This window comes from Bradyrhizobium sp. 613_E4_N2_2, from assembly GCF_052075995.1.
In the GTDB taxonomy this organism is placed as follows: Bacteria; Pseudomonadota; Alphaproteobacteria; order Rhizobiales; family Xanthobacteraceae; genus Bradyrhizobium; species Bradyrhizobium barranii.
In genome coordinates this window covers 5,473,987-5,701,945 of record NZ_CP197234.1, presented here as the reverse complement: position 1 = coordinate 5,701,945, position 227,959 = coordinate 5,473,987, and the positions used below count along the sequence as shown (strand labels likewise).

At 61.9% G+C, this 227,959-nt stretch carries 212 protein-coding genes and 3 pseudogenes (1 of these 215 cut by a window edge); 124 read left to right on the top strand and 91 right to left on the bottom strand.

Annotated elements, in window-relative coordinates:
- The first annotated feature begins 1,272 nt into the window (after positions 1–1,272).
- On the top strand, positions 1,273–1,650 hold the full coding sequence (locus AB7290_RS27575; protein WP_084795188.1) for an H-NS histone family protein: 378 nt from the start codon (positions 1,273–1,275) through the stop codon (positions 1,648–1,650).
- A 205-nt stretch (positions 1,651–1,855) separates the two neighbouring features.
- Here AB7290_RS27575 and AB7290_RS27570 read toward each other — a convergent pair whose 3' ends face one another.
- From AB7290_RS27570 to gmd, 8 genes are all read right to left on the bottom strand, one after another.
- On the bottom strand, positions 1,856–2,659 hold the full coding sequence (locus AB7290_RS27570) for a WecB/TagA/CpsF family glycosyltransferase (protein WP_144030834.1): 804 nt from the start codon (positions 2,657–2,659) through the stop codon (positions 1,856–1,858).
- Between the two features lie 177 nt (positions 2,660–2,836).
- On the bottom strand, positions 2,837–3,973 hold the full coding sequence (locus tag AB7290_RS27565; protein ID WP_085404110.1) for a glycosyltransferase family 4 protein: 1,137 nt from the start codon (positions 3,971–3,973) through the stop codon (positions 2,837–2,839).
- 66 nt (positions 3,974–4,039) lie between these two features.
- Positions 4,040–4,801 carry a hypothetical protein gene (locus AB7290_RS27560; protein ID WP_063984085.1) on the bottom strand — a complete coding sequence of 254 codons (762 nt, stop codon included), beginning with the start codon at positions 4,799–4,801 and terminating at the stop codon, positions 4,040–4,042.
- An 8-nt stretch (positions 4,802–4,809) separates the two neighbouring features.
- Positions 4,810–7,101, bottom strand: a complete 2,292-nt coding sequence (locus AB7290_RS27555; RefSeq protein ID WP_063986470.1) for an AAA family ATPase — start codon at positions 7,099–7,101, stop codon at positions 4,810–4,812.
- 129 nt (positions 7,102–7,230) lie between these two features.
- Positions 7,231–7,875: a hypothetical protein gene (locus AB7290_RS27550; RefSeq protein ID WP_085404109.1), complete on the bottom strand. Its 645-nt coding sequence runs from the start codon at positions 7,873–7,875 to the stop codon at positions 7,231–7,233.
- Between the two features lie 159 nt (positions 7,876–8,034).
- Positions 8,035–9,333 (bottom strand): O-antigen ligase family protein, encoded by a 1,299-nt coding sequence (locus AB7290_RS27545; RefSeq protein ID WP_161495915.1) that lies wholly within the window; start codon positions 9,331–9,333, stop codon positions 8,035–8,037.
- Positions 9,334–9,535: 202 nt separating this feature from the next.
- On the bottom strand, positions 9,536–10,474 hold the full coding sequence (locus tag AB7290_RS27540) for a GDP-L-fucose synthase family protein (RefSeq protein WP_085404108.1): 939 nt from the start codon (positions 10,472–10,474) through the stop codon (positions 9,536–9,538).
- The gene (gmd, locus tag AB7290_RS27535; RefSeq protein WP_063984084.1) at positions 10,455–11,552 is read right to left on the bottom strand and encodes a GDP-mannose 4,6-dehydratase; all 1,098 of its coding nucleotides are present in this window, start codon (positions 11,550–11,552) and stop codon (positions 10,455–10,457) included. Before gmd ends, AB7290_RS27540 begins: the two co-directional genes overlap by 20 nt.
- A gap of 442 nt (positions 11,553–11,994) precedes the next feature.
- Between gmd and AB7290_RS27530 the strand changes: the two genes are divergently transcribed.
- The 4 genes from AB7290_RS27530 to AB7290_RS27515 all read left to right on the top strand — a co-directional run bounded on the left by AB7290_RS27530 (position 11,995) and on the right by AB7290_RS27515 (position 17,699).
- Positions 11,995–12,660 (top strand): transglutaminase-like cysteine peptidase, encoded by a 666-nt coding sequence (locus tag AB7290_RS27530; RefSeq protein WP_085404107.1) that lies wholly within the window; start codon positions 11,995–11,997, stop codon positions 12,658–12,660.
- A gap of 323 nt (positions 12,661–12,983) precedes the next feature.
- Entirely contained in the window at positions 12,984–14,468 is a 1,485-nt protein-coding gene (locus tag AB7290_RS27525) for an undecaprenyl-phosphate glucose phosphotransferase (RefSeq protein ID WP_085404106.1), read from the top strand.
- 152 nt (positions 14,469–14,620) lie between these two features.
- Positions 14,621–15,622, top strand: coding sequence for a glycosyltransferase family 2 protein (locus AB7290_RS27520; RefSeq protein WP_161495914.1), 1,002 nt, complete (start codon positions 14,621–14,623; stop codon positions 15,620–15,622).
- Positions 15,623–16,145: 523 nt separating this feature from the next.
- The gene (locus AB7290_RS27515) at positions 16,146–17,699 is read left to right on the top strand and encodes a hypothetical protein (protein ID WP_085404103.1); all 1,554 of its coding nucleotides are present in this window, start codon (positions 16,146–16,148) and stop codon (positions 17,697–17,699) included.
- 80 nt (positions 17,700–17,779) lie between these two features.
- Here the strand turns inward: AB7290_RS27515 and AB7290_RS27510 are convergent, their stop codons facing one another.
- From AB7290_RS27510 to AB7290_RS27475, 8 genes are all read right to left on the bottom strand, one after another.
- Positions 17,780–19,114 (bottom strand): cellulase family glycosylhydrolase, encoded by a 1,335-nt coding sequence (locus AB7290_RS27510; protein ID WP_161495912.1) that lies wholly within the window; start codon positions 19,112–19,114, stop codon positions 17,780–17,782.
- Positions 19,115–19,327: 213 nt separating this feature from the next.
- On the bottom strand, positions 19,328–20,764 hold the full coding sequence (locus tag AB7290_RS27505) for an O-antigen ligase family protein (RefSeq protein ID WP_144030833.1): 1,437 nt from the start codon (positions 20,762–20,764) through the stop codon (positions 19,328–19,330).
- A gap of 779 nt (positions 20,765–21,543) precedes the next feature.
- Positions 21,544–21,840 carry a hypothetical protein gene (locus AB7290_RS27500; RefSeq protein WP_063984077.1) on the bottom strand — a complete coding sequence of 99 codons (297 nt, stop codon included), beginning with the start codon at positions 21,838–21,840 and terminating at the stop codon, positions 21,544–21,546.
- Positions 21,837–22,028 (bottom strand): hypothetical protein, encoded by a 192-nt coding sequence (locus AB7290_RS27495; RefSeq protein ID WP_063984076.1) that lies wholly within the window; start codon positions 22,026–22,028, stop codon positions 21,837–21,839. Before AB7290_RS27495 ends, AB7290_RS27500 begins: the two co-directional genes overlap by 4 nt.
- 138 nt (positions 22,029–22,166) lie before the next feature.
- On the bottom strand, positions 22,167–22,439 hold the full coding sequence (locus AB7290_RS27490) for a hypothetical protein (RefSeq protein ID WP_085404100.1): 273 nt from the start codon (positions 22,437–22,439) through the stop codon (positions 22,167–22,169).
- Between the two features lie 274 nt (positions 22,440–22,713).
- A complete protein-coding gene (locus AB7290_RS27485; RefSeq protein ID WP_085404206.1) occupies positions 22,714–24,018 on the bottom strand; it encodes an ABC transporter ATP-binding protein in 1,305 nt (434 codons plus the stop codon).
- Between the two features lie 27 nt (positions 24,019–24,045).
- Positions 24,046–25,779 carry an ABC transporter permease gene (locus AB7290_RS27480; RefSeq protein WP_441254213.1) on the bottom strand — a complete coding sequence of 578 codons (1,734 nt, stop codon included), beginning with the start codon at positions 25,777–25,779 and terminating at the stop codon, positions 24,046–24,048.
- A 16-nt stretch (positions 25,780–25,795) separates the two neighbouring features.
- Positions 25,796–27,775, bottom strand: a complete 1,980-nt coding sequence (locus tag AB7290_RS27475) for a carbohydrate porin (protein ID WP_085404929.1) — start codon at positions 27,773–27,775, stop codon at positions 25,796–25,798.
- Between the two features lie 829 nt (positions 27,776–28,604).
- Here AB7290_RS27475 and AB7290_RS27470 point away from each other — a divergent pair.
- Positions 28,605–28,871 (top strand): metal-sensing transcriptional repressor, encoded by a 267-nt coding sequence (locus AB7290_RS27470; protein WP_085404950.1) that lies wholly within the window; start codon positions 28,605–28,607, stop codon positions 28,869–28,871.
- 499 nt (positions 28,872–29,370) lie between these two features.
- On the opposite strand, the gene AB7290_RS27465 is transcribed toward AB7290_RS27470, so the two are convergent.
- From AB7290_RS27465 to AB7290_RS27445, 5 genes are all read right to left on the bottom strand, one after another.
- Complete coding sequence (locus tag AB7290_RS27465) at positions 29,371–29,868, bottom strand: flavin reductase family protein (RefSeq protein WP_354249000.1); 498 nt, start codon at positions 29,866–29,868, stop codon at positions 29,371–29,373.
- A gap of 100 nt (positions 29,869–29,968) precedes the next feature.
- Entirely contained in the window at positions 29,969–31,480 is a 1,512-nt protein-coding gene (locus AB7290_RS27460; RefSeq protein WP_161495932.1) for a 4-hydroxyphenylacetate 3-hydroxylase family protein, read from the bottom strand.
- Between the two features lie 75 nt (positions 31,481–31,555).
- Positions 31,556–32,194 (bottom strand): MarR family winged helix-turn-helix transcriptional regulator, encoded by a 639-nt coding sequence (locus AB7290_RS27455; RefSeq protein WP_135216851.1) that lies wholly within the window; start codon positions 32,192–32,194, stop codon positions 31,556–31,558.
- Positions 32,195–32,231: 37 nt separating this feature from the next.
- Entirely contained in the window at positions 32,232–32,996 is a 765-nt protein-coding gene (locus AB7290_RS27450) for a maleate cis-trans isomerase family protein (protein ID WP_085404926.1), read from the bottom strand.
- Positions 32,986–33,681 carry an isochorismatase family protein gene (locus AB7290_RS27445; protein WP_245344262.1) on the bottom strand — a complete coding sequence of 232 codons (696 nt, stop codon included), beginning with the start codon at positions 33,679–33,681 and terminating at the stop codon, positions 32,986–32,988. The genes AB7290_RS27450 and AB7290_RS27445 overlap by 11 nt, the downstream gene beginning before the upstream one ends.
- Positions 33,682–33,765: 84 nt before the next feature.
- On the opposite strand from AB7290_RS27445, the gene AB7290_RS27440 reads away from it, so the two are divergent.
- The 6 genes from AB7290_RS27440 to AB7290_RS27415 all read left to right on the top strand — a co-directional run bounded on the left by AB7290_RS27440 (position 33,766) and on the right by AB7290_RS27415 (position 39,222).
- The gene (locus AB7290_RS27440) at positions 33,766–34,725 is read left to right on the top strand and encodes a polysaccharide deacetylase family protein (protein ID WP_441254212.1); all 960 of its coding nucleotides are present in this window, start codon (positions 33,766–33,768) and stop codon (positions 34,723–34,725) included.
- Between the two features lie 73 nt (positions 34,726–34,798).
- A complete protein-coding gene (locus AB7290_RS27435) occupies positions 34,799–35,671 on the top strand; it encodes a branched-chain amino acid ABC transporter permease (RefSeq protein ID WP_085404924.1) in 873 nt (290 codons plus the stop codon).
- The gene (locus AB7290_RS27430) at positions 35,671–36,522 is read left to right on the top strand and encodes a branched-chain amino acid ABC transporter permease (RefSeq protein WP_085404923.1); all 852 of its coding nucleotides are present in this window, start codon (positions 35,671–35,673) and stop codon (positions 36,520–36,522) included. The genes AB7290_RS27435 and AB7290_RS27430 overlap by 1 nt, the downstream gene beginning before the upstream one ends.
- On the top strand, positions 36,519–37,280 hold the full coding sequence (locus AB7290_RS27425; RefSeq protein WP_085404922.1) for an ABC transporter ATP-binding protein: 762 nt from the start codon (positions 36,519–36,521) through the stop codon (positions 37,278–37,280). Before AB7290_RS27430 ends, AB7290_RS27425 begins: the two co-directional genes overlap by 4 nt.
- The gene (locus AB7290_RS27420; RefSeq protein ID WP_063984062.1) at positions 37,277–38,050 is read left to right on the top strand and encodes an ABC transporter ATP-binding protein; all 774 of its coding nucleotides are present in this window, start codon (positions 37,277–37,279) and stop codon (positions 38,048–38,050) included. The genes AB7290_RS27425 and AB7290_RS27420 overlap by 4 nt, the downstream gene beginning before the upstream one ends.
- Entirely contained in the window at positions 38,047–39,222 is a 1,176-nt protein-coding gene (locus AB7290_RS27415; protein WP_063984061.1) for an ABC transporter substrate-binding protein, read from the top strand. The genes AB7290_RS27420 and AB7290_RS27415 overlap by 4 nt, the downstream gene beginning before the upstream one ends.
- A 47-nt stretch (positions 39,223–39,269) precedes the next feature.
- On the opposite strand, the gene AB7290_RS27410 is transcribed toward AB7290_RS27415, so the two are convergent.
- Complete coding sequence (locus AB7290_RS27410) at positions 39,270–40,334, bottom strand: alcohol dehydrogenase (protein ID WP_441254211.1); 1,065 nt, start codon at positions 40,332–40,334, stop codon at positions 39,270–39,272.
- Positions 40,335–40,519: 185 nt separating this feature from the next.
- On the opposite strand from AB7290_RS27410, the gene AB7290_RS27405 reads away from it, so the two are divergent.
- The 13 genes from AB7290_RS27405 (at position 40,520) to AB7290_RS27345 (ending at position 55,996) form a co-directional block, all read left to right on the top strand.
- Positions 40,520–42,043 (top strand): aldehyde dehydrogenase family protein, encoded by a 1,524-nt coding sequence (locus tag AB7290_RS27405; RefSeq protein WP_085404920.1) that lies wholly within the window; start codon positions 40,520–40,522, stop codon positions 42,041–42,043.
- 162 nt (positions 42,044–42,205) lie between these two features.
- Positions 42,206–42,934: an autoinducer binding domain-containing protein gene (locus AB7290_RS27400; protein WP_085404919.1), complete on the top strand. Its 729-nt coding sequence runs from the start codon at positions 42,206–42,208 to the stop codon at positions 42,932–42,934.
- A gap of 191 nt (positions 42,935–43,125) precedes the next feature.
- Positions 43,126–43,764, top strand: coding sequence for an acyl-homoserine-lactone synthase (locus AB7290_RS27395; RefSeq protein WP_049826471.1), 639 nt, complete (start codon positions 43,126–43,128; stop codon positions 43,762–43,764).
- Between the two features lie 34 nt (positions 43,765–43,798).
- A complete protein-coding gene (locus AB7290_RS27390) occupies positions 43,799–44,335 on the top strand; it encodes a hypothetical protein (RefSeq protein WP_085404918.1) in 537 nt (178 codons plus the stop codon).
- A 121-nt stretch (positions 44,336–44,456) separates the two neighbouring features.
- Positions 44,457–45,500: an IS110 family transposase gene (locus AB7290_RS27385; protein WP_085404917.1), complete on the top strand. Its 1,044-nt coding sequence runs from the start codon at positions 44,457–44,459 to the stop codon at positions 45,498–45,500.
- 957 nt (positions 45,501–46,457) lie between these two features.
- The gene (locus tag AB7290_RS27380; protein ID WP_441254210.1) at positions 46,458–47,807 is read left to right on the top strand and encodes an ABC transporter substrate-binding protein; all 1,350 of its coding nucleotides are present in this window, start codon (positions 46,458–46,460) and stop codon (positions 47,805–47,807) included.
- A gap of 76 nt (positions 47,808–47,883) precedes the next feature.
- Positions 47,884–48,774 carry an ABC transporter permease gene (locus tag AB7290_RS27375; RefSeq protein WP_085404915.1) on the top strand — a complete coding sequence of 297 codons (891 nt, stop codon included), beginning with the start codon at positions 47,884–47,886 and terminating at the stop codon, positions 48,772–48,774.
- Positions 48,771–49,661 (top strand): ABC transporter permease, encoded by an 891-nt coding sequence (locus AB7290_RS27370; RefSeq protein WP_441254209.1) that lies wholly within the window; start codon positions 48,771–48,773, stop codon positions 49,659–49,661. The genes AB7290_RS27375 and AB7290_RS27370 overlap by 4 nt, the downstream gene beginning before the upstream one ends.
- Positions 49,662–49,669: 8 nt before the next feature.
- Positions 49,670–50,776, top strand: coding sequence for an ABC transporter ATP-binding protein (locus AB7290_RS27365; RefSeq protein ID WP_063984052.1), 1,107 nt, complete (start codon positions 49,670–49,672; stop codon positions 50,774–50,776).
- Positions 50,777–50,798: 22 nt separating this feature from the next.
- Positions 50,799–51,290 (top strand): (2Fe-2S)-binding protein, encoded by a 492-nt coding sequence (locus AB7290_RS27360; protein WP_187387739.1) that lies wholly within the window; start codon positions 50,799–50,801, stop codon positions 51,288–51,290.
- 2 nt (positions 51,291–51,292) lie between these two features.
- Positions 51,293–53,680 carry a xanthine dehydrogenase family protein molybdopterin-binding subunit gene (locus AB7290_RS27355; protein WP_063984051.1) on the top strand — a complete coding sequence of 796 codons (2,388 nt, stop codon included), beginning with the start codon at positions 51,293–51,295 and terminating at the stop codon, positions 53,678–53,680.
- An 11-nt stretch (positions 53,681–53,691) separates the two neighbouring features.
- Positions 53,692–54,489: an FAD binding domain-containing protein gene (locus tag AB7290_RS27350; RefSeq protein ID WP_085404913.1), complete on the top strand. Its 798-nt coding sequence runs from the start codon at positions 53,692–53,694 to the stop codon at positions 54,487–54,489.
- Between the two features lie 16 nt (positions 54,490–54,505).
- Positions 54,506–55,996 carry an amidase gene (locus AB7290_RS27345; protein WP_085404949.1) on the top strand — a complete coding sequence of 497 codons (1,491 nt, stop codon included), beginning with the start codon at positions 54,506–54,508 and terminating at the stop codon, positions 55,994–55,996.
- Between the two features lie 2 nt (positions 55,997–55,998).
- Here the strand turns inward: AB7290_RS27345 and AB7290_RS27340 are convergent, their stop codons facing one another.
- The gene (locus AB7290_RS27340) at positions 55,999–56,898 is read right to left on the bottom strand and encodes a LysR substrate-binding domain-containing protein (RefSeq protein WP_085404912.1); all 900 of its coding nucleotides are present in this window, start codon (positions 56,896–56,898) and stop codon (positions 55,999–56,001) included.
- A gap of 378 nt (positions 56,899–57,276) precedes the next feature.
- Between AB7290_RS27340 and AB7290_RS27335 the strand changes: the two genes are divergently transcribed.
- The 10 genes from AB7290_RS27335 to AB7290_RS27290 all read left to right on the top strand — a co-directional run bounded on the left by AB7290_RS27335 (position 57,277) and on the right by AB7290_RS27290 (position 68,434).
- Positions 57,277–58,416: a metallophosphoesterase gene (locus AB7290_RS27335; RefSeq protein ID WP_094184484.1), complete on the top strand. Its 1,140-nt coding sequence runs from the start codon at positions 57,277–57,279 to the stop codon at positions 58,414–58,416.
- A gap of 485 nt (positions 58,417–58,901) precedes the next feature.
- Complete coding sequence (locus AB7290_RS27330) at positions 58,902–59,477, top strand: cupin domain-containing protein (RefSeq protein WP_162137008.1); 576 nt, start codon at positions 58,902–58,904, stop codon at positions 59,475–59,477.
- 301 nt (positions 59,478–59,778) lie between these two features.
- Positions 59,779–60,795: an ABC transporter permease gene (locus tag AB7290_RS27325; protein WP_063984046.1), complete on the top strand. Its 1,017-nt coding sequence runs from the start codon at positions 59,779–59,781 to the stop codon at positions 60,793–60,795.
- Between the two features lie 3 nt (positions 60,796–60,798).
- Positions 60,799–61,650, top strand: coding sequence for an ABC transporter permease (locus AB7290_RS27320; protein ID WP_085404910.1), 852 nt, complete (start codon positions 60,799–60,801; stop codon positions 61,648–61,650).
- A complete protein-coding gene (locus AB7290_RS27315) occupies positions 61,650–62,612 on the top strand; it encodes an ABC transporter ATP-binding protein (protein WP_085404909.1) in 963 nt (320 codons plus the stop codon). The genes AB7290_RS27320 and AB7290_RS27315 overlap by 1 nt, the downstream gene beginning before the upstream one ends.
- On the top strand, positions 62,609–63,601 hold the full coding sequence (locus AB7290_RS27310) for an ABC transporter ATP-binding protein (RefSeq protein ID WP_085404908.1): 993 nt from the start codon (positions 62,609–62,611) through the stop codon (positions 63,599–63,601). Before AB7290_RS27315 ends, AB7290_RS27310 begins: the two co-directional genes overlap by 4 nt.
- Positions 63,591–65,045, top strand: coding sequence for an amidase (locus AB7290_RS27305; protein WP_085404948.1), 1,455 nt, complete (start codon positions 63,591–63,593; stop codon positions 65,043–65,045). Before AB7290_RS27310 ends, AB7290_RS27305 begins: the two co-directional genes overlap by 11 nt.
- A 45-nt stretch (positions 65,046–65,090) precedes the next feature.
- Positions 65,091–66,704, top strand: a complete 1,614-nt coding sequence (locus AB7290_RS27300) for an ABC transporter substrate-binding protein (RefSeq protein WP_028159863.1) — start codon at positions 65,091–65,093, stop codon at positions 66,702–66,704.
- Between the two features lie 54 nt (positions 66,705–66,758).
- Complete coding sequence (locus AB7290_RS27295; RefSeq protein WP_085404907.1) at positions 66,759–67,946, top strand: amidase; 1,188 nt, start codon at positions 66,759–66,761, stop codon at positions 67,944–67,946.
- Positions 67,943–68,434, top strand: a complete 492-nt coding sequence (locus AB7290_RS27290) for a GlcG/HbpS family heme-binding protein (RefSeq protein ID WP_063629876.1) — start codon at positions 67,943–67,945, stop codon at positions 68,432–68,434. The genes AB7290_RS27295 and AB7290_RS27290 overlap by 4 nt, the downstream gene beginning before the upstream one ends.
- A gap of 218 nt (positions 68,435–68,652) precedes the next feature.
- Here the strand turns inward: AB7290_RS27290 and AB7290_RS27285 are convergent, their stop codons facing one another.
- Complete coding sequence (locus AB7290_RS27285) at positions 68,653–69,609, bottom strand: LysR family transcriptional regulator (RefSeq protein ID WP_028152372.1); 957 nt, start codon at positions 69,607–69,609, stop codon at positions 68,653–68,655.
- Positions 69,610–69,744: 135 nt separating this feature from the next.
- On the opposite strand from AB7290_RS27285, the gene AB7290_RS27280 reads away from it, so the two are divergent.
- From AB7290_RS27280 to AB7290_RS27235, 10 genes and pseudogenes are all read left to right on the top strand, one after another.
- Positions 69,745–71,211, top strand: coding sequence for an amidase (locus AB7290_RS27280; RefSeq protein WP_085404906.1), 1,467 nt, complete (start codon positions 69,745–69,747; stop codon positions 71,209–71,211).
- 263 nt (positions 71,212–71,474) lie between these two features.
- Positions 71,475–72,974: a CoA-acylating methylmalonate-semialdehyde dehydrogenase gene (locus AB7290_RS27275; protein ID WP_085404905.1), complete on the top strand. Its 1,500-nt coding sequence runs from the start codon at positions 71,475–71,477 to the stop codon at positions 72,972–72,974.
- A 295-nt stretch (positions 72,975–73,269) separates the two neighbouring features.
- Positions 73,270–73,384, top strand: a pseudogene (locus tag AB7290_RS27270) (IS110 family transposase); the annotation flags it as partial.
- Positions 73,366–73,610 (top strand): annotated as a pseudogene (locus AB7290_RS27265) (IS110 family transposase); the annotation flags it as partial. The pseudogenes AB7290_RS27270 and AB7290_RS27265, both read left to right, overlap by 19 nt.
- 672 nt (positions 73,611–74,282) lie before the next feature.
- Positions 74,283–75,254: an ArdC family protein gene (locus tag AB7290_RS27260; protein WP_441254208.1), complete on the top strand. Its 972-nt coding sequence runs from the start codon at positions 74,283–74,285 to the stop codon at positions 75,252–75,254.
- A 308-nt stretch (positions 75,255–75,562) separates the two neighbouring features.
- Positions 75,563–75,709 (top strand): hypothetical protein, encoded by a 147-nt coding sequence (locus AB7290_RS27255; RefSeq protein ID WP_155256151.1) that lies wholly within the window; start codon positions 75,563–75,565, stop codon positions 75,707–75,709.
- 1,229 nt (positions 75,710–76,938) lie between these two features.
- Positions 76,939–77,262, top strand: coding sequence for a DUF736 domain-containing protein (locus AB7290_RS27250; RefSeq protein ID WP_085404904.1), 324 nt, complete (start codon positions 76,939–76,941; stop codon positions 77,260–77,262).
- A 41-nt stretch (positions 77,263–77,303) separates the two neighbouring features.
- Entirely contained in the window at positions 77,304–78,215 is a 912-nt protein-coding gene (locus AB7290_RS27245; protein WP_441254207.1) for a DNA -binding domain-containing protein, read from the top strand.
- Between the two features lie 178 nt (positions 78,216–78,393).
- The gene (locus AB7290_RS27240) at positions 78,394–78,612 is read left to right on the top strand and encodes a helix-turn-helix domain-containing protein (RefSeq protein ID WP_028152368.1); all 219 of its coding nucleotides are present in this window, start codon (positions 78,394–78,396) and stop codon (positions 78,610–78,612) included.
- Between the two features lie 25 nt (positions 78,613–78,637).
- The gene (locus tag AB7290_RS27235; RefSeq protein ID WP_245344264.1) at positions 78,638–79,138 is read left to right on the top strand and encodes a S26 family signal peptidase; all 501 of its coding nucleotides are present in this window, start codon (positions 78,638–78,640) and stop codon (positions 79,136–79,138) included.
- 4 nt (positions 79,139–79,142) lie between these two features.
- Here AB7290_RS27235 and AB7290_RS27230 read toward each other — a convergent pair whose 3' ends face one another.
- The 3 genes from AB7290_RS27230 to AB7290_RS27220 are packed head-to-tail and all read right to left on the bottom strand — an operon-like array spanning position 79,143 to position 83,792.
- Positions 79,143–80,324, bottom strand: coding sequence for a hypothetical protein (locus AB7290_RS27230; protein WP_441254206.1), 1,182 nt, complete (start codon positions 80,322–80,324; stop codon positions 79,143–79,145).
- Positions 80,305–81,213, bottom strand: a complete 909-nt coding sequence (locus tag AB7290_RS27225; RefSeq protein WP_144030850.1) for an HET-C-related protein — start codon at positions 81,211–81,213, stop codon at positions 80,305–80,307. Before AB7290_RS27225 ends, AB7290_RS27230 begins: the two co-directional genes overlap by 20 nt.
- A complete protein-coding gene (locus tag AB7290_RS27220) occupies positions 81,210–83,792 on the bottom strand; it encodes a patatin-like phospholipase family protein (RefSeq protein WP_441254205.1) in 2,583 nt (860 codons plus the stop codon). Before AB7290_RS27220 ends, AB7290_RS27225 begins: the two co-directional genes overlap by 4 nt.
- A gap of 649 nt (positions 83,793–84,441) precedes the next feature.
- Here AB7290_RS27220 and rlxS point away from each other — a divergent pair.
- Together rlxS and AB7290_RS27210 are read left to right on the top strand one after the other, a co-directional pair.
- Positions 84,442–86,412, top strand: a complete 1,971-nt coding sequence (rlxS, locus tag AB7290_RS27215; protein WP_085404899.1) for a relaxase/mobilization nuclease RlxS — start codon at positions 84,442–84,444, stop codon at positions 86,410–86,412.
- Positions 86,413–86,540: 128 nt separating this feature from the next.
- A complete protein-coding gene (locus tag AB7290_RS27210; protein ID WP_085404898.1) occupies positions 86,541–87,686 on the top strand; it encodes a nucleotidyltransferase family protein in 1,146 nt (381 codons plus the stop codon).
- A gap of 346 nt (positions 87,687–88,032) precedes the next feature.
- On the opposite strand, the gene AB7290_RS27205 is transcribed toward AB7290_RS27210, so the two are convergent.
- Entirely contained in the window at positions 88,033–88,176 is a 144-nt protein-coding gene (locus tag AB7290_RS27205) for a hypothetical protein (protein WP_161495930.1), read from the bottom strand.
- 31 nt (positions 88,177–88,207) lie between these two features.
- Here AB7290_RS27205 and AB7290_RS27200 point away from each other — a divergent pair, with 31 nt between their 5' ends.
- The 20 genes from AB7290_RS27200 (at position 88,208) to AB7290_RS27105 (ending at position 108,892) form a co-directional block, all read left to right on the top strand.
- Complete coding sequence (locus AB7290_RS27200) at positions 88,208–90,229, top strand: conjugal transfer protein TraG (protein WP_085404897.1); 2,022 nt, start codon at positions 88,208–88,210, stop codon at positions 90,227–90,229.
- 12 nt (positions 90,230–90,241) lie between these two features.
- Positions 90,242–90,793, top strand: coding sequence for a hypothetical protein (locus AB7290_RS27195; RefSeq protein WP_085404896.1), 552 nt, complete (start codon positions 90,242–90,244; stop codon positions 90,791–90,793).
- Positions 90,786–91,769 carry a P-type conjugative transfer ATPase TrbB gene (gene trbB / locus AB7290_RS27190; RefSeq protein WP_080677564.1) on the top strand — a complete coding sequence of 328 codons (984 nt, stop codon included), beginning with the start codon at positions 90,786–90,788 and terminating at the stop codon, positions 91,767–91,769. Before AB7290_RS27195 ends, trbB begins: the two co-directional genes overlap by 8 nt.
- A gap of 17 nt (positions 91,770–91,786) precedes the next feature.
- Entirely contained in the window at positions 91,787–92,155 is a 369-nt protein-coding gene (locus AB7290_RS27185; RefSeq protein WP_244623463.1) for a TrbC/VirB2 family protein, read from the top strand.
- Positions 92,152–92,409 carry a VirB3 family type IV secretion system protein gene (locus AB7290_RS27180; protein ID WP_028146772.1) on the top strand — a complete coding sequence of 86 codons (258 nt, stop codon included), beginning with the start codon at positions 92,152–92,154 and terminating at the stop codon, positions 92,407–92,409. Before AB7290_RS27185 ends, AB7290_RS27180 begins: the two co-directional genes overlap by 4 nt.
- Entirely contained in the window at positions 92,403–94,994 is a 2,592-nt protein-coding gene (trbE, locus tag AB7290_RS27175) for a conjugal transfer protein TrbE (RefSeq protein ID WP_085404895.1), read from the top strand. The genes AB7290_RS27180 and trbE overlap by 7 nt, the downstream gene beginning before the upstream one ends.
- A gap of 37 nt (positions 94,995–95,031) precedes the next feature.
- Positions 95,032–95,781 carry a P-type conjugative transfer protein TrbJ gene (gene trbJ / locus AB7290_RS27170; RefSeq protein ID WP_085404894.1) on the top strand — a complete coding sequence of 250 codons (750 nt, stop codon included), beginning with the start codon at positions 95,032–95,034 and terminating at the stop codon, positions 95,779–95,781.
- An 11-nt stretch (positions 95,782–95,792) separates the two neighbouring features.
- Complete coding sequence (gene trbL / locus AB7290_RS27165) at positions 95,793–96,965, top strand: P-type conjugative transfer protein TrbL (RefSeq protein WP_085404893.1); 1,173 nt, start codon at positions 95,793–95,795, stop codon at positions 96,963–96,965.
- A gap of 3 nt (positions 96,966–96,968) precedes the next feature.
- Positions 96,969–97,673 carry a conjugal transfer protein TrbF gene (trbF, locus tag AB7290_RS27160; protein WP_085404892.1) on the top strand — a complete coding sequence of 235 codons (705 nt, stop codon included), beginning with the start codon at positions 96,969–96,971 and terminating at the stop codon, positions 97,671–97,673.
- 11 nt (positions 97,674–97,684) lie between these two features.
- Entirely contained in the window at positions 97,685–98,695 is a 1,011-nt protein-coding gene (gene trbG / locus AB7290_RS27155; protein ID WP_094184489.1) for a P-type conjugative transfer protein TrbG, read from the top strand.
- Positions 98,692–99,975 (top strand): TrbI/VirB10 family protein, encoded by a 1,284-nt coding sequence (locus AB7290_RS27150; protein WP_085404890.1) that lies wholly within the window; start codon positions 98,692–98,694, stop codon positions 99,973–99,975. Before trbG ends, AB7290_RS27150 begins: the two co-directional genes overlap by 4 nt.
- Positions 99,976–99,978: 3 nt before the next feature.
- The gene (locus tag AB7290_RS27145; protein WP_028159856.1) at positions 99,979–100,185 is read left to right on the top strand and encodes a DUF2274 domain-containing protein; all 207 of its coding nucleotides are present in this window, start codon (positions 99,979–99,981) and stop codon (positions 100,183–100,185) included.
- A 423-nt stretch (positions 100,186–100,608) separates the two neighbouring features.
- A complete protein-coding gene (locus AB7290_RS27140) occupies positions 100,609–101,211 on the top strand; it encodes a hypothetical protein (RefSeq protein ID WP_085404889.1) in 603 nt (200 codons plus the stop codon).
- A 20-nt stretch (positions 101,212–101,231) separates the two neighbouring features.
- Entirely contained in the window at positions 101,232–101,915 is a 684-nt protein-coding gene (locus AB7290_RS27135) for a hypothetical protein (protein ID WP_028159854.1), read from the top strand.
- Between the two features lie 291 nt (positions 101,916–102,206).
- The gene (locus AB7290_RS27130) at positions 102,207–103,268 is read left to right on the top strand and encodes a hypothetical protein (RefSeq protein WP_441254199.1); all 1,062 of its coding nucleotides are present in this window, start codon (positions 102,207–102,209) and stop codon (positions 103,266–103,268) included.
- A 9-nt stretch (positions 103,269–103,277) separates the two neighbouring features.
- Entirely contained in the window at positions 103,278–105,410 is a 2,133-nt protein-coding gene (locus AB7290_RS27125; protein WP_144030849.1) for a carboxypeptidase-like regulatory domain-containing protein, read from the top strand.
- Between the two features lie 15 nt (positions 105,411–105,425).
- A complete protein-coding gene (locus AB7290_RS27120) occupies positions 105,426–106,526 on the top strand; it encodes an aminotransferase class I/II-fold pyridoxal phosphate-dependent enzyme (protein WP_049826461.1) in 1,101 nt (366 codons plus the stop codon).
- Positions 106,523–107,353, top strand: a complete 831-nt coding sequence (locus tag AB7290_RS27115) for a peptidoglycan-binding protein (RefSeq protein ID WP_080669658.1) — start codon at positions 106,523–106,525, stop codon at positions 107,351–107,353. The genes AB7290_RS27120 and AB7290_RS27115 overlap by 4 nt, the downstream gene beginning before the upstream one ends.
- Before the next feature lie 80 nt (positions 107,354–107,433).
- Positions 107,434–108,063, top strand: a complete 630-nt coding sequence (locus tag AB7290_RS27110) for a hypothetical protein (protein WP_283017426.1) — start codon at positions 107,434–107,436, stop codon at positions 108,061–108,063.
- Between the two features lie 61 nt (positions 108,064–108,124).
- Entirely contained in the window at positions 108,125–108,892 is a 768-nt protein-coding gene (locus AB7290_RS27105) for an amidohydrolase family protein (RefSeq protein ID WP_085404886.1), read from the top strand.
- Here AB7290_RS27105 and AB7290_RS27100 read toward each other — a convergent pair.
- Together AB7290_RS27100 and AB7290_RS27095 are read right to left on the bottom strand one after the other, a co-directional pair.
- Positions 108,871–110,283, bottom strand: a complete 1,413-nt coding sequence (locus AB7290_RS27100; protein ID WP_161495928.1) for a sigma-54-dependent transcriptional regulator — start codon at positions 110,281–110,283, stop codon at positions 108,871–108,873. The two genes, AB7290_RS27105 and AB7290_RS27100, sit on opposite strands and share 22 nt — an antisense overlap.
- Positions 110,284–111,672: 1,389 nt before the next feature.
- Complete coding sequence (locus AB7290_RS27095; protein ID WP_085404943.1) at positions 111,673–112,800, bottom strand: site-specific integrase; 1,128 nt, start codon at positions 112,798–112,800, stop codon at positions 111,673–111,675.
- Positions 112,801–112,934: 134 nt separating this feature from the next.
- Between AB7290_RS27095 and dusA the strand changes: the two genes are divergently transcribed.
- The gene (gene dusA / locus AB7290_RS27090) at positions 112,935–113,930 is read left to right on the top strand and encodes a tRNA dihydrouridine(20/20a) synthase DusA (protein ID WP_085404883.1); all 996 of its coding nucleotides are present in this window, start codon (positions 112,935–112,937) and stop codon (positions 113,928–113,930) included.
- 53 nt (positions 113,931–113,983) lie between these two features.
- Here dusA and AB7290_RS27085 read toward each other — a convergent pair whose 3' ends face one another.
- The 6 genes from AB7290_RS27085 to AB7290_RS27060 all read right to left on the bottom strand — a co-directional run bounded on the left by AB7290_RS27085 (position 113,984) and on the right by AB7290_RS27060 (position 120,082).
- On the bottom strand, positions 113,984–114,652 hold the full coding sequence (locus AB7290_RS27085) for an outer membrane protein (protein ID WP_038943855.1): 669 nt from the start codon (positions 114,650–114,652) through the stop codon (positions 113,984–113,986).
- Positions 114,653–115,360: 708 nt separating this feature from the next.
- Entirely contained in the window at positions 115,361–115,900 is a 540-nt protein-coding gene (locus tag AB7290_RS27080) for a TIGR02281 family clan AA aspartic protease (RefSeq protein WP_085404882.1), read from the bottom strand.
- Positions 115,901–115,928: 28 nt separating this feature from the next.
- On the bottom strand, positions 115,929–116,132 hold the full coding sequence (locus AB7290_RS27075) for a DUF1289 domain-containing protein (protein ID WP_028146760.1): 204 nt from the start codon (positions 116,130–116,132) through the stop codon (positions 115,929–115,931).
- Between the two features lie 44 nt (positions 116,133–116,176).
- Positions 116,177–117,772, bottom strand: a complete 1,596-nt coding sequence (locus AB7290_RS27070; protein ID WP_085404881.1) for a sensor histidine kinase — start codon at positions 117,770–117,772, stop codon at positions 116,177–116,179.
- A gap of 137 nt (positions 117,773–117,909) precedes the next feature.
- Positions 117,910–119,187 carry a sodium:proton antiporter NhaD gene (gene nhaD, locus AB7290_RS27065; protein WP_071915184.1) on the bottom strand — a complete coding sequence of 426 codons (1,278 nt, stop codon included), beginning with the start codon at positions 119,185–119,187 and terminating at the stop codon, positions 117,910–117,912.
- A gap of 22 nt (positions 119,188–119,209) precedes the next feature.
- Positions 119,210–120,082: an NAD(P)-dependent oxidoreductase gene (locus tag AB7290_RS27060; protein ID WP_071915183.1), complete on the bottom strand. Its 873-nt coding sequence runs from the start codon at positions 120,080–120,082 to the stop codon at positions 119,210–119,212.
- Between the two features lie 189 nt (positions 120,083–120,271).
- Here AB7290_RS27060 and AB7290_RS27055 point away from each other — a divergent pair, with 189 nt between their 5' ends.
- The 4 genes from AB7290_RS27055 to AB7290_RS27040 all read left to right on the top strand — a co-directional run bounded on the left by AB7290_RS27055 (position 120,272) and on the right by AB7290_RS27040 (position 124,119).
- Positions 120,272–120,709, top strand: coding sequence for a VOC family protein (locus AB7290_RS27055; protein WP_063984035.1), 438 nt, complete (start codon positions 120,272–120,274; stop codon positions 120,707–120,709).
- 108 nt (positions 120,710–120,817) lie between these two features.
- A complete protein-coding gene (locus AB7290_RS27050; protein WP_085404880.1) occupies positions 120,818–121,960 on the top strand; it encodes an Mrp/NBP35 family ATP-binding protein in 1,143 nt (380 codons plus the stop codon).
- Between the two features lie 193 nt (positions 121,961–122,153).
- A complete protein-coding gene (locus AB7290_RS27045) occupies positions 122,154–123,245 on the top strand; it encodes a TRAP transporter substrate-binding protein (protein WP_014496209.1) in 1,092 nt (363 codons plus the stop codon).
- Between the two features lie 526 nt (positions 123,246–123,771).
- A complete protein-coding gene (locus tag AB7290_RS27040) occupies positions 123,772–124,119 on the top strand; it encodes a YunG family protein (RefSeq protein ID WP_085404879.1) in 348 nt (115 codons plus the stop codon).
- A 251-nt stretch (positions 124,120–124,370) separates the two neighbouring features.
- Here AB7290_RS27040 and AB7290_RS27035 read toward each other — a convergent pair whose 3' ends face one another.
- Positions 124,371–125,441 carry a SphA family protein gene (locus AB7290_RS27035; protein ID WP_085404878.1) on the bottom strand — a complete coding sequence of 357 codons (1,071 nt, stop codon included), beginning with the start codon at positions 125,439–125,441 and terminating at the stop codon, positions 124,371–124,373.
- Between the two features lie 444 nt (positions 125,442–125,885).
- On the opposite strand from AB7290_RS27035, the gene AB7290_RS27030 reads away from it, so the two are divergent.
- Positions 125,886–126,296 carry a MarC family protein gene (locus AB7290_RS27030; protein WP_094184481.1) on the top strand — a complete coding sequence of 137 codons (411 nt, stop codon included), beginning with the start codon at positions 125,886–125,888 and terminating at the stop codon, positions 126,294–126,296.
- 137 nt (positions 126,297–126,433) lie between these two features.
- Here AB7290_RS27030 and AB7290_RS27025 read toward each other — a convergent pair whose 3' ends face one another.
- The 3 genes from AB7290_RS27025 to AB7290_RS27015 all read right to left on the bottom strand — a co-directional run bounded on the left by AB7290_RS27025 (position 126,434) and on the right by AB7290_RS27015 (position 132,633).
- A complete protein-coding gene (locus AB7290_RS27025) occupies positions 126,434–129,352 on the bottom strand; it encodes an amidohydrolase family protein (RefSeq protein WP_161495926.1) in 2,919 nt (972 codons plus the stop codon).
- A 229-nt stretch (positions 129,353–129,581) separates the two neighbouring features.
- Positions 129,582–131,087: a sulfatase-like hydrolase/transferase gene (locus tag AB7290_RS27020; RefSeq protein ID WP_085404875.1), complete on the bottom strand. Its 1,506-nt coding sequence runs from the start codon at positions 131,085–131,087 to the stop codon at positions 129,582–129,584.
- Between the two features lie 688 nt (positions 131,088–131,775).
- On the bottom strand, positions 131,776–132,633 hold the full coding sequence (locus AB7290_RS27015) for a metal-dependent phosphohydrolase (RefSeq protein ID WP_085404874.1): 858 nt from the start codon (positions 132,631–132,633) through the stop codon (positions 131,776–131,778).
- A 464-nt stretch (positions 132,634–133,097) separates the two neighbouring features.
- Between AB7290_RS27015 and AB7290_RS27010 the strand changes: the two genes are divergently transcribed.
- The 4 genes from AB7290_RS27010 (at position 133,098) to AB7290_RS26995 (ending at position 138,183) form a co-directional block, all read left to right on the top strand.
- On the top strand, positions 133,098–134,861 hold the full coding sequence (locus AB7290_RS27010) for a cache domain-containing protein (RefSeq protein ID WP_085404873.1): 1,764 nt from the start codon (positions 133,098–133,100) through the stop codon (positions 134,859–134,861).
- Between the two features lie 131 nt (positions 134,862–134,992).
- Positions 134,993–135,946, top strand: coding sequence for an ABC transporter substrate-binding protein (locus AB7290_RS27005; RefSeq protein WP_085404872.1), 954 nt, complete (start codon positions 134,993–134,995; stop codon positions 135,944–135,946).
- Positions 135,947–136,106: 160 nt separating this feature from the next.
- Complete coding sequence (locus AB7290_RS27000) at positions 136,107–136,781, top strand: response regulator transcription factor (protein ID WP_028146749.1); 675 nt, start codon at positions 136,107–136,109, stop codon at positions 136,779–136,781.
- A gap of 1 nt (position 136,782) precedes the next feature.
- Positions 136,783–138,183: a sensor histidine kinase gene (locus tag AB7290_RS26995; protein WP_085404871.1), complete on the top strand. Its 1,401-nt coding sequence runs from the start codon at positions 136,783–136,785 to the stop codon at positions 138,181–138,183.
- Between the two features lie 117 nt (positions 138,184–138,300).
- Here the strand turns inward: AB7290_RS26995 and AB7290_RS26990 are convergent, their stop codons facing one another.
- The 6 genes from AB7290_RS26990 to AB7290_RS26965 all read right to left on the bottom strand — a co-directional run bounded on the left by AB7290_RS26990 (position 138,301) and on the right by AB7290_RS26965 (position 144,662).
- Complete coding sequence (locus AB7290_RS26990) at positions 138,301–139,587, bottom strand: M20/M25/M40 family metallo-hydrolase (RefSeq protein ID WP_085404870.1); 1,287 nt, start codon at positions 139,585–139,587, stop codon at positions 138,301–138,303.
- Positions 139,588–139,708: 121 nt separating this feature from the next.
- On the bottom strand, positions 139,709–141,310 hold the full coding sequence (locus AB7290_RS26985; protein ID WP_063984025.1) for a TRAP transporter large permease: 1,602 nt from the start codon (positions 141,308–141,310) through the stop codon (positions 139,709–139,711).
- Positions 141,307–141,846 carry a TRAP transporter small permease subunit gene (locus AB7290_RS26980; RefSeq protein WP_014496195.1) on the bottom strand — a complete coding sequence of 180 codons (540 nt, stop codon included), beginning with the start codon at positions 141,844–141,846 and terminating at the stop codon, positions 141,307–141,309. The genes AB7290_RS26985 and AB7290_RS26980 overlap by 4 nt, the downstream gene beginning before the upstream one ends.
- Before the next feature lie 300 nt (positions 141,847–142,146).
- On the bottom strand, positions 142,147–143,199 hold the full coding sequence (moaA, locus tag AB7290_RS26975) for a GTP 3',8-cyclase MoaA (RefSeq protein ID WP_085404869.1): 1,053 nt from the start codon (positions 143,197–143,199) through the stop codon (positions 142,147–142,149).
- A 131-nt stretch (positions 143,200–143,330) separates the two neighbouring features.
- On the bottom strand, positions 143,331–143,834 hold the full coding sequence (locus AB7290_RS26970; protein WP_085404868.1) for a hypothetical protein: 504 nt from the start codon (positions 143,832–143,834) through the stop codon (positions 143,331–143,333).
- A 153-nt stretch (positions 143,835–143,987) separates the two neighbouring features.
- Positions 143,988–144,662, bottom strand: coding sequence for an HAD-IA family hydrolase (locus AB7290_RS26965; RefSeq protein ID WP_085404867.1), 675 nt, complete (start codon positions 144,660–144,662; stop codon positions 143,988–143,990).
- A gap of 165 nt (positions 144,663–144,827) precedes the next feature.
- On the opposite strand from AB7290_RS26965, the gene rpiA reads away from it, so the two are divergent.
- The 3 genes from rpiA (at position 144,828) to gor (ending at position 147,624) form a co-directional block, all read left to right on the top strand.
- Complete coding sequence (gene rpiA / locus AB7290_RS26960; protein WP_028146742.1) at positions 144,828–145,553, top strand: ribose-5-phosphate isomerase RpiA; 726 nt, start codon at positions 144,828–144,830, stop codon at positions 145,551–145,553.
- Between the two features lie 2 nt (positions 145,554–145,555).
- Positions 145,556–146,104 (top strand): DUF2059 domain-containing protein, encoded by a 549-nt coding sequence (locus tag AB7290_RS26955; protein ID WP_071915171.1) that lies wholly within the window; start codon positions 145,556–145,558, stop codon positions 146,102–146,104.
- A gap of 131 nt (positions 146,105–146,235) precedes the next feature.
- On the top strand, positions 146,236–147,624 hold the full coding sequence (gene gor, locus AB7290_RS26950; protein WP_441254185.1) for a glutathione-disulfide reductase: 1,389 nt from the start codon (positions 146,236–146,238) through the stop codon (positions 147,622–147,624).
- Positions 147,625–147,663: 39 nt separating this feature from the next.
- Here the strand turns inward: gor and AB7290_RS26945 are convergent, their stop codons facing one another.
- The 3 genes from AB7290_RS26945 to AB7290_RS26935 form a co-directional block, all read right to left on the bottom strand.
- Positions 147,664–147,813: a hypothetical protein gene (locus AB7290_RS26945; RefSeq protein ID WP_155255931.1), complete on the bottom strand. Its 150-nt coding sequence runs from the start codon at positions 147,811–147,813 to the stop codon at positions 147,664–147,666.
- A gap of 79 nt (positions 147,814–147,892) precedes the next feature.
- Positions 147,893–149,188 carry a DUF892 family protein gene (locus AB7290_RS26940; protein WP_063984019.1) on the bottom strand — a complete coding sequence of 432 codons (1,296 nt, stop codon included), beginning with the start codon at positions 149,186–149,188 and terminating at the stop codon, positions 147,893–147,895.
- Between the two features lie 108 nt (positions 149,189–149,296).
- Positions 149,297–150,304, bottom strand: coding sequence for an alpha/beta fold hydrolase (locus AB7290_RS26935; RefSeq protein WP_063984018.1), 1,008 nt, complete (start codon positions 150,302–150,304; stop codon positions 149,297–149,299).
- Positions 150,305–150,789: 485 nt separating this feature from the next.
- Here AB7290_RS26935 and AB7290_RS26930 point away from each other — a divergent pair, with 485 nt between their 5' ends.
- From AB7290_RS26930 to AB7290_RS26910, 5 genes are all read left to right on the top strand, one after another.
- A complete protein-coding gene (locus tag AB7290_RS26930) occupies positions 150,790–151,272 on the top strand; it encodes a hypothetical protein (protein WP_144030847.1) in 483 nt (160 codons plus the stop codon).
- Positions 151,265–151,468: a hypothetical protein gene (locus AB7290_RS26925; RefSeq protein ID WP_063984017.1), complete on the top strand. Its 204-nt coding sequence runs from the start codon at positions 151,265–151,267 to the stop codon at positions 151,466–151,468. The genes AB7290_RS26930 and AB7290_RS26925 overlap by 8 nt, the downstream gene beginning before the upstream one ends.
- A gap of 74 nt (positions 151,469–151,542) precedes the next feature.
- Positions 151,543–151,779 (top strand): hypothetical protein, encoded by a 237-nt coding sequence (locus tag AB7290_RS26920; protein WP_085404864.1) that lies wholly within the window; start codon positions 151,543–151,545, stop codon positions 151,777–151,779.
- A gap of 85 nt (positions 151,780–151,864) precedes the next feature.
- Complete coding sequence (locus AB7290_RS26915; RefSeq protein WP_063984016.1) at positions 151,865–152,200, top strand: hypothetical protein; 336 nt, start codon at positions 151,865–151,867, stop codon at positions 152,198–152,200.
- A gap of 28 nt (positions 152,201–152,228) precedes the next feature.
- Positions 152,229–152,849: a hypothetical protein gene (locus AB7290_RS26910; RefSeq protein WP_071915165.1), complete on the top strand. Its 621-nt coding sequence runs from the start codon at positions 152,229–152,231 to the stop codon at positions 152,847–152,849.
- A 59-nt stretch (positions 152,850–152,908) separates the two neighbouring features.
- On the opposite strand, the gene AB7290_RS26905 is transcribed toward AB7290_RS26910, so the two are convergent.
- The 4 genes from AB7290_RS26905 to AB7290_RS26890 all read right to left on the bottom strand — a co-directional run bounded on the left by AB7290_RS26905 (position 152,909) and on the right by AB7290_RS26890 (position 156,721).
- Positions 152,909–154,048, bottom strand: a complete 1,140-nt coding sequence (locus AB7290_RS26905; RefSeq protein ID WP_085404863.1) for a hypothetical protein — start codon at positions 154,046–154,048, stop codon at positions 152,909–152,911.
- A gap of 347 nt (positions 154,049–154,395) precedes the next feature.
- Positions 154,396–154,617, bottom strand: coding sequence for a hypothetical protein (locus tag AB7290_RS26900; RefSeq protein WP_240537640.1), 222 nt, complete (start codon positions 154,615–154,617; stop codon positions 154,396–154,398).
- Positions 154,618–154,643: 26 nt separating this feature from the next.
- Positions 154,644–155,870 (bottom strand): carboxylate-amine ligase, encoded by a 1,227-nt coding sequence (locus AB7290_RS26895; protein WP_441254181.1) that lies wholly within the window; start codon positions 155,868–155,870, stop codon positions 154,644–154,646.
- 20 nt (positions 155,871–155,890) lie between these two features.
- The gene (locus AB7290_RS26890) at positions 155,891–156,721 is read right to left on the bottom strand and encodes a class II glutamine amidotransferase (protein WP_085404861.1); all 831 of its coding nucleotides are present in this window, start codon (positions 156,719–156,721) and stop codon (positions 155,891–155,893) included.
- A 202-nt stretch (positions 156,722–156,923) separates the two neighbouring features.
- Here AB7290_RS26890 and AB7290_RS26885 point away from each other — a divergent pair, with 202 nt between their 5' ends.
- Positions 156,924–157,520 carry a hypothetical protein gene (locus tag AB7290_RS26885; RefSeq protein ID WP_224581006.1) on the top strand — a complete coding sequence of 199 codons (597 nt, stop codon included), beginning with the start codon at positions 156,924–156,926 and terminating at the stop codon, positions 157,518–157,520.
- Positions 157,517–158,002 (top strand): hypothetical protein, encoded by a 486-nt coding sequence (locus AB7290_RS26880; RefSeq protein WP_085404860.1) that lies wholly within the window; start codon positions 157,517–157,519, stop codon positions 158,000–158,002. The genes AB7290_RS26885 and AB7290_RS26880 overlap by 4 nt, the downstream gene beginning before the upstream one ends.
- A gap of 1 nt (position 158,003) precedes the next feature.
- Here AB7290_RS26880 and AB7290_RS26875 read toward each other — a convergent pair whose 3' ends face one another.
- From AB7290_RS26875 to AB7290_RS26860, 4 genes are all read right to left on the bottom strand, one after another.
- Positions 158,004–158,633 carry an FMN-binding negative transcriptional regulator gene (locus tag AB7290_RS26875; protein WP_085404859.1) on the bottom strand — a complete coding sequence of 210 codons (630 nt, stop codon included), beginning with the start codon at positions 158,631–158,633 and terminating at the stop codon, positions 158,004–158,006.
- A 74-nt stretch (positions 158,634–158,707) separates the two neighbouring features.
- Complete coding sequence (gene pdxR / locus AB7290_RS26870; protein ID WP_085404942.1) at positions 158,708–160,186, bottom strand: MocR-like pyridoxine biosynthesis transcription factor PdxR; 1,479 nt, start codon at positions 160,184–160,186, stop codon at positions 158,708–158,710.
- A 51-nt stretch (positions 160,187–160,237) separates the two neighbouring features.
- On the bottom strand, positions 160,238–160,834 hold the full coding sequence (locus AB7290_RS26865; protein ID WP_085404858.1) for a redoxin domain-containing protein: 597 nt from the start codon (positions 160,832–160,834) through the stop codon (positions 160,238–160,240).
- Between the two features lie 46 nt (positions 160,835–160,880).
- The gene (locus AB7290_RS26860) at positions 160,881–162,638 is read right to left on the bottom strand and encodes an MOSC and FAD-binding oxidoreductase domain-containing protein (protein WP_085404857.1); all 1,758 of its coding nucleotides are present in this window, start codon (positions 162,636–162,638) and stop codon (positions 160,881–160,883) included.
- Between the two features lie 176 nt (positions 162,639–162,814).
- Between AB7290_RS26860 and AB7290_RS26855 the strand changes: the two genes are divergently transcribed.
- From AB7290_RS26855 to AB7290_RS26835, 5 genes are all read left to right on the top strand, one after another.
- Positions 162,815–163,195: a nuclear transport factor 2 family protein gene (locus AB7290_RS26855; RefSeq protein ID WP_085404856.1), complete on the top strand. Its 381-nt coding sequence runs from the start codon at positions 162,815–162,817 to the stop codon at positions 163,193–163,195.
- A gap of 453 nt (positions 163,196–163,648) precedes the next feature.
- Positions 163,649–164,122, top strand: a complete 474-nt coding sequence (locus AB7290_RS26850; RefSeq protein ID WP_085404855.1) for a TerB family tellurite resistance protein — start codon at positions 163,649–163,651, stop codon at positions 164,120–164,122.
- 2 nt (positions 164,123–164,124) lie between these two features.
- A complete protein-coding gene (locus AB7290_RS26845) occupies positions 164,125–164,487 on the top strand; it encodes a hypothetical protein (RefSeq protein ID WP_085404854.1) in 363 nt (120 codons plus the stop codon).
- The gene (locus AB7290_RS26840) at positions 164,484–165,119 is read left to right on the top strand and encodes a TerC family protein (RefSeq protein WP_085404853.1); all 636 of its coding nucleotides are present in this window, start codon (positions 164,484–164,486) and stop codon (positions 165,117–165,119) included. Before AB7290_RS26845 ends, AB7290_RS26840 begins: the two co-directional genes overlap by 4 nt.
- A gap of 34 nt (positions 165,120–165,153) precedes the next feature.
- Positions 165,154–165,732 (top strand): TIGR00645 family protein, encoded by a 579-nt coding sequence (locus AB7290_RS26835; RefSeq protein ID WP_085404852.1) that lies wholly within the window; start codon positions 165,154–165,156, stop codon positions 165,730–165,732.
- 16 nt (positions 165,733–165,748) lie between these two features.
- Here AB7290_RS26835 and AB7290_RS26830 read toward each other — a convergent pair whose 3' ends face one another.
- The 3 genes from AB7290_RS26830 to AB7290_RS26820 all read right to left on the bottom strand — a co-directional run bounded on the left by AB7290_RS26830 (position 165,749) and on the right by AB7290_RS26820 (position 168,931).
- Entirely contained in the window at positions 165,749–166,717 is a 969-nt protein-coding gene (locus AB7290_RS26830; protein ID WP_167767998.1) for a helix-turn-helix domain-containing protein, read from the bottom strand.
- 176 nt (positions 166,718–166,893) lie between these two features.
- On the bottom strand, positions 166,894–167,454 hold the full coding sequence (locus tag AB7290_RS26825) for a DUF2478 domain-containing protein (RefSeq protein ID WP_085404850.1): 561 nt from the start codon (positions 167,452–167,454) through the stop codon (positions 166,894–166,896).
- A 67-nt stretch (positions 167,455–167,521) separates the two neighbouring features.
- Positions 167,522–168,931: an aldehyde dehydrogenase family protein gene (locus AB7290_RS26820; RefSeq protein WP_085404849.1), complete on the bottom strand. Its 1,410-nt coding sequence runs from the start codon at positions 168,929–168,931 to the stop codon at positions 167,522–167,524.
- 183 nt (positions 168,932–169,114) lie between these two features.
- Here AB7290_RS26820 and AB7290_RS26815 point away from each other — a divergent pair, with 183 nt between their 5' ends.
- Both AB7290_RS26815 and AB7290_RS26810 read left to right on the top strand, forming a co-directional pair.
- On the top strand, positions 169,115–169,492 hold the full coding sequence (locus AB7290_RS26815; RefSeq protein WP_028159380.1) for a hypothetical protein: 378 nt from the start codon (positions 169,115–169,117) through the stop codon (positions 169,490–169,492).
- Positions 169,493–169,648: 156 nt separating this feature from the next.
- Positions 169,649–170,635 carry a cysteine synthase A gene (locus AB7290_RS26810; protein ID WP_085404848.1) on the top strand — a complete coding sequence of 329 codons (987 nt, stop codon included), beginning with the start codon at positions 169,649–169,651 and terminating at the stop codon, positions 170,633–170,635.
- A gap of 28 nt (positions 170,636–170,663) precedes the next feature.
- Here the strand turns inward: AB7290_RS26810 and AB7290_RS26805 are convergent, their stop codons facing one another.
- From AB7290_RS26805 to AB7290_RS26780, 6 genes are all read right to left on the bottom strand, one after another.
- On the bottom strand, positions 170,664–171,038 hold the full coding sequence (locus tag AB7290_RS26805; RefSeq protein ID WP_085404847.1) for a winged helix-turn-helix domain-containing protein: 375 nt from the start codon (positions 171,036–171,038) through the stop codon (positions 170,664–170,666).
- 146 nt (positions 171,039–171,184) lie between these two features.
- Positions 171,185–172,396, bottom strand: coding sequence for an MFS transporter (locus AB7290_RS26800; protein ID WP_085404941.1), 1,212 nt, complete (start codon positions 172,394–172,396; stop codon positions 171,185–171,187).
- A gap of 118 nt (positions 172,397–172,514) precedes the next feature.
- The gene (locus tag AB7290_RS26795; RefSeq protein WP_028159377.1) at positions 172,515–172,958 is read right to left on the bottom strand and encodes a cupin domain-containing protein; all 444 of its coding nucleotides are present in this window, start codon (positions 172,956–172,958) and stop codon (positions 172,515–172,517) included.
- A gap of 25 nt (positions 172,959–172,983) precedes the next feature.
- Complete coding sequence (locus tag AB7290_RS26790) at positions 172,984–173,784, bottom strand: alpha/beta fold hydrolase (RefSeq protein WP_085404846.1); 801 nt, start codon at positions 173,782–173,784, stop codon at positions 172,984–172,986.
- Positions 173,785–173,826: 42 nt separating this feature from the next.
- Positions 173,827–174,375: an NAD(P)H-dependent oxidoreductase gene (locus tag AB7290_RS26785; RefSeq protein WP_071915146.1), complete on the bottom strand. Its 549-nt coding sequence runs from the start codon at positions 174,373–174,375 to the stop codon at positions 173,827–173,829.
- Between the two features lie 28 nt (positions 174,376–174,403).
- Complete coding sequence (locus tag AB7290_RS26780; RefSeq protein ID WP_085404940.1) at positions 174,404–175,636, bottom strand: acyl-CoA dehydrogenase family protein; 1,233 nt, start codon at positions 175,634–175,636, stop codon at positions 174,404–174,406.
- Positions 175,637–176,053: 417 nt separating this feature from the next.
- Here AB7290_RS26780 and AB7290_RS26775 point away from each other — a divergent pair, with 417 nt between their 5' ends.
- The gene (locus tag AB7290_RS26775; RefSeq protein ID WP_135214413.1) at positions 176,054–176,845 is read left to right on the top strand and encodes a response regulator transcription factor; all 792 of its coding nucleotides are present in this window, start codon (positions 176,054–176,056) and stop codon (positions 176,843–176,845) included.
- Between the two features lie 126 nt (positions 176,846–176,971).
- Here the strand turns inward: AB7290_RS26775 and AB7290_RS26770 are convergent, their stop codons facing one another.
- On the bottom strand, positions 176,972–178,054 hold the full coding sequence (locus AB7290_RS26770; protein WP_085404845.1) for a substrate-binding domain-containing protein: 1,083 nt from the start codon (positions 178,052–178,054) through the stop codon (positions 176,972–176,974).
- Positions 178,055–178,167: 113 nt separating this feature from the next.
- Between AB7290_RS26770 and AB7290_RS26765 the strand changes: the two genes are divergently transcribed.
- A complete protein-coding gene (locus tag AB7290_RS26765; RefSeq protein ID WP_085404939.1) occupies positions 178,168–179,652 on the top strand; it encodes an aldehyde dehydrogenase family protein in 1,485 nt (494 codons plus the stop codon).
- A 185-nt stretch (positions 179,653–179,837) separates the two neighbouring features.
- Positions 179,838–180,101 (top strand): hypothetical protein, encoded by a 264-nt coding sequence (locus tag AB7290_RS26760; RefSeq protein ID WP_063983997.1) that lies wholly within the window; start codon positions 179,838–179,840, stop codon positions 180,099–180,101.
- Positions 180,102–180,112: 11 nt separating this feature from the next.
- Here AB7290_RS26760 and AB7290_RS26755 read toward each other — a convergent pair whose 3' ends face one another.
- From AB7290_RS26755 to AB7290_RS26745, 3 genes are all read right to left on the bottom strand, one after another.
- Positions 180,113–180,904 carry a COG4705 family protein gene (locus AB7290_RS26755; protein ID WP_085404844.1) on the bottom strand — a complete coding sequence of 264 codons (792 nt, stop codon included), beginning with the start codon at positions 180,902–180,904 and terminating at the stop codon, positions 180,113–180,115.
- A 69-nt stretch (positions 180,905–180,973) separates the two neighbouring features.
- On the bottom strand, positions 180,974–181,375 hold the full coding sequence (locus tag AB7290_RS26750) for a hypothetical protein (RefSeq protein WP_085404843.1): 402 nt from the start codon (positions 181,373–181,375) through the stop codon (positions 180,974–180,976).
- 58 nt (positions 181,376–181,433) lie between these two features.
- Positions 181,434–182,183: a COG4705 family protein gene (locus tag AB7290_RS26745; protein ID WP_085404842.1), complete on the bottom strand. Its 750-nt coding sequence runs from the start codon at positions 182,181–182,183 to the stop codon at positions 181,434–181,436.
- A 227-nt stretch (positions 182,184–182,410) separates the two neighbouring features.
- Between AB7290_RS26745 and AB7290_RS26740 the strand changes: the two genes are divergently transcribed.
- Both AB7290_RS26740 and AB7290_RS26735 read left to right on the top strand, forming a co-directional pair.
- Entirely contained in the window at positions 182,411–183,073 is a 663-nt protein-coding gene (locus AB7290_RS26740) for a response regulator transcription factor (RefSeq protein WP_085404938.1), read from the top strand.
- Positions 183,070–184,380: an ATP-binding protein gene (locus AB7290_RS26735; protein WP_085404841.1), complete on the top strand. Its 1,311-nt coding sequence runs from the start codon at positions 183,070–183,072 to the stop codon at positions 184,378–184,380. The genes AB7290_RS26740 and AB7290_RS26735 overlap by 4 nt, the downstream gene beginning before the upstream one ends.
- Positions 184,381–184,382: 2 nt before the next feature.
- On the opposite strand, the gene AB7290_RS26730 is transcribed toward AB7290_RS26735, so the two are convergent.
- Positions 184,383–185,279: an alpha/beta hydrolase family protein gene (locus AB7290_RS26730; RefSeq protein ID WP_085404840.1), complete on the bottom strand. Its 897-nt coding sequence runs from the start codon at positions 185,277–185,279 to the stop codon at positions 184,383–184,385.
- Between the two features lie 182 nt (positions 185,280–185,461).
- On the opposite strand from AB7290_RS26730, the gene AB7290_RS26725 reads away from it, so the two are divergent.
- The 3 genes from AB7290_RS26725 to AB7290_RS26715 are packed head-to-tail and all read left to right on the top strand — an operon-like array spanning position 185,462 to position 188,983.
- Positions 185,462–186,850: a class II 3-deoxy-7-phosphoheptulonate synthase gene (locus AB7290_RS26725; RefSeq protein ID WP_085404839.1), complete on the top strand. Its 1,389-nt coding sequence runs from the start codon at positions 185,462–185,464 to the stop codon at positions 186,848–186,850.
- A 4-nt stretch (positions 186,851–186,854) separates the two neighbouring features.
- Entirely contained in the window at positions 186,855–187,208 is a 354-nt protein-coding gene (locus AB7290_RS26720; protein WP_063983991.1) for a diacylglycerol kinase, read from the top strand.
- Between the two features lie 17 nt (positions 187,209–187,225).
- Positions 187,226–188,983, top strand: coding sequence for an NAD+ synthase (locus AB7290_RS26715; RefSeq protein ID WP_085404838.1), 1,758 nt, complete (start codon positions 187,226–187,228; stop codon positions 188,981–188,983).
- A gap of 154 nt (positions 188,984–189,137) precedes the next feature.
- On the opposite strand, the gene AB7290_RS26710 is transcribed toward AB7290_RS26715, so the two are convergent.
- The 5 genes from AB7290_RS26710 to AB7290_RS26690 all read right to left on the bottom strand — a co-directional run bounded on the left by AB7290_RS26710 (position 189,138) and on the right by AB7290_RS26690 (position 193,664).
- Positions 189,138–189,530, bottom strand: a complete 393-nt coding sequence (locus AB7290_RS26710) for a cytochrome C oxidase subunit IV family protein (RefSeq protein ID WP_085404837.1) — start codon at positions 189,528–189,530, stop codon at positions 189,138–189,140.
- Positions 189,531–189,539: 9 nt separating this feature from the next.
- Positions 189,540–190,262: a heme-copper oxidase subunit III family protein gene (locus AB7290_RS26705; protein ID WP_085404836.1), complete on the bottom strand. Its 723-nt coding sequence runs from the start codon at positions 190,260–190,262 to the stop codon at positions 189,540–189,542.
- A 14-nt stretch (positions 190,263–190,276) separates the two neighbouring features.
- Positions 190,277–190,981 (bottom strand): cytochrome c oxidase subunit 3, encoded by a 705-nt coding sequence (locus AB7290_RS26700; protein WP_085404835.1) that lies wholly within the window; start codon positions 190,979–190,981, stop codon positions 190,277–190,279.
- Entirely contained in the window at positions 190,978–192,756 is a 1,779-nt protein-coding gene (locus AB7290_RS26695; RefSeq protein ID WP_085404834.1) for a cbb3-type cytochrome c oxidase subunit I, read from the bottom strand. The genes AB7290_RS26700 and AB7290_RS26695 overlap by 4 nt, the downstream gene beginning before the upstream one ends.
- 74 nt (positions 192,757–192,830) lie before the next feature.
- The gene (locus AB7290_RS26690; protein WP_071915136.1) at positions 192,831–193,664 is read right to left on the bottom strand and encodes a cytochrome c oxidase subunit II; all 834 of its coding nucleotides are present in this window, start codon (positions 193,662–193,664) and stop codon (positions 192,831–192,833) included.
- Between the two features lie 545 nt (positions 193,665–194,209).
- Between AB7290_RS26690 and AB7290_RS26685 the strand changes: the two genes are divergently transcribed.
- Positions 194,210–195,118 (top strand): DUF2189 domain-containing protein, encoded by a 909-nt coding sequence (locus tag AB7290_RS26685; protein WP_063983984.1) that lies wholly within the window; start codon positions 194,210–194,212, stop codon positions 195,116–195,118.
- Between the two features lie 55 nt (positions 195,119–195,173).
- Here AB7290_RS26685 and AB7290_RS26680 read toward each other — a convergent pair whose 3' ends face one another.
- Together AB7290_RS26680 and AB7290_RS26675 are read right to left on the bottom strand one after the other, a co-directional pair.
- Positions 195,174–196,373: a DUF2865 domain-containing protein gene (locus AB7290_RS26680; RefSeq protein ID WP_085404833.1), complete on the bottom strand. Its 1,200-nt coding sequence runs from the start codon at positions 196,371–196,373 to the stop codon at positions 195,174–195,176.
- A 130-nt stretch (positions 196,374–196,503) separates the two neighbouring features.
- Complete coding sequence (locus AB7290_RS26675; RefSeq protein WP_085404832.1) at positions 196,504–196,809, bottom strand: hypothetical protein; 306 nt, start codon at positions 196,807–196,809, stop codon at positions 196,504–196,506.
- A gap of 289 nt (positions 196,810–197,098) precedes the next feature.
- On the opposite strand from AB7290_RS26675, the gene cysS reads away from it, so the two are divergent.
- The 4 genes from cysS to AB7290_RS26655 all read left to right on the top strand — a co-directional run bounded on the left by cysS (position 197,099) and on the right by AB7290_RS26655 (position 201,199).
- Positions 197,099–198,481 (top strand): cysteine--tRNA ligase, encoded by a 1,383-nt coding sequence (gene cysS, locus AB7290_RS26670; protein WP_085404831.1) that lies wholly within the window; start codon positions 197,099–197,101, stop codon positions 198,479–198,481.
- Between the two features lie 115 nt (positions 198,482–198,596).
- Positions 198,597–199,088: a GNAT family N-acetyltransferase gene (locus tag AB7290_RS26665; RefSeq protein ID WP_085404937.1), complete on the top strand. Its 492-nt coding sequence runs from the start codon at positions 198,597–198,599 to the stop codon at positions 199,086–199,088.
- Positions 199,085–200,683: a citramalate synthase gene (cimA, locus tag AB7290_RS26660; RefSeq protein WP_085404830.1), complete on the top strand. Its 1,599-nt coding sequence runs from the start codon at positions 199,085–199,087 to the stop codon at positions 200,681–200,683. Before AB7290_RS26665 ends, cimA begins: the two co-directional genes overlap by 4 nt.
- Before the next feature lie 138 nt (positions 200,684–200,821).
- On the top strand, positions 200,822–201,199 hold the full coding sequence (locus tag AB7290_RS26655) for a VOC family protein (RefSeq protein ID WP_085404829.1): 378 nt from the start codon (positions 200,822–200,824) through the stop codon (positions 201,197–201,199).
- 4 nt (positions 201,200–201,203) lie between these two features.
- Here the strand turns inward: AB7290_RS26655 and AB7290_RS26650 are convergent, their stop codons facing one another.
- Positions 201,204–201,809, bottom strand: coding sequence for a TIGR00730 family Rossman fold protein (locus AB7290_RS26650; RefSeq protein ID WP_071915130.1), 606 nt, complete (start codon positions 201,807–201,809; stop codon positions 201,204–201,206).
- 201 nt (positions 201,810–202,010) lie between these two features.
- On the opposite strand from AB7290_RS26650, the gene AB7290_RS26645 reads away from it, so the two are divergent.
- The 4 genes and pseudogenes from AB7290_RS26645 (at position 202,011) to AB7290_RS26630 (ending at position 206,664) form a co-directional block, all read left to right on the top strand.
- Positions 202,011–203,969 carry an ABCB family ABC transporter ATP-binding protein/permease gene (locus tag AB7290_RS26645; RefSeq protein ID WP_085404828.1) on the top strand — a complete coding sequence of 653 codons (1,959 nt, stop codon included), beginning with the start codon at positions 202,011–202,013 and terminating at the stop codon, positions 203,967–203,969.
- Between the two features lie 74 nt (positions 203,970–204,043).
- Positions 204,044–204,754: pseudogene (locus AB7290_RS26640) on the top strand (phosphatidylserine decarboxylase); the annotation flags it as partial.
- 86 nt (positions 204,755–204,840) lie between these two features.
- A complete protein-coding gene (locus AB7290_RS26635; RefSeq protein WP_028146689.1) occupies positions 204,841–205,722 on the top strand; it encodes a CDP-alcohol phosphatidyltransferase family protein in 882 nt (293 codons plus the stop codon).
- Positions 205,723–205,944: 222 nt separating this feature from the next.
- A complete protein-coding gene (locus AB7290_RS26630) occupies positions 205,945–206,664 on the top strand; it encodes an RraA family protein (protein WP_085404827.1) in 720 nt (239 codons plus the stop codon).
- A 16-nt stretch (positions 206,665–206,680) separates the two neighbouring features.
- Here AB7290_RS26630 and AB7290_RS26625 read toward each other — a convergent pair whose 3' ends face one another.
- Positions 206,681–206,974 (bottom strand): hypothetical protein, encoded by a 294-nt coding sequence (locus AB7290_RS26625; protein WP_085404826.1) that lies wholly within the window; start codon positions 206,972–206,974, stop codon positions 206,681–206,683.
- A gap of 100 nt (positions 206,975–207,074) precedes the next feature.
- Between AB7290_RS26625 and AB7290_RS26620 the strand changes: the two genes are divergently transcribed.
- The 9 genes from AB7290_RS26620 to AB7290_RS26580 all read left to right on the top strand — a co-directional run bounded on the left by AB7290_RS26620 (position 207,075) and on the right by AB7290_RS26580 (position 217,899).
- Positions 207,075–207,899 carry an SDR family NAD(P)-dependent oxidoreductase gene (locus tag AB7290_RS26620; RefSeq protein ID WP_085404825.1) on the top strand — a complete coding sequence of 275 codons (825 nt, stop codon included), beginning with the start codon at positions 207,075–207,077 and terminating at the stop codon, positions 207,897–207,899.
- Positions 207,900–208,125: 226 nt separating this feature from the next.
- Positions 208,126–208,899, top strand: a complete 774-nt coding sequence (locus AB7290_RS26615; RefSeq protein ID WP_028146686.1) for a motility protein A — start codon at positions 208,126–208,128, stop codon at positions 208,897–208,899.
- Positions 208,900–208,923: 24 nt separating this feature from the next.
- Complete coding sequence (locus AB7290_RS26610; protein ID WP_014496126.1) at positions 208,924–209,754, top strand: OmpA/MotB family protein; 831 nt, start codon at positions 208,924–208,926, stop codon at positions 209,752–209,754.
- A gap of 273 nt (positions 209,755–210,027) precedes the next feature.
- Positions 210,028–211,926 (top strand): potassium transporter Kup, encoded by a 1,899-nt coding sequence (locus AB7290_RS26605; protein WP_085404824.1) that lies wholly within the window; start codon positions 210,028–210,030, stop codon positions 211,924–211,926.
- Between the two features lie 140 nt (positions 211,927–212,066).
- Positions 212,067–213,995, top strand: a complete 1,929-nt coding sequence (locus AB7290_RS26600) for a potassium transporter Kup (RefSeq protein ID WP_028146684.1) — start codon at positions 212,067–212,069, stop codon at positions 213,993–213,995.
- 158 nt (positions 213,996–214,153) lie between these two features.
- On the top strand, positions 214,154–214,480 hold the full coding sequence (locus tag AB7290_RS26595; protein WP_085404936.1) for a rhodanese-like domain-containing protein: 327 nt from the start codon (positions 214,154–214,156) through the stop codon (positions 214,478–214,480).
- A 7-nt stretch (positions 214,481–214,487) separates the two neighbouring features.
- On the top strand, positions 214,488–215,669 hold the full coding sequence (locus tag AB7290_RS26590; RefSeq protein ID WP_085404935.1) for an aminotransferase: 1,182 nt from the start codon (positions 214,488–214,490) through the stop codon (positions 215,667–215,669).
- Positions 215,670–215,674: 5 nt separating this feature from the next.
- Positions 215,675–216,799 (top strand): polyamine ABC transporter substrate-binding protein, encoded by a 1,125-nt coding sequence (locus AB7290_RS26585; protein ID WP_085404823.1) that lies wholly within the window; start codon positions 215,675–215,677, stop codon positions 216,797–216,799.
- Positions 216,800–217,092: 293 nt separating this feature from the next.
- Positions 217,093–217,899, top strand: coding sequence for an outer membrane protein (locus AB7290_RS26580; RefSeq protein WP_085404822.1), 807 nt, complete (start codon positions 217,093–217,095; stop codon positions 217,897–217,899).
- A 226-nt stretch (positions 217,900–218,125) separates the two neighbouring features.
- Here AB7290_RS26580 and AB7290_RS26575 read toward each other — a convergent pair whose 3' ends face one another.
- The 6 genes from AB7290_RS26575 to AB7290_RS26550 all read right to left on the bottom strand — a co-directional run bounded on the left by AB7290_RS26575 (position 218,126) and on the right by AB7290_RS26550 (position 222,912).
- Entirely contained in the window at positions 218,126–219,058 is a 933-nt protein-coding gene (locus tag AB7290_RS26575; protein WP_085404821.1) for a lipid A biosynthesis lauroyl acyltransferase, read from the bottom strand.
- Positions 219,059–219,066: 8 nt separating this feature from the next.
- On the bottom strand, positions 219,067–220,344 hold the full coding sequence (locus AB7290_RS26570; protein ID WP_063983968.1) for a beta-ketoacyl-ACP synthase: 1,278 nt from the start codon (positions 220,342–220,344) through the stop codon (positions 219,067–219,069).
- Between the two features lie 47 nt (positions 220,345–220,391).
- On the bottom strand, positions 220,392–221,597 hold the full coding sequence (locus AB7290_RS26565; protein WP_085404820.1) for a beta-ketoacyl-ACP synthase: 1,206 nt from the start codon (positions 221,595–221,597) through the stop codon (positions 220,392–220,394).
- A complete protein-coding gene (locus tag AB7290_RS26560) occupies positions 221,594–222,064 on the bottom strand; it encodes a 3-hydroxyacyl-ACP dehydratase FabZ family protein (RefSeq protein ID WP_063983966.1) in 471 nt (156 codons plus the stop codon). The genes AB7290_RS26565 and AB7290_RS26560 overlap by 4 nt, the downstream gene beginning before the upstream one ends.
- Before the next feature lie 10 nt (positions 222,065–222,074).
- Entirely contained in the window at positions 222,075–222,362 is a 288-nt protein-coding gene (locus tag AB7290_RS26555) for an acyl carrier protein (RefSeq protein ID WP_007592476.1), read from the bottom strand.
- A gap of 208 nt (positions 222,363–222,570) precedes the next feature.
- Entirely contained in the window at positions 222,571–222,912 is a 342-nt protein-coding gene (locus AB7290_RS26550) for a hypothetical protein (RefSeq protein WP_063983965.1), read from the bottom strand.
- Between the two features lie 338 nt (positions 222,913–223,250).
- Here AB7290_RS26550 and AB7290_RS26545 point away from each other — a divergent pair, with 338 nt between their 5' ends.
- The gene (locus AB7290_RS26545; protein WP_085404818.1) at positions 223,251–223,880 is read left to right on the top strand and encodes a ParB-like protein; all 630 of its coding nucleotides are present in this window, start codon (positions 223,251–223,253) and stop codon (positions 223,878–223,880) included.
- Between the two features lie 15 nt (positions 223,881–223,895).
- Here AB7290_RS26545 and AB7290_RS26540 read toward each other — a convergent pair whose 3' ends face one another.
- Entirely contained in the window at positions 223,896–224,051 is a 156-nt protein-coding gene (locus tag AB7290_RS26540; RefSeq protein WP_166352319.1) for a hypothetical protein, read from the bottom strand.
- Positions 224,052–224,327: 276 nt separating this feature from the next.
- Here AB7290_RS26540 and AB7290_RS26535 point away from each other — a divergent pair, with 276 nt between their 5' ends.
- Positions 224,328–224,471 carry a hypothetical protein gene (locus tag AB7290_RS26535; RefSeq protein WP_166094525.1) on the top strand — a complete coding sequence of 48 codons (144 nt, stop codon included), beginning with the start codon at positions 224,328–224,330 and terminating at the stop codon, positions 224,469–224,471.
- Positions 224,472–224,514: 43 nt separating this feature from the next.
- Here AB7290_RS26535 and AB7290_RS26530 read toward each other — a convergent pair whose 3' ends face one another.
- Positions 224,515–224,718, bottom strand: coding sequence for a hypothetical protein (locus AB7290_RS26530; protein ID WP_085404817.1), 204 nt, complete (start codon positions 224,716–224,718; stop codon positions 224,515–224,517).
- Positions 224,719–224,880: 162 nt separating this feature from the next.
- On the opposite strand from AB7290_RS26530, the gene AB7290_RS26525 reads away from it, so the two are divergent.
- Entirely contained in the window at positions 224,881–225,612 is a 732-nt protein-coding gene (locus tag AB7290_RS26525; RefSeq protein ID WP_085404816.1) for a Crp/Fnr family transcriptional regulator, read from the top strand.
- A 139-nt stretch (positions 225,613–225,751) separates the two neighbouring features.
- The gene (locus AB7290_RS26520) at positions 225,752–225,919 is read left to right on the top strand and encodes a hypothetical protein (protein ID WP_166094532.1); all 168 of its coding nucleotides are present in this window, start codon (positions 225,752–225,754) and stop codon (positions 225,917–225,919) included.
- A 32-nt stretch (positions 225,920–225,951) separates the two neighbouring features.
- On the opposite strand, the gene AB7290_RS26515 is transcribed toward AB7290_RS26520, so the two are convergent.
- The 3 genes from AB7290_RS26515 to AB7290_RS26505 all read right to left on the bottom strand — a co-directional run.
- Positions 225,952–226,449: an MgtC/SapB family protein gene (locus AB7290_RS26515; protein WP_085404815.1), complete on the bottom strand. Its 498-nt coding sequence runs from the start codon at positions 226,447–226,449 to the stop codon at positions 225,952–225,954.
- Positions 226,446–227,027: a peroxidase-related enzyme gene (locus AB7290_RS26510; protein WP_085404814.1), complete on the bottom strand. Its 582-nt coding sequence runs from the start codon at positions 227,025–227,027 to the stop codon at positions 226,446–226,448. Before AB7290_RS26510 ends, AB7290_RS26515 begins: the two co-directional genes overlap by 4 nt.
- Positions 227,028–227,141: 114 nt before the next feature.
- Positions 227,142–227,959 carry the 3' portion of a di-heme-cytochrome C peroxidase gene (locus AB7290_RS26505; protein WP_244623120.1) on the bottom strand. 955 nt of this gene lie beyond the right edge of the window, so 818 of the gene's 1,773 nt are visible here — the last part of the coding sequence; the start codon falls outside the window, past its right edge; the stop codon is at positions 227,142–227,144.

The window sequence follows — 227,959 nt, the reverse complement described above, 5'->3', positions numbered from 1 at the left end:
TTGCTGAAGGTAGCGCGCTGGATAGGTGAACAGCTTCGCGTAGCTGGCCTCCTCTCTAATCCTCGTCGAAATAGATATCTTCAGGAAGATTAAACGCGACGTATACGACGAAAGCGGCTGCAACGAAGACCAGTAAGGTGAGCGACAAGCCAATTAACAGCCACACGATTCTGAGGTTCTCAAATGAGCGAATGCAATTAAATGGAGTATATACGTGCCCTGCGGTTGGGGTAGCCGGACTTAAGCCTCGGCTCCCCTGCTTGGCGCAGCGTTCTTCCGGGTAGCTCTCAATTTAATGCAGCGCTTGCAAGATTTTGATTCCCGTGTTTTTACGGTAATCATCTGCTGGTACGCTAGCGTCGGCTGCTCGGCCGTTTTACGCGTCTTGAAGGGCCCCGATTTGGCTTCTGAAGAACGTTGCGCCTCAATTGAGAAGATTGCCTGAGTTTATTCGCTTCCGCTTCACCAACCCTCCTTCGCAAATCGACTAACTCTCGAAATTGTTGCGCTAAATCAATGTGTTCCATGCGATTCCAAACCGTTTTCTTTTCTTCTGATAGCTGGCTGTAAGGCCGAGCCAAATATGCAGTTGCGTGCTTTGCCAATGTTGAAGTCGAGGTGGCAATTGTCTCCCACCGACCGATAATATATTCGAGCGGCAACGCAATTAAATTCATACGTTAAGCTAATAAGTCAACCTTACCCCGAGCCGACAGCCACCTGTCGCCTGAGCAGCATGGTACCGTTCAATTGGCGCTCGCAAGATAGGCCGCCGCCCTTTGGGTCGTCGCAGATATTTGCCGAAGTTATGTCGTCTCAGCAGCGGAACGCCAACCGTTGCAGACCTGCGAGAACGGGGTACTCCAAAGAAGTGGTATCGATCCATTTAATTGTTGTCGCCGGGATACTTTAAATAGATTATTGCTGTAGCGAAAAATTCGGAAATTCGAATGCGGTTGTACCGGCAATCCCGCGCTTCATTGGGTGCCAGCTGATTGCGCAAGGTTTAATCAGGGCGTGGGGACATTTTAGGCAGCAGAAGCATTCGCCCAAGCGATCGCATCAATTCAAGGAAGAGAATTTACCAATTTATTTCCGAACGGCAGAGTATTCTAATTCGCGCATGCGCAATATTGCCCGAATCGCCTGCTGTTTACATAAGATGGACGGGCAGTAGGAACGCTGCAACTTCTGGTGCGTTGCCGGAACAGATCGAACCACTATTACGGGATTTGGTGGAACGAAGTTTGTTTCATCAATTGTGAGCGAAAAATGCGGCCAAGCACGTTCGATTTGAAATCACTATCTATCGACGAACTCTGGAAACTTCACGAGGAAGTTTGCAGTATTTTGTCTGACCGGATCTTGCTTGAAAAGCAGGGGTTAGAAGAGCGTCTCGCGAAGCTTAGTGGCGGCGCCCAGATCGAAAAGCCTAGGATCTCAGGCAGGCCGCTGAAGGCCAACGATCGCCGGAAGTATCCGCCGGTGCTTCCCAAGTACCAAAATCCCAACGACCCATCCGAGACGTGGTCCGGTCGCGGTAAGCAACCAAAGTGGTTGGTTCCTCATCTCAAGGCAGGTCGGAAGTTGGTTGATTTTCTAATCAGCACAAACAAGCGCAATGCAACTGGGCGTCGTAAATCCGCTTGACGATTTGGATCTGCGGTTGACGCAGAGCGCTGTGCGAGTTTCGACGTAGGCCATGGGCTCTCAATGGTCAGCGCGAGTGTGCGTCTGTCGAGCTGCTGTAGCCTGTAAGTTGACCCAGGTGCTATCGCAGCCGGCTACGAGCGGTCCTTAGAAGAAGCATTGGCTTGCTGTGCATGGCGCGATCGTGGTCCCTGATCTTTCCTGACTACCATCGCCTTCTGATTATCTCGTGCGCCGCCAACACCACGAATATGGGCGCCATTACCAGGTATCTTTTCCAAAGCCTCTTTGGCTCGGTGAAAAGGCGATAGGCCCACTCCAGCCCACTCCGTTGCATCCAAGATGGCGCCCGCCGAACCAGATTGGCATGGAAATCAAACGCTGCACCAACGCCGAGCATAGTTGCGCCACCGCATCGCCCCTTGTTTTGGCCCATCCAGATCTCTTGCTTTGGCGTTCCAAGTCCTACCCAGACGAAGTCAGGCGCAGCAGCTCGGATTTTCGCGCAAGCGATCTCATCCTCCTCAGGGGTGAGAGGCCGGAAAGGTGGACATTGCGTTCCTGCAATCTTTAGGTTGGGGTATTTCTTGACGAGTGCTTCAGCAAGGAGATCTGCGACGCCCTCGGCGCCTCCGTAGAAATAGTGACGCCAGCCTCGCGACAATCCGTGCTGGCAGACCGCGGGCAGCACATCCGGGCCGCAGACGCGATACACTGGACCATCTCCCGCCGCTCGAAGGGCCCAAACCAACGGCATTCCATCAGGTGCAACAATATCGGCGGTTTGGTGAGCAAGATCCAACTGAGCATTGTTGCGGGCTGCGATGATGCCGTGCACATCGCGAAAGACCACATATCGGTCCTGCGAGTCCAGGGTCCATGTCTCAAAAGCGGCGAGGAGTTGGTTCAGACTGATTGTCGAGACGGGAGTGCCTACCAGCAATGCCTGAGATAGTGGTACGCAATTCGCCGCTGACACATCAACATTAATATTCACGAAAACACCCAAGATATAAATCCGCAATTTATATATCTGATTTAATGCATATTTAATGAGGAAGATAAATAGACTTTAGATGCGTGGTTTGATTTGCTTGGATTTAACGCCAAAGGGGAGGGTGGCTTTACTGGACAATCTAAAATTGTGCGGGCCGCCGGTTGACCACTATTCTCGGTGTTGTTGCGGTCACATGGACTTGCGAATAAAGGACGCTTTCCGCCAGACGACGGTTAGTTTCTCGACGTAGGAGTTGATTTCGTATCGTTGAGCTTGATCTTCGCGAGCGGTGCTTCCCAATCGCAACCGTAGCTCGGGATCTTCGATCAATCGTTCGATCGCTCTGCTCAAGGCCGACACATCACCCGCCGGCACCAGGAAGCCGTTTCGTTCAGGGGCAATGACTTCCGGAATTGCGCCAACGGGGGTAGATATCACGGGCACGCCGTGGGCGAATGCTTCCAATATCACCATGGGGAGGTTTTCGGCGTACGAGGGGAGCGCCAGGATATCGGTCTTGCAAAGAAGATCGTCGGCTTGCTCAGAGCTCAACCAGCCCGGAATAAGCACCCTGCCGACGAGACCGTGTTTCGCCACAGCCCTGCGGCTTTCTTCAACGGAGCCGTCGCCTGCAATCGTTGCCGTCCAGTCCTGTCTCTGCGACAACATCTGCAATGCAGCTATCAGCTGCGGGGTACCTTTGCGCTCGCCGAGTTGCCCCAAGCACGTGATTCTTATCCGGGAATCAGGGGCTTGAAGTTGCGGTTTCGAACTTAGCTTCGTGGCATTGGGCAGAACTGTAATCTTGTCGCGAACCTGAGGCACACGCATCAGAACGGCGTGAGCCCAATACTCGCCCAGTACGACGATCTGCACACTCTTCAGAAAGAGAAGGTCAACGGCTCTCGCCAACCTGGTTGGGGCAACCGCCAGAAATTCGTCAAATCCAGATCCGTGCAAGTGGACCACGTAGGGGACCCTCAAGAGGCGAGCTGCTGCCCCCATAACCGTCTTTCGATAGCTACTTCCCCAGTTCGATAGGTGTATGTGCAGCACGTCAATTCGTCGAAAGAGGACCAGCCACGCGAATTTCAACAAAGCAATGGCGAAAACAAATTGAGCCACAATGAGTCCGCGCTGACCTCGCGTGACTAGGCGACTTGCCTCAACGTTCAAGTGGGGTTGTTGCTGCTCAATGGTCTCAAATATGCTGTCGTTTAAGCGATCGATACCACCGCGCCCATCGAGACCAAGCGGCGTGGCAACAGCGACGCGAAGTCGTCCTTCAATCAGGTGCAAACTACGTTCTTCGCCGCTGCGGAGCATTGAATCATCTTGGGTCGAGGGCGAAATCAAATTGGTCTCCGCATGTCAAATCGATCCGCGTGAGGTTCAAGGATGCCGTCGGTCGGATACGCCCGGCACAATGACTTCGGAGCCCCGATTGCGAAGTGCATCCGCGAAGATTTCGCGGTTGCGTATCGGAACTTCGGTTAGCAGTGGCAATATCTGATCGCGAACGCGCCACGCTGGACCGGTGAATATCTCAACGGCTTCCATGTAGAGACCGGTATTCAAAATCTGAATAAATTCTCTGATCGCCGTCTTCGCCAACGCGGGATCCAACGCCTCGAAAATGGAAAATGCGATATGATTGCGCTTCAGCGCAATCCATCCTTCACTAGGACCAAGCTCGTAAGACAGACGCAGGTACTGGAGGTTTTCGGACTTGAACCCAATCTGGTTGTTGCTTAGCCAAAAGAGTGCGAGCCATGAGAATGGGTCGGCTGGCGAGCAGGACAGTGTGGTGACGAGGGCCCTCCGCAGCGCATCGAACTCCTGATCGATGGTCTCGGGCCTGCCTACCGAGAGCGTCTGCTCGGCAATCCTCAGTCGAATGATTGCTGCGCTTCTCGTGGCGGAAGCTCTGCAGAACGGCAACTGCTCGATCGCATCAAGGTCCGACTTGAGCGGTGAAAGGATTTCGGGCCGAAACGCGCGACCAGAAATTATTCCGCGCGCGACCGATTCATCGAAGCCTTGATTCCAAAACAGCGGGAGCGTCCAACATCCCCAAAGTATCGCGATCAGGGCAAAGCCGCCAACGAAGGCGCGCACAAGCAAAGACACCTGTGTTCTAGACAGTTCGAGCATTCAAATCTTTATCGTGCAGTGGAAACTGACGAGGCCGGCCTCTCGCCGTAATAGACATTCCCGTATCCCGAATAGAGTTGCAGCACTTTAGCGTCAGCCTGCGTCAACACTACTCCGAGCATGTTATCTTGAATCGTAGGCGCCGACCTGAGCGCTTGGGCGACGACATCAAATTTCGTATGCGCCCACTTAATCGCAAGAACATAGGCATCCATGAGTTGTGTGGTCGCACGTACATCGACGATCGGCGCAAGCGGCGAAAGATCGACCACAACGTAATCGTAGTTCTTGCGGAGGACGTCGAAGAATTGCCTGGCTTCACTCGAATTCAGAAGCTCATTGGGATGCACTTCATTGTCCCAGCTGACAGCGCCCGGCAGAAAAGACATATTCGTCTTCGAATCCCGCCACAGAAGCTCGGAAAGCGGCTTTCTGCCCATTATCCCATCGATGATCCCAAATTCGGCTGCCGGAGCGATGCGGTTGGAGAGCGCACTGTTTCGCAAATCGCAGTCAACCAATAAGACCTTAGCTCCGGTTTGGGCGATGAGCTGTGCGAGCGACGCCGACAACGTCGATTTGCCTTCGTTAGGAATCGCCGAGGTTATTCCGATAACCTTGGAGGATTTCGCATCCCAACTTACATCGATAGCCAGCTTAATTGCGCGGACCGCTTCCGAGAACTGCGAGAATGGATTGTTCGAAGCGGTCCAAATCAAGCCTCGATTTCTCGTGATTGTTCGGTTGGCGCGATCGCTTGTTCCCACCCGATTATTCAAAGTGTCGCGAGGGGTCTTTCCGGCGCTGATCTTTGGAACGAGTGAAATACATGTGGCGTTGAGTTCCGCCTCGACTTGTTCGGCGGTTCGGAACACCCGATCCGAAAGATCGCGCAAGATCGCCAGGCCAAGTCCTAGAATCAGTCCTCCGATTCCGGAGAGGCCGAGCGCTAGCGCTGGCTTTGGATCGCTTTTCTGCGTCGGAGGAGCCGCCTGAGAGATTACGCGCGCTTCACTGATTGGAAAGGATTGCTGCTGAATTGATTCCATGTAGCGCTGCAGAAAGTTGTCATAGAGAGTTCGGTAGGTTTGGGAAGCGCTCTCTAGTTCTTTCAATGACACCTGGGCCTGGTTCGTCGCCTTCGATTGGCTGACCGCATTCTCCAACTCACGTTGAACGCCGACCTCGCGTTGCTTGGCGATTTCAAAGTCACTTTTGTAGGTTTCGGCGAGGCGCTGAAGTTCGTTGAGAATTGAGTTCTGAATCTCAGCCATTTGACTTCGAAGGTTGACGGCTGCCTCGTGACCCGTTCCGTACCGGCGTGCCCAATCCGCTTCGCGATTTGCGATGTCCAGGTACTGCGAACGCAGCTTTGTCACCACTTCGCTCTTGAGGGCGTCTGCTACCGTTGAGTTGACCGTTGAATTGGGAGAGTCGGCTCGCAATACCGCTTCGATCCGATCAAGCCGGGCCTTGGCTTCCGAGGTTTGCGCCCGCGCGACCACGACCTGACTGTTGAGTTCGGATACCTGTTGCTCTGTGACGAGCCGCCCGCCGGAGCCACCGGTGTTTACGATGTTGTTCTTTGCCTTGAAGTCGACAACCGCACGCTCCGCCAAGGTTGCCTGATTGCGTAGTTCACCGATGCGGTCCTGCAGCCAGGCACTTGCCCGTCGGGTTGCTTGGTCCTTCGCCTCCAACTGGTCGACGATATAGGCTTCGGCTACGGCGTTGGCGATCTCCGCAGCGCGATCGCGACTCAGCGACTTGAAGCTGATCTCAATCACATATGACAGGCCAATCCGCTTAATGGTGAGTTGAGACTGAAAGGTCCGGATCGCCGACCGCGTAAGCTCAAAGTTTGAGGCGGTGTCCCTTGAGCCGAGCACGGCGGACACCAAGCCAAAAGCTGAGGAAAAAAGTCCGGATCGTGATCCGGAAAATTCCGGATCCTCGATCAAATGAAGTGTTTTAATTACGGAGAGAGCTACCTTTTCCGACTTCAATATTTCGATTTGGCTCTCCACTGACGCCGAGTCGATCGGGATGTCTCCCAGAATGGACTGCTGTTGAAAGAGCTGAACCTTGCGGGTGTCTATGATCAGGGTGGTCTGGGCTGTGAAACGAGGGGGCGCAGTCACCACGTATACGAGGCCGAGAGCAAGGATCGAGAGCGCTGTGATCAATATGATCAAGTACTGGCGTTGCAAGAATCCAACAAGGCGATTGAGGCCTTCTGCCGCCGATTCGGGCGGTCGCGGCAACTCAAAATCGACCCGTGACTTATCAGAATACAACATGGGGACTTTCGGATGATCGACGTGTTGCGTCAAGGCGCGCCGTCGTTCCAATGGGAAATCTGGTCGCCGAATAACCGACGAGCGTCGCGCTTAATCGTGGAATGCTGGCCATCGGGAGTCAGTGTGGCTCTAGGGGCTTACACTGTTCGATATTCTATTTGTCGTGTTTGAACTGGGGGCTGACGCGCTGGATGCGGCCGATGAGATTGAGAAGTTTCCGATCGTCACACCACCTTGTCCGATCGATGGCGCAGACGGCGTCCCAAACCTGGAGCTCGTGGAGCCGGTCTGCCCGCCAGATCCGCCACCCGATCCGGCGCCTGTGTCGCCCGCGCCGCCACCCGCACCCGTTTCGCCAGTCGGCTGATCTCCGGATGTGGCTGCAAAAGCGAGAACGACGTCCTGATCCTTTGTCCGGATGATCGCCTGCTGAATTTCGTTGGCGTAGGTTGGATTAGAGACGATCACGATCTTGGCTGCTTGAGCGAGCCCGCCACCGATCGCCAATTTTTGATCCTTGTTGGCGGTCGACAGCAGAGTTAAAATCGATGCTAGCGTCGCCGGATCGTCGACCGCGAGATTTCGAATTAATGTCAGCAGGATGGCGCCTCCATCCTTGTTTCGCTCCAGTACGCTTCCGGGATTGCTCTGAAAATCGGCCGAGGTCAGGGACGGCTGTGCCATAGCTCCATGCGTGGAGAGCCCCACGGCAGCCAGTAACAGGATCCAGCCAGTGGCGGCAAATGCACATTTGCGATAAAGATCAAATGGCATATTAAATCTCCCATTAACTTACGAAAAAGTTTAATTAAAAATCAATATCACGGTGGGGAGGCAGACACAATTGGTCCGCGCGCCCGATCGCTCGGCGGGCGGTTGAAGTTTAAATATCGTAAATCCTGCCAGATAGGTGCTGGGCCGGGAGCGCGGGGCTCATTGAATCCGATTGCCGCTCGGGAACGATTGGCTCAGTCCCACGCCGAGAAGCCCAAATACCGTGATTGCAAATCCGGGTACCTGGATCGAGAAATCCACCAGGGAATGAGCCAAAGCGACCGCTGAAATCGACAATGCGGCAATGGGAACGATACGATCTCGCCTGCGCACCTTTATCCCTCTGATCAGGACAGCGAGCGCCAAACCCCAGGCTGCAACGATCGTCATCGTAAGCGGGAGACCTCCTTCAGAGGCAATCTCCAGCAGCGTGTTGTGAGCGCGGTCCCACGTCCCCCACATCGATCCGTGCAGGGACCGATAAGCAGGAAACATCGAAGGAAAGGTTCCAATGCCGGTACCCAGCCAGGGATGATCCGCGATACTCGCTACGGTTGACCGGTAGGTATCGAGCCGCATCGCATCAGAAAGCCCTTCGGCGCTGAATCGTCCGCTTACGCTGGCCCCCAGGATCTGGAAGAGGGCGATCACCACACCGAGGCTGATAGCGAAGGCAATGAGGGCTCCGGACCGCCCCGGTAGATCTCGATAGAAGTACAGGAGCAGCGCGAGGACGAGGCCGGCGAGGGAGAGAACAATCCCAGCCCTGGAGCCCGTCATGAACATCGCTGTTACGCAAAGTGACAACATGAAGAACGGTAGCAGGACGTCGCGAGGTGCCTCCGAGAGAATCCGAGAAAAGACCTGCCCCCAAGCGAACCCGTTGTGTTTAACGAAAGTACGAATGCTTTCGGACGTAAATAGAAGCCATACAATCGAGCAGCTGCCGAAATACACGGCTGCAGTGTTCCGGTTGGTGAACGTAGCAGTCAAGTAACTGAGATGAGCCTCTTTCTCGACCCACAGCACCTTTGTCGGATCAATCAGGAACGACGCAAGGCCGAATATCGCGTACGTAGCTCCGGACCAGGCGACAACTTTGAGTAGTTGGGTCGCCAAGCTTCGGTCGCTCCCGACGATGATGCCGCAGATGATGGTGAGAATAACGATAAAGGGAGCTCCAAGTGCATAGATCGGTTGATGGCGTGCAATAGATACCGTGGAAGCCAACGGAACACCCAGCAGCTCGCTGGTTCGCGTCCACAAGGGCGAGGGACGCGAAGCACCAAACCAGGGGGATAGTGCAAGTTGTTCATGCAGAACCATTGCGTAGGCAACAACAACAATCCCGAGGACGAAAAAGATGGGGGCATGATGGCGCCGGAGGCGGTCGGGGGAGGCTGCAATTGCGGCGGCGCCGAGAACGATACACCAAAGCGCCTCGACCCAAGCATCCATCGACCCGAACGGCAGGGGTGCTAGAGCTACGACAAGGAATAGTATCCGCGCTGAAACTCGAGTCTGCGACATCAATGCAAACGTGACGATCTCCCCCTGATGCGACGTCAATAGAATTCCGCTTTAACCTCGTCGTTGGCTCATTACACGACGAAATTGGTCGTACCTCTTTTCGCCGACTTGAGAGTATATGCGTTCGTCGTTACCGATCGAGATGCGCCCGGTAGGCGAGCGCGATACCCTCAGCAAGCGGAGTGACAGCGCGCCAGCCGAGTTTGGTGATCTTTTCAATATCGAGCAGTTTGCGTGGCGTGCCGTCGGGTTTTGATGGGTCGAAGCTGATCCCGCCTATATAGCCGACCACGGTGGCGACCAGGCGGGCGAAGTCAGAGATGGTGATGTCCTCGCCGGTGCCGATATTGACCGGTTCATCGCCGGAGTAGGTCTTCATGAGGTGAATGCAGGCGTCCGCAAGATCGTCGACACAAAGGAATTCCCGGCGCGGTGCGCCCGTCCCCCAGACCACAACGTTCTTTGCACCGGAGACCTTCGCCTCGTGGAAGCGGCGGATTAGAGCGGCCACCACGTGGCTGTATTCAGGATGATAATTGTCGCCGACGCCATAGAGATTGGTTGGCATCACGCTGATGAAGTCGGCGCCGTACTGGCTACGGTAGGCCTCGACCATCTTGATGCCAGCGATCTTGGCAATCGCATAAGGCTCGTTGGTGTGCTCAAGCGGACCGGTCAGTATCGAGTCCTCGCGCAACGGCTGCGGCGCCAGCCGGGGATAGATGCACGACGAGCCGAGGAACATCAGCTTGTCGGCCCCACCGACGTATGCCGCGTGTATCACGTTGGCTGCGATCGCCAGATTGTCGTAAAGGAATTCCGCGCGCAGCTTGTCGTTGGCAGCGATACCGCCGACTTTCGCTGCCGCAAGAAACACTACGTGCGGGCGTTTGCGGGCGAACCAGGCGTTTACCGCGGTCTGATCGCGCAGGTCGACCTCGCTGCGGGGCAGGGTCAGCAGTTCCACATTTTCGCGCGCCAGCCGGCGCACTAGCGCAGATCCGACCATCCCACGGTGGCCGGCGACGAAGACGCGCCGGCCCTGGAGCTCAAACGGGATGTCTGCCATTGGCGACCTCCCGCTTGGCGATCGCCAGATCGCTTGCCATCATCTCCTTCACCAGCTGAGCGAACGGGATCTTTGGTTGCCATCCCAGCTTCTCGCGCGCCTTGCTTGCGTCTCCGATCAAGAGGTCGACTTCTGTCGGGCGAAAATACCTGGGGTCGATCCGCACGACTGTCTTGCCCGAAGTTCGGTCTACACCAGTTTCTTCGACGCCTCTGCCGCGCCATTCGATTGTACGGCCGACCTCCGCAAAGGCCAGTTCGACGAATTCGCGAACCGAGCGCGTCTCTCCGGTCGCCAGCACGAAGTCGTCAGGCGCGTCTGCCTGCAGTATCCTGTGCATGCCTTCGACGTAATCACGCGCATGGCCCCAGTCGCGCTTGGCCTCGAGGTTGCCGAGATAGAGCGTGCCTTCGAGGCCGACCTCGATACGAGCCACGCCGGTCGTGATCTTGCGCGTTACGAAGGTCTCGCCGCGTATCGGGCTCTCGTGGTTGAACAGGATGCCGTTCGCAGCATACATGCCGTACGCCTCTCGGTAGTTCACCGTGATCCAATAGCCATATAGCTTGGCGACACCATAGGGCGATCGAGGATAGAACGGCGTCGTTTCCCTTTGCGGAACTTCCTGTACCAGGCCGTAAAGCTCGGAGGTCGATGCCTGATAGAATCGCGTTTCCTTCTCCATGCCGAGAATCCGAATCGCTTCAAGCATACGCAAAACGCCGATCCCGTCGGCATTTGCCGTGTATTCTGGACTTTCAAAACTGACGCTGACATGGCTCTGGGCCGCGAGGTTGTAGATCTCGGTCGGCCTGACCTGCTGCATGAGCCGGATCAGGTTGGTCGAATCCGTCATGTCACCATAGTGCAGCAAGAACGGCACGTTGCCGTGGTGCGGATCCTTGTAGAGGTGATCGATCCGCGCGGTATTGAACGAGGACGACCGCCGCTTGATGCCGTGCACGGTGTAGCCGAGGCCTAGAAGGTAGTCGGCCAGATAGGCTCCATCCTGTCCAGTAATGCCGCTAATCAACGCAACACGTTGTTTCGAGGCCTTGGGTGTAGTTCCCGAGAGCATTCATCTCCTCGTAATTTCTTCGCAACCTCATGTCCGTAGATCAACATAGCGGGGTATAATTCTATTTTGCATCAAATCGACCAAAATACTTAATTCTCAACGGCGAATTTCAATGCGTCCTCAGCATCGCCGCCTCAAATTAAATGCTGCCGGTATTTAAGGAAGGGTGCCGCTGGAAACTGCGGCAGCCTGAAGTGTTCAGCCTCGGTCAAGCACCTTTCGCAAGCCGCGCGCTGCACAAGGCATCTTCCTCTGCTCGGTATCGGCTCGCTGCATGCGGAGCGACATTCGCCGTAGCCTTCGCAAGCGCGGGTGTAGCGGGCGAGGCGGTTGGTTAATAAAGTCCGCGACAGTTGAGTAAAAAGCTTCGACAAAGTAGGGCCAAATCTCAAATTGCCCATGCGCATGATGCTCTCGGTAATGCGGGGGGGAGCAATTCGACATGCGTGAGATTCCAAAGATTGCCGCGGTGATGATTGCGCTGCTATCTGCCGCAATCTCCGATGGAGCAAATGCGGGAATTTCCAATATGTCGCGCGGCTTGCGGGCGCAATTGGAACGAATTCAGCTCAGCGTGCCGGCGTTGGCGCCGATGGCTCATGTGAGGTTCTGCATGGATTACCCTGCAGAATGCACAGTTCGAAGACTGATCTTTCGCGGCGGGCCCGTTAAGCTGACTTCGTCGCGATGGTCCGATGTCGTCCAAGTCAACAACACTGTAAATGGCACGATTGTGCCAACGGCCAACCTCGGCGGCCTTGCAACTGAAACCTGGATCGTTGGCCCCCGAACTGGCGACTGTAACGACTATGCGGTGACTAAGCGGCATGAGCTACTGGCGCGAGGTTGGCCGGCGCGCGCCTTGCTTTTGAGCGAGGTGATTACTTCCTCAGGCGAGCATCACCTTGTTCTGGTGGTGCGGACGGCGTCGGCAGACCTCGTTCTCGATAACCTAACCGCCGAAATCCGAGTTTGGTCGAAGACGCCTTATCGGTTCGCCCGCATGCAAACACCAGGAAATGCTAGGCTTTGGGCTACCATCGTGTCGTGGAGCTCAAGACCTGAGCGGACGGCAAGTCTCGAGGCCGCTAAGGTTGGCCTCGATTAATATCTCCATCTGGTGCCAATGGCCGCAAGTCTCAGCGCGGAATTGATGCCCGGCTCCTTGGAACGCGGAAGTCCACCATTCCGCAGTCGCAATCGAATGCGGCAAGCCGCGCTGGCTCAGTTGTCGCGAGTACAATCCTAACGGAGAAGCGTCGCCAACATCAATTTGAGGTAGAAGTCGACGTAAAGGGCGCGCTGCGGCATGTCGTGTTCAAAATTAAATCAGAATTAATCGAAAGTTAATTTAACAGTCAATCAAAAATATGCTCAAAGCACGCTTGTTTAACGGGCGAATTTTCGAACCACATATTTTTGAGTGATTTCATGCCAAACAGTAGCGGCGAGTTGGCGTCGAGCGAGGCGATCCTCTCTCGTGACAGCGTCGGCTCGGCAAGGAAGGAGTCGCGGCTCCGATTTCCTCACGCGATGGCTGGGTACTTTTGCGCCGGGGTCGATTTTCTCGTCATTATCGTGTCGAGCATTCTGGGTTGCTCTATCTATCAAGCGTTTTCAGGCCTGGTTGTTAGTAATTTTGATGCCTTTGCGCTGTCGGGAAGCGTCGCCGCGATCCTTTACTTGTGGATGGCGCACGCGGCGGGATTCTACCAATTCGGCTCCATTGTCTCGTCACATGCCGTTTACCGGAAAATCATCAATCGTTGGCTTGTCGTTGGTCTTTTACTGGCCCTGCTGGCTTTCCTGCTCAAGGTTGGCGCGATCTTTTCGCGTGGTTCGATTGTCACTTTTGTCGCTCTGACAGCCACGTTATTGCTGGTCGCGCGGTGGGCCGTCACGCGCGCCATTAAAGTTGTCGTTTCCGAAGGACTGCTGGCTGGTCGTCGAGCCGTCCTCGTTGGATCGCGGGATGAGTTGGCGGCGTTGGACGGCGAGCAGTTATTGGGAGATTTCGGCCTGAGCGAAATCGACCGCTTAACTCTTCCAAGCCCAAGCCTGTCGACCATGCAGCTGACCCGCAGCGAACTGAGCGTGCTCAATCTAGCTATGGATAGCGCAAGGCAAGAAGGGGCCGAAGCGATCGTATTGGCAGTTTCCTGGAGTGAGTCGCGGAGGCTGGAACTCATACGCGAAAGCATGCGGGCTTCGCCACTTCCAGTTCAATTGCTACCGGATCGGATTGTTCGGGGTCTGACGCGAAATCTCACATTTGCTTGGCAGCCAAATTTTGCGATCGAAATCAAGCGCGGTCCGCTCTCCCGCGTCGAGCATCTTTTGAAACGTGTGTTTGACGTCGTTGGTGCCTTGGTGCTCCTCCTTCTACTCTGGCCGCCGATTCTCATTGCCGCGATTGCAATCAAGTTTGATTCCGCGGGACCGGTCCTGTTCCGTCAGCGACGAAACGGCTTCAACGCCAAGCAGTTCAGGATTCTAAAATTCCGTACCATGACCGTAACCGAAGACGCTGACAAGGTTGTCCAAGCGACGCGCTTCGATCGGAGAGTAACACGAGTAGGTCGTCACTTGCGCCGCTTGAGCGTCGATGAGCTTCCGCAACTCTTTAACGTCCTGAAGGGTGATATGTCGCTGGTTGGTCCGCGACCGCATGCATTGGTGCATGACATCCAGTATGGGGAAATAATGTCGGACTACGCATTTCGCCATCACGTCAAGCCGGGCATCACTGGCTGGGCCCAAGTGAACGGATTCCGGGGCGAGACACGTCAAGTCGAACAAATGCAGCGCCGGGTGGAGCTCGATCTCTGGTATATCAACAACTGGAGCCTGTTGTTGGATCTGAAGATCCTGTTGAGGACGTGCATTGAGGTTGCGAGCGCGCGAAACGCCTATTAAGCATCCCGACGCTCCAGGACTCGCCATTTCGTAATCAAACGTTAAATTGGCGGCACACCGCAACCGCGTTCGACGCAGTCTGTGGCTTATTGCATTTTGAAAGCCGCGAACGCTTCGTAGTTCTCCGATACGCTGAATCAGGTGAGTTTCTCGTGACCCGCGTCAGTATTATTATTAAAGCCTACAATGAGGAAGTGCATATCGCTTCGGCAATCGAGAGCGCCTTGGCGGCGCTTCCGAGCCCGGAAGGCGAGGTGGTGCTCGTAGATAGCGCTTCTGTAGACAAGACGCTTGAGTGCGCCCTCCCTTATCCAATCTCGATTTTCAGGATCGCGAACGCCAGTGAGCGATGTTGTGGAGCAGGTCCGCAGATCGGTTATGCACACGCCAAAGGCGACTTTCTCTGTCTCATGGATGGAGATATGGTTCTGGACAAGGAGTTTATAAAGACTGCTCTAGCCTTCCTCAACGACCATCCCGACGTGGCTGGGGTAGGGGGCAGGATCGACGAAATGTCGACGGAGAATATCGAATTCAAGAACCGCGCACGGAATCTTTCTCACTTGAATCCATTAGGTGAGGTTGATCGCCTTGCAGGCGGGGGGCTCTATCGACGGAGCGCGATCGATGAACTCGGCTACTTAACGGATCGAAATCTACACGGGTACGAGGAGTTCGACCTTGGAGCGCGACTTCGGTCTAGCGGTTGGAAACTTGTGCGGTTGAATGTCCCGGCCGCCAAGCACTTTGGTCATACTAGTAGCACATATCGCTTGCTCTTTCACCGTGTGAAGATGGGATACATTTTCGCACCAGGCGAAATGCTGCGTGCATCGATCAACGCTCGCTACTTCGCGCGTGTGATACGATCGCTTCGCGAATTTAAGCTCTGGGTCGCTGTGCTTGGATACTGGTCTGCCTTCGCGTTGCTTACTTTGTTCACGTCCTACGGAGCAGCGTTTGCCGCCTTGGCTCTTCTTGGAGTTGCCGCCATCATCGTGGCCCTAACAGTTTGGAAAAAATCCTTTTCGAATGGAACCTATATGGTTATTGGCTGGCATGTTTTCACGATAGGCATGCTCTTCGGGCTCTTCAGGCCTAGAATCTCTCCCCTCAAGCCGCTCACGGTCGAAACGCTACGGTTGTCGCGATAATGAGGGAAAAAATGTTCCTTGTTAATTTGCGAAGGGAGCTGCGGAGAAATAGATCGATCCGAGTAAAGGTGTTTATTGCCGGCTTTCGTCTGACTAATTTTTTCTTTGAGTTTGACAAGACGCGTGTCCTCTACGCTCTGTCCAACTGTATTTACAAAACGGTTTGCTTCTTCTTCAAGATCGATATCTTGGCGCGAACACGGATTGGTTGGGGCTTGCGGATATTTCATCCCTTTTGCATATGCATTCACCCTGACGTTCGGATCGGCGACGATTGCATTTTGCGGCACGGAGTGACGTTGGGAAACAAGGGCGAGAGCTCAAGTGCGGTCCCTTCAGTGGGAAACGGCGTCGAGTTTGGTTGCTATGCAGTGGTTTTCGGCGGAGTAAGCATTCCAGATGGAGCCAGAGTGCGCGCTCTGTCGCTCACGACGGAGAGTGAAAGGTCGAAGGTGGCGATCGACGTGAACGTTCGCGATGCCTGTGACCTCGATCGGGAGTCTCTGTGCGGATTCGACAGGCCGTGAATACCGAAGGACCACATAAGCACATCAATATTCATCGCGCGTTCCAGATCCACTACGCGTTCAAGTTCATCAATCTGTTCCTGGGATTCTTCTTTCAGATCCTTGTGGTGAAAACGCTACCGCCGAGCGGCTACGCGACCTATGCGATCTTCCTTGCAATCCTTTTGACGATGGAGCGGCTACTTTCGTTCGGCATTGATCGTACGTTGCTGCGTTATGTTCCATCGCTTACAGCGGATGGTGACTATCAAGGCCTCGCGGCTCTGTTGAAGAGGGTGGCTCTCGTAAGGGGGGGATCTATCCTGGTGGCGCTGGGTGCAATTGGTCTGCTCGCGACGTTCGCGCGAGACACGTTGCTGATGGGCGAAGGGATGCTTACGATCTGCGCGTTCGCTGTTTGGTATGCGGGCTATGCGGTGACGACCGATTTGGAGATGTTGGCGCAAAGCTGGATTGTGCACGCGACGACCGCGATATCGGGAACGATCGATGTCCTTTTGCGAAGCGCGTGCGTACTCCTTCTTGCACTTTCCGGTCATGAAATCAGCGGCGCTGCAGTGATCGCAATATCGGCTGTGACGACGTTCGTTGCGGTGATCATCATACTCTTAAAATTGATCCGGCTCAGGCCGCATATCTCAAGTCTTCTGATCGCGACCAGCGAGCAGCGATTGCCCCGCCTGAGCGCGAAGGATGCTCCGCTTTTCGCCGCATCAATCTACGCGTCCAACATTGGTTGGTTGATTACCAGTCCCTCGGTTGTCAGGATATTTGCCAAAGGCGGGCTCGATATTGTTACGTTTTCCGCATTTTCGTTTGTGCAAGGGCTTTGCGTTTCGATTCAAAGAGCGTTTCCCGGTCTGATGATCCTCCCAAGTCTGGAGCCCTTGTTCGCCAGGTTCACGATGGCGCCTGCGCGAGTGTTTTCCTCGCTTTCGTTGGTGTTCAAGCTTGAGTTGGTCTGCTTTCTGGCTTTCTCAATTCTTACCGGCCTCGCGGGACGAGAGATCATCGCGCTTGTATCACGGCCGGAATATGCTCCGTACTACTACTTGCTCCCGTTGGTCATGTTGATCCTCTTGTTTCAGACGATTTACCGGATATGCGAGATTGTTACGAGCGTTCAGCTTAAGCACACCGTCTTCCTGGCGCTCTGGCCGGTATCGCTGCTGGGGGTCGCAGCTCTCTACCTGACTGCAGATCGTTGGGGCCTTCTCGCAGTCCTGTTCATTCCGCTCACTGAAAGTGCAATCCGTATCGGAATCATCATGCTTGCCCATCGACGCGTCGAGACATGGCGGGCAATAGACCCCGTTCGCTCGCTCCAGGTCGGAACAGCGGCAGGCGGCTCCGTTCTATTTGCTTTGCTTGCTCGCTACGCCCGACCAGACTTCGGAAACCTAACCTTGGCCGTGCTGGCTACAGGTCTCTTCTTCTTGACGGTGTTTGTTGTACGCCCACTGCGTAAGGATGAGGTCGCGAGTCTCAGTCTGACCATGCCGTCGTCCCTGCAGTCCCTGAGTCGCGCGATCACGCGTTGGGCCCGATAGGGATAGATGGGCTCGCCCTCAGGCGCCGTTTGATCGAGCCATGGCTTCGGTCGCTCAAAGTCAAAGTGCTCTTCGAGAACCTACCTTCCGGGCAGCCTCAGGGCCTCCAGCATATCCGCCTCAAATGCGAACGGGGGAGCTGCAGAAGAGATCGCAAAACAATCGCCTTGCATCTGATGGATAGTGATCAGTCCTATACCGCTTGCAAATGAGTTGTCCCGTATCGCCCGGACGAAATTGAAGGCGCTTTTCGAGGGAGCCTTTCCGACGCAACCAGCTTGGTCGCGATTTACGCCAAACTCCGTATTCATGATTTGCTTGCGTGACAAGTGATGAAGGTCGGCCCAGGTGTTTACGACATTCATTCGCTTCAGCAACAACTCCGCATTGCCAAAGGTTGTCCTGTACTTCTCGAAGCTGTAGCTGTGAACCGTTCGATACAGAAAGTCGTAGATTAGTTGCGATTTTGCCGAGTGGGTCAGATTTGGATCTGCCGCCACGTTTCTTCGAAAGATATTTTCTGCGGCGAGCTTACCATCTCTGTCCATTGCAGCAGGAAACTCAAGACCGCCGACATGAGAGAAGAATCCAGCATACCCTTGATGCGTGAAGGTGGCGGACTCGTAGGGGTGGATCGCATAGCCGGTATTCGCGTCAAAGCGGTCGGGCCTTAGATTGACAACACCCGCTGACGAGTCCCCGCTGACCGATCCGTCGAGCTCCGCGAAGCCGGTTCCGGCCACGATTAATGTGTGAGTTGGCAGGATCAGGCGGATCTGCTTCCAGTAGAATTCGATTTGCTCGTTCCAGGGGCGCTGATCGTTGAATGAAGTGGGTGACGGGGGTTCGTTGAAAAGCTCGATAGCAACCAGAGCTGGCGGAAAGCGCGCCCCGATGGAAATGGCAAGCTTGCTGACGACGTGGATCAAGCGCTGAAACTTCTCCCCGGTCTCGCCATCCAGCAAATCGACATCCGCGAAGCCGGAGACCGGGTGAGCTCCTCGAGGGAAGGGATGAATATCCACTAGGACCCTCAGTCCACTGTCTACTCTCCGGGAAATGCCGATCATTATCTGCGCAACTAATGCATCAAGTAAGGTTTCGGAGCGAGCCGACATCAACGCGCCAACGTCTATCACCATTCTGAGGCAGTCAAAGCCAGACGAGTTGATCAAAGCGAGCCGCGATTTTGGCATGACTGCTTGGTCGGAGCCGCCGTTTCGAAAGGGATCCTCGTCGTAAACAGCCGATCCTGGGGGGCCGATCGACAAGCCGTATCCGAACGGCTGAAATGTGTTTAAGCAGACCAGGGTCTTGTGATTATCGGAGAAGGCAGGGCCGTCGCTCAGCTGCGGTTTCTGCATTGACGCGTGAGAGGGAAGGCCCGAGCAGCAGATGGCAAGAGCTGTAGCCATCGCCATCGTCCGTAGTTCTCGAAAGTGACAAGCGTTCAATGGAATGCCCAATCTTAGGTTATCGACGACTCCGTGGATGTCCGACCTGCCTCCGCTTTGATATCTTGCGGCCAGCGGAGAACATTTCGGCGTAGACAAATTTGATTTCTAACGGCCGCTCGACAATCTCGGCGGACCTTCCGGCGTTAGGAGTTGATTGGAGCCGGCGGCCGGCTAGGCGGGGTTGGAGCCAACTCCCAATCGTCGTTTAGGCTCTCGCCTGTACTGGCGCTTGAGCAGTCCGGGGGGACTGTTGAGCGATCTAGAACGCGCGCCCAAGCGTCTCAATGCGGAAAGCTCGGAGCTCGCGGTCACCATCGTCATCGCCGGCAAGACCGCATACCAGCTATTTGGCGCTAGAAACGCCGACTCTACAACGTTGGCCCCAATCATATAAATGAAAATCGCCAACGGAAACGCGTTGATGTGCGACTTCTCTTCATCTCCAGATATCAGAAGTCGCGCCGCAATCCAAAATTGCCAGGCGAGCAGGGCCAAGCATAGTGCGAGACCAACATACCCGAACGAAATTAGTATCTCCATAAAGCCATTATGCGCGTTGAGGAACTGACCGTATCCTATACCTTCGATCTGAGGTGATACTATCTTGGTAAAACCTGCTGCGAGACCGTAGCCAAGGAGCGGGCGCTGGTCGGCTAGCCCAATCAGGTAGCCCCACAGCGGAACGCGGCCCGTCAAATCGGGCTCCTTTCCAAGAGCATTAAGTGTGAGCGTTGCAAGATCGCCGCCGAATAATGCGATCATCAGAAGCGCAAGCGTCAGGAACGGCAATGCGGCTATTCGTATTTGAAATGAGCATCGACCCACGAGCATCAGCGTGGCCAGCAGGACGGGCATGAAACCCGCTACGGCGTAGGCGGCACCGGAGTTGGCTCCGTACAGGCACACCAGACTGATAGTGATGATGGCAACGCGAACTGCATAACTTGTGAAGGCAACGCGGCCATAAAAGAGCACGAGTACGAACGACAGCGCGGCCAGCTGTCCCAAGGCGGTCCGATGGCCAATCACCCCGCGCCAGGAACCCGCGTGGACCGCCTCAAAAGGAAAAACATCTGTGGCCTGATGGACACCCTGATAAGGAAAAACAAAGACCCAGACAAAGCTTGCAACGATAATAGAGGACAGCGTCCAGAGGAATAAACGCAGCGAGCCTACCGTTCCAAACTTTGAGCAAATGGCAATTCCAAAAAGTACGGTCCCAGACAGGGCAACGCTCTTTCGCAGAGTCAACAGCGGGTCTGGCGACCACAACATTGATAGGAAGCCCAGCAGAGGAAGGATAAATACAGGCCAGCTATGACGAACGGTTGTCCAGAAATTGGACGAGATCAGGAGAAGAATCGCAACCAAATAGCACAAGCTCAGCACGATTTGGCTGCGAAGGGAGCCATCTGCACCGAGGTCCATCGGACGGCCAGTGTCGATGCCGGCAATCTGCAGCGCAAATCCGCCGATCATCGCGATCATGCAAATTCCGGAAATGATCGTGACCGGCAACGGAACCGAGGGCGGTCCCGAATTTTCTGTAGGTCGCTGAAGCTTGAGCCGATAGAAGTTATGTTTTTGAAAAACCGAATTTCGTTGCATGATCCAACTGGTCTTGCGCGACGAACGCTGAGAGGTCGTCAGGACGCGAATGTCTCAGTGGGCGACAAATCGTAAACGACGAGGATTCCCCGAATATTGCTACAGCACATTTTAAATACCAGGGAAATAAATAATTAAGTATTTGCGAAACAAGCTTAAAATGGCCGAGTTGCCGCGGTCGGTCTTTTGTCCCGCCGTCACCCTCGAACCGTTTTAGGCGGTCTACTCGTGGCAATCTCTGGGAGATGGTTGGCCACCGCAAGCGTGACGTAGGCAGCCCCAGCTGGCGGCCTCAGTTGAGTTTCCTGCGAAGCTTTCGAGCGCTGGCGGGCCTACCACTCCCTGCGCTCTAATCCGCAATTGGATCGGCAGCCGGGAGCATTGGGGCTGGAATTGCTATGGCGTGCCATGTTGGCCCTCCAAGTGACAATGCGTAGAAAACCGGAGTCCGGTAGTTGTCCGGACTCCATTTTCGGAACGGGGTGTTCTACTGAAGGAACACCGGCGCGATTTGAGCACCAAGTTTTTTCGTTATTCCGGGAATGCCGCAGTGGGGCTGGAACCACGCTGCGGCTTTTCCGATTTCGCGAGGGTTCGAGCTGCCACCTGGCGGCCGGTGGCACAGACTGCACATGCCAAGGAAGAAAGCCCCAGCTACGCTAAGGTGATGCGTGAGGAATGGGCGTTTCGGTTTTTCATTTGCTTGGTCGGGCTTTTCCCCGTCGTTCTAGTGGCAATCTTGTTGTTCAAGCTTTGAGGCCGCCAAATGAGACGGCCTCTTATTGATCCCTCTTCAGCTTTCGCCGGCCCCAATGAGGCTCTTTGCCCTTCGGGCTAAGCTCCGGGACATAGTGGCGGTTCAATGCCCGCATGACCCCGATGCGGGCAAACATCGTCGGGCCACCACCTTCCGCCACCACGATCAAGGCTTCCATCGCCGCTTGCCACTCCAGTACGGCGTGCTCTTTCTTCGGCAGCGTGGCGATGTACTCGCCGGCGTCGAGCAGCGTCACCAGTACGTGATTGTCGATCGTGACCGGATCCTTGAAACGCCGACCCCAGCCTCGTTCGGTCATTCCTTCCGCTTCAGATCATGTCCCGCGGCACCAATGGCGCGTTCAACCTCATCGGCCAGGATTGTCAGATGCTCGGCCAGCTTGGTGAACAGTTCTCGCTTCCTGGGCTCAGTTGCCAGATCACGAATCAAGGCGCACTCGGCAGCATCCGTGCGCAGCTTTTCCAACTGAGCCTGCATGTCTTTCATGGTGATCGGTTCCGTTCCCGATCTGGAACTATAACGCTTTGTGCAAAAGCAGACAGATTTGATTGCCGTTTTTTCCTATGCTCATGGCCACCTGGCGACCCCATTACCGCCAAGGTACCTCCAAACGGCCCCGGCAATTTAGTCTTTTGCTGGGGCCGCTTTTGCGCTGGTGCCGATCAGCCGGACATAGGTCCCGCTCTCATGCAGCTCGAGCCAGCCGCATTCAACTGCATACTTGATGCCGGCCCCAAACTCCGAGCCACTGGCTTTTAGCGTGTAAAGGAAGGGCGCGTTTATCTTCTCAATGTGGATGCGGCCGTCCTCGACCGCTTCAATAGTCGTCGCGAGTTCTACCAGCTTGCGGGCCGCGACTTCTGGGTTGGCGAAGGATCGTTCGGTGGCGGGTTTCATCGGTACCCCATAGCTGGCACTGTCGGCGTATTCCAATCGAAGTCTGGTCGGACATCGGCGCCTCTTCTGCCGCAAGCCTGACAGACGAATTTCGACTCAATATCCGATAGCCGCACATCGTCAGACCATCGATCCGCGCTTGAGGCGCTCGAGACTCTCCGGATGCTGTTGCGCAGCCTGGCGGCAAGGCCCGCCTTTCCGTTGATCGAGATGCGCCCAGCGGCGCTTTGCTGGCTTCGACCACCCGCGCGCCGAGCTCGACCCCAGCAGCTTATTAGCCCGGATTTTCAAGGCTAAAAGTCTCCGACTGCTCGTCATATGCGAACAGCTCGGCATAACGGCCCCAGGACACGACGGTCCTGAGCGTCTCGTCCGCATAGTCCTCGGACATGTAGTCCTCGAGCTCATTGCGGAACCGTGCCGCGGGGGCGGTATGGGAGGGACGTTCGTCGAGCACGCGGCGAATCAATCCCATCACCGGCACGTATGTGACGAGATGTTCGGCGAACAGCTTCTTGCGCGCGTCGGTTTCGAGATGGGCAAAACGCTTGCCCGTGTCGGTGAGCATCAGGTCGCCTTCGCTCAGCTGGGCGAAGCGCAGCAGTTGCAGGGACTCGCCGAGGTGGAGGATTTCGTCTGCTTCGAGCTGGAGCTGGCTTGCGAGCACGGGCAGGTCGGCGTGTCCGTGATAGGGCGGTTCCGCCAGCGTCTCGATCAGGCCGGACAGCACGTTGGATGAGACGTGATGCAGAGTCATGCCGATACCGGTCCCGGAAATGCCTTCGATCGAAGATGCCTTCGGCTCGGCGCGCTGGGTCATGCGGGCATAGATGCTGTCGACAAGCTGGCGGAAATGCGGATCAAGCCGGTTGCGTGGATGAGGCAGGTCGACTTTGATCTCGGCGGCGACACGCCCTGGATTGGATGAAAATATCAGGATGCGATCGCACATCAGGACTGCCTCCTCGATATTGTGCGTCACCATCAGGATCGACTTGATGGGTAGTCGACCCTCGATCCAGAGATCGATCAGATCGGTCCGCAGCGTCTCGGCGGTGAGGACGTCGAGTGCCGAAAAGGGTTCGTCCATCAACAACAAGTCGGGGTGCACAACAAGAGCGCGAGCAAAGCCCACGCGTTGGCGCATGCCTCCCGACAGTTCTTTCGGGAAGGCCGACTCGAAGCCGTCGAGGCCGATCAGGTCGATCGCCGCCAGAGCACGCTTGCGGCGTTCGGCGGCATCGGCGCCTAGCGCTTCCAGTCCAAGCTCGACATTTTGCAGAACCGTCAGCCAGGGAAACAGTGCGAATGATTGAAACACCATGGCAACGCCGTTCGGTGGACCAATGATGGTTTGGTCGCGGCACGTTGCCGCGCCTGACGAAGGGCTGACCAGTCCGGCGATGATCCGTAGAAGTGTCGATTTGCCGGACCCGGAGCGGCCGAGCAGTCCAACAATCTGTCCTGGCCGGATCGTTAGGTCGACGTTCTCAAGCACCAGCAATTCATCGCCGCTACCCTTTGGAAAGGAGCGGCAGACGCAGCGGATATCGATCAATGTGGCAGTTTGGTCGAGCATCATAGGCTCTCCTCTACTCAAGTCTCGTTAGCCAAGGCGCAGGCGCCGCTCGCCGAACGCGTAGAGCGGCCGCCAGACCAGACGATTGAACAACGTCACCAGAATGCACATCGTGGCAATTCCGAGCACGACGCGCGGGAAGTCACCGGCTTCCGTGGCGGAAGCAATATAGGCGCCGAGCCCGGTGGCCTTCAGATGCGTGTCGCCCCAGCTTGCGACCTCCGCGACGATCGACGCATTCCAGGAGCCGCCGGACGCCGTGATCGCGCCGGTGATGTAATAAGGAAAGACGCCGGGCAGTATCACCTTGAACCACCATCGCCATCCGCGGAGATGGAAGCTGCCGGCGGCTTCGCGCAGATCGGTCGGAAAGGCGCTCGCGCCCGCGATCACGTTGAACAGGATGTACCACTGCGTGCCCAGGATCATCAGCGGGCTCAGCCAGATGTCTGGATTGAGCTTGAAGCTGACAATGGCGACGACAAAGACGGGGAAGGCGAGATTGGCCGGGAAGGCCGCGAGAAACTGGGCCAGCGGCTGGATTCGTTCGGCGAGCTTCGGGCGAAGCCCGATCCACACGCCAACCGGCACCCAGATCAGCGTGGCGAGGCTGATCAAGATGGCGACGCGCAACAACGTGATGAGCCCGTCCCTGATGACGACGAGAACGTCGGACATTCCGAGACTGGCCGAGAGATAGCGATAGGTCAGCCAGGCGGCATAGGCCGTGCCGGCGAGGATCAATGCGATCCAGACCGTATCGACGAGGCGTGACGTCTGGTCTTTACCTGGTGCCGCGGGCGGCAGCTTCGGCAGCGGAATGCGCAAGTTCGAGATCGCGCGGTTCAGCGCCGCGAAAGGAAGGGTCAGCGCACGCAGCGCCCGAGTCCGGCGGAACAGGTCGAGCATCCAGGAGGCCGGCGCCTCGCCTGAGGCGGTCTGCTCGAAGCGGAATTTGTCGGCCCAGGCGACGATGGGGCGGAACAGCAGCTGATCATAGGCGATGATCACGAGCAGCATCGCCAGCATGGCGTAGAGGATCGCCGGCAAATCCTGCTGCTGAATTGCCATCGCGACATAGGAGCCGATGCCCGGCAGCGTCACCGTGGTGTTGCCGACCGTGATCGCCTCCGAGGCCACCACGAAGAACCAGCCGCCCGACATCGACATCATCGCGTTCCAGATCAGGCCGGGCATCGCGAAGGGGACGTCGAGGCGCCAGAAGCGCTGCCAGCCGGACAAATGGAAGCTTTGCGTGGCCTCTTCCAGATCCTTCGGAACGTTGCGGATCGACTGGTACAGGCTGAACGTCATGTTCCAGGCCTGGCTGGTGAAGATCGCGAACACCGAGGCGAGCTCGGCGCCGAGCACCTGCCCCGGAAACAAATTCATGAAGAACACGACGGTGAAGGTGAGGAAGCCCAGGATCGGGACGGATTGCAAAATATCCAGCAGCGGGATCATCACCAATTCGGCTCGCCGGCTCTTGGCTGCGATCGCCGCGTAGATGAAGGTGAAGACCGTCGAACAGACGATGGCTAGAAGCATCCGTAAGACGGTACGCAAGGCGTAAAGCGGAAGGTTTGCCGGATCGAGCGTGACCGGTGCGCGCTCGAGCTCGGACAGCGGCACCGTGGTCTGCTCGCCGCCATAGACGATCAGCACCATGGCGCCGATGACGAGGATCAGCGCCGCGACGTCCCAGACATTGGGACGTGCTGCCAACCCGATTGTGGTTCTGCGAATATCCTGTAGCCTCACGATGCGGTCCTCTCAGTTAGAATTCCGCGTGCAAGCGGCCCGAGAAGATCGAGACCGGCCCGCGATCGGCGTTGTAGGCGGGATTGACGACGAGCTGATAGTCGGCGGTCATCGTCACGCCCTTGATCACCGAATAGGCATAGTAGGCCTCGAGAATCCGCTCGTTGTTGTAGTTGAGACGGCCGTCGCCGATCAGGAGGCCGATGCCGCCGGCGGCGAGGAAATCGCGATGCCCGGCCGACAAGCCGTTGATGGCGCCGCCGATGCCGACCGTGTCGTCCGGCCGTCCCCAGCGGCTGCCCTTGATCGACAGGCCGGCGGAGATGCTGCGGTCAATGTCGGTGAATGACAGAAGCTGGTTCTGGCCGTCGTTCCAGCTCGCGCGGGCGAATAGCCCGACGTCGTTGACGATCTGTTGCTCGAGATTGACGTAGAAGCCGTATTTGGGGCGGATGCGCTGGGTTGCGGTGGCGATGTCGTTGATGTCGAGCGCAGGGTTGGCGGCCGCCAGTGTCAGGACTTCGCGATAGTTCGCGGTGTTGCCGCCATTGGCAAAGACGCCGACACGCAATTTGCCCGGCTGCTCGAAGATCGAATGGCGCTCTTCGAATTCGACGACCGCGCCGCCCATCTTGTAGACCAGTGTATCGCTGTTGGGCGCATCGGGGACCTGGAACAGTCCGGCGCGCACGGCCCAATCCTTGCGGTTGAGCTCGACCACGGCGCCACGCGTGTAGCCGGGCAGGTCGGCGGGGAAATCGTACGCCCCTGACGACCACATCGCCCAGTTCATGAAGTCGGCGCGCGGGTCCTTTGCGTATGAGTTGCCGTCGAAGAAATCACCGACGGCAAAGCGACCGACGATCAGCGTGATGCGGTCGATGTCGCGCTTGCCGGCGAGCTGGTTCGGCGCGTCCGCCACCGCTTCCTGCTCGCCGCCGAGGCCGAAGGTCTGCTTGAAGTAGTGGCGCTGCGGACGAATTTTCGGGAACGGCGCGCCGGCCTTCTGGGCTTCGCCGTTGGAGAAGCCGGCAAGTCCGAGCGTGCCGTTGAGACCAAAGCCCTGCGCCAGCTCGGGATTGAAGTAGAACTCGCCGCCGTCCCACAGCCGCGCGCCGAGGAACGCGGTCGTCGTCCATGTCGCCTGAAACTGGCCGCTGCCGGGAAGGCTCTGCGGGCTCGCATAGGGCGAGTGGATCGGCCCGTAGCCCTGCGGCAGCACGGTCGTCTGCGCGTGGACATTCCAGTCGCTGGACTCGGGAAGTTTGGTCTTGCCGTTGATGGGCGCCATCCACGGCGTATCGCCGAAATGATAGTTCAGGCCGAGCTTGAACAGGTGAACGCGCGGCTCGACGTTGACGTCAGGCAAGCCGAAGCCGCTGAGATCGTAGGTGCGCCGCGACAGCGCGACATAGTCGTATTCGGCCTTTGCCGTCCAATTGCCGCTGACGGCGAATTCAAGGCCGAGGCCCGCCGTCCACCCGGTTTGATACTTTCCGACCGGAAACAGCTCCGAGACACCGTCGGCATCGTTGACGTTGATATGCGTATGGCCCCAGGCGAAGCCGCCGGTGACGAAAGGCATGAAGCGATCGAAGGCATAACCGATGCGGCCGCGCACCGTGCCGACATAGTCGCTCGTGGTGTTGAAGGGGGTCGGTGACCGTTCATGCGCGACGACGTCGCGCGGACCGGTGAAGGTGGAGTCCGCCTCGATGCCCACCGCGACACGGTTTGCGAGCTGGCGATTGTAGCCAAGCTGGTAGCCGCCGGAGAGGCCGGTCGCGCTGGGTGGCAGGATCATTCCCTGCTCGGGCAGCGGGTTGGTGCCGGGTCCAAAGCTCGCATCGCCGTAGCCGAAATGGCCGCCGACATAGAAGCCGGTCCAGTCGTAGAGGGTCTTCGTCGTTCGTGCCTTCAGCGGCAGATCGGCGGCATGCGGCTGGGGGCATCCCAAGCCCGTGAGTACGCTTCCAATGGCAACAAATCGCTTCATTCAAAACCTCCGTAGATAGCCGCCGAGCCGATCAGTGTTTTCTCTGCTGTCCGAGAGCGAGCCAGGCGCCTAGTCGTCCCAGCCAGCGTGTTCCGGACAGGACCGCTCGAAGACCTTGATGGGAAATCCGTCGCTGACCGTGGAGGATCATGGCGCAATGCAGAGTTCGGCAGGCCATCCGAAGGATGGCCGCCGCCGCTAGGCGGCGCAGTCGTGCGAAAAGTGCCTTAATCATCGGGCTCACCATCCGCGACGGCTTACGCGCCAGATCCAATCCAGGATGTCTGAAGTGGCTCAGACGCCGACCATTGGCGTGGCAATCCTGGCGCCACGGTCATCTCCTCGGACCAATGGCAGACCAGTCCATCGTCGTCCGTCGACCAGCGGCAGAAAAGCCGCGGGCGGATCGATCGGCCAACGTTGTGGACGCGTAGATTGTCGTTGGCGGGAAAGGGACCGCTTGCTCTGCGCGCAAAGCGGCAAAGTCCGCGCAACTGAATTCGTGCGATTACCTTCAACATCGCTCACCTCCACCTCCGCATGACGCGGCAGGTCAGTGAGCGGAACGAGACCGCCTATTTGCGGTCGTAATTCCTGTCGCTGCCGCCGCTTTCGCGGACGATTATGTTCTGCGGCTGCGTTGCTCCTTTGGGGAGCGCGGCGCCATAGGTGGTACTGCCCATAGCTCTTCGTCTGGTTGTGATCCGTCGGGAACGGAATGTTCCAGACGGTGACTGGCCCAATATGCCTGCGATCGCGCGGAGTCAAGCACATCGTTCTATCCTCCAGGGAGGATATGACGTATCCTCCCCGGAGGATAGGAGATGCCATGAAAGATCATCCTCACAGCTCGATTGCCCGCCGCCTGAAACGCGCACATGGCCATCTCGAAACGATTATAGAGATGATCGAACAGGATCGGCCTTGCGCCCAGATCGCCCAACAATTGCAGGCGGTGGAAGGAGCGATCGAGAACGCCAAAAAGATGCTGGTCCACGATCATCTCAGTCATAGTCTTGAACGATCCTTCCCCGCCGCGGGGGCGAAGGGCAGGGCGACGCTCAAAGAGTTCAAGCTGCTGGCGAAATACCTCTAAGGCCGTTGACGGATCCTTCGCAACGTCAGCACGCCCCTGCGGGCCTCACCGGCCATTTGAGCGCGACGACGCTGAGAGCACTCGCTATTTCGCTGCCGGCCTTCCCAAGGTGGGGACCGGCGAAGTTTGGATCCCAAGCATGGATGACCAGCAACAGGGCGCACGCGAACGCTACGTTTGAGAACGGCCCCGCGATTAGAATGGCTGCACGCCGTGGAATCGAGAAGGCGACCGATTGAGGGGCGAGTGTTCGGCTTTGTTCGCTTGAGAGACTCGGGTCCGTCAAAGAAGCCGCACGTTGACCGAACAGGCAGAACCAAGGCCCGAATCGTGCCTGATCCATCGGAAAGTCGATCGATCGTTGGACCCAGTCCAATGGTCACGACCACTGCATGATGCCGAAGGCGCGGGCAGCAAGCAGATGGCCAAGCTCATGGACGACCAGGGCGCAGTATCCGCCAATAGCGAGCAAGGGGATCTGCCACATGCCAATCGCCTTCTACGCGCATTGGTCTTTTTGAAGTGACCAATAACGGCCTCTCTGAAAGACCAGGGGGTGTCGGGACGTTCTCGGGCTTTCGTGAATGGCGAGCACCCGAGAGATGAAGAGTTCGTGGTCCCCGCCGTCGTGTCGGGCATATTGTTCGCACTCCAGCGCGACCAGCACGTCGGGAAGGAGTGGGGTACCAAACTGTCCATCGATCGCGGATATGTCGTCCCATTTGCCGGATTTTGCGCGCGCAAAGCGATCGGACAGATGGCCCTGCTCTTCGCCGAGTACGTTTATGGCGTACCGACGGCATAACCGCCATTTGACCAGGCTCGCAGCTTCGAGGTGAATGCTGAAGGCTACGAGAGGAGGAGTTAGCGATACCGAGTTAAACGAACTCATGGTCATGCCCAGTCGCTCGCCCTCGTCGGTCGTTGCGGTTACAACGATGACTCCGGTCGGGAAGTGGCCAAGCGCATCACGGAACTGTCGATTGTTGAAAGTCATGGCTATACTCTCTCAGGTCGGCTGCAGGTGTCTGCGCTTGGCAAGCGTGGTTCGTATCTTGCTTCGAATCGCCTTGAGGACTTGGCAGATCAGGCTCCTGCTATTCAGCAGGGATCGCGGCCTCGATTTGCTGGGTATGGTGAAATGACGCGCTGTTCGCGGGCAGGTCGTAGCTAGCCATCAGCTTGTCGACGGTCTGATCAAGCGATGCCCAGGGTGCGAGCCTCATGCTATGGGCCCGAACGAGGAATGGCGGCCCCGCATAGAAGTTCTCATATTGAACGTGTCGGGCCCCGAACTCCGAGGCCAATAGATCCCAGGCCAGCTTGTAGAGCTTCATCCGATCCAGCGCGCTCTCATGCTCAGTCGACCAATAAGTCTCAAAAAGAGCGTTCATTTGATCGTTTCCAACGATTGAGATGTCGGCTGGCATCTGGAAGATGGCGCCGCCCATCAACTCTCTTACGGTCGCGCAGATCAGCCCATAATTGTCCTGGCACCAGCTGAGAGCGGCGTACATGTAACGCTGATTGACCACGACATACCCGTCGCCAACGGGCTGATGATCGGCGACCTGGCCAGCGATCAAGCCGGCGATCGTCGCCTCCATGGCCGCAAGTTTTCCGAGTGTCTCCTGAACGGCGGGAATTCCGCGGACGCCGGCAGATTTTGCAATCTTGTTCGCAAGCCCGACGATCAATTGAAGTTTTGCCCAGAAGCGTACGTTCGATTGATGGTTTCCGAAGTAGTGCCCACCCGTTTCCATGTAGATCGCGCGACTGAGGTCGACGTTTCCGATCGTGAAGACGCGTGACCATGGGACTTTCACGTTGTCGCAGACGAGCATGCAATCGCTCTCGTCAAAGCGAGAGGAGAGGGGGTAGTCGAATGTGTTCGGTGCGGCCTGCTCCATCGATCGTCGTGACCAGAGCGATAGTCCCGGCGCATTGGCCGGTACCGCACAGGTCACGGCTTCCTTGATCCGGTCAGGGGCTAGTGGCGTCAGGTTACCGATCCAGATCTCGTCGCAAAACGCGCCCCCGGTCGCGAGTGTCTTCATGCCGTGGAGAGTGATCCCCTCGTCGTCCGTGGCCGAAACATGAAGTGCCGGCGACTTGAAGAACGACGAGCCGGCGTCAGATGAGTAGTTGCGCGCGCCCTGAGGAGGGTGGGTCGCATAGCTGACATAGAGATCGTTGTCGCGGATGTAGGTGTAATAGTCGAGGAGGTATTGTTTGAAGCCATGGTTCGGAACGTCGAACACTTCGGGCCGACAGGTCATCCCGGTAATGAAAGATCCAACGTGATCTGGGGATCGACCGAACAGTCCGTAGCTGGCATCGGCCCACGCTTTGTGCCCGGCCGTGCGGAATTCGAGGTCTTGGCGGCTACGCGGCTGCTTAAAATAGAAACTGTGACGCTGACCGTCTTCCGAGAAGGAAAGTCGATCGAAATGATCCGGATTGCATTTCAGATCGAACAGGCGCGCGAAGCTTTGAGCCGAATTGCGGAAGGCAGGATGGGTGGTCACGTCATCAACGAGGTGGCCACCGAGGTAGATCTTGCGGCCGTCTCTCAGCGATCGAAGATAATTGGCGCCGGTCCGAAGCATTTTCATCTCTCCAAAGTTAGTTAGGTAAACTAAATAAAGAGATGGGGCCTTGGAGTCAAGCAGGCTTCCTTGGGGTTATCGCGCTGCTGTCCGTCGCCGACGCTTGGTCGGCTGGCGCAGCGCAGCCTCACGTTGGTCTGCGGCGACATCGTTCAGGACCGAAATCGCGCTCTCGGCACGAGAGATCAAGACGCTTAGCTCGTTGGAATAGGTGAGGGCGCTATTGCTATCGAGGTGCCCGTAGAGCGCGTCATTGACCATTTGCTGTATGGGCGCAATCGCCGAAAGCGAGGACACGCCCTTATCGGTAAGTTCGAGAAAGCTGACCCGCCTATCCTCTGGATTGACGACCTTGGCCAGATAACCCTGCTCGACGAGGTCGGCGATCTCAACGCTTGCATAGGCGTCCGTCACATGCATCTCGCGCGCTGTCGATCTGACGGTCCATTGCTGCTTATCAGTCAGACGTCCCACGGCCTGCATGAGCACATACTGAAAAGTGGAAAGGCCGACCAGAGAGGCAAATCCGCTACGAACGGTCTCAAGCAGGCTGGAAAGCACGAAATGCTGATGGGTGATCCTCCGCACCAGCATGTCAGTCCCATCGACCATGAGCGTGGCGCGGGAAATCGTCGGCGGTAGTTTGGGGGCGCGAGGCCGGGTGACTGCCGCACCTGGCTTGGCCTTCGATACGCGCTCCCTCGACTTTGTCATCTCAACTGTTCCTCAGAAGGCCGTAGCGTACGAATCGCTATCGTGCCGCCCGCGCGGGCCAATCGTCGATTAGCATGCTTTGGCCCATGCCAACAGGGAGCGCGGCCTTGTGGCCAATCGCCTTGAGGACCGCCCAGCCGAGGCAAAGATTGGAGGAAAGCACCGGCTTGCCTGTGGCGCGGACGATGTCTGGTATGGCCCGCAAGGTCGGGGCGCCAGTGCCGGTCAGGACAATCGCGTCGGCCGAGTGCCAGTCGAGGCGCAGGACCGCTTCGACAACCTTGGAGGCGCGTAGCTTATATATGTTAAGCGTGTCACTGGAGCCGAGGTCAATTCCCCCTTTCGCCGTCAGATCAAAGCCGGCCTGTGACCAGAACGAGAATGATGCCTCCTGCAGCCAGCCCGGGTAGGGTCCAAAGAGGGCAATGCGCCGCGCCCCGAGCTCGGCGAGAGCAAGCTCAATGGCTTCGGCCGAAGAGAGAATAGGGTAGCCATATAGCCGGGAGAGCTGCTCGAACTTCCGGCGCACCTCGTCATGACCCAGCAGGTAGGTCGTTGCGGTGCAGGCGAAGCCAAAGGCTCCGAGCCTGATTGCGCCAAACCCCTCGAGGCTCTCCCCCAGATTGAACAAATAGTCTGAAAACCTCTTCCGGGCGTCGACGGGATCACCGCGGAGCCGTGTGGTGAGGCTCAGCACGTCCGGTGGCATAAGTGCGGCCATTTCAGGCTCTACGGTCGGATTGGACTGTGGCGGGGCGAAGCCAACAATGCCGCCGGATCCGTACTCAAAATCATTGGACATCGTCGCGCTCCGTCAGCTTCTCAAGGGATTTAAGCAGGTCGCTGGTTGGAAGTACGTCAGCGTATTTCTGGGCCATGTCGAACAGGTTCACACCATGAGCGATCGAGCTGCGGTCGTAGACACACTCCTGCGGCACGGCGACGTGAAAATTGTAGGAGAAGGCGTCGACCACGCTGGCGCGGACGCAGCCTGACGTCGTGCAACCCGTCATGATGAGGCTGTCGACCTTGAGGTCCACGAGATGGCTCACCAGAGTGGTGCCAAAGAAGGCGCTGGGGTGTTTCTTCGGTATCAGTATATCGCCGTCGATCGGCGCGACTTCCCGGACAAAGCGGTAGCCGACGGGCGGAATCGTCATGATCGAGGGGACTTTTGCCGCAAGCCGGCCGCCGTCCTGCAGGACCTTCGGCGCGACATGTGGAAAGAGGACGGGCCAACGTTTCCTTCTAAATAGTTCCAGCACTGTGCTGATGTGCTTAACGGCCTGCCATGCGACCTCGCCGCATGACGTCGGATATTCCTCGACCGCTTGCCAAAACGGCAACGGCAACGAGCCGGTCGTTCGATACTGCACGTCGATAATGAGAAGCGCAGGCCTGCGCCCCATGCCCGCCGAGCGGCCGAATCCGGCTGCATCGTAAGCTCGTCGATCTTCGTCAGTGATGATGCCGTCCCACGGTCGCACGTCAGATCTCCTCTATAAAATTAGTTTGCAAAATTAAATATCGTCGGATAGCGTGGCGGTCAATAGAGGAAGCGAGGAGGGCCCATGGCCAAGTTTGATACAAAGATGGATCGTTATCCGTTCGTGCCAATCACGCAGCGGCCGACCTACGATTGGCCCGATGGCAAGAGGCTCGCTGTTTATTTTGCGATCAATATCGAAGCCTTCGAGTTCGGCCGAAACCCTGGACCGGACTTCACGACCATGCCGGCTCCGCCGTTTCATCGCGGCTATGCTTACCGGGACTTTGGTAATCGGGTTGGGATCTGGCGCCTGATCGATCTCTTCAAGGAGTTCGACATTCCGCTCTCGGTGCTCGCCAATACCGCCGTCTACGATGCCTATCCCGAGCTCATGGCTGCGTTTCGACGGCGGGGCGACGAGTTCGTCGGTCACGGTCGCACCAATTCGGAGCGGCAGATCGACATGACCGAGGCCGAGGAACGCGACATGCTGAGAGAGGTTCGGCTCCGCTTCGAAAAGGAAGAGGGGGCGGCGCCGCAGGGGTGGCTCGGACCCTTCATCTCGCAGAGCACGAAAACTCCAGAGCTGCTGGTCGAGCAAGGCTTCGGCTACATGCTCGATTGGTTCTACGACGAGCAGCCGCAGCTGTTCAGAACGGATCTCGGCCCCATTCTCAGCGTGCCGTATCCATCCATGGAGCTGAATGATCTGCCGGCCGTCTTCAATAGAAGGGTCAGCGACGCCGAGTTTGCCGATCTTCTGGTCGATGCTTTCGATCAGCAATTGCAGGACTCCGAGAAATATCCGCTCGTCTTCTCGGCCGCACTCCACACCTTTGTCATGGGCCAGCCGCACCGAACCCGAAAGTTGCGGCGCGCGCTCGCGCACATCGCCTCCCACCGCGACAAGGTCTGGATCACGACGGCCGGCAAGATAGCCGCTCATGCGCTCGCGCTGCCCAAGGGGACGCTTCTCAGCCCCGAGATCGCAGGGACGGACATTTCGCCTGAGCATTCATCGCATCGCGCAAGCGGCGTCTGATCTCCCGGGAGATGCTCGATATGGTGAAGCGATATCTCGATAAGTCTGCCTCGATCGAAATAGCGGAGCGGCCATGATTGCTCAGCAAATTGTTAATGGCCTCATGCTCGGGGGCGTGTACGTGATGGTCGCCGTCGCCTTTACGCTGGCGATCGGTGTTCTCAACTTCCTCAATTTTTCTATTCCTGGCATCTTCATGGTTGCAGGAATGGTTTCGTGGGCCGCGCTTAAGAGCGGCCAGCACTGGCTGCTCGCGTTCGGCTTCGCGCTAATGGCGAGCGCCGTCGTGGGAGTCGCCGTCTATTTCCTGACTTATCGACCGAGCAGCGACAGCGACCCGGAGGTTCCTCTCGTCAGCTCATTGGGATTCCTGGTTCTCCTCGAGAACCTGATCGTCTTGTGGTTGGGATCTGATCAACAATCCTATCCCGCGATCATTGCGGATTTTAATTTCAGAGCGGGCTCAATCATCGTCGGCGGAGCTCAGTTTCTAAGTCTGGCACTTTCGCTCGCGTTTGTGATCGCACTGTCCCTGTCGTTGCGGTTCACGAACCTCGGGCGTCAGGTCAGGGCGATCGCCGAAAGCCGCCGCACGGCATCGATCCTCGGTGTGAATGTCGGCTCCGTCGTCCCTAGAGTGTTCGTGCTGAGTGCGCTGTTTACAGGCGCCGGTGGCATCCTCTTCGCGATTAGCTACCTGCAGGTGTCCTCGTCCATGGGGGAGAGCATCGGGTTCAAGGGTATCAGCGCAATGATCATCGGCGGCATGGGCAACATCTGGGGAGCGGTCGCTGGCGGCCTGCTGATCGGGCTCGTCGAGATATTGTCGACGCAGTTCCTTGGTGCCGACTTCGTCAATATCGGTGTCTACGGCTTGCTCCTGGCTTTGCTGATCATAAAGCCTGAAGGGCTTTTTGGCATGGCTGTCGCTAGGGAGAAGCTCTGATGTCGGGCTATCTGACCGGGCTCATCGTGCTTCTTGCCCTCAACGCAATCGCCGCTTACGGCGTCTACCTGCCGATGGCCGCGGGACAGCTCAATCTCGGAATCGCGGGATTCATGGCGATCGGGGCCTACGCCTCTGCATATCTCACCAACGTGTACGGATGGCCGGCCCTTGCCGCTATAGCGGCTGGCGGGGGGACAGCGGCAATTCTGGCGTTCGTGGTTGCGATGCCAATCCTAAGGACCCAGGGCATTTATCTGTCCCTTGCGACCTTTGCTTTGGGACAGGTCATCTGCGCGATATTGCTTAATCTGGAAGTTGTCGGCGGTGCCGCCGGCTATCCCGTCTCGACCCACATCGAGGCCTCTACGGTCGTCGCCGTGACGGTGGTAGTCGTCTCGCTCGTATATCTGATGTCGACGACACGAGTGCCGATCTATCTCGCGGCCGTGAAGAATGATCCATTGGTCGCCGACCTCCTGGGCCTGAATGTCAAGGCCCTTGGTGTCGCCGCACTGACGGCTGGCGCGACCATCGCCGGCGTAGGTGGGGCACTATATGCGCACTACTTCAATTACGTCGAGGCGCAGTACTTCGGCGTGATGCTGAGCACCTACACCGTGCTCTACGTACTGCTCGGTGGGACCCAATCGGTTTTGGGGCCTCTCGTCGGTGCCGCGATCTTCACGATTGTACCGGAAGCACTGAGGTCCAGCTCGCAGTGGCGATATGCGATCTTTGCACTTTTCATCATCCTCTTCATGGCCCTGCGTCCGCAAGGGCTGATCACTCGTGGACTGACGCGTCGGCGCGCGCAGGCAGCAGTACAGGGCGGAACAACCGCGTCATGACCATGCTCCTTTCGATGCAAAATCTATCAAAAGCATTCGGCGGTCTCGAAGTCGTTCGCGAACTCTCCTTCGACGTGCCGGAGCGAACAGCAACCGCACTGATCGGTCCCAATGGTGCCGGGAAGACGACCGTCTTCAACCTCATCAGTGGTGTGTACCCGGTCACTTCGGGAAGCATTCGGTTTCGCGGCTCGGATATCGTGAATCTTCCGTCACGCTATCGGATCAAGCGCGGAATCGCCCGCAGCTTTCAGAATATCCGCCTGATCCCCCGTCTGTCAGTGATCGATAATCTGCTCATCGGCCAGCACGTCACACTGACGCGGCCTTTCGATGTGATGCGGCCATTTCGATTGGTTCGGGATCACGAGTGGATCTGCGCGGCCAAGGCCGAGCTTTCGGCGTTCGGTCTAGGTCAGTATGCCGATGAACCCGTAGGTCTGCTCCCTTACGGGATCCGCAAGCGCGTGGATCTCATCCGGGCAACCCTGTCGTCGCCCTCGGTTTTGATGCTCGACGAGCCGGCTGCGGGTCTCAATGCATCGGAAACACGCGAATTGCATAGCCATCTCGATACTCTGAAGGAGCGGGGAGTAACCCTTCTCGTGATCGAGCACGACATGCAGTTCATCCGATCGGTCTGCGAGAAAATTGTCGTGCTGAACTTTGGCTGCAAAATCGCAGAAGGATCATTCGACCAGGTGAGGACGGATGAACAAGTTCGTGAAGCTTATCTTGGGGCGGAGCAGGCGGCATGAGCGGATTGATCCTCGACATTGAGCAAATGTCGGCGTGTTACGGGCGGGTCGAGGCGCTCATCGGTGTTTCGCTGCAAGTCGCGCATGGTGAGATCGTGACCGTTGTCGGTGCAAATGGGGCCGGCAAGAGCACTCTGCTCCATTCAATTCTCGGAATGGTCTCGCCAGCGAATGGCAGGATTACTTTCGCCGGCGCGGACATCACCCGCTGGCCGATTCACCGTCGCATCGACACCGGGCTCGTTCTCGTGCCGGAGGGCCGGCGGATCCTGGTGTCCATGACGATCGAAGAAAACCTGCTTCTTGGCGCCCATATGCGGCAGGACAAGACTGCCGTACGGCGTGAGATCGATGGCATCTATGATCGGTTTCCAAATCTCGCGCAGCGCCGAAATCATGATGCATCATGCTTATCTGGTGGGGAACAGCAGATGCTTGCGCTCGGCCGCGCAATGCTGGCGAAACCACAACTCCTGATGATGGATGAACCATCCCTCGGCCTGTCACCCTTGTTTGTCTCGAAGCTGTTCGAGCTCATCCGGGAATACAATCGCGAGGGGCTCAGCGTGCTGCTGATTGAGCAGAACACCGCAAATGCTCTGAGGATCGCTCACCGCGCGACAGTGCTGGAATTGGGCCGAGTGGCCCTCGAGGGGAATGCTGCCGCCATCGCTGGCAGCGCTCGCCTTCAGGAAGCCTATCTCGGGGGCGCGGCTCGCGAGGTTACGGAGATTGATCACAAGAGGAAGTCAGCAGGGAGGCGTTCATGAAATGCAGAAGAATTCTGGCGGGAATCGCAATTGCAAGCGCGCTTGCGTCGGCGGCGTATGGGCACGAAAGGGAGTTGGTCATCGGGTTGTCGATGGCCAGGACCGGTACGTTCGTAAGTGTGGCGAACGCAAACGAAATTGCCGTCGATATGGCCGTTGACGAGATTAATCGCGCCGGCGGCGTCAACGGATCCGCAATCCGGCTCGTGAAATTCGATACGGCCGGTGACCCCAAGCAATCGGTGCTCGCGGTGGAGCAGTTCGCTCGTGACAACGGGGCCCTTGCCATCGTCGGCCCATTCTCGTCGAGCGAGGCGCGCGTGGCATTTTCGGCCGGAGAACGGCTCGGGATCGTCCAGATGTCGATGTCATCTTCCGCACCTGGAGTAGCGGCCCCATTCAAGTATGCTTTCCGGAATACTGTCGATGAAGGCCTGGTCATCGAGATGGTTCTCAAGGCCATGCGCGCCAAGAATCTCAGCATGGGGACTGCGGCGATTGCTTACGCGACCGACGACGCCGTATCCAAGGCGGTCGGCACCACGGTGCTGCCGGAGGCGCTGATTAAAGTCGAAGTCCCCGTCGGCGGATTCGTCGATTTTCCGTACAAGGCGTTCGACATGTCGGCTCAGGTCTCGAAGCTCGCCCAGCTGAAGCCCGATATCGTCGGCGTTGGGGCTCCCCCCGAGGCCATGATCAATCTGGCCAAGGAGATGAAACGGCAGGGCGTTAGCGCTCGCCTGTTCGCGGGCACGACGGTCGGCGATCCCGACTTGCCGGTCCGGTTTGGAGATGCGGGCGAGGGGACGATCATTGGCTCACCCTTCTATAGCGATCTCAACGATGCCGTCCGGGCCTTTGCAAGGTCGTTTGCGACCCGGGCAGAAGCCGCCAAAATCGGCCGGACGGTGCCAAATCAGACTGATATATCCAGCTACGATATCGTCTACCTCTATGCGGAGGCCATGAAGCGCGCTGGCGTGACGGGCGAGCCGTCCAAAATCGCTGCTGAGCGCACCGCTGTCAGGGACGAACTGCGGAAAATGAAGGATTACCCGGCTCTTGGTGGGAAAATCACATTTCGGGAGAATGGTGACGCGATCAAGCCCATTTACGTACTTGAGGCCAAAGGCGGACACTGGACTCTGTTTGATCAGCGTACCGCAGATTGAACACGGCTGGACGGTGCCGGATCATCGGCACCGTCCAGCCACTGCCATTACGACGGATGATCCGGCACCAGGACAGCTCGTCCGACAACGCGGCCCTCCCTGAGATCGGACAGTGTCTCATGAGCCCGATCAAGCGGCCTGGTCACAATCGGCATCTGGTCCACGCCTGTCCGCACCAGACCCATCAGCTCGATCAGATCTCGTCGGCTACCAACGAATGAGCCGGACACCGTAATGGCCCTTAAGGGCATTGTTGCCAGCGATAGCGTGCGCTCGCCGCCAAAGAGACCGACGATTACATAGATTGCGCCCTTGGCGAGGGTCGCCATGGCGAGATCCCATGAAGCCGGCGATCCGACGAAGTCGATGATCGCATGAATGCCTCCCTGGGCGCTCTCGGCAAGGAGTTTGGCAAAGTCATCTTTCGTAGGATCAAGAGCTGCAATGGCACCTGATGCCAGCGCCGCACTGCGCTTATCGGGATCAATGTCCGCAACGATCGCGCCGGACCGCCCCATCGCCTTCAACAGAGAAAGGCACATCAGGCCGAGCCCGCCGGCCCCGACAATCAGGATTGGCTTTCCCAGGCGGTCGGGGCCGAGCTTCTTCAGGGCGGAATACGCCGTCAGCCCCGAGCACGCATAGGGCGCAGCCTGCTCCGGCGGGATCGCAGGAATATCGATGAGGTATCGGGGGTGGGGGACCAGGACGTGGTCGGCATAGCCGCCTGGGCGCAATACGCCTAGATATTGTGGAGTCGGACACAGATGCTCGTCGGAGCTCTTGCAGACCTGGCACTCTCCACATCCAAACCAAGGATAGACCAAATAGGTTCTCCCCATTTCAGCGAGACGCATAGCGTCTTCGCCCGCCGCAACCACCGTGCCAACGACCTCGTGGCCCATGGTGTGCGGCAGCTTTTGTCCCCGGTCGGACATCTTCATCATCTTGCCCCCGCCCAGGTCATAGCCGCCTTCCCAGATATGAAGGTCGGTATGGCAAACGCCACAGGCGTTGACCCTGAGAAGGACTTCGTTGCCCTTCGGGACGGGCGTAGATGTTTCGACGCATTCGAGGGGAGCCCGGTATTGGGTGAGCGCGAGACTTTTCAAATGTTCCTCCGTTGTGAGTGAGCCTGAACGACGCCTTGCCCTTTTGCCTTCAGCCGCCGCGCGTCGATCTTCGTGCTTTCGATTTCACCTTTGACGTCGTGATGCGAGCCGCGGTCCGATTGACATCCAGGTGACGCATCTATAGCAATATAGTTAAGTTGGTTAAATAACTAAATGAGGCTGAGATGTTTGAGAGGGCACTGAAGAATTTCGATATCGGCTTTCTGAATTCCGGGACGTGCGCGCATGGCGACGGATGGAGCCCGACCGATGGCAGGATCCCGTTCGATGCGGTCGACCCGGCTCAAGACAAGGTCGTAGCCCAAATCGCTGGCGCCAACGAGCGCGACTACGAGCGCGTCATTCGCTGCGCTCAGGCCGCGCAAACCGAGTGGGCAACCGTTCCTGCTCCGAGGCGAGGAGAACTGGTCGGGCGGATAGGTTCACTTGCTGCAGAGTACCTTGACGACCTTGCTGCGCTCATCGTCCTCGACACAGGCAAGGCGATTGGCGAGGCCAAGGCCGAAATCCGCGAAGTCATCGACGTGGCTGCGATGGCGGCGGGTCAATCGCGCATGATGTATGGTTTCGTTCAGCAATCGCAGCGCAGCAAGCACCGAATGTACGATCAATGGCTGCCGCTGGGCGTCGTCGGCGTCATCACAGCCTACAACTTCCCGGCATCGGTCTGGGCCCAGAATGCCTTCCTTGCTGCTATCGGAGGCAATACGGTCATCTGGAAACCTAGTCCAAAAGTGCCACTCACCGCGCTTGGCCTGCAGCAGATCTGCAATATGGCGATGAACGAGCTCGAGCTCGACGGTGTCTTCTCGCTTTTCATGCCCGGCGATAACAGTGTAGCGGAGCTGCTCATCCACGATAAGCGCATCGCTTTGGTATCGTTCACCGGATCAAGTGCCGTTGGCCGGAGGGTTGCAGACGTCGTGGGCAGCACGTTGGGCCGCCGCTACCTGCTCGAATGCTCAGGCAATAACGGATGTATCGTTGACCAGACCGCTGACCTCGCGCTGGCCGCGCGGAGCATCGCCTTCGGTGCCGTCGGCACGACCGGCCAACGCTGCACGAGCACAAGACGCGTCATTGTCCAACGTTCGGTCGCGAAACCTCTGATCGAGCTCTTGAAGCAGGCCTTTGGTCAGATCACGGTCGGCGATCCCAGGGAGGAGGGAACGATTGTCGGCCCGCTGGTGGACCGCGACGCAGTGATGCTTTTTGAAAGGGCCGTTCGAAACGCAAGGGATGCTGGAGGAAAGGTCATCTTTGGTGGAAAGCGTATCGATCGTCCCGGCTACTATGTCGAGCCAACTCTGATTACAGACCTGCCTCACGACTTGCCTTCTGTTCAGAAGGAAACCTTTGCTCCGATCCTCTATGTCTTTATCTACGATACGCTTGAGGAGGCCATTCATATCAACAACAGCGTACCTCAGGGGCTCTCGTCAGGCATTCACAGCACGGATCTATCCAATATCGAGCTGTTCCTGTCTGCCGCGGGAAGCGACTGCGGCATCGCAAGGGTCAATATGGGGACGACCGGCGCCGACATCGGCGCTGCGTTTGGCGGCGAGAAGGAGACAGGCGGCGGACGCACTGCTGGCTCGGATGCCTGGAAGGGCTACATGCGAAGACAGAGCGTGTGTGTCAATTGGGGAGGGCTGTCTCCCTGGGATGCCTGCATCCGTCTCTAAATTAGCAAGCCGACTTGGGCTGCGTTGACGTCAAGAATTGGCCTCAAGCCGTCGCGGCTTGAGGCCGTGGCTCGTATGCGCGCAGACCGAGTTTCGGGCTCAAAGAACGATCCCTGAGGGATCAACCGGTCGCGTCAGCGCAACAGTCGGATCCAGCCCATCATGAACTGGACGGAGAACATCTTTCAGGAGTTTATTGACGCCCTTCAGACGGCCATGGACGAGGACGAATTCGAGCGGATTGCCACGCGAGCATCCCATGGTCTCGGCTTTCGCTGGTTTGCCTATCTCAGCATTGTCGACAGCTCGCTGAAACTGATCTCGTCCTACCCGAAATCCTGGACGAGCCGATATCTGCGCCACCGCTATCATCGGCTCGATCCGGTCGTGCTCCGCGCAAGAGCCGAACACGCGATGTTCACCTGGGGAGCATCGTCCGGATCAACCCGTCCAAGAAACCGTGAGCAATCCCGCTTCTTTGAGGAAGCAACGGGATTCGGGATCAAGTCCGGAATAACGGTGCCGATCAGGGCAGGGTTCGGCCGCATGGCGGCCTTTACGGTCGCGACCGATGATGCCCTGATGGAGCCGGACCTCCTGCTTGCGACGTCGAATGACATCGTGCAACTGCTCGGGCTCTATTTCCATACGCATCTGCGTGGGCGAGTCCCCGCGAACCAGACACGGCGGGAGGGCCAGATCCTCAGCCAGCGCGAGCGCCAATGCCTTGCGTGGGCCGCTCTCGGCAAGACAGTGTCCGAGACAGCCGTGCTCGTCGGCGTCACCGCGCGCACAGTGGCATTTCATCTCGAAAACGCACGCCGCAAGCTCGACGCGGTTTCGATCACCCATTGCGTTGCGCTGGCGATCCGGCGACGGCTATTGCCCTGACGCAACGAGGCATCTTCAGATCCCTGTGTTGACGCGCCAGCGCGTATCGCAATCCGCTATCTTGTGGAAAATTGACGCTGAGTTGGCTCTCGTTGGCGCAAGCTTCTGTTTGGTTGTGAACCTGTCAAATAACACAGGCGCTGCTTGCGCCGCTCTCTGGTCTGGTGGGCTTTCCCTCAACGGAGCTTGCCATGCACGCTGTTACTCTCGATCTTCGTCAAACCGGATCTCAACTCGATCTCTTGGTGCAGATGTTCCGCCTGCGCCGTCGTGTTTTCAGGGATCGTCTGGATTGGACGGTCTCAGTCTCCGGAGATCTGGAGATCGACATCTACGATGCGCTGGCACCGACCTATGTCTTGGTCGTCTCCGACGACTATGACGTCCTGGGGTGTGTGAGGCTGCTTTCGACCACCGGTCCCACCATGCTCGCGGACACGTTTCCAATATTGCTTGGCGACAAAGAGGCGCCGAGGAGCGAGCTCATCCTGGAGAGCTCGCGGTTTTGTGTGGATACCGATCGAGCCGTTGAGCTTGGCCCACACGGAATCAATCGTGCGACGTTCGTACTGTTCGCGGCAATGCTCGAAACGATGCGGGCGAAAGGTGCAAACGCAATCGTGACCGTTACGGATGTGCGGATGGAGCGCATCTTGAGACGCGCCGGCTGGCCGCTGGAAAGGCTGACAGAGCCGCGCAAGCTCGGCCAGACAACCGCGCTTGCGGGATATCTCCGGGACTCCGATTTGGCGCTTGAGGCGATGTACCGCCAAGCAGGGCTCGAAGGGCCCGTCGTGCGCAATCAGCCCGAAGGCCGCAAAGCCGCGTGATCGGGCGCGGCACCGCGCGTCAAGGAGCCCGCTTGTGCTGGCAGACCCCCGCCAGAGTCGCGTTGTCTTGCTAAACCTCGCGCGCGGCAGTACGGCGGGAGTAGCAGAGCGTTTCCCTGTCCGTTGCGGCGGAAGCCTGACGCTGCTCCCGGTCTGTCACGAAATTCTTGGCGCAAAGTCGATCGCAGTCGGCGAATATCTGGCAGACCTGCTGCCGGTGGAGGTCGCGGCTTCGATCGAACACCTCAAGTCCGACGCTCTGTCGCCGTGGCGCGACCCAGGATTTTCCGCTCACTTTGCGGAGGCAGACGTCGGTATCATTTTTCTCGGTGGCGGGTTTCTGGAGGAAGAGGTGCTGATCGCAGCGCTTGAGGGTGCTAAACGGGGTTACGAAATGCGACTGCTCTCGGATCTCGCGTTTGCGCGAAGGGAAACGGACCGTCAGCTTGTCGCAGATCGCTTGGCGCACCACGGCATCGTTACCACCACAATTCGCCAAGCCTTGTTCGAATGGGCGGTGGTTCTCGATGATCCGGCGATGACACACAGGATCCGGCAGTTGCTGCCTTGATTGGGCGCCCTCGCAAGCGTTCGCTTGCTGGCCGGGCTCTCGTGTTGGGGTGGACGGCCCCCTTCCGCCGGTCTGCGTGGCAGAATGGGGTCGTCGACGACCTCAAACGAAGGAGCCGCCCGTGGAGACGATTGTTCGTATCGGTTTGGACACGTCAAAGAGCGTATTTCAGCTGCACGGCGTTGACGGGATGGAGCAGCCGGTCTTGCGACGCAAGTTGAGACGGGGCCAGGTTCTGGCGTTCTTCGGCCGTTTGCCGCCTACGCTTGTCGCGATGGAGGCTTGCGGAGCATCGCACTATTGGGCGAGGGAGCTGCGTTCGCTGGGGCATGAGGTGGCGATGATTCCGCCGCAATATGTCAAACCGTACGTGCAGCGTGGGAAATCCGATGCGGCGGACGCCGAGGCGATTTGCGAAGCCGCGAGTCGACCGAAATTGCAGAAGAACTTTGTGCCAATCAAAAGTCCCGAGCAGCAGGGCGCACAGATGCTGACTCGTGTGCGCAACCAGTTCATTGGCAGGCGCACCCAGCTCGCCAATTCGATCCGCGGCTACGCCGCAGAGTTCGGCTTCACCGCGCCCAAGGGGCTTGCAAGGCTTCCGCAATTGCTGATCGATCTTAAGGCTGATGCGACAGTCCCGGACTTGGCGATGGAGTTGATAGAGGCGTTGGCCGCAGAAATGGCGCGTGTCGATGATCAGATCGTTACGCTTGACAAGAAGCTCATGCAACTCCATCGAAGCAGCGAGATGAGCCGAAGACTTGCGACCATTCCAGGAGTTGGTCCGATCGGCGCGACGCTGCTGTCAATCAAGGTCGTGGATGCGCGCGGATTCAAGTCGGCAAGAAACTTTGCCGCGTGGCTCGGCCTGACCCCAAAAAATCACTCGACGGCCGGCAAGAACAGGCTCGGCGTGATTACACGCGCCGGCGACGGCATGTTGCGAACCGTCTTGGTAGCTGGGGCGACGGCAGTGATCGCGGATATGCGACGACGTGGGAGTCGCCCTTGGCCTTGGCTGAGAGACATGATCGCGCGCAAGCCGCCGAAGCTGGTGGCGATAGCGTTGGCAAACAAGCTGGCGCGGATTGCTTGGAAACTGATGGTTAGCGGCGAACGGTACCGGCCTGCGAGCGCCGTACCGATGCCAACGCCGAAATAGACTTAAGCGACAAATAGAGCTTGACGTCAGACGGGCAGATCTGACGCTGGGGCCGGAACTTGCAGGAAAGGAAGAGGTGGTACGTTCGGCGCGAGCCGGTCATGTGAGACACTCCGCTCGGTTTACCGGCAGCAAATGCCGCTCTCGTGTTTGGAGCTCACTGTCCGCGAAGCCCATCTTGGCCAGTGGTCGCAAGACCCGAAAATAGGCCGGACATATGAGCGCAAGCGATCCGAGCATGCTGCCCGAGCCAGTCCTTGCAAGTCGGGGGCCGTCCACATATGAACCGAGCCCTGTCCGGTCTCGGCCTTCCGGCTTCGATCCCTGACGCCAAGGTCCGCGCCAACCGGACGCGTGCGACGTTTGTGCTGAAGAGTATTTTCGAACGATGTGGACCTCGTTCGAACGAGAAACGAGTCGGAGGCAAAATCTGAGCTCACGACCAAACCGCATTAGTATCTGAGCCGAAAACGACGTGTGAAACGCCTTCTGGCAGGGCTGGCCGCAAACAGCCCATTAAGTTGCTCCTAAAGGCGGGGGCGGCGCTCCCGTATTGTCCCGAACCGGAAGGCAGCAAGCGCGCCCCTGTCAGCTCCTTGTGAACACTGTGTGCTTGGCGCGATCCTCTACTTTCGCTTCGGCCGCGCCGGTACAGCCTGCCTCTGGCGCTCGGGGCTGTCCGGTCGCTCTTCGACGCACGCGCTATACGATCTGTCTGCTGTCTTAACGCGACCTGAGCGATCAGGGGGCGGGCTGTATACAAGCCATGGCGCCTTCTTATGCGCGTTGCCAAAAGCTGATGCAGCAGACAAATCCATTAGCCGCGTTTATGCGGCGAATATTTACTTCCAATTTTACTTCGCGAAATCCCGTCAATAGCCTTGAGCGCAATTGATCACATCGCAGCCGGTCAATGGCGATCGGTGCGGGCGTTCATCGTAACCAATGAGGGTTGCCATGCTTGACAGGGATAAGCGGACATCGACTTCCGATCCGGCGGGAACGGAAGTGGAGTCTTCGAAAAAGCTGAGCCGGCGCACGCTGTTGAGGGGGGCTGCGGCAGTTGCGGGCGCAGCTGTGGGTTCGGATGCGATCCGCGGATTCCCGACCATCTGGGCGCAGGAGATCAAGGACATTGAGCTCCGTCATGTCGGCGTCTCCTATTCGGTGGTGAAGGCGATCGGCGACCAGGCGGCCAAGGATCTCGGCTTCAAGGTGACGATGCAGAACCTTGATACCTCCGCTGCCATCAACCGCTTCATAAGCCAGCCAAATACGGTCGATATCGCCGATCTTGAAGGCTGGCAGGCCAAACTCGCCGCCAAGCGCAGCGTGATCCAGGGCATCGAGGTCAAGAAAATCAAGGAGTTCGACAACATCCTGCCGATCTTCACCAAGGGCGAGATCGACGGTCACAAGATCCCGCGCCAGGGCGTTTCGCCCTACGAGGCGATGTATATCTCCAAGCCCGACTCCACCGATCTGCATGACGGCGTCACGGAATGGGCGACCTTCCTGCCGCAGGTCTACAACGCCGATTCCATCGGCTATCGGCCCGACCTTGTCGGCCATGAAGTAACCGAGTGGAAGGACCTGATCGATCCGAAGTTCAAGGGCAAAGCGGCGATTCTCGACGTGCCCGCGATCGGCATCATGGATGCCGCGCTCTGCTTCGAAAGCGCCGGGCTGATCAAGTACGGCAACAAGGGCAACATGACCAAGGAGGAGATAGACTTTACCTGCAACAAGCTGATCGAGCTGAAGAAGCAGGGCCAGTTCCGAGCGACCTGGACCACCTTCGACCAGTCGGTGCAGTTGATGGCGGCGGGTGAGGTGGTCATCCAGTCCATGTGGTCGCCGGCGGTCGCCGCCGTGCGCGTCAAGGAAATCCCCTGCGTCTACGCGCCGGTTAACGTCAAGAACGGCAAGGAAGGCTATCGCGGCTGGTGTAACGGCATGGGCCTGATGAAGCACCTGTCCGGCAAGAAGCTCGACGCGGCCTACGAATATCTCAACTGGTATCTCTCGGGCTGGCAGGGCGGCTTCGTTGCGCGCTACGGCTATTACAGCCCGGTCCCGTCGACCGCGAAGAAGTTCCTCACACCGGCGGAATGGGCGTTCTGGTACGAGGGCCAGCCAGCGCCCGAGGTGGTCAACGATCCCTATGGCGTGCCGATGGAGAAGACCGGTACCAAGCGTGACGGCGGCTCGTTCCTGGACCGCGTCAAGAACATCTCGTGCTGGAATACGCTGATGGACGAGGCCGCGTACATGAACAAGCGCTGGAACGATTTCAAGGTGGCCTGAAACCTGCTTTCCGCGACCTGACGACGGCATCGGCGCGGTCGCGCGCCGATGCGAGAAGACCGAGTTCGAGGCCGATATGCAGCCGAGTCCAATTTCAACTCAAGCTCCGCCACGCGACCATCTCGCCGGCTGGCTCTATGTGTCGCCGCTGGTCCTGGTGCTCGTGCCGTTCTTCGTGGCGCCGATCTTGGTCGTGCTGGCGGCGAGCTTCTTCGCCACTGACGGTTTTGGCGGCCTCACGCCCGACTTCACGCTGGCGAGCTACATCGATGTGCTGCATTCGGCGCTGACGCTGAAGCTGTATCTGGCGACCATCAAGTTCACGGTGCTGACCTGGATCTTCACGCTGATTATCGGCTTTTTTGTCGCCTATTTTCTGGTCTTCCACGTTCGTAATCAGCTGCTTGCGATCGGCCTGTTCCTGCTGTGCACGGTGCCGTTCTGGACCTCGAACATCATTCGGATGATCTCCTGGATTCCTCTGCTCGGCAAGGAAGGCCTGATTAACCAGGCGCTATTGGCGCTAGGCGTAATCCGCCAGCCGCTTGAGGTGTTGCTGTTCTCCGACCTTGCGGTGGTCATCGCCTATGTCCACCAGCTCACGATCTTCATGATCGTGCCAATCTTCAACTCCATGGCGCGGATCGACAAGAGGCTGATCGAGGCCGCGATCGACGCCGGCGCCAGCCGTTTCGACATCATGCGTCTGATCGTGGTGCCGATGTCCAAGAGTGGCATCGCGCTCGGCACCATCTTCGTGGTCTCGATCGTAATGGGCGACTTCTTTGTGGTGAAAGTGATGTCCGGCGGCGGCTCGGCCTCGGTGGTCAGCGCGTTCTACGAGGACGTGGGCGTGCTGCAATATCCGACCGCGGCGGCGAGCGCTGTACTGCTGACTCTCGTGCTGGTCGCGATCGTCTCGTTGATCCTACGTACGGTTGATATCCGGCAGGAGATCACGCGATGAGCGCCGCTCTCGCCGACATGCCCGAAACGGCCGCGCCCGCGACCAGGAGGGCGATCGCACCGAGCAAGGGCGGCCGGCCCTGGACCTTCTACGTTCTTGCGACGCTATTCGGGTTCTACGTGATCGCGCTCTACGGGCCGATGTTCTGCATTTATGTCCTGTCGTTTCAGGATATCCGCGGCGGCCTCGTGTTCCCGATGAAGGGCCACTCGCTGCATTGGTTCGTCGATCTCTTCACGCAGGTGCGGACCGGCGACGTCAAGGGCTCATTCGACCGCTCGATCAAGCTTGCGGTCATCGTCACCGTGATCACAGTGGTGGTGTCCTTTCTGGCAGGGCTCGGCTTCCGCAAGCGCTTTCGAGGCGACACCGTCGTGTTCTACATGATGATTGGTAGCCTTGTTGCGCCCGGGCTGGTGCTCGGTCTTGGCACCGGCCTGCTGTTTCAGGCGCTCGGACTGAACGCCAGCTGGTACACCTCGGCGCTCGGCGCGCAGCTGTCCTGGACGCTGCCGTTCGGCGTGCTCGTGATGTTCGCGGTGATGTCGCGCTTCAATCACGTCTGGGAGGAAGCGGCCTACGATCTCGGCGCCAGTCGCTGGCAGTCGATCTGGCTGGTGATGATCCCGGTGCTGGTGCCCGGCATCGTCGCGGTGGCGCTGTTCGGCTTTACGCTCTCCTACGACGAGTTCGCGCGCAGCCTCCAGACGGCGGGCTCGCTGAACACGCTGCCGCTGGAAATCTGGAGCATGACGCTGAATGTCACCTCGCCCTCGCTCTACGCGCTCGGCACGGTGACGACCATCGTCTCATTCATCGTCATTGGCGCGAGCCTGGGCAGCATCGTGCTGATCCAGAAGAGGCGCGGCAGCAGCGCAAAGGGCTGAGCTGGAATATGAAGAGCGATCGCGGTGATATCGAACTGGCTGGCGTCGGCAAGAGTTTTGACGGAGCGACCTACGTGGTCGACGGCGTCAACCTCAAGATCGCCGACGGAGCCTATTGCTGCTTCATCGGCCCCTCAGGCTGCGGCAAGACCACGATTCTGCGCATGATTGCGGGCCATGAGGACCCGACCGCGGGCGAGATCGTGATCGGTGGCCAGAACGTCGTGGGGCTTGCGCCGGCCCAGCGGCGCACGGCGATGATGTTCCAGTCCTACGCGCTGTTCCCGCATCTCACCGTGCGCGACAACATAGCCTTTGCGTTGCGCGTGCGCGGGATGTCGAAGACCGATCGCCTGCGCGCCGCCGACGTCATGATCGAGAAGGTCCGGCTGACGCAATTCGCTGACCGCCTGCCGGCGCAACTTTCTGGCGGCCAGCAGCAGCGTGTGGCGCTGGCGCGCGCGGCGATCACAGAGCCGCGCGTGCTGCTGCTCGACGAGCCGCTCTCCGCGCTCGACGAGCAGCTACGCGTACAGATGCGCCAAGAGCTCAGGCGGATGCAGCGAGAGCTCGGCATCACCTTCATCCATGTCACCCACACCCAGCTCGAAGCGATTGCGCTCGCCGATCTCGTGGTGGTGATGGAGCAGGGCAAGATCAAGCAGGCGGGGGCCGCGCGCGACGTATACGCCCACCCGCACGACCGTTATGTCGCCGAATTCATGGGCGGTCAGAATGTGCTGTCGGGGCGGGTGGAGAAGGTCAACGGTGCAAGCTTTACACTCGCACAGGCCGCGCCTTCAGGAATCGAAGTGCCACTCCAGGCGCGCTCGACTGTCTCCGTGGGCGACAAGGTTGATATCGCTGTGCGCCGTGACGACGTCGCGCTGGTCAGGCCGGGCCGGGAGTTGCCGCCCGGCTGCAGCACGTCGCTGCCAAGCCGCGTGCTCGCGATCGAATATCAGGGCTATTTCGTCAAGGTCATGCTCGACACCGTGCCGGACGACGAGTTCGTGGCTTATGTGCCGGAAAAGACCTTCTTCGCAGATCCGTTCACCGTCGGCGATGTCGTCATGGCCACATGGGCCACCGGCAGCGCACTTCCACTAGCCTGAAGACCCCATCGCGCACAGGAGTATGACCGTGCAGATATCCTTCACTCTCAACGACCGGCCAACCACCGTTGACGTCGAACCGGCGACGCTCGTCGCCGAGCTGCTGCGCGAGCAGCTCAATCTGACCGGCACGCATATCGGTTGTGACACCAGCCAGTGCGGGGCCTGCGTGGTGCATCTCGACGGCCTCCCGGTGAAGAGTTGCACGCTGCTCGCGCCTGCGCTCGACGGCGCGACGCTGCTGACGATCGAAGGGCTGAGGAGTGAACCCGGCTCGAATCGGATGCATCCGATGCAGGAGGCGTTTCGCGAACATCACGGCCTCCAGTGCGGATTCTGCACGCCCGGTATGCTGATGACGGCGGTGGCGCTCGCCACTGAGAAGCCAACGCTGACGGAGGCGGACGTCCGCCACGGCCTCGAGGGCAATATCTGCCGTTGCACCGGATACCAGAACATCGTCGTCTCAGTGATGGCCGGCGCTGCCGCCATGAACGCTGCCAAGGGAGAGTGACCATGGGCAATGTGATTGGCATTGGCGCCTCGCCGAAGCGCAAGGAGGACCAGCGGTTCCTGACCGGCCGCGGCAATTACGTCTCCGACATCAAGCGTCCCGGCATGACCGCGGGCGTGTTCGTGCGCTCTCCGCATGGCCACGCGATTCTGCGCGGCGTCGATAAGAGTGCGGCGCTGGCTTCGCCCGGGGTCATTGCTGTCCTGACCGGCGACGACGTCAAGACTGACGGACTGGGTTCGTTGCCCTGCGGTTGGGGCATCTCGGACGCCAAGGGCGTGCCGATGAAGGAGCCGCCGTTCCCGATGCTGGCTCAGGGCAAGGTGCGCTTCGTCGGCGACATGGTCGCCTTCGTTATCGCCGATACGCCGGAGCAGGCCAATGCGGCAGCGGAACTATTGACCGTCGACTACGAGGTCCTGCCGTCCGTAGTGGGCGTGCTCGAGGCGGTCCGGCCGGGCGCACCCCAACTGTTTGATGATGTGCCGAACAACATCTGCTGCGACTGGGAGCTCGGCGACAAGGCCGCGGTCGAGACCGCCTTCCGCAAGGCCGCGCATGTTGCAAAGCTGAGCCTGGTCAACAACCGCCTGATCGGCAACCCGATGGAGCCGCGTGCCGCGATAGCCGAGTATGAGCCGGGCACCGACCGCTTCACGTTGTGGACCACCAGCCAGTTCCCCCATGTCGTGCGCTTCCTGATGGGCGCTCTGGTCCTGAACATTCCCCAGCACAAGCTGCGCGTGGTCGCTCCGGATGTTGGCGGCGGTTTTGGTGTCAAGCAGTTCCACTACGGCGAAGAGGCCGTCATCACCTGGGCCGCCAAGCGGGTGATGCGGCCGATCAAATGGGTCGCGAGCCGCTCGGAGGGCTACGTTTCCGATCGTCACGGCCGCGATCACGTCACCGAGGCCGAACTCGCGCTCGACGAGACCGGAAAATTCCTGGCGTTCCGCGTCAACACGCTTGCCAATATGGGCGGCTATCTCTCGACGTTCGGGCCGAACATCCCGACCAATCTTTATGGGCCCTTGCTCGGCGGTGTCTACACCACGCCCGCGATCTACTGCAATGTGAAGGTGGTGTTCACCAACACCGTGCCGGTCGACGCCTATCGCGGCGCCGGCCGACCCGAGGCGACGTTCGTGCTGGAACGCATCGTCGATGTCGCAGCCAGCGAGATGGGCATCGACCGCGTTGAGATCCGCCGCCGTAACATGATTCCGAAAGAGGCCTATCCGTACCAGACGCCGGTGCTGGTGCAGTACGATTCCGGCGATCCGATGGGGTGCCTCGACGGCGCGCTGGTCGCGGCCGACGTCAAAAATTTCGGCATCCGTAAGGCGGCCTCGGCCAGCAAGGGAAAATTCCGCGGGCTCGGCTACTCGACTTATGTTGAGGCCTGCGGCCTGGCGCCATCGCGTTTTGCGGGACGGCTCGGCGCGCGCGGTGGCCTCTATGAGAGCGCCACGGTGCGCGTGCATCCAACGGGCCAGGTAACGGTCATGATCGGCACGCACAATCACGGCCAGGGCCATGAGACGACGTTCGCGCAGATCGTCTCGGAGAAGCTCGGCGTCTCCTTTGAGAATGTCGACATCGTGTTCGGGGACACCGATCGCGTGCAGTTCGGCATGGGCACCTATGGCTCCCGCTCGCTGGTGGTCGGCGGCGCGGCGCTGTCCAAGGCGACCGACAAGGTGATTGCGAAAGGCAAGAAGATCGCGGCGCATCTGCTCGAGGCTTCCGAAGTCGATATCCAGTTCGAGGCCGGAAACTTCTCAGTCGCGGGTACGGACCGCATCAAGTCGTTCGAGGAGATCGCGGGCGCTGCCTATGTGCCGCATAATTATCCGCTGGAAGTGCTGGAACCAGGGCTAGAGGAGCAGGCCTACTACGATCCCGTCAACTTCACCTATCCCGGCGGCTGCCACATCGCCGAGGTCGAGGTCGATCCGGAAACTGGCACGGTGACACTAGTCAACTACACGGCCGTGGATGACGTCGGCACGGTGATCAATCCGATGATCGTCGAAGGCCAGTTGCACGGCGGCATCGTCCAGGGTGTCGGTCAGGCGCTGTTCGAGAGCGCGGTCTATGACGAGGGCTCAGGCCAGCTCCTGTCTGGTTCGCTAATGGATTATTGCATGCCACGGGCCGACCACATGCCGATGATGAAGGTTGCGACCCACTCCACGCTCTGCACGCACACGCCGATGGGTGTGAAGGGCTGCGGCGAAGTCGGGACCATCGGCTCGCCGGCAGCCGTCATCAACGCGGTGGTCGATGCGCTGTCGCATCTGGGTGTGACCCATGTCGACATGCCGGCGACGCCGAACCGGATCTGGCGCCTGCTGCAAAATGCGTCGCTGCCGGTCGCGGCGGAATAGGGAGAACAACAATGAAATCGTTTGCCTATCACCAGCCGGCCGAGATTCCCGACGCGGCACGATTGCTGACCTCGATTGAGGACAGCAAGCTCGTAGCTGGCGGGATGACACTGATTCCGACCCTGAAACAGCGGCTGGCCAGTCCCGTCGCGCTGGTCGACCTGTCGAAGCTCGGATCTCTCAAGGGCATCAACGATGACGGCGCCACCGTCACGATCGGCGCGATGACGCCGCACGCCGTTGTGGCTGCCTCGAGACTGGTGCAGGCAAAGATCCCCGGGCTTGCGGCGCTGGCCGCGATGATCGGCGATCCTGCGGTACGCAGCCGCGGCACCATCGGCGGTTCGGTCGCGAACAACGATCCGGCTGCCGATTATCCCGCCGGCGTGCTCGGCCTCGGCGCGACCATCGTCACCAGCACGCGCGACATCGCGGCTGACGATTTCTTCCTCGGCCTGTTCGAGACCGCGCTCGAACCGGGCGAGATCATCACTGCGATCCGCCTTCCAGTGCCGCTCAAGGCAGGTTATGCAAAGTTCAAGGCGCCGGCGTCGCGCTATGCGCTGGTTGGCGTGTTCGTCGCTAAATTTTCCGACGGCGTTCGCGTGGCTGTGACTGGAGCAGGGTCGGGTGTGTTCCGCGTGCCGCCGATGGAGGAAGCGCTGTCGCAAAAGTTCGATCCGTCCGCGATCGCGGCGATCAAGGTCGACACCGACGGCCTCACCTCCGACATCCATGCCGAAGCCGACTACCGTGCGCATCTCGTCACGGTCATGGCCAAACGTGCCGTCGACGCGGCGCTCAGCTAGCTTTTTAGGGTTGATGATGACTGATGGTTCCGGCCGAACGGCCTTCCCGCCAGCGCCGACTGGCCTTGGCGCGCTTTCTGCAACCGAGATCATGGCCGGCTATCGGCGCAAGACGTTTACTCCGCGTGATGTCGTGGACGATACGATAGCTGCGCTCGAAGCGACGCATGAGGCTTGCAATGCGGTGGTGACGCCGATGTACGGGCAGGCGAGGGCGGAAGCCGACCGCGTCACCAAGGAGATGCGCGCGGGCGAGGCCAAGGGGCCACTCGCCGGCGTACCGGTCACCATTAAAGACCTCGTCTTTGTTGCGGGCGTGCCAGCCTATGCCGGCTCGCCGATGAACAAGACGTTCGTGCCCGACGTGGATGCCGCGGTGGTGTCGGCGCTGAAGGCATCGGGCGCGATCATCACCTGCAAGACTACGACTTGCGAGTCCGGCTACAAGCTGACGGCCGACAGTCCGGTCACGGGTACCACGCGAAATCCCTGGAATCCCGGTCGCACCAGCGGCGGCTCGAGCGGCGGCGCGGCCGCGGGCGTTGCCGCGGGCTGCGGCCCGATCGCGATCGGCACCGACGGCGTCGGATCGATCCGTGTTCCATCATCCTTCTGCGGCGTGTTCGGGCTGAAGCCGACCTTTGGCCTCGTGCCGCGCTCGCCCGGTTTCTCGCCGCCATCCTGGGCCTCGCTCGCGCACACCGGACCGATCACGCGGACGGTCGCGGATGCCGCGCTCACGCTGGAAATTATCGCCGGCTACGACATGCGCGATGCCGCAAGTCTGCCCGTGCCGTCCCGTCGCTTCGACACCAACGCTGTTCCGTTGAATGGCGTTCGTATCGGCGCCAGCGCCGATCTCGGCTACGCCGCGGTCAGCACCGATGTGCGCGCAGCGTTCAACAAGGCGATCGCCGTTCTCGATGCCTGCGGTGCACAGGTCACTATCGATGGTCCGGGCCTCGATGCCGGCATTTTGGAACACACGCTGAAGCCGATCGCCTTCACCGAGCAGGCGGCGGCGGTTGCGACGAAGACCACGGCTGATTTGGCCAGCTCGGAAGCCGATTATCGCGACGTCGTTACCGCCGGCCGCCACTACAGTGGCACGGACTATATCGAAGCTAGCTATCGGCGCGGCCAGGCGCGCAATGCATTCCTAAAGCTGTTTGAGCGGGTCGATGCGCTAGTGACGCCAACGGTTGCGGTGACCGCGTTCGAAGCCGGCAAGATCGGCGTCGGCAAGATCGACGGTAACCAGGTTGATCCGCATCTCGGCTGGTCGCCCTTCACCTGGCCAATCAACCTCGCTGGCCTTCCGGCCGCGACTTTGCCTTGCGGTTTTGACCGGGATGGCCTGCCGATTGGTCTTCAAATCGTCGCGCCCTGGCTCGACGAGCCCACGATCTTCCGCATCGCTGCGGCGTTCGAGCAGGCGCAGCCCTGGGCAAAGTTTTGGCCGTCGCTGGCGCTCAACGAGATAGGGCGAACGCGCGCGAAGGCGTAGTGCTAGGACAACTCGATCGGTACCCCGCGGCCGTTGAGCTCTTCGTCGAGGCGCAGATAGTGCGCCAGGTAGTCGTGCAGTGCGGTCGCGGCTTTCGAAGTCGCGCCGCTCGATTTGTAGAGCAGCAGCTCGATCTTCGGCAGCGGCGGCAGGCCCTCGTTGGGACCGATCTGGCGCATCGTCGGCACCAGCGCGCTGCGGCCGAGCACGGTGACGGCCATGCCGGCGAACGCGGCGGCCTGCAGGCCGCCGACGCTTTCGCTGACGCAGGCGATGCGCCAGCGCAGATTCGCGCGCTCTAGCGTATCGATGGCGTAGTCGCGATAGATGTTGCCAGGCGGCAAGAGCGCGAGCGGAATCGGGCGCTCCTGGTGCGCGGCGGATTGATCACCGGTCATCCAAACCAACTGCTCGCGCCGCACCACCTGGCCCCCGGTGAAATCATTCATCCGTGTGACCAGCGCGATGTCGACATCGCCGCGCTTGACGAGACCGACCAGTGGCGTCGAGAGCGCGCAGTTGAGCTGGACCTGCACGCGAGGAAAGGATTTTCGGAACACGCTGAGGATCGAGGGGAGCATGAAGGCGGCGTAGAGATCCGGCGTGCCAAGCACGACATGGCCCTCGATTTCCTGTGACGCAAGTTGCGAAATCAGTTCGTCATGCAGCCTCAGGATGGATCTGGCGTAAGTGAGAACCGTGCTGCCGTCATCGGTCAACGTCAGCCTGCGGCCGCCATGCTCGAACAACTGCTTGCCGGTGAGCTCCTCCAGCCGCTGCAATTGCAGGGTGATCGCCGGTTGGGTGCGGCCCAGCCGTCGCGCGGTCTCAGTGATGCTGCCGGTCTCGACCACCGAGATCAGCGACCGGAGCATGCGGATGTCGAGACTGATGAGGTTCATGCGGCGTCCATGTCGCCCAGAATTTATGCAATTTCCATGCAAGCGTAGCTACAGGCAATTGCGATCAGCCGAACCAGAGAAAACGAACAGCCGGGCAGGGTGGAATACCCCTGTGCTTTTGAAAAAGTGCCGTAAGATGTTGTTAACAGGTAAGGTTTTTCTCACTAAGCGAGCGGGGCACTCTGCTAAGGTGCCTCTGAAATCCGGAGTGCGGCTTGGCAAAATGGACCCCAGAGTGGGGATGCGCGACGAAGAAATTTCCGGAAAGACCATCGATGCTCGCCACAACCTTCGGAAACTGAAGAACCGGTTATGGGGCGCCGCTGTCGCGCTGGTTCTGTGTAAGAATGCCGCACCGATCAAATCCGGAGCAAACTCATTTCTCAATTCTTATTCGGCCTGGTCTATCTCCTTATCCTGACCCGCTTCATCTGGCCGCTGCAGTTGCCGCCCTCGATCAAGTTCGCAATGGCAGCGCTTGCATTGGTCGCATTGCAGTTTCACCGGTGGAGCAAGCTCTCGTCAGGCTCTGTGTTCTCTCCGGAATTCCCGCGACCGGTTGTCGCTATCTTCAACTGGGCTTTCGGCGCGCTCGTTCTGCTGGCGCTGCTTCAAGTGATGCTCGATGCCGGACTTCTATTAGGGTTGCTGATCCACGGCGGCCCCCTGAGTGCCCCCGACGTTGTCCGCTACGGGTTGGCCGGGTTAGCATCGATTGCGGCTGCGACCGGCGTCCATCAGGCAATGAGGATTCCGCCGCTGAAGGACGTCGAAGTCCGCGTCTCCGGACTTCCGCGGCAATTCGACGGTTACACCATTCTGCAACTCACTGATCTTCACATCAGCCGCCTCTTTCCAGCATCATGGGCGCGCGCTGTTGTCGAGCGATCAAACAAGCTCGGCGTGGACTTAATCGCCATCACGGGAGATCTGATCGATGGCACGCTCGAAGCGCGACGCGCCGACATCGAGCCGTTGCGGGACTTGAGGGCGCCCGACGGCGTCTACGTGATCTCCGGGAATCACGAATACATTTTCGGCTACAGCACATGGATGGCGCACTTCGCCGCGTTGGGACTGCTCTCGCTCGAGAACAGGCACATCGTTCTCGAGCGCAATGGCGGTAAGTTGGTCCTCGCTGGCATCACCGACCGGGCGTCGCGCCATAGAGGACATCCCGACCGCGATCTCGCTGCGGTCCTTGAAGGCGCTCCAGAAGGTGCTCCTCTCATTCTGCTCGACCACCAGCCAGGTGACGCACGAAACGCCGCGGCGCTTGGCGTGGCTCTGCAACTGTCCGGACATACGCACGGAGGACTGATTCTAGGGCTCGACAGGTTGGCCGCGCGCGCCAACGCGGGTTACGTCTCGGGTCAATACGACGTGGACGGGATGACGCTCTACGTGAATAACGGCACGGCCCTATGGCCAGGCTTTGCGTTACGGCTCGGTCGACCATCCGAATTGACGCGGATCACGCTCCGCCGGGTAAGGTGCAAGTCAGGCAATGCTGACTGATCTGCTCGTAGCCTGTGCCGCAGCTGGCTATCTTGGTTCGCTGGTTATGCGTTGATCGCTAGGCGGAGGCAGATGTCAGTCGGCGTATTGGCGTGTCGTCCGCTTCGGGTCAACGGGCGCTGTCCTAATCGCCGCCGGTCCCGTCTGATCTGCCGCGACAACCGGGCGATTTCAGAGCCCGTCCGGGCTTCGCGTTCGGGCCACAAGTCGACCCAGCAAGTTACCGCTCGCTCACCCGGACTGTTTAACTTGGCTCGCGGGCCCTTGTCTTGACGGGCAGTCCCTTGAGGCCAAGCGGTTGAAATTGGCGAGACCCAAGGTCGCCTGGACGGTAGAAGCCAACGGCTCTCGCTTGTCAGGTCGGGGGCGGGCCTCGCCCGTAGGCGGGCGAAGAGTTCGGTTTCGCCCAACTTCGCCCCAGCATGCTGGTAAATCATGTGATTATGATGCATACACTTCCCGTCCAACTGGCTGGAAAATGTTGCGTGAGCTCTGAAAACAACACCTTGAATATTGGTCCGCGTATCCGGCGTGCCCGCTTGTCCAAGGGGCTGCGAATGCGAGACCTGGCGCAGGTCGTCGGATGCGACGAGAGCATGATCTCCAAGATCGAGGCCGGGAAGGTCATGCCGTCGCTGCCGATGCTCGCTAAGATGGTCGACGCGCTCGACCGCGACATGGCCTCGTTCTTTGGCCTGCGGATCGACGACTACAAGCTGGTGCAGAAGCCCGAGGATCGGCTCAAGGTGCCTGTTGATGCGCTGCGCGGTGGCACGGGCGTCGTGTATGAGCGCCTGGTGCCGGTAGCCGCCGGAAATCTGCTCGAAGCCAATGTTCACGTGGTGGCCTCGGGAGGCGAGAAGATCGATCTGATTACCCATCAGGGCGAAGCCGTCGGCTATCTCGTGTCCGGAACCATCGAGCTCACCATCGACGACACCACCTATCTGATGACTTCAGGCGATTCCTTTTTCTTCAAGGCGTATCTGACCAACAGCTATCGCAACGTCGGGCCGGACGAAGCGCGGATCGTCTGGGTCAATACCCCCCAGGTTCACTGAGCCGAGCGATCAGGCTCACGGTGCATGAATTTCATGCATGTGGCGAAAACTGCAGCAGGGTGCTTCAAAGCCACTTCATTTCCTGCGCCCGCGCGAGCCTGCTTCACAGTAAAACGCGCTGATCCGCTGGCTCTCGCACCCAAAGGTTCCGAAAGACGAGCTGGCATAACGCTTGCTTAAACCCAGACATGACTGTGATGCATGCCAACTGCCCCTGGCTGTATCCGATGTCGATGGGGCCCGACCACGTTGATGCGCTCCGGCATGGCCGTCGCACCGGCGAATAACGGCAGGCGAACCGCTGATGGCTTTCGTTTGGAAACGTTTGCTGGGCACCATCCCGAGTCTGATCGGCGTCGTCGTCCTGACCTTTTTCATCTCCCACGCCCTGCCGGGTGACCCGGCGGCGTATTTCGCCGGCCCCGCCGCGAACGCCGCATCGATCGAGAACATCCGCGCCACGCTGGGCCTCGATCGCCCGCTTCCAGTGCAGTTCGTGCACTATGTCGGTGACCTCGCGCAGGGCAACCTCGGCCGTTCGCTCACCACGGGACAGCCGGTGTTGACCGATCTGCTCGAGCGGCTGCCTGCATCGCTGGAATTGTCGTCCTTTGCGCTTTTGTTCGCGATCAGCATCGCCATCCCGATGGGGGTGTGGGCCGCGACCCGCATCAACGGAAGCGTCGATCACGCCTGCCGTGCGCTGGTCACCGTGAGCGCCGCTTTCCCAACGTTCTTCGTCGGGCTGCTGTTCGTCTACATCTTCTATTTCCTGCTCGGCTGGGCGCCGCAGCCGCTCGGCCGTCTGAACGAGATCGCCTTCTCGCCGCCACCGCACGTCACCGGGGCCTACACCATCGACGCACTCATCGCGGGCGATTGGCCGGTGCTCCGCGCGTCGTTGTCTCAGCTGATCCTGCCCGCGATATCGCTCGGCCTGTTCGCGCTGGCGCCGATCGCGCGCATCACGCGCGCGGCCATGTTGGAGGCGCTCGGCAGCGACTTCATCCGTACTGCGCGCGCCAGCGGCTTGCCGGTGCGCAAGATCCTGATGACCTACGCATTCCGCAACGTGCTGCTGCCGGTCAGCAGCGTGCTCGGTATGGTGTTCTCCTTCCTGCTCGGGTCCAACGTCCTGATCGAACAGGTGTTCGGCTGGCAGGGTGTCGGCGCCTACGCGGTCTCGGCCGTCATCGCGTCCGATTACGCAGCGGTTCAGGGCTTCGTCTTGATGATGGCGGTGCTTTACGTGCTGCTTAATCTCGCCGTCGACATTTTCGCGACGCTGGTCGATCCCCGCGTCCGGTTCGAGGGCTGAGCGATGAGTATAGTCACGCTCGCCCGCAACACAGGTTATGCCTTTGGCGAAAACCGCCTGACGCTGATGGCCGTGATCATCCTGGTGCTGCTGGCGCTGTGCGCGATTTTCGGACCTTACATCGCGCCGTACGATCCTCTGGTCACCTCCGCCACCACCAAACTGGCGCGGCCCAGCACCCTGCATCCGTTCGGGACCGACGCGCTCGGACGCGACATCCTCAGCCGTGTCATCGTCGCGACACGCCTCGACCTCGGGATGGCAGTCTCGGCGGTGGCGCTGTCGTTCGTGCTTGGCCTGGCGCTCGGCTCGCTCGCCGGCTATTTCGGCGGCTGGACTGACCGCATCATCGGTCGCGCCATGGACACCATCATGGCGTTCCCGCTGTTTGTGCTCGCCATGGGCATCGTGGTGGCGCTCGGGAACAGCGTCGCCAACATCATCATCGCCACGATGATCATCAATCTGCCGTTCTATTGCCGCTTCGCGCGCGCCGAGGTGAACGTGCGGCGCGAGCTCGGCTATGTCGAGGCGGCGCGCATGGGCGGCAACGGCTCGCTGCGCGTCCTGCTCAACCATATCGTCCCGAACGTCCTGCCGCCGATGATGGTGCAGGCTTCGCTCAACATGGGATGGGCGATCCTCAATGCCGCCGGCCTGTCCTTCATCGGGCTCGGAGTCCGACCACCGACGCCGGAATGGGGCATCATGGTCTCGGAAGGCGCCAGCTACATCATTTCCGGCGAGTGGTGGGCCTTCATGTTCCCGGGCGCCGCTCTCGTGCTCGCGGTGTTCTCCTTCAACATGCTGGGCGACGGACTGCGCGATCTGCTCGATCCGAGGAAACGCGTGTAATGGCGCAGCTCGAGATCGACAATCTGTCAGTGGAGTTTCGCACCCGTCACGGCGTGGTGCGGGCGCTGGACGACGTGAGCTTGTCGGTCGGCCGCGGCGAGATCGTCGGCGTGGTCGGTGAAAGTGGATCCGGAAAGTCGGTCACGGCCTACACCGTCATGGGCCTCAACGATGAGGCGGCGCAGATCACCAAAGGCAACATCACGATGGGCGGCATCGATCTTCTGGCGGCACGCCCGGAAGCGATGCGCGAACTGCGCGGACGCGAGATGGCGATGATCTTCCAGAGCCCCCGCACAGCGCTCAATCCGATCCGTAAGGTCGGCAAGCAGATCGAGGACGTGCTGCAGGAGCATGCCGGGTTGCCGAGTCGTGATCTCAGGAAAGCGGCAATCGCAGCACTGGCGCGAGTCCGCATTCCCGATCCCGAACGCCGGGCGGAAGCCTATCCGTTCGAGCTCTCGGGCGGCATGTGCCAGCGCGTGATGATCGCCATGGCGCTGGCCTGCACACCGTCGGTCCTGATCGCGGACGAGCCCACGACGGGGCTCGATGTGACAACCCAGGCGGTGATCATGGACCTGATCAGGGACATGAGCCGCTCGACGCGGATGTCGACGTTGCTGATCACTCACGATCTCGGGCTCGCCGGCGAATATTGCGACCGGATCGCCGTCATGCATGCCGGGCATATCGTCGAGATCGCGTCGACCGAGGCGCTGCTGGATCATCCGGCCCACCCCTATACACGCCAGTTGCTCGCCGCCACGCCCGTTCCGGAATCGCGTCTCGACGACCTCAACTCCATTCCCGGCCATCTACCCGATCTGCGCGGCGCGTTGCCGCCGTGCCGCTTCAGCGGACGCTGCGAGCTGCGGCAACTAATCTGCGACGAGGCAGAGCTGCCCTGGACCGAATTGTCGCCCGCGCATGTCGTGCGCTGCCGGTTTCCCCTGTCATGACGCCGCTGCTCGAAGTCAGGTCGCTGTCCAAATTATACCCGATCAAGCGGGCCTCGCGCGGCGCCCGGCTCCACGCGGTCGACGATGTGGATCTGACGATCAGCGCCGGTGAAAGCGTCGGCTTGGTCGGCGAATCCGGCTGCGGCAAATCCACCATGGTTCGCCTGCTTGGCCGGCTGATCGATCCCACGGCGGGCCAGATCCTGCTCGGCGGTGAGGATCTCACCGCGATTGCGCAGGCGAAGTTCGCGTCCTCGGCAAGCCGGCGGCGTATTCAGGTGGTGTTCCAGGACGCGACCGAAAGCCTGAATCCATCGTTCCGCGCTTTCCAGGCGATCGCCGATCCCTTGAAACGGCTACTCGGCATGAATAACGGTGCCGAGTTGGACAGCCGCGTTCGCGCCACCGCCGCGCTGGTTGGACTGCCAGAAGAACTGCTGCAGCGTTACCCGCATCAATTGTCGGGCGGCCAGCGCGCACGGGTGGGCATCGCGCGCGCCGTTGCGGTCGAGCCGTCGTTGCTGATCCTCGACGAGCCGACCTCGGCGCTCGACGTGTCGGTGCAAGCCGTAATCCTGCGGTTGCTCGCCGACCTGCGCGCACGGCTGGCGATGAGCTACCTGTTCGTATCGCACGATCTCAACGTGGTGCGGCTTCTCTGTTCGCGCGTGGTCGTGATGTATCTCGGCAAGATCGTCGAGATCGCGCCGGCGGAGGCGCTGTTCACCGCGCCTCGTCATCCCTATGCGCAGGCGCTGGTCGCCGCGATCCCGGATCCGGCGCGGCGTGGCGAAGCGCGGCCTCGACTCGACGGCAGTCCGACCAGCCCGATCGATCCGGACCCCAACGTCTGCCGCTTTTACGGCCGCTGTCCCAAGGGGGCCGACATCTGCACCAAGGCCATGCCGCCGCTTCGCGCGGTCGGCCCGGACCATTTCGCCGCCTGCCACTTCGCTCTTTCACCCGATGGAGGAACCGATGAGCGCTGACAATCAGATCTGCCGCATGGACGCCGCGACCGTCGCGGCTAAGGTCAGGAACAAGGAGCTATCCGCCGCCGAGGTCACCGAAGCCGTTCTGCGCCGCATGGAGAAGCTCGAACCGCACATCCATGCCTTCTGCACACCGACGCCCGACGTGGCGCGCGCTGCGGCCGCGGCAGTCGACGCCAAGATCGCAGCCGGCAAGGATCCCGGCCTGCTGGCGGGTGTACCGATCGGAATCAAGGATCTCGTCGCCACCAAGGACATCCTGACGGTGATGGGTTCTCCGCTCTACCGGGACTTCGTGCCGGATGAGGACGACATCGTCGTCGAGCGGCTGAAGGACGCCGGCGCAGTCATCATCGGCAAGACCAACGTGCCGGAATTCGGCTACAGCGGCGTCGGCCACAACCCGGTTTTTCCCGCGACGCGTAATCCCTGGAATCTCGACATGACATCCGGCGGATCGAGCGCTGGCTCCGGAGCTTCGGTCGCGGCCGGCGTCGCACCTTTCGCAATCGGCTCCGATGGCGGCGGATCGATCCGCATTCCGTCCGCGCTTTGCGGGCTCTACGGAATCAAAGCCTCGATGGGGCGGGTGCCGCTCTACCCGGGTTGCCGGGATGAACGCTATCCCGGCGTCTCGAGCTGGGAATCGCTCGAGCACGTCGGCCCGATGAGCCGCACCGTGACCGACTCGGCGCTGATGCTGAAGGTGATCACCGGACCCGATCCGCGCGATCGCTATTCCATCCCGGCTGCCGACTTCGACTATGTCGGCGCCGTGAAGGAGAGCATCAAGGGCCTTCGCATTGCCTATAGCGAAGATTGGGGCTATGCGCCGGTCGATCCGGAAGTCCGTCGCGTCGTGTCTGAAGCGGTGCGCGTGTTCGAGACCGATCTTGGCTGCACGATCGAGCGCGCTCATCCGGGATGGGAAGATCCGTTCCCTCATTTCTGGACCATCGTCGCCGGCGACACCGACCTCACCGGTATGCGCCGCATGATGAAGGGGCATGAAAAGGAAATGTCGCCGCACCTGGTCGGGCTGTTGCAGCGGCAATGGACCGCGGAAGAATTCACTGACGCCAAGATGATCCGGCAGATGGTCTGCAACCGCATGTGGCGGTTCATGGCCAACTACGACCTCCTGATCACGCCAACGCTCGCGGTGCCGGCATTCCCGCTCTACATGCAGGGGCCCGAGATCATCGAAGAGAAGATGGTCTCTACCGGCGATTGGCTCTGCTTCACCTTCATCTGCAATTTGACCGGCCAGCCAGCAGCGACCATTCCCGCCGGCTTCACCAAAACCGGTTTGCCTGTCGGCATGCAAATCATTGGTCGCCATCTGGCGGATCGTACCGTGCTCGCCGCCTCCGGCGCCTTCGAACAAGCGCGTCCGTGGGCTCACAAATGGCCGACACTGCTGGGCGATCTCGGCCTCTGACGCTGCCTCGACTTTTTCAACCGAAATCCAGAAAGGACGCACGATATGAAGTTCGATCGTAGTCTCGCTACAGCGGCGCTGCTCACAGCGTCCGTTGTCTGGCCCGGCGCTTCCGCACGCGCGGCCGAAATTGCCAAGGACACGATGGTGATCGTGTCCGAAATGGGCCCCAACGGTCTCGACACGATGGTGCCGACCGCCAACGATCACAGCCGCATGGTGGTGTGGCAGGCCTACGACCGGCTCGTCAGCCACGGCGAGAAAAAGCTGGCCGACGGCACGGTATCCTACGACGCCAAGGTCATGACGCCAGAGCTGGCCGAGAGCTGGGAAGCCAGCGAGGACGGCAAGACCTACATTTTCCATCTGCGCAAGGACGCGACGTTCCACGATGGCAGCCCGGTCACCGCCAAGGACGTCAAATGGTCGTTCGATCGCGCCATCGCCGCCGGCGGCTTTCCGGCGGTGCAAATGGCGGCGGGATCCCTGGTCAAGCCCGAACAGTTCACGGTGGTCGACGATCACACCTTCAAGGCGACGTTCGATCAGTTCAACAAGCTGACGATGCCTGACCTCGTCGTGCCGGTGCCCGTCATCGTCAATTCCGAGCTGGCCAAGAAGCACGCGACAGCGCAAGACCCGTGGGCGTTCGAGTGGGTGTCACGCAACGATTGCGGCGGCGGTGCCTACAAGGTGGAGTCCTGGTCGCCCGGCCAGCAGACTGTTTTTACCCGCTTCGACGCCTGGAAGTCCGGCCCGCTGCCCCAACTCAAGCGCGTCGTCTATCGGCAGATCGCCTCGGCCGGTACGCGTCGCGCGCTGCTGGAGAAGGGCGACGTCGATATGTCGGTCGGCCTTCCGCCGAAGGACTATGCCGAACTGGCAGAGCAGGGGAAGGTGACGATCATCGGCGTGCCGGTGCAGAACGACCTCGTGTTCGTCGATATGAATGTGAAGATCGCACCGTTCGACAATCCCAAGGTGCGCGAAGCGATCTCCTACGCCATCCCCTACAAGGAGATCGTCAGCTCCGCGCTCTATAACCGCGCCAAGCCGATGTTCGGTGGTGACCCTGACAAACCCTATCCCGACGCGACGTGGCCCGTTCCGATCAAGCATGGCCAGGATCTTGCGAAGGCCAAGCAGCTGTTGACCGAGGCCGGGTTCCCCAACGGCTTCAAGACCACGCTGTCGATCGATCTCAGCGAATCCACCGTGCGCGAGCCGACTGCCATCTTGATCCAGGAGGCGCTCAAGACGATCGGCGTCGAACTCACGATCGAGAAGGTCCCGGGCTCGAACTGGTTTGCCCAGATGGCCAGCAAGACGATGCCGATGGTCATCGCCGAATTCTATGGCTGGCTCGATTACCCCGACTATTTCTTCTTCTGGACCTTCCACGGCGGCAACAACTCCGTGTTCAACACTGCCAACTACGTCAATCCCGACCTCGACAAGGTGATTGACCAGGCGCGCTTCACCCGCGATCCCGAGATCTACAAGACAAGCCTGAACAAGATGGTCGACATCGTCATGACCGACTTGCCTCGCATCCCGCTCTACACGCGGTTTGCCGACTATGCGGTGCAGAAGAACGTCAAGGGTTTTGAGTACTGGTTTCACACGCATCCGGATTTCCGCAAACTCTACAAGGAATGAGAGGACGGCAAGCGCGCTCGAACGGGGGCGCTTGCCATTCCTCGGGGAAACACCGTGCAAGACACGCTCGGCGCTTTCGTTCCAGGCCCCATCATCCAACGGGCGCCGCACGGCTCAGGGCCACTTTCGGGCTTGAGCTTCGCGGTCAAGGACCTGTTCGATGTTGCAGGCGGCGTGACCGGCTGCGGCAATCCGGACTGGGCTGCCACCCACGAGATCGCAAAGGCCGACGCCTGGGCCGTCGACGCTCTGCTGGGCGCCGGCGCCTCGCTGACGGGCAAGACCATCACCGACGAGATCTCGCTCGGGCTGCTTGGCATCAACAAGTTTTACGGCACGCCGCTGAACCCGCGCGCGCCGGACCGTGTACCGGGCGGCTCGTCGAGCGGCTCCGCGTCCGCTGTTGCCGGCGGCCTGGCTGATTTTGCCTTGGGTACCGACTCCGCCGGCTCAGTGCGCATCCCCGCGAGTTTCTGCGGAATTTACGGCCTGCGTCCGACTCATGGTCGTATCTCCATCGCCGGCATGATGCCCCAGGCACCATCATTCGATACCGTTGGCTATTTCACTCGCGATGCCCTGACTTTCGGCCGGGTCGGCGCGGTGCTACTCGGAGAGCAGGCGCCCGATGTCTTGCCCAGCGAGATCGTCGTTGCGGCCGACTGTTTTGCCATCGCCGACGAGCCGGTAAGGCGCGCCTTGCAACCGGTTGTTGATCGGATGCGCGATGCAGTGGCGATCACCGCGTCGCCATTGGCCGAAGGCGCGCTCCTCGACTGGGCGCGCCACCAGCGCATCCTGCAGAAGTGTGAATTCCACACCACGTTTCGGGATTGGATCGATCGCGTGAACCCGCGCTTCTCGTCGGAGGTAGCCGGCGCGTTTGCCGACGAAGGCCGCATTGAATCGAGTGACCTCTCGGCCGCCAAGGCTTTCCGCGAGTGCGCATCGAAGCGGCTCAACGATTTGCTCGAGGGGCGCCGCATGCTGTGCCTGCCGACCTCGCCCATTCTGCCGATAGGCCGCGACGCGCGCCTGTCGGACATTCGCGCGGCGGTACAGCGGATTGTCGACCTGACCGGTATCGCGGGCCTGACGGGCCTTCCACAGGTCAGCCTGCCCGTCGCTACATCCGGCTCTATTCCGGTCGGGCTGTCCCTCATTGGCTGGCGCGGCGGCGATGCGGCATTGGTCGCAGCAGCGCGCACCCTGGCGCGGGAATTCTCGATTGGACTGGCATGACCGACATCAAGGAAGCACGGACGCTGACCCTCGAAGGCGCGCTTAAGGTGCTCAACGCGGCAATCGGCGAGGCGACCCGCATTGGACAGCCGATGTGCATCGCAGTGGTCGATACCGGCGGCAATCTGCTGGCGTTCGGGCGCATGGACGGCTCGAAGGGACTTAGCGTGACCTCGTCCATCAACAAGGCACGGACGTCGGCACTGTCTGGCTCGCCGACCGGCGGCGCTCACGCGGACGTGGAAATCCAGGTCACTCTCGCGCATGAAAATCGCTGGACCAATCTGATCGGTGGTCTCCCGATCCGCGTCGATGGGTTCATCCTTGGCGCAGTGGCGGCGGGCTCCGGATCAGGCACACAGGATCTCGCTGTCGCCCGGGCCGGTGCGGCCGCGATCCTGGGAGCAGACATGTGCGTCGATTTCACGCCGATGGGCGCGGAAGACACCGGGATCATCAGGGGGGCGACGCTTCAGCCGAGGATTTGAAGCCAGCGGTCGGTCTGCGCACGACGACATAGGCCAAGGGGCGGAAGAGAGCCAAAAGTGATTGCTAGGCTCGGTGGAGCAATGTCCGCACTGGGTCAAGAGCGGGCCGGGATGGATCGCTAAACTTGCCCCTTGGTTGAGGGGCGTGAGTGAGGTGTGCTCCCGCTCGCATCGGGTAGTTGTCGGTCTGTAACCAAGTGCGCCAAAAGGGACGTTGGCTAAACGTCGAAAAGCGTTTCTTCATTCTTCAAAGTTGCGATAGCGAATCCGTGCGGGCCGAGATCTCGAAAGAACTCACGGATAACGTCGATGAGGACTCGCACGTATTCGGGCTTATTCGATCCGTAAACGTCGGCGATGACGAGCGTGGGTGCGGGCAGATCGTCAGTTATCGGCAGCCGGATAAGCTCAGTGCCGTCCGGGGAAGCGTGGCCCAGTGGGGGCATGTTGAGCACAGAAACTCCAAACCCGCACGCAACAGAGGTCCTGATAGTCTCGTAGTTGCGCGTGCGGAAGCCGATCGTTGGTTGAGTTGCCAGCACATCGAACAATGTAAGGAGATACAGCGCGGTCTGTGGCAAATCCAACAGAACCAAAGGCCGAGTTGCCAATTCTGCGATAGATACGGCCGGCTGACGCGCGAGTTGGTCGGATCGCGAAATTAGCGCATGCGCAGGTACTTTACAGACGCGTGTTGTGTTCTCTTTGAAGTGCGGTCCGATATCATAAGTTACGACCAGGTCGACCGCTCCGTTTGCGAACCATTCTCGCAACTGCAACTGGTCTCCCTCGAGCACAGAAATCTCAACCGGCCCAACGCGCTCGATGTAGCGCTTCAGTGTGTCGGGAATGAAAAGTGCGCCGAAAGGATTGAAGCAGCCAATGCGGATTGCCGGCGTGCTCAGTCCTCCCAAGCGAGCTATCGTCCTTTTGAATTCTGCATCGGCGGTCAGCATCGAGCGGGCTGCGCAGATAAAGCGTTCTCCCGCCGGGGTTACTCTGACCCCGCGTGAGGGACGCCTCTCAAAGATTCGAGCGCCCATTTCGGTTTCAGCAAGTTCAATCGCCGCAAGGATCGACGATTGCGAGATCCGCAAACTCACCGATGCTGCGTGCATGCTGCCAAGCCTGGCGACTTCGCTTACGTATCGAATTTGCCGAATCGTAAGATCCACAAGGCGTTCCCTACAGTTGATCGATGGTCTTTCTACAAATTATGCATTTTATGACCAGCTCGTAAATTCCTAATGCTCGCCGGACGGAGCCGAGTTTGACCGCTCCTGACTGTGAGAGAGGGAAAAGCAGTGTCTATGGACGTCTTCAGTCCGCCTGATGGGACCGACATATGTGGGCTGAATGCAGCCCAGGTGCTTTCCGCCTATAGGAAGGGGACATTGTCACCGATTGAGGTGACCGAAGCCGCTTTGGAGAGAGCTGAGGCAGTCAACGGGGAGCTGAACGCGTTCACGTTTATCGACCGGGATCGGGCTAGGAATGAGGCGCGTCGGTCCGAAGCTCGCTGGAGGTCCGGCGCACCCTTGTCAGACCTCGATGGCATCCCGACAACGATTAAGGACATCGTCTGGGTCGAGGGGTGGTCGGTTCGGTGCGGCAGCCGCACGACGACAGCTTCGCCGTGTGAAAGGGATGCGCCGTCGGTCGAGAGGCTGCGCCGCTCAGGCGCGATCTTCATCGGGCAGACAACAACGCCGGAATTCGGCTGGAAGGCGGTTACCGACTCTCCTCTCTTTGGCGTGACGCGCAACGCCTGGGATCCTTCGATGACGGCAGGAGGATCCTCCGGAGGAGCAGCGGTAGCCGCAGCTGTCGGAGCGGGCAGCCTTCATTTGGGTAGCGATGGCGGTGGCTCGATACGCATTCCGGCGTCGTTCAACGGTATAGTCGGACATAAGCCGTCATTCGGACGTGTGCCCGCTCATCCTCCCAGCGCTTTTGGAACAGTGGCGCACATCGGTCCGATGGCACGAAGCGTTGGCGATGCTGAAGCCATGCTTGAGGCGATGTCTGGGCGCGACTTGCGCGACTGGGCGCAGGGCGCAGGCAAATTACCAAGATTGGGGAAGCGGCAGGCGGACTTTACGGGGATGCGGATCGGATACTGGTCAACTCCCCCTGTAGGACACGTCGACAGGGAAGTCGAATTGAGTGTGGCGGCTGCGGTTCGGCGAATGGAGGAGTGGGGAGCGATCGTCGAGCCGGTCGAATTGCCTTCCATTGATCTTCTTGAGCTGTTCCATATCCACTGGTTTTCGGGGGCCGCCAATCGGCTCGTCTCAGCGGGCGAAGTTGCCTCCGAAGTATACGATGCCGGCTTCCTGTTGGCCGCGGCGAAAGGCCGGGAGTACAGCGCTGCTACCCTGGTGGCTGCCCAAGTGCTTCGCGCCGAATTCGGCACCTTCATGGACGAGTTGCTCGAGAGTTACAATGTGTTGGTCTCTCCAGCCGCCGCCATTCCTCCGTTCGCAGCCGGGCGAGATGTGCCAGAAGGTAGTGGCCTTAGCCATTGGACCGAGTGGGCATCCTTCAGCTTTCCCATCAATCTGAGCCAGCAGCCTGCGTGCGTAGTTCCTTGCGGAATGACGGCTTCTGGAGCTCCAATTGGACTGCAATTTGTTGGCGCACGAGGAAATGACTCAGGCGTACTCGCCACGGCGCGGGCTTACGAACTGGTGTCACCCGAGCACTTCAGGATGGTCGATCTGACTAAGCGATCACGAAAGAGGATGGACGGCGTCGGAGCGACGCGCAGCGAATAGCGACCGGATTATCTTGGTTGAACGAGAACGTACTGACGTTCATCAGGGGGCGCTCGGATGTGCGACCATCTATTGTTCTTGGCAAAGTCGGAAGTCTCGCTTGAATCGATCGAGCGACCGGGGCCAAACGATGAGCGTGACTTGCGACGTCGCTGATACAGTTCTTGGCTCATGGTTTTCGTTGCTCGCTGAGGTCGACGGAAGCTCTCGGAGTGTTCTTCGGCAGGCCGAACAATCTGATGTAACGGTAGGGAGAAGTGGGTATGGCGAAATACATTGGCCATTACATCGATGGGCGGCGGTGCATAGGTCAGGGGCGACGGACCTCAACGGTCTTCAATCCGGCGACAGGCGAGCACTCGGGATTGGTACCTCTTGCATCCGGCTCGGACGTTCATCGCGCGGTTGCGAGCGCGGCTGCGGCTTTCGCGATCTGGTCGGAGATTACTCCCCTGCGGCGAGCACGAATTCTCAATAAGTTCTTGCGGCTTCTGGAGGAAAGGGCAGAACGCCTGGCAGCTCTGATTAGCGCGGAGCATGGCAAGGTGCTCGCTGATGCGATGGGCGAAGTGCAAAGAGGCATTGAAGTTGTTGAGTTCGCGACCGGTGCCCCGCAGCTTCTGAAAGGGGAGTTTACCGAAAGCGTCGGAACACGGGTTGACAGTCATTCGGTCCGACAGCCGATTGGGGTCGTTGCAGGGATTACGCCGTTCAACTTCCCCGCGATGGTCCCCATGTGGATGTTTCCAGTCGCTCTTGCCTGCGGTAACTGCTTCATATTGAAGCCTTCGGAGCGCGTTCCTTCTGCCGCGATCCTGCTCGCCGAGTGGCTAACCGAGGCCGGCCTTCCGCCAGGAGTATTCAATGTCGTTCAGGGCGATAAACAAGCGGTCGATGCACTCTTAGTACACCCGGATGTTGCGGCAGTGAGTTTCGTCGGGTCGACGCCGATCGCTCGATACGTCTACGAGACCGCAGCCCGCTTCGGAAAGCGCTGTCAAGCGCTAGGTGGTGCAAAGAACCATATGATCGTCATGCCCGATGCGGATTTGGATCAGGTTGCAGATACCTTGATGGGAGCGGCCTATGGAGCGGCAGGCGAGCGTTGCATGGCGGTCTCCGTGGTGGTGCCAATCGGCGAACATACGGCTAACGAATTGATCGCGCGGATGGCCCCCAGGGTGCGTGCGCTCAGGATCGGACCGGCGACCGATCCTGACGCTGAGATTGGGCCATTGATAACAAAACAGCATCTAGAGAGGGTCTGCGCTTACATCCAATCGGGCGTGACCCAGGGCGCAAACCTGCTGATCGACGGTCGTGGTTTCAAGATGCAGGGTCACGAAGGGGGGTATTTTATTGGGGGCTCTCTCTTCGACCAAGTTGAGCCGAACATGACGATCTACAGAGAAGAGATCTTCGGACCAGTGCTTTGCGTCGTGCGTGCGGAAAGCTTCGAAGCTGCCGCCAGCCTGATCAATCGAAGCGAATTTGGCAACGGTACTGCGATCTTTACCCGTGATGGGAAAGCAGCGCGTGAATTCGCGCATCGGATACGCGTCGGCATGGTGGGGGTCAATGTTGCTATCCCCGTTCCCATGGCTTTCCATTCCTTTGGAGGATGGAAGGCCTCTCTGTTCGGTGGTCATCATATCCACGGTCCAGAGGGAGTGCGCTTCTACACGCAATTGAAGACGATTACGACACGATGGCCCACAGACATTCGCGCGGACGTCAATTTTGCCATGCCGACCTTCCATTAGTGAGGCCGAGCGCCGGCAGTGCGTGTCGGTAGCGACCGGTGTACTTTCTCCTCGTCACGACGTTCTCTCAGAAAAGGCCCCGCTGACGGCGCCACCCCACGAGGCGCGCAGCAATTCGGTGTCATCATCGCCAATGACGCCACATAGTGGTTCACGACTGGCTGGAGTGGTGTTTGCGCGTAGACGCGTGCGGCCAAGGGCCAGCAGCGGTCTCTCGTGTTGGGGAGACGGCCCCCCTCCGCCACACTGCGTGGCAAGATGAGGTCGTCGCTGACCTCAAACGAAGAAGCCGCCCGTGGAAACGATTGTTCGCATCGGCCTGGATACGTCGAAGATTGTATTTCAGCTGCATGGCGTTGACGGGACAGAGCAGCTGGTTTTTACGGCGTAAGTTGAGGCGCGGGCAGGTTTGTTGCGAACCGTTTTAGTGGCTGGCGCGACGGCTGTGATCGCGGATATGCGCCGACGGAAACTCGCTCCTGGCCCTGGCTGAAAGACATCATCGCACGCAAGCCGCTGAAGCTAGGGGCCATAGCGTTGGCAAACAAGCTGGCGCGGATTGCCTGGAAACTGATGGTCAGCCGCGAGCGGTATCGACCTGCAAGCAGCGTCATGCCGATGCCGACAGAGACTTGAACGAAAAGCAGAGCTTGGCGCCAGACCGGCAGGTTTGACACTAAGGGCGGAACTTGCAGGATAGTAAGAGGTGGTACGTTCGGCGCGAGCCGGTTAGTAAAATGCTCCGCTCGGTTTACCGGCAGAAAATGCCGCTCTCGTGTTTGGATCTCACTGTCCGCGGAGCCCATCTTGGCCGGTGGTCGTAAGACCCGAAAACAGGCCGGACATATGAGCGCAAGCGATCCGAGCAAGCTGCTAGAACCGTCCTTGCAAGTCGGGGGCCGTCCACATATGAACCGAGCCCTTTCGGTCTCGGCCTGCCGGCTTCGATCCCTGGCGTAGGACCATGATGGAGTCGTCGTCCGATATCTCCAAATCTGACGAGTGACTTGACGCGATAATCCACACAGCAGAATTGTCGCCGGAGGCGCTCTTTGATGAAGCCGGCCGCAAGCGGCCTGCGCTTGTTTTTACCCCCGAAGACGGGGTGGGCGGCGCTCCCGCATAGCCCCGAACCGGTGAGCCGCAACCGCGCCCCTCTCTGCTCCTCCAGGACGATCATGATAATGGCGCGGTCCTCCGCTCGCGCTCCGGCCGTTCCGGTGCGGCCCACCTCAGGCGTTCGGGGCTTTCCGGTCGCTCTTCGCCGCCCACCCCGCCTTCCGGGGGCAGGTTGCGGAAGAAGAGTGGATGGAGATCATCATGGCCAAGGGCCGCAAGATTGATTGCACGACAGCGACCAAACCGAGCCTCTACGAAGAAATCACCTCGCACATCATCGCCGACCTGGAGGCCGGCACCTTCCCATGGGCGCGACCCTGGGGCGCGAGTGGTGAGAGCAAGGCGTTTGCGTTGCCCAGCAATGCCGCGACCGGCAATCCCTATTCCGGGATCAATATCCTGATCCTGTGGGGCAAGATGTTTGAATCCGGCTTCACCTCTCAAAGGTGGCTCACCTTCAATCAGGCATCAGCCCTCGGCGGCACCGTACGCAAAGGAGAGCATGGCACGACGGTCTGTTATGCCGACCGCTTCGTCCCCAAGCGCGCGCAAGATTCTGCGCGCCGAGGCAAAGAGGGGCAGGCGGAGGAGGGGGAGGCAAGTATTCCCTTCCTGCGCCGCTACACGGTTTTCAATCTGGATCAATGCGACCAATTGCCGGCCGATCTCAGCCTCGCGTCACCCGAACTGCCCGAGCGGCAGCTCGTGCCGCAGGCCGAGGCGCTCGCCAAGGCAACGCTTGCCGATATCCGCATCGGCGGCGCGGACGCATTCTATCTGCCGCTGGCAGATACCGTTCACATCCCGCCACAGCCGGCATTCTTCGAGCAGATCAACTTCTATCGGACGCTCTTTCATGAGCTCGGACACTGGACCGGCCATCCCAACAGGTTGAACCGCGACCTCACGGGTACCTTCGGCTCGAAACCTTACGCCCATGAGGAATTGGTCGCCGAGTTGACCGCCGCTTTTGTCTGCGCCGCGCTCTCCATCAAGCCGACGGTCCGGCATGCCGACTATCTCGGTTCATGGCTGGACGTGCTCCGCAGCGACAGCCGCGCAATTTTTCGGGCCGCAAGCAAAGCCTCCAAGGCCGCCGATTTTCTGCTCGCGTTCAGCGAAGACAACCGAGCGGCCGCAGCGAAGGCGAGGGCGCCCTGAGCCGCGCCCTCGATGAGCCGCGTGCGGCCGCCGCCTGTGTGCCGCGCTACATGGCGTTTCCGATCGGTCATTAGGACGCCAAATAATCGCTATCTCGGCCCGCGCCTGCGAGATGATTAACCCTTTGTTTACCAGCCCTTGACGCTCTCGATTCGGGCGCAAGGACGCAATTTGCGCCCGAATTCTGCGGTGTCCGAGTCGCCTTGGAGTCAATCGGGCGAGGTGGAAATTTAGCCGGAAGCGATTCTGACGACTCAGCCTATTGGAGGGTCCAAGCAGAGCGCGTGCAGCGCATCATGGAGCCGACCATGGTTGATCCCTTCAAGGCGTTTCCCGAACCGCATGCAGTGAAGCTCAGGCGTATTTGCGTTGCTCAGGTCGTGGTGAGCGTCTCGGCACTGACGTCAACGGCCGTACTGCTGTCGTGCCTCACGATCGTCGTGAACAAGCTCTGATTGGCTGGAAAGAGCGACGCCGTCCTGACGCAGCCTGCAATGCTCTATTGCCAAAACGCCAAAGCCGGATCGTATCGCGCCCGGCGCGTCTACGATCCGGCTTAACGACGAGCTATCGTTCCAGCCATCGCCGTGAGATCAATCAGGTGGCAAGTCCACAAAGGCCAAATGCCTCAGGGGCGTGCCTCTGGCGGGAGCGAAAGCGGGTCTCGATGCCCGAAGACCTACTACTTTTTCTTGGCGGCCTTCTTCGCCTTCTTCGCGACGGTCTTCTTTGCCTTCTTCGCTTTCTTAGCCATATGCCCTCCGTCAATCCTCAATGGATGCAAACCGGGAATCGGTATGCACAGAAAAAAGTGTAACACTGTTTTGAAAGATTGACAGTGAGGCGGCTTGATTGCGCTTTTCGAGTCGCTCGACGTTGTTCGAGAAGATAGCGCTGCATGAGAAGAGCGACCGATGCCGTCGCATCGCTGCCGCGGCAATTCCAGGCAACGGCTGCCCCATGAGACAGCGATCTCAAGAGAAGGCAGTCCCAAGAGAAGGCGATCCTAAGTGAGCCGCCTCCAACACGCGGCTCCGTGCTCGCAGGACGCCTTTAAGAGAAAGCCGTGACGAGAGGGCCCCGCGACCGATGCTGGCGGAGACCGTTGGCGTCAGTCGGTGGATTTCCTGATCAAGGCGACGAGCGCTGTTGTCGTCCTCGCCGGCCGCCCGGCCGAGAATGCGGCAGAGCTGGCAGGCCGGAGGTTGGCGCTGCCAGGGCGAGGTTCACATGGTCTTTGCTGCTATTTCGCCGGAGCAGGTCCAACCTGTAGCGATCGCGATACACCGGGGCATGTCACGAACGTCAGAGCGGGTCTCGGCGGCCTTGTCGCGGTTGGGGATGATGTCGACGCCGAGGCACTGATGAGAGACTGCGGTAGCCCTCGAGCGCCATCTCGAAACATCCCGACGTGCGTCGGCCTTTGTCCTTGTGTTAGCGGGTCCGATCTCCCTGCGCGTGGCTGAGTGACCTATGGGAAGCGCTCCGCCTGCCAAACCCTCGCTCGCATAGCTTTTTTCCCCGCCGGACAAGTCCGGCTCCTCGCGGCCGCTTCGCCATCGGCTCAGGTGCTCCGCGTGCGCTACGCCCCGCGTGAACGCGGGTTCGAAGGCGTTTCGCTTCCCATCACGGTCGAGCCATCACGAGGGGATCGGCTCCTCGCGAACACAAAAGGACAAAGACCATGACCGCGATCGGATACGTCACCAAGAACGACAACGGCAGCTACAAGGGCCAGCTCCGCACGGTTTCCATCAGGGCCGACATCGACATCATCCCCAACCGCGACAAGACCGCCGAGACCCATCCGGACTTCCGCGTCATGACCCAGGGCGTCGAGATCGGGGCAGGCTGGATCCGCCGCGGCGAGAACAGCCGCAAGGACTATGTGGGCCTCTCGCTGGCAGCGCCCGAGTTCGGTCCGCGCAAGCTCTACGCCAATCTCGGCCGAGCCGCCGGCCAGGACGACGACAGCGTCTTCGCCCTGATCTGGAACCCCGGCGACTAACGCCAACGGCCCCCGCGAACACCGGTCGCGGGGGCCCTCACTTGACCGCTCTCTCGGAGTTGCGCTCGTGCCTCAATTGGTCGAAACCATCTGCATTGGGACATTGTCTGCTGGGGCGACCATTGGAAAATTCTGTCACGCCGTCGCGCGAAGGCGCCGGTGATCGTGCTGCCCGCGATCCTGTCGGCTGCAATCCCGTCGCCTATGACGGCAGCGATTGGGCCTGGGAGTTCCTGCGCCGCAACGAGGACTACGCCAAAGACTGGCGCTGCTCTGTGCCACAACGCTTGCCTTGCATCACGCTGATCGACGGCACAAAGCTGTTGCGGCTGCCGAGACGCTTTCCCCGGGCGGAGAAATGGGGCCTCCACGCCTTCGCCAATCCCACGCTTGATGCCGCCCAAACGCCCGTGTTCTGGCATGCGAGCGCTCTCAAACGCGTGGTCCGGTTGAAGGCAACTCGGCCGACAGGGGAGGACAAAAGCGGCGCGATGACACTCGCAGATTTCAAGGTTGATCGACGTGCCGTGATCGACGCCGAAGGCGTCCCGCTCGTCCTCTTGAAAGGCGGCGGGGTCCATATCCCCCTCGAAATCCACGGCCTGCGCGCCCTGACATTGCCCTTCGCGCCAGTCTTCGAACTGCACGATCTCGCCGATCTCTCGGCCCAGACGGACCTCCTGAAGCAGCTCAAGCGCTTCACTGAGCAGGGCTTCCAGGCCTCTCAGCGATCGCCATTTGCAAACGACGAGCGCTTGCAACACGCGCTCATCGCGCTCGATGAGAGCCGTCGTGGCAAGACTTACCGCGAGATCGCGATCACGATCTTCGGAGAGAAGAAAGTCACCGAGGAATGGCGCAGCCATAGTCAATTCTTGAAGGACCGCACGCGACGGCTCGTCGCGAAAGGCAACGAGCTCATGCGAGGTGGCTATCGAGACTTCCTGGGTTAACGAGGCCTTGCCGGATTAGCCGACTGGCCGAGTTCCCCGCTCACTAGACCAATTTTGCGCGCGCCTAGTGGCGAAATGCGCCTCGCCCAACTTCGCCACTCCCTAAACCGCTCCCGATCGGACGACGCTTCTTCACACACCTACGGGTTGCGTGGGCTGTAAGAAGGAACACTTCTGCATGACCGGAAACGACGACAAGGAAGCCGAGAAGCCCTTTCTCAACACCGTAGAGGCCGCAGCCTGGCTGCGGCTCACCAAGAACACCCTCGAGAAGATGCGGGTGGACGGACGAGGGCCCGCCTACCGCAAGCACGGGCGCTATGTCCGCTACCACATCGAAGACCTCGTCGCATACTCTGAGGCCAGCAAGCGGAGGTCGACCTCCGATGCGGATTGATCACCCAAGGCGGCGTCAATTGGCTGTGCTCTCGGCCATGTCCGCCGGCATCATCACGGCGCTGATATCGTTCGTGCCGGAAGAGCCGCTGATCATCTACAACGCCTCTGGCAGCGCGCCGCTCGGCTTCTACTACGTCGAGCTAGGGGTGCCCGCGAAGGGCGATCTGGCCGTGTTCAGGCCGCCGCCGACCATCGAGATCCTGATCCTAGTCCACGACGTCCTGCCGGCGCCCGTCCCGCTCCTGAAGCAAGTCATGGCCAGCGCCGGCGACGAAGTCTGTCGCGCCAAGGAGCCGATTGGCACCATCTCCATCAACGGGAAGGTGATCGCCGAGGTGCTGGACAAGGACCGGGCAGGGCGGCCGCTGCCGTCCTGGGAGGGATGCGTGAGGCTGGTCGAAGGGGAGTATTTCCTGATGCAGCCGCACCCGCACTCGTTCGATTCGAGGTACTTCGGGGCGGTGCTTCGGTGCGATATTATCGGCGTCGCACGGCCGCTCTGGACCTGGAATCCAAACAATTAGCTGGCTACGGACACCCTGCCTCGGGCCGGGGTCCGTTGACCCGCGTGCAGATCCGGTCTTGAAGTGTCTCCATGTAGACGCCCGTTTCCCGGTAGATGAAGGTAAGGACCGGACCTAGATCACCATACAGCACGGCAACGGGCGCAAAGTTTGGATCGCCGGCCTTGGCTGGCAGTTTGTCGGCGACCGGCTTGAGCTGTTCGGCCATGCGCCGCAGCCGTTGCTCCATTGGAGGATGCGAAATCGAACGTCCGGGATATGAGACTTGTCCCCTTTTGCCCTTAAGGACATCGCAGACAAACGCCCTTGCGTTTTTTTCGATCTGGGCCACCGGCGTTGGAAACTCTGTGGGCTCGAATGCCTTGTGCAGAGGCTGCGGGCTTATGAAATCCCGCCGGGCGTTCAGTTTCTGCCAGCCATCCGCGGCGAGAGCCAGTTGGTCAATATTGGAATAGACCGAGCCACGTTCGGACAGGATCGGATCGCGATAGGGAGGGGCGCCAACCAGCTTGACCAGAATTTCGAAGGAGCTCGCGTCGGCTTCCTCCTCCATCTTCGTCGATACCGGATCGCAGCTCGCCCGCAGGATCTCCAGCTTGGCCGCGGGTGGCTGACCAATATCGATTCTTTCGGCCCTTCCGGCATATTCACCAAGTCGTTTCTGATGGAGATGGCCCAATTCGTGGGAAAGGACGTATAGCAGGGCTAGGCTCTCTCGCGGTTCCTTGCGGCCTGCCTTGGCAAAGATACTCACGGCGCTCGATGAGCAGCGTAGCTCCATGTGCTCGACAGAAGTGATGACGCAACCGCCACGGACGCTGATTGGATCGATCGGATCGGTGTCCCGGGGCACGCGGGTTGCGCAACCTGAGGGATCCGTACCTCCCTTTGCTGCGTCGATCACGACGTAAACATCCAAGGTCTTGCCATCGGTCGATGGGGCAGGCGGATTGATGGCGATAGAGGTGATGGCCAGCGGTTTGCCAATGACGGCATAGGCATCGATCGCCCGCTCCATCGTCGGCTGTATGAATTTGTTGTTCGAGCTATCGAGACGGCAGCCCGAAATTTTGGGTGTCGCGGCGGGACTCTGTGCTCCGGCGGTATCGGTCAGAAACCAAGCAAGCGTAATGATCAGCAGGTGGCAGGGTAGGCCGCGGCGCATGTCATAGACCTCTGCGATCAATCATGACTTCAAAGGCGACATTCGGGCCGTTGACCTCCTTCAAGATCGGCCAGCGCTGGAATGCTTCCTGCACGAGTTGAACCGATGCCTTCCGGGCGACAAATACCGCGAGCCGATACAAGCTGAGATTGGTCAAATGCGGGACGAGACGCTTCCCGCTGACCGTGTCGGCCGAATCCTTCGCCAGATTATGATGGGAAATCGTGCCGTCCGGACAGTCCTTGGGAAATCCCCAGGACACATAACCCGAGACGAGCCCCTGCGACCTGAGCGCCATGATGGTGTCCTGATCGGCCTTGCGCCAGGGTCCGATGACGACAATGTCGTCGGGATTTTTCACCTTGGGAACTTGCAGCTCGATGTAATTGCTATGTGCGTAGAAATCCTGCACAGCATGGAGCGCTTGCCCTAAGGCAAAGAACGCGCGCTTCGCCGCCGCAACCGACTCCGTCTTGTCATCCTTGTTTTTCGCGGCAAGCGTCGCATCCGCCTCCAGGCCAACCTCATTGATGAGCGCTGCCAGATAGGTCTCCGCCCCCTCAAAATGGCAGTTGTCAAAATGCGCCTTCGATTCAAACTGATGTAGAATATCCTGAGTGTAGAGCGCCTTGCGGAGCTCGCCCACGAACTGATTGGCGACCAGTCCCTCAAGCAATTCCCGGTGTGTCGGAAAGTCGAACGGCCTGTCGCAGTCAACGCAAGTCGCGACAGCGTTGGACTTAAGCAGGTCGGGAACGGTCGCGCTGAGAGGCTTTGGCGGGGTCGTTCCGCTCTGTGCTATCGCACTTGACGCGACGATCATCGCAAAGACCGACGAAATCAACCCAAGGCGCATCGGCCGCGCTCTGTTGAGGGAAAATAGCAATCCGGACACGGCGGCAGGGTTCATAGCACGCCGTCCATGAGTGCCTCCCTGACGGCCTTGACCGCCGGGTTTTCGGCATTGATCGTCAAGAGCCGCTCGGTTCCATAGACTTGCATTCGATCTTGCCCTCGCAATAACCGGATCGCGATGTGAAATCCCAGCGCGCGATATGCCTCGAATTGTTCTTCGCTGAAGAACTGGTCGCCCGTCGTTTCATGAGGAAATGCGGTGTAGCGGCGGCCGTAATCGCGGACATAGTCGTTCTCGTCTCCGCTCAACGACGATTTGATGTACAGGAGCCAACCCTCCTGTCCACCGTCATACTCAATTCTACCGATCGCTGCGTGAGGTCCCGCTTCTTCGATCGTGGGGCTCTCCGCCGAACCGCCATCGCCCATATTGGTGATAGTGCGGCTCCTGATCTTGTCCCAAGGCATCCAAATACGCACCCCCAAGTCGATGCGAGCATACCGTTGAAGCGCAAGGAACGAGGGAAAGCGCATTGCCGGATCGGCCTCCGCATCGACGGCGACAATGACCTTGCAGCGGCGGCGCAGTAGCTCGTAGATGCCGAGATTTTCAATGTGGCCGCCGTCGGTCAGGTAGACGTCCTCACTGTTCTCAGTGAGTCTCCCGGTAATCTCATTCAAAAGATACCAACGGTTTGAAGTGAGGCGCTTGCCCGGTTGGGACAGCGCTTTGGGATTCTTCAACCAGTAGCCGGTGCGGACATTCAACAAGGCGAGCGTGGCTGTGAGTGCCTTGATGGAATTGGCGCCCATGTTTGACGAGAACGCGGCCCCCGAGACGGCCATTGCCGTTGCAAGGTCGAGGCCCGTGTCGAGCTCCATCTTCTCGGTTTTGCAATAAGTGGTAGCGACGCTTCCGATGTAGGCGGGCGAAAATAGAAAGAAGTCGGCATTACGACCACGACGATTGGCATAGTCCGAGCCCTGAATATTGAGCGCGGCGTTGATCAATTGGTAAGGCCCCTTGAGCTTGTCCTTGACCAAATCGGAAAGCTGCAAGGTGTCGAGCGGCTCGAAATCGCGGCCCTGATCCATGTCGTCGAAGCGTTTTCGCTGGGTCTTCGCCTTGCTAGGGTCGAACAGGAAAGCCTTTGAGAGACGGTCGCGATAAAGACGGTGTAGCGAATTCGCATTCGGCGTGAGCTTGTAGGAGATGAGAAAGAGCAAAGCTCCAAAAGCGAAGTATAGGACTGCGATGCCCCAGGTTGGCGCAGTCTTACCGACCGCTGCCTGTCCGATCAGGTAGTTTGGCAATTTGGCCGCGCCAAGCAGCCAGCTCGGTGTGTGTCCGTACGGTTCGGGGATGGGCGAGACCTCGTCAGGACGGTCAGAGCACGGGCTGTTCGCGCCCGATGTAGATGCGCTCTGCCTGCAATCCAGCGAGCCTGAAAATTTGATTCCCGGCCCGTCGATTTGCATCGTTCCATGAATGGGAGGCGGGCCCGCGGGACGTGGACGCGGTGAAGGTCCCGTATTTTCGATAGCCCAGTAGCACAGATAGAGAAAGCCAATCCAGATCAAGAGCGGCATGGCCGCGCCTGCGATCCAGATCGCCGCTTCGCTGAGCAGTGCGGCGGCCTTGGTCGAGATCGCCGAAGAGGATGTGACGGATTTGAACAGTGTCCCAATTTGCTGACGGAAGAACGTCACAACGGCAGCGATCGGGGTCGCGATGGCCGCCAAACCATGGATCGCGGAGGTCAGAAGCGCTTCGCTTGAACCTGCAGCAGTGGTGCGTTCGGAGAGCTCAAACATTCCTTCGAGGGCATAGGGCTGAAGTTCGCAGAAGAATGCCATGGCGATGAAGAACAGACAGCTGACCCCGAAAACTGGCGGCCATGAGGCGAACTCCGATTGTTTGGCACCGGGCGAGGACCGTCTGACAGCCCAGATCAGGAACAGGATCGTGACGATAAGCGCGACGGCCAACGTGATGCCAAAATTGTTGACCGGTACGAGCCAGTCCAGATTGTAGCCGAAGAAATCCGGCGTCCGAAGGCTTGACCGCGTTGGATTGGTCGCGATGACCAGAATCGCCGCCAAGAGGATAAACGGCAGCGTCAACGCCGCGTTCGCGATCAAACCGCGCAGGATGATCGCCACCGCGGTGACGACATCCCGGCCGCCGCGCGGAATGAGATAGTTGGAATAGTTGCGCAAGTGAGCGACGGAATCGGTATCCTTGACGTCAGAGGGGGCAGCCGTGTCGGGATCTTTCGATCTTGTGGACTCGCCAAACACGAACTCGCCGGTCTCGGACTTGTTCATGGTGGCGCTGATCGATGCGCCGAGATACCCGCCGCCGGAGACCGTCGAGAGATAGTCAAAACGGCCAAAGATGCCGTGCTCATTGAACGCCTGCGTCACACCGAGGCAGAACGATGCCGACCTTATGCCTCCGCCCGACAGGGAAAGAGCCGCGACCGCTAACGGAGGTGCGCCCGGGCCAACGCCTTTGAGGTCGATCTTGCGTCCTTCGGTGCGCTTTTCAATGAATCTTATCTCCTTCCGGACCATCTCCTCAAAATTGTCCGGGTAAGCCGCTTGTCCAGTCGTGGCCGCTGGTCCTGCCACGGTTGCTGGTTCTTTCGTAGCCGCTGAGCTTGTCGTGGTCGCTGGTTCTGTTGTGGCTGTTGGTTCCATGCTGCCTCAGTAAACCGGTCCAAAAGTTTATGACTTGAGAGGTGCAGGCGCTGTCGCCTGGAAGCGACCGCGAATGCACGAGGCGTGTCTGCCGCAAGTGTTCGCCAGCCGATCAGTCGCGCGAGGCGCCTGCGAAAACGTCTGGCGCATCGTCGAAGTGAATGCCGGCAGGCAACAAACCTCGGAGTCCTATTGCGCGCGGCCGAGCGGGGGGGCCTGCGCATATTCCTTCGAAAAGCAGCAACCGGCGTACGCAAGGTCGCCGCCAGAAGCGGCGCACAATTCGCGGCCAGAACAGAGCTTCCGATCAACGCGAAATTTGCGTCCAATAAGCTCAACCTCAAATTGATCTAACTATGTCTTACCAACAGAGCAAGTCAATGGGAGGGCAAGATAAAAGCAGTGGCGCTTGGACGCACCTAACTCCTTGTCTGCACATCCCAGATTTGGCGCCGTCGAGATGCGGGGTGTCGCCAGACCACGCCTATAGCGATGGTGTTCCTGCATGATTGCGTCTGCGTCTTGGCGCACTGCCGATCACCCCACATATCGGTCGCGCTCTTGAGTTGGACGCAAGGTCATGGACGAGATCGACGACGAATTCGACGTAAAGCTTGGCAAGATCGGCAATCGACAAACGAAGAAGGCGGCGAGCTATCTCCGTCGCGTCCGCCAGGAGGCTCAGAAGGCCGGCGCCAGCTCGCAGCGAGCCTCGTCATTCACGGGCGGCAGGATTGGTCGCGGTCACGCCCAGGGCGCAACGCTTGCCGGACGCGGTCGTGCGACAGGCCAGCGGCGCGTTGTGGTCAAGGCGCGCATCGTCCGCATCAAGTCGGGCGAGACAGGTGCTGTCCGCGCGCACCTACGTTACGTCCAACGCGACGGCGTCACGCGCGAGGGAACACCAGGCGAATTATACGATGCCGAGGCCGACCGCGCCGACGCCAAGGCGTTCACCGAGCGTAGCGCCAGCGACCGCCACCAATTTCGCTTCATCGTCGCGCCTGAGGACAGCGCGGAACTGGCCGATCTAAAGCCGTTCGTGCGCGACCTCATGCGCCAAATGGAACAGGATTTTGGCACCCGGCTCGACTGGGTCGCCGCCGATCATTTCAATACGGGGCATCCGCACACCCATTTGGTGCTGCGCGGCAGGGACGATCAGGGAGATGACCTCGTCATCGCTCGCGACTACATCTCGCACGGCTTGCGCGCGCGGGCGGCCGACCTCATCACCCGAGAGCTTGGCCCAGAGACCGAGATCGAGGCGGCTCGCAAGCTGCAGCAAGAGGTGACGGCAGAGCGGCTCACTCGCCTCGACCGGGCGATTGTGCGCGACGCTCGTGATGGCCATCTGGACGTTGGGGCGCGGCCACAGAAGGACTCGGCCTGGCATGCCGCACGAACAGGGCGGCTACGAACGCTTGAGCGAATGGGATTGGCCGAAGAGGAAATCCCTGGACGCTGGCGGATCGATGCCGAGCTTGAGGCAAAGCTCAGGCGTATGGGTGAACGGGGCGACATCATCAAGACCATGCATCGCGAGCTCGGCGAGGCGGGTTTAGCAAGGGCGGCTGGGAACTATGCGATCTTCGATCCGGCACGGGACGGTCAGCGTGTGATCGGGCGGATTGTCGGCGAGGGGTTCTCGGATGAACTTAGCGAACGCCGCTATGTCGTGATCGATGGGGCGGACGGACGAACGCACTATGCCGAGATTGGTGCTTTGGCCGGTCATGACGACGCCCCCGTACGTAATACCATCGTTGAGCTTAGACCGCGGTCTGCCGAGCCACGTGAGATCGACCGGACGATCGCGAGGATCGCGGACGCCAATCGCGGCATCTACAGCGACCAGCTGCATCGGGAGTTCGACCGGAAGGCCTCTGGCGAGTTCATCGCGGCACACGTGCGGCGTCTGGAGACGATGCGGCAGGATGGGTTGGTGAGCCGATCAGTTGAGGGAGGCTGGAGCGTAGGCGCAGATCACCTCGACCGGGCGCTTCGATACGAGGCGCTGCACCGGTCGCGCAATCCCGTGCAGATCGTGGTTCTCTCTTGGCAAAGGCTCGAGGACTTGCCTCAAGTGGTGGGCGCAACCTGGCTCGATCGCAAGCTCGTCTCGAAAGATCGTGACGCGTTCGCGTCCATGGGGTTCGGCGCTGAGGTCGAAATAGCTCTCCGCACGAGGCGGCAATGGCTCATCGATCAAGGGTTCGCAAGGGAGGAAGAGGGGCAGGTACGCTACGCGCGGAATATGCTACGGACACTCGAGGTGCGTGAGTTGGCAAGGACTGCGGCCGATATCTCTGCTCGAACCGGGCTCGAATTTCGCGACGTGAAGCCCGGCGATAGCGTCAGCGGTACCTACCGGCGGATGCTGACGCTGAACAGCGGTCGCTTCGCCCTGATCGAGCGATCCCACGACTTTGCGCTGGTGCCTTGGCGACCTGTCCTGGAGCGAGCGCGCGGGCAGCTGGTGACCGGCAGCGTCGGTGGGGGCGGCATATCCTGGTCGATCGGGCAAAAGCGCGGTTTGGGTATAAGTTAGGAAATCTGGCTGTAAGCCTCTGACTTACAATAGTTATACTATTTATGCGTAAATAGTATAACTGGCTTGTCGGTGGGTTCCGGGAGGTATACTGTTTTCGCGAAAATAGTATAACTCAGGGACCCACCATGGCTCCAACCCAACCCCTCGATATCTCGTACCAGACCCTCTATTCGGAGCTGGTCCAGCGCAGCCTCGACGAGAGCTTTACGTCCGAGTTTTCCTCGGATGGCAGGTTCGTGGCTGTCGAGGTCAAGGGCAAGAAGTACTGGTACTTCGACAAGCCCAAGCCTGATGGCGGCGGCCAGGATCGTAGCTACGTCGGTCCCGTGGACGATCCCGAAATCACAAAAAGGGTCGAAGCCTTCAAGGAACTGAAGGCCGACATCAAAGGACGCCGTCGTCTCGTCTCCACACTCGTCCGCGAGGCCTACCTGCCGCGTCCGCTCGCGCTCGCAGGCCAAGTCGTCGAACAATTGGCAAAAGCCGGCTTCTTCCGAATGAGGGGAGTCCTCGTCGGCACGGTCGCCTACCAATGCTACTCCGCCATTCTCGGCCGGCGCCTCGATGCAGTTGCCATGCAAACCGGTGATGCCGACTTTGCGCAATTCCACGAGATTTCGGTGGCCATCAAGGACTCCATCCCGCCCATCTTGCAGGTGCTGCAGGAGGTCGATCCGACGTTTCGCGAGGTGCCGAGTCAAACGGATAGCAGGGTCTCAACTCAGTTCGTTTCGAAGGAAACCAACTTCAAAGTCGAATTCCTCACGCCCAACCAATGGTCCGATGACCAGGCAGGCAAGCCCGTTCCCATGCCCGCCTTGGGCGGCGCTTCGGCGTTTCCGCTACGATTCCTCGACTTCCTGATCCACCAGCCGGTCCGCGCGGTGCTTTTGCACGGTGCCGGCGTGCCAGTTCTCATTCCATCGCCGGAACGCTACGCCGTTCACAAGCTCATCGTCGGATCCCGCCGGAAGATCGACGGCGATCCGAGCGCTAAAAGCTCGAAGGATCGCCTCCAGGCAAAATCCATCATCGAGGCCATGACTGCCAATCGTCAGCATGCCGACCTCGCATCGGCTTTCGTGGAGGCCTGGGATCGTGGTGATCATTGGAAAACAGCGATCCGCGCGAGCATTGCGACTTACGACGAGGACTTCCAGACCTCTCTCCGAACTGAGCTCACGAAGGGGATAAGGGAGATAGGCTCAAATCCCGAAGACTACGATCTCCCACAGCCGCCAACCGGCGGAAGTGCCGAGACACAGGAATGAACCGCAGAAAATTGCGATGAACAGGCGACAAATCGTACTGAGAATATTCGGCCCGCCGATCGCCGAACTTGCAACTACATGCTGCTGATGGTGCTGGTGATGATGTTCACCATCATCAGCAAAGACGTAGCGATCGTGGCTATCGGATGGAAGTTCCACCTTGCGCTGCCGCTGAGTAGCTTCGCCTAAGCGCAATTTGGTCTTGGTAGACGAAGCATCGAGCTCTTGCGCTTCGCGGCAAATGTCACTTGCCGAGGCGAGTCGTGCCGCCTTCAGGTAAGCGAGCCGCCGCGTTGTAAGGCGCTGCCTTGCACGCGCGCGAATTAATCCTACTTACGCTAACCGATCACACGCTGTTGAAGCGTTCGACCATGCTGTATCGGATTTGCTCTTCAAGTCGATTGATCCCATCGCGTTTGACCAGGCTCGCGCTCATCGACAGCACGAATTTTAATTTCGATTGAAGGCTTGCCGGATTCACCGTTCTCATCGCGCCGCTCACATCGAGCGGGTGGCAGCGAATGTTTCCGGCAAAAATCTATGTTGGCCAAATCACCGTCGTGTTCGGCATCGTCGCCGCATCGACATGGGGAGCGACACAATGGACTGCGGCGGCTCTCGGATATCAGCCGCGGCTCGGCGATCCCTGGTTTCTCATTGCCAACTATCCGATCTATCTGCCCTGGCGGTTGTTCGAATGGTGGTTTGCCTTTGAGGCCTATGCGCCTGAAATTTTCGAAGAAGGCGGTGCTATCGCGGCATCCGGCGGGGTTGTCGGTGCGCTCTTTGCGATCGTCAATTCGGTGTGGCGCGCACGCCAAAATCAACTCGTAACGACGTATGGCTCAGCCCGCTGGGCAGAGATGCATGAAATCAAGGCCTCGGGCCTATTCACCGCCAAGGGCGTATTCCTCGGGCGCCTCGAGAACAACTATCTGCGTCACGATGGACCGGAACATGTGATGTGCTTTGCGCCAACGCGTTCGGGCAAGGGTGTGGGGCTCGTATTGCCGACGCTGCTGTCGTGGACCTCGTCTGCGGTGGTGCACGACATCAAAGGCGAGAACTGGCAGCTGACGGCGGGCTGGCGCTCAAGCTTCTCGCATTGCCTCCTGTTCAATCCGACCGACCAAAAAAGTGCCCGCTACAATCCTTTGCTCGAAGTCCGCAAAGGAGCGGCCGAGGTCCGCGACGTCCAGAATATCGCCGATATCCTCGTCGATCCTGAAGGAGCGCTCGAACGCCGCACCCATTGGGAAAAGACCAGCCATTCGCTCTTGGTCGGCGTCATCCTTCACGTCCTCTATGCCGAAGAGCAGAAGACGCTCACACGGGTCACCGAGATCCTGGCCGATCCCGCGCAGTCGTTCGAGAAGACGCTCAGGATTATGCTCGCCACGAACCATCTGGGAACGGCGAAGGAGCCGAAGGTCCACCCGGTAGTGGCCGCGACCGCGCGCGAGCTTCTGAATAAATCAGAGAACGAGCGCTCGGGCGTCCTCTCGACGGCTGTCAGCTTCCTAGGGCTCTATCGCGACCCAATCGTCAGCCGCAATACCGAGAGCTGCGACTGGCGAATTGCCGATCTGGTTGGTGCAGGCAAGCCGGTCACACTTTATCTCGTTGTCCCCCCGTCGGACATTAGCCGCACCAAGCCGCTGATCAGGTTGATCCTCAATCAGATCGGTCGCCGGCTGACCGAAGCGTTGAACGCCGGAAATGGCAAACAGCGTCAGCTCTTGATGATGCTGGATGAGTTTCCAGCGCTCGGCCGGCTCGACTTCTTCGAGAGCGCGCTAGCCTTCATGGCTGGCTATGGCATCCGAGCGTATCTCATTGCGCAGTCGCTCAATCAGATCGCGAAAGCCTACGGCGAGAACAATGCCATCCTGGACAATTGCCATGTCCGTATTGCCTTTGCCGCAAATGACGAACGCACGGCAAAGCGCATCTCGGACGCACTAGGAACTGCCACCGAACTGCGCGCTCAACGCAACTATGCAGGTCATCGGCTCGCGCCTTGGCTCGGCCACGTCATGGTTAGCCGCCAGGAAACCGCCCGGCCACTCCTGACTCCGGGGGAGGTGATGCAGTTGCCGCCCGATCAGGCGATCGTCCTCGTTTCGGGTCTAGCACCGGTCAGAGCTTCCAAGCTCCGCCACTATGAGGACGCCAATTTCGTCGGTCGTTTACATCGGCCGCCGGAGCTCGACGGTGCCGAGTATCGCGATCGTCCTGAAGCGCGAGCCGACGACTGGGGCGGACAGACCCGCGCTGTCGATCTTCGCCTCGCGACGACCCCGTATCGCGACCTTATGCAGGAAGACGGCGCAGAGGGAGGTCTCAAACAGCAATTGTCGCTGTTGGACGAGTCCACCCCGCCTGTGAGTGAAGGCCGTTTCGTCGAGGAACGCCTGCTCGACGATGACGAGGATACAGCCGCCGATCGCAATCAGATGCAGCGCGCTGCAAGCCCATCCAGCTCCATACGTCAAGCGCACGCCGTCACCCGCGATGACGACGATCTTCTTCCTTCCTTTTGATGAGCTGACCCCATGAAACCGAAACTCTCGGCTTACGTCTCCGATAGCGTCGCTCAGCGACTGGAACTTGCCGCAAAGCGTCCTGGCAGCAACAAGTCGGCCATCGTGGATGCCGCGCTCGACCGCTTTCTGAATCCAGAGCGAGACACAAGTGGCGACGCGGCGCTGATCCGAAGACTTGACCGCGTGAGCCGGCAGCTCGAACGAGCCGACCGCGACCTCTCGGTCATGGCCGAGACCATCGCACTTTTCATTCGGTACTACCTGACAATTACCCCACCGCTGCCCACTGGTGACCAAGACGCCGCCCGCGCTTTGGGGCGCGAACGGTTCGAAATGTTCGTCGCCCAGGTCGGCAAACGGGTCGCCTCCGGTGGTCGGCTTGTGACTGACGTCATGGATCGCGTCAGCGCCTCGAAGCCAGATCTCTTTATGCGGAACCTGGAGGAGGGGGCCCCTCTGGGCACTGCCCAGCCTACCGACGTCGGATCCCGTGCGCCGAAGGCGGCGGGCGAGCCGCCGGAGCATTCTCCGGCAGGGCGAGAGGAGGTCGGCAATGTCTGATCTCCTCTCGTCCGAGACCCGGGAGCGGCGGCGCGGCATGCTGCGGACCGCAATGGGGCCGGCAATCGCCGTCGCGCTCGAAGAACCCGACGTTGTCGAGGTGATGGTCAACCCTGACGGGAAGCTGTGGCTCGATCGACACGGTTCGGGCCGCGCCGACACGGGCGTAGTCCTGACGCCACAGGAGTCCGAGCGGATCATCCGCTTGGTCGCCAGCCACGTTCGCGCGGAGGCGAGCGGCACGTCGCCGATCGTTTCGGCCGAGCTCCCGGAGACTGGCGAACGCTTCGAGGGTGTTTTGCCTCCAGTCTCTCTGGCGCCATGCTTCGCCATCCGCAAGCCAGCCACAACGACATTCCGTCTCGCCGATTACGTTAGGGCGCAGACCGTTTCGCCCGTCATGGCCAACGTGTTGACGACCGCAGTGAAGGAAGGGCGCAGCATCCTGATCGCCGGCGGCACCGGTTCGGGCAAAACAACGCTCGCCAACGCGCTGCTGGCCGAGATTGCTGGTCTTGAGGAGAGGGTGGTCATTATCGAAGACACCCGCGAACTGCGCTGCGACGCAAGGGACGCAGTGACCTTGCGGACCAAGCCGGGCGTGGCAAGCCTCGCCGATCTGGTGCGGTCGACGCTGCGTTTGCGTCCCGACCGCATCGTTGTCGGAGAAGTCAGAGGGGCCGAAGCCCTCGACATGCTGAAGGCCTGGAACACTGGCCACCCGGGCGGCATCGCCACCGTCCACGCCAATTCGGCGCGAGCCGCCCTCTACCGGATCGAGCAACTGATCCAGGAGGCCGTCGCAACGGTCCCGCGTCGTCTCATTGGCGAGGCCATCGACCTGATCGTCTTCATCAAGGGGCGGGGTCCCGCCAGACGTATCGAGACGATCACCGAACTCAGGGGCCTCGATTCATCCGGCGATTACCTGCTCGAGACCCCGCCCGGACTTCCAAACACCGCCCATCGTTCTTGATCCAGGGAGACTGCAAGATGCTGACTCAACTGCGTCCATACCTGCGTCCGTGCCTTCGCTGCCCGCGGACGCGCGGACTTCGTGTCGCGGAACTGACCGCGACGGCCACTTGCTTTCTCCTAACCGCTTCGTCGGCGCATGCGGCCGGGTCGGGCATGCCATGGGAGGCACCGCTCGAGCGCATCCTCGAATCCGTGCAGGGGCCCGTGGCCAAGATCGTCGCGGTCATCATCATCACCGTGACAGGCATCTCGCTCGCCTTCGGAGACACCTCCGGGGGCTTCCGAAAGATGGTCCAAGTCGTCTTCGGCCTGTCGATCGCTTTCGCCGCCAGCTCGTTCTTTCTCTCGTTCTTCTCGTTCGGCGGCGGTGCGTTGATCCCATGAGGGCAGATGGATTCGAGCTCGTACTTCATCGTTCGCTCACCGAGCCAATTCTGATCGGCGGCGCGCCACGCGCCGCCGCCATCCTCATCGGCACGCTATCGGCGGTGCTGGCGCTCGGCCTGCGGCTCTGGCTTCCAGGCCTCTTGCTCTGGATCGTCGGGCACAGCCTTGCGGTCTGGTTCGCCAAGCGCGATCCGGCCTTCGTCGAAGTCACCGTCCGCCACACCAAGCACAAGGGCTGGCTCGCATGTTGAACTTGAGAGAATTCCGTGGCCAAGCGCACCGCCTTGCCGATTGGTTGCCATGGGCATGCCTGGTCGCGCCGGGCGTCATTCTGAACAAGGACGGCAGTTTCCAGCGCACGATTCGTTACCGAGGTCCCGACCTCGACAGCGCGACAGAGGCTGAGCTGATGAGCGTAACCTCACGGGTCAACAACGTCCTGAAACGGTTCGGGTCGGGATGGGCGTTGTTCTTTGACGCCACGCGCGTCCAGGCTTCCGAGTATCCGCGCTCGCAGTTTCCGGATGCGGTGTCTTGGCTCATCGATGAGGAACGACGAGCAGCGTTCGAGGGAGCCGAAGGCATTGCTTGGGAAGATCCGTCGCGGCCACGTGGACAGCACTTCGAGAGCGTGCTGCACTTGACCTTGATGTACCTGCCGCCGGCTGAGCGGGTCTCGCGGCTCGAGGGGCTGTTCCTGGAGCGGCCGAAGGACGGAGAAAGTGCGACGACCGGCGATACGCCACGCAATCGTGGCAGGCATCTCATCCACTCCGACTTGCCAGAACAGCCAACAAACGGCGGCGATGGACAATCCCCCGGGACCGAAGGTCGCCGGAGCTTGCCGCGAGGCGAGCAGGGCTATTGGGAGCATCTCCAGCGGTTCATCCAGGAGAGCGATCGCGCAATTGACCTGCTCTCATCAGTTTTGCCAGAAATCTGGCCGCTCAGCGACGCTGAGACGCTGACCTATTTGCACGGCTGCATTTCGACCAAGCGGCACCCCGTCAACGTTCCCGAGATTCCGGCCTATCTCGACTGCTTCCTCAGCGACGAGCCTCTCACCGGTGGTTTATCGCCGGCGATCGGCCGAAGCCATCTTCGCGCGCTGACGGTGCTCGGCTTCCCGTCGGTGACCTTTCCAGGCCTGCTCGACGAGTTGAACAGGCTCGGCGTTCCCTATCGCTGGGCCACCCGGTTTCTGCCGCTCGATCGGACTCAGGCGAACGCAACACTGTCGCGGTATCGCAGGCAGTGGTTTGCCAAGCGAAAGTCGCTCGGTGCGATCTTGAAAGAGGTCATGTTCAACGAGCAAGCTGCACTCCTCGATACCGATGCCAGTAACAAAGCGCTCGACGCCGATGTCGCTCTCTCCGAACTGGGGGACGACCTGGTCGCATTCGGTTACATCACGACAACGGTGACCGTCACCGACGAGGATGCTCGGCAAGCTGACGAGAAGATCCGGTCCGTCGAGCGGGTGATCAATAGCCGAGGCTTTACGGTCATCCGCGAGAGCGTGAATGCGGTGGAAGCCTGGCTCGGCAGTCTTCCGGGGCAAGCCTACGCCAATATTCGTCAGCCGATCGTCCATACGCTCAATCTCGCTCATATGTGTCCGCTCTCGGCGGTATGGGCTGGACCCGCATGGTGTGAGCACCTCGACGGACCGCCGCTTTTGATCGCGAAGACCAAGGGGGCCACTCCGTTTCGGCTCTCGCTACATGCCGGCGATGTCGGGCATACCATCATTGTTGGCCCGACCGGAGCCGGCAAATCGGTGCTACTCTCGATGCTCGCCCTTCAATTCCGGCGATATCCCGGGGCCCAACTCATTACCTTCGACAAGGGCCGCTCCGCGCGTGCCACGACGCTCGCCTTGGCGGGAGCCTGGTACGAATTGGGAGCCAAGGCCGGCATTGCCTTCCAACCGCTGAAGGATGTTGCGGAGGAGGGGGCGCGGCTCTGGGCGCTGGACTGGCTCTGCGGTGTGCTCGCCCATGAGCAGGTCGAGGTCACACCCGAAGTTAAGGAGGCGCTCTGGTCCGCGCTCAAGAGCCTTGGTTCCGCGCCTGTGTCCCAGCGGACGATGACCGGTCTCGTAGCCTTGCTTGCGCGCGACGCACTGCGGCAGGCGCTACAGCCATACACGCTCGAAGGACCATACGGGAGATTTCTTGACGCGGATGCGGATCGTCTGTCCGGCGCCGACGTGCTCACCTTCGAGATGGATGAGCTGATGGCGTTGCCAGGCCTGGTCGCGCCCGTTCTCACCTATCTCTTCCATACCCTCGAAGGTCGCTTTGACGGCCGGCCTACGTTGCTTGTGCTGGACGAAGCGTGGCTCTTTCTCGACGATCCGCTCTTCTCAAGTCGCATTCGGGAGTGGCTCAAGACATTGCGCAAGAAGAACGTTGCCGTCATTTTTGCCACCCAGTCACTCGCCGATATCGCCGAAAGCCAGATTGCGCCGGCGATCATCGAGTCTTGTCCGACCCGGATCTTTCTACCTAATCCCCGCGCGCTTGAGCCGACTCAAACGGAGACCTATCGCCGGTTTGGCCTGAACGACGCGCAGATCCGCTTGATCGGGGAGGCTTTTCCCAAGCGCGACTACTACCTCCAGTCCCGTGCCGGAAACCGCCTGTTCGAGCTCGGCCTTGGACCGGTGGCGTTGGCTCTGGCTGCAGCTTCCTCGTCCGAGGACCAGCGGGCCATCGAGACGGTTTTGTCCCGGTCCGGACCCCATCACTTTGCCAAGCGCTATCTCGCAGAGCGGGACCTGCACTGGGCTGCCAATCTCATAAGCACCTTCGAACGGGCGCTGTCGTCCTAGCGCGCCATACATCCCAGCCAATGCCTTGGAGTGACCAATGCTACGATCCCGCTCGCGCGGACTCGTCTCGCGCCCGATTCTTGCCGCCACCGTTCTTCTCTCCGTCACTGTCGGAGTTGAAGGGCTTGGCCGGGCAAATGCCCAGTCCATCGTCTACGATCCCTGGAACTATAGTCAAACGCTGCTCAGCGCCGCTCGTGCGCTCGACCAGGTCGACAATCAGATCAGAAGCCTCGAGAACGAGGCGCAAATGCTGATCAATCAGACGCGCCACCTCACGAGCCTGCCAAGCAGCGTCGTGGGCCAGCTCACGAACACGATCAATCGGCTCAATGGCCTAGTGGCGCAAGCGAAGGGCATTTCGTTCGACGTCGACAAGGCGCGTAACGATTTCGAGCGTCTCTATCCACGCCAGTACAACGCTTCGTCTTCCTCCAATCTCATGGTGCAGGACGCGACGTCTCGCTGGGACAACACCTATGAGGGGTTGAAGCAAGCGCTGGTAACACAGGCGACAATCGCCTCAAGTCTTGACGAAGATGGGCAGACCCTTCGCACTTTGATGGCGAATTCCTCCGCCGCCGTCGGATCGTTGCAGGCGCAGCAATCGAGCAATGAATTGCTCGGCCTCCAGACCAAACAGACGTTGCAGGCGCAGATATTGCTCCTGACCCAAGCGCGAGCGGAGACGTTGCGGGCGGCAGAACAGCAGGCTTCCGTGGCCGTTGCGCAGGAGCGCTTCACGCGCTTCATCGGCGATGGCCAGGCTTACTCCGGCGGAAAGTAGGAGAGGGCACCATGGCTGATCTCTCTGTCATCGATCGCTTCACCGAGACATTCTCCCGCTACATCGACTCCGGGTTCGGACTTCTGTCGGGTGACGTTTCGTTCCTGAGTTCGACCCTGATCGGCATCGATGTAACGCTTGCCGGACTTGCATGGAGTCTGAAGGCCGACGACCATATCATGGTCACGTTGGCCAAGAAGGTTCTCTACGTTGGAGCCTTCGCGTTCATTATCGGAAGTTTCAAGAATATTGCTGATATCGTCTTCGCTTCCTTCTCCAGCATTGGGTTGAAGGCGTCCGGCGGCGCGCTCACCGCGGCCGACTTGGCTCGCCCGGGCTTTGTCGCAGCAGCGGGCTTTACAGCAGCTCATCCACTTCTGGAGGAGACCGGCCAATTCTCTGGCTTCGACGTCCTGACTAATCTGCCGACGATCTTGATCCTCTTGTTCTGCTGGATCCTGATCGTGCTCGCCTTCTTCGTGCTTTCCGTGCAGCTGTTCGTCACGCTCATCGAGTTCAAGCTGACGACGCTCGCAAGCTTCATCCTGGTGCCATTCGCGCTGTGGGGAAAGACCGCCTTTCTGGCGGAGAAGACGCTCGGCAACGTGGTCGCGTCGGGTGTGAAGGTGATGGTCCTCGCGATCATCGTCGGTATCGGCTCGACCATCTTCGGCCAACTGTCTGACACATTGACGCGGCCAATCGACATCGCGTCGGCCATGAGCCTGCTACTTGCGGCCTTGTCATTGTTCGGCCTCGGCATCTTTGGGCCAGGCATCGCCGCCGGCTTGGTGTCAGGCGCCCCTCAGCTTGGCGCGGGCGCGGCGGCTGGAACGGCCGCGGGCGCTGCGGCGGTCGTTATCGGAGGTGGCGCGGTTGCGATGGGTGGTCTGCGCGCCGCTGCGAGCGGCGCCGGCGGCTCAGTCGCTGCGGTCCGCTCTGCAGCTTCGCTATCAGGGACGGCCTCAGCCAGCGGTACCTCGGCTCAGACCTTGGCCGCAGATCAAATCCCGGGCGCAGGAAGTGGTGGCGCGACTGGCGGCGGAGCCTCTTCCGGGAGCGCTCGTTCGCCAGCGACGCCAAGTCGAGGGCAAGCGAGAGAGGCGGCCCAGGTTGCGGCTCATACCTTGAAAGAGGGTGACAGAGGCGCGCATTCGTCGGGTCCAAAGCTGGGGGAGGAATAGACCATGGCAGCTCACCCCTTTCAGCGCGCATCCGTGCGATATGGCGAGACGCCTGAACCAGTCACCACCTACCAGAAGGCAGCCCAGGTCTGGGACGAGCGTTTAGGCTCGGCTCGCGTGCAGGCTAGCAACTGGCGGCTAGCTGCGTTGGTGGCCATCGGTCTCTCCGGCATGCTCGGTTTGACGATCTTTGCTCAAATTGCTCGATCCGGCGTCGTCCCTTACGTGGTCGAGGTCGATCGGCTCGGCGAAGTCCGCGCGGTCGGTCCAGCGCTCGAGGCGTATCAGCCGTCGGACGCACAGATCGCGCACTTCCTGGCGCGATTTATCGAGAACGTTCGCTCGTTGTCGATTGACCCTGTCATCGTCCGGGCGAACTGGCTGCGAGCTTATGACTTTGTCACCGATCGCGGCGCGCAGGCTCTCAACGATTATGCGCGAGAAACCGATCCCTTCACGAAGATCGGGTCCAAGACCGTGACCGCCGAAGTCACGTCAGTCGTTCGTGCCTCCAGCGATAGCTTCGAGATCCGCTGGAAGGAGAACACCTACGAGAACGGCACAATCTCAAAGACAGAGCGCTTCACCGGGCTCGTTACGACGGTCCTCAAGTCACCCTCGGATGCCGAAACGCTGCGGAAGAACCCGCTCGGCCTTTACGTCCATTCCCTCAACTGGTCGCGTGACCTCATCGGAGACGCAAAATGAAATCTGTTGTCATGACCAAGCTCGCGTCGGCCAGCGTCCTGACGTTGTCACTCCTGCTCGGCGGTTGTGCCACCAAGCTCAACCTCGAGGCGCCATACGACGAGATGACATTCGAACGGGGCTTTCCGGAAGCGGAACCGGCGAAGCCAGTTGCGGTTGTTGAAACGCCCAAGGTCTTGCCGCTACCCGGTCAGTTGAAGCCCTATCCGACCAAAGGGACCAAGGACGAGAAGCTGCCTCCTGAGCAGGCGATCGCGAAGGCGAACAAAGAAGCCAGGATGGAGCCCACCAAGGCCGGATATATCAACGCGATCCAAGTCTATCCCTGGACGGAAGGCGCGCTCTACCGGCTCTACGCCAGTCCTGAGAAGGTCTCGACGATCGCGCTTCAAGCCGGCGAAGAGCTGATCGACGTCTCAACCGGCGATACCGTTCGCTGGGTCGTCGGCGATACCGCCAGCGGGCAGGGGACCGCCCGACGGGTGCACATCCTGGTCAAGCCGACACTTCCGGACATTCAAACCAATCTGGTCGTCCTGACCGACCGGCGCGCCTATCATCTTGAGCTCGTCTCCACGAAACAGACCTATATGGCCTCGATCTCGTGGACTTACCCAACAGATACCCTCGTTGCTCTTCACAAGCAGAATGCCGTCGCTCAGGAGAATGAGGAGCGGGTCGCGGATCGAGGTGTACGGCTCGATAGCCTGAATTTCCGCTATCGCATCGAGGGGGATGATCCGCCATGGCGCCCGTTGCGGGCGTTTGACGATGGCCGCAAGGTCTACATCCAGATGCCGTCTGGTCTGTCCCAAGGCGAAGCGCCACCCCTGTTTGTTGCCGGCGCCGATGGTCGGCCGAACCTCGTCAATTACCGAGTTCGCGGCTCCTACTACATCGTCGAGCGGATGTTTGGCGCCGCGGAGCTTCGCCTCGGCGAAAATCCGCAGCGGACCGTGCGGATCATCCGCATCGACGCTCGGCCGGTGTCCCAGAGCTTCAGCACCGGGAGCGCCTCATGACGAACGGTTCAATCCAGGATCCGCCAGAGCCTCTCGAACTGCGCGCGCGGCCGCGGCCTATCCGGCGTCTGAACAGGCGTGCGTTGATGATCAGCTGCGCCGTCGCCGCGCTGTTCGTTGCGGGAGCGGTCATCGTCGCACTCCGTCCGCTGCGAGTGTTCAAGTCGGCTGATCGGGCTGAGCTCTACAACACCGACCGGAAGCAGACAGCCGAGGGCCTCAGCAAGCTGCCGAAGTCATACGAAAACCTCACCCCATTAACACCTCGACTCGGGCCACCGTCGCCCGGGGACATAGGTCGCGCCTTTGCCGAAAATGAAAAGAAGGCGGGCGTGGGTCTGGATGGAGGCTTCCGGACTAATCCGGAGGAGGACGCCGAGAGAACCGAGCGGATCCGACAGACGCGCATTGCCCAGCAAGCCAAGGAGTCCGGTCTGTTTGTCAGGCTGTCGGAGAAGCAGGAGAAGCGAAAGCAGATCGATACGTCCGACGTGCCGGCAGCTACCACTTCCGCCTTCAGACCGGTGACAGCTGACACCGGGCCTTCGGCCGCTGATCTAGCCAAGACGGCTCGGGCCATGGTCGATCGGTCCAGCGAGATTATTCCGTCTTCGCAGGCGCGAAAGCTGGCCTTCGTGGCGGCAAAAGCCGACACAGAAACCACCAATCCCCATGGGCTTCAACCAGCTCCATCAACCTATGCCGTCATGGCGGGATCGATCATTCCGGCCAGCCTTGTGACTGGCCTGAATTCTGATCTGCCGGGCGCCACGATCGGCCAGGTGACCGAGAACGTCTATGACACCGTGTCGGGTGAGCATCTTCTTATCCCCCAGGGAACTAGGCTCGTGGGCAAGTACGATAGCGTCGTCGCCTTCGGCCAGAAGAGGGCGCTGGTCGTGTGGGCACGTCTCATTCTGCCGAACGGCAATTCGATTGTGATCGAGAACTTACCGGCCACGGATGTCGCGGGCTATGCCGGGCTCGAAGATGAGGTGGACTTTCATACCTGGCAATTGCTGAAGGGGGTGGCGCTCGCGACTTTGATCGGTGTCGGGACGCAGCTGTCGCTCAGCAATGACGAGAGCGATCTCGTGAAGGCGCTGCGGGAAAGTGCGCAGCAGACGACCAATCGCGCCGGTCAGCGACTGGTGGAGCGCGAGCTCGATGTGCAGCCAACGATCACAGTCCGACCGGGCTGGCCGTTGAGGGTGATTGTTTCGAAGGATTTGGTGCTGAAGCCGTACTCGAACCTTCAGGCAGCGGCGAAGGGGAGGTGAGGGATGAAGCTTGCAAAACTTCCTGATCGGACGCCGGTAAAGATGAGCGTTATTTTCACGCCGGGCCTCGCGCAGAGGCTACGAGAGTATGCCAACTTCTATGCGGAAACCTACGGCAACAGGGAGGAGGTGGCCGACTTGATACCGTTCATCCTCGAGGCATTTCTTGATAGGGATAAAGCCTTCAAGCGAATTAAGAGTGATGCCTAGTTGCCGTTCGTTGAATGACGAGCCCGACGCTCGAGGAATGCAAGCGCCGATCTGACGCTCGTGGCTCCATTTTCAAGTTCCTGCAGCAACTCTTCAAGTTCAGACTTCTTGCGGTGACAATCGCTGCACCGGATGGGTCTGTGCTGTCAGGGTGCCGTGAGTCAGAATTCTGGGAACGTGCCACTGGGAGTAACCCATTGAAATCTATGGTGGGCGCACAAGGGATCGAACCCCGCACCGAGCACGCTTCATAAGCGAATCCGGTTTCGCCAAAACACGATCTTTCTTGCCGCGCGCGAAATTCGCTTCGCCTCTCACTGCCGAAAGCCGCAGTATTTCATTCACTCCGATCTGGCACGCCGCTTGCTCCACTATCCACAAAGATAGGTCGCCAGCTGACCATGGGCAAGTTGGAGCGCGCGCATGAACCGCCGGCTCGTTGATTACAACCCAGAAGGTTATGGCACTGAAGGCGAAGCGCTGCTCTTCGGCGCTATCCAGCGCCGGCCTACAGTCGGATCAGCGGAATTTGCCGAGCTCGAGCTTGCGAGCGCATTTCTGGACACAGGCAATCCTACCGAACTTGGCGTGCTGATAGATCGACTGATCCGATATGGGAGTATCAAAGCCGGAAATCCGATCCGCGATCAACTTGCTCGCGCTCTTGGCACATGTCTTGTTCCCAAGGCGTCGGCGATCCGGGGACTACTGAGCACTCACGAAATCATTCTGCCTGGCAGTCAAGCCGAATTGGCGGCCGAAAGCGCCGAACGCATCTTCGGCGCCGAACTCGAGGGCTTGAGCGGTGAGGATCAGGAATTCGAGACCGCGCGTCTCTTCGTGCGGTTTGCGCTGGAAGCTGCGGGCGTTGCGGCTAGAGCGCGTCCTGGGCACAGCCCCGCTGTCGTCGCGGCCTTCGCCGAGCGGACTGCCGCGCGCCGCTACGCACCAGGCCTGATCGGCACAGTCAAACCGAACTATCCCGGCTTCAGATTGCGTCGGGCCGTTCGTCGTACCTTCGTATGATGCCAACTGAGGAGATCACCATGCACGACATCGATCGCACGCAGCTCGAATACAGCCAAGAGGCGGGTCCATTCCAGCAGGAGGAATTCGAGCTCCAGGAGTTCGAGTTAGGAGCGATGGCTGGCGAGATGAGCGAGCAAGAGGAGATCCAGCTCGCGCACGAGCTTCTGGCCGTGAACAACGAGCAGGAGCTCGAGCAGTTTCTCGGAAGTTTCATCAGGCGCGCCGTGAGCACGGTAGGCCAGATTGCCAAGTCGCCCATCGGTCAGGCGATCGGGGGCGTGCTCAAGAGCGTTGCCAGGAAGGCCCTGCCGATGGCGGGAGCGGCGCTCGGCGGCTACATCGGCGGACCGCTCGGTGCAAAGATCGGCAACGGACTGGCCAACGCCGCGGGCAAGGCGATCGGACTCGAGCAGGAATTCGGCGAGAGCGAGGAATTAGAATTCGCCGGCGCGCGGCAGTTCGTTCGCCTGGCCTCCAACACTGCCCGGCAGGCTGCCGCCGCTGCTGCGGCCGGCGCCGATCCACGCCTTGCCGCACAAAGTGCAGCGCTTGCGGCCGCTCGCAAATTTGCTCCCGGCCTCGTCGGTTGGAGTCCAGGCACGGGCGGTGTCGTGGGTATGGCAGCGCCCCTTATGGGACATCGACCAAAGTCGGGCCGCTGGCTGCGTCGCGGCCACCAGATCGTGCTGTTCGGGGTGTGAGGCGTCATGACCATCGTTCCGCTCGCCGCCCGGTTGCTCGAAGAAGAGGCTCGCGCGCTCATGACTCGCCTCGATCGCATCAAGCCTTTCGCGTTGCTCGAGCCGATGGTTCCGGCAGCCAGCCTTTATCCAAATGCGCAATCGGCGATCGAGCAGGCCATGGTCGAAGGGCGGCGAGAGCTGCGGCGTCTCATCCGCGGCTTCCTCGCCTGGCTTGGAAGATCGAAATCGGTTGCAACGGCCGAACAGGCACAGCGCCGTCTCGCGATTCTGCGCTTGCGGTTTCACGCTGTGCTCAACGAGTTCGACATGTTCAGCGACGCGATTACGCAGAGGAGCGAACAGGACAACGGAACGTGGCTCTCCGGTCTCGACATCGTCGCCGCTGATGCTCTCAGCATGCCTGGTCAATTCTACGAGTTGCCACCGATCATCTGCTATCTCGACCGCGGCCCGGGAGCAGCCATTCGGCGCGCTCGCACGCGACTTCCGGGGGGCTACTGGAATCCGGTTGCCCTCATCAAGGTGCCCCGCGAGCGCATGGTGGGGAGCGGGATTGCAGCTTCACTTATCCACGAGGTGGGCCATCAGGGCGCCGCCCTGCTCGATCTCGTTCCGTCGCTTCGGGGCGCGCTGCAGGGATTGCAACGCACGGACACTGCCAATCGCGACATGTGGGCGGTATGGGAGCGCTGGATTTCCGAGATCGTCGCGGATTTCTGGTCGGTCGCGCGCGTCGGCGTCATCGCGACACTCGGACTCATCGGCGTCGTCAGCCTGCCGCGTGCGTTCGTCTTCCGCGTCGATCTCAACGATCCTCACCCTTCGCCATGGCTGCGCGTCAAGCTCAGCGCGGCGATGGGACAGGCGCTCTACCCGGATCCGCAATGGGCGCGTCTCGCGGCGCTTTGGGAGGAGCTTTATCCTCGCAAGGGGCTCGATCCTGAACGCGGGGCGCTATTCGAGCGCCTCGAAGCACTCATGCCGGCATTCGTCGCGCTGCTTGCGGGCCACCGTCCCGCCAAGCTCCGCGGCCGCACACTGCCGGAAGTATTGACGGTTTCGAGCCGTGCTCCGACCGAACTCACGCGATTGTTCTCAGCATGGTCCGAGGCGCCGGCTGAAATGTATCGCGCACGCCCAACGCTGGTCTTCGCAGTGCTCGGACAGGCGCGCGCCGACGGCCGTCTTTCGCCCGAAGACGAGAGTGTGCTGATCGGCAAGCTGCTCACATTCTGGGCGCTCAAGACGGTGCTCGACACCAGCTACGAATGCGCCCTGATGAGCGGGCGTTTGCGGCAATCGCGTGCGGCCGCCCGTCAACACGAATCCCACAGTCTGACCATCCACTAGGAGGATGAGATGAGCGAGAAACAAGGAAACGTGATCATTTACGTGCTCGGCACCGTCGACTCCTTTCCCTTCGCGCTGGTCGAGGCGGATGTTGAGATCTTCAAGATCGCCGACGGGGCGGCCGATGCCACCGGACCATCCCCCAGCAGAGTCTCCAAGAAACCACCCCAGGGAGAATGCATTAGCAAAGGGACGACAGATAGTGACGGACGTTACAGCACTCCCCTGCCAGCAGGAACCTACCAGGCGCGCGCAACGTTCGCAGGAGGAAAAGAAGTCTCGTCGACTCCATTCCACATCTGCGGAGACGACACGATCGAAGCGACGGTGCAAGTGCCGCAACTGGCGGGGTTCAAGGTCGCCGTCTCAGAGATGCATTGTCGAGCTGATTACGCGGAAGGTAGTCTCTGCAACCTGCACTTCGGGAAACCGACGTGGTTCAGAGTCACCTGGCCCTCCGGTAGCCCCGTGACGACGGTCGCCGTTTTCGCGAGCGGCGCAACAGTCAGCCCTGCGCCTCCGCCGCCAGGAGCGAGCGTCCAAGATCATGAGTATTATGCTGCTGTGCTTCCCACAGCATCGCAATTTGCGTACCTGCTCGGGGCTGCATCCACCGGTTCGGCTCCGGCTCTGACCAGTCTACAGTCTCGTCCAGGAGTCCTCGCGCCATCTGTTAAGCCGCCGCCCATCACGTCTGTGCAAGGCGACCTTTCCATTTCCTTGAAGCGCTCCGCCAGCTCCCAAACCAGTGATCTCGCGCTTTCGTCCATGATCCGCCGGGCTTCCGATGCCCTCTCGTTCGATCGCTACATGGACTTCATGAACTGGATATTTTGCGGCGATGGAAGAAACGACAGCGCTCTCACGACGTCTTATAGTTCGAAGCTGGCTCAGCTCGACCGCAGACGCTTCCTGCCGTTCACCGATACCGACGGCTATCGAAACATCAAGGCGGCCACCGAAGCATTCGTGATGGCCAATTGCTGTATCTACGACCTTGAGACGGACGAGGCGTCGTATATCGCGGATCACGTCGCCGTCGATCTGACAACGGATCCTATGGCGTTGCTCACCGACTACACCAAGCCGGACGGGTTTCTTCCGTACCTGGCGGTGATACGGGCCAAGCTCGTGGATGAAAGGCTCAAGAACTCGGATATCGGCGACTTGCGGCTTCGCAACAAGAGCACATGGCCGCCCCATGGTACCGGCAGCGATCCTGTAGCCGCCTGTTACGGCGTCCTGCGGGAGAAACTCACCTGCCCGTGCCTGCATGAGCTGATCTGGTCGTACTGGAACGAGGAGGGCATGCTGGTCCAGACGATCAACGCAATCACCCGTCGGTTCCAGAACATGCGAGGTCCGCTGCCAAACGATCCGCTCGCCAATCTCGAGGTCGATCCGCTGCGGCCGTTGAACAACTTGATCTGGGGTTGGATACAGGATGAGCAGCATCGGCTGAGCGTGGTCCGCCGCAATTACGAGTACGATCACCAATATGGGCTGCGGCTGGCCGGCAAGGCGGTCAACAATGCGCGCACGGCGGACAGCCGGTCGAAGTTTCTGGAAGCGTTCCACACGCTCCTGAGTACGCTTGCGGCCTTCTACAAGCGGGACGACGACACCACGATGGTGGCCGACGGATTCCCGGTGCTCAACGCGCTCAAGGAGGCGCACTTAATCCTGTCGCAGGGCGCGCACAACCAGTTCGGCGACCTGCCGTCGACCGCGCGCATCGAGATGCTGATGCTACAGTGGATCCTGGCGCGCCCGGAATTCCGCGAGTTCATTCCGACGCGGATCATGGTCGCCTACCCGGAGCCGTGGATGGATCGGGTCGATGCCATGAAGAAGCTGCAGGGCTGGACCGACACCAGCGTGCTGCATTTCCGCAACCTGGCGATTTTCGGCGAGGAGATCGTCCTCGGGGTTCGCTATGGCAACTGGAACAGCATCTACGAACCGGTGAGCGCGGTGAACTGGGCGCGATACTGGCGCCCGCAAGTCCAGGGATACCTTCACGCCTACCGCTCGGTTACCGGAGTCGATCTCTCTGTCGATGTTACCAATGCGCGGATCGACACCACGATGCCATCGGTGCATCTCGTGAAGCGCTTGTCAGAGCAGCGTCAAAGAGTCTAATGCCAGGGATGTGCCATGCCGGACTTCACCTCGGCGCTGTATCTCGGATTCGCCCATCCGAGCGCCTCGCTCCCGCCCTGGGAAGCATTGACCCTTGGTCGTCCAGCCGCGCTCGCAGAGTCGGCTGGTGGCCGAGCGTTGGCGCAGGAATTGACGCGGCTCATCGGCGGTGAAGCCGGCCTTCTGTATCCATCGACGTTGCATCTGTTTCGGGATTTGTTCCAGGTCGCAGCCCCAAAGGGCACGCTGATCTTGTTCGACGGGGCATCTTATCCGATCGCGCGCTGGGGCGCGGATGGCGCGGCAGTCAATGGAATTCCGATCGAGACTTTCCCACATCGTGATCTGATTGCGCTGGAACGGCGCGTGCGACAGGCGCGACGCGCGGGGCAACGGCCGCTGATCGTGGTCGACGGCCTCTGCCCGTCCTGCGGCCGGCCGGCGCAATTGCCCGCGCTTGCGCGTCTTGCCGCCGACGCCGGCGGGCGTCTCGTGATCGATGACACCCAGGCAATTGGCGTGCTCGGACGCGAGCCTTCGCCGATAGCGCCGCTCGGCATCGGCGGTGGCGGAACACTCGCGTGGTATGGCCTTCGCTCTCAGGCCACGATCGTGGGAGCATCGCTCGCCAAGGCGTTCGGCGCACCGTTCGCGATCGTGAGCGGCGCGTCGACAATCATGAAGCAGCTTGCGCGCGAAGGGCAGACACGCATCCATACAAGCGCGGCGTCGGCAGCGGATGTCGCAGCGGGGCAAAACGCGGTCACCATCAATCGAGCGCAGGGGGAGGGGCGGCGCGCGCGCGTCGTGCGTCTCGTGGAGCAATTGCGGAAGGAGCTGGAGAAACTGGGCCTGCAGTCGCGCAGCGAGCTACCGATTCCCGTGCAGGCAATCGCGATGCCGTCCCTTCGCGTGGCCAAAGCGGTGCTCGCGTCCCTGGACGAAGGCTGCATCTACGGGCTCGTGACCAGATCGTGCCTGGGCGGCCTGCCGAGTCTTACCTTGTTGATCACAGCGCGCCACACGACTGCCAACATTTCCCGCGCCGCGGCGGGGCTTGCCCGTGCCATGGACGCAGCCTCGCGGGCTTATCATCAGAGAGTGGAGGCCGCATGAGTATGACAGCCGAAATGTTCGAGGTCGAACCCTTCCGGCACGAGCTTGAGGCCGGGGCGCGATCCGCTCGCGGCGTGCGGAGCATGTCGCGACGTCCAGTTTCCAAGCCGTGGCCGTCATTCCGAAAGCGACGCATTCTACGCACCCCATCGATTTACGGCGGATGGGGAGGAGCGGCGCCCGACAGCGCCGCAGAACCGCAGGCGGAACCCGAGCCGCCGCCATCGGCCGGATCGCCGGAATATGTCCGCTGGCTGCAAGCTACGCTCAATCGCGCGATTGGCGGGACCCTCCCGATGGATGGCGTCATGTCCCCGGCCGTGCGCGATGCGATCCGAGAGTTTCAGCGCAACAACCAGCTGCCCGCGAGCGGCTATATCGGTCCGGACACCGAAGCGGCCCTGCGGCGCGTAGGAGCCGGCTCCGAAAGCGAACAACCCGAGTTCGAACGGGAGACCGGATCGGGCGACGATGTTCTAGCGGTGGATGCCGCACTGTCGCGGAGCAAAGCGCTGCCCATCCGGTTTGTCCTCAAGGCACTTGGACGACCACCGGTCCCTGGGCTCTATCGCTTCTTTGCCGCCGATGGACGGTTCTACACCGGTATGGCGACCGATCTTCGTCGACGCATCATCCAGCACCTGTGGTGCCTCTCGCATTTCGGCATGGAGACCAAAAACCATCGGCTCGTACTCTGCCGAATGCCGGGCAAGACCAGCGAGCAGATTCGCAGCATCGAGGCTGCGATCAATAGGTACCACAAGAACAACAGCCTTCGGCTGAACAGGACCACCGAACTGGAGTTTATCCAATTGAGCAGGCTCTGACGGCTTGCTCCGGCGACAGTGCAAATCGCGTCGAGACAATTGCAGAAACTGACGACCTGTATCCAACGATGGAGGCGACCATGCATCCGGTAAGTTGCACATGTCCAAACTGCATGTCTGGAAGGACAGGCGAGTTCGAGCTCGAATACGAATCGTTCGAGAGCGGTGAAATGTCCGAACAGGAGGAGCTGGAGCTCGCCATGGAGCTGCTCTCCGTCAACAACGAATATGAGATGGAGCAGTTCCTCGGCAACCTCGCAAAGAGCATCGGCCGCGGCCTCAAGTCGGTCGGCAGGATCGCGTTGCCAGCGCTGAGGTCACTGGCCAAGGTTGCCCTTCCGATTGCCGGAAGAGCTCTCGGCTCGTTCATTCCGATCCCCGGAGTCGGCACCATGATCGGGGGAGCGCTTGGCCGCGCGGCCGCCGACGCGCTCGAACTGGAATACACGGGTATGGATCCCGCACAAGCCAACATCGAGAAGGCGCGCCGAATTGTCCGCGTCCTCAGTAGCGCAATCCTGAATCTAACCCAGACGCTCGGAGCCGCGTCGCCGGAAGTGGCCGCGCGGGCGGCCCTGGCGTCGGCGGTTCGTCGCAACATTCCAAGTGCAACACTTCCCACGCTAAGCGAACAGACATTGCTTCCTGCCTCAACAGGAGGCGGCCGCTGGTGGCGCCGCGGCAACACGATTGTGCTCGATGGCGTCTGAGCGGAGCCGCCGGAGCCCGCGAGCGGTCAGAAGGATCCGAGGGTGAAAGACGGGGCGCGCCATGATCATCGACTGCCATTGTCACGCCGGAAAAGGCGATGGGCTCACCCAACCGGCCGACACGGCCGCCCCGCTCGACGAATATCTCAAGCGCGCGCGCGCCGCGGGTATCGATCGGACCGTCATATTTGCCGCGTTCTCGGAGGGCTATCTTCGTGCCAACCGAGAGGTCGCCCGAATCGTTGCTCGCAATCCCCAACGGCTTCTCGGCTTCGCCTTTCTTCATCCGCTCGCCGACAAGGGGCGCGTCGATGCCATGGTCCGCGAGGCCGTCACCGATCTCGGGCTCGTAGGCATCAAGGTCCACCGACACGACGGCCGGATCACGCGCGAAATTTGCGAAGCCGCGCGCCGCTATCGCGTGCCAATCCTCTATGATGTGATGGGCGAGGTGTCCGTGGCGGAAATGCTGGCCGAGGAATATCCCGATGTTGCCTTTATCATCCCGCACCTCGGAAGCTTCGCGGACGACTGGCACGCACAGACCGCGTTCGTCGATCATCTGGTACGCCACCCGAATATCTTCACGGACACCGCAGGCGTGCGCCGCTTTGATATCCTTGAGCAAGCCGTGAGGCGGGCAGGTGCCCGCAAGGTTCTGTTCGGCACCGATGGGCCCTGGCTGCACCCGGCAGTGGAGATTGCGAAAATCTATGCCCTCAATCTGAACCCCGGCGACCAGGCCGCGATTCTCGGAGGCAACTTGATTCGAGTGCTCCGCGATCAACGCACAGAAGCACGTCTGGCTCATCCCCCGCCGGAGCGCTGAACGACGTTGTCGTAGCGGGTGGCTAAATCCGAGGTAAGGCCGCCATGGCTCGCGCGTCGCATCTGCAATGCGCGGTCCGTTACGCCCAGGCGTTTCGCCGCGCGCTGGAGATTGCCATTCTCCTGTGCGAGCGACATGCGTATCGCAACATTGGTGACGGCCCGGCCGATTTCTTTGAGGGCGATGCCCTGGTCCAGCGCACGCTGGAGAGCCAGCAGAAGTCCGGGCTCCGCCCACGGTTCGATAAGTGTGGCGCCATCGGGTCGGTCGTCGGCCGGCAGCGCACCAATTGTGATTGGTCCTGGTCCCACGTGACGCGCGTGAAGGCGCATCACGATCCGCTTGAGGTCCCGTACGTTGCCCGGGTAGTCGCGGCAAAGGAGAAAATCGGCAAGCGACGGGTCGACCTCGACTTTGGAGCCGCCATTCGCTGCGTCCTCGAGAAAGTGTCGGACCAGCAACGGAATATCCTCGCGCCGCTCGCGCAGCGGCGGTGGCCGCAAAATCCAGTCCGCCAGGCGATAATAAAGATCCGCGCGAAATGTAGCATTCCTCACGCATTGCTCGAGATCTCGGTTGGTCGCGCATATCAGACGGAACTCGGTATTGTGCCACACGTTGCCGCCGACGCGCTTGTAGGTGTGCTCCTGAATGACACGCAACAGCTGAGCCTGCAGGGGCATCGGCAATTCACCGATCTCATCGAGCAGTAATGTGCCGCCGTCTGCGAGCGCGAAGGCGCCGTCGCGCGCGGCAACCGCCCCGGTAAAGGCACCGCGTTCGTGACCAAACAACTCGCTGCCCGACAATTCCGGCGACAAGGTCGTGCAATCGACGATGACAAGGTCGGGCTTATGGTCGCGCCTGTCGAGGAGGTGAAGGGCCCTCGCGATCTGCTCTTTCCCGGTTCCGGTTTCACCAACGACCAACAAAGTGCCGCCGGAAAAGCTGGCGATTTCCACTAGCCTTCGCACCAGTTCGCGCCAGGCCGGAGAGTCCCCAACCAGTAGATTGCGGATAGAGTCGTCATTGGCGAGCCGCTCGATTTCCAGGTGACGATGAACACGAGCCACGATCTGTTCAGCGAAGATACGGTCATCGGTCCAGTCAAGGACGTCGGCTACACCTGCGTGGAGCAGCTGCCATCGCGACTCCCGAGGTAACGATTTTGGAATGGACAGCACCACGACATGGAATGAGCGCGACAGCTTCTCGAGATCGGCGATCACGGTCGCATCAACGGCTGAAACAGCCGCAAGGCAACAGTCGCCGTCATGAAAAAAGGATTCGTCCGATCGAACGGTCAATCCAAAATGCGCGAGCCTTTTGGTGACCGCTGTGGCCACCGCGGCTTCCCCAGAAAAACTCTTGAACCAAATCGACAGCGTCACAACCACGCCCCCGACGTTCGCGGAGTTAGCTCGTAGTCAGCTGACGCGCTTCTTCCTACCGCAGCTGAGTTCGCAATCGTCCGAACTGCAGCATGATTTTGTGAGGAGCGCTGCCGTTCCTGCAATTATCTTGAATTCTCGCAGTCGGCGAAATCGTTCGACTATACTCCAATTCCGAGAATGGCTCCATCACAAATGAAGAAGTGAGCCTCGACACTTCGCCGGCCAGTCTCCTTTTCCCTGGGGCAACAGCAGCAACACGTGTGAATGCGGCTGCGTGTGAACCTCGTCTCGAGCAACACGCAAACGCGCCGCCTCACTCGGGTAGATTAGTGGATATGCAACCGATACGGGTATTGCGGATGGTATGATTCAACGGTTCGATCGGGCAGCGCAAATGTCCGATGAAGTGAACTAACCCCGCCGCGTTCATCTTGCGACAAGGAGGAACTATGTCGGTCCCGCCAAATGCATCGAATGATGCCGTGCCAGCCCCGAACGGGATTGTCCGTACTTGTAGGTGCCAGAACTAGAGCGAGATTCTTCGCGAACTCGTCACGACAGTGATCAGTCTGCTAATCGTGGGCCTCGCTCTACTTCTCCTCTGGGATGTTTATTGTGGGGCCAAGACAACGGCGGATACCTTTGATCGTCAGAAAGAAATCCTTTCTCTGGCTCTCGGACTCCTGGGGACCGTGACCGGCTACTATTTCGGAACCGAGCGCCACGCGGACACTGCTCGCGCCGCCGCCAGGCAAGCTCACGAACGCGAGCTGAAGATCAGGCAGTTGATCTATCAGGGCCTGGCGCGCGTCCAACAGGCGCATAATGCGGCCCGAGACGGAGCACCCGACGCAGTCAGTGATGAGATTAATCCGCTCCGCTTATGTTTGTAGGCCCGGGTTCCGCAATCCGAGACGTTAAGATTTTCGCTGCGATGGACCTGTTCGTCATGTCGCGACGATATCGCGGGCAGGTGATTGCCAAAAAGGGATCAACGAACGCATGAAACCTGGTCAGCAGTTCTTACTAACCGGAGGTAGTAACGCGTAGATTAAAACGTGATACTCGTATAAAGCGAGTGGCAATGTGCGAAATGATCGTCGTGAGACATTTAGAGGCGACGGCGTCGCGGAATCGAAAATAAGCGTCGCGATCACGGCCGCGCGCAATGTCCGGTGCCAGTGCCAAAGGTGACATCGATTGAGAGTAAAGGCCCAAAGAGTGGGGCTCGGTTAGTTGACTGATAAGCTTTGGTCGGAAAACTTATCGGTCGGACAAGCGAATACCGTTGCGATACTCGCATCAATGAGTATGTGACGTGTCAACGCGAGGCGACAAAAAATAGTGTTTGGTTTGCCCAGATGGAAAGTCGCCATCGAAGGTTCTTCAATCACAACGGGCGCTAGGGAAGCTATGCGACGTCCCTGCGTCAAGCGCTTCCATGAATTCTTCCAGTGACGGCTGAGGCACGGTTTGCAGCTTATGAAGCTCTTCGGGTTTTAGCTTTGTGTATCGCCGTAGCGTACGCCAATCTTTATGACCGGTTACAAGCGCTACTTTCTCGATCGTCAATCCTGCTTCGAAGAGGCGGCTAGTGCCTTCGTGCCGCAGGTCATGGAAATGGAGATCTTCGATCTTCAGCTTGTCGCAAGCGCGCGTGAATGCCGCGCTCACTGAACGGTGATTGTACGGGAATACTCGACCCAGACCCCTGGTGATGATCCGCTGCTGGAGCAGGAGCTCCCAGGCGTCATAGCCTGTGAGGTTCAGGAGTGGCACTTGTTGGTCGTTGCCATCCTTTTCCCTCGGATCTTTGCGGTCTCGTATCAATATGATCCGCTTCTTCATGTCGACGTCCGGCCAGTCGGGCCGGCAAATCTCCTCCTGCCTCATGGTCGTTGCGACCGCGTATCGGACGATGCGGCCCATTGGGATGGCTTGCCGATTATTGGATTCGAAGTATTCAATGAGCTCGTCAAGCTCATCCTGAGTTGGTCGCCGGTCTCGCTCATCGGACTTTCCAACGAGACCTAAATACTTCAACGCCACGCGTGCCAGGCGAACCTCTTCGGCAGAAACCTCGATGCCGTGAACGGCAGCTGCGTGAGTTGCCACGGTTCCGATGAAGGACATGTCGATCGCAAGCGTAGCTGGTCCTGCACCTTCCTTCGCTCGCTTGCGGCCATATTCGATCAACCGTTCGCGGTTGAGCCGAGGAAGCTTCGTTGATCCAAGGTCCTCCTTCAGTGCCTCCATGACGGCTGCCTTGGATCTACGGGGAGGGCGGCCAACCTCGAGCATGCCTTCGACATGGAGATCGATAATATCGCCAAAGGTTTTCGCTCTTACCGCGGCGCGGGGCTTCGGCGACCCGCTACGATCAATATTGCACTCCATATCGAGCGCCCATTCCTCACCGTCCTTGCGCCGACGAAAGGTCTCTGCCACGTAGCGGTTCTTGCGGCGTACTTGGACGCGCCAGTTTCCGGACGGCAACTGAGTGAAGCTGGCCACGGTCGTGTGCACTCCCCAAATCGTGTGCGCTACGTGTGCACTAAGAGGTCAAAGCGGGTACAAACGTGTGCAATTTCGACTAGTTTGGAGTGCACACGTTCATGTTTCATCCTGTTGAAGCATAAGGTAAATAATTGAAATCGCAACACTATCGCTTTTCTGTGGCGCCGATGATGGACTGGACCGATAGCCGCTGTCGGGTGTTCCATCGCCATCTGACGCGGCGGGCGCTGCTCTATACGGAGATGTTGACGACCGGCGCCATCATTCATGGCGACCGGGAGCGGCTGCTCGGGTTCGACGCGGTCGAGCATCCGGTGGCGCTTCAGCTTGGCGGGTCGGATCCGCGCGAGCTCGCCCAGGCCGCGCGGATCGGCGAAGAGTTCGGCTATGACGAGATCAACCTCAATGTCGGCTGCCCGTCGGATCGTGTGAAGGATGGCCGCTTTGGAGCCTGCCTCATGGCGGAGCCGGAACTTGTGGCGCGATGTGTCGACGCGATGAAGGGCGCGGTTTCCATTCCCGTCACCGTCAAATGCCGCATCGGCATCGACGATCAGGATCCGGAGGTCGCGCTCGATACGCTTGCGCGCGGAGTGGTCGCCTCAGGCTGCGATGCGCTGATCGTGCATGCCCGCAAGGCCTGGCTCAACGGTCTGTCGCCGAAGGAGAACCGCGACATCCCGCCGCTCGACTATGACCGCGTCTATCGCCTCAAGCGCGCGATGCCTGATGTGCCCATCATCATCAACGGCGGAATCCCCGGTATCGACGAGGCGAAAGCGCATCTCGAGCACGTCGACGGCGTGATGCTCGGCCGCGCCGCCTATCAGGAGCCATGGCGGCTGCTCTCCGTCGATCGAGACATCTTCGGCGGAGCGGCGCCGCATGCGACGATGCAGGACGCGCTCGAAGCGATGATGCCCTATATCGAGCAGCAGCTCGCGCGGAGCACGCGGCTGCATGCGATCACGCGGCATTTCGTCGGGGCGTTCCACGCCGTGCCCGGCGCGCGCGCCTTCCGCCGGCATCTTGCCGAGCAGGGGGTGAAGCCGGGCGCCGGTGTGGACGTGCTGCGCGATGCGATCGCGCGTGTCGGTGCGCGCGCTCCGGCGGAGGCCGCGGCCTAGCCCAAACGGGTGAAGAGCCGGATCGTGAAAATCCGGCTCCTCGTCGATCCGTCTCAGCGGAGCAAATCGAAATGATAGTTCACGCCGACGCGGAAGGTGTGGAATTTGGCGGCGTTCCAGTCCGGCAGATCGTCGTGCTTGAACTCGGTGTAGAGATATTCGGCCTTGGCCGACCATTTCGGCAGGAACGCCCATTCGACGCCGCCGCCCGCGGTCCAGCCCATCTTCATCTTGTTGATCGGCCCGTCCTTCAACTCGCCGGTGGCAAGACCCGCGGTCCCGAAGAACAGCAGCCGTGAATCCATCGTCGCGATGCCGGCGCGGGCGCGGCCGGTCATGTACCAGGGGATGCTCACCGCGGCGCTGTTGAGCGCGTCGTGGTTCTTGATGTCGCCGCCCTCGAAGTCATTCTCGATGCCGACCACGAACATCGGCGAGAGCTGGTAGTTGTAGCCAATCTGCACGCCGCCAACGGCGCCCTTGACCTTGCCGCCGCTGATGCCGACGAGATTATTGAACGCGTCGTCGCCGCTCTCTGCGTAGCCGGCGTTGAAGCCCGCATAGAGACCCGTCCACGAATACACCGGCTGCGGCGCCGTGTAGGCGGAGGAGGGCGCGGCGTAGCGGGGCGACAGGTCGGCAGCGCAGGCGCTGCTCGCGGCGAACACCGCGGCAAAGGGCAGGGCGCGCATCGTGCGGCGTAAGGCGGCTCTGGCAGTCATGACTCTCAATCTCCCACTTGGCCGCACCTCACGGAGCAGCCTTGTCCAACCCCGATCCGGGAATGGGATTGTTATAAACCGACTAGGCGGTTTGTAAATAGAGGAAATGCCACATCGATGGATTGTTCGCGGGGGCTCGGGTTAGGCGGTTGGCCGGCAGCCGCGCCGATGTTGCGCAGCGCGCTGGCGCAAAGGTGGCCTTACGAGGCGCCAGATCGGCCGCTGTCCGTCATGATGACGAGGCGACATGCCTCTGGCGTGGCGCATACTCGACATCGCAATGATGGGTGGATCGAGAGGGTCGCGACAATAAAGCTTTAGACAAGATGCGCTCTACAATCTAAGATTGTTTATTGCTCTGTTATTTACTCGTCCGACGATCCCTCGGCTCTCGCAGCATTTCATGCGGTGACGTTCGCGGTTGTTTTCGCGTCGGAGACGTTGGGCTCGGACCCTTCATGTGGGTCGATTTGATGAGGGACCAGCGATGCCAATTTTCATGGCATAGTGATCCTGGTGAGCGTCTCGATATTCTTCGTTCCGCGCAATGCGTCGGCGCAGGATGTGCCGGGATGGAGCGGCTCCATCAGTTTGACCGGCGCCAGAGCGGCCAAGGGCGATTTGACAAACGCCGATCGCGTTGTGCGGCTCAGGCAGTCCCGGCTGATTGGGCCTTGATCGTGCGCATGAGGCGCGCAGCGAAGCGGATTATCGGAGCGCGCGGCGATCGGGCAATTCCGGGTAGCCTGTGAGCATCAGCTTGTCGGCGCGCACACCCCAGCTCTCCAGGCGGTCGAGGAAGCTCATGCCAAGCAGATTGGTCTTCATCTGCCCGCGCGGCACGACGAGGGCCGGCACCGACTTTTCGACGAGGTGGCCGACTGAGAGACGGTCGAGCGTAAGGCGGGCTGCCTTGGTGTGGCCACCTGCGGTTTCGAGATCGACGTCGTATTCGAGCATCTCGAGCGGCAGTCCGATCGCTTTTGCGGTTTCCCAGGTCAGCACCACGGAGGTCGCGCCGGTATCGATCACCATCGGTGCGGCGACGCCGTTGATCTTCGCACGCAGTGCGAATTCGCCGCCCTGGCCGCGCTGGATCTGCACGGCCGGGGCCGGGGAGGCGATCTGCGCGCGAAACATGTGCGAGACCTTGTTGCTCGCGCGCACGATCCGGTCGGGATCGCCATAGGCGACGACGGCACCGGCCGTGCCGGCGAGCATGACGAGAACGAGCAGGAAGCGGATCATTGCGCGCCTCCGAGGCGACGCAGGGCGGTCAGGCGCGTTTCGGCGATCCCGCGATCGGCTGCAAACCCGCATCCGCCATGCGTGCGGGCAACAGCGCCATCACCGCGAGCCGTTCCGTGCTCTCCATGGCGTGCCAGCGCGCGATCTCCGGCAAGGTCCGGCCGCAGCCGAAGCACAGCCTCGTCTTGGGATCGATCATGCAGACGGCGACGCACGGCGTTTCTTTGCTCATGTGGCCATAGTGGGGGATCGTCGGGCATGTCTGCAAGCATCTCGTTAAGAGCCCGTACCAGCGCTCATGATCGGCTTGTGGCGCGGCCGGCGCTTCTCGTCGGGCACCGAGGAACTGTCCGGCTGGAGCGGCGGAGAATCGTCCGACATCGGCGCCAGCGCACTCATCACGCGCTCCGGCGGGAAGGTGACGATCACCTCGGTGCCGATGCGCAGCTTCGATTTCAGGGTGAATGTGCCGCCATGCAGGTCGATCAGGTTCTTGGCGATGGGCAGGCCGAGCCCTGCGCCCTGTTCGGCCGACTTGATCGAGTTGGAGCCCTGGCCGAACGAGGCGAGCACGATCGGGATCTCGTCCTCGGGGATGCCGGAGCCGGAATCCCTCACCGAGAGATATTGCCCGCCCGAGGCGGTCCAGCCGGCTTTGAGCCAGATCTCGCCGCCTTGCGGGGTGAACTTGATCGAGTTGGAGAGCAGGTTGAGCACGACCTGGCGGATCGCCCGCTCGTCGGCCCAGAGCCGCGGCATGGCCTGCTCGAACACCTCATGGATGGTGATGCCGCGGCTCGAGGCGCGCAGCTTCATCAAATGATGGCAGTCGGCGACGATGCCGACCAGCGACACCGCTTCCTCGTTGAGCTCGTAACGGCCAGCCTCGATCCGCGACAGATCGAGGATCTCGTTGATGAGGTTGAGCAGGTGCACGCCGGAATTATGGATGTCGGCGGAATATTCCTTGTAGACCGGCACCGCGTGCGCGCCAAAAATTTCGCTCTTCATCACCTCGGAGAAGCCGAGGATCGCGTTCAGCGGCGTGCGCAGCTCGTGACTCATCTGCGCGAGGAAGCGCGATTTTGCGACGTTGGCGGATTCGGCGCGGTGGCGCGCTTCGTCCGAGATCGCCTTGGCCTGTTCGAGCTCGCCGATCAGCGCGTCCTTCTCGGCGCGTGCCTCGAGCGTGGCGAAGGTCGAGGAGTGCAGGCGGTGCGCCAGCAGCACGAAATAGCCTTCGGCTGCGAGCGCGAGCGCCGCTAGGATGTAATTGTCGAGCGCGCCGGTGATTGCAAAGCTCAGCGCCATTGCGACCGCGACCGGCGCCGTGGCTGCGAGGGCGGCGATCGGCAGATTGGCGGCCAGCATACTCGACACCGCGATCACCAGCAGCATCAGGAACATCATCAGCGTTTCCGTGACCATGTCGAGCACGGGATGGATCAGGATCGCCATCCAGCACAGGCCATAGAGCAGGTCGAGCACGACGAAGTGCGTCCGCCATGTGCGCGTCGCCGCGGGCGAGGAGCCCTCTGCCAGGAAACGGTGGCAGCTGCGGATCATCGCGGCGTGGATGCAGAGCATGCCGGCGGTCCAGGCCGCGGCCGGGATCGGCTGCATCCACAGCCCGAACAGCACGCCGGTAGCGACCACCAGCAGCATCACGACATAGGAGGCCGACAGCCGCGTCTGGGCATATTGGCGCAGCATCTCGGCGTCGAAAGCCGGCCGGGTTCCGCTGGTCGACGTTAACTTGTCGCGCGCCTCGCGTACCCGCTGCGACGCAGCCCGTCGGCTGCTCGCCGATGGCGCGCTCACCGGCTCGGCCGGAAGCTGTACGACCTCTGGCTTTTCAGCGGGTTTACTCATCGAACAACAACATTCCTGCCTGCGCAAAGGCGGGCCTTCTGCATTGTCTATCTCTGGCAAGAAATCCTTAAGAGGTGACTTAAGGAGCTAAAGAATTACGTTAACCCGGCGTTAATTTTGAACGCGCGCAGTGCCGGTCAGTGCAGTGCCGCATGCTGGGCGACGTAGACCACCGCGCCCGCCAGATAGCCCGCGAGCGCGGGGATGGCGATGCGGCGAGCGTACCAGAGGAACTCGATCCGCTCGAGCCCCATGGCGGCGACGCCTGCGGCCGAGCCGATGATCAGGATCGAGCCCCCGGTGCCGGCGCAATAGGCGATGAACTCCCAGAGGAAGCTGTCGGTCGGGTAGTGGCCGAGGTCGTACATGCCCATGGTCGCCGCCACCAGCGGCACGTTGTCGATGACGGCGCTGAGCAGGCCGAGCACGACGACGATGACGTCCTGGCGGCCAATCGTCGCCTCCAGCCAGCGCGCCAGCATCGACAGGAGGCCCGCATGTTCGAGGCAGGCGACCGCCAGCAGAATGCCGAGGAAGAACACGATCGAGCTCATGTCGATCCGCGTCAGCGCATGCGCGAGCGTCAGCGGACGGCGAACATGCTCGTCCTTGTCGCGGTGAACGACCTCGCCGACCAGCCAGACGATGCCGAGCCCGAGCAGCACGCCCATGAAGGGCGGCAGATGCGTGACCGCCTTGAAGGCGGGCACGGCGATCAATACGCCGAGCCCGAGATAGAACATCAGGTTGCGCTCGAACGACCCGACGAGCTGAACTCCGTCGTCCTTGGGCGGCGGTGCGATGGTCTTGCCCTTCACCAGAAGGCTGATGAAGGCGAGCGGCACGAGCAGATTGACCAGCGAGGGGAGGAACACCGAACCCATGATCTTCAGCGGCGTGATCTGCCCGCCGATCCACAGCATGGTCGTGGTGACGTCGCCGATCACGGTCCAGGCGCCGCCGGCATTGGCGGCGATGACGATGAGGGAGGCGAACAGCAGGCGGTCGTCGCGCCTGGCGATCAGCCGCTGGATCAGCGAGACCATCACGATGGTGGTGGTCAGATTGTCCAGGATCGCGCTGAGGAAGAAGGTCACGAAGCCGATCAGCCACATCAGGCGGACCTGGCTCGTCGTGCTGATGCGGGAGGTGATGACCTCGAAACCGTCGTGGGCGTCGATCACCTCGACGATGGTCATCGCGCCGATCAGGAAGAACACGATCTGCGCGGTGGAAACGACGGATTCGTCGATCTGCCGGCCGACCATGGCGTGGTCGCCGATCGTGGCCGCGTAGATCGCCCAGAGCAGCCCGGCGCCGATCAGCGCCGTGGCACTCTTGCTGATCCGGAGCGGGTGTTCGAGCGCGATCGCCGCATAGGCCAGAACGAAGATGACGGCGATCGCGATCAGCAAGGCGGGATCAGTTCGTCAGGTGTCAGCGGTTCAGGCGCGCGAGCAGGCTCGACGTATCCCAGCGCTTGCCGCCCATCTTCTCGACCTCGGCGTAGAACTGGTCGACCAGCGCGGTCACCGGCAGATTGGCGCCGTTGCGGCGGGCTTCGGCCAGCGAGATCGAGAGGTCCTTGCGCATCCATTCGACCGCGAAGCCGAAATCGTACTTGTCCTCGTTCATGGTCTTGTAGCGGTTCTCCATCTGCCAGGACTGCGCGGCTCCTTTCGAGATGGTCTCGATCACGGCTGCGACGTCGAGGCCACTCTTCTTGGCGAAGTGGATACCCTCGGAGAGGCCCTGGACCAGACCCGCGATGCAGATCTGGTTGACCATCTTGGTCAACTGGCCGGAGCCGGCGGGCCCGAGCAGCTTGCACATCCGCGCATAGGCGCCTGTGATGACCGGCTCGGCGCCGGAATAGGCGTCCTGCGCGCCGCCGCACATCACCGTCAGCACGCCGTTCTCGGCGCCGGCCTGGCCGCCGGAAACGGGAGCGTCGATGAATTTGAAGCCGGCCTTGGTGGCCGCCGCATCGAGCTCGCGGGCGACTTCGGCGGAGGCGGTGGTGTGGTCGACGAAGGTCGCGCCCTTCTTCATGCCGGCGAACGCGCCGTCGGGGCCGATCGCGACCGCGCGCAGATCGTTGTCGTTGCCGACGCAGCACATCACGAAATCCTGGCCTTCGGCTGCCGCCTTCGGGGTCGCAGCCGTCTTGCCGCCGAACTTGTCCGCCCATTCCTTCGCCTTGGCCGCGGTGCGGTTGTAGACGGTGACCTCATGGCCCCCTTTTTTCACGAGGTGTCCGGCCATGGGGAAGCCCATCACGCCGAGACCGAGGAAAGCGACTTTAGCCATGTGTGGTACCTTGTCCGTAGTTTGGGTTTTACGGTTTTTGCCGGGCGAGGGGGCGCCTGGTTCCGCTATGAGGGCGGATTAGGAGCGCACCATAAACCCTTGAGGCCAGAGGGCAACGGCTTCGTTTGGCAGCCGCCTGTGCTAGGATGGCGGGACTTAAGGTCCTACATAAAAAAGGGAGCGAAAAGCATGGGCGGCGTGAGCGTTGGTGTCCTCGATCATTTCAACATCCGGACCCGGAATCTGGCCGAGACGGTCCGCTTCTACGAGGACGTGCTGGGCCTGGAAAAAGGCGCCCGGCCCGATTTCGCCTTCCCGGGGGCCTGGATGTACAGCGAGGGCAAGGCGGTGGTGCACCTCGTCGATATTTCCCCGACCTCGGAGCCACAAAAGCCGGATTCCGGCGTTGTCCATCATGTCGCCTTCGTCAGCCGCGGGTTCGACGGCATGAAGCAGCGGTTGACGTCCAAGGGCATGAAATTCGACTCCCGCCAGGTGCCCGGCGGCGACCTCTGGCAGATCTTCGTCCACGACCCCAACGGGGTCATGATCGAGCTCAATTACGAGGCCGCTGCGGAGCAGGGGGCTGCCCCCGCGGAGATGGCAGACGATATCGGCAAGCAGTAGCCTTTTGGCCGTTTCCGCTCTAATGGGGCATCCTCAAGCCTTGAGCGTGATCTGATCGGAAAGCCGCTCCACACTTTTCCGGATCATGCTCTGTTCAGGAGATGCGCTTTGAGCGTGACGCAGCAACAGGTTCTCGACAGCCTCGCCAGGATCAAGTCGCCCCGCGGGGTCGCGCTCACCAATGCCAATGTGCTGAGCGCGATCAGCGCGGCCGACGGCAAGGTGTTCTTCTCGATCAACGTCGATGCCGCCGAGGCGCGGGCCTGGGAATCCGTCCGGGCCGAAGCCGAAGCCGCCGTGCGCGCCATTCCCGGCGCCACCACCGTGATGGTGGCGCTGACCGCCGAGCGCAAGCCGGGCGCCGCACCGCCTCCGCCGCCAACGCCGAGCCGGGGCACGCCGGGCGTGCAGCCGGTCCACGCCCACAAGCCACCGCCGCAGGGCGGCGCCCAATCGCCGATGGCTCGCCAGTCCGAGATTCCGGGTGTCGCTGCCGTGATCGCGGTTGCCTCGGGCAAGGGCGGCGTCGGCAAGTCGACCACCGCGCTCAACCTGGCGCTGGGCCTGCGCGACCTCGGCCTCAGGGTCGGGCTGCTCGATGCCGACATCTACGGCCCCTCGGTGCCGCGGCTGACGGGCCTGCACGAGAAGCCGGCGCTGGACGGCGAGCGCAAGATGATTCCGCTCAAGCGTTTCGGCCTCGCCATCATGTCGATCGGCTTCCTGGTGGAGGAAGAGACCGCGATGATCTGGCGAGGTCCGATGGTGATGTCGGCGGTGACGCAGATGCTGCGCGACGTCGCATGGGGGAGCCTCGACGTGCTCGTGGTCGACATGCCGCCGGGCACCGGCGATGCCCAGCTCACGCTGGCGCAGAATGTACCGCTCAAGGGCGCCGTGATCGTCTCGACCCCGCAGGACCTGTCCCTGATCGATGCAAGGCGGGGGCTTGCGATGTTCAGGAAGGTCAACGTGCCCGTTCTCGGCATCGTCGAGAACATGAGCTACTTCCAGTGCCCGCATTGCGGCACGAAATCGGATATTTTCGGCCATGGCGGCGCGCGCCACGAGGCCGAGAAGCTCGGGGTACCGTTCCTGGGCGAGATCCCCCTGCACATGGCGATTCGCGCCACCTCGGATGCCGGAAATCCCGTGGTCGACAGCGAGCCGGACGGCCCTCATGCGGCGATCTATCGCGCCATTGCGGGGCAGGTCCGGGACCAGCTCAAAGGCGTTATCGCCGCGGCCTGAGCCGGTCTTTTGGGGACATGCGACTTTCGTAGAGCCCCGTCATGCCATTGTCGCGTTCCGAAAGCGGGGCTTCCGTGTTAAAGGCCACGGCAGTCAAGCCCCTTCGGTTCGACGCGACAAAAACGCGTCGCCGGAACGAGCGGCGACAACGAAGAAGTTTAGGGGAAACGCCCCAACAAGGAGAGACCTGAAGATGAAGCGTCGTGATTTCCTGAAAGTGTCGGCAGCAGGCGCGGCGGCGACCGCCGCGGTGGCCTCGCCGGCGATCGCTCAGTCCATGCCCGAGATCAAGTGGCGCCTGACGTCGAGCTTCCCGAAGTCGCTCGACACCATCTATGGCGGTGGCGAGCAGCTGGCGAAGTACGTCGCCGAGATGACCGACAACAAATTCCAGATCCAGGTGTTCGCCGCCGGCGAAATCGTCCCCGGCCTCCAGGCGCTCGATGCGACCTCGAACGGCACGGTCGAGATGTGCCACACCGTCTCCTACTACTATGTCGGCAAGGACCCGACCTGGGCGATCTACGCCTCGGTGCCGTTCGGCCTCAACGCGCGCCAGCAGAACTCCTGGTGGTACCAGGGCGGCGGCGAGCAACTCGGCAACGAGTTCTTCAAGAAGTCGAACGTGATCGGTCAGCCCTGCGGCAACACCGGCACCCAAATGGGCGGCTGGTTCCGCAAGGAGATCAAGACCGTTGCGGACCTCTCCGGCCTCAAGATGCGCATCGGCGGCATCGCCGGCCAGGTGCTTCAGAAGGTCGGCGTCGTGCCGCAGCAGCTCGCCGGCGGCGACATCTATCCGGCACTCGAGAAGGGCACCATCGACGCCGCCGAGTGGGTCGGCCCCTACGATGACGAGAAGCTCGGCTTCGCCAAGGTCGCCAAGTACTACTACTATCCCGGCTTCTGGGAAGGCGGTCCGACCGTCCACGCCTTCACCAACCTGGACAAGTGGAATTCGCTGCCGAAGAACTACCAGGCGATCCTCACCAACGCGATGGCCAACGCCAACAGCTGGATGGCCGCGCGCTACGACATGCAGAACCCGGCGGCGCTGAAGCGTCTGGTCGCCGGCGGCACCCAGCTTCGTCCCTTCACCAACGAAGTGCTCGAGGCCTGCCTCAAGTCGACCAACGAGCTGTGGGGCGAGATCTCGGCCAAGAACCCCGACTTCAAGAAGTCGATCGACGCCATGCAGGCCTACCGCTCCGACGAATATCTGTGGTGGCAGGTCGCCGAATACACCTACGACAGCTTCATGATCCGCTCGCGCACCCGCGGCTGATCTTTCGAAACGTCGCAAGACGACAGAGCCCGGCCTCGTTCGCGAAGCCGGGCTTTTTCTTTTGCCGCCAGCGGCCGCCCAAACAAAAATATGAAAAACAACCCCATGCACAGTAGAAGCGCGATGAGGGCAGGTTGCCCTCTGGATGCTGCCAACAGCTTGACGCGTCGGGGCAAATCAGCAGGAAGGAGCAATCGTCGGCGCAGCCGGGGTCAACGCGGCGATTTTGCCTGATCGCTGCATCTGGAATGACATCGTCATTTGCCGCGGCGTCCGTTCCCGCATCGTCATTGCGCAGAGCCCATGCGACGAAGCAATCCAGGCCGTGACCGCGGAGGGGTGCTGGATTACTTCCGCCTTCGCCGAGGCTTCGGCGGACAAGTCGCTACGCTCGCAATGACGGGTGGATGGAGTTGGGGCTCGACCCAGCAACGAACCCGTTTGACACGTCGGGCAAAACAGTGGCAAAAAGCTAACATCGTATAATCCGAAATTGGCGCTTCGGTGCCGATCCCGTGAGGTGACGATGAGCTTCGATCCCGATGAAGTTCAAAGCGCGCTGCGCAAGGCATGGTCGCTGTCGACTTCCAGCCAATGGACGCCGAACAATCCGGCTGCAGGGCAGTGCAACGTCACGGCGCTGCTCGTTCACGAACTCTTCGGCGGCGAGCTGCTGAAGACGCCTCTGCCGGCGGGCGATCATTTCTACAATCGGATCGAAGGACGGCGGTACGACTTCACAGCGAACCAGTTCGATCAGCCGATTGCCTACGTCGACTTGCTCGCAGATCGAGCCGACGCAGAGCTGGGAGCAACGAGCAACCAACTGGCCGAACTCAGAGCCGCTTTTCTGCGGCGCCGTACTAGGCCCTGAACTCATAAGTCGGCCGAGCTGACGGCTCGCGAGAGTCCGCTATGCCCCGGTAGCGATCAAATTCCGCATCGGAGCGAAATGACGCGATGGACCAGAAACGGAAGTCGCCCTCTCTCTCGATGTGCGGGGACCTTTTGCCCGGGTCATTCGGGTAACCCGGCTCGCCGCAATCACGCGCTGCAACTGCGATGCTGCGGCGTTCGACTTCTGTGACCCCCCAAGCCGGCAGTCGGGTTCAGGTCAATGGCCGCTCACTTGGTCACCCGATGCCTGGTCGGCGTCACCGTACTTTCAGGCGGCGCCTCCGAGATCGCGAACGTCAGCCAGGTATTCCACCCCGACGGCCTGTTTGCCGCATCGAATTCGCCGTAGCCCTTCAGGTTCAAATATCCCTGCATCTTTCCAATCGGAAAAATGTAGCCCGCTTGGGGCCCGATCCCGAGAACACGGGATTTGAAAGGTCCCAGAATTGGGTGTTGACCGGAATCTGCAGTCACCTGCTGATAGGCATAGCCGACGAGGTCCACAAAAAACTGCTTTGAGAGGAACTGCGACGCACCCCAGTCGAGATGGAAATCGATTCCGCTTTGATATTGCGTGTCCGGGTTCTTGAAGTTGTAGGTGAAGCCGGCCACTGCGGAAAATTCGTGCCCCGTCACTGAATTGAGATAGGTGTAACCTCCACCACCATCGATTGCGCCGTGACCAATCCCGAGGTTGGAGAGCCGGTTCGGATCATAGGCTCCGACCGGAATATCTCCGGTCAGGTAAGTCATCCAGTTGTTGACGCCATTATTCCACTTGAGCGTCAGCATCGGATAGAGATCACCCACCGATGTGAGCGAGTCTGATATGGTGCCCGTGCGCTGCACCGCGGTCGGGCCGACCGCGGTCGTCAGCGTGCCCGCGATGCTCGTCTCGACCCTGCCGAATATTCCTGTCACCCCGGCCGAGAATTGGCCGCCCAACACTGGCGTGGCAAAGGTGTAGGTCGGCGACAAGAATACGAGATCGGCTGGCGAATTGAGGTTCGCGTTCAGGCTGACATTGACGGTCGGCGCAAAGCGGCCGATCTGAATTTCCCTGGCGGCGGCGACGCCGCCGGATGCGGCTACCGACGTGTGGTAGTAGACTGTCCCCAGCGACCTGCCAGGCGTCGTCGGGACGGCTGCAAGGCTGCCAAACTGGCCGGGAATCCAGAACGAAACGCCGCTTTCATCGGCCCTGGCACATTGAGCGAATAGCGTTAGGAAGACGGCAAGCGCGCAGACACCCAGCTGCTGCCAAGAACCAGGACTCGGCCACGATCTACTACGCTGCATCTGCCGTCCTCCCTTTCGTGTCCCACCGGCCATGATGCCAAAGGACACCCGGGTGTGCGGGCGCACGGGTAGGAAAGCGCGCACGCACCGGCTCGTCTACGCGAAAATCGGCAAATCTTTCCTCGGTTGCTTTTTGCTACGAGACTGTGTCTCGTGCACCACAGCTACGGATCCTAATGCGTCCGCCCGTCGAGCTGCATGAATTGCGTCAATGCCAAGTTGCCCGACAAAGCGCTTGCTATTTTGCCTAACATGCATAGCGCGGCATCCAACGTCTCCTTAGCCTGCTTGAAATCCTGTATACTGTAGCCGAACCCGAGTCCCGAACGACACCTGGCCGCCGAGCACTTTCGTCTCGCGCGCATACGCCGGCTGGGTGAGCAGCGGCCCCGTCCGCGATTTGAGCCCGAGCGCGATGATGTCGCCGCGAGAGGAATAAGGTCGATGGGTCATGAACTCTCGTTGTTCGTGGGCACGTTTGCGACATTGCTCGCGATCATAAATCCCTTCGAGGTCCTGCCGGTCTATCTGAAGATGCTGGAAGGCCGGGACGCAGCCACCCATCGCCAGGTGGCTTGGAAAGCCTGCCTCTATGCGCTGCTGCTGTCTCTCTTTTTTCTGATCTTCGGAACGCTGATCCTGCGCTTGTTCGGCGTACCGCTGAGCATGGTCCGTATCGTCGGCGGAATTATCCTGATGAAGATCGGGTTTGAGCTATTTTCACCGTCGCCTTCCGGTGGCGTGATTCCGTCTGGCGGCGTGGATCAGGGCTCCAAGCGTGCCGATGTCACTGCCCATGTCCGCCACCTTCATCGTCGATTTAGTTCCAGGTGTCGCCGCCCGGCTGTAGCGTAGCCGCCGCACCAACCCTCTCAAGCATGTCTCCAACCCATCGAGGCCGCGCTGGCCCTTGGTCCGGTGAAGGGTGCGAAAGACGAATTGTGTATGCGTACGCACGGCATGGCGCCCGAGAAGCGCCCGCCGAGGTCGCATCAATGACCCGAATGCGGATCATCCGAGGTGCTTACATCTTCGCCGCCGTTTGCGGTTAGCGGCTGAGGTTCTTCGAACACCCTGCCGCCGAGGAGCACCCTCCACACCGTCAGCGTGTTCGCAATGTTGTCCAGGGGGTTGCCCTCGAGCAGCACGATATCCGCCAGCTTGCCCGGCTCCAGGCTGCCCAGGAGCTTGTCCGCACCCACCATCGCGGCGCTGTGCTGGGTCGCGATGCGCAGCACTTCGAGCGGCGGGATTCCCGCCTGCGCGAAATTCTGGAGCTCGGCATGGACCGCCTGGCCGTACTCATCCCGGAGATTCAGTGAGTCCGTACCGGGAAGGAGCTGCACGCCATTTCTATAGGCGCGCTTTACCGTATCGATCATGGCGGTCCGGACCGGCGCGGCTTCGGGGATAAACGCGAACATGACCGGCAAGGTCGGCGTCCAACGCGTCCCCGCCGCGGCGAAAAGCTTCAGGATATCGTCGTAGTACATGTTGACGGAAAGCATGTGTTCCACGCCCTCGTGGCCGAGGAGGACTCCCCGGATCGCTTCCTCCCGGGCGAACGCGTGGGCTCGGACGGGCAGCCCCTCCTGGACCGCTGCGCGAGCTATCGCGTGATGCAACGACCACGGCAAGGTGAAATAGGACTTCAAGCCGACGGCGCCTTCTCCTTTCTCCACGCGCACGACCTCTCGCGCCTGCTCGTCGGAGGCGATGAAGGCGGAGCCGCCAAAGATGAAGGGCATCGCCTCGATCATGCTGCCGTACGAAAAGATTCGCGGCACGGGCGCCCCGAAGGCCGTGCGGCGATCCGCCCAGGCGTTGAGCGTGCTCAGGTCGCTGCCCATGTCTCCCACCGAGGTGACCCCGTACGCGATCCAGAGCTCCATATGGCTGACGTCGCGAGCCGATTGGGGATGGATGGGGGTTGCGGTGTGCGTGTGCACGTCGAACAGGCCGGGAATGGCGAACCGTCCGCCGCCGTCCACCACGTTCAGGTTTGCCGGTAGCGTGTGGCCCGCCTCGCTTCCGATCCACTGGATCCGGCCGTCCTCGACCAGAAGCGACGTGCCCTCAGTGAAGCCACCAACCTTGAAATCCAGGACACGCACGTTGCGGAGCAGTACCGGTGGTGGAGGTTCTGTCGAGAATTTGAGCTGGATAGGGATTTGTTTCTGTCCGCCATCCTTAAGAGGATGGAGCCACACGTCGGCCCCGCTCGAGTAGACGAGCGAGGCACCGTCAGGCGTGAAGGCGAAATTGTGTCCGCCCCTCGGGGAAAGCCGGAACGTCTCGTCCTGCCTAACGCGATGCGCCCCGAGCGGCGCCATCCAGATCTCGTCGTTGCGGCGGAAGGCGAGCCGCTTGCCGTCCGGTGAAACCTGCGCGTCCGCCGCGAACTCCGTGAACTCGGTGATCGGTTGGCCGGCGCCGGGTGTCTCGATCGGGTAGCGATGCACTTGTCCATCGGCAGTGAAATAGACCGACTTCCCGTCGCCCGAGAAGTGTGGGGAAGGCGTCCAACGGGGATTTCCGTCCGCCAGCTTGCGGCGTTTGCCGCTGGCGAGATCCGCGAGGTAAACGCACGGCACCTTCGGCCCGTGCGCCCGGTGCTCGTAGTATGCGTAAACGAGCCGGGTGCCGTCCGGGCTCCAGGCGGGCTGGTAGCGCCCGGTGCGAGGTTGAGAGATCAGCACCTGGTTTCGGCCGGTCGCGAGGTCCACGACTCGAAGCTGCTGGTCGGCCCCTTCGCTCAATTGATAGGCGAGCTTCTTGCCGTCAGGCGAGAGGGCCGCCGGACCCCACTCGAAGCCGCCGGTGTCGAGCAGCCGCCGGGTCTCGCCTCCGGCAAACGTCTGCCGCCACAGGAAGCCGCCGGCAGTGAAGATCACGCTTGCGCCGTCCGGAGCGAGGCGAGGAGTGAGGATGCTCGTGGGCGAGGCGGGATTTCGATTTGTGTAAGCGGGCGGCGGCGATCCCGGCAAGAAGTCGAAGGTGATCTCCGCCGAGAAGGCGATCTCGTCGCGCTTGCCGGTGGCTGCGTCTACACGCCACAGCTTGCCTCGGTCGCCGAGGTAGATGGAGCCGTTGGCGACGCCAAACGCCGGTCGCGGCATCGGATTCGAAAGTTGCGCTGGATAAACGCGCGCGCCCTCGCCGCGGTCCTCGACTCCCTGCGCCGAACGTTCCGGCCCGCTCAACAGGCCGGTCACCGTCTGGTCAGCGCGGCCCCGACCCAGCGGCAGATAAGCCAGTCGTTCACGCTGCGGAAAAAGGTTCTTCAGTGGAGACGCGACCTCGTAGAGTCGGAGATAGAGGCCGCCGGGATCGGCGCCGATCCGGTCCACCACGCCTTCAACCATGAGCGCGGTCGTCGGCGGGCCCGCCTGGGTCGCCACTGCGAGCCGGCTCACGGCGGGTTCCTTTTCGCTATCGAGCTCGACCTCCGACCAGACCGGGCGACCGTCGGTGAGAAACGCGACGGCCCGCGCAAAGCCGGGTTCCGACAACACCGCGACCTTGCCGTCCGCGACGCCGACCCGTCGAACCTGACTCCTCAGCCCTTTAGGGACGACAAACCAGTAATCGCCCGTGGGTCCGAGCAGCTCATAGCTGAGAAAGGCAATGCTCTTGCCGTCGGGCGACCATGCCGGCCGGTCGGCCCAGAATTCGTTGGTTAGCCGGCGGATTCGGCCGCTCGCGATATCGAGGACGAAGACGTTGCCCTGGCTTAGGGTCTCCCGGTCGGAAATGAACGCCACGCTCGTTCCGTCGGGCGAGATCGCCGGCGCTGAATCGTAGTACGGGCCGAAAGTCAGCTGCTTCGCCGCACCACCCGTGGTCGGCAGCTGAAACAGGTGACCCAGCGCGGTGAAGACCAGCCAGCGCCCGTCAGGCGAAACCGCCACGTCGGGATCCGTAACCTCTTTGGTTGAGATTGTGATCGACCGCGTTGGGGGATCTTTGACATCTTGTGCTACGGCAGAGGCGCTGAAAGCGGCTGGTCCCGCGAGGGTAACAGCAGCAGCCGATGCGCCAATCGAAGCCAAAAAACGCCTTCTCGACGGCCGCGAAAGGTTCGAGCACAAGCACCATTGGCACATTTGTGATCCTCCCTTGCTGTACGTTCGATCGCCCTCATTTCCTCCCATAGCCCTTGAAATCTTCGCCCACCTTGAGGTTCGGGTATTGCTTCACGCTCTCCTCGTACTTGGCGATTTCGCGGTACAAGGGCAGAAATATCCAACCGTTCGTCTGGACGGTGGCGAAGAGGTTATACATCTCCTGCGGATCGCTGCTCAGATCGTACGTCATCGGCGCCTGCGGCTCGACGATGGGCTCATCGATTCCCTTGGAATAGCGGAGGATCGTCTTGAAGTTTTTCCACTTGAGGGACATGAGCTTGGCGTCGGGTCCAAAGAACATGTAGTAATCGCGACCGGTGGTTTGGCTTTTACCCAGCATGAACGCTGAGGCATCGATGCCGTCGATCGGCCGATCCTTCGGCACCAGGTTCGATGCGCCCACGATCGCCGCAAGCGTCGGTAGCCAGTCCGTCGCGGCCAGCATCTCGTCGGTGACGACTCCGGCCGGCACCTTGCCTGGCCAGCGAATCATCCCAGCGGTCCGATGGCTTCCCTCCCATGGCGGAATGAAGAAGCTTCCCCGCCAAGACCCGCTCGAGCCTCCAGCCCCGCCCGCCAATACCGGACCGTAAGGTCCGTTGTCGCTGCTGAGAATCACAATGGTGTTGTCGTCGATGCCCGCTTCCTTGATCGCATCGAGGACTTGCCCGACGCGGAAATCCATTTCGCCGATGACTTGGGAGTAGAGCCCGCCAGGCTTGTCTTTGAAGTTCGGATTCGCCATGACGGGCTGATGCATTTCCGAGTAGCCTAGGTAAACGAAGAACGGCTTCTTCGCGGCCGCATTCCGCTTGATGAAGTCGATCGTCTTGGGGACAAGGTATTTCTCATCCACGACGGGACGGACGTTCTCATCCAGGGCCATCGCTATCCTGGACGGCTCGCCCTTGCGACCCTCCAGGATGTGGGGAGGAATGTCGAGCGGCTCCGGCCCCTTATGCTCGGCGAGCATCTGCTTCACCAGGGCGTTGTATGTCGGATATTCCGTGTACGCGGCTTCGTCCCAAGTGTTCGGGATACCCCACCATTCGTCGAAGCCTTTGTCGTTCGGCAGACGCCCTTGAATATCGCCGAGGTGCCATTTGCCATACAACGCCGTAGCGTATCCTGCGTCGGATAGAAGGTTGGCTATGGTGTATTCCCAGGGTGCCAGGCCGTAGGGAACTCCAAGCGTTACGGCGTAGGTCCCTGAGCGGACCGGCATGCGTCCGGTCATGATTGCGGAGCGCGTGGGTGTGCATTGGACCTCGACGTTGTAGTTGTTGAAACGAATGCCCTCGTTCGCGAGCTTGTCGATGCGCGGCGTGGGCGTCGTGCCGCCATAGCAGCTCCAGTCGCCCCAGCCAGTGTTGTCGACCAGGATGAAGACGATGTTCGGCTTCTGCTGAGCCTGGGCGGGCGCGACAGAAGGGAGCGCCATCGCTCCTAAAGCCAGTCCAGCAATAGCCAGTCCAGCAAGACCGAAATCGCGTCGGGTGAACGTTGGTTCCGATGCCATTGGAGACCTCCGTGATCATTTAGACAATGCAACACGAGCGGGCGTGCTCGATAAGCGTACCCATCAGGAGTTTGGCGCATACAGACGCGAGCCGCCTTTGCCGTAGCCGACATTATCGGCGAGAATGAAAACAACGTTTGGCTTTTGGGGTTGTTGTGCGGATGTCGGAGCAGGCCCCGTCACAGCCAAAAACAATGCCAGCAAATTAACGGATAGGTCTCTGCCCATTCCCAGCCTCCATCGTTAGGCTTCGGGTAACGAGAGATGCAGTTACGTGATTTTGTGCACAAATGTCCGGCCGGGCCCCGAAGAGGGGACACCCGGCCGGATTTGCCGTGGCATCAGTTGTTCGCGCCTGCGCGCGCTTTCTGATTTGGAGATGTCACGGGTACGGGTCATTGCAAGCTCCGTCATGGAGATGTCAGAACCCTGTGGACGCGTACCCCAGACACAACGCCGCAACGCTTCTGTTGATCTAGATCAACCTTCCGCTCACGGGCCCGAAACGTCGGCTGCGGGTCATTCGCGACGGGCCTCGGCCAGTAGCAAGTCCGACAATGCCGCCGCAAGCGGAAGTAAGTTCAGAGCATTAGCAGGACCGCGACCGGCCATTGCGGGTTGGTGACGCTGCCCGAGACGTGATTCAAGCTCCAAAACCGGGGCCTCGAATCCGTTCAAGACCACCGATCTACAACTGCGGGCCAGATAGTCTAACCTCTCGCTCGGCGCGGAAGACATTGCCATACAGGCTGCTGATCCATTGTCTTCCGCTCGACGTTACGTTCAGATAACGGATCGCCGTCTGGACTTGCGGTGCGACCTTGGTCCAGTAGAACTGCGGATATTTGTGCACCACGTCCGCGGGTGTGGCGTATCCGAGCGATTTGTTGAGCCCTATCTCTTCGAATTCATAGAAGAGCGCATTTGATTTCTTCATGTAGTTCGGATCGCCGAGCTGGCCGATCAGATCAGCAGCGCGCAGCAACAAACCTTCTTCCTCGTCCAGATCATCCTTGAGTTCGCTCGTTGGTGCGTCTGTATAGGGAAAGCGGGTATATTCGATGGCTTGGGCAACGCGCGCGGCGTCGATCTGGTCGACTGCGTCGAGGCGCTCCACCGCGAACAATTTTGAGCGATCGACGTGATAGGGCGCAAGCGCTGCATCGGAGGAGCCGACCGGCAACTCAACCGTTCGGCCGGTACCATCAACGACATAGGCGCCCTCCTGGTCTCCGTAGATGACGCCCCGAACGTAGCCGATGTCGTGGATCAGACAGGCCAGGATAAAGTGAGCGTAATCGCTGGCCGTGGTTTGCCTCAGAAGTGAGCGGCCGATCAGGATGTCGTGCCCCACCAGCGTGACCAACAGGGTGTGCTCCACGTTGTGATACAATGCATCGCTGTTGCCGATACATTCCAGGGCCAGCTTCGCCGCGTAAGGGAGCAATTCCGGCAAGCTGGCATGCGATGAGCCGAAGCGGCCTTTTGTCTCCGAGATGAGGAACGCACCGAGCGCCTGGGACGTCAGTTCTGGAATTGTTATCATGAGCAAGGTCCTCGTCGACGAACCCCCAGTAAGCCTGCTGCAGGATCAGGAGGGAGAGGAGGCCACTGGAAGAATGCGACGCCGAGCTGGAAATTGCCGGGCGCCAGCGAACTGAAAGGCGACGTCGCCGCCTGAAATGGGCTGAACATGACGTGAGGCCAAAGGCGGGGGTGATGCTTGACCTAGATCAACGTGGCTGCGGCGCATGCTACGTCTGCCCGGCAGCAACGCCCGTTCAGGGCGGTCAAAAGCCGGCGTGCGGCGCGAAGGCCAGTCAGCCGGAGGCTGACATCGGCGGACAATTCAGCCATGGCGCCAATTTGTCGCCGGACCGCGTGGCTGGTCCGCCCTAGAAAGCGCGAAGGGTGCACCGGTACGCTCGGGTTCGAATGAACCCCACCCCACGGCGGAGCGACATGTTATTCTGGGTCATTGTATTTATGTGATTATCAGGAGACCGGATCATGATTCCTCAGGATCGGTTTCGCGGCCTTTTTCATAAATATCTGTTCGCGCTTTTCGTGGCTGTCGCGATCCCACTTGCATTCAACGGCGTCATTGAGGCGTGGTTCGGCTATCGCGATCAGCGCGCGAGGCTCGACCAGTGGCTTAGCCTCCAGTCCGCATCCGCGGCCGCCGAAATACACGATTTCATCCACGGCATCACCAGTCAGCTTGGCTGGCTGGTTCAGCTTCCATGGAGTGACGAGTTCGACGAACGCCGGCGGACCGACGCGTTGCGCCTGCTTCGACAAGCGCCCGCCATCGTCAGTCTTACACTCCTCGACGGCAATGGCCTGGAGCGTCTCTACATCTCGCGGATCGGCCTCAATCGTATCGAGAGCCGCACGGGCCGATCAGCCGATCCCGCCTTGGTTGGCGCCCGCGCAGCTCAGATCTGGTTCAGCGACGTCAGCTACAATCGAGGCTCCGAACCGTACTTGACGGTCGGGATTGCCGGCAACCGACCGGCTGTCGGCGCAGTCATAGCCGAAGTGAACCTCAAGCTGATTTGGGACGTGATCTCGGCCATCAAGGTCGGAAGGACCGGCTCCGCCTTCGTCCTGGACCGATCGGGTCGCCTGATCGCCCATCCCGACATCAGCCTCGTGCTCCGCGGGGCGGAGGAAGCGACCTCCAAACCATTTCGGGCCGTGCGCGACGCGATAGGGACGAAAGCGGGCTTCGCAACGAGCCGGGACGCACAAGGACACTATGTTGCCGCCAGCGCTGCTCCCGTACAGGGCCCCGACTGGACAGTCGTGGTCGTGCAGCCGCTATCCGAAGCTTACGCGCCGATCTATTCCGCCCTGTGGCGGACGGCAATGCTCCTCGCAATCAGCACCATGCTCGCAGGGATACTTGCCTATGCATTGGCGCACCGGATGACGGAGCCGATCAAGCTGCTCGAGGAGGGCACGGAGAGGATTGGTGCCGGGTCCTTCGACCACCGCATTTCGATCCACACCGGGGACGAGTTCCAGCGTCTTGCAAACAGTTTCAACAGAATGGCGTCCGAGCTGGCGCTGGCGCAGCAGCACCAGGAGCGCATCGCCAAGCTCAAGCGGTTCCTTGCTCCCCAGGTCGCCGATCTCGTCGATCGAGCCGGCGATGACAGCGTGCTGGACGGCCGCCGTACGGAAGTCGTCGTTGTCTTCTGCGATTTGAGGGGCTTCACCGCGTTTTCAGCAGGCGCCGCGCCCGAGGACGTCATGAGCGTACTGTCGGAATATTATGAAAGCCTTGGCAGGGTCATCACGAAATTCGAGGCAACGCTGATCAATTTCTCCGGAGACGGACTGATGGTGCTGGTGAACGCACCTGTCCCGGTCGAAGAGCCTGCATTGAGAGCCATCGATCTCGCCGTCGACATGCAGACGAACGTGCAAGCCCTCATCGCCGGCTGGCGGTCGCGTGGCTACTACGTTGGTTTTGGAATCGGCCTTGCCAGCGGGCCGGCGACTGTCGGCCGGATCGGATACGAGGACCGGCTCGACTACACCGCCATTGGGAGCGTCGTGAATCTTGCGGCCCGGCTGTGCGCATCTGCCGCAGACAAGGAAATCCTGATCGACGCCAAAGTCGCCGCCGACGTCAATGGCAGGCGGCCCGTTGAGGATCTCGGGGGCCGCGAGATCAAAGGATTTGACGAAGCCATTCCAGTCTTCGGAATATCCTTCGAGGCTCTCGAGCCGAGTGGCCGCGGGATGCCCGGCACAATCCGCTAGAGACTGTCCGCGTATCCGGGGCTATGCTCCGGCAAACGGCTGACGGCAGCGGGTCCGTGGGCATGAGGTGCGCCAACTCTGAAGCAGCAACGCTACGCAGACGCGCCAGACGGCGTGATTTTCTTCTTTGGATGGCAGGCGCCGCGACGTGGACGACCGTCTCGTATGGGCAGAAGCCCTCCATGCCGGTCATCGGATATCTTTGCCCGGAGTCACCCGAGCTCTTTGGCAGTCGACTTGAGGCTTTCCGACAGGGACTGGAGGAAGCCGGCTTCGTCGAGGGGCGCAATGTGGCGATCGACTTTCAGTGGGCCGCCGGACAATATTCTCGATTGCCAGCCCTGGCTGCCGAATTGGTCGCCAGAAATGTAGACCTGATCGTGGCTCCTGGCGGGGCTCCCGTGGCACTTGCCGCGAAGGGTACGGGTACGACCAAGACCATCGTGTTCGAGATGGGCGGCGACCCCGTTCAGCTACGCGTGGTGGACAGCCTGTCGCGGCCGGGCGGAAATATCACGGGAGTTTCGAGCCTGAGCGTCGATGTGTCGCCAAAGCGGCTTGAGCTGATGCGCGACCTGTTGCCCACGGTGACCAGATTGGCGGTGGTCGCCAACCCGACAAGTCCGACCGCACCCTCACAATTGCAGAAGCTTCAGGCGGCCGCAGAAACCCTGCGGGTTCAACTGCAGATCTATAGCGCAAGCAAGGAGGATGAATTCGAATCCGTGTTCGCTGCCGTGGCCAGGGACGGGCTAAGCGGAGCTGTGTTTACCTCCGACCCCTATTTTGCATTTCGCAGTGCCCGGCTGGCGGCTCTCGCGATGAAATATCAATTGCCCGCAATCACGCAGACCCGAGACTTTCCCGTGGCTGGAGGTTTGATGAGCTACGGAGGAGATTTCATGCAGTCGCACCGTCGCGCGGGTATCTATGCCGGACGCATTCTGTCGGGCGAGAAGCCTTCTGATCTTCCAGTTCAGCTCGTCACGAAGGTGGAGCTCGTTGTCAATTTGAAGGCCGCGAAGCTGCTCGGCCGTCCGTTCTCCGCGGCAGTCATTGCCGGCGCGGACGAGGTGATCGAGTAAACCATTATCGGAATGCGCCCAGATCGGCTTACACGAACCTGACAGGGGCGCGGGCGAGCCTGCCACGCGCTTTTTCGCTGGCCGAGGCGGCCGGAATGGTGGAAGAGAGCGAAGATGCGGCGCGAGCCGTGATTGCACAGGAACATCCGGCGGGACTGCGATGCGCCTTCTGATCGTCGAGGACAATGTCGAGCTGTCGCGGCTCGTTGCCGCCGGGCTGTCGGCCGCCGGCTACCAGAGCGACATCGTGAGCACCGCGGCCGAGGCGCGCGAGGCGGTCAGCAGCGTCAGCTACGCTGCGATGATCCTCGACCTCGGCCTTCCCGACGGCGACGGCCTGTCGGTGCTGCGCGAGCTGCGCCGGCAGATGGAGCCGCTGCCGGTGCTGGTGCTGACCGCGCGCGGCGGCCTGCAGGATCGCGTCAGCGGCCTGCGCAGTGGCGCCGACGACTATCTCGCAAAGCCGTTCGCGATGGAGGAGCTGGTGGCACGGCTGGAGGCTATTTTGCGCCGGCCCGGCCAGCTGCTCGGCCGCTCGCTGCGGCTCGCCAATCTCGTCTACGACACCGAAAGCCGCCAGATCTTCGTCGACGACCAGCCGCGGATCATCTCCGCGCGCGAGACCTCGGTGCTGGAGATTTTGCTGCGCCGGCAGGGGCGGGTGGTGCCGAAGAAGAACGTCGAGGACCACATCTTCGGGCTCGAAGGCGAGGTCGCCTCCAACGCGGTCGAGGTCTACGTCTCGCGGCTGCGCAAGCAGCTCACTGAACACGGCGCCAAGGTCGTGATCCACACCATCCGCGGCGTCGGCTATCTCATGTCCGAGGAGAAATAGCGTGGCGGCCGCCGGGGCCTATGGTAGATCGCCGACATTCAAATCGTTGATCTGGCGCATCGTGTTCATGCACATCGTGGCGGTCGCGGTGGTCGCGATCTTCCTGCCGCTGGTACTGTTCTGGCTGCTCAATTCCGAAGTCGACCAGCTGCACCGCGAAGCCATGCGGGCGCAGGCCGAGGTGCTGGCCGAGCGCATTGTCGCCGCGCCGGACGGCCTGCTGACGTTCAACCTGCCGGACAGCCTGCGGGGCCTCTATTCGGAAGCCTACGGCCGCTATCTCTACGACATCCGCGATGCCGACGGCCGTTTGCTGTTTTCGTCCCGCCGCAAGACGGGAGCGGCCGTGTCGGCGCCGCCGACACTTTCCGAGACGATTTCCGGCGCTGGCGTCACCCGCATCATCGACGGCAAGGTCGTGCGCATCCGCGTGGCCGAGGATCTGGCGCATCGCGACGTCATCATCGACGACATCATCTCGAACTTCTTCCGCCGGGTCGGGTGGATCACCATTCCGATCCTGCTGATCCTGCTCGCCGCCGACATCATCATCTTCCGCCGTGCCATCGCGCCATTGTGGAAGGCGTCGGAGGAGGCCAGCAATATCGGGCCGGCGCGCACCGACATCCGCCTGCCGACGGAACAGATCCCGCGCGAGATCATGCCGCTGGTCACCGCCGTCAACCAGGCGCTCGACCGGCTCGAGGACGGTTTTCGGGTGCAGCGGCAGTTCACGGCGGATGCCGCGCATCAATTGCGCACGCCGCTCACGATCTTGCGCACGCGGATCGAGACGCTGGGCGATGGCGCCGCAAGGCAGGCGCTGCACGACGACATCGAAGGCATGAGCCGCATCGTCGCCCAGCTGCTGGAGATCGCCGAGCTCGACACCCTGGTGCTCGATCCCGGCGAGACCGCGGACCTGCGCGCCGTCTGCGCCGAGGTGGTCGGCTCCATCGCGCCGTTCGCGATCGCGCAGCACAAGGACATCGCGCTGAAGGGCGCCGACGCGCCGGTGCTGATCCACGGCAATGCGGAGATGCTCCAGCGCGCGATCTTCAACCTCGCCGAAAACGCCATCAAGTTCACGGCGAAGGATACCGCCGTCGATGTCGAGGTGCGCGAGGACGGTTCGGTGCGCGTGCGCGATTGCGGCCCCGGCATTGCGGAGGCCGAGCGCGAGCTGATCTTCCAGCGCTTCTGGCGCGCCGACCGCCAGCGCAGCGACGGCGCGGGCCTCGGGCTCTCGATCGTGCGCGGGGTCGCGGACGATCATGCCGCGACGGTGGCGGTGGAGAATCTTCCCGGCGGCGGCGCGGAGTTCACGCTGCGGTTTCGGCTGGCGGAGAAGACGGCTTCTTCACCCTCTCCCCTTGTGGGAGAGGGTGGCTCGCCGCGATAAGCGGCGAGACGGGTTCTCTCCGCGAATCCAACTCTTAGTCAAGCGCGCGGAGAGAACCCCTCATCCGGCGCTTCGCGCCACCTTCTCCCACAAGGGGAGAAGGGAAGAAAGCGGCCGCTATTTCAGCTTGCCCGTGGACAGGTCCATGATCATGCGCGTGGCCAGATAAAGCCGCGGCACGATGCTGTTGATCTGCACATATTCGGCATCGTTGGAGTGCGCGCCGAAGCCTGACAGGCCCATGCCTTCCACCACGGCGCCGCTGGTCTTGAGCGCGGCAAATGCGGCGTCGGTGCCGCCGCCGGTCGCCTTCTCGTCGACCTTGAGGGACAGTCCGATTTCCCCATAGATTGTCTTGCCGTAGGCTGCGACGCGGCGCGAGGCGTCGTTGGCCTCCAGCGGCGGGCGGCGCACCTCGAATTTCAGCTCGACCCTGGAGTCGGGCAGCAGGCGATTCTTGATCTTCTCCTGCAGCGCCTTCTGCAACTCGTCGAAATCGGCGACCTTGAGCGCACGCGCATCGGCCTGGGCCGAGGCGTCGGCCGGGATCACGTTGCGGTTGGTGCCGGCCTTCGAGACCGTCCAGTTCAGCTTCAGGCCCTGCTCGGGCTTGGACAGGTCCTTCATCTGCAGCACCTGGTGCGAGAGCTCGTACAACGCGTTGATACCGCCCTCAGGCCGAGCGCCCGCGTGCGAGGACTTGCCATGCACCGTAAGATAGGCCGAGCCGATGCCGCTGGTGGCAAGGCGCAGCGTGCCGTCGGTGCCGCCGCCCTCGAACGAAAACACCACGTCCTGATCCGCGGCGAATTTGGTGATGGTGCTGCGCCAGCCGGGCGAGGAGATCTCCTCGTCGCCATTGGTGAGCACCGTGAGCGTGCCGTAATCCTTGAAATTGAGTTTCTGGAGCATCGCCACGGTATGGAGAATGAGCGCGACGCCCTGCTTGTCGTCAGCAATGCCGAGGCCGTAGGCCTTGTCGCCGTCGACGCGGAACGGCTGGTCCTTCAGCATGCCCTTCAGGTACACCGTGTCCATGTGGGCGATTAGCATGATCTTCTTGCTGCCGGTGCCCTTGAATACGGCGTGCACGGCTGGGCCGATTGTCTCGGGCGTGTCGTCGAGGCGATAGACGTCTGCGGGGTGCAAGGTCTCCACCGTGCCGCCGAGCTGCTTGAGCTGGCCGGCAACGCGCTCGGCGATCTGGTTCAGGCCGTCGATGTCCTTGCTGCCGGATTCGATGCTGACGAGGTCGCGCAGCGTGTCGAGCAGCGGCTGCTGCTCCTTTTGCGCCAGCGCATGGACATCGGTCATCGGTTCCGCATGCGCAAACGTTGCGGCGCATGCCAGCCAGAGCGATGCGATCAAGGGAGCGAGCGACGGAGCAGGGAGCGATCGGGACATGCGCGGCGGTCCATCAGTTGGAGGATGGCCCGGTATGCCCGTGTTTGCGTTGCTTGTCACGCGCGCGGGCGCGCGCGTCATGAACCGCCGAGGCGGAACATGACGGCGATGGTTATGGCCGCTACTTCTGCGGCGGTCCTAGATCCAGCGGCGGCAGGTCGATCTGCGGCACTTCGATCTTGACCTTGTCGAGATCGACGTTGAGCGGCTTGTCGAGCAGGCCCGTCACCGTGATCGGGAAGATGATCACGAGCAGCACCATGATCAGCTGCAGGCCGATCCAGGGGATTGCGCCCCAATAGATGTCGGAGCTCTTCACTTCCTTCGGCGCCACGCCGCGCAGATAGAACAGCGCGAAGCCGAACGGCGGATGCAGGAACGAGGTCTGCATGTTCACGCACAGCATCACGCCGAACCAGATCAGCGCCGCGTCCGGTCCCACCACCGGGGCGAGGACCTTCTGCGCGATCGGCGCGATCATCGGCAGGATGATGAAGGCGATCTCGAAGAAGTCGAGGAAGAACGCCAGGAAGAAGATGAAGAGGTTGATGAAGATCAGGAAGCCCCACACGCCGCCGGGCAGCGAGGTCAGCAGATGCTCGAGCCAGACGCCGCCGGAGACGCCGAGGAACACCACCGAGAAGCAGGTCGAGCCGATCAGGATGAAGGTGACCATGCAGGTGAGGCGCATGGTGGACTCGTAGCCCTGCTTGATGAGGTCGCGCAGCTCGGGGATGCGCGCGGCCTGGATGCAGATCCAGGCCACGGCGAGATAGGTGACCGCGAACGAGAGCCTGAAGACCAGGTTCTCGGTGAACAGCATCGCGACGATGGTGCCGACGCCGGCGGCGATCACGCCGCCGATCAGGATCATGCGGTCCTTCGAGGTGAAGTCCTTGTGATGGATCGCGGCGAGCACGATGGCGCCGACCGCGCCCATGGCGCCGGCTTCGGTCGGGGTCGCAAGACCCATCATCATGGTGCCGAGCACGACGAAGATCAGCACGGCCGAGGGGATGATGCCCATCAGGCACTTCTTCCACAGCGCCCAGCCGGTCAGCGTGCGCGCTTCCTTCGGCACCGGCGGCACGTGGCTCGGCTTGATCAGGCCGAGGATGAAGGTGTAGCCGGCGAACAGCATGATCTGGAACACCGAGGGGCCCCAGGCGCCGAGATACATGTCGCCGACCGACTTGCCGAGCTGGTCGGCGAGCACGATCAGCACCAGCGAGGGCGGCACCAGCTGCGTGATCGTGCCGGAGGCCGCGAGCACGCCGGTGATATAGCGCATGTTGTAGCCGTAGCGGATCATCACCGGCATCGAGATCAGCGCCATGGCGATGACCTGCGCCGCTACCGTGCCGGTGATGGCGCCGAGGATGAAACCGACGATGATGACGGAATAGCCGAGGCCGCCGCGGACCGGGCCGAACAGCTGGCCCATCGAGTCCAGCATATCTTCGGCCAGTCCACATCTCTCTAATATGGCGCCCATGAAGGTGAAGAACGGGATCGCGAGCAGCAGCTCGTTGGAAAGCACGCTGCCGAACACGCGGCCGGGAATCGCCTGGAGGAAGTTGAGGTCGAAGAATCCGAGATGGATGGCGAGGAAGCCGAAGGAGAGGCCGACCGCCGCGAGCGTGAACGCGACGGGGAAGCCGATCAGCATCGCCAGAACCAGGCCGCCGAACATCAGCGGCGGCATCATTTCCAGCGTAATCATTGGGTCGGCCTCTCGTACTTGGCGTCGATCGTCACATAGCCCTGGAGAGCCGCGATTCGCTTGATGACTTCGGAAACACCCTGGAGCGCCAGCAATACGAAGCCGGCGGGGATCACGAACTTGATGGGCCAGCGGATCAGGCCGCCTGCATTGCCCGACATCTCGCCGACGTTATAGGCCTGCATGAAGAACGGCCAGGACAGATAGGCGAGCAGGAGGCAGGAGGGGATCAGGAAGCAGAGCGTGCCGATCATGTCGAGCCAGAGCTGGCCGCGTTCCGAGAGCGTGAGGTAGAAGATCTCGACGCGGACATGCTCGTTGCGCTTGAAGGTGTAGGACGCGCCGAACATCACCAGGATGGCGAACATGTACCATTGCAGCTCCAGCCAGCCGTTCGAGGAGTTGCTGAAGGCATAGCGGATCATGGCATTGGCCGCGCTGACCAGGCACGCCAGCAGCACCAGGATGTTACAGACGTACCCAATCTTTTCATTGAGGGCGTCGATGGCGTTGCTCACCGCCAGCAATGGACGCATCTTACTTTCTCTCCGTCGCCGTCGCGGCCCAACACTTTACGGGAGGCTTCAGCACGCATCGCCTGGCCGGCGTGCGAAAAGCACGCGACCGCACGGACAATATTCCGGAGCGATTGCGGCGTCAGTCCTCCCCTCGTGCCTTGCCGTCTTGACCGCGACCGCCAAAGGGGCGCGGCCGGCTTATTGCTGCCGGGCAAGCAAAGGCGGCTGCACCAAACCAGCGGGCTTGTGCGCCGTCAATCGGAAAATGGGCAAATTGACGCCGAGTCAAAAGCTTATGGCGGGGAGGGCGCGAATCCCTCAGCCGCCCGTGACGCTCATGTGCCTGGAGACGCTGGGGCGGTCGTGGCGGCGGTCGATGATGAAATCGTGGCCCTTGGGCTTCAGCCCGATGGCGCGGTCGATCGCATCCGCAAGCAGCATGTCGTCGTCAGATGCACGCAGGGGTTTGCGCAAATCTGAAGCATCCTCGTGGCCGAGGCAGGTGTGCAGCGTGCCCGTGCAGGTGATGCGCACCCGGTTGCAGGATTCGCAGAAATTATGGGTCATCGGCGTGATGAAGCCGAGCTTGCCGCCGGTCTCGGCAACGCTGACATAGCGCGCCGGCCCGCCGGTGCTCTCGGCCAAATCGGTCAACGTGAATTGCTGGGCGAGCCGCGCGCGCACCAGCGACAGCGGCAGGTACTGGTCGATACGGCCCGAGCCGATCTCGCCCATCGGCATGACCTCGATCAGCGTCAGGCCCATGCCCTTGCCGTGCGCCCAGCGCATCAGGTCGGGAAGCTCGTCCTCGTTGAGGTTCTTCAGCGCCACCGCGTTGATCTTCACGCCAAGCCCAGCGGCGCGCGCGGCTTCGATGCCCTCCAGCACCTTGTCGATCTCGCCCCAGCGGGTGATCTCGCGAAATTTCTTGGGATCGAGCGTGTCGAGCGAGACGTTGATGCGGCGGACGCCGCAATCGGCGAGCTCCCGGGCGTGTTTCGCAAGCTGGGTGCCGTTGGTGGTCAGGGTCAGCTCGCTCAAGGCGCCGCTCGAAAGGTGGCGGGACAGCGAGCGCACCAGCGTCATCACGTTGCGGCGAACCAGCGGCTCGCCGCCGGTGAGCCGCAGCTTCTTCACGCCCTTGGCGATGAAGGCCGTGCAGAGCCGGTCGAGCTCCTCCAGCGTCAGCAGGTCCGCCTTGGGCAGGAATGTCATGTCTTCCGACATGCAATAGAAGCAGCGCAGATCGCAGCGGTCGGTGACGGATACGCGCAAATACGAGATGGTCCGCCCGAACGGATCGGTCATCGCGCTCGACAGCGCGTCGCGGGGGCTCGCTGCTGCGAGAGGGCTCGCGGAAGGTCCGTTCATACCAGATGCCTTGCCAAATGCCTTGTCACTTACGGCGACGGGCGCACCTTTGCTTCAGTGGTGCTCTGGAAGCAATCTAAGCATCGGACGCGGTTAGGACAATCGGGTGGTATACGTAATCAGCGCCTGGATCAGCGCTTTCCTGCGTTCGGATCGGGAAACGGCGAGGCCGCCACCGCAGCAGGTGCAGCATCCGCAGGGGCCGCAGCGGGTGCGGCATCCGCAGGCGCCGCGGCGGCTGCGGCCGGCTTCGGCTTCTTCGGCCGGTGCGGCTTCTTCACAGGCTTGGGCGGCACTGCCGGCTGGAGTTCCGCGAACACCGGATTCGGGTCGGTGGTGACCGAGGCGGGCGTGGTGAAATCCCCGGGATTCTTGATCACGTTCACCGGCACGCTCGCCGGCTGGTATTTTGGCAGCGCGAAAGCGACCGTGAAGGGGGCGTCGGGGGCCGGAACCGAGACGGAGCAGGGGGTCTTGCAACCCGCACCCAGCGAGGTCGTGGCGTCAGCCCCTGGAGGATTGGATTCGAGCCGGACCTGGACGGTCGGCGGCGCCGATTTGAACATGTCCCAAGACATCGAGGAGCAGCCACCAAGGCCCGCTCCCGCTAGCGCAATCGCGATGACACGACGCATGACCACCCACTTCTAACTGCGACGAACCGCCACATCCCCGGGCGAACCTACGAGCGTCGTTCCAAGCAAGCAACCGGCGCGCTGCGCATAGTTAATAGATGGTTAACGCAGGGTTCCGTAGAATATGCCAGTTATTTCAGAGTCTTGTGGCTCCTAGGTGGTCATCAGGCTGTGGGCCGCGGCCGGCAGGTCGCGCATGTGATGGATCAGCCGGTCCGGCTTCAGCTCGGCGATCGGCACGTCCGTATAGCCGAAGCTGACCCCGATCACGGGCACCCCGGCGCGACGGGCCACGCCGACGTCGGTTCCGGCATCGCCGACCATGATGCTGGCTTTGACCGCTCCGCCGGCGCGTGCCACGGTCTCGCGGAAAATGGTCGGATCGGGCTTCTGGACGCCAAAGGTGTCCGCGCCGCAGATCGCGGCAAAGCGGCGAGTGAGGTCGAGCTGGTCCAAAAGCCGCTTCGACAGCCATTCCAGCTTGTTGGTGCAGACCGCCAGCCGGTGGCCCTGGGCGGCAAACTGGTCGAGTGCGGCCTCGAGCCCCTCGAACGGACGGGATTCGACCGCGATATGGTCGGCATAATAGGCGATGAAATCCGCTGTCATCCGGTCCATGTCAGCCGGCGTGACCATGCGGCCCTCAGCCTCTAGCCCTCGTTCGATCAGCTTGCGGGCGCCGGCGCCGATCATGTTGCGGGCCGAGGCCATCGGCACGGGCGGCAGCCCTTCGCGGTCGAGCACGAAATTCAGCGCGGTGATCAGGTCGGGCGCCGTGTCCACAAGCGTGCCGTCGAGATCGAAGACGAGGGTGTAAGGGGAGGTCATGGTCCCAGCGCTATCGGGCCGGCCGGATCGGCGCAAGGGCCGAAGCCATAAGTTCACCTTATAAGATCGGCCCGGAGGCCTGTTCCGGCAGGAAAAACGAGGCTACATAGGCCGCCGCAAGCAACCTATCGGCGGCACACTCTAAAATTCAGGGGCGGGCGCATCGTGAACATGGACCAGTTGAAGCGGCAGGCTGCGGCGCGCGCCCTCGAGGAGGTGCGTGACGGCATGCAGCTCGGGCTCGGCACCGGCTCGACCGCCAAACATTTCGTCGAACTGCTCGGCGAGCGCGTGCAGGCCGGGCTCAAGGTGATCGGCGTACCGACCTCGGAGGCGACGCGCCTCGACGCCGAGCGCTGCGGTGTGAAGCTGACGACGCTGGACGAGATCGATCATCTCGACCTCACCGTCGACGGCGCCGACGAGATCGATCCCGACTTCAACCTGATCAAGGGCGGCGGCGGCGCACTGCTGCGCGAGAAGATCGTGGCGGCCGCCTCGGATCGCATGATCGTGATTGCCGACGACAGCAAATGGGTGCCGACGCTCGGCCGCTTTCCGCTGCCGATCGAGGTCATCCCGTTCGGGCTCGGCGCGACGCGCCGCGCGATCGAGAAGGCATTTGCCGAATGCGGCGTTTCCGGGCAAATGGCGGTCCGTAAAGCCAAAGGCGGCGACAAGGATGGCCACGTTTTCGTCACCGATGGCGGCCACTGGATTCTCGATGCTCAGCTCGGACGCATCGTGGATCCGCCTGGCCTCGCCAAGGCGTTGAGCTCGATCCCCGGCGTGGTCGAGCATGGCTTGTTTATCGGCTTGGCCAGCTCGGCCGTTTTGGCGGGCGGCGAGGGAATTCGCGTGATTGAACGGCGTAAGCCGAAAGGAGACTAGGAATGAAGAGCGTATTGAGATTCTTGCCGGCCGCGACGCTTGCTGCTGGACTGGCCGTCTCGGCGGTCCCGGCGATCGCGCAGCAGGCCGCGCCGGCCCAGAAGGCTGCTCCCGCGCCGGCCCCGCCGAAAGCCTCGCCTGCGGCGATCGCGGCGGCCAAGGAGATCCTGCAGATCAAGAACGCCACCGCGATGTATCAGGGCGCCGTGCCTGGCATGGTCGAGAAGACCAAGATCACGCTGATCCAGCAGAATCTCAACTACCAGAAGGAGCTCAGCGAGGTCGCGCCGATCGTGGCCCAGCAGCTCAACGGCCGCCAGAACGAGATCGGCGAAGGCATGGCGCAGATCTATGCCAGCGAGTTCACCGAGCAGGAACTGAAGGACCTCGTCACCTTCTACAAGTCGCCGCTGGGCAAGAAGCTGATCGACGCCGAGCCGCGCGCCATCGGCCTCAGCATGGCCTTCATGAACTCCTGGGCCCAGAACTTCTCCGAGACCGTGATGGGTGCCTTCCGTGCCGAGATGCGCAAGCGTGGCAAGGAAATCTGACAGTACCTATCTGATCAGAAATCCCTAAAGCGCGTCATCGCGCTTTAGGCTGTTATTTGCGCATGATCCTATCGGAGAACCGCTGCACACTTCTCCGGATCATGCGCTGAAAGAAGAGGTCGGAGTGGACAATGGCTGAATTCGACGTCGACCTCTTTGTCATCGGCGGCGGCTCGGGCGGCGTGCGTGCCGCCCGCATCGCGGCCGGTCACGGTGCGCGCGTGATGATCGCGGAAGAGTACCGCATGGGCGGGACCTGCGTGATCCGCGGCTGCGTGCCGAAGAAGCTGTTCGTGATCGGATCGCATGTCCGTCACGAGCTGGAAGATGGCGCCGGTTTCGGCTGGACCGTTCCGCCCGCGACCTTCGACTGGCCGACGCTGATCGCCAACAAGGACAAGGAGATCGCGCGGCTGGAAGCGGCCTACACGACGAATGTCGAGAAGTCGGGCGCGCAGGTCGTCAAGAGTCGCGCGGTGATCGAGGACAAGCACACCGTCCGCCTGCTCGAGAACGACCGGAAGATCACCGCAAAATACATCCTGATCGCCACCGGCGGCGCGCCCAACCATGGCGCCTCGATCCCTGGCATCGAGCACGTGATCTCCTCCAACGAGGCGTTTCACCTCAAGAAGCTGCCGAGGCGGATCGTGATCCAGGGCGGCGGCTACATCGCGCTGGAATTCGCCGGCATCTTCGCCGGCTACGGCTCCGACGTCACCGTGATCTATCGCGGCGACAACATCCTGCGCGGTTTCGACGAGGACGTTCGCGCCCACGTCCGGAGCGAGATGGAGAAGCAGGGCATCACCATTCTCACCGGCTGCACGGTGGCGAAGGTCGATCGGCACGGCGAGGAATTCACCACGCATCTGTCGAACGGCTCGAGCCTTGCCTCCGACCAGGTGATGTTCGCGATCGGCCGCCATCCGTCGGTCGCCAATCTCGGCCTGGAGAAGGCCGGCGTCGCCATCAACCCCGAGAATGGCGGCATCGCGGTGGACCATTTCTCGAAGAGCTCGGTCGACAGCATCTATGCCATCGGCGACGTCACCCACCGGCACAATCTGACGCCGGTTGCGATTCGCGAGGGGCATGCGTTTGCCGACACCGTGTTCGGCAAGCGCGAGGTGCAGGTCGATCATTCCTACATCCCGACCGCGGTGTTCTCGCAGCCGGAGGTCGGCACGGTCGGTCTGACGGAGACCGAGGCGCGTGCGCAATTCAGCCACGTCGACATCTACAAGACGACGTTCCGGCCGATCAAGGCGACCATGTCCGGTCGCGACACCCGCGTGCTGATGAAGCTCGTCGTCGATGGTTCGACCGACCGCGTGCTCGGCTGCCACATCGTCGGCGATTGCGCCGCCGAGGTCACCCAAGTGGTCGCGATCGCGGTGAAGATGAAGGCGACCAAGGCCGACTTCGACGCGACGATCGCGCTGCATCCGACCGCGGCCGAAGAGCTCGTCACAATGCGCACGCCGACGGCGCGGCATGTGCGTCAGGCGGCGGAGTAGGAGCGGCCTTCAGCGCGACCTCAAAGCACTGAGATCACGTCACGTCATCTCCGATATCTTGCCCTTGCCCTGGCAGGACTCGCATTTGACCGGATAGATCTTGCGGCCCGGGTGCGCTGGCTCCTTGGACTTGGGAAAGCCGGTTCCGTTGCACAGCGGGCAGGTATGTTCTTTGATCTTCGGGCGCATGCTAGATCCTTTCCGGCTGTGGTGGCGCAGCGGCCCGTGCAGGGGCCGCCTTGCCTTGTGGTCAATGGTTCAAGGCCGGCTAGCCTCCGGCGGGCTCATCCTCGGCGAAGGTCTGCTCGATGGCGGCGGGCATCTTCGCAACCGACATCAACGAACGTGCGACCTGATTGAGCAACTGGTCCGCGTTCTCTTCCTCCGCCAGATTCTTGGAAAGCAGCGCGACGACGGCGGTGTGACGCAACTGCTGCGCCAGGTTGCGGGCGGTCGCGTAGCCGGCAATCTCGTAGTGCTCGACACGCTGTGCCGCACCGATCAACGCGAGATCCGCAGCGGCATCGTCCTTCCTGGCGCCCTCCTTGATCACTTCGTCGCCTTCCTCGACAAGCCCCTGCATGCCCTTGCAAGCCTTGGCGCGCGGCTTCTTCCCAAGAAGTTCGAAGCACTCGTCGAGACGCTCGATCTGCGCTTCGGTTTCGGCCAGGTGAACGGTGAACAGCTCGGAGAGCTGGTCGTAGCGGGCAGCCTCGATCATCTGAGGCAATGCCTTGGTCAACTGCTTCTCCGCGTGCAGGAGATCCCGCAGCTGATCGATCAGCAGGTCGTCAAGGCCAACGGACGGTTCCGATGGCGAGCTTTCGGCAACGATGGAAGGCGCTGCGCCGGGATCGCCGCTCTGGAGTGCCGGTGATTCCATGAACACCCAGTCCTCGCCTTCATTCCAGGGACCTCTTGTGTCGATTTCTCCATTGTCGCCGGACCCTGTCGAATCGTTGAAGAACTGGTCCACGAGACCGGGCGTCGGAGCGATGCGGCCGATGCTGAACGTGGGCTTGTTCATGCTTTCCAGCGCGCGTGAGAACGCCTTCATGTGGGTGATTTCCCGTGTCATCAGGAATTGCAAGGCGTCCTTGGTGCCGGCGTCATCACAGAAATTGATCAGGCGCTCATAGACGATCTTGGCCCGAGCTTCTGCGGCGATGTTGCTGCGCAGATCGACGTCGAGTTCTCCGGTGATCTTGAGATAGTCCGCCGTCCAGGCACTGCCTTGCGAGTTGAACAGATTGACACCGCCGCCTCCGGCAATCGCGATCAAGGGATCGGCTTCCGCCGCTTCGCGATCGAACTTCATGGGTTTCAAGTGCAGCCGCGCGAGCGATCCGACGACCTCAAGGTGGCTCAACTCCTCGGTTCCAATATCCATGAGGAGATCCTTACGGTCGGGATCCTCGCAGTTGAGACCCTGAATGGAATACTGCATGGCGGCCGCAAGCTCGCCGTTGGCGCCACCGAATTGCTCCAGCAGCATATTGCCGAACCGGGGATCGGGCTCGTCGACCCGGACTGTGAACATGAGCTTTTTGACGTGATGATACATGGAAAGACCTTTGACTACAGGAGATACCGGGGCCAACTGAGCGCTGTGTTGGACGTTCCTAATTCGGATCGTGCCGCGACCAGATGCTTCTCGGGAGAATCAGGTGGCTCAATGCAGCGTTTCCGCCGCGGCTTCGTCGACAGCGGCCATCAGGTCAGCCGTATCCGATTGCTGGATCATGTGACCCGCATTCGGGACGCGACGCATCTTGCTGTGCTTGATCTCGTCATGCAGCCTGCCGGACTGTTCGTCGATGTCGATGAGGCGGTCGTCCTCGCCGGCCAGGATGGTGACCGGCATGGCCAATTCGCCGTAAGTCTTCGCCGACAGCATCGCAGAAGGGACCATCAACGCCGCTTCCGCGGCACCCGCACGAAGCTGCGACGGACGCACCGCCAGTGATTTGGGGAAGCCGTCGAATTTTTCCGGGACGGATTTGGGCCCGAACAGCTGCCGCAGCATCGTCGGCCACATCAGGCGGCTGAGGATCGGCGAGATCGTGTGACTGAGGATGTCGCCAAACCCTGGTATCGCCGGCCCGGCCATCGCCATCATCGCGTCGGTGCGGGCCGTCGGGAAATAATAGCCCGACGCCAGTATCAAGGCTTCGACCAATGAGGGGTGCCTGCTTGCCAGGGCGATCGCAACCGATGCGCCCCAGGAATGTCCGAGCACGATCGCCTTGTCGACGCCAAGGTGCGCAAGCGCGTCTTTGAAAAGGTCGGCTTGGGCGGCCGGCGTCCACACCACGTTGCGCGGCCTCAGACTGTGCCCGAAGCCGGGACGGTCGAACACGATGACCCGATAGTCCTTGGCTGCAAGATCGATCAGGCCACTCGACTCGAAATCCTGGATCATGCTGCCATTGCCATGGAGCAGAACCAGCGGGCGTCCGGACCCGCGCTCGACATAGTGCAGCCGAACACCGTCGATGTCGATGAACCGCCCTTGGGGCGGATTATCACGCTGCGCCTTGTCGGCAAGGCGCCGATTGACGAACGCGGCCGCTGCGAGCAGGCCGGCCGTCGCGGCAATCGTGGAGGCCAAGGGATGTTCTGCGAGAGCATGAAGGGCCGTGGCCGCCAAAGATGGCGAACGTTTTTTCAGTATGCGCATGTGACACTTTCGCTGACTGCGGCCAGCTGTTGGAGAGTGGGGAAGGGACGCTTCCGCATTGACGCCCTTGGTCGCATCACGACCGCGATGGCGCCGGATTCTTGCTGGAGGAGATTTCCGTGCGTCGCGGGTGCGGTTCGGAGACCGGATCAGCAACATCGAGCAGGGATCGATTTCGCCTTCTTGGGACCCGGAACAGTGCTGGTCCGGACCTCCCGGCATGCGCATTCACGGATCATGTCGTGCAGACGCAACAGGAGGGACGGAGAGATGTTCCTAATCCGATGGAGAGATGTTCCTAATCCAATGGATGCAGCCCGCAGTCGGCCATTGACGTAGATCGGAGGCAAAGGCGTGGTTTCTCGGGACCGCGCACTGGTGAATGTCATTTGCGACACCATATCCAGGATATCACCCGCACAGACATGACAGGCGCCGGTGACAGAGAGACGCTGCCGCGCTCCCGCCACAACCGGAGGCGCGCATTGAACGTTATCTCCTATCCCCTGCATCTCTGCCGCAAGTTCGATCGCCGCTGGAGCGCGAAAGCGGTTCAGGACGAGACACAGCAATCCCCGTCACAACGGCCCAACGGCTGTACCGCCTGCGGGCGAATAGTGGCGGCTCCCTTGCATGCGACCTACTTGCCCACCGGGAACTTCGTCAATCAGTGGCGGTGCCCTGTGTGCAAGAACTCCTGGCAGACCTCTGCCGATGCCACGAGCAGCACTGATATCCAATTGAGCCAGTCCGAGCATCTTCGGCAGAATGCCGGGCACTGCCTGACGCTGGAAGACACCGCTGCCAACGACGCGGCGCGCAAGCAGTTCAGGAGCATGGGCGATGCCTGGCTCGCTCTCGCGGAGACGCAGGAGTGGCTCGATGGCGCGACGCCGCCGGTCTCGCGACCGCAGCCGCAAAGCGCTGATTTGATTCCGATGCCAACGCAGGGGCGTTCGCATGAATGAGAAGCGCAACCGCGTGCGTCAGGCGGATTCACTTGCCGAGCGTCTCGCAGCTGATGCACTGAGGCTGCGTGAAGAGGCCTCGCACCTTGAACCCGGCCCAGAGCGGGATGCGCTGCTGAGCAAGGCACACCGGAACAAGATGGCTGCCGATATCAACTCCTGTCTGACCGCTCCGGGACGCCGCTTGCCTGGATAGCCAGCGCAGATCTCGAGCCCGAGCTTTCACCGTTTGCCAATAGTAACGAACCACCAAGGGTCCGATTGAGATCCATGGACGATTTGGCGTGGGCAGCACTGCCGGGTCTGACGCAGGCAAACGGTCGACCTTTCCCCGGAATGCAAGGACCAGATGACACGGATCGAGACAAGAGCGGCCGCATCGTTGAGACCGCGCTCGAAGCGCGCCAAGGCGAGCTCGGTCCCAGCGTGTTGATGCTGCTGGGTGTGAGTGTGGGACTTGCAGTCATCCTCATGGTGATGACGTGGATGATATTCTTCAGAACCTGAGCGTGAAGGAGATGTCACAGCGCGAGACGTAGGAACTAAAGCTCTGATGGGGGCTTGGATCACTCCTTAGACACTGGAGACCATCATGAAGCGCCCATCGTTTATCGTTTGCATTTCTTTATTCGCGGCGGCCACCGCCTTCGCAGCTGCTCCGGCCTCGGCGCAAAATCCACCGGCGCAGTCCGGACCGAACAACAGCGCGGTCAACAGCGCGGGGCAAAACAACTCCGACGCTCCTGTCGCAGGTCGCAACAGTTTCACCGAAGGACAAGCCAAGTCGAAGATCGAGGATGCCGGCTACGCCAACGTCACCGAACTGAAGAAGGACGACAACGGTGTTTGGCGCGGCCATGCCAGCAAGGGTGGATCTGCCACCGCGGTCAGCGTCGACTTTCAAGGCAACGTCAATTCGGCCAAGTAAGCCAATAAGCAAGTAAGAAGGACACACAATGACCGTTACAATTTCTCGTCTTTACGACAACTACAGCACTGGGCAGCAGGCGGTTCAGCGTCTCGAAGCTGCCGGCGTGCCGCATTCGGACATCAGCATCGTCGCCAATAATTCGGACAGCTGGTTCAACACCGACAAGAAGGTGGACCGTGACCGCGATGGCGTCGACGATCGCGCCGAAGGTGCCGGCAAGGGCGCCGGCATCGGTGCGGGTGTGGGTGGCACTGCCGGCCTTCTCGCCGGTCTCGGCCTCCTCGCAATCCCCGGCCTCGGACCCGTCGTTGCGGCCGGTTGGCTCGCCGCGACCGCGGTCGGCGCGGCCGCCGGAGCCGCAACCGGCGGTGTCGTCGGAGCGATGACTGAGGCCGGCATTTCGCGGGAAGATGCGGACTCCTACGCCGAGGGCGTGCGTCGGGGAGGCACGCTGGTGTCGGCGCGGGTCGCAGATGCCGATCGATCCCGCCTTGACGCAGTCCTGAACGAGTCGTCGGTCAATTTGCGTGACCGCAGCGCCGCCTGGCAGAAGACCGGATGGAAGTCGTTCGATCCCGCCAGCAAGCCCTACGGTGCGGACGAAGTTCGCAAGGAGCGGCAGCTCTACGGTGGATCAGTGCGTTAAGGATCATTGCGCCAATGAGATCGCGACGGCCCGCTTCGGCGGGCCGTCTTTTCGTGCGGCTACGCGTACAGATACCCGACCGGCTTGCCCTCGGTGCGCAGGGGGCGGATGTCCTTCTGCGTGATGATCTGGCCGGCGAGGCCGTCGATCTCGTCGCGCTGGGTCGGCGTCCAGCTGCAAAGGTCGTTCATGCCCTTTAGAAGACCGAGGCGGAGCACTTGCGTGTTCTCGCCGAGGCCGACGAGGCTGATCGAGCTCTTGCCCGCCGTCACCACATCGCCAGCCGCAAGCTCGATCGCCTCACCGGCCTTGTTCTTGAATTCGGCCGTGCCGCGAATGACGCGGTAGATTGCGACCTCGCCGTTGGCGAAACAGCTGGCGTCTGCTGCCGTCGATGTGCTCTTCGGCAGAAGTGACTGGCCACGCGGGTCGGTTGCGATGATGTGGCCGGTGACGAGATGGCCGCTGGGAATCTCGATCCCGATGTCGCGCACGTACACCGGCATGGCCGATTTGATCGGACCGTCGACGAGCGGCTTGAACAACGCATCCAGCGCGAGGGGATCCTGAAGCCAGAAGCCCGCGTCGGCCGGCCGGTTGTGCAGCGGGTGGCTCCAGGCCACGCGCGGCGTCTCGGCCTCGTTGATCTGGTCCGGACCGACGATCGTCGGGTTCGGAAAGGTCGTCGGATCGGTCACGAAGGCTTCGAGAAATTTGCCGGAGTAGCCCATCGAGATCGGATCGGGTACCACGGTCTGCGGCGTCTTCAGGTTTTCTTCGGTCGACAGTCCCGACCAGGTGTAGAACAGCTGGCGGTGGACGATCGCGCTTTGCAACATCACCGCACCGGGGCCGACATTGTAGAAGCGCCCGTCGTAGTCGAAGGTGAAGGCGCCCGAGGTGACCAGCACGAGCTGAAAGCCGCCCGGCGGAAGATGAAGATGGAAATCGGTGGGGCCGGTGTCCGGGCGGTAGATCGGGAGGTTCGTCGCGACTTCGTGCAGGAGGAAGGTTTCGTTGTTGGCGTGGAAGCCCTCGTTCGCGCGGTTGTAGAGGGCTTGCGGCCGGTACGTCGCCTCGAACCTGGCATTCTTGTCGCGATCGATCGCCACGAAATCCCGAGCGTTGAGGCGTAGTGGCGCGCCGTTCGGATGGGTGAGGCCGGTAAATTTGAGATCGCCGGCGGCATGCACGTTCATGGCACTCTCCGATCTTTGTCGCTCATCCGGTCTCCGGGCGCACGCATCTTGCTGCGCCAATTCGTGGGAGCAGGGAATCAGGCCTGACGCTGCCTTGCGAATTCTGGGCCAGTCGAGATGCAGCACGATGCGCGGGCTCGGCGGCTCCGCGCGGCGCGATGAAAAATCGAGATTGCACCTGAGGTTAGACGGCGCGTTAGGCTGGCCTGCCTGGGCCTCATCGCCGAGCCCGCAACTCCGGCGACGGGGCGCGGTTTGTCTAATTTGTCGGCAAGCCCCGGCGCGGGCGTGCAGCCGCGCAGGTCGCGTCGATCAGCAAAGGCCGGCGGCCGGGCATGCGAAACCGCTCATTCGAACGACTGACGGGTGATCCTCTCGGGCTTGCCGATCGGGCTGTCCGCCCACTTCGCCATGTCCACCGTTCGCGCGTCGATGCCTTCGCACCAGAGGCAGCTCAGCTCCGCGCGGCCCTTGGCCGAAAGCAGCGGTACAAGTCCGTGGCCGCAGCCAGCGCAAGACGTGACGCGATTCACGCGTTCCTCCACGATCACCGAATTCAGGAGCGACATTGTCGTTCGCCAAGCTTGCGCGGGCGCTATGACGGCGCACGAACGCTTCCGATCGGAGCGCTCGCGCCCGAGATCGTCGAGGCTGCGATCCAGCGCGAGACCGCCCCGATGTCCTTCGCATTCTCGCGATAGGCGCGAAGCTGGAATTCCGCCGAGCTGCCGCGCTCCACGATGGTCCGGCAGTGCTCGACCTCGGCGGCGCAGTTCAGCGCGGCTGCGTCCCCGGCGACGTCGTCGATGATCCGGGCCAGCAGCTCCGAGATGGTGACCGGCCCGTCTTTCGAGGCAAAGATGCAATCGGTGCCGTAGCGCTGGGCCCGCCATTTGTTCTCGACCGCAATCGCGCGCTCGACCACCGTGACCTCCTTCGACCGATACGGCCGCAGATAGAGATGGCGCGTCAGGCAGCGATAGAGCGAGGCGATGGCAACGGCGTCGTCGATGAAAGTGCAGGTGTCGGGCGCGCGAAGCTCGAGGGTCGGGTGCCTCATGGACGGCCGCATCGCCCACCAGATATGGCTCTCGTCGGGAATCACGCCGGAGCGTTGCAGTGCGCCGATATATTCGTCGTAGTCGCGCCTGGTTTCGAACAGTTCGGGCAAGCCGGTGCGCGGCAGCTCGGAATAGGCGGCAAGCCGGTAGCCCTTCAGCCCGGTCTTGTGGGAATTCCAGAACGGGGAGGAGGCCGACAGCGCGATGAACAGCGGCAGATGCGGCAGCATCGCCCGCATCACCGCCATCCGCTTCTCGGGATCGGGCAGCTGGACGTGCACATGCATGCCGCACATCATGTTGCGGTGGCCGATGCTGCGCAGATCCTCGATCATCTCCTCGTAGCGCGGCTTCGGACTCGGCTGCGACATGCGCCAGACCGCGGTCGGATGCGTGCCGCAGGCCATGATGACGAAGCCGTATTGCGCGGCGACGTTGGCGACCTCGCGGCGGAGGAACCGCAGCTCTTCCCGGGCGTCATTGACATCGACGTGAACGTTGGTGGCGACCTCGAGCTGGGATTGCAGCATCTCCCGCATCGCCTGGCCGCCGGTGGACCAGTTCACCGACTCGAACAGGGCGTTGGGCGTTTCGATCGCGACCTCGAAGCTGCGGCGATCGGCGAGGAAGTATTCCTCCTCGATGCCGAAGGAATATTCAGCCGCCTTGCCGTGTCCGCCGGCAGAGCGGATGACGAGGTGCTGCTTGTCGTCGGAGGAATCGAGGCGCAGCAGTTTCAAAACGTCCGAAGCAAATGTCATAGGGCCACCCGGCAGTGGTATTACCTGCGGGCAATAATCCGCCTGACCCGGGCCGGTTCCGCGTCGGCCTCACTGGAAATTGCAAGGTCGAACGGAACAATTTTCACGGTTTCGGACGCGCGCGCGACCAGCGCGTGATTCGGCGGAACTTCCGTCCAGTCCGTTTCCTTGTCGAACGGCTCGGACACGACGACGACCTGGCCGCTGCCGGCCTCGCGATAATAGAGCGTGTTGGCGGCATCGTTGACCGCGACGCGAAACGCATAGAGATCCCGGCCGTTTGCGATCGCGCTGGTGAAACGCAGGCGCTCACGAAGCTCGCCCTCGTTGACCAGGCTCACGAGCGATTGCAGCACGGCTTGCGTTGCGCCAAGTGGATCGCTGTCGAGTCCCGCGCCCATCATGGCGAGGAACACGGCTTCCGAATCGGTCGTGCCCAGCCGCGAGGGGTAGTAGGCATCGGGGATCAGCGCCTCGACCTTGCGCCGCAGGCGATTCCAGCTGCCGACGAAGCCGTTGTGCATGAACATCCACTGGCCGCAGGCGAACGGATGACAATTCTGCCGCGTCACCGCCGTGCCGGTGGCGGCGCGCACATGGGCGAAGAACAGATACGAGCGCAGATGGCGGCAGAGGTAGCGCAGGTTTTCGTCCGACCAGGCCGGACGTGTCTCGCGGTAAAGGCCGGGCTCCGGATGCTCGCCATACCAGCCGAGACCAAAGCCGTCGCCGTTCGAGCCGGCCGTCGACTGCAGCGAGCGGATGCTCTGCGCGATCAGCGAATGCTCGGGCTCGGTGACATAAGGTTCGAACGAGGTCATCTCGCCCCGGTATGCGATCCAGCGGCACATGCGGCCTTCCTGTCGGGATGTGGCGTAAGGTTCACCAACAAGATCGCCTGTGTTGGGTTCCAGGCGATGTGTTCTGCAAAGTCCGGATCATTTCTGCGGCGTGTTTTAGACGTTCATTTACCCTGCATTGCGGGAACCCGCGCATTAATCCATCTCTTAACGCCGACACGGTTAGGTTGCGCGCGAATTTTGAGTGCGCATCATGAGCCGATTTGTTCTTTTCACCTGCATGGCGTTCGTCTCCACGTTCGTGGGCGTCTCCTGGGCGATGCGCGGATTTCCGGTGTCGCACGTTTCGCTGGTCGGTGAATTGAGGCCCACGCTCAGTTCCTCGTTCGGCGATGAGCATTCAAAGGCCAAGCAGCGGAAGGATTGGGAAGCGGAGCACACCCTGCAAAGCGACAAGGACCCGAAGCAAGACGCACTGCGGATGGACGCATTGCAGGCAAGCACCGCTTACGCGATGTCGCCGTGCGACGACACCATGAAGGCGAACCTGAGGGCGGCTACGGAGGCCTATGCGCGGGGCTGGGTGAAGATCTACGACTGCCCAAATCCGAGAATGGGCATGTTCTGCAGCGAAGAGAAGCGCGATCGGGCGAACGCCGCGTATTCCACGCCGCTGGACGTTCGCGTCAAGGCGCAGCTGGCCGAGGCGTTCAAACAAAAGGGCATCGTCAAGGAAGACTTCCCGGAGGATATCCGCGACGTCGTTCTCTGGTTCACCGGGCCTGGTATGTTGTTTGATCCGTCTCCGGTATGCCTGCCACGGCAGCAGGCGTCGGCGAGCTTCAAATGAGCCGCGCCTGGTTCATCGTCTGGGCGCTTGTCATCTGGCAGGTCGCCGCCTGGGCATTCGCTCCGCAGAAGACGGCCCAGCAACCAGCAGCACCGGTCGATGGTCCGGGTTATGGCTCCAACGAAGAGATCTTCGTGGACGGTCGCGCAGGCTTGCGCCGCGAAACCGCTCTGGCGTTCGAGCGCCCTTATGGATCGCGTTGCGCGGGAGAGGGGCGGAAGCAATTCGTCGCCCATATCGACTACTACTACTATCGTCGTCAGAACGACATGGAACACTACCCCAAGATTTTCGGGAAAGCCGGGGCAGACTACATCGCCAAGCAATGGTCGACCGGAGACGACAAGCGCTTCGAACGCCTGACGCAGGAAGCCTACGCGCAAGGCTATCTTGCCCTATCGGATTTCGGTGACGTCGGGCGCAAACTGGCGGAAGCCGTTGTCAGGGGCGAGCGCGTCGTCGCGCATTCCTGCGCAAGCTGACTCAGGTTGGCAGCGGGATCAGCGCTGCGACCTCGCGATCGCCGTGGTTCTCGCTTGCGGCGAGACCCTGCGCGACGCCGACCCGATCGGCCTCAGGGCGGTTCTGGCTCATCTTGCGCTTACCTTCGAACCGCACCACGGGGATGCGCACGCCGACGATCCCTCGCAGCTGCGCGGCGATGAAGTCAGCGGGCGCGTCACTGACCGCCCACGGCTTTGCGCGCGCGCCTTCGTGCTTTTTGGTCAGCCGCGTCACGGCCTCGAGCAGGCGCTCCGGCTCCTGGAAAAATTCCACCGGGCCGTAGGCGTGCACGGCGACGTAATTCCAGGTCGGGACTACCTTGCCGGTCTCCTGCTTGGTCGCATACCAGGACGGCGTCACATAGGCGTCGGGGCCGTTGAAGATGGCGAGCGCATCGCCGATCGGCGGCAGCTTCCATTGCGGGTTGGCCCTGGCGACATGCCCATAGAGCACGCCGTGCCCGCCTTCGCTCTCGTCGAGGAAGAGCGGCAGGGGCGTTGCGACCGGGCCCTCGGCGGTGGCCGTCACCAGGCTGGCGAGGCGCGCACCGCGGATGGTCGCGCGGATGCTCTCGATGTCGTCGTCCTTGAAGGCGGGCGGGATGTACATGGCGTGTCTCCGTTCTCGATGCGGAGATAACCGGAATCTGGCCTATGCAAAACGGCCAGTTTTCTATAATTTGATCAGTCCAGTTCGGCGGCGGCCTGGGCGAGGAGCTTGCAGCCTCTCTCGATCTGCGCGATCTCCAGCGCCGAATAGCCCATGACGAGACCGACGGTCTTCCGCGTCCGGCCTGGCGTCCGGCTTGGGCCGACCAACAACGCAGAGACGGGATAGATGCCGACGCCCTTCGCGCGAGCCGCCTGGATCAATGCATCCTCGCGCTTCTGCGGCAGATCGTCGAGCCACGCCACGACGTGCAGGCCCGCCGCCGTGCCCTCGATCCGGACACGATCTCCGAACCGGCGGCGCAACGCGCCGATCAGTGCCTGCTGGCGCTCGGCGTTGCGCCGGCGCACGCGCCTGACGTGGCTGTCATAGGCGCCGCTTTCGAGCATCGAAGCGAGAGCGTGCTGTTCGATCAGCGGCGTGTGCCGGTCCATGATCTGCTTGGCGGCCGCGAACGGGGATCGCAGCCCGGCGGGCACGACCAGGTAGCCGATCCGCAAGGTCGGGGAGAGCGTCTTGGAGACGGTGCCGAGATAGATCACGTTGTCGCTGCCCTCCAGCGCATGCAGCGGCGGGATCGGCTTGGTGTCGTAGCGATACTCGCTGTCGTAATCGTCCTCGATCACGTAGGCGTCGTGCTTGCGTGCCCAGGCGAGCAATTGGTGCCGGCGTCCGATCGGCATGACGCCGCCGAGCGGATATTGATGCGACGGAGTCACATAGGCGAGCCGGGCCTCGATGCCGTCGAGCCGCGCTGTCTCCAGTCCGTCCGCGTCAACGGGGATCGGCACCGTCTCGGCGCCCGTCGCCGCGAGCGTGTGCCGCGCCATCTGGTAGCCGGGATCCTCCATCACGAAGCGGTCGCCGGCGTCGAGCAGGAGGCGCGCGCAGATGTCGAGCCCCTGCTGCGAGCCGTTCACGACAACGATCTGATCGATCTCGCAGCGGACGCTGCGCGATCGCCACAGATAGCCCTGAAGCGCGGTCCGCAGCCGCAGCGCACCGCAGGGGTCGTCATAGGCCAGCCGCTCGGGCTTGCGCGCCATCGCGGCCGACACGGCCTTCTTCCATGCCAGCACCGGGAAATCCGACGGCGAGAGCTCGCCATAGCGGAAGTTGGCGATGAGCCCGCGCGGCGGCTCGATCCAGCGCGGCGGGTCCGATCGCAGCCGCTCGCCGAAGGCCGACAGAAGCGGCTTGCGCGCCGCGGGCCGCGATGCGGCGCGCGCGCGTCCGCGTTCGACGACGGCGCGGGCAACGCGCGGCCGCGCGCCACGGCGTGTCTCGATAAAACCTTCGGCGGCGAGCTGTTCATAGGCGACGGTCACGGTCGAGCGCGCCACGCCCATCTCGCCGGCAAGCGCCCGCGACGACGGCAGCAGGCCGTCGATGCCGTAGACCCGCGTCAGAATTTGATCCCTCAGGGCTTCGTAGATCTGGCGCGCACCCATGCGGCCGGCACGATCGCCGGGAGTCGTCTTCATCTGGATCATCCACATTCCTGGCTCGGCATTCGTCTGAACGGACGATGCCGGAATGTGGTTCTAGTCCCGTTCGCCGAGAGTTTCGACGTAAGCCTTGCCGTAGGGATAAAAATGCTCTTTGTGGCCCTGATCCCAGAGGGCCTTCAGCCCGGGCGCGGTGATGTCCCAGTCCGGACGGCAATTCATGCTGACGGCTCGGAGATCCTGGCGCAGCTCTTCGACGGTCGGGCGTCCGAAGAACCAATAGCCGTTATAGATCTTGTGAACGCGCAGGCCCGGCTCCAGCACGATGACATGCGGGATCATCGGATTGTGGACGGGATCGGTGTATTCGGCGATGTCGAGATCCTTCTGAACGATCCGCCGCGAATCCGACAGGAAAGGCCAGTGCGCCCCGACGCCGCTGCGATATTCGTTGGTCTGGGTGATGTTGTCGGTGGTGATCGTGACCAGCCGGCAATAGCCGACCTCCATCTCGCGATGGAGTTGCAGCAGACCTTCGGCCTGGCGGCGATCCTTCGGACAGAAGCCGCCGCGGCCGAGAACGAGCACCATCGGATCGCCACCCTGGAGCTCGGAGAGCTTTCGGTGCTTGCCGGTGTGGTCGCTGAGCTCGTAATCCGGGAAGGTTACTCCCGGCATCATGTCAGGTCGCATTGAACTCTCCCATATCTTCCCGCATGTCTGGCGTGGGTGCCGACACTCACAGATCGATGACGACGTCGCCCTGGGGCCGTGAACAGCAGATCAGGACATTGCCGTCCGCTGGTGCGTCGAGCGGATCCGGCGCATAGCTGACAGATCCGGCCACGAGCCCGCTCTCGCAGTTGTGGCAGACCCCGGTGCGGCACGACCAGCGCACGGGAACGTCGCAGGCTTCGGCCAGTTCGAGCAGGCTGGCATATGATGGTCCCCAGCAGACATTGAGGCCGCTGCGGGCGAACGAGACCATCGGGCCCGGGCCGGTTGCGCCGGCCGGCAAGTGCGCCCCCTTCTGCGGGGAGGACGCTATGCCGGGTGTCAGGGATGGTCCCGCGCCGAACATCTCGGTGTGAACGCGATCCGCTGCGATGCCGAGTCCGGCAAGCCCGCGCGAGAGATCGGTCATGAACGGTGCCGGCCCGCACAGATAGAAATCGCCGTCTGAGGGGACGCCGAGGGTTTGAAGCACCCGGAGGTCCAGACGTCCGATCGAGTCGAAATCCACATCGAGACGATCGCCCGGATCGGGCGCGCTGTAGCAGACATGGCCGTGGTGGTGGGCCAGCTCAGCCAACAGCCCGCGCACCTCGGCGGCGAACGCATGTTCGCGACCGTTGCGGGCGCCGTGCAGCCACCAGACCTCTCGCGTCGATGCTTCCGCGGCGAGGGCGTGCAGCATCGCAAGCACCGGCGTTACGCCGATGCCGGCGCTCAGCAAGACGACGGGCCGCGCATCTTGCCGCAGCGTGAAACTTCCGCGTGGCGCGCCGATCTGCACGGCGTCGCCAATTTTGACCTCGTCGGCGACATATTGGCTTGCCGCGCCGTGGGCTTCGCGCTTGATGCTGATGCGCCAGGACGCGGCATCGGAACGGCTCGACAGCGAATAGCTGCGCGTCATCGCCGGTGCCGTGGAGGTGCCGAGCCGCACGACGACGAATTGCCCGGGCAGGGCGGCGGCGACGGGATGTCCGTCTGTGGGTTCGAGGATCAGTGACGTCACGTTGCCGCTTTCGGCGATCTTGCGCGCGACGCGAAACGGTCGGAAGCCGCGCCAGGCCGGAGGCGGGCTCGATGCCGGGCCGAGCCCGGCGTTTCCCGCTGTCGCATCCTTGCGCTGCTGCTCGAGCAGCGCCTCGAAGGAATGACGCCAGCCACCGCTCAGCGCCGGAATTTTCAGCGCGCGCTCCAGGCGGTCACGCGGGTGAGGGGGCAGATAGAGCAGCGCATTGATCTCGGACACGCTCATGCGTTCGGGGCCGTCAGCGACCCGGACGATCTCGTCGCCGGCCTCAACGTCGCCTTCCTCGATCACCCGAAAATAGAAGCCGGGCCGGCCGTGGCTGACGAGCAGCGCGGCCATGTCCGGCTCCTCCATGCGAATGCCGAGCCGGTAGCAGGTGACGCGCGGCTGCGTCACCTCGAACAGGGCGGAGCCGATTTTGTAACGGTCTCCGATGCAGACGTCCCTGTCGGCGAGGCCCTCGACGGTAAAATTCTCGCCGAATTGACCGTGGACGAGGTTCGCTCGACCGAGGTGCTCCTGCCAGTATTGATAGGAGTCCTGCTGGTAGACGTAGACGGCGCGCTGCTCGCCGCCATGGCCGGCGGTATCGCCCTGGCCATCGCCGTCGATGTTGAGCCGGCGCACCCTGCGCGGACCACTGACGGGCGTCTTCCAGACGCCGGTATGAACGGTCTTGCCTTGCCACGCGATGTCGCGCGGCAGGCCGACGTTGACGGAGAGCAGACGGGCCATGGGGTTCCCCGGTGTGACGGGCGCGGCTCTGGCGGATTCCAGGTCGCTGCAATGCCAATCTGCATCCATGTCGGAATTTTGGCCCGTTAGTCGTTGTTAGACGTTGCTAGCCGGTCTTGTCGCCGGCTGTCTGCGCCCCGATCTGGGGAGCAGACACCGCAAGACGGGAGAGCGCGATGGATGATCAGGCGATACTGGCGGCCCTTCAGCGCCATTGGGCTGCGTCGGACGCGAATGATTTCGAGGCCGAGCATGACATCTACCGCGAGGACGCCGTGCTCGACTATCCGCAGTCCGGCGAGCGCATCCGCGGCCGGAGAACGATTCAGGAAAGCCGGTTCGTGCAGCCCAACAAGAAGCGCTTCACGGTCCGCCGGATCGTCGGCGGCGGCGATCTCTGGGTGAGCGAGTTCGTGCTGACCTATGACGGGGTGCCGTCCTATGTCGTCAGCATCATGGAATTTCGCGAAGGACTGGTGGCGCACGAGACGCAATATTTCGGCGAGAAGTTCGATCCCGCGCCGTCGCGCGCGCATCTTGTCGAGGTCGTGAGGTGAGACGCGCGTCAAACGGCGGTCTCGTGCCCCGGACGCAGCGCAGCGCCTCTTCGGCGGTGCGCTGCTGGGCCGGGGCCCATATTGCGGCGGAATGCGTGGCCTTCTGGGTCCCGGCTCTGCGCAGCAACGCGAAGGGCGTTGCAGCGCGTCCGGGACACAAAGAGACGCGCACTATTGGTTAACCAGATCCACTGACACGGAACCCGATGCGGCGGCTGGTCGCAGTCTTGTTGCCTTGATTCCGGCCCACCCATCTTTATGTCTGGAGCGAACAAGAATCCGGGCCCCTCTGGCGAGGACGCCGACAATGTCGGCAAAACCTTGCGATGTCGGATGACCTGTCCCGCGCGAATGCGATGGATCGGCCGATCGTCGGGCCTTATCGAGTTCTCTCCGACCCAATCGTCCCCATCGCAGCTCCGCGCGGTCATTTCGCAACGTAAGGGAGCTACGATGTCCGACGCCGCCACTTCAAATCCGACCGAAATCGAGATCACGGAACCGTCCAGGCTGAACGAGCAGGCTGCGGTCGCGTTGATCATTGCCGGCGCGCTCGTCGCCGTCGCCGACCGGCGCGTTTCGCCGGTCGAGCGCGACGAGGTGATCCGCTTCATCAGGGATCGCGGACTGGCGCCGCACATGAGTGACGACCGGCTGTTTGCGATTTTTGACGAACTGGCGGAACGGCTCGAGGAGCCCGACTTTGCCAATGTGGTGATCGATACGTTGCGTCCGGTCTCGGACCTGCCGCTGTCGGCCCATTTGTTGGAACTGTCGGAGCGCGTCGCGACTGCGGACGAGGACGTGCATCCCCATGAGGTGCAGGCGATCAAGCTGTTGCGCCTGCTGACGCTGGTGCTGCCGCGCGCAAAGCCGGTGGCGCCGGGCAGCGCAGGCGTTGAACGGCGCGCCGCCACGCAGGAGTGAGCATGAGTGCAGCATCGGACGAGCGTACGACAGGAAATGGGGGCACCACCGGCCAGATGGCCGGTGGCGACCCGCGTCTCGACAAGCTCGTCCGCCGCCTGCCGCCGCGTATGGGCGACACCGTCGCCTATCTGCTGAAACCGTCCAGCCGCTGGGTGAGGATCCCTTCGGGCGCGCTGCTCATCGTTGGCGGCGTGCTCTCCTTCCTGCCGGTGCTCGGAGTCTGGATGCTGCCGCTCGGCCTCGCACTGCTCGCCGAAGACGTCCCGGCGTTGCGCGCCTCGCGCTCCAGGGTCCTGGATTGGGTCGAGCGGAAGAAGCCGCAATGGCTCGATCCGTCCGCATTGAAAAATGATCAATCATGATTGAATTCATCACCGCCGACGCGCTGACCGCGCTGCTCCAGGTCATCCTGATCGACCTCGTGCTCGCCGGCGACAACGCCGTCGTCATCGGCCTTGCCGCCGCCGGCCTGCCGGCCGAGCAGCGCCGCCGCGCCATTGTCGTCGGCATCGTCGCCGCCACAGCCTTGCGTATCGTCTTCGCCGGCGTCGCGACCCAGCTCCTGCAGGTGATCGGCCTGCTGCTCGCCGGCGGCGTGCTGTTGCTATGGGTGTGCTGGAAGATGTGGCGCGAGCTGCGCGAGCAGTCCGCGCACACCGAGCTCGCGTTGAGCCATGGCGGCAGCGCGGGCAGCGCACCGGCGTCGCGCAAGACCTTCGGGCAGGCGGCGTTGCAGATCGTCGCCGCCGACGTCTCGATGTCGCTGGACAATGTGCTCGCGGTCGCAGGCGCCGCGCGCGAGCATCCCTACATCCTCGCGTTCGGACTGTTGCTGTCGGTCGCGATGATGGGCGTCGCCGCCGATCTGCTCGGCCGGGTGTTGCAGAAGCAGCGCTGGATCGCCTATGTCGGTCTCGCCATCATCGTTTACGTCGCCTTCGAGATGATCTATCGCGGTTCGCTCGAGCTCGCGCCCGTCATCGCGAGTCTCTGAGGCGACAATTCCTGCCTGCAATCCGGAGTGATCCATGACGCCTGAACCCAAAGCACCTTCGGCGCACGCCGGGCCGCGACCGAAAATCGGCCCATTCGCCCAGCTCATCTTTGGCTCGCGCTGGCTGCAAGTGCCGCTCTATGTCGGCCTCATCGTCGCGCAGGGCGTCTATGTGCTGCTGTTCCTGAAAGAGCTCTGGCACCTGGTTGCGCACTCGTTCGACGCCAGCGAGCAGCAGATCATGCTGGTCGTGCTCGGACTGATCGACGTCGTCATGATCTCGAACCTGCTGGTCATGGTGATCGTCGGCGGCTACGAGACCTTCGTCTCGCGGCTGAACCTGAACGGCCATCCTGACGAGCCGGAATGGCTGAGCCACGTCAACGCCAGCGTGCTGAAGATCAAGCTCGCGATGGCGATCATCGGCATTTCCTCGATCTCGCTGCTCAGGACCTTCATCGAGGCCGGCAATCTCGGCACCACGCGCAGCAATTTCACCGAGTCCGGCGTGATGTGGCAGGTGCTGATCCACCTGACCTTCATCATTTCCGCAATCGGTATCGCCTGGGTCGACCGCATCAGCGAGAGCGGGCACCGCAAGGGTCACGCCTGAGGGGCGATCCGCGCTCTCAGGCGCCGATGGCCAGATGCAACGGACGCCGTCCGCGTGCCAGCGTCTCGGACGGCGCTTCGCCGAAGGCCAGTCTGTAGCTCCTTGAGAAGTCGCCCAGATGCCAGAAGCCGTTACCGAGCGCTGCGGCCTTGACGGTCAAGCCATCGCCCCCGGTCATGAGCTGGACGCGAACGGCCCACAACCGTTTGAGGCGCAGATAGTGGTGCAGGCTCACGCCGTGCACCGCGTGGGTGGCGACCTGGAGCGTGCGCACGGACACGCCGAGCGCGGCGGCGAGGTCGTCGCTGTAGAGCGGCTTGCTGCCGAACAGCGCAACGACGTCGTCGAGATGCGCGATCAGCTTGCGGTGCTTGTCGAATGAACCGGGGCGGGCGCTGCGTGCGCCTGCCGGCAGCAGGGTGGCGTCGAGGCCGGCGAGCAGCGTTTCCTGGATCGGGCGGTAGAGCGCCTCGAATTGCCGGGGATCGTTGCATGCCGACGCCAGCGAGAACATCTCCACGATAGCCGCGCGCAGGCGCGTCATCGGATCGTCCTGCGTGCGGACATAGGCGAGGCCGGTGTCGAAATCCGCCCAGCCGCGATGGCGCATGTCCGAGTTGAAGCGCAGCATCAGGTAAGTGTTGGGGTGATGCTCGATCGCCTTGACGGGGGCTTTGCCGCGCATGACGGCGATCATCGAACTATCGACCTCGCGGCCATTGGCGATGGAGTGAAAGGTGAGGGGAACAACGAGGCCGACGCCGTTGTCCGTGCCGATCTCGGCCTCAAACCGCCGTGCAAAGGAGCGCTGGAGCACGAAGAGCCCGTCGCGGAGCGGCAGGATGGCGCGAGACAGCGAGAATTCCCGCGGACGGAGCGGCGTGCTGGTGCCGAGACCGAGCACCTCGTTGGCGCGAAATTCGTCGAAGTCCGAGAAGCGCTCGACGCCGAGGACGCGCGATGGCTTTAGCCGACGTACCGGCATTTCGGGATCCCAGGGCATGTCGGGGTGAGCGGGTTTAATCCGCACAAGCGTATCAGAGGCCCGACCGTCGGCCATATTCCGGGAAACTACTGCCTGCGCGGCGGCGACAGGGGAAGTCGGCGCGCTGCTGTGAGGACTTCACGGACAAGTACGCGAGTCCGGCAGGCTCAGATCGTTCACTTCAGAATTTCGCACACCGTAGGATGTGATCCGACGTCAAGCTTCGCGTTGCTTGTAGAGATGCTCCGCCACCACGCCTCCAACGCGTCGCGCTCGCAGCCGAGCCTGACGCTCATGCCGCCGGCGAACTTGATCCAGTCGGCGAAATGGTCTCTGCCAACCGCGATCACCACGGGAATGTCGGCGTCGAGCGCGCGTCCGATCAGATGGGACAGGCCCTTGCCGTCGCGCTCGCGCTTGCCGAAGCGGTTGATGATGACGAGATCGGCGCCATGCGAGAGCGCGTCCGCGATCCGCATCCCCGCATTTTGCAGCCGCGCGAGATCGAGACGGCAGCCGCGGGCGGCCGGATCGAAATCCTGCGCGAGCAGAAGCGTCTCGCCGCTGTGAAGCAGCACGGCCGACAGGCTCGAATCCGCGCATTGGCCGGCCTGAACCATGCCGACGACGCGACAGCCACGCGCATTCAGATCCGCCGCGAAGCTGCGCAGGACCGTGTCGGGGTCCTGATGCGCCTCGTAGACGAGGGCGGCGAGGTCGCATTGCGCGTCGAACATGGTCGGCCTCCGTTTGACGGCAAAGAATTGGGGCCGCGACGTTTCCGCCGCGGCCCCGGTTTTCCGATCAGGCCGCCGGCGGGCCGTTGATGATCTGCAGCTGTGTGAACTCGGCGAGACCTTCCTCGGCGAATTCAGTGCCGATGCCCGACTGCTTGGCGCCGCCGAACGGGATGTGCGGGGCCATGTCGAGGTGCTTGTTGATCCAGACCGTGCCGGACTCGAGCTGCGTTGCGACCTCGTGCGCGCGCTTGATGTCGGACGACCAGACCGACGCGCCGAGGCCGTAGGTGGTGGCGTTGGCGCGGCGGATCGCGTCGTTCTTGTCGGAATACTTGATCAGCGGCAGCACCGGGCCGAACTGCTCCTCGTCGACCAGCTTGGAGCCTTCCTGGATGTCGCGCACGATGGTCGGCTCGATGAAATAGCCGGGGCGGTCCATCGCCGAACCACCGGCGACCACCTTGCCGTTCTTGCGGGCGTCCTCGAGGAACGTCTTCACCTTCTCGTACTGCATCTTGTTCTGCAGCGGCCCGAGCTTGGTGCCCTGCTTGGCGCCGTCGTCGACCACCGTGCTCTTGGCGATCGCGACCAGTTCGTTGCAGAGCTCGTCATAGACGGACTCGTGGACGTAGAGCCGCTTGATGGCGAGGCAGACCTGGCCGGAGTTCTGGAACGCGCCCTCGAAGATGCCGGGAGCGACCTTCTTCGGGTCGACATCGTCGAGCACGATGCCGGCGTCGTTGCCGCCGAGCTCGAGCGTGATGCGCTTGAGCGTCTGCGCCGCGCTCGCCATCACCTTCTGCCCCGTGGCGGAAGAGCCGGTGAACGAGATCTTGCGGATATCAGGATGCTTGGTCATCTCGCCGCCGAGGTCGTTGGCGTCGGTGATGAAGTTGAGAACGCCCTTCGGCAGGACGTCCTTGATCAACTCGGCGAAGCGCAGGGTCGCCAGCGGCGTGGTCGGCGCCGGCTTCACCACCAGCGTGTTGCCGGCGAGCAGCGCCGACGGCAGCTTGAAGCTGAGGATGAGCAGCGGATAGTTCCAGGGAATGATGGCGCCGACGACGCCGAGCGGGCGGCGATAGGCTTCCACCTTGCGGTCACCGGAATCCTCGATCACCTTCATCGGCAATTCGAGCGAGCTGAGGTAGCGGAAGAACGCGGCCATGCCGAGGACCTCGCCGGTGGCGTCGCCAAGCGGCTTGCCTTGCTCGCTGGTGAGGATGTGGGCGAGCTCGCCCGAATTGGCCTCGATCACGTCGGCCATCTCGTTCACGAGCTTGCGGCGTTCCGCCATCGGGGTCGCGGCCCAGGCCGGGAAGGCGGCCTTCGCCGCGGCGACGGCGGCATCAAGCTGCGCCTTCGAGGCACGCGGACACTGCGCCAGCACCTCTTCGGTCGCGGGATTGAGAACCGGCATGGTCTGGTCGCCGGGCACCATCTTGCCGTCGATGAGAAGATTGTAGTCACTCATTGGCTTTGCGCTCCCTTGCAGAAACGGGCCGTTCGGGGCCTCGTTATATCGAACTATATATCACGACTTCGCCGGGCCGACCATGGCGGCCGGTTCGATCAATTCCAGAAAAGCAGGGCTGGACGCGGGTGGACATATCGATATATCGTGATGAATATAGCGAACCGTGTTCCGGGACTGACGATGGAAATCAAGGTGAGGCAGCTCACGACCTGCGAGGTGGCGTCCGACGGCGGCGCGATCTCGCTGGGCTTCGAGGATCTGGCGGGCAACCCCGCCGCGGTCAGTGTCTCGCTCAACCAGGTCGGCGCCCTCATCATGACGCTGCCCGGGCTGCTCGAGGCGGCGCTGAAGGCCCGCTACGGCGACCAGAGCCTGCGCTACGCCTATCCGCTGGCGTCCTGGGCGATCGAGCAGGCGACCGATACGACCCAGCGCATCATTACGCTTCAAACCGAGGACGGCTTCAAGGTGCGCTTCTCGATCCCGAAAGCCGAGCAGAGCCTGCTCGGCGAAGCGCTGACCCAGCCGATGCCGGAAATGTCGGTGCGGCCGAACTAGCGGCTTGGGCCAAAGGCGCAAACAAAACACCGCCTAAGAATGAAATTGCCGCTTGGGCCGGTCGAGCGCCGGAAATGTTGCACGCGTCGCCTGAACTAGAGAATCGCTTTGCCTGTTCGCCAGCCTAAAGTTGCGGGCGGGTAGAGGTGGCAAGCGATGAGCGATGTTCGAACGGGTTTCCTGGACGCTATCGGCAACACGCCATTGATCAGGCTGCGAATGCCGTCGGAGGCCACGGGTTGCGAGATCTATGGCAAGGCCGAATTTCTCAATCCCGGCGGCTCGATCAAGGATCGCGCGGCGCTGGCCATGATCGACGATGCCGAACGATGCGGCAAGCTTGGGCCGGGAGGCGTCATCGTCGAAGGAACGGCCGGCAATGTCGGAATCGGCATAGCGCTCGTGGCGAATGCACGCGGCTATCGAAGCGTGATCGTGATGCCTGACACGCAAAGTCAGGAGAAGAAGGACATGTTGCGGCTGTGCGGTGCCGACCTGCGCCTGGTGCCGGCCGTACCCTATTCCAATCCGGGTCATTACGCGCGCTATTCCGGTCAGCTCGCCGAGGAGCTCGGTGCTTTCTGGGCCAATCAGTTCGATAACGTCGCCAATCGGGAGGGCCACTATCGCACGACCGGTCCTGAGATTTGGCAGCAGACGGCTGGAAGAATCGACGGCTTCACATGTGCCGTCGGGAGCGGCGGTACCTTGGGTGGGATCGCGCGGGCCCTCAAGGAGCGAAATCCCGGCATCAAGATCGCGCTCAGCGATCCCATGGGGGCCGCGCTCTATAATTGGTTCACCAAAGGCGAGCTCACGACGGAAGGAGACTCCATCACCGAAGGGATCGGGCAAGTCCGTGTCACCAGGAACCTGGAAGGCACGCCCATCGATGCGGCATATCAGATTACGGACGAGGAAGCGCTGCCCGTTCTGTTCGACCTGATCGAGCATGAAGGACTGGTGCTGGGGGGCTCAAGCGCGATCAATATCGTTGGAGCCATGCGACTTGCGCGCGACCTCGGTCCAGGCAAAACCATCGTGACCATCCTCGCGGATGGCGGACAGCGCTATCAATCCAAGCTGTTCAACCCGGAATTCCTGCGCAAGAAAAATCTGCCCCTGCCACGCTGGATGCGATAGCGAGCCGCCAGGATGCGCGCCCGTCCGTTCACGATTTCCGCGAACGGCCGATGTCGCTCTTGAGCGCTTCCAGCTCCTTGTGCACGGCGCGGGCGGCGTCGCGTTCGATCTTGCGGTAGCGCGCGACAAGCTTTTCGCCGAAGGGAGTGAGCATCGCGCCGCCGCCGTTCTTGCCGCCGGCCTGCGGCTCGACCGCGGGATGTCCGCAAATGCGGTTGATCTCGTCCACGAGATCCCAGGCACGCTTGTAGGACATGTCCATGGCGCGGCCGGCCGCCGAGATCGAGCCTTGCTCGCGGATCTGCTCCAAAAGCTCGATCTTGCCGGGCCCGATCCGATCCTCGCCATCGAGGTCGATGCGCAGACTGAGCTGGGGAAGCGATTTGGCGCTCGCGCGCGGCATGACGGGGTCTCTTGGGGCACTTGCATGCGAGATTGCCACTCTTGCCCGCCGCGGACAAGGTGAGGGCGCCTGATTTCCCAAAAGATGGACCTTTGTCGAGGTCCCAAGGGCACGGGCTTCAGCCCCGTGCCCTTGATCGCTGCATCTTATTCCGCGGGGCTTCCGACCACCGCGCCCTGACTGACGTCCTCGCGGGCGAGGATCATCAAAAGGCCGACGATGATGAGCTCGACCACCGCGAAAGCAATGAAGGCGCCGGTGAACGAGCCGGCCGAGGCGTTGATGATCGCGCCCATCATCCAGGGCGCCACGAAGGCCGAGAAGATGCCAAATACCTCGGCGTATCCAATCGCGGCCGGTGCGAGCGCGTCGGAGTATTTTTCGCTGAGCAGGGCGAAGATAGCGCCGCCGCCGAGAAGCGCGATACCGCTGAGTGCTGCAAACAGCACCAGCATCGAGAACGACATCGGTGTGACCACGCTCCACAGGAACATCAGCGCGGTCAGGAAAGCGAGACATGCGGTGAGTTTGATCATGAAGGGCTTGCCGAGTCGATCGGACATGTAGCCGCCAATCACCAGGAATAGCACCTGCGACAACCCCATGACGGTGCCAATGACAGCGCCGGCTTCCGGCGGCATGTGCTGTACTGTGATGAAGGCCGGCACCACCCAGGTGGCGGTGCCGGCGATCGCGAAGGTGCAGGCCACGATGCCGAAGCCGCCGACCGCGATCCATTTCGAGCGGAAGATCTCACCGAGCGGCAGGTGCTCCTGCGGTGTTTCGTTGCCCCAGGTGAAACCGTCGATGCCGAGCTCGCGCGGATTGTTGCGGACGACGAGTGCGTCGACGGCTGCAACGAGCAGCGTGCCGATTGCCAGCACGGCGAAGAAGGTCCGCCAACCGGTCGCAATCGTCAGGGGAATGCCGAGCGCGAAATCCATGGTGATGGCGAGGCTGTAGGCGGCGAGGATGATGCCTACCACCGAGCCACGCCGACTTTGCGGAAACCAGCCGAAGATCAGCTTCATGTTGCCGATGAAGATGCCGGCGTCGAAGAAGCCGATCACGAGCCGGAGCATCAAGAGCTGTGTGTAGCTTTGTACGAACACCTGGAGCACCATGCCGATACCAGTGCCCGCAAGCCCGATCAGCAGCATGTTGCGCGCCGTCATCGACCGGCTGACCGGAGACCACACCACCATGCCGATACCGTAGGTCAGCGCAAAGATGCCTTGCGCAAGCCCGGCCTCGGCGGGATTGAGCTTGAGGCTCTCGGAGACGAAGGGCAGTACGGCCGCGAAGGCATACCAGTCGGCGGCGAGAAAGATCTCGCAGAGGATGGCGAGGGCCAGCATGCCTTTTTGCCACCGGGCTATCCGACGGCGGTCGTTCTCGGAGATGGACGTCCAAGTTGTTGTCAGCATGGTCATCATCGGTTCTCGCGGTTTACGTGTCGACGGAATCGGCGTGGCCTCAGGCGGGCGGCGGCAGGAAGTTGACCTCGTGTTCGGCGGCACGTCGCACGACCTCCTGCGGATCGGGGAGATTGTGGATGCGCTCGAACAGCTCTTTCAGCGACCGCGTCGGTGCGACCCAGAACAGGCTGGTGGCGGTTTCACCCGACTTGTTGAAAATGCCGTGGGGGATGCCCTTGGGCATGCGGACGAGGTCGCCGGCCTTGGCGACAAAGTCCTTGCCGTCGAGCCAGAGGTCGTAGCGGCCGCTCAGCACATAGACGAATTCATCCTGAGTCGGATGCACGTGCGGCGGCACGAAGGTGCCATCCGGAAACACGGCATGCCAGGCCATCGACGCCTCGGAATGCTGCTTCAGCGTGTAGGTCTGGCCCAGAATGTTCCAGATGACGTTGCCAAAGCCTTCTTTGGCAGGGGTCACGCCCGGAGGCATCTCGATCATGGTGGTGTCCTCTGTTGTGTGCGGATCAATCGGCGAGAAAATCGGTGACGTAGTGTGCGGAAGACGGCGTTTCCTCGAACACGAGATGACCGGTCGCCGGCACCAGCGTCACGCGTGCGTCGGGGAGCCCTGCTTTCCAGGCATCTGCCTGGGCGGTTGGGCGCAAACGATCTGCGGCCCCCCAGAGCACTAGCGTCGGCATCGTGATCCGATGCAGCCAGTGCGCGAGCTTGGGATTGCCCTGCGGTTCGCTGCGGATTAGCTTGGCAAAGCCCGTGACCTCGCGTCCAAGGCGGGCGTCGAAGGCCGGATCGGGCGCCTTGGGAAAGTAACGGAGTGCCGCGGCCGGATCGTGCGCGAGATAGGCTGGCAGTTCTTGCGGTGCGATCTCGAACAATCCGGGCGCAGGCGCGCTTCCGACGACAAGACCGGCGGGCGCAACCAGCACCAGCTTGCGGACCCGATGCCGCTGACGGATCGCGAACTCCGCGGCAAGCCATCCGCCGAGCGAGAACCCGGCGAGGTCGAACTGCTCAAGGCCAAGCTTGTCGAACAGATCCATGTAGTGAAGGACGTGATCCTCGACCGTGTCGATCGTCTCGGAGTCGCCGGAGTCGCCAAAGCCCGCATGATAGGGGATGATGACCGTGTGCCGCTTCGCCCAATCGCGCGCCATCTCGAAGCCGGTGAAGGTGCCGGTGCCGTGCAGGAACACCAGCACGGGGCCGCTTCCGATGCTGTGAACGACGGTCCGCACGCCGTTGATCGTATGTTCCGCGCGGGAGAAGCCGGTGAGATCGGGCGAGGGTTTGACGGTATCAAGCATGGTCGTCTCCGGTTGAAGGCGGCAGAGCCGGGCGTTGGTGAGTCATGCGGCGGCTTCCTGGCGACCGCTGAGAAGTGAGGCGAATTGTTCGACGGCGTTGGCGAGCCGCGCGGCCGTCATTGGTGCGAGCGGCTCGCCCGGTACGATCTCGCCGCTGCTGGCGTAGATCGCCGTCGAAACGGTGCAGGCTTCGAAGAAGCCGAACAGCGGGCGGAGCTGGTGCTCGACCACCAGCGAGTGGCGCAGGCCGCCGCCGACCGCGGTCAGCAGCACCGGGCGGTTGCGCAGCACGCTGGGTTCGATCAAGTCGAATACGTGCTTGAACAATCCGGGATAAGAGCCCTGGAACACCGGGCATCCGATCACGAGGCCATCGGCTTGTTCGATGGCCTCGACGACGGCGCGCGCATTGTCATCGAGTGCGGTCCGGGTGAAGCCGGCGATGCCGCAACCGGCATCGACAAGGTCGAGGACGGTGGTCTTCAGTCCATGCTGCGCCTGAAGATCGGCAGCGACGGCTTCCACCAGCATGCGCGACTTCGCCGGGCGCCAACTATTGCCGCAGAAGCCAACGATGCGGGATGTCCTCACCTCGACGCCCTCGTGTCTGGTCGCTTGCTCAGCCCGTCACCCCGAAGACCGTCCATTGCGCACCAGGGCCGGGGAGGCCGAGCAGCGCGCGGCCGCACTCTTCGACGATCTGGTCGGCCATCAGGATGTGCTGCGTGCCCGAATGGATGTCGCGATAGAACCGCTGCATCGGCGTGTTGTGCAGCGAGGCGCCGCGCGCGGCGCGATGCGCGAAGGTGGCGACATCCGACAGAACGTCGTGGACGTGGCGCAGTGACAGCTTGATCATCGTCATCTGCTCCAGCGACGGACTTTCGCCGCCGGCGCAAGTCTCCGAGACGTCCTTCCAGGTTTCGTGGACCAACGCACGTGCTGCGCGGAAACGAGCTTCGGCCTGCGCAAACTGGAACTTGAAGCTCGCGCTGTCGCGCGACTTGCCGAATGGATCCTGGCGCTGAACGATCACCTTGACGAGTTCGTCGAGCATGCGGCGGCCGACACCGACGGCCCAGGCGGAATGCGCCCAGGCGCTGTAGCCCGCCAGTCCCAGCGCACCCTGCACGCCACCTCGGCGCGGCGCGCCAATGTCAAAATCGTAGGTCATGTCCGTGGGTACGAACAGCTCGTCGCCCTCGCTCAAAGTGTAGTCGAAACTTCCCGTCGCGCGCAGGCCGAGCACGTCCCAATTGCCCATCAACTTGATGGTCGCGCGCGGATGGTGGGTGACGACGATCTTGGGCTGGCCGTTCGGGCCGAACACCATGTCTTTGCCGGATGCGTCGGTGACGAAGCAGCCTGAATGGACCCACTCGGCGTGCTGAATGCCGCTGCCATAGGCCCAGTTACCGCGGATCATGTAACCGCCATCGACCGGTCGGGCGAAGCCGCGCGGCACGCCGTTGCCGGCAATCGTAATGTCGGGCCCGCCCGCGAAGACTTTCTTGATGCCTTCGTCCTCGATGTAGATGGCGAGCGTCGTGCCTTCCATGTTGTTGCCGATGACGCACCAGCCGGCGGAGGCGTGTGCGTAAGCGAGCCGCTCGATCACGGTCATGGCGTCGTAAGGCAGAAGCTCGGCGCCGCCGACCTCCTTCGGGAACAGCATGGTGTAGATGCCGGCCTTGCGCAGCGCCGCCACCACATCGTCAGTCAGATAGCCCTGTGCCTCGGCCTCCGCGGCCCTGGATTCGACCAGCGGTAGCAGCGCGTCGAGGCGCGCATGGAACTCGGCCACCGTCGGGGTCGCGGAAGGTTTTACGGCGAGTTGCACGGAAGGGCTCATGGTCGGTGTCTCCACGTCGGGCTGTTGGTTTTTCGCGAAACGCTGCTGGACGCGAAGATCTGGGTCGGGCGGAACACGCCGCTTGCGGGCAAGACTCCGCTCACACGGCCAAAGACTGTTGGTGCGCGCGACGAACGGCTCGCGTTGGTGTCGAGATGTCCCCGTCGGAACCGCGCGAACGTCGTTACGCGATCCCGATGGCCAGGATGCTAGAGATGAGGCGGCTAAAGCAGCAATCCCCCATCATGGGGGGGGTTGGCCATGCTGCTCTGCCGCAAAGCTGGGCCGGGAGAGCCATGTTTTGCCGCTTCTTTTCGCTTGACCAAAGGTCAGGTGAGGCAGAAATTTTAAGCCTATAACAATCGGCAATGACGCGCGCGTGTCCGAGGGCACCGCGCGTTCGCGCGAGGAGTGGCGGTGAGAGCCGAGCAGGAGCATTTGGATGGTCTGCCCGAGCGCCAGCTCGCAGATCGGCTGATGTCCATCGCCGAGAGCCGCTCGGTGCGCGCCCTTGGCATTGCCTGCTGCTCGGCGATCACGGAATTGACGGGATCGCCGACCGTCGGCCTCTATTTGCTCGACGGGCTCGAACCGGAACTGGTCTACAGCCGGCACGTCGCAGAAGGCCTGCTCGACAATTACAGGGCCGGCTTCTGGAAGCGCGACCCCGTGCTCGACTGCATCATGACCCAAGGCCGCGCGGTCGACGGCGAAACGGTGATCGGTCCGCAGCAATGGCGGCACAGTCCGTCCTTCGAGATGCTGCACGAGTGGGGCTTTGCATACAACATGGGCGGACCGTTGTGGTGCGGGCAGAAGATCGTCGGCGTGCTGTTTACGGCGACGACTGATACGGACGCGCCGTACACGATGCGGTCGCGGCAGCGCATGGAGATGCTGTGTCGGGCCGGCTCGCTCGCTTTGACCAACATGACGAACGCGGGCGCGATCGACGCCCATCCTGCCGCAATCCGGGTCCCCGAGCCGGCAACGACGCCGGTGGCGACGCTCTCGGCATCGCTTCCGCCACGGTCCGCGGACGTCGCCATCCGGGTCTGCCGCGGCCAGACCAACAAGGAAATCGCCCGCGAGATGGGGATTTCCGATCAGACCGTGAAGGAGCACGTCGCGAACCTGTGCCGACGCTTCGGCGTGCACAACCGCACCGAGCTTGCGGCCTGCCTGCTGAGTCCGAGCGCTCGGCAATAAGGTGCCGCGCCGGGTTAGATGTGGTTGACGATCAGCTTGAGCGAGCCGACGAAGGCCGGACGCTGCCGATAGTTCCCGTAACGCGTATCCCATCGGCCGGACGTGAGCTCGTTGCCGAGCCGAGCATCATCGCACGGCGTGCATCTCCAGAAACGCCTTCACGCCGGTCACGTTACCGGTATCCGACGGCACGTAGCCGGGCAGCGTGGCGACGGCGGCGCGGAAATCGGCGCTGCGCATGATCTCCAGGATGCGCTGCATCGGCCCGGTATCGAGGAAGGCGCGCTTGCAGACGAAGAAATAATCCTCGGTGAGGATGCGGATGAAATCGAGGCCGAAGTGGCGCGCGGCCGCCTCGACACCAAAACTCGCATCCGCCATGCCGCTCGCGACATAGGCCGCGACGGCCGCGTGGGTGAACTCGATCTGCTGCGCGCCGTTGATCTTGCTCTCGTCGATGCCGCTCGCGGCAAGCAACTGGTCGAACAACAGGCGCGTGCCGGAATCATGGTCGCGGTTGACGAAGCGGACTTTTGGTCCGGTGAGGTCATGAAGCGAGGCGATACGCAGCGGATTGCCGCGCGCGACCATCAGCCCCATCTCGCGCGTGACGAAACTGATGATGCGATCCTCGCGCGGATCCAGCCATTCGCGCGCCGCCTTGATGCCTTGCGCCCGCAACGCCCCGTGCGGCAGATGCAGGCCGGAGAGATCGCAGGCGCCCTGCGCCAGCGAGACCAGCGAATGCTGGTTGCTGACATAGCGCAAATCGACGCCGATGCCGGGCTCGCGATCGAGGAATTCGCGCAGTTTTGCCACGGCAAAGCCGTGGCTGGCATGAACGCGGATCACCGAAGGGCGCTGTTCGAGGAACGGCTTTATCTCGCTCGCCAGCTCCTGCGCCAGATTTTCGAGCTGTGGCCCGAGCCGGGCCTGCATGCGTTCGCCGGCCCACACCAGCCGCTCGCCGAACGGCGTGAGCTTTGACCCCTTGCCGCGCTGGGTCTCGACCAGAGGGGTTCCAAAGAACTCCGACCATTGCTCGATCAGATTCCAGACGTGCCGGTAGGACAGGTGCACATCGCTGGCCGCGCTCGTGATCTTTCCGGTCTTCCGGATTTCGTTGAGCACGCCGAGCATGATCACGGCGGTGCGCGGGCTGCCCTCGTGGCGAAATCGCCAGACGGCCTCGATCTCGATCTGAAGCATTGGGCTTCCTTATGAACTTCGCTTCATATGTGAGGCGTCCATCGGCAAACCATATCATATTTACTCCGGCCAATAGCCGCCTAATCTGGTATACCAGAACAGGAGGAAATATGATGTCTGTTGCATATGACTTTGCGCATTCGCCGGCCACCGAATTCATGGCCCGGCCGCAGCATCTGCTGATCGACGGCCGCCGCGTCCCCGCCAGCTCCGGCCGTACCTTCAAATCCCTCAATCCCGCCACCGGGCAGGTCATCGCCGTCGTCGCCGAAGGCGGCGAGGCCGATGTCGAGCATGCGGTCGCCGCCGCGCGGCGCGCGTTCGAAGGCCCGTGGCGTACGATGCGTGCCTCCGAGCGTGGCCAGATCCTGCTGCGCTGGGCGGACCTGCTCAAGCAGCACTCCGAAGAAATCATCGAGCTCGAGTCGATCGATGCCGGTAAGCCGATCTCAGCGACGACGCGCCAGGACTTTCCGGCCGCGGTCGACACGCTGATCTACTACGCCGGCTGGGCCGACAAGATCAGCGGCGACGTCGTGCCGGTACGTGACGATGCATTGACTTATACAGTGCGCGAGCCGGTCGGCGTGGTCGCGGCGATCGTGCCGTGGAATTTCCCGCTGATGATCGGCATGTGGAAGCTGGCGCCGGCGCTGGCCTGCGGCTGCACCATCGTGATGAAGCCGGCCGAGCTGACCTCGCTGTCGGCGCTGCGCATCGCCGAGCTCGCGCTCGAGGCGGGCCTGCCGGCGGGTGTCTTCAACGTCGTCACCGGGCCGGGCCGCGTCGTCGGCGACGCGCTGGTCAATCACCCCGATGTCGACAAGGTGACCTTCACCGGCTCGCCCGGCGTGGGCCGTGGAATCATGAAGGGCGCGGCCAGCAACTTCAAGCGCGTCTCGCTCGAGCTCGGCGGCAAGTCGGCCAACGTCATTTTCGACGATGCCGATCTCGAAGCGGCGTCCAAGGCTGCGGCGTCCGGCATCTTCTTCAATGCCGGCCAGGTCTGTTCGGCCGGCTCCCGCGTGCTGGTGCAGGAGAAGGCTTACGACGAAGTCGTGGAGCGGCTGGCTGCGCGCGCAAAATCGCTCAGGATCGGCGACCCGCTCGATCGCAAGACGGCGCTCGGCCCCGTCATCTCCGAGAAGCAGATGAAGTCGATCCTCGACTATGTCGACATCGGCCAAAAGGAGGGCGCGACCCTCGTCACCGGTGGCGAGAAAGTCGGAGATCGCGGCTATTTCATCAGCCCCGCGGTGTTCGCAGGCGTCGCACACGAGATGCGGATCTCGCAGGAGGAGATTTTTGGCCCCGTCGTCAGCGTCATCAAGTTCAAGGACGAGGCCGATGCGCTCAGGATCGCCAACGGCACGGCCTACAGCCTCGCCGCCGGCGTGTGGAGCCGCGATATCGGCAAGCTCCAGCGCTTCGCCAAGCGGGCGCGTGCGGGCACGGTCTGGATGAACACCTATGGCTACACCGACGTGCGCCTGCCCTGGGGCGGCGAGCGCGACTCCGGCCTCGGCCGTGAGCACGGCACCGCTGCGCTCGACAATTTCACCGAGCCGAAGGCTGTCTGGATGAATCTGGCCGTCTGATAACCTCCCGATCGGCCAATCCTGGGCCCGCCTGATCCCGGTCAGGCGGGCTCTTTTTTCGAAATCGATAAAATTGTCTGCATTCCGCTCAGTGGCGGAAAACCCTGCGGACAAGAAGGCTGCTGCCTTAAACCTCCGCTTTGGAACCGGCGTGCATCCTGCCTGCAAAAGGTTGGGGCATCGGCATGTCTGTTCTGAGGGAGATCGTTGCGGCGGTTGCAGGAGTGTATGCGCTCCTGTTCGTCTGCGACGCATTGTTCGGCGTCGGCGAGGCGCGTTTCGACGACGCCTATTACAGCGCCAGCTTCTACGCGCCGCGGCCGAAGGAATTCCGCTTCGCCAGCGACACGCCGCCGGCGGTCCGCGTCAGCGAGGCCTTCGCGCAGTTTGCGCCGGGCGAGGCCAAGCCGAACCGGCGCTACTCGTCTCTGACGACGATCATTCGCTAACGTTCGGCCATTCAGGCTTGCTCCGGCGCCGGGGCGTCACCGGGATGCTGCCCCGCGCGTTGCGGGATCAGCAGCAGGCACACCAGCATAAAAGCTGCGATCACGACCGAGGCCAGCGGCCGGCTCAGCGCCAGGCCGCCGTGGTCGAGCGGCTTGTCGAGAAAGTCGCCGACGGTCGCACCCAGCGGACGCGTCAAGATGAAGGCGGCCCAGAACAGCGTAACGCGTGAGACGCGAGTCCAGAAGTAAAGTGCTGCGACAACGGCGAGTCCGGCCGCGAAGATCAATGCGCCACCGCGATAGCCCATATCGCCGGTATCCGCGATCCAGTCGCCGAGCGCAGTACCCAGCGTTTGCGAAAAGGTGATCGCGCCCCAATAGAACGCCTCAACGCGCGGTGTGCTGACGCTGTTGACCGAGATCGTTCCCTCGGCGCGATACCAGAGGCCGAGCACCAGCACGAGACAAGTGAGCAGCAGCGTCGAGCCGCCGGTATAGCCGATGCCGAGCGAGCGGTCGGCGAAGTCGGCCATCGTGGTGCCGAAGGTGGTCGATGCGACGATGGTGGCCCAATACAGTGCCGGATTGAATTTGCGCGCGCGGACCTGCGCCGCGACCAGGACGATCATGGCCGCGAGGAACAGGCAGGTCCCGGCCAGATAGCCCCAGTTCAGCGTCATGGTGACGGTGTCACCGCCGGTCTCGCCGAGCGTGGTGGCGGCGATCTTGATGATCCAGAAACCGAGCGTGACCTCGGGGACCTTGCTCTCGCTGATGATATTGCTTTTGGTCTGATCTTCCATGGTGTCCTCGTTGATACGTCAGCCGCGGACCGGGATCCGCGGCTGACCGGATGATGGCGCGCAGAGGCGTCAGGACTTCGCGGCGGTATCCATGGCCGCGAGCAAATCTGCGACCGCCTGTTTGCACTTCGCCGCATCCGGCGCGCCCGCGCGCAGCGCCTCCAGCGCGCGGTCGATCGCCTTGTCGACGGTGTGCCAATCGGCTGCCGCGCGCGGCTTCAATCCGGCTTCGGCCTCGTCCCATTTGGTCTCGAGGTCCTTGATCCGCGTCTTGGCAGCGGGGAGGTCGCCGTTGTCGATCAGCGCGGCGACGTCGACCACAATGGTTCGGAACGGCGTGAGATCGCCGAGCTTTGCGGTCGCGGCCTCCGCGAGCGGCACGAAGGTGAAGTGCTGGCTCGCGTGTATGTGCGGTTCGCCCGTGAAGGTCGTCAGCAGGCAGACGGCGACGGCGGAAATCAGTTTCATCATGTGGTTTCTCCTGGTGGAGCTCCTGCTTCATGCAGGGAGCGGGATTTCGCGGTTGAAGCTATTGCGCCGGATCGGCGCGGCGCCTGCCGTCGCCCTCGAAGGTCACCCAGGCGACGAGGCCGACGATCACGGTCAGGAAGGCGATGCTGGTCTGGATCGTGCCGAGTCCGATGCCGCCGTACTCGCGCGACTGCGACAACAGATCGCCGAGCGAGGCGCCAAGCGGGCGGGTCAGGATGTAGGCAAGCCAGAAGGTGAGGACGGCATTGGCGCCGAAGTAATAGGCCATCATCACCGCCGCGATCAGCACGCCGAAGGCTGCGACGCCGAGCTGGAAGCCGAGACCAAGTGCTTCGGTGGCAAGATCGCCTGCGGCCGTGCCGAGCGCGAAGGTGAAGAGGATGGCCGTCCAATAGAACAGCTCGCGCCGCGTCGTCACGATGCTGTGGATCGATAGCGTGCGCTCGACGCCGTACCAGACCGCAAAGGTCGCGGCGAGCGCGCAAGCGAACGCCGCTGTGCTGATGTAGAGGCTGATCTCGAGCTTGTCGGTCAGGAGATCCGTGAGCTGCGTGCCGACGATGCTGACGAGAACGACGGTCAGCCAGTAGATCCAGGGCACGTAGATGCGGCGGTTCAGTTGCAGCAGCAGTGCAGCGACCAGCAGGCCGCTCATGCAGATCGCGGTCGGGCCGGCGCCGAGGCCGACATGCACCGCGAGATAGTCGGCGCCGGTCTCGCCAACCGTGGTCGAGAGAATCTTGATGGCCCAGAAGATCGCCGTGACCTCCGGAACCTTGTTCAGCATCCGTCTTGCGCCAAAACTTGAATATTGCGACACGCCCAAATCTCCCAAAGCCGAAGCGATGCGAGACCGTCGCGCAGGCGACTTAGGCCGGGCTTAGGGGCGAGAATTTTCAATGCAGCGCGGCCTTCGCCGCATTTTGGGCCTGCTGGCGTTCCCTAACTCTGCGCTAAGTCGGAACGGTCATGATTTTGACGGCCGGATGGCCCGGCGGTTTCGAGGATCGAGCTTTGCGGGTACTGCTGATCGAAGACGACCGGATGGTTGGAGCCGCCGTCGAACAGGCGCTCAAGGATGCTGCTTACGCCGTCGATTGGGTGAGAGACGGCGAGAGCGCGCTGCTTGCCGCCGCGAGCGAATCCTACGAAGTCCTGCTGCTCGATCTCGGCCTGCCGAACGCGGACGGTCGGGATATCCTGCGGCAGTTGCGCGCGAATGGCTGCAGGTGCCCGGTCATTATCGTCACCGCGCGGGATGGCGTCGATCACAGGATCGAAGGCCTCGATCTCGGCGCCGACGATTATCTGGTCAAGCCGTTCGAGATACGCGAATTGCTGGCGCGGATGCGGGCGGTGCTTCGCCGCGAAGGCAGCGGTGCGCCCGCGGTGCTTGGCAACGGCAAGCTCAGTCTCGATCCTGCGACCCGCGAGGCTTCGCTGTCTGGCCAAACGGCCCTCCTGACCGCGCGCGAGTTCGCGCTGCTCCAGGCTTTGTTGACGCGCCCCGGCACCATCCTGTCGCGGAGCGAGCTCGAGCGGCAGCTTTACGGCTGGAACGAGGAGGTCGAAAGCAATGCGGTCGAATTCCTGATCCACACCATCCGAAAGAAGCTCGGTACGGAGGCGATCCGTAACGTGCGCGGGATGGGATGGATGGTGGATCGCGCGCCATGATCAACTCGCTGCGCGGCCGGCTGTTCATCAGCTTGACGACGATCGTGCTGGTGACCGAGCTGATCGGAGGCGTCTTCGCACACCGGTGGGCATTCGATGAGGCGATCGAGACGCAGGACTCCGTGCTGATCCAGATCGCGGGCCTCGTTCAGAGCGGTGGCTTCACCGGCGCTCAGGACCTCCATGGGGTCGATGAAAACTCCGAAGTCTGGCTGATGGAGCTGGGCAGGGCGCCGCAAGGCACACCCGAGGAGCGCCAGTTGTGGCGGCTTCAGGATGGGATGCGCGATGCAACGCGACAGGGAAAGCCGGTCCGGGTGGTGCTGAAGACGCGATCCGACGGCAGCCGGTTTGCCGTGGCCCAGAGCACGGGTGTCAGGGATGAGATCGCAAGTGACATGGCGCTCCGCACCGTGCTTCCGATCGCCGCGCTGATCCCTTGCCTGATGCTGGTGATCGCCTTGGTCATTGCCGGATCGCTTCGGCCCATGGTCCGGCTGGCGGACGAACTCAACGCACGGCGTGCGGATGACATGACGGCGTTGCCGCTTCGCGACCTCCCAAGCGAACTGAATCCGTTCGTGTCTTCCATCAACGGCCTGTTGCAGCGCATGCACGAGATGATAGGGCAGCAGCGAAGGTTTATCGCGGACGCCGCGCACGAACTGCGCACACCGCTGACGGCGTTGAGCGTACAGGCTGAGAATCTCGATCACGTCGAACTGCCACCGGCCGCGCGCGAGCGCCTTGCAGCGCTTCGGCAGGGCATGAGTCGCAGCAAGCATCTTCTGGAGCAGTTGCTTGCGCTGGCGCGACACGACGCTGCGCCCACCGATTGCGGGCAATGGGAGGTCCTGGAGCTCGATCACGCGGCGAAGAGCGTCATCGCCGATCTCTTGCGGGAGGCGATCGGCCGCGGCGTCGATCTTGGTTTCGAACGGGCCGAGTCAGTTCCGGTGCGGGGTGAGCCGGTCATGCTCGCAGCCATGATCCGCAATCTTCTCGACAACGCGCTCCGCTTCACGCCGGCGGGCGGCAGGATCGATGTGGCGATCTACCGGGACGGCGCCACGGCTGTGCTTCGGATCGAGGACAATGGACCAGGCGTGTCCCCCAACGAGATCGGCCGGATATTCGAGCCGTTCTTCCGTGGGCAGCGGCCGGAAGGCGAGGGCGTCGGTCTAGGCCTCTCGATCGTCAAGCGGATTGTCGATCGACTTGGGGGATCGATCGACGCTGCGAACATCACGGAGGGCGAACGAAGCGGATTGCGGATCGTCATCAAGCTGCCCGCGGCGGCCGCGTAATGTCACTCCCCCTGGATCCATTCCGCCACGCCGCGCCACAGCGTGTCGCGGTGCTCGGGGCGGAAGAAGCCGAAATGGCCGATCGCCTTGGCGCCGACGTCGGACGGCTTGACCGTCAGCACCTCCGGCTTGATCGCGGAGAAGCCGCTCGCGAGCAGCTCGACCGCGGGCCGCGTCGCCCAGGGATCGTCGGAGAAGCAGAGCGCACGTAGCTCGCCCTTGAATTTTGCGAAGTTCTCCAGCGCCGGCAATTTGGAGTCGAACAGATAGCGCGGGCTGGAGACCCAGTCGGCCCATTGCAGGAAGACGCCCTTGGGCAGATCCTCGCCGATGCCGGCCCAGCCCGGCGCGTAGCCGAGCGCGTGGACGAGCGGTACGCCGACGAAATTCATGAAGGTGTAGACGCGATATTTTTCCGGCGACGCCATCAGCCGCCAGGTCGCGGCCTGCGAGGCCACGAACGCGGCGCGTGAGATGTCGCTGTTGTTGTCGATCAATCCCAGCGCCTGGCCGCCGAAGGAGTGGCCGACATAGGCGAGCGGCAGGGTGGTGTAGCGCTCGCGCATCCAGCGCACCGCGGCGGTGACATCCTGCGCGGCCCAGTCCGACATCGAGGCCCTGAAGCCGACCAGCGATTTCGGCTGGTTGTAGCCGACCATCGCCGGCTGCCGGGAATCGCCGATGCCGCGATAATCGTAGGTCAGGACCGCGCAGCCGCGATGGGCGAGGTAGGAGGCAAAGCCGCGATAGATCTTTCGCGGGACCGCGGTGGCGGAGTTGATCAGCACGGCATGGCGTTTGGTGCCGCGCGGCAGGAACAGGGTGCCTGCCAGCGGATACCCGTCCGTCGCCGGGAAGGTGATCTCGTCGATGAAAACGTCGTCGCGCGCCGCGTCCATGGGCAGCCGATGTCCTGCCGGTTTCCTTGCCAGCCCTCAGCAAATGCGAATTCGGCTTTCCCCGCAAGGGTTTGCAGTGCGAAATGGATTTACAACTGGCGGCCGGGGACCGGGCTGTGTATAAGGCGGCCCTCGCAACCCACAGATCAGGTTGTGCTTTTTTACTTCACGGAGAGATTGCGATGTCCGAGCGGTGGACGCCCGAGTCCTGGCGCAGCAAGCCGGTGCTACAGGTGCCCGATTATCCCGACGCCAAGGCCTTGGCCGACGTCGAGGCGCAGCTTGCGACCTTTCCGCCGCTGGTGTTCGCGGGCGAGGCGCGCAATCTGAAGAAGTCCCTGGCCCGCGTTGCGGCCGGCGAGGCCTTCTTGCTCCAGGGCGGCGACTGCGCCGAGAGCTTTGCCGAGCACGGCGCCAACAACATCCGCGATTTCTTCCGCGTGCTGCTCCAGATGGCGGTGGTGCTGACCTATGCCGGCGCGGTGCCGGTGGTGAAAGTCGGGCGCATTGCCGGCCAGTTCGCAAAACCGCGGTCGTCGCCGACCGAGAAGATTGATGGCGTCGAGCTGCCGAGCTATCGCGGCGACATCGTCAACGACATCGCCTTCACCAAGGAAGCGCGCGTGCCGGATCCGCAGCGCCAGCTGATGGCCTATCGCCAGTCGGCTGCGACGCTGAACCTGCTGCGTGCGTTCGCGACCGGCGGCTTTGCCAATCTCGGCAGCGTGCATCAATGGATGCTCGGCTTCCTGAAAGATTCGCCGCAGTCCCGCCGCTACAAGGAGCTGGCTGACCGCATCTCCGACGCGCTCAACTTCATGCAGGCCTGCGGCCTCGACCTCGAGAGCCATCCGGAGCTGCGCGCGACCGATTTCTACACCAGCCACGAGGCACTGCTGCTCGGCTACGAGCAGGCCATGACCCGCGTCGATTCCACCACCGGCGACTGGTACGCGACCTCGGGCCACATGATCTGGATCGGCGACCGTACCCGTCAGCTCGACCACGGCCATGTCGAATATTTCCGCGGCATCAAGAACCCGATCGGCCTGAAGTGCGGCCCGTCGCTCAAGCCCGACGAGCTCTTGAAGCTGATCGACGTGCTCAACCCCGACAACGAGCCGGGCCGTCTGACCTTGATCAACCGCTTCGGCTCCGACAAGGTCGCCGACCATCTGCCGGGACTGATCCGCGCCGTGAAGCGCGAGGGCAGGGTTGTGGTCTGGTCGTGCGATCCCATGCACGGCAACACCATCACCTCGACGTCAGGCTACAAGACGCGCCCGTTCGACCGCGTCCTGTCGGAGGTGAAGTCGTTCTTCACCATCCACGCGGCGGAAGGCACGCACGCCGGCGGCGTGCATCTGGAGATGACCGGCCAGGACGTCACCGAGTGTATCGGCGGCGCCCGTGCGATCACCGACGAGGATCTCAACGACCGCTACCACACGGTCTGCGATCCCCGCCTCAATGCCGAGCAATCGATCGACATGGCTTTCCTGATCGCGGAGCTCCTCAAGCAGGAACGCGCCGGCAAGGCCAGGCCGATGCCGGTCGCCGCGGGGCTCTAACACCTTGCTGCGGATCTGGAAGGCGACGATCAATTCACGCAACGGTCTGGCCTTCGCGTTCCGGTCGGAGCAGGCCGTTCGCGAGGAGATTTTTGCGCTCATCCTGTCGGTGCCGCTGGCATGGTTCGTGGCCGCGACGGCGCTGCGGGCGGTCGAGCTGGTCTGTTCGGTCGCGTTCGTGCTGACTGTCGAGCTGCTCAACACCGCGATCGAGAAGCTTGCCGACCGGTTGACCATGGATCACGACAAGCAGATCGGTCGGGTCAAGGATATGGGCTCGGCCGCGGTCGGCGTTGCGCTGCTGATGGCCGGCGCGTTCTGGATCATCGCCATCATCGAGCGATTGGGGTTCCTCTGAAGCGGAGTGCGGCGGCCATGACCGAACGTCTCAACGTATTCGCGGTCACGCTCGCCCAGCTCAATCCGACCATGGGCGACATCGAAGGCAATGCCGCGAAGGTGCGTGCCGCGCGCGCGCAAGCCAGGTCCGACGGCGCCGATCTCGTGCTGTTTCCGGAATTGTTCATCGCGGGCTACCCGCCGGAAGATCTGGTGCAGAAGCCGGCGTTCCAGGACGCCTGCCGCGCCGCGATCGAGGCGCTCGCGCGCGAGACCGCCGATGGCGGCCCGGCGATGCTGGTCGGCACGCCCTGGGTCGAGGACGGCAGGCTCCATAATGCCTGCGCGCTGCTCGATGGCGGAAAAATCACCGCCTTGCGCTTCAAGTGCAACCTGCCGAATTACGGCGTGTTCGACGAGAAGCGGCTGTTTTCGCGCGGCCCGGCCGCAGGTCCCGTGACCGTGCGCGGCGTGCGCATCGGCGTACCGATCTGCGAGGACATCTGGCTGGAGGAGTCCGAGGATTACGAGAACGTGGTCGAGACGCTGGCCGAGACCGGCGCCGAGATCATCCTGGTGCCGAACGGCTCGCCCTATGCCCGCGACAAGAGCGACGTGCGCCTCTCGGTCGCCGTGGCGCGTGTCACCGAGAGCGGCCTGCCGCTGGTCTATCTCAACCAGGTTTGCGGCCAGGACGAGCTGGTGTTCGACGGCGCGTCCTTTGCGCTCAACGGCGATCTCTCGCTCGCGGCGCAATTGCCGGCGTTCGAAGAGAGCGTCACCACATTGGGCTTCACCAGGAACGGCGACGACTGGCGCTGCGCCGGGCCGATCGCCGCGCAGCCCGAGGGCGACCGCGCCGACTATGCGGCCTGCGTGCTGGGCTTGCGCGACTACGTCGCCAAGAACGGCTTTCCCGGCGTGCTGCTCGGCATCTCCGGCGGCATCGACTCCGCTCTCTGCGCGGCGATCGCGGTCGATGCGCTCGGTGCCGACCAGGTGCATGGCGTGATGCTGCCTTATCGCTACACCGCGGCGAGCTCGATCGCGGACGCGGGCGAGCTCGCCGGGCATCTCGGAATCCGCTACGAGGTGCTGCCGATCGCTGAAGCCGTGACCGGCTTCGAGACCATCCTGTCCGGCATCTTCAAGAATCTGCCGCCCGATATCACCGAGGAAAACCTGCAGGCCCGCACCCGCGGCACGCTGCTGATGGCGATCTCCAACAAGACCGGGCTGATGGTGGTGACGACCGGCAACAAGTCGGAAATGTCGGTCGGCTACGCCACGCTCTATGGCGACATGAACGGCGGCTTCAATCCGATCAAGGATATCTACAAGACGCAGGTGTTTCGGCTGGCCGCGCTGCGCAACCACTGGAAGCCCGACGGCGCGCTCGGGCCTGCGGGCGAGGTGATTCCTCCCGATATCATCACGCGCCCGCCGACGGCGGAGCTGCGCGAGAACCAGACCGACCAGGACTCGCTGCCGCCTTATGACGTGCTCGACGCCATCCTGGAGCGTCTGATCGAGCGCGAGGAGCCGCTCGACAAGATCATCGCCGCCGGCTTCGACCGCGAGACGGTCACCCGCATCGATCATCTGCTCAACGTCGCCGAATACAAGCGCCGCCAGGCCGCACCGGGCGTGAAGGTGACGGCCAGGAATTTCGGCCGCGACCGCCGCTATCCCATCACCAACCGCTTTCGCGATAAGGGCGAGCCGTCGCCTGCGGCGGACGAGACGCTGGTCTCGCGCGGCAGCAAGGCGTCGATCGACGCGTTCGAGGGCTGATGCGAGCCGCGCGGCGATGGCGCCCCACCCCTGTCATCATCCGCGAAGGCGGATGATCCAGTACTCCGTGGCGGGCATTGTAGGAACCGACTGCTGACACGGGTTACTGGATGCCCCGCCTTCGCGGGGCATGACGGTGCAAATCAGCTTGCCGCTACGACGGGGTTGCGAAAAACATCACCCGAAGCAAGTGGGTGTATTCGGATTCGAGCACCATGATGGTCACAAACACCATTACCGCGATCGGCGGCAGCAGGATGGCATAGGTGAGGGCCAGCCGCTCCCAGGCCATGTGCATGAAGACGGCGACGATCAGGCCGGCCTTCAACACCATGAACAGCAGGATCAGCGACCACCTGAGGTAGCCGTGTAGGCCAAAGTAGTCGACAAGGTAGGAGCATGTGCTGAGGACGAACAACCAGCCCCAGACCACGAGGTAGAGCTTGATCGGGTGCTGTTGCCCTTTGGCGTGCACGGCTGCTGTTGCGACTGCGCCGTGCGCCGGAGCGTGGAGCTGGCCTTCCATGTGTACCGCCGCGTTTGTCATGCGCCGACCTCACCAAAGATAGAACAATGCAAAGATGAACACCCACACGAGATCGACGAAGTGCCAGTACAGGCCCATGATCTCGACGATCTCGTAATAGCCCTTGCGGCTTGTGAAGAAGCCGCGCCTCTCGACGTCGAAGTCGCCCCGCCAGACCTTTCGCGCGATCGCGATCAGGAAGATCACGCCGATCGTCACGTGGGTGCCGTGGAAACCCGTGATCATGAAAAAGCTTGAGCCAAACTGCGCCGCGCCCCATGGATTGCCCCAGGGTCGAACGCCCTCCATGATCAGCTTGGTCCATTCGAACGCCTGCATTCCGACGAAGGTTGCGCCGAAGGCCGCCGTGACTAGCATCAGGATTGCGGTTCTCACGCGATCGCGGCGGTAGCCGAAATTGACGGCCATCGCCATTGTTCCGCTGCTGCTGATCAGGACGAAGGTCATGATGGCGATCAGGATCAGGGGGATGTGGTTGCCCCCGATATTGAGGGCGAAGACTTCGCTGGGATTCGGCCACGGCACGGTCGTGGACATGCGCGCCGTCATGTAGGAGAGCAGGAAGCAACTGAAGATGAAGGTGTCGCTGAGGAGGAAGATCCACATCATGGCCTTGCCCCAGGACACGTTCTTGAAGGCGCGCTGATCGGACGCCCAGTCGGCGGCGATGCCGCGCCAGCCTTCAAGCCGCGCAGGCGATTGGCCCGAATGTGTCAGCACGGTTTCAGCCATCTGGTCTCGCCTCCCTAGCTCAGCAATTGACGGCAGATGTTGACGAAATCGTCGGTCCAGCCCGTGAGAAGCCCGAGCAGGACAAGCCAGACCAACAGCAGGAAGTGCCAGTAGATGGCGCACAGCTCCACGCTCAAGCGCATGTCGGCGATCTCGGTGCCGCGCCACACCTTGGCCGAGGTTCGCCCGAGGGCCACCAGGCCGCCCGTCAGATGCAGCCCGTGCACCGCAGTCAACAGGTAGAAGAAGGAATTGGCCGGATTGGATGCCATGAAATATCCGGCAGCCCCGAGCCGTTGCCAGGCCAGGAGCTGACCGGCGAGGAAGATCACGGCAGATGCTCCGCCGGCGAGCAGACCGATCTTGACGCTCTCGGTATCGTGTCGCCCAGCAGCCACGTACGACCATTGCAGCGCGACACTGCTCAGGACCAGGACGCCCGTGTTGACCCACAGCAGCCGCGGGACCGGCAGCGGCCGCCAGTCCACCACGCTCATGCGCATCGAGTAGGCGCTGATGAAGAGGACGAACAGTGTGCTCGCGACAGCGAGAAACACGCCAAGTCCGACCTTCGCTGCCGGCCAGGTCATGCTATCGCCGCCGGGGAAGTCACCGACCGAGCCTTCCTCCAGCCAGGGCTTGGCCATCAGCCGCTGCTGCGACAGCCACCATCCGGCGATCACCGCAAGCACAGCCAGGAACAGGATGATGGCGCTCACGAAGCAGCTCCCTGAACGAGCTGCGTCGCGCGTGGCGGCTGGTTCTGCGGAATGAAGTCCTCCGCAGCACCGGGCACACTGTAGTCATAGGCCCAGCGGTACACGACCGGGAGCTCCTTGCCCCAGTTGCCGTGCCCTGGGGGCGTCTCCGGCGTCTGCCACTCCAGCGTCGTCGCCCGCCACGGATTGCCGCCTGAGGCCTCACCCTTGAACAGGCTCCAGGCAAGATTGAACAGGAACACCATCTGGCTGAAGCCGACGGTCAAGGCCACCACGGAGATGAAGGCGTTCAGTGTATGGGCCGAGGACGGGATGAACGCCGTGTCGCCGAGTTCGAAATACCGGCGCGGAACCCCGAGCAGTCCAAGATAGTGCATGGGGAAGAAGATCAGGTAGGCGCCGAGGAAGGTGACCCAGAAGTGAAACTTGCCCAGGACGTCGTTCAGCATCCGTCCCGTGACCTTGGGGTACCAATGATAGATCGCGCCGAGCACGACCATGATCGGTGCCACGCCCATCACCATGTGGAAATGCGCGACCACGAACATCGTATCCGAGAGGGGCACGTCCACGACGACGTTGCCGAGGAAGAGGCCGGTGAGGCCGCCATTCACGAAGGTGATGATGAAGCCGAGGGCGAACAGCATCGGCACCCTGAGATGAATGTCGCCGCGCCACAGCGTCAGCACCCAGTTGTAGACCTTGATCGCAGTGGGGATTGCGATGATGAGCGTCGTGGTGGCGAAGAAGTACCCGAATTGCGGGAACATGCCGCTCACATACATGTGGTGCGCCCACACGACGAAGCTGAGCGCACCAATCCCCACGATGGCCCAGACCATCATGCGATAACCGAAGATGTTCTTGCGCGCATGCGTGCTGATCAGATCGGAGACGATGCCGAAGGCGGGCAGGGCGACGATGTAGACCTCGGGGTGGCCGAAGAACCAGAACAGGTGCTGGAAGAGCAGCGGGCTGCCGCCGCCATATTTCGAAAGCGTGCCCATCTCGACGAGGGAGGGCATGAAGAAGCTGGTTCCCAGGAGACGGTCGAGCAGCAGCATGACCGAGGCAACGAAGAGTGCAGGGAATGCCAGCAACGCCATGACGGTCGCCGTGAAAATGCCCCACACCGTCAGGGGCAGGCGCATCAACGTCATGCCGCGGGTGCGCGCCTGCAGCACCGTGACCACGTAATTCAAGCCGCCCATCGTGAAGCCGATGATGAACAGGATCAGGGACGACATCATGAGAATGATGCCCCAATCCTGCCCGGGCGTTCCGGAGAGGATGGCTTGCGGCGGGTATAGCGTCCAGCCGGCGCCGGTGGGGCCGCCGGGCACGAAGAATGTCGAGGCCAGCACCAGGACCGCGAGCAGGTAGACCCAGTAGCTCAGCATGTTCACGTAGGGGAAGACCATGTCCCGGGCGCCGACCATCAGCGGGATCAGGTAGTTGCCGAAGCCGCCGAGGAACAATGCGGTGAGCAGATAGATCACCATGATCATGCCGTGCATGGTGATGAACTGGAGGTACTGGTTGGCATCGATGAAAGAGAAGGTGCCGGGGAATCCCAGTTGCAGTCGCATCAGCCACGACAGCACCAGGGCCACCAGCCCGATGGCCGAGGCCGTCAGCGAATACTGAATGGCGATCACCTTGGCGTCCTGCGAGAAGACATACCGTGTCCACCAGCTCCTTGGATGATAGAGCTCGACTTCAGGTACTTCGGCAGGCGGGATGCCTGCGATCCCTTCATATGGAATATCGACCATAGAAACCTCCTCGGTCGTTTCCATCGGGGGTGAGGCATTGGCCTCGTGCACCCGATCTTCGCAGCGGCAGCCTGCTACTTGCCACCGGATTGGTACGTCGCCTTCACGACAGCTCTTGCCGGCGACAATTCGGCAAACGTCTTTTGTTGCTCAAGCCAAGCGTGATATTCACGCTCTTCGTCGACGATGACCTTGGCCCGCATCTGATAATGAGCAGCGCCACAGAGCTCCGCACATAGAACATCGAACGTTCCGGTTCGGATCGGCGTTATCCAGAAGTAGGTCACCATGCCAGGGACCATGTCCATCTTGGCGCGGAATTCGGGCACGTAGAAATCGTGCAGGACATCAACCGAGCGGAGGAGAACCTTGACCGGCTTTCCCATTTGAAGGTGCAGGTCGCCGTTCTCGATCACGACGTCGTCCTGCGCGTGCGGGTCGTCACGATTGAGTCCCATCGGATTGTCGGAAGCGATGTTGCGGACATCGGATGTGCCCAACCGCCCATCCTTGCCTGGAAGGCGGAAGCTCCATTGCCATTGCTGGCCCATGACCTCGACTTCGGTGGCATCCGCAGGCACCGTCACGAACTGGTGCCAGACCACGAGACCAGGCGCCAGCATGGCCGCGACTCCGACGCCGGTCCCGACGCTCAGCCACCATTCGAGCTTTTTGTTTTCCGGATTGTAGTCGGCCCGTCTTCCCTCTTTGTGGTGAAAGCGGAAGACGCAATAGGCCATGAAGGCGATGACCGCGACGAAAACGAATCCCGTGATCCAGAACGTGATGCTGATGGTGTGGTCGATATAGGCCCAGTTCGTGGCGATCGGCGTCCACCACCACGGGCTGTAGAGGTGAAACAGCACCGAGCCGATCGCGACCAGAAGCAGTATCAGTGCGACAGCCATCCTGATCCATCCTTGCCATCGAAGGCTACGGATACGAATCCAGGGCGGAGCTCACGTCTGTCGCGATGGCGGACTTTCTCTACGCGGACATCTATGCTGACATATGCGCCATCACCGCGCCTCTTGCCTCGCCCATTCAACCAGTCGCGATATTCAAGAGGAAGACCGCGACCGCTGGGGGCGTCCAGGCATTTAAAATGATCCCCCGCGAACCCGGCGTCAATAGCATGTCAACACGCTTACGCGGCGTGGGCGATCGATGTTGCCGTGCGAGCTGGCGAGCCTCGGTCGCATTCTCGATGTGATGCATCGCACAAAATATGCGACGCACAATTCACCCAGCCGGGAGCGCTGGTCATTCCAGATCGCGCGCGCTAAGCTCGGGGCGCAGGTCGCGACGGGTTTCGTCCGGCTAAGCTCCTTCCTCGTTGAGCCTGGAACTGCCGTACTCGGCTCGATCGCGTCTCCCGCACATAAGGGCGGATACGCGCGGCCGGAAAGCGCGCCGTTTGCCGCCGCGACTTTCAGCAGAGGAGGGCGTGTCCATGGCCACTCTTTATCCCGACAACATCATAAAGCGGCACCTGTTCGGCGAAGCGGCCTCCTACCCCATTCGCAAGATCAGCTTGTCCGACCTGACCGAGGCCCTACGCCTGGGTTGGGAGGATTTCCAGGCGATGCCGAGCCACGCGATCGTCGTGTGCGTGATTTATCCCGTTCTCGGTCTCGTCCTGTTCAGGATGGTTCTCGGCTATTCGGTGCTGCCGCTCCTGTTTCCGCTGGCTGCCGGCTTTGCCTTGATCGGCCCTTTTGCCGCGATCGGTCTCTATGAACTCAGCCGGCGTCGCGAGCGCGGCGAGGAGGTCGATGCATGGGATGCGATCAAGGTGCTGCGCGCACCGTCGTTCGGCGCCATGGTCGAGCTCGGCGTGCTCCTGCTGGTCCTGTTCGGGGCCTGGATCGGTGTCGCGAACGCAATCTATGTCACGATCTTCGGTCACGCGGCGGCCGCAAGCATTCCCGACTTCGCAACGCGGGTGCTGACGACACCGGAAGGCTGGTCGCTCGTCATCGTCGGTTGCGGTTGTGGCTTCCTGTTTGCGGTTGTGGCCTTGTGCGTCAGCGTCGTGTCGTTTCCGTTGATGCTCGACCGGCATGCGACTGCGATCGACGCGATCCGCACGTCGCTCCGAGCGGTGGCCGCGAATCCGGTTGCGATGGCCGGATGGGGCCTCATCGTCGCGGCGCTGCTCGTGATCGGCTCGCTGCCGTTCTTCGTCGGTCTCGCTGTCGTCCTGCCGGTGCTCGGTCATGCCACCTGGCACCTCTATCGGCGGGTGGTCGAGCCGAATCCGAATCCACCGGACGAGCCGCCGCCGCCCCCGAAGGGAAAGCGCTACGCAGCGGACTTTCCGGCCAATCTCTTCCCGTGGAGCCGCGAGGGTAAGCAGTAACAGCGAAGACGGCCGCACCTGGCGGCCGCCTTCGCGGGGCATGACGGGTTAGAGCCTACTTCTGCTGCTGCGGCAGGAACGTCGGACCGACCGAGCGGATCGGCTTGTTCTCCGACGAATTGGTGGCCGTGCCGGTATCCGCAGGCGCGGCCGCAGCCGGTGTACTGGCCGTCGTCGGCGCGGGAGCCGCGCCCTTCTTGGCAGTCGCGGGCGTGCCCTTGTTGAGCCGCTGCTGCTGCATCTTCTTGGCGCTCTCCTCGGTGACGATGATGTCACCCTGCTGCTCGGCCGCCGCCTTGTCGTCGGCGGATTTCAGCGCGTCGGCCCAGGTCTGGCCTGCGGCCTTGCAGGAGCAGGACGGGTTGAACTCGCTGCGGAATTTGAACGCGGTCGGCAGCGCCGTGTAGGGCTGGCCGCTGGTGGAGACCGCGGAGTTCATGTCCTCGCCGGGATTGCGATGGGTGTAGAGCACGGCTTCCGCGGCCGGGCACAGCGCCTTGCAGGTCTTCTCGTCGTCGGGGAAGCGCGCCGGCACGGTGGCAAACGAGACCGGGAAATAGGCGCCGTCGCAGGTGCGCACGCACACGGTGCGGTAGGTGCCGGATTGCGGTCCGAGATCGGAGGGCGGCACGCCTTGCGGATTGTTGGGGTTGTTGCCGCCGCCGCCGAACAGATTGTTCAGGAAGTTGCCGCCGCCTTGCGATTGCGCGGCGTTGGCATATTGCGGGCCGCAATTGTTCTGCGCCAGCGCCGCCAGCACCGAGCGGCGCTGGTTGTCGCGCTCCGGGCTGAAGCCGCCGGGGCCGCCACCGCGCAGGCGTTCGAGATTGCCGGTGATCTGGTCCAGATTGGCGCGCATCTGCTGGATCTGGGTGTTGACCGGGCCGCATTGCGCCGACTGGCCGTTGAACAGCGAGAAGAAGCCGGAGGAATCGCAGCCCATGCGCTTGGCCTGCATGGTGACGCGGTCGAGCTCGGCCTGCTGCTTGGCTTGGGAATCCTGATAGCGGCGGATCTGGTCTTCGCGCGCGGGGTCGCCACCGCCGCCGCCACGATCGAGCGCGGCGAGCTGGCCTTCCAGCCGCACGCACATCGGATTTGGTCCAAGCCCGTTCTGGCCGGGCTGAGGCGGCGGGCCGGGCGGGCCGGCTTGCGCGAAAGCACCGTTGGCGAGCACGACCGTGCTCAGAAGCACGGTGCAGGCAAGGATGGAGCGGGCACGGGAGAGAGACAAAAATTCAGGCATATCCGCCATTCTAGCGAGGTCACGGCCCGGCGTGATTTTGGGGGCCGACGCGCGCCCTCCAATAGCCGCTTCCTGCGGCATCGTCACGTCGTTTCAGGGGCCGAAAACTGGTCCTAAGGTCCCCCAGCTCCGAGGGAATTCAGCGCTGGCAGGTGATTGCGACATATTCGTCGCAATGGCCATGGGAGCAGTTTGCGCCAGTTTTGGGGACAGAGCCGGTAATTTCGTCGGGATCGACCCGGCGGTAGGCCGAGGCCAGGGCAAAATCGCGTGACTGGCAATAGGTGCGCGCGACCTGTGCGCCGCATTTCTCACCCTTGGCGAGGCACTGGTCGACACCGTAGCCGTCCGCCTGGTTGGCGATGATGAAGACGCGGGTCTCGGCGACCGCGCTGGATGCCGCGATGATGGAGGCACAAGAGACGAGCGCGAGCAGGGATCGCATGGGTGCACCGGGGCTTTAGGGAACCGCCGGGTTCCAAGTAAACTCAAAAGGTTAAGGATGATGAACCATCAAGGCGGGGCGGCCGCGCTTTGCGGAGATAAAACGGCGTTTTCGCGGCTCTCTTGACGCGGGGGCGCCTGATAGCCCATATGTGGCCGCATGTACGGTCTCCTCGCCATTTGTGGCATTTGCCGCGAGATTACGAGCTAGCGATTCGCTGGCTGGAGCCGTCTTTTCTCAAAAACATTGAGAGCCTCGGACGCCCGGCCAACAGCCGACGGGTATCCATATGGAATTGCGCCTTTACGATACGCTGAGCCGGGACAAGCGCACCTTCGTGCCGCTCGATGCGAAGAACGTCCGCATGTATGTCTGCGGACCGACCGTCTACGACTTCGCCCATATCGGCAATGCGCGGCCGGTGATCGTGTTCGACGTGCTGTTTCGGCTGCTGCGCCATCTCTATGGCGAGGCGCACGTGACGTATGTCCGCAACATCACCGACGTCGACGACAAGATCAACGACCGCGCCGCGCGCGATTTTCCGGGGCTCCCGCTGAACGAGGCCATCCGGAAAGTCACTGAACAGACCGGCAAGCAGTTTCACGCCGACGTCGACGCGCTCGGGGCGCTTCGGCCGACTGTCGAGCCGCGCGCGACCGAGCATATCGGCGAGATGCGCGAGATCATCGAAAGGCTCGTCAAGGGTGGCTTTGCCTATGCTGCCGAGGACCATGTGCTGTTCTCGCCGCAGGCGATGAACGCGGCCAATTCCGGGTTGCCGCGCTATGGCGCGCTGTCCAATCGCTCGTTGGACGAGATGATCGCCGGCGCCCGCGTCGACGTCGCGCCCTACAAGAAGGACAACACCGACTTTGTACTGTGGAAGCCGTCCAAGCCGGGCGAGCCGTCATGGCCGTCGCCGGCCGGCATCGCTGCGCAGGGTCGCCCGGGCTGGCATATCGAATGCTCGGCCATGGCCTGGAAGCATCTCGGCGAATATTTCGACATCCACGGTGGCGGTATCGACCTCGTGTTTCCGCATCACGAGAACGAGGTCGCGCAGACCTGCTGCGCCTTCCACCAGGAGCGCATGGCGAACTACTGGATGCACAACGGCTTCCTCCAGGTCGAGAGCGAGAAGATGTCGAAGTCGCTCGGCAACTTCATCACGATCCACGAGTTGCTCAAGGATTGGCCGGGGGAGGTGCTGCGCCTGAACATGCTGAAGACGCATTACCGCTCGCCGATCGACTGGACCCTGAAGTCGCTGGAGGAGAGCGCCCGGACGCTCGACGACTGGTATCGGGTCGCGGCCGACGCCGAGCCCGGCCTGCCGGCCGCGTCCGTGGTCGAGCCGCTGCTCGACGACCTCAACACGCCGCTGGCGATCGCGGCGCTGCACGGTCTGCGTGGCAGCGACGTGAGCGCGTTGGCGGGCTCGTTGCGCCTGCTCGGCTTCCTTTCCGAAAGCGCCGCGCAGTGGGAAGGGCGCAAGCAACAGGCCAGCGGGGTCGATGCCAAGGAAGTCGAGCGCCTGATCTCGGAGCGGACGGCCGCCCGTAGCCGCAAGGACTTCAAAGAGTCCGACCGCATTCGCGATCTGCTCGCCGCGATGGGCGTTGCGATCAAGGACTCCAAGGACGGGACGACGTGGGAGGTCGCGCGATGAAGCGGCCCGACACGCCTTTCCCAAGGCACTGGCTCTATTACATCGCGCTGAAGATCCTGCTGCTCGCGGCCGCCGTGGCGCTGGCGTTGAAACTCTATGGGATGTGGTGAAGACGATGGGACAGACTTTGCCAAAACCCGGCTTGCGGCCGTTCCTGCCTGATGACGTGCCGGTCCTCGCCGCGATCTTCACGGCAAGCATCGAGGAGCTGACCGGCGAAGACTACAACGAGGCGCAGCAGCAGGCCTGGATGGAGGCGGCGGAAAGCGAAGAGTTCGGCAAGCGGCTCGCGGCCGATCTGACGCTGGTCTCCACGCTGGAGGGCTCGCCCGTCGGCTTCGCCTCGCTGCGCGGGGCCGATCACATCCATATGCTCTATGTGCATCCCGCCGTGACCGGTCAGGGCATCGCGACCATGCTGGTGGACGCGCTGGAAAAGCTCGCCGGCGGCCGTGGCGCGACCAGCCTGTCGGTCGATGCCAGCGACACCGCGCAAAACTTCTTCGCCAAGCGCGGCTATGTCGCCATGCAGCGCAACAGCATCACCATCAACGACGAGTGGCTCGCCAACACCACGATGAAGAAGACGCTCGGAGCCGCACAATGAGCAAGGAGCGCCTTTACCTGTTCGACACCACGCTGCGCGACGGCGCGCAGACCAACGGCGTCGATTTCACCCTGACCGACAAGCAGGTCATCGCGGCGATGCTCGACGATCTCGGCATCGACTATGTCGAGGGCGGCTATCCCGGCGCCAATCCGACCGACACCGAGTTCTTCGGCACCAAGCCCAAACTGAAGCATGCGCGCTTCACCGCCTTCGGCATGACGCGCCGGGCAGGGCGCTCGGTCTCCAACGATCCCGGCGTGGCCGGGCTCCTTGAAGCGAAGGCCGATGCGATCTGCTTCGTGGCGAAGTCCTCGGCCTATCAGGTGCGCGTCGCGCTGGAGACGACGAAGGAAGAAAATCTGGCGTCGATCCGCGACAGCGTCGCGGCGGCGAAGGCCGCGGGCCGCGAGGTCATGCTCGACTGCGAGCACTTCTTCGACGGCTACAAGGAGGATTCAAACTTCGCGCTCGCCTGCGCCAAGGCCGCCTATGAGGCCGGCGCGCGCTGGGTGGTGCTGTGCGACACCAATGGCGGCACCATGCCGAACGAGATCGAAGCGATCGTCGCCGAGGTGACGAAGCACATCCCGGGCGACCATGTCGGCATCCACGCCCATAACGACACCGAGCAGGCGGTGGCGAATTCGCTGGCCGCGGTGCGGGCCGGGGCGCGGCAGATCCAGGGCACCTTGAACGGCCTTGGCGAGCGCTGCGGCAACGCCAATCTGTGCTCGCTGATCCCGACGCTGAAGCTCAAGAAGGAGTTTTCCGACGCCTTCGAGATCAGCGTCACGCCCGAAAAGCTCGCAACTCTCGTCAAGGTTTCGCGCACGCTCGACGACATGCTCAACCGCGTGCCGAACCGGCATGCGGCCTATGTCGGCGAGAGCGCCTTCGTCACCAAGACCGGCATTCATGCTTCCGCCGTGCTGAAGGACCCGCAGACCTACGAGCATGTGCTGCCGGAATTGGTCGGCAATCATCGCAAGGTGCTGGTGTCAGACCAGGCCGGACGCTCCAACGTCATCGCCGAGCTCGACCGGGCCGGCATTGCCTACGAGAAGAGCGATCCCAAGCTGACGCGGCTGGTCGAGGAATTGAAGGAGCGTGAGGCTGCCGGCTACGCCTATGAATCCGCCAACGCCTCGTTCGATCTGCTGGCGCGGCGGACGCTCGGCAAGGTGCCGCATTATTTCGAGGTCGAGCAGTTCGACGTCAATGTCGAGCAGCGCTACAATTCGCACGGCGAGCGCGTCACCGTCGCGCTTGCAGTGGTCAAGGTCGACGTCGCCGGCGAGCGTTTGATCTCGGCCGCCGAAGGCAACGGCCCCGTCAACGCGCTCGACGTCGCGCTGCGCAAGGATCTCGGCAAGTACCAGAAGTACATCGAGGGCCTGACGCTGATCGACTACCGCGTCCGTATCCTCAACGGCGGCACCGGCGCGGTCACGCGCGTGCTGATCGAGAGCGAGGACGAGAACGGCGATCGCTGGACCACGGTCGGCGTGTCCCCGAACATCATCGACGCCTCGTTCCAGGCACTGATGGACTCGGTGATCTACAAGCTGGTGAAGTCGGGGGCGCCGGCGTAAGACCCGCAACGGCTGTCATACCCCGCGCAGGCGGGGTATCCAGTACGCTGCGGCTTCTCGGCAGCTCTCTGGCGTCTCGGAATACTGGATCGCCCGGTCGAGCCGGGCGATGACAGCGGACGTGAGGAGGGGCCAAGCATGATCGACCACATCTCCGTCGGCGTCACCGATCTCGATCGCTCCGCAAAATTCTACGAGACCACGCTCGCCGCGCTCGGCCTCACGCGCCTCGTCGCGCGGCCGCGGACGATCGGCTTCGGCAAGGCCTATCCCGAGTTCTGGATCAATCTGCGCGAGGGTATGCCGCACGTCCCACCGGAGAGCGGCGTGCACATCTGCCTGCGGGCGAAGACGACGGCCGAGGTCGATGCGTTTCACGCCGCGGCGCTGTCCGCCGGCGGTGCGTCCGACGGCGCGCCAGGCATCCGTCCGCATGACCGCGTGCGCTACTACGCGGCCTTCGTGACCGATCCCGATGGCAACCGGATCGAGGCGGTGACGTTTCCGGCGGAGTAAGGCGCTAGAGCTTGCGCGCCACTTCCGGGGCGAGCTGCGTTTCAGATTCGGCGATCTGTGCCGCTGCCGCTTTCAGCTTCGGCAGAATATCCTCGACGCGATCGGCCTTGAGGATGTCGACCGAAAGGCCGGCGCGGATGAACTCGGTCTGGCGCATGTGCGACAGCAGCGAGAACAGCGGCTCCCAGAAATTGTCGATGTTGGCTAGCAGCACCGGCTTGGCGTGACGGCCGAGCTGTTTCCAGGTCAGCTGCTCCACCAGCTCTTCGAGCGTGCCAACGCCGCCCGGCAGCGCCACGAAGGCGTCGGAGCGCTCGAACATCAGCCGCTTGCGCTCGTGCATGTCGGGGGTGACGATCATCTCCTGCACGCGGGTCAGCGCGTTCTCGCGCTTCCGGAGGAATTCAGGAATGATGCCGGTGACGGTGCCGCCGTGATCGAGCACGGAGGTCGCGACCGAGCCCATCAGGCCGAGCGAGCCGCCGCCATAGACCAGGCGGACGTTGTTCTCGGCGAGAGCCTTGCCGAACGCCTTGGCGCCTTCGGTGAAGCTGGGATTGGTTCCTGGGCCGGAGCCGCAATAGACGCAGACAGTTTTGATCGTGCTCATTGGTGCCATGATGCATTGCAGCGCAGGGGCGTCAAGCCCAATCGGTGATTCGGATCACCCGGAAATCTACCGGTAAATGGCGACAAACAATCAAAGATTCGCCATCTGGCGGGGTGCGCTGGCATCGGGAAGGCTCTATATGACGGGCGAAAACCGCAAATCGTAACGCTGCCCGCACCCGGTGGGCTTTCAGGCTTCTTGATGGACCAACCTCAATCGTTCGACGGCGCAGACGTTCCCGTTCCTCCCGCAGGGGGATCGCTGGAGCGGGCCACGCTGATGGGCACGCTGGCGCATCTGTGGCCCTATATCTGGCCGGGCGACCGTTTCGACCTGAAGATGCGGGTGGTCTGGTCGATGGTGCTGCTGCTCGCCGCCAAGCTGATCACGCTGACCGTGCCGTTCAGCTTCAAATGGGCGACGGATGCGCTGACCGGCGCCAACACCGCACCGGTCGCGGCCGACAACTGGCACCTCTGGGTGATCGCCTCGCCATTGCTGCTGACCGCAAGCTATGGCGTGACGCGCATCCTGATGGCGGTGCTGACGCAATGGCGCGACGGCATCTTCGCCCGCGTCGCCATGCATGCGGTGCGCAAGCTCGCCACCATCACCTTCATCCACATGCACGAGCTGTCGCTGCGCTTTCACCTCGAGCGCAAGACCGGCGGCCTGACGCGCGTGCTCGAGCGCGGCCGCGAGGGTATCGAGGTCATCGTGCGCATGGTGATCCTGCAGCTGATCCCGACCATCGTCGAGGTCACGCTGCTGCTGGCGGTGCTGCTGTGGCAGTTCGACTGGCGCTACGTGGTCGCGACGCTGATCACGGTCGCGGTCTACATGTACTACACCTACATCGCGACCGAGTGGCGGATCGGGATCCGCCGCAAGATGAACGATTCCGACACCGAGGCGAACACCAAGGCGATCGACTCGCTGCTCAACTACGAGACGGTGAAATATTTCAGCGCCGAGGCGCGCGAGGCGCAGCGCTACGACCGCTCGGTCGCGCGCTACGAGGAGTCGAGCGTCCAGGCCTATACCTCGCTCGCGGTGCTCAACACCGGCCAGGCCGTGATCTTCACGCTCGGGCTGACCGCGACCATGCTGATGTGCGCGATCGGCGTGCGCAACGGCACCAACACGGTCGGCGATTTCGTGCTGGTCAATGCCATGATGATCCAGCTCTACCAGCCGCTGAATTTCATGGGCATGGTCTATCGCGAGATCAAGCAGGCGATCATCGACATCGAGAAGATGTTCAACGTGCTGGGCCGCGAGGCCGAGATCAAGGACGTGCCCGACGCGAAGCCGCTGGTGGTCTCGGCCGGCAATATGCGTTTCGAGGACGTGCGCTTTGCCTATGAGCCGACGCGGCCGATCCTCAAGGGCATCAGCTTCGAGGTGCCCGCCGGCAAGACGGTCGCGATCGTCGGCCCGTCCGGTGCGGGCAAGTCGACCATCTCGCGTCTGTTGTTCCGTCTCTACGACGTCTCCGGCGGCAAGATCCTGATCGACGGCCAGGACATCCGCGAGGTCACGCAGGCCAGTTTGCGCGCCTCGATCGGCATGGTGCCGCAGGATACGGTGCTGTTCAACGATACCATCCGCTACAACATCCGCTACGGCCGCTGGGATGCCGATGATGCCGAGGTCGAAGAGGCGGCGCGGCTGGCGCAGATCGATCATTTCATCCGCATGGCGCCGATGGGCTACGAGACCCAGGTCGGCGAGCGCGGCCTGAAGCTCTCGGGCGGCGAGAAGCAGCGCGTCGCCATCGCGCGCACCGTGCTCAAGGCGCCGCCGATCCTGGTGCTGGACGAGGCGACCTCGGCGCTCGACACCCACACCGAGCACGAGATCCAGGGCGCGCTCGACCGCGTGTCGAAGAACCGCACCTCGCTGGTGATCGCGCACCGGCTGTCCACCATCGTCGGCGCCGACGAGATCATCGTGCTGGACCAGGGCCGGATCGCCGAGCGGGGCACCCACGCCAAGCTGCTCGTGCAGGGCGGCCTTTACGCCAGCATGTGGAACAGGCAGCGTGAAGCCGAGGCGGCTCGGGAGAAACTGGCCAAGATGGCCGACAGCAGCGAGGCGCCCAACCGGGAGCCGCCGCCGGTCGACGACGCCCTCGCGACATCAGCGGCCGCGGAGTGACCTTGTCTCCGGTCCCAACTCTGGCCTAAACAACTCCACCGCGCGGGGGCGACCCGGCGCCATCAACTCCCAGGCGGCAGATAGCGATGTCCATCCTCGATTCGATCCAGCGTCAGATCCCGCCGATCCACAAGGAGGGCTATCCCTTCATTGGCGGCTTTGCGCTGGCAAGCCTGATCCTGTTCTGGTTGTGGTCGCCGCTCGGGTGGATCGGCACGATCCTGACCGTGTGGTGCGCGCTGTTTTTCCGCGACCCCGTGCGCGTGACGCCGGTGCGCGAGGGGCTCGTGGTGTCGCCGGCCGACGGCCGCGTCTCGATGATCACCATGGCGCTGCCGCCAGCCGAGCTCGGGCTCGGCGACCGGCCGCTGCCGCGGATCTCGGTGTTCATGAGCGTGTTCAACTGCCACGTGAACCGCAGCCCGATCGCGGGCAGGGTGGATCGCATCGCCTACCGGCCGGGCCTGTTCATCAACGCCGAGCTCGACAAGGCGAGCGAGGACAATGAGCGCAACTCGCTCGTGATCACGACGCCGACGGCGCGGATCGGCGTGATCCAGATCGCGGGGCTCGTCGCCAAGCGCATCGTCTGCTTCGTCAGGGAAGGGCAGGCGATCGGGGCGGGCGAGCGGTTTGGCCTGATCCGCTTCGGCTCGCGCCTCGACGTCTACCTGCCGCTGGGTACCAAGGCGCTGGTGTCGGAAGGGCAGACCGCGATCGCCGGAGAGACGATTTTGGCCGATCTTGCCGGGGACGACCCAAGCCGCGCCTACCGCGCCAATTAACCAATAGTCGGTCCAAAGGGGCCTTCCGCCGCAATGGCGGAGGGGAACAGGGCTTGCTATATCTCGCATTGAGATAAGGACGAGCCATGACGCCCTACGACTTCAAGGATCCCGACGTCCGCCGCCGGCGGTTCCGCCCGATTCCGGTGCGGATGCTTGTGCCCAACGTCATCACGCTGCTGGCGATCTGCGCCGGCCTGACCTCGATCCGGCTGTCGATCGAGGGGCGGATGACGCTCGCGGTCTACGCCATCGTGTTCGCGGCCGCGCTCGACGGCATCGATGGTCGCGTCGCGCGCATGATCAAGGGCCAGTCCAAGTTCGGCGCCGAGCTCGACAGCCTCGCCGACTTCGTCAATTTCGGCGTCGCGCCCGGCCTGATGCTGTACTTCTGGCAGTTGCACGAGCTCGGCAATGCCGGCTGGATCGCCGCCATGGTGTTCGCGATCTCCGGGGGCTTGAGGCTCGCGCGCTTCAACGCCACCATGGACGATCCGAACAAACCGGCCTTCGCCGCCAATTTCTTCACCGGTGTGCCGGCGCCGGCCGGCGCGATCACGGTGCTGCTGCCGATCTACGTCGCGTTTCTCGATCTCGGCCGGCTGCCCGCAGCGGTGACGGCGGCCTATACGCTCTTGATCGCCTTCCTGATGGTGTCGCGCCTGCCGGTATTCTCCGGCAAGACCAAGCGCATGCGCGTGCCGCCCGAGCTGGTGCTGCCGGCGTTCGTCGCGGTGATCGTCTTCATCGCTATCCTGATCGCCTATCCCTGGCACGTGCTGTCGATCGGCACGGTGCTGTATCTGCTCGGTTTGCCGCTCGGCTACAAATCCTACCGCGACCAGGCGCGCGCGATGGCGGCCACCGCGCCGTCGGGAGGCGAGGTCCCGTCGCCGCCTTCGGCGCCGACGCTGGCCAATTTGTCGGAGCCGCCGCTCGACGACGACCGGCCCGGACGGCTGCACTAAAGCGCGATGAGATTTGGCTGAATCGTCATCGCGCTTTAGGTCGTTGTTTGAGCATGATCTTTTCGGAAAACCGCTGCGCACTTTTCCGGATCATGCACTGAGCGGTTTTCGCGGATATCTGCCATGAAGGCGGCCGAGTTGGGTTGAAGCCCGATCTCGGCTATATCGCCCTGTGCCGGCGGCACCGCGCCAACAGCGGCCGCCAATCTGGGAGAGAACGCCGTGACTGATACCGCGACCGGGCCGCTGCCCGCTGCCGTCCTCGAAGCGCTGGGCCGCTATGACACCCCGACGATCTGCAATGCCATGGAGATCGTGGCGCCCGAGCGCCGGTTGATCGGCTACACCACCAAGCAACTGGTCTGCCCATTTCCCGACCTGCCGCCGATCGTTGGCTATGCCCGCACGGTTGCGATCCGCTCGGTGCTGAAGTCCTCGCTGCCGGCCGAAGAGCAGTCCAGGCGCCGCATCGAATATTACGAATATGTCGGCACCGGCCACGGTCCGCGCATCTCGGTGATCCAGGACATTGACGGTCCCGACGTCGGCTACGGCGCGTTCTGGGGCGAGGTGCAGAGCAACGTGCACAAGGCGCTCGGCTGCCTCGGCGTCATCACCGACGGCTCGATCCGCGACATCCCGCAATGGGCCCCTGGCTTCCAGGCGCTGGCCGGCTCGATCGGCCCGTCGCATGCTTGGGTGCATGCGGAAAGTTTTGGTGGCGAGGTTCGCGTCGCCGGTATGACCGTGAAGTCCGACGATCTGATCCATGCCGACCAGCACGGCGCCATCGTGATCCCGCTCGACATCGCCGCAAAGCTTCCCGAGGCTGCCGAACTCTGTGGCCGCCGCGAGACGCCGATCCTGGAGATCGCGCGCAGCCCCGACTTCTCGCTGGAGAAGCTGAAGGCCGCGCTGAAGCGCTCGGCGGAGATTCACTAACGGGCGACCGAACGACTTAGGGCCGCGTTGCCGGCCGTGGGCCGCCCTGTTCCGTCAGAAACAGGGCGGCCTGATCCGGCTCGCCGAAGACTGCGGCGGCGCATCCGATCAGGGTGAAGCCGCCGGCGAGATCCCAGAGGGTGATGTTTTCGGCGTTATCTGGGACATGAATCAAGCGCGCTGCGATCACGGCAAAGCCCGCCTCGACAAACAGCAAGACGCTGAACGCCGGCAGGACGAGCCCTGGCTCGAGCAGGTGGAGCGCCAGTACCGCGGGCAGCGCGGTGAGAAGACCGAACAGCGTCAACATGGCAAAACGGCTCCTGCGATGGAGCATGCCGCCCGGCGATAGAATACTGCATGATCTCTCGTCGCGGATGTGGCGCAGGGCCGCAGTCGGAGGACGCACAATGAAGATGACTGGCAAAACCGTCCTGATCACCGGTTCGACGGACGGCGTCGGCCGTCACGTCGCGCGCCGGCTGGCCGAAGCAGGTGCGAGGGTCCTGATCCATGGCCGCGATGCCGTGCGCGCGAAAGCGCTGATCGACCAGATCGTGCAGGCGGGCCACGCTGCGCCGACATTCTACCAGGCCGACTTGTCGTCGATGTCAGGCACGCGAGAGCTCGCCGCGGCCGTTATCCGCGATCACCAGCGTCTCGATGTGTTCGTCAGCAACGCCGGCATCGGCTCGCAGAACGACGGACCGCAACGGCAGGTGAGTCCCGACGGCTACGAACTGCGCTTTGCGGTGAATTACCTCTCGGGCTTCCTGCTTGCGCACTTGCTGCTGCCGCTGTTGACGTCCGCAGCACCTTCGCGCGTCGTCAATGTTGCCTCCCTCGGTCAGCATCCGATCGATTTCGACGACGTCATGATCAGCAAGGGCTACAGCGGCTCGCGCGCCTACGCACAGAGCAAGCTCGCGCAGATCATGTTCACCATCGATTTCGCGGAGGAGTTGAAGCGCATGGGCATCACCGTCAACGCGCTGCATCCGGCGACCTACATGAACACCACGATGGTGCGTGCCGGCGGCATCACGCCGATCTCGACGGTGGAGCAGGGCGGTGCGGCGATCCTGCACCTCGTCGAAGGCGACGACGTCGCCGGCAAGAGCGGACTGTTCTTCAACGGCATGAACGAGACCCGCGCCAATCCGCAGGCCCACGATGCCGGCGCACGCAGGCTCCTGCGCGCACTCAGCCTCGAGCTGACCGGGCTTTCGTCCTGAGCCGCCGTCCTGGCGCCCCGCAATCATGGTTAGCGAAGTGTTGAGATTCCCGTCGGTCGCGGGCAAAGCCGGCGCCCTGTCAGCGCGCTGCGCCGGTCTGGCGCCCCGGCTCAACTTAACCTTTACGCGGCTTTAAGGGGGGCACTCTAGGGTTTCCGATGCGGTTCGGGGTTGGGCCGCGCCAGCGGCCAGGACGGCCGTTGTTGCGTTCGCGTTGGAGTGTCCCATGGATATCATGACGAGCGTCGGGCTCATTGCGGGCATCATCGTGATTACGGCGATGATCTTCATGGGCGGCGACCTCCACATGTTCATCTCCGAACATGCCATGATCATCATCTTCGGCGGCTCGGTCTCGGCCACCATGATCCGCTTTCCGCTCAGCGCGCTCCTGCACGGCCTTCCGCTCGGCGCCAAGTTCGCTTTCACCATGAGCCGCCTGTCGGCGCACGACCTCGTCGACGAGCTCGCCCGCATCGCCGAGATCGCCCGCAAGCAGGGCCCGGTCGGCCTCGAAAAGGTCGAGACCGACGAGCCGTTCCTGGCCAAGGGCATCCGCTACGTCGCCGACGGCTACGACCTCGACTTCATCCGCGACAATCTCGAGCGCGACCGCGACAACTTCCTCATGCACCTCGACGAAGGCAGCAAGATCTACCGCGCCATCGGCGATTGCGCCCCGGCCTTCGGCATGATCGGCACCCTGATCGGCATGGTGCAGATGTTCGCGAACATGACCGATCCCTCCAAGCTCGGCCCGTTCATGGCGACCGCGCTGCTCGCAACCCTGTACGGTGCGCTCGTCGCGAACCTGTTCTGTCTGCCGATCGCCGACAAGCTGCACGGCAAGCTGCTCGACGAGGAAACCAACCGCACGCTGATCATCGACGGCATCTTGATGATCCGCGACTCCAAGAGCCCGACGCTCGTGCGCGAAATGCTGCTGGCCTATCTGCCGGAGAAGCATCGTCACGCTGAGGGCGAGCCGGTGCCGGCGTAAAGCCGCCGCCCGGGATCTCGAGAGATGGCCAAGAAGAAGCGCGGCGATGCTCACGGTGGCGGTCACGGCTGGTTCGTGACCTTCGCCGACCTGATGGGCCTGATGATGAGCTTCTTCGTGATGCTCGTCGCGTTCTCGACGCAGGACGCCAACAAGCTGAAGATCGTCGCCGGCTCCATGCGCGACGCATTCGGCGTGCAGAGCGAAGCGCGCTACGCCGGTATCGTCGAGTCCGACGGCCTGCCGACCCGCCCGCGGCTGAAGAACGTCGACCACATCCAGCCCGAGGACGCCTCCAACACGCCGACGCCGGATCAGGAGGACCGCGACCGCACGTCGGGCGCGAAGATCAAGGTCGACCGCAACTTTGCGCTCGCCGCGGCCTCGCTGCGCCAGGCGTTGCAGGACATGCCGGAACTGACCGAGATGTCCAAGCACATCATGTTCGAGGAGACCAAGCAGGGGCTCAACCTGGAGATCGTCGATCAGGATGGCCGCTCGATGTTCGCCGACGGCTCCAAGGTGCCGTATGACCGCACCCGCCGCCTGATCGAGAAGCTCGCGATCCCGCTGAAGGCCACGCCGCTCCGTGTCTCCATCGCCGGCCACACCGCGGCCGGATTCGTGCCGACCCGCAGCGACTATGGCGCCTTCGACCTGTCGGCCGATCGCGCCAACGCCGTGCGTCAGATCCTCGAACGCGAGGGCCTGCCGCCGTCCCACATCTTCGCCGTCGCCGGCAAGGCGGACACCCAGCCGCTGTTTCCGGACGATCCCTCGCTCGCGGCCAACCGGCGGGTGACGATCACGCTGATGCGCGAGGATCCGCCGCTGCCGCCGAATTTGAAGCCGTAGAGCGTGTCGCGCGAAGCAGCCGCCGGCTTTGCGTGAAGAAAACGCATCGAACCCGGAATCTCGAGGCCCGCTCCGCTTCCCGCGGAGCGGACGGCTCCAGGCACTTGCGCTACCATCTTACCTGAGGCATGTCGTCGCGCTAACAACGATCGTTGCTGCGCCGTCACAGCATCCGCCCCGGCGGCTGCTATGGTGGTGTGCCGATTGACAGGCGCGCCGGAACGGTCAAAAGGCGCCGGATCAATTCTCGGGAAGAAGCGTTTCTCATCTCACATGACGGCGAGCATCACATCGACCGACGCTCAGGACGGGCCGGTCACCTCGGGTTTCTGGGGCCTGACGCTCGGAAGCATCGGTGTTGTCTTCGGCGATATCGGCACCTCGCCGCTGTACGCATTCCACGAGGCGGTCAGGGGCGCGGCCCATGGCGAGCCGGTCTCGCGGGTCATGGTGCTCGGCGTGCTCTCGCTGATTCTCTGGGCGCTCTTTATCGTCGTCACCGCCAAATACGTCCTGCTCCTGCTGCGCGCCGACAATAACGGGGAGGGCGGCACGCTCTCGCTGATGGCACTCGGCCAGCGCGCGCTCGGGCGGCGAAGCTGGTTTCTGATGGCGCTCGGCGTGGTCGGCGCCTCCATGTTCATCGGCGATTCCATGATCACGCCGGCCATCTCGGTGCTGTCGGCGGTCGAGGGTCTGAAGCTCGTGACCCCCGCCTTCGACCACTATGTCGTACCGCTCACCGTCATCATCCTGGTGTTGCTGTTCGCGGTCCAGAGCAAGGGGACGGCGCTGGTGGCCTCGGCCTTCGGGCCGGTGATGGTGATCTGGTTCACCGTTCTTGCGGTGATGGGCGCCGTGCACATCGCCGACGATCCGTCGGTGCTGGCGGCCATCAATCCCTATTACGCGCTGCAATTCCTGCTGTCGCACGGCACGATCGGCCTGGTGACGCTCGGCGCCGTGTTCCTGGCGGTGACGGGCGGCGAGGCGCTCTACGCCGATCTCGGCCATTTCGGCCGCAAGCCGATCCAGTCGGCCTGGATGTTCTTCGTGCTGCCCGCGCTCCTGATCAACTATTTCGGGCAGGGCGCGCTGGTGCTGTCCGATCCCAGCGCGATCGAGCATTCGTTCTATCGCATGGTGCCGGAGAGTCTGGTGCTGCCGCTGGTTGGACTTGCGACCGCGGCGACCGTGATCGCGAGCCAGGCCGTGATCACCGGCGCCTATTCGCTGGTCTATCAGGCGGTGCAGCTTGGCCTCCTGCCGCGCTTCGAGGTGCGCTACACCTCCGAGACCCATGCCGGCCAGATCTATCTGCCGCGTGTGAACCGGCTGCTGCTGATCGGCGTGATGCTGCTGGTGCTGTTGTTCCACACCCCCAGCAATCTGGCTTCGGCCTACGGCATCGCGGTCTCCACCACCATGGTCGCCGACGGCGTCATGGGCTTCGTCGTGATCTGGAAACTGTGGAACTGGCGCGCTGCGACGGCTGCGGCGGTGATCGTGCCCTTCGTCGTCGTCGACATCAGCTTCTTCAGCGCCAATCTGCTCAAGCTGCTCGAGGGCGCCTGGGTGCCGCTGCTGTTCGGCGCGGTCATGGCCGGGACGATCTGGACCTGGCGCAAGGGGACCGGCATCCTGCTCCAGAAGACGCGCCGGATCGAGGTGCCGCTCGACGACCTGATCCGCAGCCTCGAAAAACGCCCGCCGCACATCGTCAAGGGCACCGCGGTGTTCCTCACCAGCGATCCCGCCTTCGTGCCGACCGCGCTGCTGCATAATCTCAAGCACAACAAGGTGCTGCACGAGCACAACGTGGTCCTGACCATCGAGACCGCGCACACGCCGCGGGTCGAGCTGTCCGAGCGGTTCCGCATGGAGAAGATCAGCGACAAGTTCTCCAAGGTCAGGCTGCGCTTCGGCTACATGGAGCAGCCGAACGTGCCGAAAGCGCTGGCGATCGCCCGCAAGCAGGGCTGGCAGTTCGACATCATGTCGACCTCGTTCTTCGTGTCGCGAAGGTCGCTCAAGGCCTCGGCGCAGTCGGGCATGCCGCTGTGGCAGGACCATCTCTTCATCGCGCTGAGCCGGTCCGCCAACGACGCCACCGACTATTTCCAGATTCCGACCGGGCGGGTGGTTGAAGTCGGCACCCAAGTCACCATCTGAACGCAATTGGCCAAGTCATGCAAATTTCGCATGGCAAGGGCCCAAAATCGGGCTAGGCTATGCCGGCAGCGCAGGACTATAAGCCGCGCGCTCTTCCGCCGTTGTGCAGTGAAGCATTCTAGAGGCCACTGGGCTCTCCCATGACAAGTGACGTAGCGATTTCCGCCCCGGAAACGGCGGCGGCCAATGGGCATGGCGAAGCCCACACGACCGCCCGTTTCGGTGCGCTGACGCTCGGCAGCATCGGCGTCGTCTACGGCGATATCGGCACCAGCCCGCTCTACGCGTTCCGCGAGGCGGTGATGGCGGCCTCGGGCGCGGAGGGGGTGCCGACGCCGGCGGCCGTGCTCGGCGTGCTCTCGCTGATCCTGTGGGCGCTCATCGTCGTGGTGACGCTCAAATACGTCGTGATCCTGCTCCGTGCCGACAACAATGGCGAGGGCGGCACGCTGGCGCTGATGGCGCTGGCCCAGCGCGCGGTCGGCACCGGCGGGGCGACCATCGTCCTGCTCGGCATCATTTCCGGCGCCCTGTTCTACGGCGACGCCGTGATCACGCCGGCGCTTTCGGTGCTGTCGGCCATCGAAGGCATGAAGGACGTCACCCTGCACTTCGAGCCCTACATCGTTCCGTTGACCGTGATCATCCTGGTCGGCCTGTTCGCCGTGCAGTCGCGTGGTACCGCCCGCGTCGCCGCGTTCTTCGGTCCGGTGATGTGCGTCTGGTTCGCGGTGATCGCGATCGCGGCAATCCACCCGATCATCGAGCAGCCGCAGGTGCTGTTCGCGCTGAACCCGCTCTACGCCGTGTCCTTCATGTTCCACCACGGCATCATCGGCTTCGTGACGCTGGGCGCCGTGTTCCTGGCGGTCACCGGTGCCGAGGCGCTCTATGCCGACCTCGGCCATTTCGGCAAGCGGCCGATCCAGACCGCCTGGCTGTTCATCGTGCTGCCGTCGCTGGCGCTGAACTATCTGGGGCAGGGCGCTCTCGTCCTCGGCGATCCCGGCGCGATCGTGAGCCCGTTCTTCCAGCTGTTCCCGCAAGGCTTCTTCCGCGGCTGCATGGTCGTTCTCGCCACTGCCGCCACGGTGATCGCGAGCCAGGCCGTCATCACCGGTGCCTATTCGCTGACGCGCCAGGCGATTCAGCTCGGGTTGCTGCCGCGCTTCGAAATTCGCCATACCTCTGAAGCCCATTCGGGCCAGATCTTCATCCCGCGCATCAACCAGCTTCTGCTGGTCGCGGTGGTGCTGCTGGTGCTGCTGTTCCGTTCCTCCAGCGCGCTGGCGTCGGCCTATGGCATCTCCGTCACCGGAACCATGGTGGTCACGGCGATGATGGGTTTCGTCGTGATCTGGAAGGTCTGGAAGTGGTCGCCGTTCGCTGCCGCCGCCCTGATCGTGCCGTTCCTGTTCCTCGACCTGACCTTCCTCGCCGCGAACCTGCTCAAGGTATTCGAGGGCGGCTGGGTCCCGCTCGCGCTCGGCGCGCTCATGATCATCCTGATGTACACGTGGCGGCGCGGCAGCCGGCTGCTGTTCGAGAAGTCGCGCAAACTCGAATTCCCGCTCGCGGATCTCGTGGCGATGCTGGAGAAGCGGCCGCCGCAGCGCGTGCCCGGCACCGCGGTGTTCCTGACCTCAGACCCGCTCAGCGCCCCGACCGCGCTGATGCATAGTCTGAAACACTACAAAGTGCTGCATGAGAAGAACGTCATTCTCACCATCGAGACCGCGCAGACACCGCGGATCGATCCGGCCGAGCGGGTGAGGCTGGAGCAGATCTCACCGACCTTCTCCAAGGTGACGCTGAAGTTCGGCTTCATGGAATCGCCCAATGTGCCGAAGGCGCTGGCGATCGCCCGCAAGCTCGGCTGGCAGTTCGACATCATGTCGACCTCGTTCTTCCTGTCGCGCAGGGCGCTCAAGCCCGCCGCCCATTCCGGCATGCCGCGCTGGCAGGACCGGCTGTTCATCTCGCTCAGTCGCTCCGCCAACGACGCCACCGACTATTTCCAGATCCCCTCCGGCCGCGTGGTCGAGGTCGGTACCCAGGTCACGATTTGAGGCGGGATTCAAAGCCGCACTTCAAGTCGCTGCGATTTAGCTTTAACTTGCGGGATGCAGCTCAAGCCTTTGTAGCGCTTGATTTTCGGCTGCCGAGAGGCGAGGTTGCCGCCCGCCGGGATCGCCCCGGCAGGCGGCTCGTGACGTTGGAGGATGATGTGGCAAACCAGGTACAGGATCTGACCCCGGACGAGGTCTCCAGGGGTGTCGCGGAAGGGCGCTATCTCCTCGTCGACGTGCGCGAGCCGAACGAGGTCGACGCCGAGGCCTATCCCTACGGCGTCGTCGTGCCGCTCTCGACCTTCGATCCCAAGGCGATCCCCGATCCGCAAGGAAAGGAGGTCGTGTTCGCGTGCCGCTCCGGGAAACGCTCGGTGACGGCCTCGCTCGCGGCGCAGGCGGCGGGTCTGCCTTATGACAAGCATCTGGCCGGCGGCATGCTGGGCTGGAAGGCGGCGGGACTTCCCAGCAAGGTCGGTGGCTGACCTCGCGATGACGACCAAGAGCTCCTCGCTGAACAAGGTCTTTGCCGACCTTCCCGTCACCATCTTCGAGGCGATGTCGCAGGCCGCACGCGACAACAACGCCATCAATCTCGGCCAGGGCTTCCCTGATGATCCCGGGCCTGAGGACATCCGCCGCGCCGCGGCCGATGCCTCGCTGAACGGCTACAACCAGTACCCCTCGATGATGGGCCTGCCGGAGCTGCGCCAGGCGATCGCGACTCATTACGGTCACTGGCACGGCCTCAAGCTCGATCCGATGAGCGAGGTGATGGTGACCTCCGGCGGCACCGAGGCGCTGACCTCGGCGATCCTCGCGGTGGTCCAGCCCGGCGACGAGGTGGTTTGCTTCCAGCCGGTCTATGATTCTTACCTGCCGATCATCCGCCAGGCAGGCGGCATTCCGCGCCTGGTCCGCCTCGAGCCGCCGCACTGGCGGTTGAATGAGGACATGCTGAAAAGCGTCTTCAATTCAAAGACCAAGGCGGTGCTCTTCAACAATCCCCTGAATCCGTCCGCGGTGGTCTATCCGCGCGAGGACCTCGAGCTGCTCGCCCGCTACTGCCAGGAGTTCGACGTCATCGCGATCTGCGACGAGGTCTGGGAGCACGTCACCTTCGACGAGCACAAGCACATCCCGCTGATCACCATCCCCGGCATGCGCGATCGCACCATCAAGGTCGGCTCGGCCGGAAAGATCTTCTCGCTGACTGGCTGGAAGATCGGCTTCGTCTGCGCCGCGCCGCCGCTGCTGCGGGTGGCCGCCAAGGTGCACCAGTTCCTGACCTTCACCACCGCACCGAACCTCCAGACCGCCGTCGCCTATGGGCTCGGCAAGTCCGACGACTACTTCCTGTCGATGCGGAAGGACCTGACGCGAAGCAGGGACCGCCTGACCAAGGGACTGGAGAGCCTCGGCTTCCCCGTGCTGAAGTCGCAGGGCACCTACTTCCTCACCGTCGACCTGTCGCCGCTCGGGCTCAACGAGAGCGATACCGAGTTCTGCTGGCGGATCGTGAAGGATTACAAGGTCGCGGCGATCCCGGTGTCGGCCTTCTACGAGCAAGATGCGGTGACCTCCGTGGTGCGCTTCTGCTTTGCCAAGAAGGACGAGACGCTCGACACCGCGCTGGAGCGGCTGTCGGACGCGGTGCGCGGGCGCAAGAGGTAGGAAAGATGACGAACGTCGGCCGCTCCGGGCGTTGCCTTGGTTTTGCAATCGCCGCGGCGCTGACGTTGCTTTCCGCCCCCGCAGGGGCCGAGGAGCGGGTCGTCAACTTCTACAACTGGTCCAACTACATGGCGCCTGACGTCCTTGATGCCTTCACCAAGGAGACCGGCATCAAGGTGGTCTACGACACGTTTGATGCCAACGAGACGCTGGAGACGCGCCTGATGGCCGGCAAGTCCGGCTACGACGTCGTGGTGCCCACGGCCTATTTCCTCCAGCGCCAGATCAAGGCCAACATCTTCCAGAAGCTCGACAAGTCGAAGCTGCCGAACCTCTCCAATGCCTGGCCGGTGGTGACCGAGCGCCTTGGCATTTACGACCCCGGCAATGTCTACGCCGCCAACTTCATGTGGGGCACGACGGGCATCGGCTACAACGTCGCCAAGGTGAAGCAAATCCTCGGGCCCGACGCCAAGATCGACAGCTGGGACATCGTCTTCAAGCCGGAAAATTTGGCGAAGTTCAGAGATTGCGGTGTCCACATGCTCGACTCCGCCGACGACATCTTCCCGGCGGCGCTGAACTATCTCGGGCTCGATCCGAACTCGACCAAGCAGGCCGACCTCGAGAAGGCCGCCGAAATCGTCGCCAAGGTCCGACCGTCCGTGCGCAAGTTTCACTCGTCCGAATATCTCAGCGCACTCGCCACCGGCGAGATCTGCTTCGTGGTCGGCTGGTCCGGCGACATCATGCAGGCCCGCGCCCGCGCGGGGGAGGCCAAGAAGGACGATAGCAGCGGCATCGAGATCGGCTACGCCATCCCGAAGGAGGGCGCGCAGATGTTCTTCGACAATCTCGCGATCCCCGCGGACGCCAAGAACGTCAAGGAAGCCTACGAGCTGATCAACTATCTCTACCGTCCTGATGTCGCCGCCAAGAATTCGGACTTCCTGTCCTACGCCAACGGCAACCTCGCCAGCCAGAAGCTGGTCGATCCGAAGATCCTGAACGACAAGAACATCTATCCGGACGAGGCGACGCTGGCAAAACTGTTCGTCATCACGGCGCGCGAGCCGGCGACACAGCGGATCATCAACCGGCTCTGGACCAAGGTGAAGACGGGGCGGTAGTCGCTCTGGGAACCGCCCGGAAGCCAAAATCTGCAAAACAACCCCATGCACAGTAGAAGCGTCACCTGCGGGTCGCCGGCGGTGGCGGTGCTTAAGTCGCGATGACGCCTTTGACGCGCGGACGCAATGACCTGAAGCAGCGCGCGCGGCGCTGATCCGTTGCCGGCCTTCTCAGATCGCGCACACAACCTGAAGTCGTTGCGATGGTATCCGGATGTGTCCTTGGGGTGACAGCGTCCGGCGCGGTTCCGGTGTATGGAACCGGAATATATTCGCTCATAGGAATTGCCCCAATGAAGAAAGTTGTTCTGGCTGCGGCTGGCTCGTTGCTGTTCGTCACCGCTGCGTCGGCGGCTGACATGGCCCCGCGTTACACCAAGGCTCCTGTCGTGGTGCCGGTCTACAATTGGGGCGGTCTCTATCTCGGTATCAACGGTGGCGGCGGTTCTGCGCACACTTGCTGGGACATCTTCAACGATTCCGGCTTCCCGATCGTGCCGTCAGTTCCCGAGGGGTGCCACAACGCGACAGGCGCCACCGTCGGTGGACAGATCGGCTATCGCTGGCAGGCGACCAACTGGGTGTTCGGCCTGGAGGCGCAGGGCAACTGGGCCGATTTTAGGGGCAGCAACGCGAGCCAGTATGCCGTCTTTGGTACCACCTCTCTCCTCAACGACGTCACCAAGGTCGACGCCTTCGGCCTGTTCACGGGGCAGGTCGGATACGCCTTCAACAACGTGCTGCTCTATGCCAAGGGCGGTGCGGCCGTCGTTCACGACAAATACTCGCTCACGGTGACGCCGGCCGGCGCGGCCGCTCTCGCGCCGTTCTTCGCCGTCGTCGCCGGCCAGACCGGTGCCGTCGGCTCCGAGACGCGTTGGGGAGGGACCGTGGGAGCGGGAATCGAGTTCGGCTTCGCGCCGGGCTGGTCTGTCGCTGTCGAATACGATCATCTGTTCATGGGCAGCCGGGACGTGACCACGAACACCATTGCCCCCTTCGCCGCGCCGCCAAGCACCCACCGCATCAGCCAGGACATCGACATCGGCACGGTGCGCGTGAACTACACGTTCGGTGGACCGGTGGTCGCGAAGTACTGAACGGTTCGAGAGCTTGAACGCGAAGGCCCCGGTCATGCGCCGGGGCCTTTTTGTTTGGGACGAAGTCTTTCGGCAGAGAGAAGGCCAGACCCTCACCCTGAGGAGCGCGCTCTTCGCGCGCGTCTCGAAGGGCGAGGCCACCGGCCGGGCCGTCATCCTTCAAGACGCGCGTTCCGCGCTCCTCAGGATGAGGAATAGGTAACCGCGATAGCCGTTTGACGGCTCGCTACCGCCACCTTCTGTGCAGCCACAGCCACTGCTCGGGATGCTCGCGCACCCAGCTTTCCACCACGCTCGTGATCGCCTGCGTCGTGCCCTGGATGTCGATCTTGCCGTCGGCGTCGCGCACCGGCTTGATCTCCTCGGTCAGCTCGCCGCGGAAACGGTTGCCGGGCAGGCGGATGATGCGGACGCCGTGGATCGGGCATTCGACCTGGCGGAGCAGGCGGGCCAGCATCGGGTTGGCGCGGGTCTTGCGGCCGAAGAAGGTGACCTCGACGCCGCCGGTCAGGTACTGGTCGATCAGCATGGCGACGTGCTTGCCGTCCTTCAGCGCCTGCGCGAGCCGCAGCGGCGCATCGCGCCCCGCGGGGATCAGCGTGCCCATGTTGACCTGGCGCATCTCCTGGATGATGCGGTCGGCAGAGGCGATGTTCGGCCGGCGATAGAGGATCGCAGTGTCCAGCCCATGCGCGACGGCGGCGAGCGCCGGCAGTTCCCAGTTGGCGAGATGGGCTGCAAAGATCAGCGCTGGCTTGCCGTCGTCGCGGATCTGGTCGAACAGCTCGATGCTGCGCTGGGGCAGTTCGATCCGGCTCTTTTCCGGATGATCGCGGTCGTAATCCCAGACTTGGTCCATATGGGCGAATTCGGCACCGACGCGGCCGAGATTGTCCCACACGCCCATCAGGATGGTTTCGATTTCTTCCGGCGACTTCTCCGGAAATGCCGCGGTGAGGTTGGCGCGGCCGATGCGGTGCTCGCGCAGGCGCGGGCCGATCGTCTTCACCACGCGGGAGAAGAAGTCCGAGGTCTTGGCCGGATCGAAATAGCGCGTGGTGCGCAGCATGCCGACGGTGGTGGCCCCGATCAGGCTTCCGCCGAGCGACTTGGCAGCCTCCCGCGCGCGGGCCTTGATGCTCGCAGGTAACAGCGCCATGCGTCCGGTCAGGCCGGTTCGCGGGTCAGGATCAGCGAGGCGTTCTGGCCGCCGAAGCCGAACGAGTTCGACATGACCGCGGTGACGCGGGCATCGCGCGCCTTGTTGCCGACGACGTCGAACAGGATCGTGGGATCCGGATTGTCGTAGTTGATCGTCGGCGGAATGCGCTGATGCTCGAGGGTGAGCAGCGAGAAGATCGCTTCGACCGCGCCCGCGGCCGAGATGGTGTGGCCGACCATCGACTTGTTGGAGGTCACCGGGATCTTCTGCGCGAGATCGCCGAACACGGCCGATGTCGTGTTGAACTCCATCTTGTCGTTCTCGGGCGTCGCGGTGCCGTGCGCGTTGATGTGGTCGATCTGGTCCGGCGTCATGCCGGCATCGGCCAGCGTCTTGTTCATGCAGCCGATGATCGGCTTGCCATCAGGCGAAGAGCGGGTGCGGTGGAAGGAATCGGTGAGCTCGCCGCAGCCGGCGATCACGCCGAGGATTTTTGCGCCGCGCGCGGTCGCTGCTTCGTAGCTTTCCAGCACGAGGGCGCCGGCGCCTTCGGCCATGACAAAACCGTCGCGGTTCTTGGAGAAGGGGCGGGAGGCCGCCTGCGGCGGATCGTTCTGGGTCGACAGCGCCGAGAGCAGCGAGAACCGCACGAGAGCTTCGGGGTTCACGGTGCCGTCGGTTGCCACGCACAGCGCGGCATCGGTCTCGCCGCGGCGGATCGCCTCGACGCCGAGCTGGATCGAGGTCGCGCCCGAGGCGCAGGCCGTCGACAGCGAGATCGGCGAGCCCTTGGTGCCGAAGGTCTCGGCGAGATAAGCTGCTACCGAGCCGAACATGAAGCGGTGGTGATAGGCGCTGTACTTGCCGCCGCCGGAGATGCGCAGCAGATCGTCATAGGTGATATCCTGCGCGCCGACGGCACGGCCGAGCTCACGGCGCTGCGGCCACTCGACTTCGACCGGTGCAACCGCAAGGAAGAGCGGACCGGGGAAATCGGCCTTGGCGCCGATGCCGGCCTGCGCGAGCGCTTCCTGCGTGACGAGCTCAGCCATCCGCTCGGACAGGCCGGTGGAGGAGAACGGATCGACGCTGACGAAATCGACCGTGCCGGCCATCGTCGTCCTCAGGCCGTCGACCGGAAAGCGCGTGATGGTGCGGATGCCGGATTCGCCGGCCACGAGCTTCGCCCAATTGTCGGCCTTGCCGTTGCCGAGCGAGGTCATGATGCCCATGCCGGTGACGACGACGACGGGACGCCCGAGTTTGTCGCGTGGTGCAGTCATGTCGATCCCCCGATTGAGCTAGAGCATCCGCCAAAGCGCGACGCGCTTCAGCTTACGGCCTCGACCAGAGCCATGCCCTCGCCGCGCCAGTGTCCGGCCCCCACCACCACAATCTGGGTGGGCGCGCCCTGCATTTCAATCTCGGTCCCGGTGGAATCGTTCGGCGGGAACAGCGCACCGCGCGAGATCGACAGCGCCGCGAGCGCGATGCCAAGCGGGAATTGCGTTTCCATGGCGTGGCCGAACATCGTGCCGGTCGAACGCACCGGGAAGTCAGCATGGCCCTTCAGGAAGCCGCGCTCCTCTGACGTCGCGGGCTCCGCGCCGGTCGCGCCCGATATGATCGCGCCCTTGCCCTCGCGCCTGGGCAGCTTTTCCCAAAGCTTCTCCAGCGTCGCGGCCGTGTCGCCGGGTTGCTTGCGCCGGGCGAGGTCGGCAACGACGCTCGACAGCTTTGCGAACGGCTTTGCGCCGCGCGCTTCCGCGTGCGCCTTCGATTCCAGCACCAGGAACGCGCCGGCAGATCCCAACGCGAAACCGGGGTGATCCTTGCGCGCCCACACCGGAGCAAACTTGTCTTTCAGGTTGAAGTCGCCGAATTCGTAGAGGACCATCAGGTCTTTGCGCTCGCCATTGTGGGAGCCGCCGATCAGCGCGATGTCGCTCTCGCCCGAGGCGATGCGCGCGAGCGCAATGCGCGCCGCATCGGCACCCGCGACCTCTTCGCCCATGAAAGTGCGCGAGGTGCCGCCGAGACCGTGCACGATGGCGATGTTGCCGGCGAGCAGGTTCGAGAGCTGGGCCAGGAACAGCGTCGGCCTGAGATCGCTCATCAGCCGTTCGTTGAGGAAGCCGGGCGCATTGGCGCCCTTGACCTCGGCCGTGAGCACGCCGGAGTCGACATTGAGGTCGCGCTCGCCGCCGCCGGCGGCCACCACCATGTCGATCTTCGACAGGATGTCCTTGTTGCCCTTGATCCCGGCGGAATCGAGCGCCAGGCCCGCGGCGTAGGTGCCGATGCGCTGCCAGGCTTCCATCTGGCGCTGGTCGCCCTTCTTCGGGATCTGGCTGTCGAAGCTAACCGGCATCAGGGGATGCACGATGCAGGGCGCAAAGCCCTTCTCGTCGACATTGATGCGCTTGTCCTGAAGCGCGGCCCAGTTGGCGTCCAGGCCTTCGCCGAGCGAGGTGGCAAGGCCAATGCCGGTGATCCAGACTTCCGTCTGGCCGGGCTTCAAAGCAGTGTCAGTCATGGCGATCCGGCCTGTTGCGGGAAGCCGACGCGTTTGGCGACCGCGTCCATGAAGCCGCGCATATCCGCATTGGGGAAGGGGATCTGCGTGAAGGTGAGCGTCGAATTCGCGCGCAGCTTACCGCCGACCTTGATCTTGGCCTCGGTCACCGCATAGCCCGAGCCCTGATGCGACAGGGTCGCCTCGATGGTCATGAGATCGCCGGGGAAGACCGAGCCGCGGACCTTGGCCTCCTTGACGGCGGCCAGAATCGGCATGCGCTCGAACTTGAGCACGCCGAGCTGAAGCCAGCCCGAAGCCTGGGCCATCGATTCGATCAGGAGCACGCCGGGCATCAGGGGATAGCCCGGGAAATGCCCCTCGAAGATCGTGCTCTCCTTGGGGACCAGGGCTTCGACGACAATCGTCTTCGCGTCGACGTTCAGGTCGACGACGCGATCAATCATGTGGAAGTATTCGAGTTGCATGACCGCGCGCTTAGGCGCTCGCGCCCTTGGCCGCAACCAGTTCGTCGATGCGGGCGCACAGATTTTTCAGCACGAAATACTGCTCGGTGGTCGCCTTGCCGTCGTTGACCTCCTGGGTCCACTTTTCCAGCGGCAGCTTGATGCCGAACTGCTTGTCGATTGCGAACGCGATGTCCAGGAAATCGAGGCTGTCGATGCCGAGGTCATCGATGGCGTGGCTATCCGGCGTGATCGTGTCGCGCGGGATGTCGCAGGTTTCAGCGATGATCGTAGCGACCTGATCGAATGTGGAGGACATCACTAAGCCTTTGATATATTGCTGATATTTGTCTGAGGTTCCAGAGTGGAACGGTGGGTGGGCATCGCGCCCCGATGACGCCCTCAACCCCCCCTCTGGCCGGGTCGAAAGCCCGTATATCGGAGCGCCGCCCTGAGTTCAATGGAGCCGGGCGGCCCCGGCGACAGGGCTGGGGATGCCGTCGGCGGCCTTTTCACCCGGGGGGTGCCTAGATATGGGGCGTCGTGATCTTGGCGCAGTCGCGGCGGCCCATCAGCACGCAATCCTGGGTGCGGCGCAGGTCGGCAATGCTCACCGCGAGCCAGATCCCGATTGCGGTCAGCGCGATGGTGAAGGCGAGCGCCGCAATATTGGCGAGCATGCGGTGGCGGAAATTGTCCGGTTCCGGGCGGGGCTTCTCGTAGCGCGACAGGTCGAGCGGCTCGGGCGCGACGCGCAGCGGTTGGACGGTACCGCTGCCCCGTTGGACCGGCGGGGGAGACGCGTTGCGCGGCCTGAACTGGAGCACCCGGTGCTCGTCATCCGAGCTGATGGGCCGCTGTGTTTTCATGGTGAGGGGATCACTCCGAAGCAGCGGTTTTTAGATAGCATACGTCGTGAATGCCTTGCAGAAAATCTTCTCAACGCGCACGTGCATTGCGCTTTCGCACTATCTTGCATGGCATATTTCCGGAGCGGCTCGCGAGCGAACGCGCCGCCGGCTGTCAGGTCGGTGACAGGAAGCGGAGGTTGCGTTGCAGCAACAACCCCGAAGCATGCATCGCTGGCTCTCGTGAACATCTGCTTGTGATCTCCGCGGCCGGATCGAACGCATTTTGCCACCGCGGGGCCCGTGGCATAATCAGGGGAACCGGACCAACGGTTGCAACCATGTGAGGGGCCTTCATCATGACCACCACCAACGCGCGCGAACCGAGAGTGCATCCGGTGCCGATCCTGTCGCTCCGGCCGACGCAGATGACGGTCGGCATGCGCGAGGTCAAGGAGAAGCGCAAGCGCTGGCGCGAGCACGGCAAGAAGAAGCAGGCCGACCTGCTCGGCAATCACATGATCCCCGTCGTCTACGGACCGGACCAGCGCTACTACGTGATCGACCATCATCATCTCGGCCGCGCATTGCACGACGAGGGCGTCAAGGAAGTGCTGGTGACCGTGGTCGGCGACCTCAGAATGGTCGAGCGCGAGGCTTTCTGGGGCGTGATGGACAACAAGCGCTGGGTCTATCCTTACGATTCCAAGGGCGAGCGGCGTCCGTTCCGCGACTTGCCGAAATCGGTCGTCGATCTCAAGGATGATCCCTTCCGCAGTCTTGCCGGCGAGCTCCGCCGCATGGGCGGCTTCGCCAAGGACACCACGCCGTTCTCGGAATTCCTGTGGGCCGACTTTCTGCGCCGGAAACTGACGCGCAAGGCAGTCGATGCCAATTTCGACAAGGCGCTCGAGAAGGCCCTGTCCGCGGCCAAGACCAAGGACGCTATCTATCTGCCCGGCTGGTGCGGGCCGGCGGATGACGATTAGGCGCAACCGCTCGCATCAGTCGCGCTGAAAGATCTTGGCGCCGGGGTAGACGCGCCGGGCGTAGCTCACGACCAGCGCGCGGTCCTGGGTTGCCAGGAAGGGCGTTCGGATCTGGCACGAGCCGACGACGAGGTGCCATAGACCATTGAGCTTCCGGATGACGACGTTCATTTGAGCAATCCTCGATGACTCCGCATTCCCGCGAATACTGCTTATCGCGGCAGTCTTGCGATTCATGATCGTGGCCGCTGGCGTGAAATTCCCGGTAACGCTCGCGACCGTCGCAAGACAACGACGATGATTGTTAGTTGGTTACGGCGCGGCGGCCCGAGAAGCCGGATCTCATCACAGCCGCTTGAGCGAAGTCATTTTCCGCAGGGATGAAACCGTCCTGAAACAGAGCCACCCCATCTCTGTGGGGTAGTCGAGCTCACACAGGAGGCCGAAATGCGCCGTCTGGTTTTCGTAATCGCCTTGCTCGCAGTCGCCACAGCAGGAATCTCGGCATCGTTTGCTGCAGTTCGCCACGCCAAGACGCTGACATTCTCCGAGCGCTTTGCTCCGGCGCTCGAGTTGATGGCGCAGCGCTAGCGGCGTAGCGCCTCGCAGTCGCCGCTACGCAACGGTGGGACGATCACTTCTGGTGCTGCGGGCCGGGTGAGGACAGAAGGCGTTCGATCTCGGCGGCTGCCTCGCCGTCGCGCGCCTTCTGCAACAGTGTGTGGCGTTCGGTGCCGGCGGGCAGCTTCTTGGCCGCGGCGCGGGCGTCCTGCGTGAACCTGTTCAGGCGCTCCTGGAGTGACAGGGCCGGTCGCGTGCGGTTGCGCTTCTTGGTCATGGCTGCACCTTTCCGGCGCGAAGCCAACCATGGGGAGGCGAGTGGCGTCCTTAACTTTTGTTGGAACCGGGGGCGTGGATCGCGGGTTTTTCATTGCAGCGGCGCTTCGGCGCCAGGGATTGCAATACAGGTCCCACCTCATACCAACCGGAGCTAGCTCGCGTGCCTAGCGATACGATCCGTGCTGCGCTTGTCAGGCGTTTGCGTACATCTTCAGGCATCTCGGACGACGACGTGAAGGAGATCGAGGCGCTCCCAATCGCGGTTCGTCAATATCCGGCGGAGGCGCCCGTGGTGCGCGACGGCGAGCGCGCAACCGATTGCTGCCTGATCGCAGACGGCTTCTGTGCGCGTTCCAAGACGATAGCAAGCGGCAAGCGCCAGATCCTCTCCATCCACATCCCCGGCGAGATCCCCGACCTGATGAGCCTGTTCCTGCACGTGATGGATCACGATTTGTCGACGCTGACACCGTGCACGCTCGGCTTCATCAGTCACGAAACGCTGCGGAAATTGCACCAGCGCAGTCCAAGCGTCGCCGAGATGTTCTGGCGAGATACGCTGATCGACGCCGCCATGTTTCGCGAATGGATCGTCAATGTCGGCCAGCGTCCCGCGCCCGCAAGGCTTGCCCATGTCATGATCGAGCTGCGCGAACGCCTCCGGGTCATCGGGCGTCTTGACGGCAACAGCTTCGAGATGCCGCTGACCCAGGAGCAGATCGGCGAAGCCCTGGGAATCACCGGGGTGCACGCCAACCGCGTGATCAAGCAGTTGCGGCAGGAGGGCATCGTCGAGCTGCACCGCGGCCGCGTCACGGTGCTGGACGAGCGGAAATTTTTGGAACTTGCCGATTTCGACGGCCGTTACCTGCATCAGTCGCCAACGCTTTGAGGCGCGCAGGCGACTTGACCTACCGCAAATTCGTATCGGTGCAGGGCGCTATGGTCCATCGGCATGATTGCCGAACCGGTGTTGCCTGAATGTCGAGGGCGCAGGTGGCTCCGAGTCATGCTGACCCGGAGGCATCACCGTGAGCGCAATCTTTCGCATTCTCTTCATCGTTGCCGGTGCCATCACCGCGCTGTTCGTCGCGCGCGATGCCCTGAATTTCACGATCATCCAGACCTTCGTTGCCGTTCTGCTCGTCACCGCCATCGTCGGCGTCGGAAGCTTCTGGAGCCAGCGACGGAAAACGTGACGGATGTGAGAGCCGCGTGCTGGCGCAGCCGGCTAGGTCCGCGGCGGCGCGTCCGGAGACGTCTCAGCGGTGTGCGCATCCTCCTTGCCGCCGAGCACGCGGTGCAACCGTCGCTCGATGTGGCGGCCCACCGTCAGCAGCACGAAGGCGAGCGCCAGCGCGACGGCGACGATCTTCCACTGTCCGGCGCCGCAGACGATGCCGATGCAGGCTGCGAGAAAGGTGCAGGCGGCGCTGGTCAGCCCGCGGACGCGAAATCCCATGCTTTGATGCACGATGACGCCGGCACCGAGAAAGCCGATGCCGGTGAGGATGCCCTGGATGACGCGGCTGACGGCATCGGCGACCCTGGTTGGCTCGGCGAGCTGCAGGGCGAGCAGAACCACGGTCGCCGTGGAGAGCCCGACGATGCCGAGCGTCTTCAGCCCGATCGGCTTGCCGTGCAGGTCGCGGTCGAGGCCGATCGCGCCGGCGGCGACGGTCGCGGCACCGAGACGAGCAAGGATTTCGGGCCAGTCGAGCTCCGTCATTTTTTCGGCAAGCGCCCCATCAGGTAAAACTCCTCGTTCGGCCTCATGCCGGTGAAGTTTGCCAGCCGGTTGGACAGCGCGAAGAAGGCGGAGATTGCGGCAATGTCCCAGATGTCGTCGTCGCTGAAGCCGTGCGGTGCAAGCGCCCCGAAGTCCTCCTCGGAGACGCGCTGTGCGTCGGCCGAGACCTTCATCGCGAAATCGAGCATCGCCTTTTGCCGCGGCGTGATGTCGGCCTTGCGGTAGTTCACAGCGACCTGGTCGGCGATCAGCGGGTTCTTGGCGCGAATGCGCAGGATCGCGCCGTGCGCGATCACGCAATACTGGCACTGGTTGGCCGCCGAGGTCGCGACCACGATCATCTCGCGCTCGGCCTTGGTGAGGCCGCCGTCCTTCTCCATCAGCGCGTCGTGATAGGCGAAGAACGCGCGGAACTCGTCGGGCCGGTAGGCCAGCGTCAGGAACACGTTCGGCACGAAGCCGCTCTTCTCCTGCACGGCGAGCAGGCGCGTGCGGATGTCGTCGGGGAGCGTGTCGAGGGCGGGTGCGGGGAAGCGTTTTGAAGGAGGAGGGGACATGACAATGTTCCGGATGGGGCTCTCGGGGAAACGCGGAACATAGTCGATCGCAGTCCTTCGCGCAAAGCGCTTGCGCGGACTACATCCTGGCCAGTGCAGAGAGAGCCGAGGCTCTCAAAGAGTCTTCAAATATTCGAGGAGTGCCTTCTTTTCGTCGTCGCGCAAGCGCGTGCCATAGTCATGCCCGCATCGGCTGTTTCCTGAATTGAGGTCATTGCAATCGGTGACCGGACGATTTGGCCCCTCTTGTGTGACGTCAAGACCAACATTTTTGATGTCGTATCTCGCGCCAACTTTGAATTGTGACATACGCTTCGCAGGCGGTACGAGCAATTCCGCCAATGTCGGCACCGAGCCGTTGTGCAAGTAAGGCGCCGCGGCCCAAATTCCCTCCAGCACGCGAGCTTCATACTCGCCTCTGTTGAGGGTCCGCTCAAGAAGCGTCCCCGGTTCGATCGTCAGGCTTTCTGGCTGGCCCGGAGGTTGCGCGCTGCTGGGCGGCGCGATGGACGCCTTGACCGGAGCCGGTGACAGAGAGAGGGATGTGGAGGGCGCCTTTTGGGCGTTGGGAGGCAACGAGGAGCCAAAGCCGTCACCGGAGCCGACGTCGCTCCCCAAAAACAGCTTATTGTCGAGGATCGCTCCGGCGACTGCACTGAACATCATGTGGACGGCATAATCCTCCTCCTCGAGGTGCCTGGCGATCAACGGGATACCTGCTCCCTTCAGCGCGCCGGTCTTCACCCTCCAACCAAGCTCGTCGAATTGACGTGTGTCGGTGCCGACGTTCTGAACCGGCGTCACCCACGTCGTAACAAACAGGTCGCGCAGGGCACGGACTTCCTTCTTCTCGTGACACCCCTTGCTGCACTGCCTCTCGAAGATTTTTTGACCGTCTTTAGCCAGCTTCGAGTCGATAGGCCAATCTGATG

Excerpts from the sequence above, each read along its gene's own strand:
- AB7290_RS27575 (WP_084795188.1), top strand. The coding sequence starts at position 1,273 with ATGCGGCCAAGCACGTTCGATTTGAAATCACTATCTATCGACGAACTC.
- AB7290_RS27565 (WP_085404110.1), bottom strand. The coding sequence starts at position 3,973 with ATGCTCCGCAGCGGCGAAGAACGTAGTTTGCACCTGATTGAAGGACGA.
- AB7290_RS27560 (WP_063984085.1), bottom strand. The coding sequence starts at position 4,801 with ATGCTCGAACTGTCTAGAACACAGGTGTCTTTGCTTGTGCGCGCCTTC.
- AB7290_RS27555 (WP_063986470.1), bottom strand. The coding sequence starts at position 7,101 with ATGTTGTATTCTGATAAGTCACGGGTCGATTTTGAGTTGCCGCGACCG.
- AB7290_RS27550 (WP_085404109.1), bottom strand. The coding sequence starts at position 7,875 with ATGCCATTTGATCTTTATCGCAAATGTGCATTTGCCGCCACTGGCTGG.
- AB7290_RS27545 (WP_161495915.1), bottom strand. The coding sequence starts at position 9,333 with ATGGATGCTTGGGTCGAGGCGCTTTGGTGTATCGTTCTCGGCGCCGCC.
- AB7290_RS27540 (WP_085404108.1), bottom strand. The coding sequence starts at position 10,474 with ATGGCAGACATCCCGTTTGAGCTCCAGGGCCGGCGCGTCTTCGTCGCC.
- gmd (WP_063984084.1), bottom strand. The coding sequence starts at position 11,552 with ATGCTCTCGGGAACTACACCCAAGGCCTCGAAACAACGTGTTGCGTTG.
- AB7290_RS27530 (WP_085404107.1), top strand. The coding sequence starts at position 11,995 with ATGCGTGAGATTCCAAAGATTGCCGCGGTGATGATTGCGCTGCTATCT.
- AB7290_RS27525 (WP_085404106.1), top strand. The coding sequence starts at position 12,984 with ATGCCAAACAGTAGCGGCGAGTTGGCGTCGAGCGAGGCGATCCTCTCT.
- AB7290_RS27510 (WP_161495912.1), bottom strand. The coding sequence starts at position 19,114 with ATGGCTACAGCTCTTGCCATCTGCTGCTCGGGCCTTCCCTCTCACGCG.
- AB7290_RS27505 (WP_144030833.1), bottom strand. The coding sequence starts at position 20,764 with ATGCAACGAAATTCGGTTTTTCAAAAACATAACTTCTATCGGCTCAAG.
- AB7290_RS27500 (WP_063984077.1), bottom strand. The coding sequence starts at position 21,840 with ATGACCGAACGAGGCTGGGGTCGGCGTTTCAAGGATCCGGTCACGATC.
- AB7290_RS27495 (WP_063984076.1), bottom strand. The coding sequence starts at position 22,028 with ATGAAAGACATGCAGGCTCAGTTGGAAAAGCTGCGCACGGATGCTGCC.
- AB7290_RS27490 (WP_085404100.1), bottom strand. The coding sequence starts at position 22,439 with ATGAAACCCGCCACCGAACGATCCTTCGCCAACCCAGAAGTCGCGGCC.
- AB7290_RS27485 (WP_085404206.1), bottom strand. The coding sequence starts at position 24,018 with ATGCTCGACCAAACTGCCACATTGATCGATATCCGCTGCGTCTGCCGC.
- AB7290_RS27475 (WP_085404929.1), bottom strand. The coding sequence starts at position 27,775 with ATGAAGCGATTTGTTGCCATTGGAAGCGTACTCACGGGCTTGGGATGC.
- AB7290_RS27470 (WP_085404950.1), top strand. The coding sequence starts at position 28,605 with ATGAAAGATCATCCTCACAGCTCGATTGCCCGCCGCCTGAAACGCGCA.
- AB7290_RS27465 (WP_354249000.1), bottom strand. The coding sequence starts at position 29,868 with ATGACTTTCAACAATCGACAGTTCCGTGATGCGCTTGGCCACTTCCCG.
- AB7290_RS27460 (WP_161495932.1), bottom strand. The coding sequence starts at position 31,480 with ATGCTTCGGACCGGCGCCAATTATCTTCGATCGCTGAGAGACGGCCGC.
- AB7290_RS27455 (WP_135216851.1), bottom strand. The coding sequence starts at position 32,194 with ATGACAAAGTCGAGGGAGCGCGTATCGAAGGCCAAGCCAGGTGCGGCA.
- AB7290_RS27450 (WP_085404926.1), bottom strand. The coding sequence starts at position 32,996 with ATGTCCAATGATTTTGAGTACGGATCCGGCGGCATTGTTGGCTTCGCC.
- AB7290_RS27440 (WP_441254212.1), top strand. The coding sequence starts at position 33,766 with ATGGCCAAGTTTGATACAAAGATGGATCGTTATCCGTTCGTGCCAATC.
- AB7290_RS27435 (WP_085404924.1), top strand. The coding sequence starts at position 34,799 with ATGATTGCTCAGCAAATTGTTAATGGCCTCATGCTCGGGGGCGTGTAC.
- AB7290_RS27430 (WP_085404923.1), top strand. The coding sequence starts at position 35,671 with ATGTCGGGCTATCTGACCGGGCTCATCGTGCTTCTTGCCCTCAACGCA.
- AB7290_RS27425 (WP_085404922.1), top strand. The coding sequence starts at position 36,519 with ATGACCATGCTCCTTTCGATGCAAAATCTATCAAAAGCATTCGGCGGT.
- AB7290_RS27420 (WP_063984062.1), top strand. The coding sequence starts at position 37,277 with ATGAGCGGATTGATCCTCGACATTGAGCAAATGTCGGCGTGTTACGGG.
- AB7290_RS27415 (WP_063984061.1), top strand. The coding sequence starts at position 38,047 with ATGAAATGCAGAAGAATTCTGGCGGGAATCGCAATTGCAAGCGCGCTT.
- AB7290_RS27405 (WP_085404920.1), top strand. The coding sequence starts at position 40,520 with ATGTTTGAGAGGGCACTGAAGAATTTCGATATCGGCTTTCTGAATTCC.
- AB7290_RS27400 (WP_085404919.1), top strand. The coding sequence starts at position 42,206 with ATGAACTGGACGGAGAACATCTTTCAGGAGTTTATTGACGCCCTTCAG.
- AB7290_RS27395 (WP_049826471.1), top strand. The coding sequence starts at position 43,126 with ATGCACGCTGTTACTCTCGATCTTCGTCAAACCGGATCTCAACTCGAT.
- AB7290_RS27380 (WP_441254210.1), top strand. The coding sequence starts at position 46,458 with ATGCTTGACAGGGATAAGCGGACATCGACTTCCGATCCGGCGGGAACG.
- AB7290_RS27375 (WP_085404915.1), top strand. The coding sequence starts at position 47,884 with ATGCAGCCGAGTCCAATTTCAACTCAAGCTCCGCCACGCGACCATCTC.
- AB7290_RS27370 (WP_441254209.1), top strand. The coding sequence starts at position 48,771 with ATGAGCGCCGCTCTCGCCGACATGCCCGAAACGGCCGCGCCCGCGACC.
- AB7290_RS27365 (WP_063984052.1), top strand. The coding sequence starts at position 49,670 with ATGAAGAGCGATCGCGGTGATATCGAACTGGCTGGCGTCGGCAAGAGT.
- AB7290_RS27360 (WP_187387739.1), top strand. The coding sequence starts at position 50,799 with ATGACCGTGCAGATATCCTTCACTCTCAACGACCGGCCAACCACCGTT.
- AB7290_RS27355 (WP_063984051.1), top strand. The coding sequence starts at position 51,293 with ATGGGCAATGTGATTGGCATTGGCGCCTCGCCGAAGCGCAAGGAGGAC.
- AB7290_RS27350 (WP_085404913.1), top strand. The coding sequence starts at position 53,692 with ATGAAATCGTTTGCCTATCACCAGCCGGCCGAGATTCCCGACGCGGCA.
- AB7290_RS27345 (WP_085404949.1), top strand. The coding sequence starts at position 54,506 with ATGACTGATGGTTCCGGCCGAACGGCCTTCCCGCCAGCGCCGACTGGC.
- AB7290_RS27340 (WP_085404912.1), bottom strand. The coding sequence starts at position 56,898 with ATGAACCTCATCAGTCTCGACATCCGCATGCTCCGGTCGCTGATCTCG.
- AB7290_RS27320 (WP_085404910.1), top strand. The coding sequence starts at position 60,799 with ATGAGTATAGTCACGCTCGCCCGCAACACAGGTTATGCCTTTGGCGAA.
- AB7290_RS27315 (WP_085404909.1), top strand. The coding sequence starts at position 61,650 with ATGGCGCAGCTCGAGATCGACAATCTGTCAGTGGAGTTTCGCACCCGT.
- AB7290_RS27310 (WP_085404908.1), top strand. The coding sequence starts at position 62,609 with ATGACGCCGCTGCTCGAAGTCAGGTCGCTGTCCAAATTATACCCGATC.
- AB7290_RS27305 (WP_085404948.1), top strand. The coding sequence starts at position 63,591 with ATGAGCGCTGACAATCAGATCTGCCGCATGGACGCCGCGACCGTCGCG.
- AB7290_RS27300 (WP_028159863.1), top strand. The coding sequence starts at position 65,091 with ATGAAGTTCGATCGTAGTCTCGCTACAGCGGCGCTGCTCACAGCGTCC.
- AB7290_RS27290 (WP_063629876.1), top strand. The coding sequence starts at position 67,943 with ATGACCGACATCAAGGAAGCACGGACGCTGACCCTCGAAGGCGCGCTT.
- AB7290_RS27280 (WP_085404906.1), top strand. The coding sequence starts at position 69,745 with ATGGACGTCTTCAGTCCGCCTGATGGGACCGACATATGTGGGCTGAAT.
- AB7290_RS27275 (WP_085404905.1), top strand. The coding sequence starts at position 71,475 with ATGGCGAAATACATTGGCCATTACATCGATGGGCGGCGGTGCATAGGT.
- AB7290_RS27260 (WP_441254208.1), top strand. The coding sequence starts at position 74,283 with ATGGAGATCATCATGGCCAAGGGCCGCAAGATTGATTGCACGACAGCG.
- AB7290_RS27255 (WP_155256151.1), top strand. The coding sequence starts at position 75,563 with ATGGTTGATCCCTTCAAGGCGTTTCCCGAACCGCATGCAGTGAAGCTC.
- AB7290_RS27250 (WP_085404904.1), top strand. The coding sequence starts at position 76,939 with ATGACCGCGATCGGATACGTCACCAAGAACGACAACGGCAGCTACAAG.
- AB7290_RS27240 (WP_028152368.1), top strand. The coding sequence starts at position 78,394 with ATGACCGGAAACGACGACAAGGAAGCCGAGAAGCCCTTTCTCAACACC.
- AB7290_RS27225 (WP_144030850.1), bottom strand. The coding sequence starts at position 81,213 with ATGAACCCTGCCGCCGTGTCCGGATTGCTATTTTCCCTCAACAGAGCG.
- rlxS (WP_085404899.1), top strand. The coding sequence starts at position 84,442 with ATGGACGAGATCGACGACGAATTCGACGTAAAGCTTGGCAAGATCGGC.
- AB7290_RS27210 (WP_085404898.1), top strand. The coding sequence starts at position 86,541 with ATGGCTCCAACCCAACCCCTCGATATCTCGTACCAGACCCTCTATTCG.
- AB7290_RS27205 (WP_161495930.1), bottom strand. The coding sequence starts at position 88,176 with ATGAGAACGGTGAATCCGGCAAGCCTTCAATCGAAATTAAAATTCGTG.
- AB7290_RS27200 (WP_085404897.1), top strand. The coding sequence starts at position 88,208 with ATGTTTCCGGCAAAAATCTATGTTGGCCAAATCACCGTCGTGTTCGGC.
- AB7290_RS27195 (WP_085404896.1), top strand. The coding sequence starts at position 90,242 with ATGAAACCGAAACTCTCGGCTTACGTCTCCGATAGCGTCGCTCAGCGA.
- trbB (WP_080677564.1), top strand. The coding sequence starts at position 90,786 with ATGTCTGATCTCCTCTCGTCCGAGACCCGGGAGCGGCGGCGCGGCATG.
- AB7290_RS27185 (WP_244623463.1), top strand. The coding sequence starts at position 91,787 with ATGCTGACTCAACTGCGTCCATACCTGCGTCCGTGCCTTCGCTGCCCG.
- AB7290_RS27180 (WP_028146772.1), top strand. The coding sequence starts at position 92,152 with ATGAGGGCAGATGGATTCGAGCTCGTACTTCATCGTTCGCTCACCGAG.
- trbE (WP_085404895.1), top strand. The coding sequence starts at position 92,403 with ATGTTGAACTTGAGAGAATTCCGTGGCCAAGCGCACCGCCTTGCCGAT.
- trbJ (WP_085404894.1), top strand. The coding sequence starts at position 95,032 with ATGCTACGATCCCGCTCGCGCGGACTCGTCTCGCGCCCGATTCTTGCC.
- trbL (WP_085404893.1), top strand. The coding sequence starts at position 95,793 with ATGGCTGATCTCTCTGTCATCGATCGCTTCACCGAGACATTCTCCCGC.
- trbF (WP_085404892.1), top strand. The coding sequence starts at position 96,969 with ATGGCAGCTCACCCCTTTCAGCGCGCATCCGTGCGATATGGCGAGACG.
- trbG (WP_094184489.1), top strand. The coding sequence starts at position 97,685 with ATGACCAAGCTCGCGTCGGCCAGCGTCCTGACGTTGTCACTCCTGCTC.
- AB7290_RS27150 (WP_085404890.1), top strand. The coding sequence starts at position 98,692 with ATGACGAACGGTTCAATCCAGGATCCGCCAGAGCCTCTCGAACTGCGC.
- AB7290_RS27145 (WP_028159856.1), top strand. The coding sequence starts at position 99,979 with ATGAAGCTTGCAAAACTTCCTGATCGGACGCCGGTAAAGATGAGCGTT.
- AB7290_RS27140 (WP_085404889.1), top strand. The coding sequence starts at position 100,609 with ATGAACCGCCGGCTCGTTGATTACAACCCAGAAGGTTATGGCACTGAA.
- AB7290_RS27135 (WP_028159854.1), top strand. The coding sequence starts at position 101,232 with ATGCACGACATCGATCGCACGCAGCTCGAATACAGCCAAGAGGCGGGT.
- AB7290_RS27125 (WP_144030849.1), top strand. The coding sequence starts at position 103,278 with ATGAGCGAGAAACAAGGAAACGTGATCATTTACGTGCTCGGCACCGTC.
- AB7290_RS27120 (WP_049826461.1), top strand. The coding sequence starts at position 105,426 with ATGCCGGACTTCACCTCGGCGCTGTATCTCGGATTCGCCCATCCGAGC.
- AB7290_RS27115 (WP_080669658.1), top strand. The coding sequence starts at position 106,523 with ATGAGTATGACAGCCGAAATGTTCGAGGTCGAACCCTTCCGGCACGAG.
- AB7290_RS27110 (WP_283017426.1), top strand. The coding sequence starts at position 107,434 with ATGCATCCGGTAAGTTGCACATGTCCAAACTGCATGTCTGGAAGGACA.
- AB7290_RS27105 (WP_085404886.1), top strand. The coding sequence starts at position 108,125 with ATGATCATCGACTGCCATTGTCACGCCGGAAAAGGCGATGGGCTCACC.
- AB7290_RS27085 (WP_038943855.1), bottom strand. The coding sequence starts at position 114,652 with ATGACTGCCAGAGCCGCCTTACGCCGCACGATGCGCGCCCTGCCCTTT.
- AB7290_RS27080 (WP_085404882.1), bottom strand. The coding sequence starts at position 115,900 with ATGATCCGCTTCCTGCTCGTTCTCGTCATGCTCGCCGGCACGGCCGGT.
- AB7290_RS27075 (WP_028146760.1), bottom strand. The coding sequence starts at position 116,132 with ATGAGCAAAGAAACGCCGTGCGTCGCCGTCTGCATGATCGATCCCAAG.
- AB7290_RS27070 (WP_085404881.1), bottom strand. The coding sequence starts at position 117,772 with ATGAGTAAACCCGCTGAAAAGCCAGAGGTCGTACAGCTTCCGGCCGAG.
- AB7290_RS27060 (WP_071915183.1), bottom strand. The coding sequence starts at position 120,082 with ATGGCTAAAGTCGCTTTCCTCGGTCTCGGCGTGATGGGCTTCCCCATG.
- AB7290_RS27055 (WP_063984035.1), top strand. The coding sequence starts at position 120,272 with ATGGGCGGCGTGAGCGTTGGTGTCCTCGATCATTTCAACATCCGGACC.
- AB7290_RS27045 (WP_014496209.1), top strand. The coding sequence starts at position 122,154 with ATGAAGCGTCGTGATTTCCTGAAAGTGTCGGCAGCAGGCGCGGCGGCG.
- AB7290_RS27040 (WP_085404879.1), top strand. The coding sequence starts at position 123,772 with ATGAGCTTCGATCCCGATGAAGTTCAAAGCGCGCTGCGCAAGGCATGG.
- AB7290_RS27035 (WP_085404878.1), bottom strand. The coding sequence starts at position 125,441 with ATGCAGCGTAGTAGATCGTGGCCGAGTCCTGGTTCTTGGCAGCAGCTG.
- AB7290_RS27030 (WP_094184481.1), top strand. The coding sequence starts at position 125,886 with ATGGGTCATGAACTCTCGTTGTTCGTGGGCACGTTTGCGACATTGCTC.
- AB7290_RS27020 (WP_085404875.1), bottom strand. The coding sequence starts at position 131,087 with ATGGCATCGGAACCAACGTTCACCCGACGCGATTTCGGTCTTGCTGGA.
- AB7290_RS27015 (WP_085404874.1), bottom strand. The coding sequence starts at position 132,633 with ATGATAACAATTCCAGAACTGACGTCCCAGGCGCTCGGTGCGTTCCTC.
- AB7290_RS27010 (WP_085404873.1), top strand. The coding sequence starts at position 133,098 with ATGATTCCTCAGGATCGGTTTCGCGGCCTTTTTCATAAATATCTGTTC.
- AB7290_RS27005 (WP_085404872.1), top strand. The coding sequence starts at position 134,993 with ATGGCAGGCGCCGCGACGTGGACGACCGTCTCGTATGGGCAGAAGCCC.
- AB7290_RS27000 (WP_028146749.1), top strand. The coding sequence starts at position 136,107 with ATGCGCCTTCTGATCGTCGAGGACAATGTCGAGCTGTCGCGGCTCGTT.
- AB7290_RS26990 (WP_085404870.1), bottom strand. The coding sequence starts at position 139,587 with ATGTCCCGATCGCTCCCTGCTCCGTCGCTCGCTCCCTTGATCGCATCG.
- AB7290_RS26985 (WP_063984025.1), bottom strand. The coding sequence starts at position 141,310 with ATGATTACGCTGGAAATGATGCCGCCGCTGATGTTCGGCGGCCTGGTT.
- AB7290_RS26980 (WP_014496195.1), bottom strand. The coding sequence starts at position 141,846 with ATGCGTCCATTGCTGGCGGTGAGCAACGCCATCGACGCCCTCAATGAA.
- moaA (WP_085404869.1), bottom strand. The coding sequence starts at position 143,199 with ATGAACGGACCTTCCGCGAGCCCTCTCGCAGCAGCGAGCCCCCGCGAC.
- AB7290_RS26970 (WP_085404868.1), bottom strand. The coding sequence starts at position 143,834 with ATGCGTCGTGTCATCGCGATTGCGCTAGCGGGAGCGGGCCTTGGTGGC.
- AB7290_RS26965 (WP_085404867.1), bottom strand. The coding sequence starts at position 144,662 with ATGACCTCCCCTTACACCCTCGTCTTCGATCTCGACGGCACGCTTGTG.
- AB7290_RS26955 (WP_071915171.1), top strand. The coding sequence starts at position 145,556 with ATGAAGAGCGTATTGAGATTCTTGCCGGCCGCGACGCTTGCTGCTGGA.
- gor (WP_441254185.1), top strand. The coding sequence starts at position 146,236 with ATGGCTGAATTCGACGTCGACCTCTTTGTCATCGGCGGCGGCTCGGGC.
- AB7290_RS26945 (WP_155255931.1), bottom strand. The coding sequence starts at position 147,813 with ATGCGCCCGAAGATCAAAGAACATACCTGCCCGCTGTGCAACGGAACC.
- AB7290_RS26940 (WP_063984019.1), bottom strand. The coding sequence starts at position 149,188 with ATGTATCATCACGTCAAAAAGCTCATGTTCACAGTCCGGGTCGACGAG.
- AB7290_RS26935 (WP_063984018.1), bottom strand. The coding sequence starts at position 150,304 with ATGCGCATACTGAAAAAACGTTCGCCATCTTTGGCGGCCACGGCCCTT.
- AB7290_RS26925 (WP_063984017.1), top strand. The coding sequence starts at position 151,265 with ATGAATGAGAAGCGCAACCGCGTGCGTCAGGCGGATTCACTTGCCGAG.
- AB7290_RS26920 (WP_085404864.1), top strand. The coding sequence starts at position 151,543 with ATGGACGATTTGGCGTGGGCAGCACTGCCGGGTCTGACGCAGGCAAAC.
- AB7290_RS26915 (WP_063984016.1), top strand. The coding sequence starts at position 151,865 with ATGAAGCGCCCATCGTTTATCGTTTGCATTTCTTTATTCGCGGCGGCC.
- AB7290_RS26910 (WP_071915165.1), top strand. The coding sequence starts at position 152,229 with ATGACCGTTACAATTTCTCGTCTTTACGACAACTACAGCACTGGGCAG.
- AB7290_RS26905 (WP_085404863.1), bottom strand. The coding sequence starts at position 154,048 with ATGAACGTGCATGCCGCCGGCGATCTCAAATTTACCGGCCTCACCCAT.
- AB7290_RS26900 (WP_240537640.1), bottom strand. The coding sequence starts at position 154,617 with ATGTCGCTCCTGAATTCGGTGATCGTGGAGGAACGCGTGAATCGCGTC.
- AB7290_RS26895 (WP_441254181.1), bottom strand. The coding sequence starts at position 155,870 with ATGACATTTGCTTCGGACGTTTTGAAACTGCTGCGCCTCGATTCCTCC.
- AB7290_RS26890 (WP_085404861.1), bottom strand. The coding sequence starts at position 156,721 with ATGTGCCGCTGGATCGCATACCGGGGCGAGATGACCTCGTTCGAACCT.
- AB7290_RS26885 (WP_224581006.1), top strand. The coding sequence starts at position 156,924 with ATGAGCCGATTTGTTCTTTTCACCTGCATGGCGTTCGTCTCCACGTTC.
- AB7290_RS26880 (WP_085404860.1), top strand. The coding sequence starts at position 157,517 with ATGAGCCGCGCCTGGTTCATCGTCTGGGCGCTTGTCATCTGGCAGGTC.
- AB7290_RS26875 (WP_085404859.1), bottom strand. The coding sequence starts at position 158,633 with ATGTACATCCCGCCCGCCTTCAAGGACGACGACATCGAGAGCATCCGC.
- pdxR (WP_085404942.1), bottom strand. The coding sequence starts at position 160,186 with ATGATCCAGATGAAGACGACTCCCGGCGATCGTGCCGGCCGCATGGGT.
- AB7290_RS26865 (WP_085404858.1), bottom strand. The coding sequence starts at position 160,834 with ATGCGACCTGACATGATGCCGGGAGTAACCTTCCCGGATTACGAGCTC.
- AB7290_RS26860 (WP_085404857.1), bottom strand. The coding sequence starts at position 162,638 with ATGGCCCGTCTGCTCTCCGTCAACGTCGGCCTGCCGCGCGACATCGCG.
- AB7290_RS26855 (WP_085404856.1), top strand. The coding sequence starts at position 162,815 with ATGGATGATCAGGCGATACTGGCGGCCCTTCAGCGCCATTGGGCTGCG.
- AB7290_RS26850 (WP_085404855.1), top strand. The coding sequence starts at position 163,649 with ATGTCCGACGCCGCCACTTCAAATCCGACCGAAATCGAGATCACGGAA.
- AB7290_RS26845 (WP_085404854.1), top strand. The coding sequence starts at position 164,125 with ATGAGTGCAGCATCGGACGAGCGTACGACAGGAAATGGGGGCACCACC.
- AB7290_RS26840 (WP_085404853.1), top strand. The coding sequence starts at position 164,484 with ATGATTGAATTCATCACCGCCGACGCGCTGACCGCGCTGCTCCAGGTC.
- AB7290_RS26835 (WP_085404852.1), top strand. The coding sequence starts at position 165,154 with ATGACGCCTGAACCCAAAGCACCTTCGGCGCACGCCGGGCCGCGACCG.
- AB7290_RS26830 (WP_167767998.1), bottom strand. The coding sequence starts at position 166,717 with ATGCCGGTACGTCGGCTAAAGCCATCGCGCGTCCTCGGCGTCGAGCGC.
- AB7290_RS26825 (WP_085404850.1), bottom strand. The coding sequence starts at position 167,454 with ATGTTCGACGCGCAATGCGACCTCGCCGCCCTCGTCTACGAGGCGCAT.
- AB7290_RS26820 (WP_085404849.1), bottom strand. The coding sequence starts at position 168,931 with ATGAGTGACTACAATCTTCTCATCGACGGCAAGATGGTGCCCGGCGAC.
- AB7290_RS26815 (WP_028159380.1), top strand. The coding sequence starts at position 169,115 with ATGGAAATCAAGGTGAGGCAGCTCACGACCTGCGAGGTGGCGTCCGAC.
- AB7290_RS26810 (WP_085404848.1), top strand. The coding sequence starts at position 169,649 with ATGAGCGATGTTCGAACGGGTTTCCTGGACGCTATCGGCAACACGCCA.
- AB7290_RS26805 (WP_085404847.1), bottom strand. The coding sequence starts at position 171,038 with ATGCCGCGCGCGAGCGCCAAATCGCTTCCCCAGCTCAGTCTGCGCATC.
- AB7290_RS26800 (WP_085404941.1), bottom strand. The coding sequence starts at position 172,396 with ATGCTGGCCCTCGCCATCCTCTGCGAGATCTTTCTCGCCGCCGACTGG.
- AB7290_RS26795 (WP_028159377.1), bottom strand. The coding sequence starts at position 172,958 with ATGATCGAGATGCCTCCGGGCGTGACCCCTGCCAAAGAAGGCTTTGGC.
- AB7290_RS26790 (WP_085404846.1), bottom strand. The coding sequence starts at position 173,784 with ATGCTTGATACCGTCAAACCCTCGCCCGATCTCACCGGCTTCTCCCGC.
- AB7290_RS26780 (WP_085404940.1), bottom strand. The coding sequence starts at position 175,636 with ATGAGCCCTTCCGTGCAACTCGCCGTAAAACCTTCCGCGACCCCGACG.
- AB7290_RS26770 (WP_085404845.1), bottom strand. The coding sequence starts at position 178,054 with ATGCTTCAGATCGAGATCGAGGCCGTCTGGCGATTTCGCCACGAGGGC.
- AB7290_RS26765 (WP_085404939.1), top strand. The coding sequence starts at position 178,168 with ATGTCTGTTGCATATGACTTTGCGCATTCGCCGGCCACCGAATTCATG.
- AB7290_RS26760 (WP_063983997.1), top strand. The coding sequence starts at position 179,838 with ATGTCTGTTCTGAGGGAGATCGTTGCGGCGGTTGCAGGAGTGTATGCG.
- AB7290_RS26755 (WP_085404844.1), bottom strand. The coding sequence starts at position 180,904 with ATGGAAGATCAGACCAAAAGCAATATCATCAGCGAGAGCAAGGTCCCC.
- AB7290_RS26750 (WP_085404843.1), bottom strand. The coding sequence starts at position 181,375 with ATGATGAAACTGATTTCCGCCGTCGCCGTCTGCCTGCTGACGACCTTC.
- AB7290_RS26745 (WP_085404842.1), bottom strand. The coding sequence starts at position 182,183 with ATGCTGAACAAGGTTCCGGAGGTCACGGCGATCTTCTGGGCCATCAAG.
- AB7290_RS26735 (WP_085404841.1), top strand. The coding sequence starts at position 183,070 with ATGATCAACTCGCTGCGCGGCCGGCTGTTCATCAGCTTGACGACGATC.
- AB7290_RS26730 (WP_085404840.1), bottom strand. The coding sequence starts at position 185,279 with ATGGACGCGGCGCGCGACGACGTTTTCATCGACGAGATCACCTTCCCG.
- AB7290_RS26725 (WP_085404839.1), top strand. The coding sequence starts at position 185,462 with ATGTCCGAGCGGTGGACGCCCGAGTCCTGGCGCAGCAAGCCGGTGCTA.
- AB7290_RS26715 (WP_085404838.1), top strand. The coding sequence starts at position 187,226 with ATGACCGAACGTCTCAACGTATTCGCGGTCACGCTCGCCCAGCTCAAT.
- AB7290_RS26710 (WP_085404837.1), bottom strand. The coding sequence starts at position 189,530 with ATGACAAACGCGGCGGTACACATGGAAGGCCAGCTCCACGCTCCGGCG.
- AB7290_RS26705 (WP_085404836.1), bottom strand. The coding sequence starts at position 190,262 with ATGGCTGAAACCGTGCTGACACATTCGGGCCAATCGCCTGCGCGGCTT.
- AB7290_RS26695 (WP_085404834.1), bottom strand. The coding sequence starts at position 192,756 with ATGGTCGATATTCCATATGAAGGGATCGCAGGCATCCCGCCTGCCGAA.
- AB7290_RS26690 (WP_071915136.1), bottom strand. The coding sequence starts at position 193,664 with ATGGCTGTCGCACTGATACTGCTTCTGGTCGCGATCGGCTCGGTGCTG.
- AB7290_RS26685 (WP_063983984.1), top strand. The coding sequence starts at position 194,210 with ATGGCCACTCTTTATCCCGACAACATCATAAAGCGGCACCTGTTCGGC.
- AB7290_RS26680 (WP_085404833.1), bottom strand. The coding sequence starts at position 196,373 with ATGGCGGATATGCCTGAATTTTTGTCTCTCTCCCGTGCCCGCTCCATC.
- AB7290_RS26675 (WP_085404832.1), bottom strand. The coding sequence starts at position 196,809 with ATGCGATCCCTGCTCGCGCTCGTCTCTTGTGCCTCCATCATCGCGGCA.
- cysS (WP_085404831.1), top strand. The coding sequence starts at position 197,099 with ATGGAATTGCGCCTTTACGATACGCTGAGCCGGGACAAGCGCACCTTC.
- AB7290_RS26665 (WP_085404937.1), top strand. The coding sequence starts at position 198,597 with ATGGGACAGACTTTGCCAAAACCCGGCTTGCGGCCGTTCCTGCCTGAT.
- cimA (WP_085404830.1), top strand. The coding sequence starts at position 199,085 with ATGAGCAAGGAGCGCCTTTACCTGTTCGACACCACGCTGCGCGACGGC.
- AB7290_RS26655 (WP_085404829.1), top strand. The coding sequence starts at position 200,822 with ATGATCGACCACATCTCCGTCGGCGTCACCGATCTCGATCGCTCCGCA.
- AB7290_RS26650 (WP_071915130.1), bottom strand. The coding sequence starts at position 201,809 with ATGAGCACGATCAAAACTGTCTGCGTCTATTGCGGCTCCGGCCCAGGA.
- AB7290_RS26645 (WP_085404828.1), top strand. The coding sequence starts at position 202,011 with ATGGACCAACCTCAATCGTTCGACGGCGCAGACGTTCCCGTTCCTCCC.
- AB7290_RS26635 (WP_028146689.1), top strand. The coding sequence starts at position 204,841 with ATGACGCCCTACGACTTCAAGGATCCCGACGTCCGCCGCCGGCGGTTC.
- AB7290_RS26625 (WP_085404826.1), bottom strand. The coding sequence starts at position 206,974 with ATGTTGACGCTGTTCGGTCTTCTCACCGCGCTGCCCGCGGTACTGGCG.
- AB7290_RS26620 (WP_085404825.1), top strand. The coding sequence starts at position 207,075 with ATGAAGATGACTGGCAAAACCGTCCTGATCACCGGTTCGACGGACGGC.
- AB7290_RS26615 (WP_028146686.1), top strand. The coding sequence starts at position 208,126 with ATGGATATCATGACGAGCGTCGGGCTCATTGCGGGCATCATCGTGATT.
- AB7290_RS26610 (WP_014496126.1), top strand. The coding sequence starts at position 208,924 with ATGGCCAAGAAGAAGCGCGGCGATGCTCACGGTGGCGGTCACGGCTGG.
- AB7290_RS26605 (WP_085404824.1), top strand. The coding sequence starts at position 210,028 with ATGACGGCGAGCATCACATCGACCGACGCTCAGGACGGGCCGGTCACC.
- AB7290_RS26600 (WP_028146684.1), top strand. The coding sequence starts at position 212,067 with ATGACAAGTGACGTAGCGATTTCCGCCCCGGAAACGGCGGCGGCCAAT.
- AB7290_RS26590 (WP_085404935.1), top strand. The coding sequence starts at position 214,488 with ATGACGACCAAGAGCTCCTCGCTGAACAAGGTCTTTGCCGACCTTCCC.
- AB7290_RS26585 (WP_085404823.1), top strand. The coding sequence starts at position 215,675 with ATGACGAACGTCGGCCGCTCCGGGCGTTGCCTTGGTTTTGCAATCGCC.
- AB7290_RS26580 (WP_085404822.1), top strand. The coding sequence starts at position 217,093 with ATGAAGAAAGTTGTTCTGGCTGCGGCTGGCTCGTTGCTGTTCGTCACC.
- AB7290_RS26575 (WP_085404821.1), bottom strand. The coding sequence starts at position 219,058 with ATGGCGCTGTTACCTGCGAGCATCAAGGCCCGCGCGCGGGAGGCTGCC.
- AB7290_RS26570 (WP_063983968.1), bottom strand. The coding sequence starts at position 220,344 with ATGACTGCACCACGCGACAAACTCGGGCGTCCCGTCGTCGTCGTCACC.
- AB7290_RS26565 (WP_085404820.1), bottom strand. The coding sequence starts at position 221,597 with ATGACTGACACTGCTTTGAAGCCCGGCCAGACGGAAGTCTGGATCACC.
- AB7290_RS26560 (WP_063983966.1), bottom strand. The coding sequence starts at position 222,064 with ATGCAACTCGAATACTTCCACATGATTGATCGCGTCGTCGACCTGAAC.
- AB7290_RS26555 (WP_007592476.1), bottom strand. The coding sequence starts at position 222,362 with ATGTCCTCCACATTCGATCAGGTCGCTACGATCATCGCTGAAACCTGC.
- AB7290_RS26550 (WP_063983965.1), bottom strand. The coding sequence starts at position 222,912 with ATGAAAACACAGCGGCCCATCAGCTCGGATGACGAGCACCGGGTGCTC.
- AB7290_RS26545 (WP_085404818.1), top strand. The coding sequence starts at position 223,251 with ATGACCACCACCAACGCGCGCGAACCGAGAGTGCATCCGGTGCCGATC.
- AB7290_RS26540 (WP_166352319.1), bottom strand. The coding sequence starts at position 224,051 with ATGAACGTCGTCATCCGGAAGCTCAATGGTCTATGGCACCTCGTCGTC.
- AB7290_RS26535 (WP_166094525.1), top strand. The coding sequence starts at position 224,328 with ATGCGCCGTCTGGTTTTCGTAATCGCCTTGCTCGCAGTCGCCACAGCA.
- AB7290_RS26530 (WP_085404817.1), bottom strand. The coding sequence starts at position 224,718 with ATGACCAAGAAGCGCAACCGCACGCGACCGGCCCTGTCACTCCAGGAG.
- AB7290_RS26515 (WP_085404815.1), bottom strand. The coding sequence starts at position 226,449 with ATGACGGAGCTCGACTGGCCCGAAATCCTTGCTCGTCTCGGTGCCGCG.
- AB7290_RS26510 (WP_085404814.1), bottom strand. The coding sequence starts at position 227,027 with ATGTCCCCTCCTCCTTCAAAACGCTTCCCCGCACCCGCCCTCGACACG.